General features: G+C 71.8%; 165 protein-coding genes and 16 pseudogenes (1 of these 181 only partly in view). 95 read left to right on the top strand and 86 right to left on the bottom strand.

What is annotated here, in order from left to right:
* The 5 genes and pseudogenes from ACIQHQ_RS28250 to ACIQHQ_RS28230 all read left to right on the top strand — a co-directional run.
* Positions 1-627 (top strand): annotated as a pseudogene (locus tag ACIQHQ_RS28250) (alpha-1,4-glucan--maltose-1-phosphate maltosyltransferase); the annotation flags it as partial.
* On the top strand, positions 624-2,342 hold the full coding sequence (gene treS, locus ACIQHQ_RS28245; RefSeq protein ID WP_402616770.1) for a maltose alpha-D-glucosyltransferase: 1,719 nt from the start codon (positions 624-626) through the stop codon (positions 2,340-2,342). The pseudogene ACIQHQ_RS28250 and the gene treS, both read left to right, overlap by 4 nt.
* Positions 2,343-2,370: 28 nt before the next feature.
* Positions 2,371-3,741, top strand: coding sequence for a maltokinase (locus ACIQHQ_RS28240; RefSeq protein ID WP_402616767.1), 1,371 nt, complete (start codon positions 2,371-2,373; stop codon positions 3,739-3,741).
* A 3-nt stretch (positions 3,742-3,744) separates the two neighbouring features.
* A complete protein-coding gene (gene glgB, locus ACIQHQ_RS28235) occupies positions 3,745-5,952 on the top strand; it encodes a 1,4-alpha-glucan branching protein GlgB (protein WP_402616764.1) in 2,208 nt (735 codons plus the stop codon).
* A gap of 108 nt (positions 5,953-6,060) precedes the next feature.
* Positions 6,061-7,149 (top strand): glutamate--cysteine ligase, encoded by a 1,089-nt coding sequence (locus ACIQHQ_RS28230; RefSeq protein WP_402616761.1) that lies wholly within the window; start codon positions 6,061-6,063, stop codon positions 7,147-7,149.
* Between the two features lie 27 nt (positions 7,150-7,176).
* Here ACIQHQ_RS28230 and ACIQHQ_RS28225 read toward each other — a convergent pair whose 3' ends face one another.
* Positions 7,177-7,410 (bottom strand): DUF6480 family protein, encoded by a 234-nt coding sequence (locus ACIQHQ_RS28225; RefSeq protein WP_402616758.1) that lies wholly within the window; start codon positions 7,408-7,410, stop codon positions 7,177-7,179.
* 151 nt (positions 7,411-7,561) lie between these two features.
* Between ACIQHQ_RS28225 and ACIQHQ_RS28220 the strand changes: the two genes are divergently transcribed.
* Positions 7,562-9,460, top strand: coding sequence for an AMP-dependent synthetase/ligase (locus tag ACIQHQ_RS28220; RefSeq protein WP_402616756.1), 1,899 nt, complete (start codon positions 7,562-7,564; stop codon positions 9,458-9,460).
* A gap of 117 nt (positions 9,461-9,577) precedes the next feature.
* Positions 9,578-10,012 (top strand): ATP-binding protein, encoded by a 435-nt coding sequence (locus tag ACIQHQ_RS28215; protein WP_402616753.1) that lies wholly within the window; start codon positions 9,578-9,580, stop codon positions 10,010-10,012.
* Positions 10,013-10,051: 39 nt separating this feature from the next.
* Here ACIQHQ_RS28215 and ACIQHQ_RS28210 read toward each other — a convergent pair whose 3' ends face one another.
* Positions 10,052-10,423 carry a PRC-barrel domain containing protein gene (locus tag ACIQHQ_RS28210; RefSeq protein WP_402616750.1) on the bottom strand — a complete coding sequence of 124 codons (372 nt, stop codon included), beginning with the start codon at positions 10,421-10,423 and terminating at the stop codon, positions 10,052-10,054.
* A 346-nt stretch (positions 10,424-10,769) separates the two neighbouring features.
* Here ACIQHQ_RS28210 and ACIQHQ_RS28205 point away from each other — a divergent pair, with 346 nt between their 5' ends.
* The 9 genes and pseudogenes from ACIQHQ_RS28205 to ACIQHQ_RS28165 all read left to right on the top strand — a co-directional run bounded on the left by ACIQHQ_RS28205 (position 10,770) and on the right by ACIQHQ_RS28165 (position 20,330).
* Complete coding sequence (locus ACIQHQ_RS28205; protein WP_402616747.1) at positions 10,770-11,171, top strand: STAS domain-containing protein; 402 nt, start codon at positions 10,770-10,772, stop codon at positions 11,169-11,171.
* Positions 11,172-11,438: 267 nt separating this feature from the next.
* A complete protein-coding gene (locus ACIQHQ_RS28200; RefSeq protein ID WP_402616744.1) occupies positions 11,439-12,326 on the top strand; it encodes an STAS domain-containing protein in 888 nt (295 codons plus the stop codon).
* Positions 12,323-12,742, top strand: a complete 420-nt coding sequence (locus ACIQHQ_RS28195; protein ID WP_386638059.1) for an STAS domain-containing protein — start codon at positions 12,323-12,325, stop codon at positions 12,740-12,742. Before ACIQHQ_RS28200 ends, ACIQHQ_RS28195 begins: the two co-directional genes overlap by 4 nt.
* The gene (locus ACIQHQ_RS28190) at positions 12,742-13,182 is read left to right on the top strand and encodes an anti-sigma regulatory factor (RefSeq protein ID WP_402616739.1); all 441 of its coding nucleotides are present in this window, start codon (positions 12,742-12,744) and stop codon (positions 13,180-13,182) included. The genes ACIQHQ_RS28195 and ACIQHQ_RS28190 overlap by 1 nt, the downstream gene beginning before the upstream one ends.
* Positions 13,182-13,565, top strand: a pseudogene (locus ACIQHQ_RS28185) (anti-sigma regulatory factor); the annotation flags it as partial. The gene ACIQHQ_RS28190 and the pseudogene ACIQHQ_RS28185, both read left to right, overlap by 1 nt.
* 519 nt (positions 13,566-14,084) lie before the next feature.
* Positions 14,085-14,690, top strand: a pseudogene (locus ACIQHQ_RS28180) (SpoIIE family protein phosphatase); the annotation flags it as partial.
* Positions 14,687-16,414, top strand: coding sequence for a PP2C family protein-serine/threonine phosphatase (locus tag ACIQHQ_RS28175; RefSeq protein WP_402616735.1), 1,728 nt, complete (start codon positions 14,687-14,689; stop codon positions 16,412-16,414). The pseudogene ACIQHQ_RS28180 and the gene ACIQHQ_RS28175, both read left to right, overlap by 4 nt.
* Before the next feature lie 217 nt (positions 16,415-16,631).
* Entirely contained in the window at positions 16,632-18,002 is a 1,371-nt protein-coding gene (locus ACIQHQ_RS28170; protein WP_402616732.1) for an NAD(P)/FAD-dependent oxidoreductase, read from the top strand.
* Positions 18,003-18,086: 84 nt separating this feature from the next.
* Positions 18,087-20,330: an FUSC family protein gene (locus ACIQHQ_RS28165; protein WP_402616729.1), complete on the top strand. Its 2,244-nt coding sequence runs from the start codon at positions 18,087-18,089 to the stop codon at positions 20,328-20,330.
* Between the two features lie 31 nt (positions 20,331-20,361).
* Here the strand turns inward: ACIQHQ_RS28165 and ACIQHQ_RS28160 are convergent, their stop codons facing one another.
* From ACIQHQ_RS28160 to ACIQHQ_RS28135, 6 genes are all read right to left on the bottom strand, one after another.
* A complete protein-coding gene (locus ACIQHQ_RS28160; RefSeq protein ID WP_402616726.1) occupies positions 20,362-20,796 on the bottom strand; it encodes a hypothetical protein in 435 nt (144 codons plus the stop codon).
* A gap of 28 nt (positions 20,797-20,824) precedes the next feature.
* Positions 20,825-21,661, bottom strand: coding sequence for a DUF1206 domain-containing protein (locus ACIQHQ_RS28155; RefSeq protein WP_402616723.1), 837 nt, complete (start codon positions 21,659-21,661; stop codon positions 20,825-20,827).
* Between the two features lie 136 nt (positions 21,662-21,797).
* Positions 21,798-22,655 carry an ANTAR domain-containing protein gene (locus tag ACIQHQ_RS28150; protein WP_402616720.1) on the bottom strand — a complete coding sequence of 286 codons (858 nt, stop codon included), beginning with the start codon at positions 22,653-22,655 and terminating at the stop codon, positions 21,798-21,800.
* Between the two features lie 120 nt (positions 22,656-22,775).
* A complete protein-coding gene (locus ACIQHQ_RS28145; RefSeq protein WP_402616717.1) occupies positions 22,776-23,069 on the bottom strand; it encodes a DUF5133 domain-containing protein in 294 nt (97 codons plus the stop codon).
* A 29-nt stretch (positions 23,070-23,098) separates the two neighbouring features.
* Positions 23,099-23,962, bottom strand: a complete 864-nt coding sequence (locus tag ACIQHQ_RS28140) for an RNA polymerase sigma factor SigF (RefSeq protein WP_402616714.1) — start codon at positions 23,960-23,962, stop codon at positions 23,099-23,101.
* A gap of 199 nt (positions 23,963-24,161) precedes the next feature.
* The gene (locus ACIQHQ_RS28135) at positions 24,162-24,596 is read right to left on the bottom strand and encodes an ATP-binding protein (protein ID WP_402616711.1); all 435 of its coding nucleotides are present in this window, start codon (positions 24,594-24,596) and stop codon (positions 24,162-24,164) included.
* A 269-nt stretch (positions 24,597-24,865) separates the two neighbouring features.
* On the opposite strand from ACIQHQ_RS28135, the gene ACIQHQ_RS28130 reads away from it, so the two are divergent.
* The 3 genes and pseudogenes from ACIQHQ_RS28130 to ACIQHQ_RS28120 all read left to right on the top strand — a co-directional run bounded on the left by ACIQHQ_RS28130 (position 24,866) and on the right by ACIQHQ_RS28120 (position 26,727).
* Positions 24,866-25,087 carry a hypothetical protein gene (locus tag ACIQHQ_RS28130; protein ID WP_402616708.1) on the top strand — a complete coding sequence of 74 codons (222 nt, stop codon included), beginning with the start codon at positions 24,866-24,868 and terminating at the stop codon, positions 25,085-25,087.
* Between the two features lie 147 nt (positions 25,088-25,234).
* Positions 25,235-26,004 (top strand): annotated as a pseudogene (locus tag ACIQHQ_RS28125) (ornithine decarboxylase); the annotation flags it as partial.
* Positions 26,005-26,271: 267 nt separating this feature from the next.
* A complete protein-coding gene (locus tag ACIQHQ_RS28120) occupies positions 26,272-26,727 on the top strand; it encodes a cyclic nucleotide-binding domain-containing protein (protein WP_402616705.1) in 456 nt (151 codons plus the stop codon).
* Positions 26,728-26,845: 118 nt separating this feature from the next.
* On the opposite strand, the gene ACIQHQ_RS28115 is transcribed toward ACIQHQ_RS28120, so the two are convergent.
* Entirely contained in the window at positions 26,846-27,463 is a 618-nt protein-coding gene (locus ACIQHQ_RS28115; RefSeq protein WP_402616702.1) for a LysE/ArgO family amino acid transporter, read from the bottom strand.
* A 69-nt stretch (positions 27,464-27,532) separates the two neighbouring features.
* Here ACIQHQ_RS28115 and ACIQHQ_RS28110 point away from each other — a divergent pair, with 69 nt between their 5' ends.
* Positions 27,533-28,432 carry a LysR family transcriptional regulator ArgP gene (locus tag ACIQHQ_RS28110; RefSeq protein WP_402616700.1) on the top strand — a complete coding sequence of 300 codons (900 nt, stop codon included), beginning with the start codon at positions 27,533-27,535 and terminating at the stop codon, positions 28,430-28,432.
* An 11-nt stretch (positions 28,433-28,443) separates the two neighbouring features.
* Here ACIQHQ_RS28110 and ACIQHQ_RS28105 read toward each other — a convergent pair whose 3' ends face one another.
* A complete protein-coding gene (locus ACIQHQ_RS28105; RefSeq protein ID WP_402616698.1) occupies positions 28,444-29,151 on the bottom strand; it encodes a TetR/AcrR family transcriptional regulator in 708 nt (235 codons plus the stop codon).
* Positions 29,152-29,262: 111 nt separating this feature from the next.
* Here ACIQHQ_RS28105 and ACIQHQ_RS28100 point away from each other — a divergent pair, with 111 nt between their 5' ends.
* Positions 29,263-30,480 (top strand): saccharopine dehydrogenase family protein, encoded by a 1,218-nt coding sequence (locus ACIQHQ_RS28100; RefSeq protein WP_402616695.1) that lies wholly within the window; start codon positions 29,263-29,265, stop codon positions 30,478-30,480.
* Between the two features lie 103 nt (positions 30,481-30,583).
* Positions 30,584-30,838, top strand: coding sequence for a WhiB family transcriptional regulator (locus ACIQHQ_RS28095; RefSeq protein WP_283969151.1), 255 nt, complete (start codon positions 30,584-30,586; stop codon positions 30,836-30,838).
* 340 nt (positions 30,839-31,178) lie between these two features.
* Here the strand turns inward: ACIQHQ_RS28095 and ACIQHQ_RS28090 are convergent, their stop codons facing one another.
* Positions 31,179-31,622, bottom strand: coding sequence for a DUF6098 family protein (locus ACIQHQ_RS28090; protein WP_402616692.1), 444 nt, complete (start codon positions 31,620-31,622; stop codon positions 31,179-31,181).
* 153 nt (positions 31,623-31,775) lie between these two features.
* Here ACIQHQ_RS28090 and ACIQHQ_RS28085 point away from each other — a divergent pair, with 153 nt between their 5' ends.
* Positions 31,776-32,126 (top strand): DUF488 domain-containing protein, encoded by a 351-nt coding sequence (locus ACIQHQ_RS28085; RefSeq protein WP_402616689.1) that lies wholly within the window; start codon positions 31,776-31,778, stop codon positions 32,124-32,126.
* Positions 32,127-32,148: 22 nt separating this feature from the next.
* Here ACIQHQ_RS28085 and ACIQHQ_RS28080 read toward each other — a convergent pair whose 3' ends face one another.
* Together ACIQHQ_RS28080 and ACIQHQ_RS28075 are read right to left on the bottom strand one after the other, a co-directional pair.
* On the bottom strand, positions 32,149-33,822 hold the full coding sequence (locus ACIQHQ_RS28080; protein ID WP_402616687.1) for an FAD-binding dehydrogenase: 1,674 nt from the start codon (positions 33,820-33,822) through the stop codon (positions 32,149-32,151).
* 17 nt (positions 33,823-33,839) lie between these two features.
* On the bottom strand, positions 33,840-34,478 hold the full coding sequence (locus ACIQHQ_RS28075) for a TetR/AcrR family transcriptional regulator (RefSeq protein WP_402616684.1): 639 nt from the start codon (positions 34,476-34,478) through the stop codon (positions 33,840-33,842).
* Between the two features lie 105 nt (positions 34,479-34,583).
* Between ACIQHQ_RS28075 and ACIQHQ_RS28070 the strand changes: the two genes are divergently transcribed.
* The 3 genes from ACIQHQ_RS28070 (at position 34,584) to ACIQHQ_RS28060 (ending at position 37,353) form a co-directional block, all read left to right on the top strand.
* A complete protein-coding gene (locus ACIQHQ_RS28070) occupies positions 34,584-35,207 on the top strand; it encodes an alpha-ketoglutarate-dependent dioxygenase AlkB (RefSeq protein ID WP_402616681.1) in 624 nt (207 codons plus the stop codon).
* 125 nt (positions 35,208-35,332) lie between these two features.
* Positions 35,333-36,079, top strand: a complete 747-nt coding sequence (locus ACIQHQ_RS28065; RefSeq protein ID WP_402616678.1) for an MBL fold metallo-hydrolase — start codon at positions 35,333-35,335, stop codon at positions 36,077-36,079.
* 41 nt (positions 36,080-36,120) lie between these two features.
* Positions 36,121-37,353 carry a DUF4032 domain-containing protein gene (locus ACIQHQ_RS28060; RefSeq protein WP_402616675.1) on the top strand — a complete coding sequence of 411 codons (1,233 nt, stop codon included), beginning with the start codon at positions 36,121-36,123 and terminating at the stop codon, positions 37,351-37,353.
* Between the two features lie 13 nt (positions 37,354-37,366).
* On the opposite strand, the gene ACIQHQ_RS28055 is transcribed toward ACIQHQ_RS28060, so the two are convergent.
* A complete protein-coding gene (locus tag ACIQHQ_RS28055; protein WP_402616673.1) occupies positions 37,367-38,248 on the bottom strand; it encodes a universal stress protein in 882 nt (293 codons plus the stop codon).
* A 190-nt stretch (positions 38,249-38,438) separates the two neighbouring features.
* On the opposite strand from ACIQHQ_RS28055, the pseudogene ACIQHQ_RS28050 reads away from it, so the two are divergent.
* The 4 genes and pseudogenes from ACIQHQ_RS28050 to ACIQHQ_RS28035 all read left to right on the top strand — a co-directional run.
* Positions 38,439-38,788 (top strand): annotated as a pseudogene (locus tag ACIQHQ_RS28050) (response regulator); the annotation flags it as partial.
* A pseudogene (locus ACIQHQ_RS28045) lies at positions 38,781-39,401 on the top strand (sensor histidine kinase); the annotation flags it as partial. The pseudogenes ACIQHQ_RS28050 and ACIQHQ_RS28045, both read left to right, overlap by 8 nt.
* Positions 39,398-39,751, top strand: a complete 354-nt coding sequence (locus ACIQHQ_RS28040) for a UBP-type zinc finger domain-containing protein (RefSeq protein WP_402616670.1) — start codon at positions 39,398-39,400, stop codon at positions 39,749-39,751. The pseudogene ACIQHQ_RS28045 and the gene ACIQHQ_RS28040, both read left to right, overlap by 4 nt.
* Before the next feature lie 91 nt (positions 39,752-39,842).
* Complete coding sequence (locus ACIQHQ_RS28035) at positions 39,843-42,779, top strand: ATP-binding protein (RefSeq protein ID WP_402616668.1); 2,937 nt, start codon at positions 39,843-39,845, stop codon at positions 42,777-42,779.
* Positions 42,780-42,790: 11 nt separating this feature from the next.
* Here ACIQHQ_RS28035 and ACIQHQ_RS28030 read toward each other — a convergent pair whose 3' ends face one another.
* A complete protein-coding gene (locus ACIQHQ_RS28030) occupies positions 42,791-44,029 on the bottom strand; it encodes an SGNH/GDSL hydrolase family protein (RefSeq protein ID WP_402616665.1) in 1,239 nt (412 codons plus the stop codon).
* Between the two features lie 41 nt (positions 44,030-44,070).
* Positions 44,071-44,430, bottom strand: a complete 360-nt coding sequence (locus ACIQHQ_RS28025) for a hypothetical protein (RefSeq protein WP_402616662.1) — start codon at positions 44,428-44,430, stop codon at positions 44,071-44,073.
* 169 nt (positions 44,431-44,599) lie between these two features.
* On the opposite strand from ACIQHQ_RS28025, the gene ACIQHQ_RS28020 reads away from it, so the two are divergent.
* The 5 genes from ACIQHQ_RS28020 (at position 44,600) to ACIQHQ_RS28000 (ending at position 50,803) form a co-directional block, all read left to right on the top strand.
* Positions 44,600-45,277, top strand: a complete 678-nt coding sequence (locus ACIQHQ_RS28020; RefSeq protein ID WP_402616659.1) for an AIM24 family protein — start codon at positions 44,600-44,602, stop codon at positions 45,275-45,277.
* Positions 45,278-45,484: 207 nt separating this feature from the next.
* The gene (locus ACIQHQ_RS28015) at positions 45,485-46,540 is read left to right on the top strand and encodes a tetratricopeptide repeat protein (RefSeq protein WP_402616655.1); all 1,056 of its coding nucleotides are present in this window, start codon (positions 45,485-45,487) and stop codon (positions 46,538-46,540) included.
* 74 nt (positions 46,541-46,614) lie between these two features.
* Positions 46,615-47,673: a polyprenyl synthetase family protein gene (locus ACIQHQ_RS28010; RefSeq protein WP_402616652.1), complete on the top strand. Its 1,059-nt coding sequence runs from the start codon at positions 46,615-46,617 to the stop codon at positions 47,671-47,673.
* Positions 47,674-47,851: 178 nt separating this feature from the next.
* Positions 47,852-48,811, top strand: a complete 960-nt coding sequence (locus ACIQHQ_RS28005; protein WP_402616649.1) for a threonine/serine dehydratase — start codon at positions 47,852-47,854, stop codon at positions 48,809-48,811.
* A 342-nt stretch (positions 48,812-49,153) separates the two neighbouring features.
* Positions 49,154-50,803, top strand: a complete 1,650-nt coding sequence (locus ACIQHQ_RS28000) for a protein kinase (protein ID WP_402616646.1) — start codon at positions 49,154-49,156, stop codon at positions 50,801-50,803.
* Here ACIQHQ_RS28000 and ACIQHQ_RS27995 read toward each other — a convergent pair.
* Entirely contained in the window at positions 50,795-52,246 is a 1,452-nt protein-coding gene (locus ACIQHQ_RS27995) for a serine hydrolase domain-containing protein (RefSeq protein WP_402616643.1), read from the bottom strand. The two genes, ACIQHQ_RS28000 and ACIQHQ_RS27995, sit on opposite strands and share 9 nt — an antisense overlap.
* A 73-nt stretch (positions 52,247-52,319) precedes the next feature.
* Between ACIQHQ_RS27995 and ACIQHQ_RS27990 the strand changes: the two genes are divergently transcribed.
* Complete coding sequence (locus ACIQHQ_RS27990) at positions 52,320-53,291, top strand: LLM class F420-dependent oxidoreductase (RefSeq protein WP_402616640.1); 972 nt, start codon at positions 52,320-52,322, stop codon at positions 53,289-53,291.
* On the opposite strand, the gene ACIQHQ_RS27985 is transcribed toward ACIQHQ_RS27990, so the two are convergent.
* Positions 53,188-53,883, bottom strand: coding sequence for a hypothetical protein (locus ACIQHQ_RS27985; RefSeq protein ID WP_402616637.1), 696 nt, complete (start codon positions 53,881-53,883; stop codon positions 53,188-53,190). The two genes, ACIQHQ_RS27990 and ACIQHQ_RS27985, sit on opposite strands and share 104 nt — an antisense overlap.
* 146 nt (positions 53,884-54,029) lie before the next feature.
* Here ACIQHQ_RS27985 and ACIQHQ_RS27980 point away from each other — a divergent pair, with 146 nt between their 5' ends.
* From ACIQHQ_RS27980 to ACIQHQ_RS27970, 3 genes and pseudogenes are all read left to right on the top strand, one after another.
* A complete protein-coding gene (locus ACIQHQ_RS27980) occupies positions 54,030-55,070 on the top strand; it encodes a hypothetical protein (RefSeq protein ID WP_402616634.1) in 1,041 nt (346 codons plus the stop codon).
* Between the two features lie 62 nt (positions 55,071-55,132).
* A complete protein-coding gene (locus tag ACIQHQ_RS27975; RefSeq protein WP_402616631.1) occupies positions 55,133-55,558 on the top strand; it encodes an SsgA family sporulation/cell division regulator in 426 nt (141 codons plus the stop codon).
* A gap of 91 nt (positions 55,559-55,649) precedes the next feature.
* Positions 55,650-56,265 (top strand): annotated as a pseudogene (locus ACIQHQ_RS27970) (DUF2238 domain-containing protein); the annotation flags it as partial.
* A gap of 6 nt (positions 56,266-56,271) precedes the next feature.
* Here ACIQHQ_RS27970 and ACIQHQ_RS27965 read toward each other — a convergent pair.
* Positions 56,272-56,769: a DUF6328 family protein gene (locus ACIQHQ_RS27965; RefSeq protein ID WP_402616628.1), complete on the bottom strand. Its 498-nt coding sequence runs from the start codon at positions 56,767-56,769 to the stop codon at positions 56,272-56,274.
* 148 nt (positions 56,770-56,917) lie between these two features.
* Here ACIQHQ_RS27965 and ACIQHQ_RS27960 point away from each other — a divergent pair, with 148 nt between their 5' ends.
* Complete coding sequence (locus ACIQHQ_RS27960) at positions 56,918-57,265, top strand: hypothetical protein (protein ID WP_402616626.1); 348 nt, start codon at positions 56,918-56,920, stop codon at positions 57,263-57,265.
* Between the two features lie 10 nt (positions 57,266-57,275).
* Here ACIQHQ_RS27960 and ACIQHQ_RS27955 read toward each other — a convergent pair whose 3' ends face one another.
* Positions 57,276-58,259, bottom strand: coding sequence for an aldo/keto reductase (locus ACIQHQ_RS27955; RefSeq protein WP_402616623.1), 984 nt, complete (start codon positions 58,257-58,259; stop codon positions 57,276-57,278).
* A 137-nt stretch (positions 58,260-58,396) separates the two neighbouring features.
* Between ACIQHQ_RS27955 and ACIQHQ_RS27950 the strand changes: the two genes are divergently transcribed.
* On the top strand, positions 58,397-60,121 hold the full coding sequence (locus ACIQHQ_RS27950; RefSeq protein WP_402616620.1) for a cholesterol oxidase substrate-binding domain-containing protein: 1,725 nt from the start codon (positions 58,397-58,399) through the stop codon (positions 60,119-60,121).
* Here ACIQHQ_RS27950 and ACIQHQ_RS27945 read toward each other — a convergent pair.
* From ACIQHQ_RS27945 to ACIQHQ_RS27935, 3 genes and pseudogenes are all read right to left on the bottom strand, one after another.
* Positions 60,118-60,264, bottom strand: a complete 147-nt coding sequence (locus ACIQHQ_RS27945; protein ID WP_402616617.1) for a hypothetical protein — start codon at positions 60,262-60,264, stop codon at positions 60,118-60,120. The genes ACIQHQ_RS27950 and ACIQHQ_RS27945 overlap by 4 nt on opposite strands.
* A 36-nt stretch (positions 60,265-60,300) precedes the next feature.
* Positions 60,301-60,450, bottom strand: coding sequence for a hypothetical protein (locus tag ACIQHQ_RS27940; protein WP_402616614.1), 150 nt, complete (start codon positions 60,448-60,450; stop codon positions 60,301-60,303).
* A 338-nt stretch (positions 60,451-60,788) separates the two neighbouring features.
* A pseudogene (locus ACIQHQ_RS27935) lies at positions 60,789-61,058 on the bottom strand (DUF6233 domain-containing protein); the annotation flags it as partial.
* Here ACIQHQ_RS27935 and ACIQHQ_RS27930 point away from each other — a divergent pair.
* Positions 61,031-61,825 (top strand): annotated as a pseudogene (locus ACIQHQ_RS27930) (DNA-binding protein); the annotation flags it as partial. The pseudogenes ACIQHQ_RS27935 and ACIQHQ_RS27930 sit on opposite strands and share 28 nt — an antisense overlap.
* A gap of 1,038 nt (positions 61,826-62,863) precedes the next feature.
* Here the strand turns inward: ACIQHQ_RS27930 and ACIQHQ_RS27925 are convergent.
* Complete coding sequence (locus ACIQHQ_RS27925; RefSeq protein ID WP_402616612.1) at positions 62,864-66,850, bottom strand: CHAT domain-containing protein; 3,987 nt, start codon at positions 66,848-66,850, stop codon at positions 62,864-62,866.
* Between the two features lie 43 nt (positions 66,851-66,893).
* On the opposite strand from ACIQHQ_RS27925, the gene ACIQHQ_RS27920 reads away from it, so the two are divergent.
* Together ACIQHQ_RS27920 and ACIQHQ_RS27915 are read left to right on the top strand one after the other, a co-directional pair.
* Complete coding sequence (locus ACIQHQ_RS27920; protein WP_402616609.1) at positions 66,894-67,238, top strand: hypothetical protein; 345 nt, start codon at positions 66,894-66,896, stop codon at positions 67,236-67,238.
* A 5-nt stretch (positions 67,239-67,243) separates the two neighbouring features.
* Positions 67,244-68,155, top strand: a complete 912-nt coding sequence (locus ACIQHQ_RS27915; protein WP_402616607.1) for a hypothetical protein — start codon at positions 67,244-67,246, stop codon at positions 68,153-68,155.
* Here the strand turns inward: ACIQHQ_RS27915 and ACIQHQ_RS27910 are convergent.
* A pseudogene (locus ACIQHQ_RS27910) lies at positions 68,152-68,550 on the bottom strand (transposase); the annotation flags it as partial. The gene ACIQHQ_RS27915 and the pseudogene ACIQHQ_RS27910 overlap by 4 nt on opposite strands.
* Positions 68,551-68,881: 331 nt before the next feature.
* Here ACIQHQ_RS27910 and ACIQHQ_RS27905 point away from each other — a divergent pair.
* Positions 68,882-69,349 (top strand): hypothetical protein, encoded by a 468-nt coding sequence (locus ACIQHQ_RS27905; protein ID WP_402616604.1) that lies wholly within the window; start codon positions 68,882-68,884, stop codon positions 69,347-69,349.
* A 286-nt stretch (positions 69,350-69,635) separates the two neighbouring features.
* Here ACIQHQ_RS27905 and ACIQHQ_RS27900 read toward each other — a convergent pair whose 3' ends face one another.
* Both ACIQHQ_RS27900 and ACIQHQ_RS27895 read right to left on the bottom strand, forming a co-directional pair.
* A complete protein-coding gene (locus tag ACIQHQ_RS27900) occupies positions 69,636-69,869 on the bottom strand; it encodes a hypothetical protein (RefSeq protein WP_402616602.1) in 234 nt (77 codons plus the stop codon).
* 627 nt (positions 69,870-70,496) lie between these two features.
* Positions 70,497-71,165, bottom strand: a complete 669-nt coding sequence (locus ACIQHQ_RS27895; RefSeq protein WP_402616600.1) for a hypothetical protein — start codon at positions 71,163-71,165, stop codon at positions 70,497-70,499.
* Between the two features lie 956 nt (positions 71,166-72,121).
* Between ACIQHQ_RS27895 and ACIQHQ_RS27890 the strand changes: the two genes are divergently transcribed.
* Entirely contained in the window at positions 72,122-73,066 is a 945-nt protein-coding gene (locus tag ACIQHQ_RS27890) for a hypothetical protein (protein WP_402616597.1), read from the top strand.
* Between the two features lie 260 nt (positions 73,067-73,326).
* Here the strand turns inward: ACIQHQ_RS27890 and ACIQHQ_RS27885 are convergent.
* Positions 73,327-73,473, bottom strand: a pseudogene (locus ACIQHQ_RS27885) (MFS transporter); the annotation flags it as partial.
* A 382-nt stretch (positions 73,474-73,855) separates the two neighbouring features.
* Between ACIQHQ_RS27885 and ACIQHQ_RS27880 the strand changes: the two are divergent.
* Both ACIQHQ_RS27880 and ACIQHQ_RS27875 read left to right on the top strand, forming a co-directional pair.
* Positions 73,856-74,218 carry a tyrosinase cofactor gene (locus tag ACIQHQ_RS27880; RefSeq protein ID WP_402616594.1) on the top strand — a complete coding sequence of 121 codons (363 nt, stop codon included), beginning with the start codon at positions 73,856-73,858 and terminating at the stop codon, positions 74,216-74,218.
* A gap of 32 nt (positions 74,219-74,250) precedes the next feature.
* Complete coding sequence (locus ACIQHQ_RS27875; RefSeq protein WP_402616591.1) at positions 74,251-75,072, top strand: tyrosinase family protein; 822 nt, start codon at positions 74,251-74,253, stop codon at positions 75,070-75,072.
* On the opposite strand, the gene ACIQHQ_RS27870 is transcribed toward ACIQHQ_RS27875, so the two are convergent.
* Both ACIQHQ_RS27870 and ACIQHQ_RS27865 read right to left on the bottom strand, forming a co-directional pair.
* Positions 75,073-75,783: a ribonuclease H gene (locus ACIQHQ_RS27870; protein WP_402616588.1), complete on the bottom strand. Its 711-nt coding sequence runs from the start codon at positions 75,781-75,783 to the stop codon at positions 75,073-75,075. It abuts the gene before it with no gap.
* Positions 75,784-75,824: 41 nt separating this feature from the next.
* Entirely contained in the window at positions 75,825-76,622 is a 798-nt protein-coding gene (locus tag ACIQHQ_RS27865; RefSeq protein ID WP_402616586.1) for a VOC family protein, read from the bottom strand.
* A 206-nt stretch (positions 76,623-76,828) separates the two neighbouring features.
* Here ACIQHQ_RS27865 and ACIQHQ_RS27860 point away from each other — a divergent pair, with 206 nt between their 5' ends.
* On the top strand, positions 76,829-77,737 hold the full coding sequence (locus tag ACIQHQ_RS27860; protein ID WP_402616583.1) for an SGNH/GDSL hydrolase family protein: 909 nt from the start codon (positions 76,829-76,831) through the stop codon (positions 77,735-77,737).
* 17 nt (positions 77,738-77,754) lie between these two features.
* Complete coding sequence (locus tag ACIQHQ_RS27855; protein WP_402616580.1) at positions 77,755-78,645, top strand: aminoglycoside phosphotransferase family protein; 891 nt, start codon at positions 77,755-77,757, stop codon at positions 78,643-78,645.
* A 46-nt stretch (positions 78,646-78,691) separates the two neighbouring features.
* Here ACIQHQ_RS27855 and ACIQHQ_RS27850 read toward each other — a convergent pair whose 3' ends face one another.
* Positions 78,692-79,174, bottom strand: a complete 483-nt coding sequence (locus tag ACIQHQ_RS27850) for a VOC family protein (RefSeq protein ID WP_402616577.1) — start codon at positions 79,172-79,174, stop codon at positions 78,692-78,694.
* Between the two features lie 453 nt (positions 79,175-79,627).
* On the opposite strand from ACIQHQ_RS27850, the gene ACIQHQ_RS27845 reads away from it, so the two are divergent.
* Both ACIQHQ_RS27845 and ACIQHQ_RS27840 read left to right on the top strand, forming a co-directional pair.
* A complete protein-coding gene (locus ACIQHQ_RS27845) occupies positions 79,628-80,269 on the top strand; it encodes an ATP-dependent Clp protease proteolytic subunit (RefSeq protein ID WP_402616574.1) in 642 nt (213 codons plus the stop codon).
* Positions 80,269-80,871, top strand: a complete 603-nt coding sequence (locus ACIQHQ_RS27840; RefSeq protein WP_402616571.1) for a ClpP family protease — start codon at positions 80,269-80,271, stop codon at positions 80,869-80,871. Before ACIQHQ_RS27845 ends, ACIQHQ_RS27840 begins: the two co-directional genes overlap by 1 nt.
* 22 nt (positions 80,872-80,893) lie before the next feature.
* Here the strand turns inward: ACIQHQ_RS27840 and ACIQHQ_RS27835 are convergent, their stop codons facing one another.
* Positions 80,894-81,307 (bottom strand): helix-turn-helix domain-containing protein, encoded by a 414-nt coding sequence (locus tag ACIQHQ_RS27835; RefSeq protein WP_402616568.1) that lies wholly within the window; start codon positions 81,305-81,307, stop codon positions 80,894-80,896.
* A gap of 207 nt (positions 81,308-81,514) precedes the next feature.
* Here ACIQHQ_RS27835 and ACIQHQ_RS27830 point away from each other — a divergent pair, with 207 nt between their 5' ends.
* Positions 81,515-82,402 carry an RNA polymerase sigma factor SigF gene (locus ACIQHQ_RS27830; protein ID WP_283969118.1) on the top strand — a complete coding sequence of 296 codons (888 nt, stop codon included), beginning with the start codon at positions 81,515-81,517 and terminating at the stop codon, positions 82,400-82,402.
* 129 nt (positions 82,403-82,531) lie between these two features.
* Here ACIQHQ_RS27830 and ACIQHQ_RS27825 read toward each other — a convergent pair whose 3' ends face one another.
* On the bottom strand, positions 82,532-82,996 hold the full coding sequence (locus ACIQHQ_RS27825; RefSeq protein ID WP_402616566.1) for an ATP-binding protein: 465 nt from the start codon (positions 82,994-82,996) through the stop codon (positions 82,532-82,534).
* Between the two features lie 187 nt (positions 82,997-83,183).
* Here ACIQHQ_RS27825 and ACIQHQ_RS27820 point away from each other — a divergent pair, with 187 nt between their 5' ends.
* From ACIQHQ_RS27820 to ACIQHQ_RS27810, 3 genes are read left to right on the top strand one after another with little or no spacing between them, the layout of a single operon-like run.
* Positions 83,184-83,324, top strand: coding sequence for a hypothetical protein (locus tag ACIQHQ_RS27820; RefSeq protein ID WP_402616563.1), 141 nt, complete (start codon positions 83,184-83,186; stop codon positions 83,322-83,324).
* On the top strand, positions 83,321-83,905 hold the full coding sequence (locus ACIQHQ_RS27815) for a PRC-barrel domain-containing protein (RefSeq protein WP_402616560.1): 585 nt from the start codon (positions 83,321-83,323) through the stop codon (positions 83,903-83,905). The genes ACIQHQ_RS27820 and ACIQHQ_RS27815 overlap by 4 nt, the downstream gene beginning before the upstream one ends.
* Complete coding sequence (locus tag ACIQHQ_RS27810; RefSeq protein WP_402616557.1) at positions 83,902-84,318, top strand: PRC-barrel domain-containing protein; 417 nt, start codon at positions 83,902-83,904, stop codon at positions 84,316-84,318. The genes ACIQHQ_RS27815 and ACIQHQ_RS27810 overlap by 4 nt, the downstream gene beginning before the upstream one ends.
* Before the next feature lie 8 nt (positions 84,319-84,326).
* Here ACIQHQ_RS27810 and ACIQHQ_RS27805 read toward each other — a convergent pair whose 3' ends face one another.
* Complete coding sequence (locus ACIQHQ_RS27805; protein WP_402616554.1) at positions 84,327-85,505, bottom strand: DUF6777 domain-containing protein; 1,179 nt, start codon at positions 85,503-85,505, stop codon at positions 84,327-84,329.
* A gap of 180 nt (positions 85,506-85,685) precedes the next feature.
* On the opposite strand from ACIQHQ_RS27805, the gene ACIQHQ_RS27800 reads away from it, so the two are divergent.
* The gene (locus tag ACIQHQ_RS27800; RefSeq protein WP_402616551.1) at positions 85,686-86,984 is read left to right on the top strand and encodes a streptophobe family protein; all 1,299 of its coding nucleotides are present in this window, start codon (positions 85,686-85,688) and stop codon (positions 86,982-86,984) included.
* Between the two features lie 9 nt (positions 86,985-86,993).
* On the opposite strand, the gene ACIQHQ_RS27795 is transcribed toward ACIQHQ_RS27800, so the two are convergent.
* From ACIQHQ_RS27795 to ACIQHQ_RS27780, 4 genes are read right to left on the bottom strand one after another with little or no spacing between them, the layout of a single operon-like run.
* Positions 86,994-87,989 carry a serine/threonine-protein kinase gene (locus ACIQHQ_RS27795; protein ID WP_402616548.1) on the bottom strand — a complete coding sequence of 332 codons (996 nt, stop codon included), beginning with the start codon at positions 87,987-87,989 and terminating at the stop codon, positions 86,994-86,996.
* Positions 87,986-88,960, bottom strand: a complete 975-nt coding sequence (locus tag ACIQHQ_RS27790) for a hypothetical protein (RefSeq protein WP_402616545.1) — start codon at positions 88,958-88,960, stop codon at positions 87,986-87,988. The genes ACIQHQ_RS27795 and ACIQHQ_RS27790 overlap by 4 nt, the downstream gene beginning before the upstream one ends.
* A 9-nt stretch (positions 88,961-88,969) precedes the next feature.
* The gene (locus ACIQHQ_RS27785) at positions 88,970-91,309 is read right to left on the bottom strand and encodes an FHA domain-containing protein (protein WP_402616543.1); all 2,340 of its coding nucleotides are present in this window, start codon (positions 91,307-91,309) and stop codon (positions 88,970-88,972) included.
* A gap of 59 nt (positions 91,310-91,368) precedes the next feature.
* Positions 91,369-91,779, bottom strand: coding sequence for a hypothetical protein (locus ACIQHQ_RS27780; RefSeq protein ID WP_402616540.1), 411 nt, complete (start codon positions 91,777-91,779; stop codon positions 91,369-91,371).
* A 333-nt stretch (positions 91,780-92,112) separates the two neighbouring features.
* Here ACIQHQ_RS27780 and ACIQHQ_RS27775 point away from each other — a divergent pair.
* Both ACIQHQ_RS27775 and ACIQHQ_RS27770 read left to right on the top strand, forming a co-directional pair.
* A pseudogene (locus ACIQHQ_RS27775) lies at positions 92,113-92,543 on the top strand (nuclear transport factor 2 family protein).
* 32 nt (positions 92,544-92,575) lie between these two features.
* Positions 92,576-92,863, top strand: coding sequence for a DUF1905 domain-containing protein (locus tag ACIQHQ_RS27770; protein ID WP_402616537.1), 288 nt, complete (start codon positions 92,576-92,578; stop codon positions 92,861-92,863).
* 66 nt (positions 92,864-92,929) lie between these two features.
* On the opposite strand, the gene mgrA is transcribed toward ACIQHQ_RS27770, so the two are convergent.
* On the bottom strand, positions 92,930-93,922 hold the full coding sequence (mgrA, locus tag ACIQHQ_RS27765; RefSeq protein ID WP_402616535.1) for an L-glyceraldehyde 3-phosphate reductase: 993 nt from the start codon (positions 93,920-93,922) through the stop codon (positions 92,930-92,932).
* Between the two features lie 117 nt (positions 93,923-94,039).
* On the opposite strand from mgrA, the gene ACIQHQ_RS27760 reads away from it, so the two are divergent.
* From ACIQHQ_RS27760 to ACIQHQ_RS27750, 3 genes are all read left to right on the top strand, one after another.
* On the top strand, positions 94,040-94,957 hold the full coding sequence (locus tag ACIQHQ_RS27760) for a LysR substrate-binding domain-containing protein (protein ID WP_402616533.1): 918 nt from the start codon (positions 94,040-94,042) through the stop codon (positions 94,955-94,957).
* Between the two features lie 206 nt (positions 94,958-95,163).
* Positions 95,164-95,400, top strand: a complete 237-nt coding sequence (locus ACIQHQ_RS27755; RefSeq protein WP_402616530.1) for a hypothetical protein — start codon at positions 95,164-95,166, stop codon at positions 95,398-95,400.
* A 27-nt stretch (positions 95,401-95,427) separates the two neighbouring features.
* Positions 95,428-95,943, top strand: coding sequence for a DUF664 domain-containing protein (locus ACIQHQ_RS27750; RefSeq protein WP_402616528.1), 516 nt, complete (start codon positions 95,428-95,430; stop codon positions 95,941-95,943).
* Here the strand turns inward: ACIQHQ_RS27750 and ACIQHQ_RS27745 are convergent.
* The 6 genes from ACIQHQ_RS27745 to ACIQHQ_RS27720 form a co-directional block, all read right to left on the bottom strand.
* Positions 95,925-97,004, bottom strand: a complete 1,080-nt coding sequence (locus ACIQHQ_RS27745; protein WP_402616525.1) for an adenosine deaminase — start codon at positions 97,002-97,004, stop codon at positions 95,925-95,927. The two genes, ACIQHQ_RS27750 and ACIQHQ_RS27745, sit on opposite strands and share 19 nt — an antisense overlap.
* Before the next feature lie 46 nt (positions 97,005-97,050).
* Positions 97,051-97,443 (bottom strand): VOC family protein, encoded by a 393-nt coding sequence (locus tag ACIQHQ_RS27740; protein WP_402616522.1) that lies wholly within the window; start codon positions 97,441-97,443, stop codon positions 97,051-97,053.
* Between the two features lie 450 nt (positions 97,444-97,893).
* Positions 97,894-98,802, bottom strand: a complete 909-nt coding sequence (locus ACIQHQ_RS27735; RefSeq protein WP_402616519.1) for an oxidoreductase — start codon at positions 98,800-98,802, stop codon at positions 97,894-97,896.
* A 42-nt stretch (positions 98,803-98,844) separates the two neighbouring features.
* Positions 98,845-100,218 carry a PI-PLC domain-containing protein gene (locus ACIQHQ_RS27730; protein WP_402616787.1) on the bottom strand — a complete coding sequence of 458 codons (1,374 nt, stop codon included), beginning with the start codon at positions 100,216-100,218 and terminating at the stop codon, positions 98,845-98,847.
* 72 nt (positions 100,219-100,290) lie between these two features.
* Positions 100,291-101,181: a glycoside hydrolase family 19 protein gene (locus ACIQHQ_RS27725; protein WP_402616516.1), complete on the bottom strand. Its 891-nt coding sequence runs from the start codon at positions 101,179-101,181 to the stop codon at positions 100,291-100,293.
* A 241-nt stretch (positions 101,182-101,422) separates the two neighbouring features.
* Complete coding sequence (locus tag ACIQHQ_RS27720; RefSeq protein WP_402616793.1) at positions 101,423-101,683, bottom strand: hypothetical protein; 261 nt, start codon at positions 101,681-101,683, stop codon at positions 101,423-101,425.
* On the opposite strand from ACIQHQ_RS27720, the pseudogene ACIQHQ_RS27715 reads away from it, so the two are divergent.
* Positions 101,607-102,068: pseudogene (locus ACIQHQ_RS27715) on the top strand (ABC transporter substrate-binding protein); the annotation flags it as partial. The gene ACIQHQ_RS27720 and the pseudogene ACIQHQ_RS27715 sit on opposite strands and share 77 nt — an antisense overlap.
* Before the next feature lie 90 nt (positions 102,069-102,158).
* Positions 102,159-103,208 (top strand): acyl-CoA dehydrogenase family protein, encoded by a 1,050-nt coding sequence (locus ACIQHQ_RS27710; RefSeq protein ID WP_402616513.1) that lies wholly within the window; start codon positions 102,159-102,161, stop codon positions 103,206-103,208.
* 317 nt (positions 103,209-103,525) lie between these two features.
* Here ACIQHQ_RS27710 and ACIQHQ_RS27705 read toward each other — a convergent pair whose 3' ends face one another.
* A complete protein-coding gene (locus tag ACIQHQ_RS27705) occupies positions 103,526-103,699 on the bottom strand; it encodes a hypothetical protein (protein WP_352118768.1) in 174 nt (57 codons plus the stop codon).
* A gap of 246 nt (positions 103,700-103,945) precedes the next feature.
* Between ACIQHQ_RS27705 and ACIQHQ_RS27700 the strand changes: the two genes are divergently transcribed.
* The gene (locus ACIQHQ_RS27700; RefSeq protein ID WP_402616509.1) at positions 103,946-104,386 is read left to right on the top strand and encodes an SPW repeat protein; all 441 of its coding nucleotides are present in this window, start codon (positions 103,946-103,948) and stop codon (positions 104,384-104,386) included.
* A gap of 170 nt (positions 104,387-104,556) precedes the next feature.
* Here ACIQHQ_RS27700 and ACIQHQ_RS27695 read toward each other — a convergent pair whose 3' ends face one another.
* Positions 104,557-105,333, bottom strand: a complete 777-nt coding sequence (locus ACIQHQ_RS27695; RefSeq protein ID WP_402616506.1) for a GNAT family N-acetyltransferase — start codon at positions 105,331-105,333, stop codon at positions 104,557-104,559.
* A gap of 238 nt (positions 105,334-105,571) precedes the next feature.
* Here ACIQHQ_RS27695 and ACIQHQ_RS27690 point away from each other — a divergent pair, with 238 nt between their 5' ends.
* Positions 105,572-106,057, top strand: a complete 486-nt coding sequence (locus tag ACIQHQ_RS27690; RefSeq protein WP_402616503.1) for a nucleoside deaminase — start codon at positions 105,572-105,574, stop codon at positions 106,055-106,057.
* A 501-nt stretch (positions 106,058-106,558) separates the two neighbouring features.
* Positions 106,559-107,293 (top strand): class I SAM-dependent methyltransferase, encoded by a 735-nt coding sequence (locus ACIQHQ_RS27685; RefSeq protein WP_402616501.1) that lies wholly within the window; start codon positions 106,559-106,561, stop codon positions 107,291-107,293.
* Between the two features lie 69 nt (positions 107,294-107,362).
* Here ACIQHQ_RS27685 and ACIQHQ_RS27680 read toward each other — a convergent pair whose 3' ends face one another.
* Complete coding sequence (locus ACIQHQ_RS27680) at positions 107,363-108,028, bottom strand: chaplin (protein ID WP_402616498.1); 666 nt, start codon at positions 108,026-108,028, stop codon at positions 107,363-107,365.
* Between the two features lie 282 nt (positions 108,029-108,310).
* Between ACIQHQ_RS27680 and ACIQHQ_RS27675 the strand changes: the two genes are divergently transcribed.
* The 3 genes from ACIQHQ_RS27675 to ACIQHQ_RS27665 all read left to right on the top strand — a co-directional run bounded on the left by ACIQHQ_RS27675 (position 108,311) and on the right by ACIQHQ_RS27665 (position 112,768).
* The gene (locus ACIQHQ_RS27675) at positions 108,311-109,882 is read left to right on the top strand and encodes an alpha/beta fold hydrolase (RefSeq protein WP_402616495.1); all 1,572 of its coding nucleotides are present in this window, start codon (positions 108,311-108,313) and stop codon (positions 109,880-109,882) included.
* A gap of 50 nt (positions 109,883-109,932) precedes the next feature.
* Complete coding sequence (locus ACIQHQ_RS27670) at positions 109,933-111,027, top strand: chemotaxis protein (RefSeq protein ID WP_402616493.1); 1,095 nt, start codon at positions 109,933-109,935, stop codon at positions 111,025-111,027.
* Positions 111,028-111,358: 331 nt separating this feature from the next.
* A complete protein-coding gene (locus ACIQHQ_RS27665; RefSeq protein WP_402616490.1) occupies positions 111,359-112,768 on the top strand; it encodes a PP2C family protein-serine/threonine phosphatase in 1,410 nt (469 codons plus the stop codon).
* Between the two features lie 5 nt (positions 112,769-112,773).
* Here the strand turns inward: ACIQHQ_RS27665 and ACIQHQ_RS27660 are convergent, their stop codons facing one another.
* Positions 112,774-114,267 (bottom strand): hypothetical protein, encoded by a 1,494-nt coding sequence (locus tag ACIQHQ_RS27660; protein ID WP_402616487.1) that lies wholly within the window; start codon positions 114,265-114,267, stop codon positions 112,774-112,776.
* Between the two features lie 234 nt (positions 114,268-114,501).
* Between ACIQHQ_RS27660 and ACIQHQ_RS27655 the strand changes: the two genes are divergently transcribed.
* A complete protein-coding gene (locus ACIQHQ_RS27655; protein ID WP_402616484.1) occupies positions 114,502-115,641 on the top strand; it encodes an aminoglycoside phosphotransferase family protein in 1,140 nt (379 codons plus the stop codon).
* A gap of 68 nt (positions 115,642-115,709) precedes the next feature.
* On the opposite strand, the gene ACIQHQ_RS27650 is transcribed toward ACIQHQ_RS27655, so the two are convergent.
* The 7 genes from ACIQHQ_RS27650 to ACIQHQ_RS27620 all read right to left on the bottom strand — a co-directional run bounded on the left by ACIQHQ_RS27650 (position 115,710) and on the right by ACIQHQ_RS27620 (position 122,236).
* On the bottom strand, positions 115,710-116,207 hold the full coding sequence (locus ACIQHQ_RS27650) for a hypothetical protein (RefSeq protein WP_402616481.1): 498 nt from the start codon (positions 116,205-116,207) through the stop codon (positions 115,710-115,712).
* A 641-nt stretch (positions 116,208-116,848) separates the two neighbouring features.
* Positions 116,849-117,751 carry a universal stress protein gene (locus tag ACIQHQ_RS27645; RefSeq protein WP_402616478.1) on the bottom strand — a complete coding sequence of 301 codons (903 nt, stop codon included), beginning with the start codon at positions 117,749-117,751 and terminating at the stop codon, positions 116,849-116,851.
* 161 nt (positions 117,752-117,912) lie between these two features.
* On the bottom strand, positions 117,913-118,155 hold the full coding sequence (locus tag ACIQHQ_RS27640; RefSeq protein WP_402616475.1) for a DUF397 domain-containing protein: 243 nt from the start codon (positions 118,153-118,155) through the stop codon (positions 117,913-117,915).
* 82 nt (positions 118,156-118,237) lie between these two features.
* On the bottom strand, positions 118,238-119,404 hold the full coding sequence (locus tag ACIQHQ_RS27635) for a thiolase domain-containing protein (protein WP_402616472.1): 1,167 nt from the start codon (positions 119,402-119,404) through the stop codon (positions 118,238-118,240).
* The gene (locus ACIQHQ_RS27630; RefSeq protein WP_402616469.1) at positions 119,401-120,465 is read right to left on the bottom strand and encodes a thiolase domain-containing protein; all 1,065 of its coding nucleotides are present in this window, start codon (positions 120,463-120,465) and stop codon (positions 119,401-119,403) included. Before ACIQHQ_RS27630 ends, ACIQHQ_RS27635 begins: the two co-directional genes overlap by 4 nt.
* Positions 120,462-121,403, bottom strand: a complete 942-nt coding sequence (locus ACIQHQ_RS27625; protein ID WP_402616466.1) for a Zn-ribbon domain-containing OB-fold protein — start codon at positions 121,401-121,403, stop codon at positions 120,462-120,464. Before ACIQHQ_RS27625 ends, ACIQHQ_RS27630 begins: the two co-directional genes overlap by 4 nt.
* A gap of 32 nt (positions 121,404-121,435) precedes the next feature.
* Positions 121,436-122,236, bottom strand: a complete 801-nt coding sequence (locus ACIQHQ_RS27620) for a crotonase/enoyl-CoA hydratase family protein (protein WP_402616464.1) — start codon at positions 122,234-122,236, stop codon at positions 121,436-121,438.
* 175 nt (positions 122,237-122,411) lie between these two features.
* On the opposite strand from ACIQHQ_RS27620, the gene ACIQHQ_RS27615 reads away from it, so the two are divergent.
* Together ACIQHQ_RS27615 and ACIQHQ_RS27610 are read left to right on the top strand one after the other, a co-directional pair.
* Entirely contained in the window at positions 122,412-124,031 is a 1,620-nt protein-coding gene (locus tag ACIQHQ_RS27615) for an acyl-CoA synthetase (protein ID WP_402616461.1), read from the top strand.
* A 113-nt stretch (positions 124,032-124,144) separates the two neighbouring features.
* Positions 124,145-126,061 carry a sulfatase gene (locus tag ACIQHQ_RS27610; RefSeq protein WP_402616458.1) on the top strand — a complete coding sequence of 639 codons (1,917 nt, stop codon included), beginning with the start codon at positions 124,145-124,147 and terminating at the stop codon, positions 126,059-126,061.
* 61 nt (positions 126,062-126,122) lie between these two features.
* Here the strand turns inward: ACIQHQ_RS27610 and ACIQHQ_RS27605 are convergent, their stop codons facing one another.
* Together ACIQHQ_RS27605 and ACIQHQ_RS27600 are read right to left on the bottom strand one after the other, a co-directional pair.
* Positions 126,123-126,956, bottom strand: a complete 834-nt coding sequence (locus ACIQHQ_RS27605; protein ID WP_402616455.1) for an alpha/beta fold hydrolase — start codon at positions 126,954-126,956, stop codon at positions 126,123-126,125.
* A gap of 60 nt (positions 126,957-127,016) precedes the next feature.
* A complete protein-coding gene (locus ACIQHQ_RS27600) occupies positions 127,017-128,519 on the bottom strand; it encodes an acyl-CoA synthetase (protein WP_402616452.1) in 1,503 nt (500 codons plus the stop codon).
* Positions 128,520-128,705: 186 nt separating this feature from the next.
* Between ACIQHQ_RS27600 and ACIQHQ_RS27595 the strand changes: the two genes are divergently transcribed.
* Positions 128,706-131,132, top strand: coding sequence for a penicillin acylase family protein (locus ACIQHQ_RS27595; protein WP_402616449.1), 2,427 nt, complete (start codon positions 128,706-128,708; stop codon positions 131,130-131,132).
* A 39-nt stretch (positions 131,133-131,171) separates the two neighbouring features.
* Here ACIQHQ_RS27595 and ACIQHQ_RS27590 read toward each other — a convergent pair whose 3' ends face one another.
* The 3 genes from ACIQHQ_RS27590 to ACIQHQ_RS27580 all read right to left on the bottom strand — a co-directional run bounded on the left by ACIQHQ_RS27590 (position 131,172) and on the right by ACIQHQ_RS27580 (position 134,238).
* Positions 131,172-131,411: a DUF418 domain-containing protein gene (locus tag ACIQHQ_RS27590; RefSeq protein WP_402616446.1), complete on the bottom strand. Its 240-nt coding sequence runs from the start codon at positions 131,409-131,411 to the stop codon at positions 131,172-131,174.
* Between the two features lie 167 nt (positions 131,412-131,578).
* The gene (locus ACIQHQ_RS27585) at positions 131,579-133,129 is read right to left on the bottom strand and encodes an acyl-CoA synthetase (protein WP_402616443.1); all 1,551 of its coding nucleotides are present in this window, start codon (positions 133,127-133,129) and stop codon (positions 131,579-131,581) included.
* Positions 133,126-134,238, bottom strand: a complete 1,113-nt coding sequence (locus ACIQHQ_RS27580) for an NAD(P)H-dependent flavin oxidoreductase (protein WP_402616440.1) — start codon at positions 134,236-134,238, stop codon at positions 133,126-133,128. The genes ACIQHQ_RS27585 and ACIQHQ_RS27580 overlap by 4 nt, the downstream gene beginning before the upstream one ends.
* Positions 134,239-134,410: 172 nt before the next feature.
* Here ACIQHQ_RS27580 and ACIQHQ_RS27575 point away from each other — a divergent pair, with 172 nt between their 5' ends.
* Entirely contained in the window at positions 134,411-136,192 is a 1,782-nt protein-coding gene (locus ACIQHQ_RS27575) for a serine hydrolase (protein ID WP_402616437.1), read from the top strand.
* 4 nt (positions 136,193-136,196) lie between these two features.
* Here the strand turns inward: ACIQHQ_RS27575 and ACIQHQ_RS27570 are convergent, their stop codons facing one another.
* The 3 genes from ACIQHQ_RS27570 to ACIQHQ_RS27560 form a co-directional block, all read right to left on the bottom strand.
* Positions 136,197-137,774, bottom strand: coding sequence for a phytoene desaturase family protein (locus ACIQHQ_RS27570; protein ID WP_402616435.1), 1,578 nt, complete (start codon positions 137,772-137,774; stop codon positions 136,197-136,199).
* Between the two features lie 61 nt (positions 137,775-137,835).
* A complete protein-coding gene (locus tag ACIQHQ_RS27565) occupies positions 137,836-140,067 on the bottom strand; it encodes a tetratricopeptide repeat protein (protein WP_402616433.1) in 2,232 nt (743 codons plus the stop codon).
* A gap of 64 nt (positions 140,068-140,131) precedes the next feature.
* Positions 140,132-140,980: an oxygenase MpaB family protein gene (locus tag ACIQHQ_RS27560; RefSeq protein WP_402616430.1), complete on the bottom strand. Its 849-nt coding sequence runs from the start codon at positions 140,978-140,980 to the stop codon at positions 140,132-140,134.
* Positions 140,981-141,174: 194 nt separating this feature from the next.
* On the opposite strand from ACIQHQ_RS27560, the gene ACIQHQ_RS27555 reads away from it, so the two are divergent.
* Both ACIQHQ_RS27555 and ACIQHQ_RS27550 read left to right on the top strand, forming a co-directional pair.
* Positions 141,175-142,692 carry an ABC transporter substrate-binding protein gene (locus tag ACIQHQ_RS27555; RefSeq protein ID WP_402616428.1) on the top strand — a complete coding sequence of 506 codons (1,518 nt, stop codon included), beginning with the start codon at positions 141,175-141,177 and terminating at the stop codon, positions 142,690-142,692.
* 4 nt (positions 142,693-142,696) lie between these two features.
* Positions 142,697-144,451: an ABC transporter permease subunit gene (locus ACIQHQ_RS27550; protein WP_402616425.1), complete on the top strand. Its 1,755-nt coding sequence runs from the start codon at positions 142,697-142,699 to the stop codon at positions 144,449-144,451.
* A 181-nt stretch (positions 144,452-144,632) separates the two neighbouring features.
* Here ACIQHQ_RS27550 and ACIQHQ_RS27545 read toward each other — a convergent pair whose 3' ends face one another.
* The 9 genes from ACIQHQ_RS27545 to solA all read right to left on the bottom strand — a co-directional run bounded on the left by ACIQHQ_RS27545 (position 144,633) and on the right by solA (position 154,748).
* A complete protein-coding gene (locus tag ACIQHQ_RS27545; protein WP_402616423.1) occupies positions 144,633-145,616 on the bottom strand; it encodes a D-2-hydroxyacid dehydrogenase in 984 nt (327 codons plus the stop codon).
* A gap of 1 nt (position 145,617) precedes the next feature.
* On the bottom strand, positions 145,618-147,069 hold the full coding sequence (locus tag ACIQHQ_RS27540; protein WP_402616420.1) for an NAD-dependent succinate-semialdehyde dehydrogenase: 1,452 nt from the start codon (positions 147,067-147,069) through the stop codon (positions 145,618-145,620).
* A 41-nt stretch (positions 147,070-147,110) separates the two neighbouring features.
* On the bottom strand, positions 147,111-148,391 hold the full coding sequence (locus tag ACIQHQ_RS27535) for an NAD(P)/FAD-dependent oxidoreductase (protein WP_402616417.1): 1,281 nt from the start codon (positions 148,389-148,391) through the stop codon (positions 147,111-147,113).
* A 109-nt stretch (positions 148,392-148,500) separates the two neighbouring features.
* Positions 148,501-149,367 (bottom strand): ABC transporter permease, encoded by an 867-nt coding sequence (locus ACIQHQ_RS27530; protein ID WP_402616414.1) that lies wholly within the window; start codon positions 149,365-149,367, stop codon positions 148,501-148,503.
* Complete coding sequence (locus ACIQHQ_RS27525) at positions 149,364-150,260, bottom strand: ABC transporter permease (RefSeq protein ID WP_402616411.1); 897 nt, start codon at positions 150,258-150,260, stop codon at positions 149,364-149,366. Before ACIQHQ_RS27525 ends, ACIQHQ_RS27530 begins: the two co-directional genes overlap by 4 nt.
* Positions 150,261-150,263: 3 nt before the next feature.
* Positions 150,264-151,403 carry an ABC transporter ATP-binding protein gene (locus ACIQHQ_RS27520; protein ID WP_402616409.1) on the bottom strand — a complete coding sequence of 380 codons (1,140 nt, stop codon included), beginning with the start codon at positions 151,401-151,403 and terminating at the stop codon, positions 150,264-150,266.
* Positions 151,396-152,505 (bottom strand): ABC transporter substrate-binding protein, encoded by a 1,110-nt coding sequence (locus ACIQHQ_RS27515; RefSeq protein WP_402616406.1) that lies wholly within the window; start codon positions 152,503-152,505, stop codon positions 151,396-151,398. Before ACIQHQ_RS27515 ends, ACIQHQ_RS27520 begins: the two co-directional genes overlap by 8 nt.
* Before the next feature lie 369 nt (positions 152,506-152,874).
* On the bottom strand, positions 152,875-153,555 hold the full coding sequence (locus tag ACIQHQ_RS27510; protein ID WP_402616403.1) for a haloacid dehalogenase type II: 681 nt from the start codon (positions 153,553-153,555) through the stop codon (positions 152,875-152,877).
* Positions 153,556-153,611: 56 nt separating this feature from the next.
* Entirely contained in the window at positions 153,612-154,748 is a 1,137-nt protein-coding gene (gene solA, locus ACIQHQ_RS27505; RefSeq protein WP_402616400.1) for an N-methyl-L-tryptophan oxidase, read from the bottom strand.
* A gap of 279 nt (positions 154,749-155,027) precedes the next feature.
* Between solA and ACIQHQ_RS27500 the strand changes: the two genes are divergently transcribed.
* Positions 155,028-156,650, top strand: a complete 1,623-nt coding sequence (locus ACIQHQ_RS27500; RefSeq protein WP_402616397.1) for a PucR family transcriptional regulator — start codon at positions 155,028-155,030, stop codon at positions 156,648-156,650.
* Between the two features lie 219 nt (positions 156,651-156,869).
* Here the strand turns inward: ACIQHQ_RS27500 and ACIQHQ_RS27495 are convergent, their stop codons facing one another.
* Both ACIQHQ_RS27495 and ACIQHQ_RS27490 read right to left on the bottom strand, forming a co-directional pair.
* Entirely contained in the window at positions 156,870-158,048 is a 1,179-nt protein-coding gene (locus ACIQHQ_RS27495) for an acyl-CoA dehydrogenase family protein (RefSeq protein ID WP_402616394.1), read from the bottom strand.
* A 76-nt stretch (positions 158,049-158,124) separates the two neighbouring features.
* Complete coding sequence (locus ACIQHQ_RS27490) at positions 158,125-158,499, bottom strand: ferredoxin (protein WP_390985175.1); 375 nt, start codon at positions 158,497-158,499, stop codon at positions 158,125-158,127.
* A gap of 118 nt (positions 158,500-158,617) precedes the next feature.
* Here ACIQHQ_RS27490 and ACIQHQ_RS27485 point away from each other — a divergent pair, with 118 nt between their 5' ends.
* From ACIQHQ_RS27485 to ACIQHQ_RS27465, 5 genes and pseudogenes are all read left to right on the top strand, one after another.
* Complete coding sequence (locus tag ACIQHQ_RS27485; RefSeq protein ID WP_390985178.1) at positions 158,618-158,983, top strand: DUF6479 family protein; 366 nt, start codon at positions 158,618-158,620, stop codon at positions 158,981-158,983.
* Positions 158,984-159,511: 528 nt separating this feature from the next.
* A pseudogene (locus ACIQHQ_RS27480) lies at positions 159,512-159,999 on the top strand (allantoin permease); the annotation flags it as partial.
* A gap of 170 nt (positions 160,000-160,169) precedes the next feature.
* The gene (locus ACIQHQ_RS27475) at positions 160,170-160,625 is read left to right on the top strand and encodes a hypothetical protein (protein ID WP_402616391.1); all 456 of its coding nucleotides are present in this window, start codon (positions 160,170-160,172) and stop codon (positions 160,623-160,625) included.
* 124 nt (positions 160,626-160,749) lie between these two features.
* The gene (locus ACIQHQ_RS27470) at positions 160,750-161,235 is read left to right on the top strand and encodes a cation:proton antiporter regulatory subunit (protein ID WP_402616388.1); all 486 of its coding nucleotides are present in this window, start codon (positions 160,750-160,752) and stop codon (positions 161,233-161,235) included.
* A gap of 6 nt (positions 161,236-161,241) precedes the next feature.
* The gene (locus ACIQHQ_RS27465; RefSeq protein WP_402616385.1) at positions 161,242-162,489 is read left to right on the top strand and encodes a cation:proton antiporter; all 1,248 of its coding nucleotides are present in this window, start codon (positions 161,242-161,244) and stop codon (positions 162,487-162,489) included.
* A gap of 50 nt (positions 162,490-162,539) precedes the next feature.
* Here ACIQHQ_RS27465 and ACIQHQ_RS27460 read toward each other — a convergent pair whose 3' ends face one another.
* Together ACIQHQ_RS27460 and ACIQHQ_RS27455 are read right to left on the bottom strand one after the other, a co-directional pair.
* Positions 162,540-163,121 (bottom strand): hypothetical protein, encoded by a 582-nt coding sequence (locus ACIQHQ_RS27460; protein WP_402616382.1) that lies wholly within the window; start codon positions 163,119-163,121, stop codon positions 162,540-162,542.
* Between the two features lie 75 nt (positions 163,122-163,196).
* Positions 163,197-164,297 (bottom strand): winged helix DNA-binding domain-containing protein, encoded by a 1,101-nt coding sequence (locus tag ACIQHQ_RS27455; protein WP_402616379.1) that lies wholly within the window; start codon positions 164,295-164,297, stop codon positions 163,197-163,199.
* 521 nt (positions 164,298-164,818) lie between these two features.
* On the opposite strand from ACIQHQ_RS27455, the gene ACIQHQ_RS27450 reads away from it, so the two are divergent.
* Entirely contained in the window at positions 164,819-165,361 is a 543-nt protein-coding gene (locus ACIQHQ_RS27450) for a DUF6174 domain-containing protein (RefSeq protein WP_402616376.1), read from the top strand.
* Between the two features lie 94 nt (positions 165,362-165,455).
* Here ACIQHQ_RS27450 and ACIQHQ_RS27445 read toward each other — a convergent pair whose 3' ends face one another.
* Together ACIQHQ_RS27445 and ACIQHQ_RS27440 are read right to left on the bottom strand one after the other, a co-directional pair.
* Entirely contained in the window at positions 165,456-166,046 is a 591-nt protein-coding gene (locus ACIQHQ_RS27445) for a hemerythrin domain-containing protein (protein ID WP_402616373.1), read from the bottom strand.
* A gap of 11 nt (positions 166,047-166,057) precedes the next feature.
* Complete coding sequence (locus ACIQHQ_RS27440; RefSeq protein WP_402616370.1) at positions 166,058-167,257, bottom strand: hypothetical protein; 1,200 nt, start codon at positions 167,255-167,257, stop codon at positions 166,058-166,060.
* A gap of 262 nt (positions 167,258-167,519) precedes the next feature.
* Here ACIQHQ_RS27440 and ACIQHQ_RS27435 point away from each other — a divergent pair, with 262 nt between their 5' ends.
* Positions 167,520-167,870 (top strand): hypothetical protein, encoded by a 351-nt coding sequence (locus ACIQHQ_RS27435; RefSeq protein ID WP_402616367.1) that lies wholly within the window; start codon positions 167,520-167,522, stop codon positions 167,868-167,870.
* A gap of 14 nt (positions 167,871-167,884) precedes the next feature.
* Here ACIQHQ_RS27435 and ACIQHQ_RS27430 read toward each other — a convergent pair whose 3' ends face one another.
* On the bottom strand, positions 167,885-168,979 hold the full coding sequence (locus ACIQHQ_RS27430) for a glutamate--cysteine ligase (RefSeq protein WP_402616365.1): 1,095 nt from the start codon (positions 168,977-168,979) through the stop codon (positions 167,885-167,887).
* A gap of 274 nt (positions 168,980-169,253) precedes the next feature.
* On the opposite strand from ACIQHQ_RS27430, the gene ACIQHQ_RS27425 reads away from it, so the two are divergent.
* From ACIQHQ_RS27425 to ACIQHQ_RS27415, 3 genes are all read left to right on the top strand, one after another.
* The gene (locus ACIQHQ_RS27425) at positions 169,254-169,928 is read left to right on the top strand and encodes a hemerythrin domain-containing protein (RefSeq protein ID WP_402616362.1); all 675 of its coding nucleotides are present in this window, start codon (positions 169,254-169,256) and stop codon (positions 169,926-169,928) included.
* 140 nt (positions 169,929-170,068) lie between these two features.
* Positions 170,069-171,781, top strand: a complete 1,713-nt coding sequence (ctaD, locus tag ACIQHQ_RS27420) for a cytochrome c oxidase subunit I (protein ID WP_402616359.1) — start codon at positions 170,069-170,071, stop codon at positions 171,779-171,781.
* Between the two features lie 29 nt (positions 171,782-171,810).
* Positions 171,811-172,155, top strand: coding sequence for a hypothetical protein (locus tag ACIQHQ_RS27415; RefSeq protein ID WP_402616357.1), 345 nt, complete (start codon positions 171,811-171,813; stop codon positions 172,153-172,155).
* A 122-nt stretch (positions 172,156-172,277) separates the two neighbouring features.
* Here ACIQHQ_RS27415 and ACIQHQ_RS27410 read toward each other — a convergent pair whose 3' ends face one another.
* The 3 genes and pseudogenes from ACIQHQ_RS27410 to ACIQHQ_RS27400 form a co-directional block, all read right to left on the bottom strand.
* On the bottom strand, positions 172,278-172,514 hold the full coding sequence (locus tag ACIQHQ_RS27410; protein ID WP_402616355.1) for a glycoside hydrolase family 95-like protein: 237 nt from the start codon (positions 172,512-172,514) through the stop codon (positions 172,278-172,280).
* Positions 172,515-172,570: 56 nt separating this feature from the next.
* Positions 172,571-173,485 (bottom strand): annotated as a pseudogene (locus tag ACIQHQ_RS27405) (glycosyl hydrolase family 95 catalytic domain-containing protein); the annotation flags it as partial.
* A 169-nt stretch (positions 173,486-173,654) separates the two neighbouring features.
* A complete protein-coding gene (locus ACIQHQ_RS27400) occupies positions 173,655-173,828 on the bottom strand; it encodes a hypothetical protein (RefSeq protein ID WP_402616352.1) in 174 nt (57 codons plus the stop codon).
* A gap of 303 nt (positions 173,829-174,131) precedes the next feature.
* On the opposite strand from ACIQHQ_RS27400, the gene dhaK reads away from it, so the two are divergent.
* The 3 genes from dhaK to ACIQHQ_RS27385 are packed head-to-tail and all read left to right on the top strand — an operon-like array spanning position 174,132 to position 176,176.
* Positions 174,132-175,124 (top strand): dihydroxyacetone kinase subunit DhaK, encoded by a 993-nt coding sequence (dhaK, locus tag ACIQHQ_RS27395; protein ID WP_402616349.1) that lies wholly within the window; start codon positions 174,132-174,134, stop codon positions 175,122-175,124.
* Between the two features lie 49 nt (positions 175,125-175,173).
* Positions 175,174-175,773, top strand: coding sequence for a dihydroxyacetone kinase subunit DhaL (dhaL, locus tag ACIQHQ_RS27390; RefSeq protein WP_402616346.1), 600 nt, complete (start codon positions 175,174-175,176; stop codon positions 175,771-175,773).
* Complete coding sequence (locus ACIQHQ_RS27385) at positions 175,766-176,176, top strand: PTS-dependent dihydroxyacetone kinase phosphotransferase subunit DhaM (RefSeq protein ID WP_390985243.1); 411 nt, start codon at positions 175,766-175,768, stop codon at positions 176,174-176,176. The genes dhaL and ACIQHQ_RS27385 overlap by 8 nt, the downstream gene beginning before the upstream one ends.
* Positions 176,177-176,313: 137 nt before the next feature.
* On the opposite strand, the pseudogene ACIQHQ_RS27380 reads toward ACIQHQ_RS27385, so the two are convergent.
* Positions 176,314-177,009, bottom strand: a pseudogene (locus ACIQHQ_RS27380) (glycoside hydrolase family 75 protein); the annotation flags it as partial.
* Between the two features lie 404 nt (positions 177,010-177,413).
* Between ACIQHQ_RS27380 and ACIQHQ_RS27375 the strand changes: the two are divergent.
* Positions 177,414-178,400 carry a fibronectin type III domain-containing protein gene (locus ACIQHQ_RS27375; RefSeq protein WP_402616343.1) on the top strand — a complete coding sequence of 329 codons (987 nt, stop codon included), beginning with the start codon at positions 177,414-177,416 and terminating at the stop codon, positions 178,398-178,400.
* 168 nt (positions 178,401-178,568) lie between these two features.
* Positions 178,569-179,111 carry a hypothetical protein gene (locus tag ACIQHQ_RS27370; RefSeq protein ID WP_402616341.1) on the top strand — a complete coding sequence of 181 codons (543 nt, stop codon included), beginning with the start codon at positions 178,569-178,571 and terminating at the stop codon, positions 179,109-179,111.
* A gap of 108 nt (positions 179,112-179,219) precedes the next feature.
* On the opposite strand, the gene ACIQHQ_RS27365 is transcribed toward ACIQHQ_RS27370, so the two are convergent.
* Both ACIQHQ_RS27365 and ACIQHQ_RS27360 read right to left on the bottom strand, forming a co-directional pair.
* Positions 179,220-179,780 carry a PadR family transcriptional regulator gene (locus tag ACIQHQ_RS27365; RefSeq protein WP_402616338.1) on the bottom strand — a complete coding sequence of 187 codons (561 nt, stop codon included), beginning with the start codon at positions 179,778-179,780 and terminating at the stop codon, positions 179,220-179,222.
* 28 nt (positions 179,781-179,808) lie between these two features.
* Positions 179,809-181,824, bottom strand: a complete 2,016-nt coding sequence (locus ACIQHQ_RS27360; RefSeq protein ID WP_402616335.1) for an FAD-dependent oxidoreductase — start codon at positions 181,822-181,824, stop codon at positions 179,809-179,811.
* Positions 181,825-183,000: 1,176 nt separating this feature from the next.
* Between ACIQHQ_RS27360 and ACIQHQ_RS27355 the strand changes: the two genes are divergently transcribed.
* Positions 183,001-184,449 carry a glycoside hydrolase family 43 protein gene (locus ACIQHQ_RS27355; protein WP_402616332.1) on the top strand — a complete coding sequence of 483 codons (1,449 nt, stop codon included), beginning with the start codon at positions 183,001-183,003 and terminating at the stop codon, positions 184,447-184,449.
* 107 nt (positions 184,450-184,556) lie between these two features.
* Positions 184,557-185,390 carry the start of a family 43 glycosylhydrolase gene (locus tag ACIQHQ_RS27350; protein WP_402616329.1) on the top strand. 1,485 nt of this gene lie beyond the right edge of the window, so 834 of the gene's 2,319 nt are visible here — the first part of the coding sequence; its start codon is at positions 184,557-184,559; the stop codon falls past the right edge of the window.

Below are 185,390 nucleotides of genomic sequence, written 5' to 3'. Positions count from 1 at the left end.
TACATGCGGCCGAACTTCTTTCCCAACACCCCCGACATCCTGCACGCCTACCTCCAACAGGGAGGGCGGCCCGCCTTCGAGGTCCGGGCGGTGCTCGCGGCGACGCTGTCGCCGTCCTGGGGCATCTACTCCGGCTACGAGCTGTGTGAGAACACCCCGCTGAAGGAGGGCGGCGAGGAATACCTGGACTCGGAGAAGTACCAGCTCAGGCACCGTGACTGGGAAGCGGCCGAACGTGAGGGCCGCACCATCACCGGGCTGCTGACCCGGCTCAACACCGTCCGGCGGGAACACCCGGCCCTCCAGCGGCTCAGGAACCTCCGCTTCCACCACACCGACAACGACGCGCTCATCGCGTACAGCAAGCGCAGCGGATCCGACGTCGTCCTGGTGGTCACCAACCTCGACCCCCACCACACCCAGGAGGCCACGGTCTCGCTGGACATGCCGCAACTCGGCCTCGACTGGCACAAGTCGGTGCCGGTACGCGACGAGCTCACCGGCGAGACCTATCGCTGGGGGCGCGACAACTATGTGCGGTTGGAGCCGGGGCGGGCTCCCGCGCACGTTTTCCACGTCCAGTCCCCGCCCGCCGCGCATGCGAACGGAGGGGCAGGAAAGCCATGACCGTGAACGAGCCCGTGCCGGACACCTTCGAGGACACTCCCGCGAGAGACCGTGACCCGGAGTGGTTCAAACGCGCCGTCTTCTACGAGGTGCTCGTCCGCTCGTTCCAGGACAGCAACGGCGACGGCGTCGGCGACCTCAAGGGCCTGACCGCCAAGCTCGACTACCTCCAGTGGCTCGGCGTCGACTGCCTGTGGCTGCCGCCGTTCTTCAAGTCCCCGCTGCGCGACGGCGGCTACGACGTCTCCGACTACACGGCCGTACTGCCGGAGTTCGGCGACCTGGCCGACTTCGTGGAGTTCGTCGACGCCGCACACCAGCGCGGCATGCGCGTGATCATCGACTTCGTCATGAACCACACCAGCGACCAGCACCCGTGGTTCCAGGAGTCGAGGAAGGACCCCGACGGACCCTACGGCGACTACTACGTGTGGGCCGACGACGACAAGGGCTATCCGGACGCGCGGATCATCTTCGTCGACACGGAGACGTCGAACTGGACCTTCGACCCGGTGCGGGGCCAGTACTTCTTCCACCGCTTCTTCTCGCACCAGCCGGACCTCAACTACGAGAACCCGCGTGTTCAGGAGGAGATCCTGGCCGCGCTGAAGTTCTGGCTGGACCTGGGCATCGACGGATTCCGGCTGGACGCGGTGCCGTACCTCTACGCGGCCGAGGACACCAACTGCGAGAACCTGCCCGCCACCCACGCGTTCCTCAAGCGCGTCCGCCGCGAGATCGACGCGCAGTTCCCGGACACGGTGCTGCTGGCGGAGGCCAACCAGTGGCCCGAGGACGTCGTCGACTACTTCGGCGACTACGCGAACGGTGGCGACGAGTGCCACATGGCGTTCCACTTCCCGGTCATGCCGCGCATCTTCATGGCGGTACGCCGCGAGTCCCGCTACCCGGTCTCCGAGATCCTGGCCAAGACACCGGCCATTCCCTCGAACTGCCAGTGGGGCATGTTCCTGCGCAACCACGACGAGCTCACGCTCGAGATGGTCACCGACGAAGAGCGCGACTACATGTGGGCCGAGTACGCCAAGGACCCCCGCATGCGCGCCAACATCGGCATCCGCAGGCGGCTGGCTCCCCTGCTGGACAACGACCGGCATACGATCGAGCTGTTCACGGCCCTGCTGCTGGCCCTCCCCGGCTCGCCGATCCTGTACTACGGCGACGAGATCGGCATGGGCGACAACATCTGGCTCGGCGACCGCGACGCCGTACGGACCCCGATGCAGTGGACCCCGGACCGCAATGCCGGGTTCTCCACCTGCGACCCGGGCCGCCTCTTCCTGCCGGCGATCATGGACCCGGTCTACGGCCACCAGGTGACCAACGTCGAGGCGTCGATGTCGTCGCCGTCGTCGTTGCTGCACTGGACCCGCCGCATGATCGAGATCCGCAAGCAGAACCCCGCCTTCGGACTCGGCTCCTACACCGAACTGCCGTCCTCCAACCCCGCGGTGCTGGCGTTCCTGCGGGAGTACGAGGACGACCTGGTGCTGTGCGTCAACAACTTCGCGCGGTTCGCGCAGCCCACCGAGCTCGACCTGCGCGAGTTCGCCGGGCGGCACCCGGTGGAGCTGTTCGGCGGGGTCCGCTTCCCGGCCATCGGCGAACTGCCGTACCTGCTGACCCTCGGGGGCCACGGCTTCTACTGGTTCAGGCTCACTCGAGTCGCATCCCGCATCGGCCGGCGACTGTGAGCCTGCGCCGACGAAAGGAGGCGTGACCATGCCGAAGACCGCATCCCTCCGCCCGAGTCTCACACGCCTGGCCGAGCCCATGGAGTGGCTCGGCGGGCTGCTGCGCGACTGGCTGCCCCGGCAGCGCTGGTTCGCCGGCAAGGACCGGCCCGTCACCGACCTCTGCCTGCTGTCGATGACCGAGCTCTTCCCGGGCTGTCTGCACCTGCTGGTCCACGCCGGCCACGCCGGGCACACGGGTGTGCCCTCGCCCGGCGGGGCTCCCCCGGCCGGTGACTGCTACCAGCTGCTCCTCGGCGTGCGGGAGCAGCCGTCGCCGCGTCTGGGGCGGGCGCTCATCGGGCAGGTGCAGGACGGGCCGCTGGCCGGCATGACCGTCTACGACGCGCTGCAGGATCCCCGTTCGGCCCAGCTGCTGCTCGACCGGCTGCGGCACCCCGGCAGCGCGGGCCCGCTGCGCTTCGACTGCGACCCGGATCAGCGGGTGCCCGCCGGCCTCGCGCCGCGGCTGCTGGACGCGGAGCAGTCCAACTCCTCGCTGGTGTACGGCGACGAGTACATCCTGAAGGTCTTCCGGCGCATCCAGCCGGGCGTCAACCCGGACCTGGAGGTACCGGGCGCGCTGGCCCGTCAGGGCTGTCACCGCGTGCCCGCGCCCGTGGCCTGGTTCCAGACCAGGCACCCGTTCAAGGCCACCCTCGGCGTGCTCCAGCCGTACCTGCGGGACGCCTCCGACGGCTGGACGCTGGGGCTGCACGCGCTGGCCGCCGGGGACGACTTCACGGTCCAGGCGCGGGCCCTGGGCGCTGCCACGGCGGAGGTGCATCTCGCGCTGGCGTCGGCCTTCCCGGTCGGCGAGCCCGGGGAGAACGGGCGTACGGCGGCGGCGATGACCGAGCGGCTGGACGCCGCGGCGCACTGCGTGCCCGCGCTGCAGCCGTTCGTGCCGGGCCTGCGGACCGCGTTCGCCGCCCTCACCGGCTGCGACCCCGGGCCGCCCGCCCAGCGCATCCACGGCGACCTGCACCTGGGTCAGGTGCTGCGGGCCGGGCGCGAGTGGTTCGTCATCGACTTCGAGGGCGAGCCGTCCCGGCCGCTCTCCGAACGGCGCAGCGCCCACTCCCCCGTGCGCGACATCGCCGGGATGCTGCGTTCCTTCGACTACGCCGCCCGGCAGCGCCGCCCCTGGCGCCCGGAGTGGGCCCGCCGCTGTCGCGAGGCCTACTGCGCGGGCTATGCCGCCCGCGCCGGCTGGGACCCCCGCAAGAAACACGGACTGCTCCGTGCCTACGAGACGGACCGGGCCGTGTACGAGGTGCTGTACGAGGCACGGCACCGCCCCGACTGGCTGCCTGTACCGATGGCGGCGATCGAGCGCCTCGCCGTGAGAGGAGACTGAGCCGTGGCCCTGCGCGACACCTCAATCCCGGAGCCGTCCGGCCCGGTCCCGAGCACGACCGCCCCCGCCCTGAGCCCGGAGGACCGCGGGCGCCTGCTGGCGGGCGCCCACCACGATCCGCACGCGTTGCTGGGCGCCCACCCGGTGCCCGGCGGGTTCGTGTTCCGGGCGCTGCGTCCCTTCGCCCGCGCGGTGAGCGTGGTGATCGGCGGCCGGCGCACCGCGCTCGTCTCGGAGGGCGACGGCCTCTTCTCGGGCGTGCTGCCGCTGGACGCGGTCCCCGCGTACACGCTGCACGTGGTGTACGAGGACGGCGAGCAGGAGACGCACGACCCGTACCGCTTCCTGCCCGCGCTCGGCGAGCTCGACCTGCATCTGATCCGTGAGGGCCGGCACGAGCAGCTGTGGACGGCGCTGGGCGCACAGCCCATGACCCACGAGGGCGTGACCGGCACCCGGTTCACCGTGTGGGCGCCGAACGCGCAGGGCGTGCGGGTCGCCACGGACTTCACCCACTGGGACGGGACGCAGTTCCCGATGCGGTCGCTGGGCGCCTGTGGCGTGTGGGAGCTGTTCCTGCCGGGCGTCGGCGAGGGCACCCCGTACAAGTTCGAGATCCACTCGCGGCACGGCGGGCGCTTCCTCAAGGCCGACCCGATGGCCCGCCGCTGCGAGGAGCCGCCCAACACGGCGTCGATCGTGACGGCCTCGCACTACGAGTGGGGCGACACCGAATGGATGGCGCACCGCGCCGACACACCCGTGCACGAGGCGCCGTTCTCGGTGTACGAGGTGCACCTGGCGTCGTGGCGGCCGGGGCTGACCTACCGGCAGCTCGCCGAGGAACTCCCGACGTACGTCAGGGACCTGGGCTTCACGCACGTGGAGCTGATGCCGGTCGCCGAGCATCCCTTCCACGGTTCCTGGGGCTACCAGGTCACCGGCTTCTACGCGCCGACGTCCCGGCTCGGAACACCGGACGACTTCCGGTTCTTCGTCGACGCCTGTCATCGGGCCGGTCTCGGCGTGATCATGGACTGGGTGCCGGCGCACTTCCCGAAGGACGACTGGGCGCTGGCCCGGTTCGACGGGGAGCCGCTGTACGAGCCGGGGGACGACCGGCGGGCGGAGCACCCGGACTGGGGCACGTACGAGTTCGACTTCGGCCGCACCGAGGTACGCAACTTCCTCGTCGCGAACGCCGTCTACTGGTGCGAGGAGTTCCACATCGACGGGCTGCGGGTGGACGCGGTGGCGTCCATGCTCTACCTGGACTACTCCCGTGAGGACGGCCAGTGGGAGCCCAACGCCTACGGCGGCCGGGAGGACCTGGCGGCCATGGCGTTCCTGCAGGAGATGAACGCGACGGTGTACCGGCGGGCCCCCGGCGTGGTCACGATCGCCGAGGAGTCCACCGCCTGGGGCGGGGTGACCCGGCCCACCGACACCGGCGGGCTCGGCTTCGGGCTGAAGTGGAACATGGGCTGGATGCACGACTCGCTGGAGTACATCGCCCACGAGCCGGTGCACCGCAAGTACCACCACCACGAGATGACGTTCTCGATGGTGTACGCCTACAGCGAGAACTACGTCCTGCCGATCTCCCACGACGAGGTCGTGCACGGCAAGCAGGCGCTGGTCTCGAAGATCCCGGGCGACTGGTGGCAGCGGCGCGCCACTCACCGGGCCTACCTCGGTTTCATGTGGGGCCACCCCGGAAAACAGCTGCTGTTCATGGGGCAGGAGTTCGCGCAGGGGGCGGAGTGGTCGGTGGAGCACGGCCCCGAGTGGTGGCTGCTCGACGACGGGTATCACTCGGCGGGTGACCACCGGGGCGTGCGCGACCTGGTGCGCGACCTGAACACCGCCTACCGGGCGACGCCGGCGCTGTGGCAGTGCGACACCCGCCCGGAGGGCTTCCGATGGGTGGCGGTGGACTCGGCCGACGACAACGTCCTCGCGTTCCTGCGCTACGACGCCGAAGGCCGTCCGCTGCTGGCGGTGTCGAACTTCTCCCCCGTGGTCCGGCAGGACTACGGCCTGTGGGTGCCCGGTGACGTCGTCGCCTGGGAGGAACGCCTCAACACCGACGACACGCGCTACGGCGGCAGCGGCGTCACCAACCCGAATCCGGTCAAACCGGAGGACGGTCAGGTCCGGATCACGCTGCCCCCGCTCGCCACGGTGTGGCTGACGCCGGTCGCCGTGTGAAGTCCTGCCGTCCCATCAGGTGTCCTACCCGCCTGTGAGGGGCACTAGGTCGTACCACCGGGAGCACCCGGTGGTACGACTCGGCAGGGCCAGAAGGGCGGGCATCAGGTGCGCACCGTGGGAGTGGAGGAGGAACTCCTCCTGGTGGATCCGGAGACCGGAGAGCCGCGGGCGCTGTCCGCGGCGGTACTCGCCCGGGCGGAGAAGGACGACGCGGATCAGGACGTTTTCGAGAAGGAACTCCACGAGCAGATGCTGGAGTTCGCCACCCATCCGCAGTCGTCCATGGAGAGCTTGCGCGACGAGATCGTCCGCTGCCGCAAGGAGGCCGCCCGGCACGCGGGCGAGATCGGCTGTACCGTGGCGGCGCTCGCCACCTCGCCGCTGCCGGTCAGCCCCGCCGTCGGCGTCGGCCGGCGCTACCAGTGGATGGCCGACCAGTACGGCATCGCCACCCGGGAGCAGCTCGTCATGGGCTGTCACGTGCATGTGTCGGTCGAGTCGGACGAGGAGGGCGTCGCGGTCGTCGACCGGCTCCGGCCGTGGCTGCCGGTCCTGCGGGCGCTGAGCGCGAACTCGCCGTTCTGGCAGGGCAAGGACTCCGGGTACAGCAGTTACCGCAGCCGGGTGTGGCTGCGCTGGCCGTCGGCCGGCCCGACCGAGATCTTCGGCTCGCCCGAGCGGTACCACCGTCTGATCGCGGACATGGTGGCCACCGGCGCCCTCCTGGACGACGGGATGATCTATTTCGACGCACGGCTGTCCCCGCGGTACCCGACGGTGGAGCTGCGTGTCTCGGACGTCTGTCTGCACTCCGGCACGGCCGTGCTGATCGCCACGCTCGTCCGCGGGCTGGTCGAGACCGCCGCGCGCGAGTGGCGGGACGGCCGTGAGCCGCTCGGCCACAGCGTCAGCCTGCTGCGGCTGGCCGACTGGCAGGCCGCCCGGTCCGGCCTCTCGGGTGAGCTGCTGCACCCGGCGACCATGCGGCGCATGCCGGCCGAGGCCGTCGTCCGCGCCCTGCTGGAGCATGTCGAGGAGGCTCTCGACAGCACGGGGGACCTGGAGCGGGCACGGGCCGCGTTCGAGGAGCTGCTGCGCGAGGGCAACGGCGCTCAGGTGCAGCGCGCGCTGATGGAGCGCACGGGGAGTCTGCGGGACGTCGTCACCGAGTGCGTCCGCCACACGCAGGCGTGAGGCGTCCCGTTCGCCAGGGGTAGGGGTTCAGAGGATCAGCACGAGGGCGTAGGCCAGGAAGAACGCCGCGATCAGCACCGTGACGACGATGATCACGGTCAGCGGGCCCTTGGCCCAGCCCTTGGTCGGATTGTGCGTCTCCCGGGGCAGCGTCTCCGGCATGCTGCTCTCCGCGGGCGGGGTCTCGCCCGGCGGTACACCGCCGCCGGGCTCAAGACCGGTGGTGCGTTCGGGTTCGGGATCGGGGCTGATGTGAGTCATGCCGTCCGGGTCCCCCGATCACGCCCAGATCATCAGCGGTTCCACTTCCGTATTTTCCGACCCCGAAGGGTCCCGACTCGACTACATTCGAGCACCGCCGATGACGGTACCCGTCGGCAACGTCACACCCCGTACATGTCAGGAGCAGTGCATGCGCGACCTCGCCCTCGCTCCCCCGGCCGTGGCGCCCCTGACCGGCGGGCTCGCCGACAGCGTCTTCGAGACGGCGGACCGCGAACCGGCCCGGCCGATGCTCGCCCGCCGGGCCGACCCCGCCTCCACGGCCTGGGAGGAGGTGACGGCCGTCGAGCTGCGCGACGAGGTCGTGGCCATCGCCAAGGGCCTGATCGCCTCGGGGATCGCACCGGGCCACCGCGTGGCCATCATGGCGCGCACCCGTTTCGAGTGGACGGTCCTGTGCTACGCCCTGTGGGCCGTGGGCGCCGAGGTCGTCCCGGTCTACCCGACGTCCTCGCGCGACCAGGTGGAGTGGATCCTGCGGGACGCCGGCTGCGTGGCCGTGGTGGTCGAGGACGAGCAGGGCGTCATGACCGTGGGCTCGGTGTGCGCCTCGCTCCCGCTGCTGCGCCACGTCTGGCAGCTGGACGCCGGCGCCCTCGCGGACCTCACCGGCCGCGGGGAGTTCATCCCGATCGCCACCGTCGACTCGATGCGCCGCATCGTGCTGCCGGACTCCACGGCGGTCATCGCCTACACCTCCGGCACCTCCGGTCACGCCATGGGCTGCGCGCTCAGCCACCGCAACCTCGCCGGCCCCTGCGACACACTGCTGGCAGGCTGGGGGCACACGGCCGCACCGCGCGGGGAGCAGGGCTCGGTCCTCGCGTTCCTGCCCTTCTCCCATGTGTACGGGCTGATGATCCAGGGGCTGTGCGTGCGCGGCGGACTGCTCATGGGACACCAGGCCGAGCTGAGCGGGGAAGCGCTGTCGTCGGCGCTGCGCTCCTTCCGCCCGACGTATCTCTACGCGGTTCCCTCGGTCCTGGAGAAGATCTACAAGAACTTTCTGCGCACCGCGCAGCAGGGGGGCCACGGCGGACTGTTCGAGCGGGCCGCCGAGACCGCCCGGGACTTCGCCGCGGCCCTGGAGCGCCAGCGGCTGGGCCGGGGGCGCGGGCCCGGATTCGACCTGCGGCTCCAGCACGCACTGTACGAACGCACGGTGTACCGCCGGCTACGGGCGGCGCTGGGCGGCCGGGTGCAGCGGGCGACGTCCGGCGGCTCCCCCCTCAGCCGCGAGCTGTCCCTCTTCTACGAGGGCATCGGCATCTACGTGCACGACGGGTACGGCCTCACGGAGACCTCCGGCGGAGTGACCATGCAGCCGCTGGGACGGGAGAAGTCCGGGACCGTGGGGCAGGCCCTGCCGGGCATGGAGATCCGGGTGGCCGAGGACGGGGAGATCCTGGTGCGCGGCCCGTCGGTGTTCCAGGGGTACGTGGGCGACCAGGCCGCCACCCGGGCCGCGCTGCGCGGCGGCTGGCTTGCCACCGGGGACCTCGGGCGGCTTGACTCGGAGGGCTATCTGACGATCACCGGCCGCAAGAAGGACATCATCATCACCAGCAGTGGCAAGAGCGTCGCCCCGCTGGCCCTGGAGCAGCGGCTGCGGATGCACCCGCTCATCCACCAAGCGGTGGTGGTGGGGGACAACCGGCCCTGTGTGGGCGCCCTGATCACACTGGATCCGGAGTTCCTGGCGCACTGGCGGGCCGGGCTGGCCCTGCAGGGTGAGTTGCGGGAGGCGCGGGAGGAGAACGCGCTGAGGGAGGAGGTCGCCCGTGCCGTGGCAGCGGCCAACAGCGTTGTCTCGCCATCGGAGTCGATCCGGGTGTTCCGGGTCCTGCCGGAGGCGTTCGACGTGACCAACGGATTGCTCACGCCGTCGATGAAGCTGCGCCGGGACGAGATCGTGCGGCACTATGCGTCCGAGATCGACGCGATGTACCAGTCACGCGGGCGTCCCACCAGGGCGAGCACCTCCGACGAACCGTCGAACTGGGACGATTCGGACAACGTGTTCCGTTGAGCGTGCAACCGGACGCGTAGGCCTCGCCCGGTCGGGAACACGCAACAGTGGCGACGCAAGAGAAAGGACGACAGCCCTGACGACAGCCCTTGCTGACGCCCGGGCCGGAAAGGCGATATGTCAACCGAGCCGCGTGGGGACGACGCCCTGACCTCCGAGGAGATCCCGAGCCGCACGAACAGCTTCGTGGGTGAGCCGCATGACGTGACGGGTGCGCGGCTGGCCGCGGAGGAGTTCCTGCGTGATCTGGCACGCTCCTCCCCGCCCTCTGCCCCCGAATACTGGGACGACATCCTGCTGGTGGTGACGGAACTGGCCGCCAACGCGGTCCAGTACGCCCCGGGCCCGTTCGCGCTGCGGATGCGCCGGACGTTCGACGGGGTGCATGTGGTCCTGCACGACACCAGCACCACCGAGCCCGCCCCTCGCCCCTTCGACCCGCGCAGCGGTGGCGGGGGCATCGGCTGGCACCTGATCCACACCCTGTGCGACCAGGTCAGTGTGGTGGCCGACACGCAGGGCAAGGACGTGCACGTATTCATGCCCTGGTGAGCCGAGTGTCACGGGCGCAGTGCGCCCGTGACACTCGGCTCAGACCCGGGCCGCCTCGCGGGGCGGCAGCCGGTCGTAGTAGTCGCCCACGGCCCGCAGGTACTCCTGGTCCCGCGTCTCGCTGTCCGTCTGGAAGCGGGGCGCGGCCTTCGCGTCCGACCTGCTGCAGGCCAGTGTGATCTTCCGGGCCTGTGCGTCCACGCCGGTGACGACTCCGGCCGGGACCAGGACGCTGCGGCCGAACACCCAGACCCCGGTGTCGACGACCAGGTGCCGCATGCCGTGCGGGGCGGCCTCCCGGTCCACGTGCCCGATCGTGCCGTCGGTCGCGGCGACGGCGAAACCGGTCAGGTCCTGTCCCTCCGTGTGACCGCTGTCCGGCGCGTACGACCAGATTCTGTCGATGGCCACGCTGTTCCATCCTCCCTGGCGATGTGCGGATCGTCATGCCTGTGGCGGACGCTTCCCGCCCGCCCCGTTCCACACCAGCAATTACCCTCCTGCCGCAAGCGCATTCGGCGAACACGCCTGCTACCGCAAGTCGTCCTGCCACGCGGTCCCGACGATGTTTCGGACCGGGATGCATGGAGGACGGTTTCCGGGGTAATCGCGGGGGCGCGGTGACATCCGAAGCCCGTCGAGGAAGGGAGGCGCATGAGGAACGGCATGGGAGTCCGGACAACGACCGGTATCCCCTCGCACCGCGGTCATCCCCAGAGGTGACCTGCCCAGGCCGTAGCACTTGTTGGAGGTATCCGTGCCCCTCGCCCAGAACCCGCTGTCCGTGGAAGTCGAACTCCCCCGGGAGGACGTGGCCCTGATCACGGTCGACGGCTACCTGGACGTCGACACCGCGACCGAGTTCCAGGCCCATCTGGCCAATCAACTCCACCACGGCCGACGGCATTTCCTGCTCGACCTCTCGTCCGTCCCCTTCATGGACTCGTCCGGGATGAACATCATCCTGAGGGTGTACCAGGAGACCCGTAAGACCGAGGGCAGCGTGCACGTCATCAGCCCGACGCCTGCCGTGCGGCGCATCCTCGACCTGACCGGCGTCAGCATCACGGTGCCGATATCGGAGAGTGTCGCCGAGGCTCTGACCCGTGTCGACGAAGGGCCGAGCGTCCCCGAGGAGCGGGGAGGCCAGAGCCTCTGACCGACCGGCTCCCCCTCGGGCACGGCCCCGTCGAAGAACGGTCGGCCGGTGCCCTCGCTCCGCCCTGCCCGAACGACGGCTCACCCCTTCACGCGCCGACACCCCGACGGTGGCAACCGCCGGTCCCCGGAACCGGACCGCTCGCACCGGAGCAGGTGTCGTACGAGGTCGGCGCATGGTTAGAGTTGTCGCCCGGCAAGTGTCACATCGCCGTCTCGTTGCCAGAAGCGGGCTCGGTCGACGCAACGCGGATGAGGAGAGAACCAGGTGCCGGAGCACGAAGCGGACGGACAGCTCGCCACCCCCAGCCACGAGGTACGGGACTTCCTGTACCGCCGGCGTGAGCAGATCGCCCAGCGGTGGGCGGATGAGCCCTTGTTCCGCACCGTGTTCACCGTCTCGCGCGACGAGGCGGTGGAAGCGGGCAAGGCCGTGGTCGACGCGCTGGCCCAGGTGGCCGACTCGGAGCAGGTGGAGGACCCGGACGCCGCGGGATTCAGCGGGGTGCGCGAGCAGCTGGCACGGATGGGCGTGGCCCGCTCCCGTGCCGGGCTGTCCAACACCCAGGTCTCCAGCGAGCTGGCCGCCCTGCGGCCGCCCGTGGAGAATCTGCTGGCCGCCGATCTCGAGCAGGCGCCCCCCGAGCACCTGCGGGCGTCGTCGACCGCCCTGACCGTGCTGATGGGCACCCTTCGGCTGGTGGCGATGCAGACGGCGCTGAGCGAATGGCAGGCGCTCAGCGACCGCCAGCGGCTGCAGCTGATGGAGGTGGCCACACCCGTCATCCGGCTGTGGGACGGCGTCGTGGCCGTGCCGCTGATCGGGACGCTCGACAGTGCCCGCAGCCAGATCGTGATGGAGACGCTGCTGAACGCCGTCGTCGAACAGCACGCGCGGTTCGCGATCCTCGACATCACCGGAGTGCCCACGGTCGACTCGCTGGTGGCGCAGCACCTGATGAAGACGGTCGCCGCGGCGCGGCTCATGGGCGCCGAGTGCATCGTCTCGGGCATCCGCCCCGCCATCGCGCAGACCATCGTGCACCTCGGACTGGACCTGGACGTGATCACCCGCGCGAGCCTCGCCGACGCACTCGGGTACGCGCTGCACCAGCTCGGCGCGGACATCGTGAATCCGGGTACGGGCCAGCGGTGAACGACGCCTACCCCCACCCCGTGACCGGCCACGTGCCGGTCCTCCGGCTCGGCGACGTCCTGCTGGTCACGCTCCAGGGCGATCTCCACGACAGCACGGCGCAGCAGCTCCAGCAGGACCTTTCCGAGACCATCTCCCGTACCGGGGTGCGCGGGGTCCTCATCGACATCTCCGGTGTGGAGATCGTCGACTCCTTCCTCGGCCGGGTGCTGGCCGAGATCGCCGCGCAGTCCAAGTTGCTGGCCGCGCGCACCGTGGTGGCCGGCATGCGCCCCGCCGTCGCCATCACCCTGGTCGAACTGGGTCTGACGCTGCCGGGGCTGAGCACCGCGCTCAGCACCGAGGCGGGCATGGAGCTCCTCGCCCGGCAGGCCCCGGTGACCCGTCCCGGCGGCCCGCGTCAGGAGAGTCCGTGATGCACACTGCCGCGGGCGTGGAGGCCTGCTTGCCCATCCGGTCGGACATGGACCTGGTATGGGTGCGTCAGCACGTACGGCAGGCCGCTGCCCGGCTCGGCTTCGGTCTGGTGGACCAGACCAAGCTGATCACCGCGGCCAGCGAGCTGGCCCGCAACACCCTGGTGCACGGCGGCGGCGGACAGATGGAGGCCACGCGGGTCAGCAGCGCGGGTGCGCAGGGGTTGCGGCTGTCCTTCAGCGACGAGGGGCCGGGCATCAGCGACCTGGACCAGGCACTGAGCGACGGCTACACCTCCGGCGGCGGTCTGGGCATGGGGCTGAGCGGTGCGCGGCGCCTGGTGCACGACTTCGACATCGACACCACGCCGGGTTCCGGCACCACGGTGCGGGTGACCTGCTGGGTGGGCCGGCCGCCGCGTCCGCGCGAGGAGGTCTGATGCCGCGCGTGTGGGACGTGCCGGTGCGTGACTCGACCCGGGTGCGGGACGCGCGGGTCGCGGCGGAGGGCGCCGCCGCCCTGGCCGGGCTGGACGAGCGCCGTACCGCGGCCGCCGCGCTGGTCGCGACCGAGCTCGCCACGAACCTGCTGAAGCATGCCGAGGGTGGTCAGGTGCTCATCGAGGTCGTGGCCCCACCCGCGCTGCGCAGGGACGGTGAGGGGTCCCGGGTGGTGCAGATCGCCGCGATCGACCACGGCCCGGGCATCCCCGACGTGTCCGCGGCCCTGCGCGACGGCTTCTCCACGACCCGTTCGCTCGGTGCGGGCCTGGGTACGTGCCGACGCCTCTCCGACGACTTCGCCCTGCACAGCGTCCCCGGCCGCGGTACGGTCGCCGTCGCCCGTGTGAGCACTGCGCCCCGGGGAGCGCAGGCGCCGGGACGGTCCGAGGGCGAGGTCTCCACCGGCGGGCAGTGGCCGGGCGGCGAGCCGTCGTTCGGCGCGGTGGCCTGTGGCGCACTGACGGGCCATGCCGCGGTGCCGGCCAGTGCGCCGGGCTTCGCCGGGCAGGCGCAAGGGGCCCCGGGCGACCCGACGCATGAAGCCGACCCGGCGCAGGGCGTCGGGCACGGGCCGTACGGGGCGCCGGGCCACGACCTCCGGCGCACCGGCACCGCGGGGCGGCGACCCGGCGCCCAGGCGGCACGGGCACACGGCCTCGCCCACGCCGGCACCCCGGGGACCGGCTCGGCTCCCCGGACGGCTCCGTCCCACGAACCGGCTGACGCCGTCACGTCCGGCACCCCGAAGACGAACACGCCGGCAGACCACGCGGCACCCGCTCACGGCCTCCCGGCCCCCGGGGCGGTCCGGCAGAGCCGTTCACTGGCCGGTGCCGGGGTCCGGGCCGGTGGGGTGAACATCCCCTACGGCGGAGCCGAGTACTCGGGGGACGCCTGGGCGTGGGTCCGGGCCGGAGACCGGGTGACGTTGATGCTGGCGGACGGACTGGGGCACGGGCCGGAGGCCGCGCATGCCTCGTCCGCCGCGGTCGCGGCCGTCCACCGGTGGTCCCACCTCTCCCCCGCCGAGTCGCTGCGCCGGCTGCACGACGCGCTGAGGGGCACGCGCGGCGCGGCCGTCGCCCTCGCCCAGCTCGACCTGCCGGCCCGGCGGCTCCGGTTCGCCGGCATCGGGAACGTGGGGGCGCGGCTGCGCACCGCCGGCACCTGGCGCGCCCTGCTGTCGAGGCCCGGCATCGTCGGGGTGCACCGGCCCACCACCCTCCGCGAGGAGGAGGCCGACTGGACGGGCGACCCGCTGCTGATCCTGCACACCGACGGTCTGCCCAGTCGCTGGACGCCGCCGTCCGACTCCGGGCTGCCCGCGGCGGACCCGGCCGTGACGGCCGCCGTGACGATACGCGACACCAGCAGTCCCGCCCGGCCGGTGCGGGACGACACCGCCGTGGCCGTGCTGACCTCGACCCCGCCGGAACGCCCATGATGCGCACTTGGCAGATCACCACCGTCACCGACGCGGCCCGCGCCCGCATCTCGCTCGCGCGCCTGGCCGCCGCCTACGGTGTGCCCACCGTCGAACGGACCCGGCTGGCCGCCGGCCTCAGCGCCCACCTGCGGCAGTGCCTCACCAAGGGCGGCACCTGGCGGCTCACCATGGACCTGGCGGGCTCCACCGCCGAGGAAGGGCTGCTGCACCTCGTGGTGACCCCGCCGCCGGAGGCGTGCGCCGCCGGGGAGCCTCTCTGGGAGGTCACCGTCCCCTGCCCCGAGAGGACCGAGGCACCCGAGGGCGGCACCGTCGCCGACGACCCCGCCGCCCTGTCGGAAGCGCTGCTCGGCGCCGACGAGGACACGGCCGTGGTGCTGGACAAGCTCGCGGAGCAGGAAGATCTGGTCTCCTTCCACCGCGAGGAGCTGCACCAGACCAACCAGGGCGTCCTGGCGCTGCACGCCGAGCTGGACGCGGCCGGCCGGGCCCAGCGCGAGGCCTTCGCCGCCGAGCGCAGCGCCCGCAACGAGGCGGAGAGCGCCCGGCGCAGGCTGACGTTCCTCGCGGACGCGAGCGCCGTGCTGACGGCGTCGCTGAACCACGAGGAGATCGTGCGCCGGCTGCCGGACCTGCTGGTGCCGGAGTACGCCAGCAGCGTCGACGTCTGGCTCTTCGACCAGGAGGAGGACAAGCACCGGTCGGCGCCGCATCCGGCCGCGGCCGTGGTCGCGGCCCGCACCGGGCGGCCCCAGTACGCCGCCGACCACCCCGGCAACCTGCCCGGCGTCGACGACCAGCCGCCGTCGGCGCTGGATCCCGGGCGGCCGCTGCTGTGCGTGCCGCTGCCGACGCGGCGGGCGCCGCTGGGCGTCCTGACGCTGTCGCCGCCCGGGGGGCGCTGGGACCCGGACGACGCGGTGATGCTGATCGAGCTCACCCGGCGGGCCAGCATCGCGATCGACAACGCCCGGCGCTTCGAGCACAACCGTGACATCGCCGAGACTCTCCAGCGCGCCCTGCTGACCGACCTCCCGGTCACACCGGGCCTCAGCCTGGCCGCGCGGTACCTTCCGGCCACGCACGGGCTGAACATCGGCGGTGACTGGTACGACGCGTTCCCCCAGCGGGACGGCGGTCTCATCACCGTCATCGGCGACGTCACCGGGCACGGGCTGCACGCGGCGGTCATGATGAGCCAGCTGCGCACCGCGCTGCGGGCGTACGCCGTCGACGGTGACAGCCCGGGCCGGCTGCTGACCCGGCTGCACCGGTTCCTGCACCATCTCCAGCCGGATCTGTACGCCACCGCCGTCATCGCCCGGTTCCATCCGGACGAGGCCACGCTGACCTGGGCCGCCGCGGGGCATCCGCCGCCGGTGCTGCGCCTGCCCGACGGCACCGTGCGTACCCTCGACGCCAAGCCCGGCGCGATGCTCGGCATTCCGCTCACCCAGGAGATCGCCGACCACACGGAGGAGCTGGAGCCGGGCTCGACCCTCGCCCTGTACACGGACGGGCTGGTGGAGCGGCGGGCGCAGGGCATAGACCCGGGCATCGTCCGGCTGGCGTCGGCTCTCGGCCGGTTCCGTTCCGCGGAGCTGGACGCGGACCTGGAGGGCTCGGCGGACCGGCTTCTGAACCCCTTGCTGAGCGATTCCGAGCGGGACGACGACGTCTGTCTGCTGCTCTGTCACTTCCAAGGCGGCGCGAACTCCTGACGACGGGTCCGGCCGACTCGGTGTGCACGCCTTCTTCACTCCCGCCCGGTGCTTTTCGGCCACGGTGAGGGCATGGTGGTGATCGACGCGTTCGTCTGCCTGCCGCGTCCGACTGGTACGACGGCCGGACACACGGTGGGATCGAAAGGGTGCGAACCATCGATCCAGGGGCAGTCGGAAGGCGTTCGAGGCAGACCGCCTGGAGCCGCAGAAAGGGATGAACACCGTGACACGACCCAGGATCCTGGTGGTTGGCGCAGGCTTCGCCGGCGTGGAGTGCGTCCGCCGTCTGGAACGGAAACTCTCCCCGGACGAGGCCGACGTCACGTTGGTGACGCCGTTCGCCTACCAGCTCTACCTGCCGTTGCTCCCCCAGGTAGCCTCCGGCGTGCTGACGCCGCAGTCGATCGCCGTCTCGCTGCGGCGCAGCAAGAAATACCGCACGCGGATCATTCCGGGCGGCGCCATCGGCGTGGACCTGAAGTCCAAGGTCTGCGTCATCCGCACCATCACCGACGAGATCGTCAACGAGCCGTACGACTACATCGTGCTGGCGCCCGGCAGCATCACCCGCACCTTCGACATCCCGGGGCTGACGGACCACGCGTTCGGGATGAAGACCCTCGCCGAGGCGGCCTACATCCGTGACCACGTCATCTCACAGCTGGACCTGGCCGACGCGAGCCAGGACCCCGTGGAGCGGGCCTCCCGGCTGCAGTTCGTGGTGGTCGGCGGCGGTTACGCCGGCACCGAGACCGCGGCGTGCCTGCAGCGGCTGACGCACGCGGCGGTCAAGCGCTACCCGCGGCTGGACCCGAGTCTGATCAAGTGGCATCTGATCGACATCGCGCCGAAGCTGATGCCGGAGCTGGGCGACAAGCTCGGCAGCAGCGCGCAGCAGATCCTGCGCCGGCGCGGCATCGAGATCTCCCTGGGTACCTCCATCGCGAAGGCCGGTCCCGAGGAGGTCACCTTCACCGACGGGCGGGTGATCCCGACCCGCACGCTCATCTGGACCGCCGGCGTCGTGGCGAGCCCGCTCATCGCCACGCTCGGCGCGGAGACCGTCAAGGGACGGCTCGCGGTCGCCCCCGAGATGAACCTGCCGGGCGACGACGGCGTGTTCGCGCTCGGCGACTCGGCGGCCGTGCCCGACCTGGCCAAGGGGGACGGGGCCATGTGCCCGCCGACCGCGCAGCACGCCCTGCGGCAGGGCAGGCATGTCGCCGACAATGTCATCGCGTCGCTGCGTGGGCAGGCCATGAACCCGTACGTCCACAAGGACCTCGGGCTCGTCGTCGACCTCGGCGGCACCGACGCGGTCTCCAAGCCGCTGGGCGTGGAACTGCGCGGCCTGCCCGCCCAGGCCGTGGCCCGCGGCTACCACTGGTCGGCGCTGCGCACCAACGTGGCCAAGACGCGGGTGATGACGAACTGGCTGCTCAACGCGGTCGCCGGTGACGACTTCGTACGGACCGGCTTCCAGGCCCGCAAGGCCGCGCGGCTGAAGGACTTCGAGTACACCGACGCCTACCTGACGCCGGAACAGGTGCGGGAGCAGGTCGCGGGGTCGGGCCGGCCGCAGTAGGACCGTGCCGGACGGGAGCTCGCGCTCGTGGCGTGTCATGCTGAGATACGGATCTTGGTGTGAGTCGGGAGAGAGTGCGACGGAGTGAGGGCAGCGGGACGCGCGGTACGGGCACGTGTGCGGGACCGGATCGCGGCGTCCGACCCCGGGCTGCTGCGATTGACGGCCGGGTTGCGGACGGTCGGCGCGATCGCTCTCACCCTGGCCGTGCTCTCCCTGCTGCGGGCCGATGTGCACCTCCTGGTGGCGGGGGCCATGGCGGCGATGGTCGCCACCTTCGCCATCCGGGAGAAGCAGCCGGGCCCGCAGGCCGTGACACTGGCGCTGGGGCTGCCGGTGGCCCTGGTCTCGGTGTCCCTGGGTGCGGTCCTCAACGCGCGTCTGGTCGTCGGTGACGTCTTCTTCGTCGTCCTGATCTTCTGCGCGGTCTACGGCCGCCGGTTCGGCGACCGGGGCACCGCGCTCGGGCTGATCGGCTTCCAGGTCTACTTCCTGTCCCTGTTCGTCGGCGCCACCGTCTCCGCGCTGCCCGCGCTGTGCGGTGCCATGGCCCTGGCGTTCTGCTCCAGTGCCCTGGTGCGCTTCGCGATCGTGCCCGAGACACCCGTCGGCGTGCTGCGGCGCCTGCGCCTGGCCTTCCGCGCCCGGCTGGCCCAGCTGGTCACCGCGCAGCTCGAACTCCTCGACGCCCCCGCGGACGAGATGGACAAGGCGCTGGAGGCCGTGCGCGAGGGCACCGCACGGCTCCACGAGACGGCGATGATGATCCAGGGGCGGCTGGAGGAGGGCACTCCGGACGAGTCGGCGGCACGGCTGGTGCAGCGCAGGATCGCGGACGCCGAGATCGCCGCCGAGCGGCTCGGCCTGCTCCTGCTGACCGCCCGCAGCGCCGAACGGGCCGACACGCTCACCTTGCACCTGCCCGGCGCGCCCGCTCCGTCGGTGACCGGCCCTGCCGTGCCGGACGAGGCGGGTGCCACGCTCCGCCGTGACCTGCGGGCGCTGCACGCCCTGGTGCTGCGGGCCGGCAGCGGCGACACGGGCACCGGGCTGGCGCATGTGCGCAACCGGCTGCTCGGCTACCGGGACGAGGAGAACCTGCCGCCCGCGTCGGCCGCCGTCCAGGACGTCTTCCGCGGCATCGGCGAGTCGGCCCGCGCGGTGCTCGGGCTGCGGATCGCGCTGGACGGGCCGCAGGACGAGTCGGACGACACCCCCGCCACGGCCCGCTCCCGCGAGGAGCTGGACGCCGAGGACGCCGCGATCGACGGCGGCGGCGAGGAACCGGCGCAGGAGGAGCAGACGGGCCTGCGGCGGCCCACCACGCGGGCGGCCGTACAGGTCGCCGTCGGGTCCTCGCTGGCGATCGTCGGCGGCGAGCTGCTGTCCACGCAGCGCTGGTACTGGGCGGTGCTGACCTGCTGGATCGTTTTCCTGAACACCGCCTCGACGGGCGAGATCCTGGTCAAGGGCTACCGGCGGCTGCTGGGCACGGTGTTCGGGGTGGTGGCCGGCATCGTCCTGGCGGGACTGGTCGGCACACACACCTGGACGGCGTTCGCCCTGGTCCTGGTGCTGATCTTCGCCATGTTCTACACGGCGCCGTTGTCGTACACCCTGATGTCGTTCTTCGTCACCGCGATGCTGGGGTTGCTCTACACACTGCTGCACACCTACAGCCTTGATGTGCTCGTGCTGCGGGTCGAGGAGACGGCGCTCGGCGCGGCATGCGGGGTGGTGGCGGCGGCGCTGGTCCTGCCGGTGCGGACGGACCGCCGTACGAACGAACTGCTCGGCACCGTGCTGGAACGGCTGGCCGAGGTCACCGAGGCCGCGGTCGGCCAGCTCAGCGGCGGTCCGGCGGACGAGCTGCTCGACAAGGCACGTGACCTGGACCAGGCGCTGGCCGATCTGCGGGCCGCGACCCAGCCGCTGATGCATCCCGTCACGCCGCTGCGGACCCGGCGTCACACGGCCCAGTACGTGGTGGCCCTGCTGGAGACGTGCGCGTACCACGCGCGGACCCTGGCGGCGACCGCCGAGCTGCTGCCCACCCATCCCTCGATCGCGGCGGACCCGCGGCTGCGCGGGGCGGCCGGGCGCACGGTGCGCAACATCGGGACCATCGCGGCCCGGGTGGCCGACGAGCACGCGGACGCGCGCGTGGAGACCGGACCGAGCATCGCCTCGCTGCTGGGGTCCGACGCGGGAACGCCGCGCTACGGGCGGATCACCGACCGCGTGCTGCGGCATCTGGTGCGGCTGGACGAGGCCGTGGTGGGCCTCGCCCGGCCGCTGGGCGTGCCGGTGGCGGAGCCCAAGGCGTGAGCGCCGCGCCTGGAGTGAGAGGCGTTGCCCGTCAGAAGTCCGTGGGCAGCCCGCTCGCCTCGGCGATGCCCCGCAGTTCCTCGTTCTGCTTGTGCCGGTCCCGGATGTAGTCGGCTATCTCGCCGAGGCGGATCGGGTCGGACGCGGTGGTGGCGTCCGTGACGATTCTGACCGGGCCGGTGTCGTCGACGTCGAGTTCGACCACTTCGTTGTCCAGGCGGCCGGTGACGGCGGTGGCGATGACGAGGGCCACCTCGTCACGGACCTCCTGGGGGAGTTCGTCGTTGGCCCCGGAGTCGAGCGCGAAGTCGAGGCTGGACAGGCGTTCCTCTTCGATCGCCTCGAGGACGGGTTCCACCGCCCGCATCAGAAGGCGGTAGTCCTCCGTCTCCATCCGGATGCGCAGGAGATCCAGGTACATGTCCACGGGCCGGCCATCGCCATGCGGAATCTCGGAATCGCTCATGGGCATCGTGTTCCCCACCCGACGCGACTCAGACGCGCCGCCACCGGGCCATGGCGAAGGAGAACACTCCGAACAGCACCAGCCCGGCCGCGACGCAGACCAGCAGCCAGGGGCCGAGCGGCGTTTCGGCGAGGGAGCGCAGGGTGTCGTCCAGGCCCTTGGCCCTGTCCGGTTCGTAGTCGACGGCGGCGCGGACGGCGAAGACGCCGGCCACCGCGAAGACCAGACCGCGGGCGGCGCCACCGGCCACGCCCGTGACGTCCACCAGTTGCCGCGTACGGTGGCTCATCTGCCCCAGCCGGAGCTTGTCGTGGTACTTGCGCATCACCGCGCGTACGGCGATCCAGCCGCCGGCCACCACGATCGCGATGCCGGCGGCCCCGACCAGCCACTGCCCGGCGGGTATCTCCAGAATCCTGGCGGTGGCGTCCCGGGACTGCTGGTCGCTGTTCCCGCCGCTCTCGTGGCGGCTGATCGCGAACGACAGCACCGAGTAGGCGACGAAGACGTAGAACGCGAAGCGGGCCGTCGCCATCAGCCGCTTGCGTGCGCTGCGGCCGTCCTTGCCGATCGAGCCGAAGAGCGCCTCGGACAGCCGCCACAGAGCCATGCCGACGAGCCCGATGCCCAGCGCCCACAGCAGCACCGCACCGAACGGCTGCTGCGCCAGTTCCTGCAGGGCTCCCCCGCGGTCGGCCTGTCGGCCGGTATCGCCGAAGGCGATCTGCAGGGCCAGTGCCCCGACGAGCAGATAGATCACGCCCCGGGCGGCGAAACCGGCCCGTGCCGCCCCCTCGGTCATCGAACCCCGTGCCATCCGCCGGGCCCGGAACCGACCGCTCTGTGCCATCGCACTCGTGTTCATATCGACCTCCCGGGTGTCCGGATGCCCCGGGTCGGCGTCCACACACCCGGCACAGCTCCCGGACCAGCGCATTCCGCTTCGCGGCCGAAGGCTGGGCCCCTCCCGGCGGCATGGTTGCGTCCCTTCCGCCACGGGCTCAGGACCGCCGGAACCTCGATCCGCGGCCGGCGCAGCCGAGGGCGTGCAGGTGCTCCAGGGCGTCCAGGACCACCGTGCGGTCGTGCCAGGCGAGCCAGCGGCCCGCCTGGCCGCCGATGGCGTCGAGGGCCTTCTTCTGGGTCGTCGTCAGGCCGTTGAGGGGCCGGTCCATGTGGGCCGACACCATGCCGACGCAGAGCCCGGACTCGGTGGTCAGCGGGACGCTGTGACAGGCCCTGCTGCCTGCCGCGAGGATGGCCCTGCGGGCCGGTTCGGTGAACACCGGGTCGCTCTCCACCTCGCGCACCGTGACCTGGGAGACGTCACGCGCGGCCTGCGCACAGGACGTGCCGTCCTCACCGACATGGGCGAAGAAGTCGACGAAGTCGGCCGTGAGGCCGGTGTGCTGCTCGATGCGCAGGCCTCCCCGTGCCCGGTCGGGGAGCTGCACGTTGCCCATGTCGGTGCCGGTCACCAGCAGGGTCGAACGCAGCACGGCCTTGAGGACGGCGCCGCGGCTGCCGGAGCCGGACCGGTGCGCCTGCGTGAAGGTCAGAGCGGGTTCCGGTCCGCGGACGCGCTCCGGGAACCACAGCGTGTCCTGCCCGTCCGGGCGGGGCGCCGTCACCAGGACGTCGGCCAGGGTGCGCAGTTTGACGTTGTATCGCTGTGAGGCCCTCTGCATCAGCGCGAAGGCACTGTCGGCGTCGGGCAGCGTGTAGCGCTCCTGCAGAATGCCCTGTGCCTGCGAGATCAGCGGGCGCACGCGGGCCCGGGCCCGCAGGTCGCGTACCTCGGCTCGCAGGCGCTCCAGCTCGCCGTCGTCGGCGGCCGCGGCCCGCCCGGTTGTGGACATGGGTCTCCTGGGTCTCCTGGTGTGCGTGGCGGGACCAGGACGGGCCCGGCCGCGGCTTCCGCCGTCGACCGGGCCCTTGTCCTGCCTCGTCTTCCCTGTCGTGTCAGTGGCACACGCGGATCATGCGGGCTCCGTGGCCGGCATCCGCTGTCCGGCCGTGGCCGCAGCGGGTTCGTGCAGTACGGCCCTCGCCGCGGCGGGTTCGCGGACCGGTGCGGGTGCGGTCGCGAGCCACTGGTGGGCGGCTTCCAGGGCGCGCTTGACGTCCCGGGTGCCGGTGGACACGCACAGCGTGTACGCCAGGTCGCGCGCTCTGGAGTTCAGCTCCGCCGGTCCGCCGACGGCCTCGGCGGCGGCCAGGGCCTCGTACTCGTCGACGAGTCGGCGCAGCACGGCGGGATGGGGCCTCAGCATGGTCGTTTGCTCCTCGTGGGGTCGGATGGTCAGGCCGTGGTGGAGGGGCCGCCGCTTCCCCGGGTGCCCGTCCGCTGCCCGAGGACCTCATCGCGCACACGGGCGCAGCTGCGGCTGATGAGGCGGGAGACGTGCATCTGGGAGATGCCGAGGTGGTCGGCGATGCGGCTTTGGGTCATGTCCTCGAAGAAGCGCATGTAGAGGATGGCCCGTTCGCGTTCGGGCAGCCGGCGCAGGCCTTCCTTGGCGGACTCGCGGTCCACGACGACGTCGTAGGACGAGTCGGCCGCGCCGAGGGTGTCCGCGAGGCTGTAGCCGTCGTCGTCGGCCGAGAGCTCGGCGTCCAGCGACAGGGTGCTGAAGCTGTCCAGGGCCTCGAGCCCGGCGTTGACCTCTTCCTCGGTCAGGCCGGTGTGGGTGGCGATGTCCGCCACGGAGGGCTCGGGGCTGCCCGGGTTCTGGGTGAGTTCGCGGCGTGCCACCCGCACCTTGTTGCGCAGTTCCTGGACACGGCGGGGGACTCGCAGGGCCCACATGCGGTCCCGGAAGTGCCGCTTGACCTCACCGGTGATGGTGGGGACGGCGTAGCTTTCGAAGGCGCCCCGGCTCGGGTCGAACCGGTCGATGGCCTTGACCAGGCCCAGCGCCGCGACCTGCCGGAGATCCTCGATCGACTCTCCGCGGTCGCGGAAGCGGCCGGCGATGCGGTGGGCCATGGGCAGCCACAGGGTGACCAGTTCGTCGCGGACGGCGTCCCGCTCGGGACCATCCTCCAGCTCCGCCATCCGGGTGAACAGGGCGGCGGTGTCGGGGGCGTCGTCGTGACGGCGCCGGGAAGCGGTGGTCGTCGTTTCGGGCGTGCCGGGACGATGGGTGGGCGTTTCGATGAGCATGCGGATTCGCTCCTGAACGGTGGTTTCAGGGACTGACCGCGGGAAGGTCGCTGCCCGGATGTGCCTGGACGGCCTCCGGGGCAGTCATACCGCTCCCGCTGGCGCGCCTCCGGTCCGAAGCACGAAACTGCGTCTGCCCTAGCCCCGGTGGAACAAACTCCGCTTTGCTGAGCAATCTGTCGGGCGCCGGTTCAGGACGTCAGGACAAGGGCACGACGGCGGTGATGCACTTGCCCCCGGCGGGCAGATCCGACACCCGGACGTCGCGGGCGAGCCGGCAGACGATGGGCCACCCGTGGCCGCCGTGCCGCAACCGTCCGTGCGCGTCGGTGCGGGGCGCGGTCACGGGCAGCGCGTCACTGCGGTCGCTCACCGAGACGCGCACACCGGGACCGTCGACGTCCACCTGGAAGTCGGTGACACCGCCCCCGTGCAGGATCGCGTTGGTTGTCAGCTCGGAGGCGACGAGCAGCGCGTCGGAGAGGGCAGCGGTGTCGCACGGTATGTGGGTGGCCCGGCAGCGCTCGGCGACGGCTCGCTCTACCGCCCGGCGCGCCTCGGCGGGTTTGGCCGGCCGGGCACGGTGGCCGCCGGGCGGCTCGAAAACGGATTCGATCATGTGCTCCTCGCACATACTGCAGCTCCCTGTCAGCACAAACGGATGCCGGGCCCGGATCGCGTCGCCATGGCCGCCCGCACCGGACTGCCCGGGGTCGGCGGACCCGTTGCCCTCTTCGACCTGCCGCGGCGTTCCGGGCGCGCACCGCGCAAGCGCCGCGGTCGTACTGAACGGCTCACCTCTCCACGCACCTGCAAACCTCGGATACGCCCGAAAGGCCCGAAACACCTCCGGCGGCCATGAGTCGGTGCCATCTCCCCGCGCTGAACGGGTACGCGGTGTGCATGACCGATGTGGTGGATTCAGACGAGTTGCTGCGGCGCATCCAGCGTGCGAGGGAGTGCGCGGTCCAGGAGGAACACACGTGGCGGACCAAGAGCGAGGAGCTGGACGCGACCGACCCCCAAGGGGCCCGGGACGCGACGGTACGGCGGATGTCCTACGAGGCGGTGCTGCGGGTGCTGGACGAGATCGTGGCCCCTGGCTCACACGCGCCCCGGGGCTGACCGGGTGACGGCCTGCGCCCGGAGGCTGACCGGGTGACGGCCTGCGCCCGGAGGCTGACCGGGTGACGGCCGGCGCCCGGGCGGCCCGGGTGACGGCCGGCGCTCGGGCGGCCGGGCCGGACTGCCCGGGCACACGCAGGGAACCCGGTGCAGGGCGATCTGGTGCCGCCGGAGCTGCTGGGGATGCGCGCGGATCTGCTGGGCACGACCAGTCCCTCGGTGTTGATCTACGCGGGTCTGGACGGCTGGCGGCGGCAGATGGCGCTGCACGGCGAGGAACTGATGGGCGTGCGCTGGACCTGGTGGCCGACGTCCGGGCCGCCATCGAGGAGATCGACGGCCTGCACGTCAACGACCGGGACGACTTCTGCGGTCCGGGGCTGTCCGACGACCTCGACCCGCTGCCCGGCGTCGTCGACCTCACCGGACTCGGGATCACGGGCTTCCAGGCGGCGGACTGGCTGCGCGAGCACCGGCACATCGACGCGCATCTGGTCGACCACCGCCGGATCGGCGCGCGGATCACGCACGGCGACGACCGGGAGACCACCGGGCAGCTGCTGGAGGCGTTGCGGGACCTCGCGCGGGTCGCGCCGGACCTGCCCCGGGCGCCGCTGGTGGAGGTGCCCTCGCCCGCGGAGCTGCGGATGGAGCAGGCGGCGATGCCCCGTGACGCGTTCTTCGGCCCGGCCGAAGCCGTGCCGGTGGCCGAGGCGGCCGGGCGGATCGCGGCCGAGATGATCACGCCGTATCCTCCCGGCATCCCCGCGGTCCTGCCCGGCGAGCGCCTGACCGAGCCGGTGCTGGCCTATCTGCGCACGGGGCTGGACGCGGGCATGCATCTGCCCGACCCCGAGGACCCCGGGCTGGAGAAGGTCCGGGTCCTCGCCGAGAACCCGCAAGGCTCCGGAAAGTGAAACAGGTCACGCAACCGGGTTTGGGGTGGCGAGCACACCCCCTGGATGGTTTACCGTTCATTCATACGTGGTGACGGAGTGGACCCCCCGCCCTCCGTGCGCCACTGCTAACGGCCCTGGCTGGTTTCCCCCGTCCAGCCAGGGCTTTCTCATGCCCGGGCGGCCTGTCGGAAGAAGTCCCCTACGCCGAGGTGCCCAGGGCCCCGGCAGCGGCTGAAATGGGCTTAGGGACAGCACCGCAGTCGACCGCCCGGCGAGGAGCCCCGCATGACCAAAGCGATCAAACTCCTGACCGCTCTGCCTCCGCCCCAGCGGCAGCGTCTGATGACGCTCGCCCGGGAGGTGTCCTTCCCCGAGGACGCCCGCATCTTCGAGGCGGACGGCCCGGCCGACCGCTTCTGGGTCATCCGCTCCGGTGCCGTCTCCCTGGACCAGCAGGTGAACTCCCTGCAGCGGGTGACCGTGGCCAGCCTCGGCGCGGGCGACCTGCTCGGCTGGTCCTGGCTGTTCCCGCCCTACACCTGGGACTTCGGCGCGGTGGCGTTCAGCCCGGTGCGGGCTTACGAGTTCGACGCGGGGGCCGTGCTGGCGCTGTGCGAGGACGACCCGGAGCTGGGGATGATGCTGGTGCGCAACGTCGCCGAGGTGCTCGCTCACCGGCTGGAGATGACCCGGGGCAAGCTGATGGAGCAGTACACGCTGCATCGGCGCGGGGTTCTGTGAGACGCCGGACGCGGTAGCGGAGGAGCACCGGTACGGCGGCGGCCAGGACCGGCATCCTCGATGCTCGCTTTTCGGGCGGGATCACCGTCGCACCAGGCCGTCGGCCCGCCGGCCGGTCTCAGCTTCCGGTGATCAGCGCGGTGCCGAGCACGATCATGGTGGCGGCGACCAGGCCGTCCAGGATCCGCCAGGCCGCGGGCTCGGCGAGGAACCGGCCGAGCAGCCGGGCGCCGAAGCCGAGGGCGGTGAACCAGCACAGACTGGCCAGCACCGCTCCGAGGCCGAACGTCCAGCGCAGTGACCCGTGGTCGGCGGCGACGGAGCCCAGCAGGAACACGGTGTCGAGGTAGACATGCGGATTGAGCCAGGTCATCGCCAGGCAGGTGAGCACGGCCCCGCGTACGGATCCGGCCGCCTCCCCCTCGCTGCGCAGCGCCTCGCCGCCGGGCCGGAACACCCGGCGGGCGGCCAGGGCGCCGTAGCCCAGCAGGAACGCGCCGCCGGTCCAGCCGACCACCCTCAGCGCCTCCGGCCACTTCACCACCACGGCGCCGACCCCACCGACCCCGAGCGCGATGAGCGCCGCGTCCGACAGGGCGCAGATGGCGACCACGGCGAGGACTGCCTGACGGCGGACGCCCTGGCGCAGGACGAAGGCGTTCTGGGCGCCGATGGCGACGATGAGGGACAGTCCGGTGCCGAAACCGGCGGCGCCGGCGGTGAAGGTGCTGGTCATGGCGTCGACGCTACGGACACGATCGATCAGGGTCCAGCTAAAGATTCTTACGTATCATTAGCTCGCGTGATGACGACCGATCTCCCGCTGGACCAGGTGCGGACCCTGCTCGCCGTCGTGGACGAGGGCACCTTCGACGCGGCCGCGGCCGCGCTGCATGTGACGCCGTCGGCGGTCAGCCAGCGCGTGAAGGCGCTGGAGCAGCGCACGGGCCGGGTCCTGCTGCTGCGGACCAAGCCCGTACGTCCGACGGAGTCGGGCGAGGTGCTGGTCCGGCTGGCCCGCCAGGTGGCACGGCTGGAGCACGACGCCTACGCGGAGCTAGGGCTGAGCGGTGCCGGGGACCCGATCCGGGTGTCGGTCGCGGTGAACGCGGACTCGCTGGCCACCTGGTTCCTGCCCGTGCTCTCCCGCGTGCCGCCGGAGCCCCGGCTCTGCTTCGAGCTGCGCCGCGAGGACGAGGACCACACCGCGGCACTGCTGCGCGAGGGCGCGGTGATGGCCGCGGTGACCTCCTCGCGGGACCCCGTGCCCGGCTGTTCCGTGCGCGCGCTCGGCCGGATGCGCTACCTCCCGGTGGCCGCACCGGACTTCGCCGCCCGCCATCTGACAGGGCCCCTGGCGCGGGTGCTGCCGCAGGTGCCCGTGGTGGTCTTCGACCGGCGCGACGACTTCCAGGACGGCTTCGTCCACGGCCTCACCCGGGGGCGGAGCGCGGCGAGTGCGCTGCGCACCTACGTGCCGACGTCGGAGGGTTTCGTCGAGGCCGTCGCCGCCGGACTGGGCTGGGGCCTGGTGCCGGAGGCCCAGGCGGAACCCCTGCTGCGCGACGGCCGGCTCGTCCGCGTCGCCCCGGGCCGCACGGTCGACGTACCGCTGTACTGGCAGCAGTGGAAGCTCGACTCGCCGGCGCTGGCACAGGTGGCGGAGACAGTGACGGAGGCCGCGGCCGAAGCCCTGCGCACCTGACGCCGGCCCGTTCAGGCCCTGATGTCCGCCAGCCGGGCCGCCGCGCTGTCCAGCAGCATCTCCAGAGCCGTCGGGTAGGCACTGGTGAGCATGCGGCTGGCGAGCAGGGGCGCCGCCTCGGCGATGCGGGGATGGGTGGTGGCGGGCAGGCGGGCGTACGTCGAGCGCCACATGTCCTCGTCGGCGTGGAGCGAGTCGCTGGGCAGGGCCAGTGAGGCGGCGTCCAGCGCGGCGAAGGCCAGGGTCTGGTCGATGAAGGCGTGGTAGATGCGCACGGTGTCGGGCAGGGGGAAACCGGCCGTGCGCAGCACGTCCAGGACGGCCTCGTCGGCGGCCAGCTCGTGGGCCCGGCCCGTGACGCGGTTCGTGGTCAGCAGGGCGGCCTGGGGATGGGCGAGATACGCCGCGTGGATGCGCAGCCCGAAGGCCCGCAGATCCGCCCGCCACTCCCCCGTGGGCCGCCATCCCTCCAGCGCCTGGCCGATGAGGGCGTCGCCGATGGCGAGGGTCAGGTCGTCCATGCCCCGGAAGTACCGGTAGAGCGTGCTCGGATCCGCGTCCAGGGCGAGGCCCAGCCGGCGGGCGGTCAGACCCGCGCTGCCGTGTTCGCGGAGCATCCGCAGCGCGGTCTCGACGATCAGCTCTTCGGACAGCACGGTGCCGCTCTTGGTGGGCCTGCGCCGGCGGCGCTTCCCCTCGGGCACCACGGGCTTGGGCACGACGTCTCCCTCCGGGCGTCCTTATGCCAACGCCATTGACCTTATGACACGGGGCGGCGTTGTATCTCCTCAAGGACGCGTCACGTTCTTCGCAAATAGGGAGTTTCTGTCATGCGTGTACTGCTTGTGGGTGCCGGCGGGGTGGGCGGGGCGATCGCCAAGATCGCCGCTCGGCGGCCGTTCTTCGAGGCCATGGTGGTGGCCGACTACGACCCCGGCCGGGCCGAGTCGGCGGTGGCCGCGCTGGGCGGCGACGCGCGCTTCACGGCCGAGCAGGTGGACGCGGGTGACGAGACGGCCGTGGCCCGCCTGCTCGCCCGGCACCGGTGCGACGTCCTCCTCAACGCCACCGACCCCCGCTTCGTGATGCCCCTGTTCCGCGCGGCCCGGGCCACGGGCGTCACGTATCTCGACATGGCGATGTCGCTGTCCCGCCCGCACGCCGAGCGGCCCTACGAGGAGTGCGGGGTGAAGCTCGGCGACGAGCAGTTCGCGCGGGCCGCCGACTGGGAGAAGGAGGGGCTGCTCGCGCTCGTCGGCATGGGCGTGGAGCCGGGCCTGTCGGATGTCTTCGCCCGGTACGCCGCCGACGAGCTCTTCGACGAGATCGAGGAGATCGGCATCCGCGACGGCGCGAACCTGACCGTCGACGGCTACGACTTCGCGCCCTCCTTCAGCATCTGGACCACCATCGAGGAGTGCCTGAACCCGCCGGTCGTCTACGAGAGCGGCCAGGGCTGGTTCACCACCGAGCCGTTCAGCGAGCCCGAGGTCTTCGACTTCCCCGAGGGCATCGGCCCGGTCGAGTGCGTGAACGTCGAGCACGAGGAGGTCCTGCTCGTCCCGCGCTGGGTGGACGCCCGCCGGGTGACCTTCAAGTACGGCCTGGGCCGGGAGTTCGTCGAGACGCTGAAGACGCTGCACCTGCTGGGCCTGGACCGTACCGACCCGGTGAGCGTGCCCGGGCCGGACGGTCCGGTGGCGGTCTCGCCCCGGGATGTGGTCGCGGCGTGCCTGCCCGATCCGGCGACGCTGGGCGAGCGGATGCACGGCAAGACGTGTGCGGGGACCTGGGTGCGGGGGTTGAAGGACGGCGAGCCGCGTGAGGTGTACCTGTACCACGTGGTCGACAACCAGTGGTCCATGGCGCAGTACGGGTCGCAGGCGGTGGTGTGGCAGACGGCGGTGAACCCGGTGGTCGCGCTCGAACTCCTCGCCACCGGTGGCTGGTCCGGCACGGGCGTGCTCGGCCCGGAGGCCTTCCCGGCCCGGCCCTTCCTCGACCTGCTGACGGACTACGGTTCACCCTGGGGAATGCGGGAGCAGTGAACCACTGTCCGGGAACGCCCTGTTTCACCGAGCATCGACAGGTGACCCGCAAGGGAGCATGCTTCCGAAAGAGCACGTTTCTACTGCGATGCAGGTGACTTCGATGGACAACTGGCGAGACCACGCTGCCTGTCGGCACGAGGACCCCGAGCTCTTCTTCCCGATCGGCACCTCCGGGCCGGCTCTGCTCCAGACGGAGCAGGCCAAGGCCGTGTGCCGACGGCGCTGCCCCGTGCAGGAGCAGTGTCTGCAGTGGGCACTCGACACGGGCCAGGCCATCGGTGTCTGGGGCGGGACGAGCGAGAACGAACGGCGCGCACTGAAGCGCCGGGCAGCGGCGCGGCGCCGCTCCGGCTGACGCCGGCCGCCGCTCGGGCCCGGGTCTACCGTTCGGATCAGGTCGCGGTGAATCGGCGGTGCTTCTCCACGCCGGTGAGCGGGGCCTGGCGCGTGCGGCTGCGAGGCGGAGGAGGGAGCCGGCGCGAAGCGTCGGTGACCGACGACGACGCCGCAGATGCGCGCGCCAAGCCCCGCGTCCGCGACCTGATCCGAACGACAGGCCCTAGCCGCGGCGCAGCGGCCCCACGGGTTCTCCTGCCCGGCCACAGGGAGCCGGCGCGAAGCGTCGGTGACCGACGACGACGCCGCGGATGCGCGCGCCAAGCCCCGCGACCGCGACCTGATCCGAACGACAGGCCCTAGCCGCGGCGCAGCGGCCCCCACGGGTTCTCCTGCCGGGCCACCTCGCCCTTCGCCTCGTCGATGACCTGCTGGTCGATCCAGCACATCGGCCGGACGTCGGCGACCAGCGGTTCGTTGTCCGGTCCGCGGGCGGCCTCCCGCCCGGCGAGTACCCAGGGGTGCACGCCCGGGCCCTTGTCGTGCGGCAGATGGGCGTAGTCGTGCAGCCGGCGGGCCACCCATACCCGGACCGGCCGGTCCTGCCACCACGCCTCGACGCCGAGCGGGTTGGCGGACAGGCCCGGCAGGGACACGCCGGTCAGGTCGTCGGTGCTGGACGCCTTGCGGAGATCGATCTCCGGCCCACGCGACCAGCGGACGTACAGACCCCGGTGCCGTTCCACGAGCTCGGCGAGTTCGTCGAGAGTGCGCACGACCGGCAGGTCGTCCCGTGCACTCATGCCAGGACCTCCTTCCTCGACGCTGCCAGGCGATCGGAGTACCCACCCGGCACGAGCGGAACCGGCCGTTCGGCACCGGGCGGTGCCGGGCTCCGGCCCCCGGCCGGGGTTACGCTCGCGGCACACCCGTACCACCGCGGAGACGAGCCGAACATGAGCGTGCGCGTGCGCCGTGTCTACGACCCCGTAGAGCCGGAGGACGGGGTGCGGGTCCTGGTCGACCGCTTGTGGCCGCGCGGACTGGCGAAGGAGGCGGCACGGGTGGACGAGTGGCCGAAGGCGATCACCCCGTCCACCGAGCTGCGCCGCTGGTACCACGCGGGTGAGGGCTCGTACGAGGAGTTCGCCGAGCGGTACGAGGCGGAGCTCGCCGCCGACGAGGCCGCCCACACCCTCGACGGCGTGCGTGACCTCGTCCGCACGGGTGATGTGACGCTGCTGACCTCGTCCAGGACGCCGGAGCGAAGTCACGCCTCGGTGCTGGCCCGCCTCCTGCAAGGGTGAGGAAACAGGCCGTGACAGGAGGTCAGGCGGTCTGCTCGGCCGCCGCCCGCCCTGCCGCCCGCCCCGAGAAGAGGCAGCCGCCGAGGAAGGTGCCCTCCAGGGCGTTGTAACCGTGCACACCGCCGCCGCCGAATCCGGCGACCTCGCCGGCCGCGTACAGCCCCTCGACCGGCTTGCCGTCGGTCCCGAGGGCCCGGGAGTCGAGGTCGGTCTGGATGCCGCCGAGCGTCTTGCGGGTGAGGATGTGCAGCTTGACGGCGATCAACGGGCCGGCCGCCGGGTCGAGAACACGGTGCGGGGTGGCGACCCGGCCGAGGCGGTCGCCGATGTAGCGGCGGGCGTTGCGCATGCCCTGCACCTGGGCGTCCTTGGCGTACGGGTTGGCGATCTGCAGGTCCCGCGCCTCGATCTGTCGCTTGATCGCGGCCGCGTCGAGGAGCGGCTCGTCGGTGAGCTCGTTCATCTTCGCCACGAGCTGTTCGATGCTCGACGCGGTCACGAAGTCGGCGCCCTTGCGCAGGAACGCGTCGACCGGTCCGGGCGCGCCCTTGCCGAGAATGCGCTCCTTGAGGAATCCGGCCCGGTCCTTGGCGGTGATGTCGGGGTTCTGCTCGGAGCCCGACAGCGCGAACTCCTTCTCGATGATCTTCTGCGTGAGGATGAACCAGGAGTGGTCGTACCCGGCGATGTCCTCGGTGGTGCGCAGGTGCTTGAGGGTACCGAGCGTGTCGTAGCCGGGCAGGCAGGGGCCGGGCAGGCGGCGGCCGAGGGCGTCGAACCACAGGGAGGACGGCCCGGGCAGGATGCGGATGCCGTGGCCGGGCCAGATCGGGTCCCAGTTCTGCAGGCCCTCGGTGTAGTGCCACATGCGGTCGCGGTTGACCAGCCGGACGCCCGCCTCGGCGCTGATGTCGAGCATCCGCCCGTCGACGTAGGCGGGGACGCCGGTGACCATCTCGCGGGGCGGGGTGCCGAGGCGTTCGGGCCAGTGGCGGCGGACGATGTCGTGGTTCGCTCCGATGCCACCGCTGGTGACGATGACGGCCTGGGCGGTGAGTTCGAACTCGCCGACGGCGTCGCGGCTGGAGGCGACGCCGCGGGGCGCGGGGTCCTCGGCCAGGACGGTGCCGCGCACACCGCGAGCGGTGCCGCCCTCGACGACGAGTGCGTCGACGCGGTGGCGGTGGTGGAAGGTGAGCAGGCCGTCACGGGCGGCCTGCCGGGCGTAGCGCACGAACGGTTCGACGACGCCGGTGCCGGTGCCCCAGGCGATGTGGAAACGGGGCACGCTGTTGCCGTGCCCGTGCGCCGTCAGGTCGCCGCGCTCGGCCCAGCCGACGGTGGGGAGGAACGTGATGCCGTGCCCGTCGAGCCAGGACCGCTTCTCCCCCGCCGCGAATTCCACATAGGCACGCGCCCAGCGCACGGCCCAGGAGTCCTCGTCCTCCAGCCGGTCGAAGCCGGCGCTGCCCCGCCAGTCGTTCCAGGCGAGGTCGAAGGAGTCCTTGATGCCCAGGCGTCGCTGCTCCGGCGAGCCGACGAGAAACAGGCCGCCGAAGGACCAGAAGGCCTGTCCGCCGAGGTTGCCCGCGTTCTCCTGCTCGACGAGGGCGACCCGCCGGCCCCTGCTGGTCAGTTCGTGCGCCGCGACCAGACCGGCGAGGCCCGCTCCGACGACGATGACATCGGCATCCATGGCGACCGTTCCCTTCTTCAGTTCTTCGTGTGATCGAGGGTGCCGCTGCCATCGGTCAGCAGGGCCGTGAGCAGTTGCTTCAGCCAGGCGCGGGCGTGCTCCAGGTCCCGGTCCAGCAGCAGTTGCGTGGTGACGCCGTCGTACGCGGCGACCACGGCGCGGGCGGCGCCGTCGGTGTCGCCCAGGACGGCCGGCAGCGCGGTGTGCCCGCGGGCCCGGCCGAGCCGGTCGGCGATCGCCCGACGCAGCCGCGCGCGGTGTTCGAGCAGGCTCCGTGCCACCTCCGGGTCGCGGGCCGCGTGGACGAGGAAGTCCGTCTTCACCAGGAGCCAGTCGCGGTCGAGGAGCAGCACGCCGGTGACGCGGTCCACGGCGGCCGGCACGTCGAGGTCCGGCCCGTCGAGGGCGAGGGCACCGGACACCTGCTCCGCGATCAAATCGGCCCGCTCGCGGTAGAGGGCGAAGAACAGCTCGTCGAGGCTGGAGAAGTTGGAGTAGAAGGCGCCCCTGCTGTAGCCGGCGGCCTCGCAGACCTCCTCGATCGAGACGTGCCCGAAGCCTTTGGCCGCGAACACGGAGAACGCCGCGGCCAGCAAGTTGGCGCGGGTGTGGACACGACGCCTGGTCACGCGCCCGGTACTGCCTCCGGCAACCATGTCCGGCCCCCCTTTCGATACAGGACTGTATTGGATACACCGGTGTATCGAAAGAGGCGGGTTTTCGATGGAACATGTTTTCGATTTGGGAGGTAGGCTGGCCGTGTGCACCTGCAAGGCTCCCTCTTCGACCAAGCCGACGAGCTGCGTCTCGGTCCGCTGGACGGGGTCAGCCGGACCCACCTCGGCTTCGGCGCCTGGCTCGACGTGCTGCCCGGGTGGCTCAGCGGCTCGGACGTACTGTTCGAACAGCTGGCCGCGGAGGTTCCGTGGCGGGCGGAGCGGCGCACGATGTACGACACCGTGGTCGACGTCCCCCGCCTGCTGGCGTTCTACGGCGTGGACGACCGGCTGCCGCACCCGGTGCTGGCCGACGCGCGGGACGAGTTGAGTGCCCACTACGGCGAGGAGCTGGGCGAGCCGTTCACCACGGCCGGGCTGTGCTACTACCGCGACGGCCGGGACAGTGTCGCCTGGCACGGCGACCGGATCGGGCGCGGAGCGCACGAGGACACCATGGTCGCCATCCTGTCCGTGGGAGCGCCCCGGGACCTGCTGCTGCGCCCGGTGCGAGGCGGCCGGGACACGGTGCGCCGGCCGCTGGGACACGGAGACCTCGTCGTGATGGGCGGCTCCTGCCAGCGCACCTGGGAGCACTCCGTCCCCAAGAGCACCCGGGCGACGGAGCCGCGCATCAGCATCCAGTTCCGCCCGCACGGCGTGCGCTGACGGCGGACCGAACGACCCCGCCGCGCGGCCCGGTTCAGGCGGACCCGGCGCCTTCGTCCGCCACCGGGTCTGCTTTCCTTCTCCCGTCGAGCCGGTACCGGCAACCACCCAGGGCGGGGCGAAGCATGCGGGCGGACATACACCACGTCGCGGACGGCACCTACCTGGTGCACGGTTCGAACACCAACTGGGTGATCCTCACGGAAGGGGACGCCGTCACACTGGTCGACACCGGCTACCCCGGTGACCGGGAGCAGGTCCTCGCCTCCCTCGCGCAGGTGGGCGGCTCCCCGGAGGCGGTCGTGGCCGTGCTGATCACTCACGCGCACAACGATCATCTGGGTTCCGCCGAGTACCTGAGCGCCGCGTACGGCACACCCGTCCATCTCCACGAGGCCGAAGTGCCGCACGCCCGCCGCGACTTCCTGCACCAGGTCTCCGTCGGGACGGTGCTGAGGAACGGCTGGCGGCCGGGGGTGCTGCCCTGGGCCGTGCACGCGCTGCGCTCGGGCGGCACGGCCCATGTCCCGGTCACCGCTCCGCGGGCGTTCCCGACGGCGGGCGCCCTGGACCTGCCGGGACGGCCGGTACCGGTGCACACGCCGGGCCACACCGACGGGCACTGCGCCTACCACCTGCCCGCCAGCGGTGCGCTGATCTCCGGGGACGCCCTGGTCAGCGGGCACCCCACCTCGCGCGTCGAGGGGCCGCAGCTGCTGCCGGACATGTTCCACCGTGAGCGGGCGCGCGCCCTCGCCTCCCTGGACGTCCTGGCCGGGCTGGAGGGCGATCTGCTGCTCCCCGGGCACGGGCCGGTCCACCGCGGGCCGGTGCGGGACGCCGCGCACCGGGCCCGGGAACGCGCCCTTTAGAGTGAGGCGACGATCGGCGGCGAGACAAGGACACCCGGCGCATGGCACTGCAGATCAGCGCGACGAACCCCGAGCACCCCGCGCTCTTGCTGGAACTGCCGTGGCACCTGCCCCTGGAGGACTGGCCGCAGGAGTACCTCGTCCCGCTGCCGCGCGGCATCTCCCGGCACGTGGTGCGCTACTCCCGCGCCGGCGAGGAGGTGATCGCCGTGAAGGAACTGGCCGAGCGGCCCGCGCTGCGCGAGTACGAGCTGCTGCGCGACCTCGACCGGATCGGCATCCCCGCGGTGGACCCCTTGGCGGTGGTCACCGGCCGCACCGACGAGAGCGGCGCCCCGTTGGAGAGTGTCCTGGTCACCCGGCACCTGGGCGGCTCGATGCCGTACCGCTCGATGTTCGAGACCACCATGCGACCGGCCACCATGCACCGGCTGATGGACGCGCTCGCCGTGCTCCTGGTACGACTGCACCTGGCCGGGTTCGCCTGGGGCGACTGCTCGCTGTCCAACACCCTCTTCCGGCGCGACGCGGGCGCCTACGCCGCGTACCTGGTCGACGCCGAGACCGGTGACCTGCATCCGCAGCTCAGCGCCGGGCAGCGCGACTACGACCTCGACCTCGCCCGGGTGAACATCAGCGGGGAGCTGCTGGACCTGGAGGCCTCCGGGGCGCTGCACCCGTCCGTGGACCCGATCGAGTTCGGCATGGAGATCTGCGCCCGCTACCGCGGCCTGTGGGACGAGCTGACCCGGGCCTCCGTCTATCCGGCCGGCAAGTACCACTACATAGAACGCCGCATCCGCCGGCTGAACGACCTCGGTTTCGACGTCGCCGAGATGCAGATCGAGCACGCCTCGAACGGCGACACGGTCAGCTTCGTGCCGAAGGTCGTCGACGCGGGCCATCACCAGCGGCAGTTGCTGCGCCTGACCGGTCTGGACACGGAGGAGAACCAGGCCCGGCGGCTGCTGAACGACCTGGAGAGCTGGATGGCGACCCAGGACGACTACGCCCCGGGAGACCCCCTCGGCGCCCGTCCCGAGGTGCTGGCCCACCGCTGGGTGCGGGAGGTGTTCCGGCCGACCGTGCGGGCCGTGCCGCTCGAACTGCGCGGTGCGATGGACCCGGCGGAGATCTACCACCAGCTCCTCGAACACCGCTGGTACATGTCCGAGCGGGCCCAGCACGACATCGGCATCGAGACGGCCGTCGAGGACTACATCAAGAACATCCTGCCCAGGGCGCGCAAGACGCTCCAGCCGACGGCGGAGTGAGCGACCGGAGCCGTCACCCGTGCGGCACCACCGCCACCGGGCAGTCCGCGTGGTGCAGCATCCCGTGCGCCACCGAGCCGATGCGGGCGCCGACGGCCGTGCGGTGGGCCCGGCGGCCGACGACCATCAGCTGGGCCGTCCCGGCCACCGACAGCAGCACCTGACTCGCGCTGCCCATCTCCACGTGCTCCTCGACCGGCACGTCCGGGAAACGCTCCCGCCAGGGCCGGACCGCTGCGGACAGGCTCTTCTTCTCGTACGGCTCCAGTCCACCGGCCTCGTCGAGCAGCTTCAGCGAGCCGGGACTGTAGGCGAAGACGGGCGGCAGGTTCCAGGCACGTACGACCCGCACGGTCGCCCGGCGCGCGGCGGCCGTCTCGAAGGCGAAGCGCAGCGCGTCGGCGCTGTCCTCCGGGGCGCCCTGCTGACCCACGACGATCTCGCGCCCGGCGGCCTCGGAGGAGGGCTGGTCGCCGGCCCGGACGAGCACCACGGGCCGGGTGGCCGCGGCGATCACCTGCTGGCCGACCGAGCCGAGCAGGAACCCGACGATGCGGCCGTGCCCGCGCGAGCCGAGCACCAGCGTCTCGGCGTCCGCCGCGGCGGCGACCAGGGTGTCGGCGACCGCGCCCTCGATGACATCGGTGGTCACCGCGAGGTCCGGATGCCGTCCGCTGACGGTCCCGACGGCCTCGGCGACCGCGCTGTGCGCCCACTCGGCCTGGCTGTCCGCGTCGCCCTCGATCCCCGCCGCGAGCGCCTCGCGCGGCTCCAACCGCCAGGCGTGCACCACGCGCAGCGGCCGGTCGCGCCGTACCGCCTCCCGCGCCGCCCAGCCGAGGGCCGCGAGGCTCTCCTGCGATCCGTCGACCCCTGCGGTGATCGGGCGTGTCATCCCGCTGCCTCCCTTGTCGCGATCACTACGTGCCGCTGCTCAGTCTCCCCTACCCCTGGTGGGGCCCACCCCGGCGGAGTCGATCTGCGGATCGGAGCACCGCGCGGCGATCGAACATACGATGGGCGGAGGTGGGTGCGGTGCCCCGGGGACGCCGCGCCGTGAGTCGACCGCCCGGTGTGGGGGACGTATGGCGCAGGCCGCCGACGCGGTGCGGTCCGTGATCATGACCGTGGACGACGATCCGGGGGTCTCCCGGGCCGTGGCCCGGGACCTGAGGCGGCGGTACGGCGCGTCATACCGGATCCGTGCGGGCGGAGTCCGGGGGGTCCACGCTGGAGGTGCCGCGGGAGCTGAAGCTGCGCGGCGATCTCGTGGCCGTCGTCCTGGCCGGCTACCGGATGCCGCAGATGAACGGCATCGAGTTCCTCGAACAGGCCCTGGACGTCCACCCGGGCGCGCGACGCGTGCTGCTGACCGCGTACGCGGACACGAACGCCGCGATCGACGTCGTCGACCTCGACCACTATCTGTGGACCAGGTGGCGGCGGCGCTGGACGAGGACAACCTGCCCAGCGCGATCGGGTGGCTCGACCACACCGTCGAGACCGAGTCGCCGATGGACGAGATCACCGGCTCGACCCCGCGCATCTCGCACCTCGTCGAAGCGGTGAAGCAGTACTCCCGGCTCGACCGGGCACCCTTCCGGCACGCCGACGCGCACGAACTCCTGGACTCCACCCTGCTGATGCTGTCCGGCAAGATCGGCAAGCAGATCGAGGTCGTCAAGGACCACGACCGTACGCCGCCGAGGATCCCGGCGTACCCCGCGGAACCCAACAGGTGTGGACGAACCTCATCGACAACGAGCGGGGAGGGGGCGCTGACCGTGCGGACGGCTCCGCAACACGACCGGTTGCTGGTGGAGTTCCGGGACACGGGCGTCGGCATCCCGGCGCAGGACCGGGAGCGGACCTTCGATCCCTTCTTCACCACCAAGCCGGTGGGCGAGGGGAGCGGGCTCGGACTCGACATCTCCTGGCGGACCGTGGTCACCAAGCATGACGGGAGCATCCAGGTGGAGTCAGAGCCGGGGGGCACGCGTTTGCGGGTACAGCTTCCGCTGACAGCCCTCGAGGAGGAGTCCGCATGAGTGGCGAGAAGGGGATCGACCCGAAGGTGCCGCCGAGCGGCAGCGGGTGCGCGGAGTGTGACGCGTCCGAGGGGTGGTGGTTCCACCTGCGGCGGTGTGCGCAGTGCGGACACGTGGGGTGCTGTGACAGTTCTCCGGCGAAGCACGCGACGGGGCACTTCCGGGAGACCGGGCACCCGTTCGTGCAGAGCTTCGAACCGGGTGAGGACTGGTACTGGAACTTCGAGACGAACGAGTTGTACGAGGGTGGGCCGGAGCTGGCCGAGCCGGTGAGTCATCCGGTCGATCAGCCCACGCCGGGGTCGGCGGGACGGGTGCCGGCGGACTGGGCCGAGGTGGTGCGGGCCTAGGAGCCCGGGGCTGTCGCGCCGGTCGCGGCAGCTCGTTGTTTCCTGGCTGGTCGCGCGGTTCCCCGCGCCCCCGAACGAGAAGGTTGGTTCTGTGCAGCAGGCCCCATCGGCCGCGCCCGTTGTCGGGCGGGACGCCGAACTCGCCCGGCTCTCCGGCGTGCTGGAGCGTGCCCGAGGCGGTGAGACCCGGGCGGTGTTGATCGCGGGGGACGCCGGCGTCGGCAAGACCCGGGTGCTCGACGAGGTTGGAGGGAGGGCCGCCGCAGCGGGCATGACCGTGATCACCGGGCACTGTGTCGATCTCGGGGATGTCGGACTGCCCTATCTGCCGTTCACCGAGATCCTGGGGGTGCTCGCCGCCGACGAGCGGTTCTCGGGTGCCCTGGGCGCTCATCCGGTGGTCGAGCGGCTGCTGGGGGCAGGGACCGGCTCCGTGCGGGACGTGGACGGGCGGTTGCGCCTGTTCGAGGGGATGACGGGGCTCTTGGCCGAGGTCGCCGAGGTCGCGCCGCTGCTGCTCGTGCTGGAGGATCTGCACTGGGCGGATCAGTCGTCGCGGGATCTGCTGCGGTTCCTGCTGGGCCGTGGTGTGCTCCGGCACCGGCTGGCGGTGTTCGCCTCGTACCGGGCCGACGACCTGCACCGCCGGCATCCGCTGCGGCCGCTGCTGGCGGAGCTGATCCGGCTGCCCGTGGTCGAGCGGCTGGAGCTGCGGCCGCTGGCCGACCCCGACGTGGACCGGCTCGTGCGGGCCCTGGGGCGCGGGCCGCTGCCGGACGCCACGGTGCGGCGGATCGTGGAGCGGGCCGAGGGCAACGCCTTCTACGCGGAGGAGTTGTTCGCCGCCACCGACACCGAGTCGGGCGGAGTGCCCAGCGGGCTCGCCGATGTGCTGCTGATGCGCTTCGAGCAGCTTCCCGAGACCGCGCAGCGGGTGCTGCGGACCGCCTCCGTCGCCGGGCGCCGGGTGGAGCACGATCTGTTGCGGGAGGCGGCCGGGCTGCCGGAGGCGGAGCTGGAGTCGGCGTTGCGGGAGGCGGTGGGGCGGCAACTGCTGGTCGCCGGGAACGACGACACGTACTCGTTCCGGCACGCCCTCGCCCGCGAGGCCGTCTACGCCGATCTGCTGCCCGGGGAGCGGGCGCGGCTGCACGGCGCGTTCGCGCGGCTGCTCGCCGGGCGCGGCCGGCGCCCCGAGAGCGCGGCCGAGCGGGCCCACCACTACCGGGAGAGCCACGACCTCGCCGAGGCACTGGCCGCGTCCCTGGAGGCCGCCGATCACGCCCAGCGGGTCGGTGCGCCGGCCGAGGAGCAGCGGCATCTCGAAGCGGCCCTGGACCTGTGGCCGGCGGTCGGTGCCGAGGCCCGGCCCTCGGGAGGGTGCGTCGACCGGGTGACGCTGACACTGCGGGCGTCGGCGGCGGCCGCGCACGCCGGGGAGCTGCACCGGGCGGTCTCCCTCACCCGGTCCGCGCTGGCGGAGCTCGGCCAGGACACCGACTCCGAGCTCGCCGCGCGGGTCCGCTACACCCTCGCCGGGAACCTGCTGAGCGTGGACAGCCTGACGGCGGCGTTCGCCTACAGCAACGAGGCCCTGGCCATGATCCCCGAGGAGCCTCCGTCGCATACGTGGGTGTGGGCGGCGGCCACTCATGTCCTGGCCGCACGCCACGTCGGGGAGAACGAGACCGCGCTGAAGGTCGCCCGGCGGGCCCTCAGGGTGGCCGAGCGGCTGCGGGTGAGCGACGCCCAGGCGGACCTGCTGATCTCCCTGGCCGTATTCGACGGCGAGGGGCGGCGCGGCCCGGAGGGCCGTCAGCGGTTGATCAAGGCCCGGGAACTGGCCAGGAGTTCGGGCAACGCGCCCGTGGAACTGCGCGCCCTGTTCAACCTGGCCATGGGCTGTTACGAGTCCGGCGCCCTGGCGGAGTGCGTGCCCTGGCTGACCGAGGGCCTGGACCGGGCCCGGCGCGCCGGTCTCCTGTCGTCGCCGTATCCGCTGGAGATGCGTTACCTGCGACTGCTGGTGCTGAACGTGCTGGGCCGCTGGGACGAGTGCGTGCGCGCCGCGGCCGCCGACGCCGAGGTGCTGCCGGCCGCCGGCCGGTACACGGCCGGTCCCGCGCTGTACGTGACGCTCGCTCGGGGTGACTTCGTGGCCGCCGACCGGGCCCGTGCGCTGCTGGAGGGGCCATTCGACTGGATGGCCACCCTGGTCGCGGGCATCGTGCTCACCGACGCGGCGGCGCTTCGCCAGGACCCGGAGGACGCGGTGCGGTGGATGCGGTCCACGGTCTCGGCCCTCACCGACGAGACGGGCGCCCGCCCGGACGTCACGGTACGGCTCGCCGCGCTGGCGCTGTCGGCGGTGGCCGACGCGGCCGTCGGGCAGCGACTGGCCGGCGACGAGGCCGGCGCCCGTCGCTGGACGGACACCGCGACCGAACTGGTGGAACTGGCGCGCACCATGGCCACCCGTGACGACGGCACGCCGCAGGGCCCCGAGGGGCAGGCGTGGCTGGTCCGGGCCGAGGCCGAGTGGATCAGGGCCGCCGCGGGGCCGGACGCGACGGCCGTCTGGGAGAAGGTGGTGACGGCGTTCGGATACGGCGACGTCTACGAGCGGGCGCGGTGCCGGCTGCGCTACGCCGAGGCCCTGGTGACGGCCGGGCGCCGTGAGGAGGCGGCGGCCGAGACCCGGGAGGTCCGGGAGACCGCGGACCTCCTCGGCGCGAAGCCGCTGCGGGAACAAGTGGACGCCCTGATCCGTCGCGGCCGGCTGTCAAACCGGCCGGCCGGCGACGTCCGGGCCGCCGTCCTCACCGCCCGCGAGCAGGACGTGCTGCGGCTGCTCGCCCTGGGGCGCAGCAACCGGCAGATCGGTGAGGAGTTGTTCATCAGCGGCAAGACGGCGAGCGTGCACGTCTCCAACATCCTGGCGAAGCTGGCCGCGTCGAGCCGGGGCGAGGCCGTGGCGATCGCGTACCGGGAGGGCCTCATCGCCCCGGAGCCGTCGACGTCCGGCTGATTCGACAGACCCTAGCCCGTCCCGCAGTCGAGGGTCTTCGGATCGACGGCGTCGGCCATCGCCTGCATTCCCTTGTCGTTGGGGTGCAGATGGTCGCCGCCGTCGAACGCGGGGAGGATCCGCTCGGAATCGTCGGGGCTGCGCAGGACGCGGTCGAAGTCGGCGACCCCGTCGAACTCGCCGCTGTCGCGGATGAAGGCGTTGACCCGCTGCCGCACCGCTTCCCCCGCGGGGTCCCACTCCTGCCAGCCCTTGAAGGGGGCGATCGTGGCGCCGACGACGCACTTCCCGGCGGCGTGCGCCCGGTCGATCAGCCGGCGGTAGCCGGCGATCAGCCCGGCACTCTTGGCGCCGGGCTCGGCCTTGATGTCGTTGACTCCCTGGAAGAGGAACACCGTGCGCACGCCCGGCAGCGAGAGCGCGTCCCGCTGCAGGCGGTTCAGGGTGCTCTGCCCGGGGCCGTCCAGGAGGACCCTGTTCCCGGCGATGCCCGCGTTGGCCACCCCTTCGACCGTGGCGCCGGCCGTGCTCAGGCGGCGGGCCAGGTAGTCGGGCCAGCGACGGTCGCGGTCGGTCGTGGACTGCCGGCCGTCGGTGATGGAGTCACCGACGGCGACCACGGCTCCTGTCTCCTTGCGCGGCCGCACGGTGACGGCGTCGAGGTAGAACCACGAGCCGGTCCGCTGCTTCCAGTGGGCCGCGCCCTCCTCCGCGGTGTGGTCGCCTTCGGTGGTGTACGACGTCTGCATCGCCATCCAGTGCCCGGTGAGCGTGCCGCTCGCCCGGGACACGTACAGGCTGACGGCGAGAGTGCGCGCGGCGGGGACGCGGCCGGGCAGCGGGTCGCTGTAGACGATGCCGCCGGCGGGGACGGTGACGGAGCGGGCCCCGCCGAAGGTCAGGCGCCTGTTGCTGCCGGGGACGAGCGCGGCGCCGTCGCGTCGCAGACCGGCGTGGGCGTTGCCGAAGGTCACCGGCCGGTCGCCGAAGGCGTTGGACAGCCGCACCCGCAGGCCGCTGCCGCCGACGCTGGTGTGCACCATCAGCCGGTAGCCCCGGCCGTCGGCCGCCTCGCCGACGTGGTGGGCGGAGGAGGCCCAGGTGACCACGCCGTGCCCGGCGGCTGTCGGACCGCTGGACGTCGGGCTCGGCTGCTCGCCGGGTGCCGTGCCGGTCCCGCAGCCCAGCGCGACACAGGTGGAGAGGGCGGCCAGGGCGGCGCGCCGGCGAGGGCGTGCGGTGCGGGGCATCGTCGGTGCTCCTTCGGCCGGTCGGTCGTGTGCGCGCGGGGTCACTGGGCGAGGTGTCGGAGGGTCACGGAGCCGCCGGGCGCGAGGCTGATCCTGCGGGTCGTCCCGGCGTACGCCACCGTAGTGGTGCGGCCGCCGAGGCTGTGCGGGGTGGCCTGGACGGGCGTACCGTTCGGCCGGCGCAGGCCGAGGACGAGGCCGGCGCCCCGGACGCGGCCGTCACCGGCCCAGGCCTTCGGGAGGGCGGGCGGCGACCCGACGTGCCCCGGTCGCGACTGGGCGAGCATTTCGATCATGGCGACCGGAGTACCCAGGTGGGCGCCGATCTGAAGGATGCCGCGGTTCCGCTCCACCTCGTGGATGCCGCAGGGGTCGAAGACGGTGTCGTTGTCGCCGGTCACATCCTCCGGCCCGGCTTCACCCACATCGCCATCGGCTGCGCCGACGGCGGCCGCGCGGGTATGTACTGGACGCAGCTCTTCGCGGTTGACGCCGGCGACCGCGCGAGCTCAACCGCCCCTTCCTCGCACGATCTTGGCGGAGCGAGACACTCCGCGCGAGGATGCCCGTATGAAGGGTGATCTCTTTTCCAGTGAGCACATGGTGCAGCCGGCCGTAGCGCCGGGCATGACGGTCGAGAACGCCAAGTGCATCCGGTACACGGTGAACGGCGAGATGATCGCCCGGCAGGGCGCGATGATCTCCTATCGCGGCGACCTCCAGTTCGAGCGCAAGGGCCAGGGCGTGGGCGGCATGCTCAAGCGCGCGGTCACCGGGGAAGGGCTGCCCCTGATGGCGGTGCGCGGGCAGGGCGAGGCCTGGTTCGCGCACGAGGCGCAGAACTGCTTCGTCGTCGACGTCGAACCGGGTGACGAGTTCACGGTCAACGGCCGCAACGTCCTGTGTTTCGACGCGACGTTGTCGTACCGCATCGCGACCGTGAAGGGCGCCGGCATCACCGGCGGCGGCCTGTTCAACAGCGTCTTCACCGGGCACGGCAAGCTGGGCTTGGTGTGCGAGGGCAACCCGCTCGTCATCCCGGTCTCACCGCAGTACCCGGTGTACGTCGACACCGACGCGATCGTCGGCTGGACCGCGGGCCTGCAGCCCTCGCTGCACCGCTCACAGTCCATCGGGTCCATGCTCCGCGGCGGCTCCGGCGAGGCCGTGCAGTTGCTGCTCCAGGGTGAGGGATACGTCGTCGTCCGGCCGAGCGAGGCGGCTCCGCACAAAGCCGGTCAGCACTGAACTCCCTCCCCGAGCTCTCGGTTCACGAGCAGGGCGGGGCCCCCACGGTGATCTGCGCCTCAGAGGCAACCCGGTCCGTTCCGCCGACGTCTTGATCGGCAACAGGTGCTGCCCCGGCCTTCGGGCCGGGGCAGGTTTCCACCCTTCTATACACCCCATGTATACGCACTGTGTATACATGGGGTGCATACGGACCGAAAGGCATCGATGTACGGCAAGGCATTCGCCCCGGAGTACCAGGGCGCGCTCACCACCCTGTCCGTCAACTCCTCTCTGACCGACGTCCTGGCCGCCGGCACCGAGCAGTTGAGGGCCGCCGAGCGGGCCGGACAGCCCGGGGAGGCGGCGCGTTCCGGCCTGGCGGTGGCCGAGGCGCACCGCCGGCTGGGCCGGGTCGAGGACGCGGACCGGGCCTGGAAGGCGAGTTACCGCGCGGCCCGGCAGGCCGGCGACGTCGCCGCGATGGCCTGGGCGCTGTGGAGCGGCGGCACGCTGGCCCGGCAGCGCGGCGCGCTCCGGCTGGCCCGAAGGCTGCTCCAGCTGGCGGCCGACCTGGGCGAACGCGGCGGGGACGTCGTCGCCCGCGGCTACTCGCTGGCAGGCCTGGCGGAGACCGGCCGGATCCAGGGCGACTACGAGGCCGTCGAGCGGCTGCACGAGCAGTTGCTCGCCGAGGCCCGGCGGCGCGGGGAGGCGCGGCACACGGTGTGGGCGCTGGAGGGCATCGCGCAGATGCACCGCAACACCGGGCGCCACGACACGGCGTACGCCCTCTTCGAGGAGGCCGCCGAGATCGCCGCTCGCGCCGAGGACCGGCGCGGTCACGCCTGGGCGCTGCGCGGACTGGCCGATGTGGTCTCGGTCCGTGACGGGGACACCGAGCGGGCCCTTGAGCTGTTGAGCGAGGCGGAGACGACCTGCCGGGCGATGCGGCTGTCCAGTGCGCTGGCCTACAACCACAAGATGCGCGGCAACGTCCTGTACCGGGCAGGGCGTTACGCGCAGGCGCGCGAGCTGTACGAGCAGGCGCTCGCGGAGTTCCGCGAGATGAGCGAGCCGCGCGGGGAGGCCTTGTCCCGGCTGGGCCTCGCCAAGTCCCTGGCCCGGCTGGGCCGCGACCGCGCCGAGACGGCGGCCGAACTGGCCGACCTCGCCGGCCTGCTGGAGCGCATCGGTCTGCAGCACGCCCGCAAGATGGTGGCCCGGGCCCATGAGGAACTCGGCATACCGGCGGACGCGCGGGCGACGGAGGCGGCACGGTGACGGCGCTGCCGACGACGGTGCACGCGGCGCTCCGGGGCACCACGAAAGCCTCGCCCCCGGCCACGCGCACGCCATTGTCCCCTGGTACGGGACGAGCGGCCCGCCAGGGCGGGACACACGATCTCCTGGCCGGTGCCGACGACACGCTCCGGGTTCTCGACCGCTGCCGCGCCCTGGTCCGGCCCGCTCTGGAGGAAGCCGTCGGCCGGCTGCACCCCTGGGTCGGTGAGATGGCGGCCTATTCCTTCGGGTGGTGCGAGGTCGGTGGTGCGCCGGCCGCCGCCTCCGGCGGCAAGGGTGTACGGCAGGCGCTCGCGGTGCTCGGGGCGGAGGCGGCCGGTGCGCCCGGGCGGGCCGGGGTGACGGCGGCCGTCGCAGTGGAGTTGGTGCACACCTTCTCCCTGCTGCACGACGACATCATGGACGGCGACGTGGACCGGCGGCGCCGCGCGGCCGTGTGGAAGGCCTACGGCACGGGGCCCGCTGTGCTCGCGGGCGACGCCCTGTTCGCGCTGGCCGTGGAGACGCTCGCCGCGCAGCCGGGAGGTGGCGGGGCGGTGCGGACGCTGTCCGCGGCGCTGGCCGACCTGGTGCGCGGGCAGGCGGACGACCTGCTGTTCGCCGGTCGTCCCTGGACCGGACCGGAGCGGGTACGGCCCGAGGAGTACCGGGCGATGGCGGAGCACAAGACCGGCGCGTTGCTGGGGTGCGCCGCGGCGCTCGGTGCCGTGCTCGGCGGCGCCGGCCCCGAGACGGTCGGCGCGCTCGACCGGGTGGGCCGGCATCTGGGGATCGCGTTCCAGATCGTCGACGACGTCCTGGGGATCTGGGGCGATCCCACTGTCACCGGCAAGCCGGTCCACGGCGATCTGCGCGAGCGGAAGAAGACCTTCCCGGTGCTGGTGGCACTCGACTCCCCGGTGGGCGACCGGATCGCCGCACTCCTGGAATCCGGCGACGTGTCCCGCGCGGCGGCACTGATCGAGGAGGCGGGCGGCCGCTCGGCGGCCATGGCCGAGGCCCGGCGGCACATCACCGCCGTCGAGACAGCCCTCGCCGGAGTGCCGATGGCCGCGGGGGCCGCCGGCGAGCTCCGGTCGCTGCTCGGCTACCTGCTACGGCGCGAGGTCTGAACGAGCCGAACGGCCGCCTTCAGCACGTCCGGTGCGAGGCGCTCGGCACGGCAGGGCCGGTTCACACGCACGCACGGGCCGGTCCTTCCCCTCGCACACCGCGTTGACCTCGTCCCCTTTCGCACGTCAGGGTTCGACTCGGCGTGCTCCGCGACCCCGCGCCGGAAGGATGACAGTCATGATCGGCATCTCGGAGATCGAAGCCGCGGCCGGGCGGATCGCCGGGCACGTCGTGCGCACCCCGACCGTGGACAGCCCGGGACTGTCGACCCTGCTCGGCACCCCGGTCACCGCGAAGCTGGAACTGCTGCAGCGCACCGGCTCGTTCAAGGCGCGCGGGGCGACGGCGAAGCTGTTGTCGCTGGGCGAGGCGGAACGGGCCGCCGGGGTGGTGGCGGTCAGCGGAGGCAACCACGGGATCGCCCTCGCGGTCATGGCCGCGGCCCTCGATGTGAAGGCCACCGTGGTGATGCCGCGTTCGGCGCCCGCCCGAGCCGTGGAGATCGCGGAGGCGGCCGGCGCGTCCGTGCGCCTGACCGACGACATGGACGGCGCGTTCGCGCTGATGACGCGGCTCCAGCAGGAGGGCCTGACGCTGGTCCACCCCTTCGACGACCCGGAGGTGATCGCCGGACAGGGCACGGTCGGTCTGGAGTTCGCCGCCGACGCCGGTGAACTCACCGACGTACTCGTGAGCATCGGCGGTGGCGGGCTGATCGCAGGGGTCGCCGCGGCGCTGCGGGCGCGCCGGCCGGGGGTGCGGGTGTGGGGTGTGGAGACCGAGGGCGCCCAGGCCATGTCCGAGGCGCTGGCGGCGGGCGGCCCGCTACCGGTCGCCCTGTCGTCGATCGTCTCCACGCTCAGTGCCCCGTCCGTCTCGCAGCTGACGTACGACCATGTCTCCGCCCTGGTCACCGAGGTGCTGGTCATCCCGGACCGGGAGGCCGTGCAGGGCTCACTGGATCTGGCCGACCACGCCAAGGTCTGGGCCGAGCCGGCGGCCGGCTGTCTGCTGCCCGCCGCCCGGCAGGTCCTGGAGCGGGTCGGCGCGGGGGCCCGGCTGGGCCTGGTGGTGTGCGGGGGGAACGCGACGACCGGTGACGTGTTCGCCTGGTCGCGCCGCTTCGGTCTGCGCTGAAGCCCCGGTCCCTCTCGGGGAATCCGCCACGGAATTCATCGGAGGGCTCCGAGTACAGAGGCTGGGCACGCCCGGATTTACCGCCGGTTACCGCCAGGCCGGGCCCGGAATTGTGAATCTCCGGGCGGGCGCGGGGAATTCTCCGCGCCCCGCGGTGCCCAGCGCGGCCGAGGTGAAACCGCACCCGAGCCCGTGAAAGGCCGCTTTTCTTCGCACACTTGCTCCCCTCTCTTGAACAAAGGACAAGAACGACCACGGAGTTGCGATCGGATTGAACGCAGACCGCCCCGCTCCCCGTACCTCTGGAAAAGGTGAGAGCCAGGTTTCCAGCGAGGGATGGCCATGGGCAGGGCGCACGTCTCCACACACCAGTTGGTCGCCGGCCGGTACCGGCTGCTCGAGATCATCCAGCGCGAGACCAACCGCATCTGCTGGTACGCCGAGGACACCGGGGCCGGTGAGATCTCCCGCCCGTGTCTCGTGACCCAGGTCGGGCTTCCGGAAAATCCGCGTGCGGCCGAGCGGCGGGCGGCCTCCCGTCTGCTGCGCACCTCCGAGAACATGGCTCTGCTGTGCCCCGGCCGGATCGCCACGGTCGTCGACGCCGTCGAGGAGGGCGGCGCGCTGTGGGCCGTCAACGAGTGGATCGACGGCACCCCGCTCGGTGAACTCCTCTCGGAGCAGGGCGCGTTCAGCTACGTGCGGGCGGCACGGATCGGTCTCGGGCTGCTCGACGTGCTGGACGCCGCGCACGCCGAGGGCATCACGCACGGCGAGCTGAGCCCCGGCCAGGTGTTCGTACGCGTGGACCACTCGGTCGTCGTCACCGGCTTCGGCCTGGCCGGCGCGACCCTCGCACCCCGCCTCACGGCACCCGCGTACGCCTCCCCGGAGCAGGCCCGCGACCATCGCATCGGCCCCACGGCCGATCTGTGGGCCCTGGGCGCGATCCTCTACACGATGGTCGAGGGGCGTCCGCCCTTCCGTGACCGGGGGCGACCGGAGAACACCCTCAAGGGCGTGGACCGGCTGCCGCTGCGCACGCCGGTGCGGGCCGGGCCGCTCACCCAGGTCGTGCAAGGGCTGCTCCGCAAGGACTCACGGGAGCGGCTGACCCGTCCGGTGGTGCGTGAGGCCCTGACCCGCGCGCTCAGGGAGGACCCCGAGGCGGCCCTGGCCGCGGCGCCCGCCCCGCGGCTGCGGGGCGCCTACACCGCGATGCGGCCGGGGAATGCGGCGTGGAGCAGACGGACCGTGGTGACGGGAACGGCCCTGGCCGTCGTCACCGTCGCGGTCGCCGTACTCGTCGCCACCCAGGGGCTGCCCGGCACGGACGGCGGCGGTGACGCGGCCCGATCGCCGGTGCGGCCGCCGGCCTCCGCCGCCACGCCGGGCGAGGGCACCGGCGGCGACCCCGAACCCTCCGGGGCGCCCAGCAGCCCGCCCCCCTCCCCCACCCCCACTCCGTCGTCCCCGTCACCCACCCCTGCCCCCACGTCCACGCCGTCCGGTCCGGCCACGGCCCTGCCGGCCGGCTTCCAGCGCTACCGGGCGGCGGAGGGCTTCTCCGTCGCGCTCCCCGAGGACTGGAAACGGCTGGACACCGACCGCCAGGGCGATCTGGCCTACCGGGTCGTCTTCGGCGCCGAGGGTGACGACCGCACGCTGGCCGTCACCTACAGCGCACGCGTCGGCCCGGACCCCGTGGCCGTGTGGCGGGACGACGTCGAGCCGAACCTGAAACGGGCCGACGGCTACCACCGGATCGGAGCGATCCGCGCGACGACGTACCAGGGACGCGAGGCCGCCGACATGGAGTGGACGGCGGACGTCGACGGTACCCGCGTGCACACCTACGGCCGAGGCTTCCTGCTGGGCGAGGGCCGGAGTTTCTCGCTGCGCTGGACGACCCCGGACGCCGACTGGGACGACGCCGCCAACCAGGTGGCGTTGCGCACGTTCTTCAAGACCTTCCGGCCCGGCTCAGACTGAGCCGCGCGGGGCGCGCAGTGAGGTGAACCGGCCGCCGTGCAGGGGCCGGGTACGCCAGTGGGCGGTGAGCGTCCGGTCCGCGAGGGAGCAGGTCAGCGCCAGACGGTGCGGGGTCTCCAGGAACACCGCCTCCACGGCCAGCGTGCCCGGCCCGGTCCAGCCGCCGCTCACCGCGGTCGGCACGGGTTCCTCGGCGACCGTCCAGCCCTCCCCCGCGAGGCGCAGGTTCAGCCGGTCCGGCTGGTCCGGGCGGTCTGCCGCCCCCGTGAGCGCGAGCGTCCAGCCGTCCGTGTCCTGCACGAACCGGGCCGAGCGGACCGGTCCGGCGCCCACGGAGGCCGTGCAGTGCGCGGCCGCCCAGTCCCCGTCCCCCTCCGCCGGCGTGGCCCGGCCCGGTGCGGGCGGCAGCGCGAGCCGGCCGAGGCGCTCCCGCAGTTCGGCGTCGGCGGCCTCACGACCGGTCAGGGGCTCCGGTCCGAAGGCCGGCAGCAGATGTCTCCACACCAGGTTCAGGTACTCCTGCATCCCCTCGGTCGCCGCGGTCGCCGCGATCACGGCGTCGTGCTCCGGGAGCACCAGGCAGAACTGGCCGAACGCGCCGTCGCCCCGGTAGCCGTGCCGGGACGTCCAGAACTGGTAGCCGTAACCGTGGTCCCAGTCCTGCCGGTCCGTCTCTCCCATGGCTCCGGCGGTCTTCGTGCGGGGTCGCGAGGCCCGGGCCGCCCATCCCCGCGGCAGCAGCCGCTCACCCGCCCAGAGCCCGTCACTCAGATACAGCTGTCCGAGCCGGGCGACGGCGTCGGTGGTGGCGTGCAGACCGCTGAACCCGAGTTCGCGGCCGGTGCGGTCCCGCAGCCAGGCCACCTCGCCGATGCCCAGCGGGTCCAGCAGCCGGGGCCGCAGATACCGGGTGAGCGGCTGTCCGGTCACCCGCTGGACGATCGCCGCGAGCGTGTAGGTGGCGGGCTGGTTGTAGGCGAAGACGGTGCCCGGGTCGCCGTCCGGGGGCAGGAGCAGGAACTGCCGGACGGGCTCGGCGACGTCCCGTCCGAAGACCTCGTCGACGGTGTCCCGCCGGTGGCCGCTCGCCATGGAGGCCACGTGCCGGACGAGCATGGCCCGACTGCGCGGGTCGGTGATGTCCGCCTCGAACTCCGGGAAGTACGAGATCACCGGCGCGTCGAAGTCGAGCAGCCCCTCGGCCTCGGCCAGGGCGGCGGCGGTCCCGGTGAAGGTCTTGCTGAGCGAGTACAGCAGATGGGGGCGCTCGGCGGTGTACGGCGCCCACCAGCCGGAGGCGACCAGATACCCGTGCCGCATGATCATCAGGCTGTGCGGCTCGATCTCGGGGGCGGCTTCGAGGGCGTCGAGGAAGGCCTGGAGGCCGCAGGCGTCGACCCCCTGGGCGGCGGGAGGGGACGTCGGCAGGGCAGAAGCACTCATGCATGCATCCTGCACCCGTTGGCTGACCTTGATCGAGCCGTTTCCGGGCTCTCTGTCAGGGGACTCGCCGGTTATGGTGCAAATCGGATACACGATGATGACCGAACAAGCCGGGCCCCGAGAGCTCGTCGACCACGTGGTGCGGGCCGAGGAGGTGGGCTTCGATTTCTCGGTGACCTCCGACCACTACTTCCCGTGGCTGCGCTCGCAAGGTCATTCGCCGTACGCGTGGGCCGTGCTCGGCGCCGCCGCCCAGGCCACGTCACGTATCCCGCTGATGACGTATGTGACGTGCCCGACGTTCCGCTACCACCCCGCGGTGGTGGCGCAGAAGGCGGCGACCCTGCAACTGCTGTCCGAGGGCCGCTTCCGTCTCGGACTGGGCTCGGGCGAGAACCTCAACGAGCACGTGGTGGGGGGCGGCTGGCCGTCCGTCGACGTGCGGCACGAGATGTTCGAGGAGGCCGTGGAGATCATCCGCGCTCTCTTCGAGGGCGGCCACGTCAACCGTCGCGGCACGCACTTCGACGTGGAGTCGGCCCGGCTGTGGGACCTGCCGGACGAGGCGCCGCCCATCGGTATCGCCGTCTCCGGCGAGCGGTCCTGCGAACTCGCGGGCCGGCTGGGCGACCTGGTGATCGCCACGGAGCCGAAGGCCGGGCTGCTGGAGGCGTTCGACCGGCACGGCGGTCAGGGCAAGCCCCGCGTCGGGCAGCTGCCCGTCTGCTACGACCCGGACCGGGACACGGCCGTCAGGCGGGCCCACTCCCAGTTCCGCTGGTTCGGCAGCGGCTGGAAGGTCAACTCGGAGCTGCCGCACCCGGATTCCTTCGAGGCGGCGACCCAGTTCGTCACGGAGGACGACGTGGCCGAGTCCATCCCGTGCGGTGACGACCCGGACGCGTTCGTCGAGGCGGTCCGCCCGTACGCCGAGGCCGGGTTCACCGAGATCGCCCTCGTCCAGATCGGCGGTGACACGCAGCCGGCCTATCTGGACTGGTCGGAGAAGACCCTGCTGCCCGCGCTGCGCGACGCGTTCGGCTGAAGTCCTCGGCCAGCGCCTCCACGACCTGTTCGACCAGTTGAGCCCTCCGCCCCGGGGGGCTCTTCTTCACGAGGGCGCTCACCCGCTGGGCCTCCTCGGTCGTGGGCAGGAACCCGGCCAGGAGGAGGGGCAGCAGCAGGCGCCGGACGAGCACTTCTCTCTCCGAGGTGACCTGCGGCCTGCGCAGCACCGAGACGTTGACCCGGATCGCGTGCTCGTTGCCGGGCGGGACACCCGGCCGGTCCGTCTCGATCGCGGCGTAGCGGTAGCCGTGCGCCCGGTCGCAGGAGGGGCAGCCGGCCGGGCCGCGGGTGAGCCGGTCACCGCAGTCGGGGCACACCAGCCGGTCAAGGGCGGCGTCCACCAGCCGCCAGTCGTGCCGGTCCGGTTCGGCCGTGACCATCTCGGCCAGAGCGCGCTCCTGGTCACCGCCCGCCGGGGTGTCCCACCGGCGGAGGAAGGCGGCCCACTCCCCCTCGACGATGCCGTCCACGAGGTCCCGGCAAAGGGCGCAGGCGGGGGCACCGCCGTACGCGTAGCCACCGCAGTCCGCACAGCGGCGCAGCACCGCATCCGCCTCCTGTCGCACCATGCCGGGCATCCTCGCGCATCCACGCCCGGCCGGGACAGCGGTTTTCGGCCGGGCCGCGCGGGGGTGAACGGCGAGGTCAGCGGGTGCCGCTAGGCTTCCGCCCGCACCTCGTGCAGTTCGATCGCCCCACCTCAGGAGAGTCGTCCGTGACCGTAGCCATCACCCCGCCCGAGACGTCCCCCGCCGCCCCGGCGCCCGTCTCCGACCCGGTCGCGCGGGACGCGCGGGAGTTCGGGGCGTACGCCCGGACCGGAGGGTGGGCGTTCGGTCTGAAGGTGGCGCGCAGCGTGCGCCCCGGCGGTCAGGGCGCGGACGAGACGCCGAAGGTGTCCGCGAAGGAGTTCGCGGAACTCGCCGGCTGCTCCCCGGAGCGGGTCATGCGCTACTACAAGGCGTGGGACCGGGCGGCCGACGACGGGATGGTCCCGCACTTCGAGGCCCTGACACCGGGTCAGGACGTGGACCTGCCGGACGCGGACGTGTGGCTGAGCTACTACGTCTCCCGCAGCAGCGCGGCCTCCGAGCGCGGCACCGCCATCTCTCAGGCCGCCGAGGCCGAGGGCATCCGGCCCACCAAGGCCCTGGAAGTGGCGGAGAACCCCACCGCCCTGCGCGCCGCGATTCTCGCCGACCCCGCCACCGCTCGCGCGGCCCGCCAGGCCCTGCTGGACCGCGTCCGCGAGGACCCCGGCCTCCAGTCGGAGCTGGCCCGCGACGTGGTGCGCACCGATGAGCTGAAGAAGGCCGTCGCCGGCGAGAGCAGGGCGGCCGACCGGATCGGATACGTGCGCCAGATCGCCGAGTCGGGCCAGATCAAGACGCCCGCCGGGCAGACCGTCGACGCGCCCGCCGACCTGCGCCAGGAGGCCGAGCGGCACCTGTCGCTCATCGACGAGCTGGACGAGGGCGAGGACGCCGGCGAGTGGGCGGCCGAGGCGTACGACACGATGAAGTCCCGGGTCGTGGAGGTCGTGGAGGCCGACCCGGGGCTGCGGGTGCAGGAGCGGCGCACGAAGTTCTACAGCAGCCTGCAGAAGGCGACCAAGGTGTTCGAGGAGCTGACCTTCGACGACGCCGGTGAGTTCTACGAGGACGACATGGTGCAGCGCCTGGAGGAGCTCCAGCGGGCCGTCTCCGTATGCATCGAGTCGCTGCGGGGTGCTCGCGGGAATCACCCGGTCGGCTGAGCATTCCGGCCGGATCGGGGGTAGGAGAGGTCTCTACGTCGGTTCTTCCCGGAGGCCCCCTCGTGAACTCGTTCGTCCACAAGACCCTGGTGGTGCAGCTCCAGGCGGGCGACACGGATCGTTTCTCCGTGCTCGCCCACCTGAGCTACGACGCCGCGGACCCGTTCGCCGTCACCGTGGTCTTCAGCCATGACGGCCGCGTTCTCGCCCGGTGGCAACTGGACCGGGAGATGCTCGGGGACGCGCTGCGGCGTCCGGTCGGGGTGGGCGACGTGCGGATGCGTCCGGAGTCGCGGGGCATGTGGCGGGAGCTGCGCATGGAGTTCCTCGGCGACGCCCGTCCCGACGGCGGACGGCACCACGCGGTGGTGTTCGGGTGGGCACCTGGGTTCGCGGCGTTCCTGCGCGAGACCTACGACGTGGTCCCGCAGGGCCGCGAGGAGGTCCATGTCGACGACTTCCTGGCGAACGTCATCGCCGGGAGTTGACGCACGGCCGGTATGAGTGGGCGTACTCATACCGAGGGCCCGACCCCACCAGGACGGTGGGCTCCCCCGAGAGGAGCCCGCCGTGCCCGCAGTGCCGAACCCACGTCCCGGTCCCCGGCCGGCGCCGCCCGCCGCCCTCGCCCGGGGCGTGCTCGCGGCGCCGGCCCTGTCCGCACGGGCCCGTACGACCGCACGACCGGGTTCCTGGAAGTCGTGTGGGCCGTCGTGGGCGTGCCGCTCCTGGTGGTGCTCCGGCGACGTCTGCCCCTGACGAACCCGCTGTGCTGCCTGCCGGCCGCCCACTTTGTGATGCTGATGGTGGGCGGCCACTCCGCGTACACCCGAGGTACCGCTCGGCGACCGGGTCCGGGGCTTGTTCGGCCTGGACCGCGATCCCTACGACCGGTTCGGCCACCTGACGCGGGGGTTAGCGCGGGCCGTGCTGGTGCGGGAGCAGCTGGCGCGCACCTCGCCGCTGCGCGGCAGCCGCCGACTCGCGCCGCTGACCGTGTGCGCGTGCCCGGCCTTCAGCGCCGTCTTCGATGCTCGAGTGGGTGGCCGCCGTGGCCGGTGGGCACGCGGCGGACGCGTTCCTGGCCGCCCAGAGCGGTGTCTGGGACACGCAGTGGGACATGTTCTGAGCGCTGCTCGGGGCGAGCGCGTCGGTGGTGCTGCTCGGCCGGGCACACCGCCGGCACCTGACGAAGGGGCCCTCACCTCGACGTGTACCGGAACCGGGTCCACAGCGGCAGGACGAACCAGCACAGCAGGTACCAGCCGACGACGCCGGCGACCAGATAGGGCACGAAGCCGTCGTGCGTCGCCACGCGCAGGATCAGCAGCAGTGAGGCGGTCGTCGTGGCGAGCAGCAGCACGAGGCCGAGCAGGGTGAGCCGGGAGGCCATCCGCACCGCCTGGGGCTTGACGCGCCGGCCGGAGACGAGACGGTGCAGGGACACCGGGCCTATGAGGGCCCCCGTCGCGCAGGCACCCAGTACGACCGTCACCAGGTAGATCGTCTGGTCGGTGGCGGAGAGTCTCGCGTACTTCTCGGTGAACACCACGGTGAGCAGGAAGCCGAACAGGATCTGCACACCCATCTGTGCCACGCGGACCTCCTGGATGAGCTCCTGCCACATCCGGTCCGCCCTCTCCTCCTCCGTCTCGTTGCGCCCCCGGCGCATGACCCCGCCCTCTGACGCGTCCGCCACTGTTCCTCCCGGTGTGAGACCTGAGCCCTCCTCCTTCCCGGGTTCCCCGTAACGACTCGTCTTCCCGGGCTCCGCGACGGTTTGAGCGATCAGGGGGCGGTTACACGGACGACGCGAATGACGCAGAGTTCTGGGAGGTCGTGGACGCATGTCCGGTACGCAGCTCACCGTGACGCTCAGCGGCGGAGGCGCCGACGACGCGCGGGCGGTCGTCCGCGCCCTGGAAGGCACCTTCGGGGCGCCGGACGAGCGTCCCGCCGACGAGAACGCGACGGTGCACACGGCGACCTTCGGCGGCGAGGCGCAGGCGGGTCCCGCCGACGGCGAGGGCCAGGGGTCCGATCGGCTGTCGGCGCCGGTGACCGTCACCGTGCAGGGCAGCCCGGAGGCCGTACGGCGGGCGAGCGACACCCTCACCGCCGCTTTCACGGCCCGCGACGACGGCGCCGCCTCCGGCGACCAGGAGCAGGAGAGGCAGCTGCTCCTGGAGCCGTGAGCCGGGACTTCTACCAGCGGCCTTCGACCTGGTCCTTGATCCGCCGGTCGTAGAGGTCGCGGATCGCAGCCAGCGTCTCGCCGGGCAGTTCCGGGAGGCGGGCGGCGGCCGCGTTGGCCCGTGCCTGCTCGGGTGAACGCGCGCCGGGGATCACGGTCGTGACCCCGGGCTGCTCGACGATCCAGCGCAGGGCCAGCTGGGCCGGGGTGTATCCCTCGGGGGCGAGCGCCGCGAACTCGGCGGCCGCCTCCACACCGGTGGCGTAGTCCACGCCGGAGAAGGTCTCGCCCACGTCGAAGGACTCGCCGTGCCGGTTGTAGGTGCGGTGGTCGTTCTCCGGGAAGACGGTGTCCCGGGTGTACTTGCCCGACAGCAGGCCGGAGGCGAGCGGGACGCGGGCGATGATGCCGACGCCCGCCTCACGGGCGGCCGGGAGCACCTCGCGCAGGGGCTTCATGCGGAACGGGTTGAGGATGATCTGCACACTCGCCACGTTCGGCCGCGCGATCGCGGTCAGTGCCTCCTCGCAGGTCTCGACGCTGACGCCGTAGGCGGCGACGCGCTCTTCCTCGACCAGGGTGTCGAGGGCGTCGAACACCTCGTCCGTGGAGTAGACGGGTGTCGGCGGGCAGTGCAGTTGCACGAGGTCGATGCGGTCGACGCCGAGGTTGCGCCGGGAGCGGTCGTTCCAGGCGCGGAAGTTGTCGAGCACGTAGTTCCCGGGGATCTGATCGACCCGGCGGCCCATCTTCGTGGCGACCATGACGTGCAGGTCCGGGCGGCCGCTGAGGAACGCGGCGATGGTCTGCTCGCTGCGGCCGTCGCCGTACACGTCGGCGGTGTCGAAGAAGGTGACCCCGGCCTCTGCCGCAGCCTCCAGTACCGAGAGGGCTTCCTTGTCGTCGACGTCTCCCCAGTCGGCACCCAGCTGCCAGGTGCCCAGACCGACGACGGAAGCGTGCTGACCCGATCTGCCGAATGTGCGCTCGTCCATGGGCGTCAGTCTGTCATCCGCCGGGGGTTGGGCGGAACGGTTCGCTCCGGCCTGCCCACCCGACGTGATTCACTCACACGAGTGAATCGATACGACAGGAACGCGTCATGTGTCAACCGGCCTCTAGCGTGCTTGACGTGACCACCGGTTCAGCGAACAACCACCCTTCGGACGCGTCGCCCTGGACCCGCCGGGGCTTCCTCCTCACCGCCGCCGCACTGGCCGTCGTGCCCGGTCTGCCCGCGGATCCGGCGGTCGCCGCCGCGGAATTGCCGGACTTCCCCGCCGACGTCGCGCTGTACCGCTCGGCGTACCGGAACTGGGTCGGGGAGATCACCGCAGACGGCCTGTGGGCCTGCGCGCCGGGCGGCCCGGACCAGGTGGTCGCCGTCGTCAACTGGGCGTGGCGCCACGGCTGGCGGGTACGCGCCCGGGGCGCCTCGCACGGCTGGTCGCCCCTGACGGTCACCGAGGGCACGCCGCCCGGGGCGCCGGTGCTCCTCGTCGACACCGCACCCCATCTCACCGGCCTGGCCCTGGACTCCCCCACCGCCGTGCGCGCCGGCACCGGCGTGACCCTGGAGGCTCTGCTGACCTTCCTGGAGGAGCACGGCCTCGGCGTCACGGCCACCCCCGCTCCCGGCGTGCTCACCCTGGGCGGCGCCCTCGCCGTCGACGCGCACGGCACCGCCGTACCCGCGCGGGGCGAGCGGCGTCGGCCCGGGCACACGTACGGCTCGCTCAGCAACCTGGTCCTTTCGCTCACGGCGGTCGTGTGGGACCCCCGGGCCGGTGCGTACGTGCTGCGCACGTTCCACCGCGACGAGGCCGACTGTGCCGCGCTGCTGACCCATCTCGGGCGGTCCCTGGTGACCGAGGTGGTGCTGCGGGTGGGCGCGAACACCGACCTCAGATGCGTGAGCCGTACGGACATCCCGGCCGGGGAGCTGTTCGCCGCGCCCGGTTCGGGCGACGGGCGGACCTTCGCGAGCTTCCTGGACGAGGCCGGCCGGGTCGAGGCGATCTGGTTCGCCTTCACCGAGCACCCCTGGCTGAAGGTGTGGAGCGTCTCACCGGTCCGGCCACTGACCTCGCGAAAGGTGACCCGGCCGTACAACTACCCGTTCTCGGACAACGTCCCGGGGCCGGTGGCGGCGCTGGTCGGCCGGATGACGTCGGAGGCCGCCTGGTACCTGGCGCCGGTGCTCGGCACCGCGCAGTACGAGGCCGCCGCGCTCGGGCTGGTGACGACGCTGTCCGCCGACCTCTGGGGGCCCTCGAAGAACACGCTGCTCTATCTGAAGCCGACCACACTGCGCGTGCACGCCAACGGCTACGCGGTCCTCACCTCGCGGGACCGGGTGCAGCAGGTGGTCTCCGAGTTCGCCGCGTTCTACCGCGAGCGGCTGACGGCCTACTCCGCCCGGGGCAGCTTCCCGGTGAACGGCTCCGTGGAGATCCGGGTGACCGGACTGGACGACCCGGGCGACACGGGGGTGGCCGGGGCCCGTCCGCCGCTGCTGTCGGCCCTCCGGCCCTCCGAGGGCCACCCCGAGTGGGACACGGCCGTGTGGCTGGACATCCTGACGTTGCCGGGCACTCCGGACGCGGAGGCGTTCCTGCGCGAGATCGAGCGGTTCCTGCTGCGCGCCTTCGACGGTGGGTTCGCGCTTACCCGGGTGGAGTGGTCCAAGGGCTGGGCGTACACGGACGACGGGGTGTGGAGCGACGAGGAGATGCTGGGCGGCATCGTTCCGACGGCGGTCGGCCCCGCCGCGTGGGCGGAGGCGGACGCGGTGCTGAACCGGCTCGACCCGCACCGGGTGTACGGCAACGCCTTCCTGGACCGGCTGTTCGGCTAGGGCGTGAGGTACGCCTGCACGGTCGGGGCGTACCGGTCCACCGGCGTGTCCACGGTGCCCGCCCTCCGTTGCCGGGAGTACGGCAACGCCTTCCTGTTGCCGCCCAGCGCCGCCACCACCAGCCGGTCGGTGGTGCGCAGCACCGAGACCGGCTGTTCGGCTAGGTTCTGTCTCTTTGGTCAGCGTCGGGTCCAGATGAGGATGCCCGCGAGATGGAGTGCGGCCTGATAGGCCTGGCGGTTGCGGGCGCGGTTGGTCAGCCACGAGGCGAGGACGGCGATGACCAGCCCGGATACGAGCGAGCTTGCCAGCTCGATCAACTTCTCCATCCCCGAAGGCTGGCGCTCACCCGTCTTGCAGGGGCGACTCGTTGCCGACCTGACGCACAACCCGTACGCAGCTGTTGCCCCTGCTCGCCGTGCCAGAACGTACGTGAGGCCCGCACCGCGCTGCTGCGCCGGCGGGGCCTCACACGCGTATCCGCGGGGGGCGGATGTTCATGCACGCGCTGCCGCATCCAACGCCCCGCGCCCGGGTCCGGTCACGGCTGGCCGGTGGCCTCCGGGCGGTCGGCCAGCGCTCACGACCCGGGGCAATCGGCGCCCGTCCGTCCCGGCCTGCTCGCCCAGCGCGGCTGATGGACGTCCCGGAGGCCCGCAGCGGGCGGTCAGCGACCGGTGTCGAAGCCGTGGTCGAAGCCGCGCAGTACGGGGTCCAGTTCGGCGGCCGCACCGCACAGCGAGCACAGCCGCACGCCCGACTTCTCGGCAGCGTCCAGGGCGCGCTCCAGCTCCAGCACCGGCGCGCCTTGCGGGGCCTCGTCACAGTCTGGGGCGTGCAGGACGCTGCGGTCAGGCCCGGGGGCGTCCTGCTTCTGCAGCACCCAGCCGGTCGGCCGGCGCCGCCCGAGGACCTCGCGCACCGACCGCGACGGCGGCGTCCTTCAGCTACGTGATGACGGTGGCCGTGTCGGTGGCGGCCGGCGTCGACAACATCATTTCGGCGGTGCCGGCACTGGGTGAGCACCGGGTGGCGGTGAACCTGGGGTTCGTGGTGCTCCTGACCACGATGAATCTGCGCGGGGTCCGCGAGTCGGGCCGGATGTTCGCGGTACCGACGTATCTGTTCATCGCCGGCGTGCTGGCGATGGTCGTCATTGGGCTGCTGCAGACGGCCTTCGGCCACGCGCCGGTGGCCGAGAGCGCCGGGTGGCAAGTTCACGCCGAGCCGGGAAGCGCGGGACTGACCGGCATGGCGCTGGTGCTGCTGGCGCTGCGGGCGTTCTCCTCCGGCTGCACGGCACTGACCGGTGCTGAGGCGATCTCCAACGGGGTGCCGGCGTTCCGGCCGCCGAAAGCGCGGAACGCGGCCACCACGATGGCGGTGATGGGCGGGCTGTCGATCACCATGTTCGCCGGGATCACAGCGCTGGCCCTGATCGCGGATGTCCGGTACGTCGAGGACACCTGCCAGCTGGTGGGCTTCCCCGGCAACTGCGCGACCGGCTCCCAGCGCACGGTGATCGCCCAGCTTGCTGCCGCGGTGTTCGGCGGCACGGACACGGTGATGTTCTTCTACATCCAGGCCGCGACCGCATTGATCCTGATCCTGGCGGCCAACACCGCCTTCAACGGCTTCCCGCTCCTGGCGGCGATCCTGGCCGAGCACCGCTACCTGCCCCGGCAGCTGCACACCCGCGGGGAAGCCGCGGGCGATGGCCAGGCCCAGGCCGAGGCCGTGATGGGTGGTGTGGTGATGAACAGGTCCCTGTTCTCCACCGTCAAGTTCTGCCTCGGTCCGAAGCTGGCGGAAGCGCGCGTCGCTGCGTTTGAGGCCGAGCACGACATCGTCCTGCCCGACGCCTATCAGCAGTTCCTCACGCACATCGGCGGCTCAGGCGCGGCGCCGTTCTACGGCCTCATACCGCTGGAGCGCTGTTCCCTGCTTGTCATGAATCCGCGCGGAGAACCGGGGAGACCCCGCGGCTTCGACGGCATAGGTCCCGGGGCATACGAACTCGACCTCTTCCTCCACATCATCGAGATGGGTTGCACCGACGTATGCGTCATCGCGGTGACCGGTCCCCTCACCGGCCGCGTCCTCATCGGTAACAGCGACGGGTACTGGGGTCCCAACGTCTCCTCCGCCACCGACTTCCTCGACTGGTACGAACGCTGGCTCAACCACATGAGTGCCGGACGCGACAACCGGGCCCTGGAACTCACCTCACCGCGGCTTCGTGCCCATCCAAACCGTCATCGCCTGGCCCCGAAGATCTGACGCTCCGTGACAGCTCCACGGAAAGTGAGCCAGAAGGCCGCCGACACGGCCCGGGAGCACGGGGACGACCCCGCTGGCGGAGCCAGTCGTCGTGATCGCAAAGCAACAGCCCACCGTCGGCGTCGACGGAGACCGGCGCACCGACGGAACCGTTCCCTCGGGCTCGCCTCCCTCGTCGACCTCCGCGTCCCCCTCGCCCTCTGCGTCCCAGAGCGAGGACGCCGACGCGAGCGGCAGCCCCGACGTCCAGTCGGCGACCGGCAAGCCTCCCGGCGCGTCGACCCCCACCGCCACGCCCACGTCCACGCCGGCTCGGCCCCCACGGCCACCCCCCACCACCGCGACCCCGAGCCCGGACCCCTCCCCGACGGAGTGCGACCGCTTCCTGTGGTGGTGCACGTAAGGACTTCGCCTGTGGGAAGGCGGGACGGTCGTCGCCAGCCGCGCCCGGGGGAGACTCCGCTACGGCCCGCTGTGGATCAGCGACGCCCACAGGTGCGGTCGACCGGGATGCTCGGCGCGCAGGTGCAGGATGACGCGATGGAGCGCGGTCGCCGCGTCATCGGCGGACGGTGTGTCCGGCATCAGCCGGTAGAAGTGATCGGCCGCGCCGGCCGCGACGCGGTCGTCCAGCGGCCAGAGACTCGCGACGACATGCCGGAACCCGGCCAGCTGGAACGCGGAGGCAAGGTGGATGGACTCGTCCGCGTGCCGCCGACCGACGTGTCCGGTGGAGCACGCGGACAGGTATGCCATTTCGGCCTCGTGGAGGTCGCGGCGGCCGATCTCCGCAATGGACAGCACACCGTCATGGAGATGGAGCCCGCCTTCAGAGGGCGCGTAGGGGTCGGTGCCGGCGTGGCAGGCGAAGTGCGCCCAGCTCGCCTCGGGGAGCGCGCCGGTTACCCGGGCGGCGGTGGCCTGCTCATTGGTGAGCAAAGGCATGTCCGGATGGGCCGCGTGCAGGCTCGCCGCCTCGGCGGCGGTGGCCGGCAGGTCCGGCAGGCCCGGGGTCCGGTCGAGGGCGACGGTGAGCCGGCGCAGGACCGTCGCGGCCGGACGTCCCTGGGCGCGGGCCAGGGCCCGCAGGGTGGGTGTGTACGACGAGACCGCCCGGTCGAGCGCCCCGGGCCGGTCGGGGTGCCCGGCCGCGTGCAGCGGCAGCAGTGCGAGCGGCCCCGTCGGCATCCACCACACGCGTGGGAGTGCTCCGTCGTCCGGACGGAGCCGGTGTTCGACTGCGTCGAGGACCGGCTCGACCGCCGTGTCCCACAGTCGGCCGAGCAGTTCCGTCAGCACCCGCTGCCGGCGCAACTCGCCGGTGAACGACCCGGCGTCGTGCGTCGCTTCCGTCAACTCGGCGGCCCACGCCTCGGCATCGGCCAGCCGCAGGTCGGGCAGCGGTACCAGCAGCGGGGGCCCGTCGGCGGTGACGACGATGCCGTCGCACCTCTGCAGTCCGGCGTTGAGCAGCACGACCGCCCCGTCGGCGGCGGTCGGTCGCAGCTCGCTCCACGTCGGCGGGAGCAGGAACCGGTCCAGGCCCGGCAGGCGCCGGATCTCCGTCAGGACGGCGTCGTGCTCGGCCCACAGCCTTCTGCGCCGGTCCACGTGATCGATGTCCTGGCCGTCGGGCGTGGCCAGGGCCGGGGGATCCGGCGCGTTGAGGGCGTCGCGGACGCGGCTCAGGCGACGGGCCAGTGCGGGGTGCTCAGCCGCCAGGTCCGCGAGGGGCGTCCGCAGCGCCAGCCGGGACGCCAGCAGGACCGACCGGCCCAGCTCACCGGCCTGGACCGCGCCGCCCGGGTCGTCGAGGGCACAGTGCACGGCGATCGTCTCGCCGACCAGTCCGTGGTTCGCGCCGAGGCGGTGCTCGTGGTCCGCCGACGAGGTCTCCCGAGCCGCGACCGACGGCAGCAGCTTCACCGCCGTGTCGAACAGCAACTGGGCGGTGTGCGGTTCGTCCAGCAGGTAGGCGAGCCGGCCCACCGCCCAGCAGGCGCGGACCCGGTCGAGCGGGGGCGACGTCGTGGCCGCGAGTGCGTCCTGCGCGAGTCGGACGATCCGCGACCGGTCGAGGGGGCCGCCGCTGCTCCACCGTCGCCGGTAACAGGTCCCGAGGAGGTAGATGCGTGCCGCCCGGTTGGGATGGTCGCCGGGGGTGGCCGTGACCGCCTGTTCCGCGGCGTCGACGGCACGGTCGAGGTCGGACACGTCGCCGGTCCGCTGGAAGCGCAGCCGGTAGGCATAGCCGAGGCCGAACAGATACCGCGGGCGCTCCGGGTGGCCGGTGGGGACCGCGGCGGCCGTCTTCCGTGCCAGGTCGACGGAGCGGTCCAGGTCGGCCGGGTCGCCCGAGTGCTCGTACCGTGTCTGGTAGGCCCGCGCGAGGTTGAACAGGCGCAGCGCGCGGTCGGGGTGGTCCGCGGGTGTGGCCGCGACCGCCAGGAGTACCAGGTCGACGGCGCGGTCGAAGTCGGTCGCGGCACGGCTGCGCTGGGACCGATCCTGGTAGGCGGCCCCGAGGCCGTTCAGGTACATGGCCCGGGCCGGGTGGTCGTCCGGTGTGGCGGCCAGGGCCTGTTCCTGATGTGTGAGGGCCCGGTCCAGGTCGTGCAGGCTGCCGTTGTGCCAGAACCGCTGCTTGAGGGCGCTGCCGAGGTTGTTCAGGCGCATCGCACGGTCCGGATGGTCGTCTGGTGTCGCGGCCACCGCGCGTCTGGCGGCGTCGATGGCCGCGTCCATGTGTGACGACTCCCCGGTGCGGGCGAACCTGGACCAGTGGGCGAGGCTGAGGTTCGACAGGCGGTACGCGACATCCGGGTGGTCGGTGGGCGTGTCGGCCACGGCCTGTTCCTGATGCGCGACGGCCAGGTCCAGATCGGCCACGTCTCCCAGCAGTTCGAACCGCCCCCGCAGGGCCGCCGCGAGGTTGTTCAGGGCGGTCGCGCGGAGCGGGTGATCGGCGGGAATCGCGGCGACGGCTCTTTGCAGGCTCTCGACGGCCCGGTGCATGTCGGCGGGGTGTGCGTTCCGGTCGAAGCGCGCGTCGTACGCGGCACCGAGGTTGGACAGGCGGAGCCCGCGATCCGGGTGGTCGGTGGGCGTGGCGGCGACGGCCTGTTCGTAGTACGCGACGGTACGGTCCAGATCGCCCACGTCCCCCAGCCGTTCGAAGCGCGCGTGGTACGCGACACCGAGGTTGGACAGGAACGTCGCGAACTGGTGGTGCCCCTGGGGTGCCGTGGCCACGGCACGGCCGAGGTGGCCGATGGCCCGCTCCAGGTCGGCCACCTCGCCGAGCCGTTCGAACCGCGCGTGGTACGCCATGCCGAGGTTGGACAGATAGGCCGCACCGTCGGGCGCGTCGTCCGGGACGGCGGCCGCCGCCTGTTCGTAGTGGCCGATGGCCCGGTCCAGGTCCACCAGGTTCCCGGTCCGCTCGAAGCGGGCGTGATGGGCGACGGCGAGGTTGCACAAGACGGTCACGCGAAACGGGCTACCGGTGTCGGCGGCGGCCTGTTCCCCGAACTCGATGGCGCGATCAAGATCCGACGGTCGGCCCACCCGTTCGAACCGTGACCAGTAGGCGGTGCCGAGGTTGGTCAGGATGATCGGCCGGTGCGGGGAGTCGGCGGGGGCGGCGGCGATCGCGTGCTCGCCGGTGTCGATGGCGCGGTCCAGGTCCGTGCGGTCCCCGGTCCTTTCGAAGCGCCGCAGGTGGCTTGTGGCGAGGTTGGTCAGGGTGGTCGCCCGGTGTGGGGAGTCGGCGGGGATGACGGCGATCGCGTGCTCGCCGGTGTCGATGGCGCGGTCCAGGTCCGTGCGGTCCCCGGTCCTTTCGAAGCGCAGCAGGTGGCCCGCGGCGAGGTCGGTCAGGATGGTCTGCCTGTGCGGGGAGTCGGCGGGGGCGACGGCCATCGCACGCTCGTCCGCGTTCACGGCCCGGTCCAGGTCCGCGAGGTGCCCGCTCCTCTGGTACCGCAGCAAGAGGCCCGTGGCGAGAGTGGCCAGGTGGAACGCCATGTTCAGGTCGGCGCCGGTCTCGACGACGGCCCGTTCCCCGTACTCGATGGCCCCGTCCAGGTCATTCGGGTGCCCGACCCGCTGGAACCGCAGGAGATGGGTGACGCTGAGGTTGCCCAGGATCAGCGCGGAGTTCGGGTCGCCGATGTGGAGGGCGGCCACGGCCTGTCGCCCGATGCCGATCGACTGGTCGGCGTCGTCCTCCCGACCTGTCAGGGCGTACAGCGCCCGGTGGGTCTCGGCGAGGTTGTATAGGCGGGTGGCACGGTGCGGATGGTGCGGCGGTGTCAGGGCGAGGATGCTGCGGAATAACGGCACACAGCGGGTGAGCAGGGTCGTGTCACCGGCTCGGGTGGCCCGGTTGAGAAGGTCGACCGCCTGGTGATTCACCTGCTCCGGATCAAGCCGGTGGTCGGAGGACATCGCCCATGAGACTATCGGCCAACCGACGGAAGGGGGAGCCGTGGTGGATGCCGAACGATCGGCCCTGACCACGCTGTGCAAGGAATTCGACGCACTGATCGGCGAGACCAGGCTCCACACTGCGGCACGTCAGGAACTACTGGAACGGATCGTGGCCGAGGCGCGGGCCCGGCGCCCGGTGCTCACCCTGCTGGGCCAGTTGCTGAACACCGACCGCGAGACCACCCTGCGCACGCTCGCCACGGGACTGCCGGGAGCTGGGCCGGGCACCGCCCGTCAGGAGAACTTCCGCTGCCCGGACGGCGCCTGCGACCGGACGGCGGTACCGCCACCGGCGGGCGTCATCCCGCGCTGCGCGGTCATGGACCGGCCCATGGAGCGGGGGTAGCGCAGGTGGGCGGTTTCTTCCAGCAGTTGGCCAAGACACTGGCCGACCGGTGGATCAGCTTGCTCGTGCTGCCCGGTGCGTTCTTCGTCGGCGCGGTGTGGCTGTCCGTCAACCTCGGCCATGTCGACGCGTGGAACGTCGCACTGCTGACCCGGCGGGCCGAGGACGCCATGGCCGAGATCGCCGACCTGCCGAGCGGCGCGCAGGCACTCCTCGTCGTAGCCGTACTGGCGGCCGCCTCCGGTGTGGGCTTCGTCGTGCAGGCGCTGGCCGCGGTCACCCGGCGGGTCTGGCTGGGGCCGTGGCCCCGCCCCTTCGCCTCGGTCGCGGCGGAGCGTACGGCGCGCCGGCGTGCGCGGTGGCACCGGCTCGTCGAGGAACGCCGGGCGCTGGAAGCCGTGAGCCCGGCCACCCGCACCCGCGAGCGACAGGACCGGATCGACACCGCGGCCCAGCGCATCACCCGGCTGGCCATGGCCGAGCCGGGGAGACCCACCTGGATGGGCGACCGGATCCACGCCGTGGAGTCCATCGCGTACCACCGCTACGGACTCGACCTGACCTACGGCTGGTCCCGCCTCTGGCTGGTGCTCCCCGACACGGCACGGACCGATCTCACCGCCGCGCACTCGGCGTTCGCCGCCGCCGTCGCCACCGGAACCTGGGCCGTGCCCTACCTCCTGCTCGCCGCGGTGTGGTGGCCTGCCGTGCTGGTCGCCGCGGGCATCGGCCTGACCGGATGGGCCCGTGCCCGCGCCGCCGTGGCCGATCTCACCACCCTGACCGAGGCCACCCTCGACCTGCACGGCCGTACGCTGGCGGCCGCGCTGGGGATCGGCGACGCCACGGAGGGGGCCGGTCCGCTCACGATCAGCGAGGGCGAGCGCATCACCGACCTCGTGCGGAAGGGCCGCTAGGGACTGTCTTTAGTTGTGATCAACGGGCTTCGTAAGAGGCCGCTGATCCAGATCGTCGCTGCGCGGAGAGGGAGTCCGGCGAGGTAGCTCTCGGGCGTTTTGTCGTGGCGGGTCGCGATGCCTCGCCAGTCCTTCATCCGGTTGATGGCCCGTTCCACGGTGTTGCGGTCGCGGTAGAGGTCGGTGCCGTGGGTGACCGGCCTGCCGCCCTGGCTGCATTTCTTTCGGCGGTTGGCGGCTTGGTCCTTCTGCTCCGGGATGACTGCCTTGAGGCGGCGTTTGCGCAGGTGGGCGCGGTTGGCGCGGGAGGAGTAGGCCTTGTCGCCGGCGACGGCGGCAGGCCGTGTGCGGGGACGCCCCACGGGCAGGCGGACCCGCATCTTGCCCAGGACTGGTGAGCGACGCTGTGAGCGCGCGCAGATCGTCGATCTCGTCGGCGAGTGCGGCGCGAACGACCTGCTGGATGTCCCCTCCGAGAGCGGGGAACGCCTCCTTGTTCTGCGTTTCGTCTTCGCTCTCCGCATCGACGCGCTGGGAAGGCACCGCAGGGAGCGGGTGCGCTGGCGAGGAACCCGCATCTGCTGCCGCGAAGGCGGGCAAGCCGGCGGGCACTGTCTTGTCTGCTCCGGGGCTGGGCAGCACGGCCGCGTCCGGGACAGCGGAGGAGATCGGCGCGGTGGCCTCCGCCGGCGGGGCGGGCACGTCGGCCGTTGCCGCGGGACGGCCTTGAACCGTGCTCTTGACCTGCTGGATCTCCTGGCGCAGGAGTGTGATCGCCTGGCGGACTTCCTCGCTGAGTTCGTCGCGATTGGCTGCCAGCCGGTTTCTGGTGTCCCGCAAGTCGTTGCGCATACGGACGAGTTCGGCGACCACAGTGTCCGCGGTGCCGCGCTGCGTTGCCTGGCCGCTGGTTTCGAGTTTGTCGATTCCCTTACTCAGAGCGTCCTGCAGATTCGTGCTGGGCTGTACGAGTGTGGTGTGCAGCACGGGGCCTTCGAGCCCGAGGATCTGCGCCGTCTTCGGGCCATCGACCGTCGCCTCGGCGAAATCGATGCCGTCTGCCGCGTCGGCCTTTGGGCCAACGCCCTGGCCACAGATCCGGCGTGGGACGACATCCGTGCTCTCGCCCGCCATTTTCTCCTCACGGCGCTGGGCGACTGGCGTCAGCCACTGCCACGCCCCGTGCGTCCGTAAGCAGGCGACAACTGAGCACGTCCAGGCCGCCTGTGCGGCGCTGACGCAGCTGGCGCCGCACACACGAAAACGCAGGGAACGTCGCGGCGACGTTCGGATGGGTGCCCGGGTAGGCCGCCGCACGGCGCCTGCCAGACCTCGGCAGCCGCCTCTCGGGTCGAAGCTCGAGAGCGTTCGAATTCTCGGTGGGCTCTCGTGCCTCCCGAAGTCGTGAACATCTGCTGTCCGTTCTCAGGTTCTGGCACGAGTTGTGTACGCGGGCGCACGTTCAGCGACGGCCCCGTGGCTAGTAGATGTGGTCGTCGGCGCGTTCGTCCTCGGGCGTCCGTCGAAGACGCCATACGCCGAAGCCGGCCCCGAGGGCCCCGCCCGTGAGAGCTGCCGCTCCTGACCACATGCCGCTGGGCGAGAGCGCCGCAGCGAGCAAGCCGACCAACAGGGCGCCAACCAGCAGGTACATGACGACGATGAAGCACGCAGCGAGGTATCGATTCCTCAGCGGCGTCATGCCACCTTGCATGAGGTCCTCCTGTCCCCTTCGGCTGGTCCTCTTCTCGCCTTTCCCTGAACGTTCACGACAATCCGGCTCACGGGGACGCGTCACAGAAGTTGAGCCAGAGCCCGTTCTCATGAACAAAGCCAGTGATGACGTCATCGATGACGGGACCACCGTCACCGTCCGGCTGGGAGACCCGCCGTCCCTGCTTACCGAACCCGTGGCTGACCTCGTGCGGGCATACGTTTAGTCCCGCCAGCACCTGCCCTACGCCAGCAGCAGAAGCTCACAGTGGCTCTTCCCCGGCCGCCAGCCCGGACAGCCGATGAACCCGGTCAGCCTTCAAGTCCACCTGCGGAAGATCGGCGCCCGCCGCAGCGCGGCAGGACCTCCGCGATCCGCCAACTCGTCCTCCAGGCCCCAGCCCCCGTCATCGCGAAGGCCCTCGGCTATCACGACAAGACCGCTACACGCCTGGTCACCGAGGCCGGAGGGACCTGGAGCCGATACGCCCCCGGTGGCCACACACGGTGAAACCCAGACGCAAGCTCGCCGAGGTATACGCGCCGCCTGACCTGCTCCATCGCCGATCCCCGGACATCAGTGCGGTCCGCCCCGCCCAGGTTAGCGCCGGTGAGGTTTGACCGGGCGTCACGAAGGACCGCATCCGGCCGAGATCTGCGCTTTCGTCATCCAGGGCTCGTCCGGATAGAGAAGCAGGTCAGAGCGATCAAGCTGCGTACCTTCCTCTCCCGTGGATGCCGTCCACGTGGTAGCCGATAAGGCGCCTGTACGGTCGATGGACCAGGCACGCCCTGCAGGGTCTTGGAACCTGAGTTGGAGGTCCGCTAGGTCGTCCTCGGAAAGGGGCAGGTTGGGAAGTTTCTCGTGCATCCCGGCAATCAGGAAACTAAAGGGAATCCAGACTTGCTTGCAAGGCTCCGGGCCCTGCAGATCCCACCACACGTGCTTCGAGGGGAGCACAAGACGCATGGGCATGAAGTGCGTGCTGCCGTTCGCGACCGCCGCCTGGTCCCCTGTCCGGTAGAAGCCGACTTGCTTCGCGTAAAGACGCTCCCGGTCCTGCGCTTCTGCGGTGTCCCTGTCATCACTCCGGAACGTCAGGTAAAGGGTGGCGCCAGCGATGATCAGCGTGAGAAGAGCTACGAGTGCCCGGCCGGTGGCGAGGACGGAGGCGGGGACTGCCTGTGTCTCACTGGACGGGGTGCTGCCGTCACCGGCGGTCGGCGTCGGGGTGCTGCCGTCACCGGTGGTCGGGACGGGGTCCGGTGGGTTGCTGTTCGTTGGGTCCTCAGCCATGGACAGCAGGCTAGAGATGTTTTTCAGTCGGCATAGGTGAACTCGTGGGTAGCTGAAGGTCGAAGCCCTTCACCGCACGGCCACGCGTCCGTGTCGCCGCCTGCACCACCGCGCTGCCTTCTGCCACGGCCAGTGCCTCCATCACCTCGGCCAACATCCGGTTCCCCCATGCTGTCGTGCAGTGCATGCCAGCCTGTCTGAGACCGTAGGGCCCTACCAGCGCGTGCACATGGCTTTGCCCGATATGCGCTCAGCGACCATCATCTGGTTCCCGCCTGGCACCGCATCGGCGGTGGACGATGCGCGAGGACGGCCTGGAGAAACTGGCCCTTCCCCCCGGGGAGAGCTACTGCATCGCCACTCGGTGGCCATCGAGGTTGACGGTACCTGGAGCCGACACTCCCCCGGAGATCACACACGATGACAAGGCCCCCATCGGGCACCAAGGGACACGCGACACCAACATGCGGCCCTACCAGTCCCGGGGCCGGGGTCGTAGCCGTACGTCGGGTCGTGGGCGGGCTTCTTCGGCATCGGTCCTCGTTCGCGTTACTACGGAGCAGGGCTACGCCGGGGCGGGCAGACAACGGAGGGTGTGCCTGCCCGCCCCCCAGAGAGCTCGTAACACGATCATGAGTTTCCTGTGCCAGGCGCTCTCCTCGCCGCGGAGCTGCAGATCACCTACCTGTAGCCGAACGGCCCTGCGGCCCCGTTGACGCACCTGCCGGATCGGTCGATGCGCTCGGTCGGGTACGGCGAGAGCGCGCCAGGTCCTCTGGGCCGGAGCGTCTAGCCGGGCTACGGCGTGGCGCCTCCCGACCGACGCGCTCCGGGAGCATTGGAGTGGCGGGAGAACGGCCCGGTGGCGTGGCTCCCGCACCGGCGCGCGGCGCTTCGTAGGGTCGGCGAGGGGTACGGCACGGGGCCGACCGTCGGAGCACACAGGCGGGTGAGTCATGGAACGGATGACGGCCGGATCGGCGACGAGCGGCCGCGGGCCGGCCCGGAGGTGGTCCCGGCGGCTGGCCGCCGCGCTGGGACTGGTCCTGCTCTGCGCGCTGCCCGCCGGGGCGACGGACGCCGTCCGGGCCGGTGACGCCCGCACGCCCGACGGCCCGGCCCCGTACGTGTCCGACTACGGCGGCAACCGGGTGCTGACCCTGTCCGCGTACAGCGGTGAACAGGTCACCGTCCCCCTCGACGGCCTGGTGCGTCCGACCGGCATGGCCTTCGACGCCGCCGGCCGGCTCTATGTCTCCGACACCGGCAACAACCGGGTGGTCGTCCTGCCTCCGGACGGCGGGGAGCAGTCGGTCGTACCGGCGGGCGATCTTTCGCGCCCGCTGGGGCTCGCGGTCGACCCGGCCGGGAACCTGTACATCGCCGACAGCTTCAACGACCGGATCGTGAGGGTGGCCGCCGACGGCGGGGGCCGGACGGTGCTGGCCACGGAGGGACTGCTGCACCCCTGGGGGCTGGCCTGGGCACCCGACGGGCATCTGTACGTCTCCGACTTCGTCAACGACCGGGTCGTCAGGGTCGCGGTGGACAGCGGCGGCCAGCAGACCGTGCCCACGACGGGCCTCTCCCAGCCGACCGGGCTGGCACTCGGCACCGGCGGCGACCTGTACGTCGCCGACAGTGGCAACAGCCGTGTGGTGAAGGTCGCCACCGGAAGCGGCCGGCAGAGCACCGTTCCCGTCACCGGACTGAACTCCCCGCTCGGACTCGCCCTCGACGGCAACGGCCACCTGTACGTGGCCGACGGGTTCAACAACCGCGTGGTGCGCGTCCGCGAGACAGGAGGAGGACAGGTGACGCTCGGCTTCACGGGCCTCAGCACACCGACCGGTCTGGCTTTCCCCCCTGCCCCGGACAGCCCGGGGTACGGACAGGACTGACAGGGCTCGAGCCGCCTGTTCGCAGCGACATGCTGTGCGTCTGGCCGCGCGGGCGCCCAAGCGAGGCGGTCCGCGCACGAGAGCGGCATGCCGCGCGCTTCACCCGTACCCGCGCAGCGCCTTGTGCGCTCCGTACGCCTCGATGAAGACGGTGATCGCCTCCAAGGCGTTGGCGAAACCGGCGGATCGCCACTTGGCCAGTCATCGTTCCCCCCTTTGCGCTTGCCGGAAGGCCGTAGCCATGCGCCGGTCGCGGCTGTCGCGATGCGCACGGCGTACCCGGCCGTGATGAGGGTCGCCCCGAGGGCCAGGGTGATGCTCGGCCCGTGCGTGGCGGAGATCCGGGCGGAGACGGGCGACAGCAGCACGACGATGCCGCTCGGCAGCAGACACAGGCCGGTGGCGACGGGACCGGCGGGCCCGCCGCCGTCGCAGGCGACCTTCACACAGCCCTCGGATGTACCGAGAGCTGTCAATTGTTGACGCAGGATAATCACATGCGGCCACTGTCGACCGGGCCACCGAATCGCGCCAGTTTTGCGGCGTGACGCGCACCACGGACCGTGGACCGCACCGGCAGAAACATCCGGCACAGCACTCCCTGCGAGTGGAATTTCCCCTTCCGCCCCTGCGCACTGACCTGTCACGACAAGATCATCTTCGTTCAACCTTGCACGACATAAGGGGAATTGCCCTGATCGCAGCCAACCGGCTCGCGTGGATTTCTCCCGGTAGCGGGCCGGCCGGTAGGCATGCGGGGTCATCAGCCGATCGATACAGGAGGCCCCAGTGCCGGAACTCAGCCGTCGCCGCGCGCTCACCGCGGCGGCCGTCCTCACCGCGAGCGCGGGGACGTTGTCAGCCACCCTTCCGGCCTCGGCCGCCGGGCACCCCGACTCCCCCAGGTCCTTCGACGAGGTCTACAAGGGCCGCCGGATACAGGGCCGGCCGGCCGGGTCCGGTCACCACCATCACGGCGCGGGATACGCCGTGTTCGTCGACGGTGTGGAACTGCACGTGATGCGCAACGCCGACGGCAGCTGGATCAGCGTCGTCAGCCACTACGACCCGGTGGCCACCCCGCGCGCCGCCGCCCGCGCCGCGGTGGACGAGCTGCAGGGCGCGCCCCTGCTGCCCTTCCCCGCCAACTGACCCGCCACGCACAGCACCTGGAGCACCCGCACATGGCTGTCCGCAAGAACCAGTCCACCCTGACCGCCGACGAGAAGCGGCGTTTCGTCGCCGCGCTGCTGGAGCTGAAGCGCAGCGGCCGCTACGACGCCTTCGTCACCACGCACAACGCGTTCATCGTCGCCGACACCGACAACGGTGAGCGGACCGGGCACCGCTCACCGTCCTTCCTGCCCTGGCACCGAAGATTCCTCCTGGAGTTCGAGCGGGCGCTGCAGTCGGTGGACCCGTCGGTGACGCTGCCCTACTGGGACTGGACCGTCGACCGCACCCCCCGCGCCTCGCTGTGGGCGCCCGACTTCCTCGGGGGTACCGGGCGGGAACGGGACGGCCGGGTGACGGACGGGCCGTTCTCCGCGGCGAGCGGGAACTGGCCGGTCAACGTGCGGGTCGACAGTCGTACGTTCCTGCGGCGCGCTCTCGGTTCCGGGGGACGCGAGCTGCCGACCCGGGCCGATGTCGAGTCGGTGCTGGCGATGTCCACGTACGACATGGCGCCCTGGAACAGCGGCTCGGACGGCTTCCGCAACCACCTCGAAGGGTGGCGGGGCGTCAATCTGCACAATCGCGTCCACGTCTGGGTCGGCGGGCAGATGGCCACCGGGGTCTCCCCCAACGACCCGGTGTTCTGGCTGCACCACGCCTACATAGACAAGCTGTGGGCCGAGTGGCAGCGCCGGCACCCCGGCTCCGTCTACCTGCCGACCGCGGGTACGCCGAACGTGATCGACCTGAACGAGACGATGCGGCCGTGGCACGACACGAGTCCGGCGGACCTGCTCGACCACACGCCGCACTACACATTCGACGTCTGATCAGACGGTCGCGCCCGCGCGGCACTCCGGGTGGCCCCAGCCGCTGTCGTTCTTGGCGATGGGCTCGCCGGCCGCGTAGGGGCGGCCGCACTGACAGCGGCCGGGGAACTTCGCCTTGATCGTGCGCGCGGAGCCCTTCCCCGCCGCCTTGGCGGTGTGGGCCGCGCCGCCGCGCGGGCGGGACCGGGGGGCCTTCGCCGGGGTGTCCGGAGCGGGCGGGGGCTCCGGGGAGCCGAGGCCGCTGCCCGCGGGCTCCTGGACGATGGCGGCCTGGCTGGCCGCACGGTCGGCGAAGTCGTTGAGCCGGTCGCCGTCGACCTGGTGGGCGGGGACGTAGCGGAACTCGACCGAGCGGCCGTCCAGGAGTTCGTCGATGCGCACGACGAGGTCCTGGTTGGCGACCGGCTTGCCGGCGGAGGTCTTCCAGCCGTTGCGCTTCCAGCCGGGCAGCCAGGTGGTGACGGCCTTCATCGCGTACTGCGAGTCCATCCGGATCTCGAGCGGCACGTCCGGGTCGGTCGCCGACAGCAGCCGCTCCAGGGCGGTGAGTTCGGCGACGTTGTTGGTGGCCTTGCCGAGCGGCCCCGCCTCCCACCGCTGCGGTGTCTCGGAAGCGTCGGCGACGACCCAGGCCCAGCCCGCGGGTCCGGGATTTCCCTTCGAAGCCCCGTCACACGCGGCCACAACACGTTCACGCATGCGCTCGATCATGCCATGGCCGCGGGGGACGTCCGGCCGCGAGGTCCGGGCGCCTACCCCACGTCGGTCAGCTTCGGCATCTCTCCCTCGGTCGTCGAGGTGTCGATCACCGAGAAGTTCGCCCCCTGGGGGTCACTGATCGCCGCGAACCGGCCGAACGGCGTGGTCATCGGGCCGAACCGCAGGACGCCACCGAGCCCGGTGGCCTTCGCCACGGCCTCGTCACAGTCCTCGACGCCGAAGTAGACGTTGATGTACGGCCGAACCTCGGGCGGGAACTCCTCCGTCATCTTCATCCGGCCCAGCACGGTGCGTTCGTCCAGGTCGTAGATGCGGAAGTCCATCTCGCCGTCCTCCATGTCCCGCTGCCGGTAGGGGAAGACTGCGGGGAAGAACGCGTCGGACTTCTCCGGCTCGCGGGTGAAGATCTCCGCCCAGGTGTAGGCGCCGGGTTCGCCCATCGCCTGGAAGCCCTCGTGGGTGCCCGCCTGCCAGACGCCGAAGACGACACCACTGGGGTCGCGGGCCAGGCACATGGTGCCGAAATCGGCGACCCGCATCGGCTCCATCAGCACCTCGCCGCCGAGCTCGCCGATCCGGGCGGCGGTGTCGGCGGCATCCTGTGACGCGAAGTACAGGCACCACTGCGACAGGCCTTCCTGGCCGGGCATGGGCGGGACGACGGCGGCGACCGCCTTGCCGTTCGCGTAGGCCTCCGTGTAGTTGCCGAAGTCCGCCGACGCCTCGGCGAAGGTCCAGCCCAGCACGTCTTGGTAGAAGCTCTTGGCCCCTTCGAGGTCGCCGAACATCGCATCGGCCCAGCAGGGGGTTCCCTCAGGTTGCACGGCCATGGTCACGGCCCTCTCCGCATGAGTGGAATCGTCCGCTTCCTCACGCTAGTCACCCGGGAGCCGGTCCGCGCGGTGAGCGGGTGTGCGCCGTCCTCTACGGGCCGGAACCGGCCGGGCCCGGCCATCGCGACCGGCGTACGTCTTCCCCCCGGGGCCCGGCTGTGCTTGCCTGAGTGCGTTTCGGTGGCCGGGGCGGGAGTTGCCGTATGCGCAAGCCGTGGGTCGTGGGGGTTCTGCTGGCCGGGGTGCTCCTCGGCGGGTGCGGTGATCCCGCGTCCGCGCCGGAGGAGCCGGCGCCGACCGCACCCGGTGCGCCGGCCGCCACCCACCAGCGCGCCCCCGCCTCCGCCGCAGCCCCCGGACCTGAACGGAAGCGGGCACCCACGGTGCTCTACCTCGGGGACTCGCTGGCGATGGAGGGTCAGAGGGTCCTCGGGCAGGAGTTGCGCCGGGAGCTGAAGGCCCGGTACACGGGGGCCCCGTACTCCGGGACGACCCTGTGCGACTATCTGGAGGACACGGCGGAGCGGTCCCTGGTGCCGGCCGCCGACAAGGCCGCCGCGCTGGTGCGCAGGCTGCGGCCCGACGTCGTGGTCCTGCAGTTCTGGGGGAACTCCTGGGGCTACACGCCGTGCATGGACGGCATCACCTATGACAAGGCCCCGGCCCGGTACTTCAGCCGCTACGACGCCGACGCGCGCCGGCTCACCGAGCAGATCGCCGCGGCCGGGGGCGGCAAGCGCCCGCGGATCGTGTGGGTGTCACAGGGCCCGGACCCGATCACGCCCGAGCGGGTGCGGCGCGTCAACGCGGTCTACGAGAAGCGGGCCGCCGCCTCCGGCGACCTCGTGGCGGACGCCGGGAAGGCGGTGAGCCCGGCCACGGACCGCTACGCCTGGACGCAGTACCTGCCGTGCACGGCCTACGAGCGCGGCCGCCCCGGCCTGTGCACACAGCCCGGCCGCGACCGCACGGCACTGCACCGCGACGACGACTACCTGCACTTCTGCCTGGCCCCCACCACGTCCACGCCAAAGCCCTGCCCGGTCCGTTCCCCCGGCATCCTGCGCATCGCCCGGGAGGTCACCAAAACCGTTCGACAGGCGGCGCGTTGACGGCTCGAATGGGCTCCATGAGCACGGTGCGCATGCATGAGGACGAGCTGGACATCGACGTGACGCTCGTCGGCCGGCTGATCGCCGGGCAGTTCCCGCGGTGGGCCGGGCTGCCGCTGCGGCGGCTGGAGTCGTCCGGGACGGAGAACGCCATGTTCCGCCTCGGCGCGGACAAGGTCGTCCGTCTCCCCCGGCACCCCCGCGCCGTGGAGGCGATCACCCATGAACTGCGCTGGCTGCCCCGGCTCGGCCCGAAGCTGCCCGTCGCATCGCCCGAGCCCCTCGGCCGGGGCGAACCCGGCGACGGCTTCCCCTGGCCCTGGTCGGTCTACGGCTGGCTGGAGGGCCGCAACCCGGTGCCCGGCAGGCTGGAGGAGCCGGACCTGCTCGCCGAGGACCTGGCGGCGTACCTCACGGCCCTGCGCCGTATCGACGCGTCCGAGGGCCCTCCCGGGTACCGGGGAGTGCCGTTGGCGACCCGGGACCCCTTCCTGCGTGACGCGCTCGCCCAGCTCACGGGACGGGTCGACACGGCCGCGGTGACCGAGGTGTGGGAGGAGGCCCTGCGGGCTCCGGAGCACACCGGGCCGCCCGTCTGGGCGCACGGTGACCTGATGGCCGGGAATCTCCTGGTCACGGACGGACGGCTGAGCGCCGTGATCGACTTCGGCACCGTGGGGGTCGGCGATCCCGCCGTCGACCTCATCGGCGCCTGGTGCCTGCTGCCCGGCGCGGCCCGCGGTGTGTTCCGCGCGGCCGTGGGCGCCGGCGAGGCCGAATGGGCACGGGCCCGGGGCTGGGCCCTGTCGATCGCCGTCATCGCGCTGCCGTACTACTGGGAGACGAACCCGCCGGTCGCGGAGAACTCCCGGTACGTCATCCGGGAGCTCCTGGCCGAGACGGCGTGAGGGCAGGGCAGGCATCCTGGTACGGCCCTGCCCTGGCCGCGGCACCTCACTCGCCCGCGTACGCCTTCTCCAGGGCTGCGATGTCGAACTTGCTCATCGCCATGAACGCCTGGGTCACCCGGGCCGCCTTCGCCGGATCCGGGTCGGTGATCATCTCGTCGAGCCGGTCCGGGACGACCTGCCAGGACAGGCCGAACCTGTCCTTGAGCCAGCCGCAGGGGCCGGGCTCGCCACCGTTCTCGGTGAGCCTGGTCCAGTAGTAGTCGATCTCCTCCTGGTTCTCGCAGTGGATCATGAAGGAGGTGGCCTCGGTGAACGTGAACTGAGGGCCGCCGTTGAGCGCGACGAACCGGTGCCCGTTGGCCGTGAACTCGACGGTCATCACGCCGCCGGCGGCCTGGAGCGCTCCCTCGGGGTAGCGCGCGATCTTGCCGACGCTGGAGTTCTTGAAAATCGAGACGTAGTGATGGGCGGCCTCCTCGGCCTGGCCGTCGAACCAGAGACACGTGGTGAAACCGTCGGTGGTCATGAGTCCTCCTGCACGCCGGAACGCTGTCACCACTGTCGACCGGGCCCCGGCCCGAAACTCATCGGTCGGCGGCGGACAAATCCAGGTGGCCGTTGACGAGCGTGCCCAGGCCCGAGGCGAGAAAATCGCCGACGCCCGCGGGTGGCGTCCTTTTTCGGCGACCCCCGGATCCCGCTGCGCCACAAGGCGGTGCGGACCGACAACATCGCCCGCTGGGACGGAGTTCGGCCGCGGCGGGCACTGCGCGGCGATGGAGGAACCTGACCTGCTGGTCGGTGATGTGCGGGCGTTCTTCCGCCGGTTGAGCGAGAAGGGCTGGGCCTTCGGGCTCCGCCGGTAGCGGATCTGCCGAGGGCAGAGAAACCGTTCACGGACATCACCCGAGGTCAACAGTGGAGTCGACGGCACATCCCCGACAGTCCGCGGCACTCGCTGCCGCGACGAGGAGGACCAATGACTCCACTCACGACGCTCGCACCGCGGGCGGAGGAGGGCGACACCCCTGCGACCCGCTTCGACGACCATCTGGCCGCCCAGCTGCTCGCGCAGCGCATCGTGCTGCTGGGCACCCAGGTCGACGAGGTCTCCGCGAACCGGGTCTGCTCCCAGTTGCTCATCCTGTCCGCAGAGGACGCGCACACCGACATCAGCCTGTACATCAACAGCCCCGGCGGGGCGGTGCACGCGGGTCTCGCCATCTACGACACGATGCGGCTCATCCCGAACGACGTCTCCACGCTGGCCATGGGTTTCGCGGCCAGCATGGGGCAGTTCCTGCTGAGCGTCGGCGCGCCGGGCAAGCGCTATGCGCTGCCGAACGCGCGGATCATGATGCACCAGCCCTCGGCGGGCATCGGGGGCACGACGGCAGACATCGAGATCCAGGCGGAGAACCTGGACTTCACCAAGCGGACCATCGAGCGGATCACCGCGGAGCACACCGGCCAGAGCCCGGAGACGATCTCCCGGGACGGTGACCGGGACCGCTGGTTCACGGCCGAGGAGGCCAGGGAGTACGGCATGGTGGACCGGGTCGTGGAGTCCCTCGGGGACGTCCGCCCGGCGGCCACCCGACGCAGGATGGGGCTCCAGTGATGGGTTCGTACACGATTCCGAACGTCGTCGAGCGCACCCCCCAGGGCGAGCGGTCCTACGACGTCTTCAGCCGGCTGCTGTCCGAGCGGATCATCTTCCTCGGCACCGAGATCGACGACGGCGTCGCCAACGTCGTCATCGCCCAGCTCCTCCACCTGGAGTCGTCCTCCCCGGAGAGCGAGATCGCGATCTACATCAACTCACCGGGCGGCTCGTTCACCTCGCTGATGGCCATCTACGACACCATGATGTTCGTGCAGGCGCCGATCTCCACGTTCTGCGTCGGGCAGGCGGCCTCCACGGCAGCCGTGCTGCTCGCCGGCGGGGACCCCGGGCGGCGGTTCGTGCTGGAGCACTCACGGGTACTGCTCGGTCAGCCGGCCGCCGGAGGGCAGCGCGGCATGGTGTCCGACCTGGCGCTCCAGGCCAAGGAGATGGTGCGGATCCGCTCCGAGGTGGAGGAGGTGCTGGCGCGGCACACCCACCACGACGTGACGGCCCTGCGGGCGGACATGGACCGTGACAAGGTGTTCACGGCGCAGGAGGCGGTGGGCTACGGGCTGGCCGACGAGGTGCTCAGCCGGCGCCTCGTGAGGCTGTGAGGCACCGGCCGGCCGGTACGGCTCAGGCGGCCAGGCACATCCCGTCGTGCGACGAGGCGGACGCCCCGCGGCGGCTGCCGCCGGCGTAGCGCGACGTGACGCGGGTCAGCTCGCCCTGCGCCCTCGTCAGCAGGTCGCCGAGGTTCAGCCCGAGGGCGTGGGCGGCGGCCGCGAGGACCTCCGAGGAGGCCTCCTTGCGGCCGCGCTCCACCTCCGAGAGGTAGGGCATGGAGATCCGTGCCTGGTCGGCGACGTCCTTCAGGGTGCGCTCCTGCGCGAGGCGCTCACGGCGCAGGACGTCACCCACCAGGTCCCGCCACAGCGGCTCCTTCGCGGCGGGGGCCGGCGGTGCCTGGCGCGGCGGCGCGCCGGCGGGGCGCGCGCCGTGCGGGCGCAGCGGGATGACTCGGGCTTCGCTTGGCCGGTGGTTGCTCACCGCTCCAGCCTAGGAATCCCGGCTGCCGGCGGAAGGGCCCGGCGTTCCGCCCTGGGTGGAATCACCACGCACGCGGCATGACAGAGAGGTACATTCCCTCCAATTTCGCCCATGAGAAAATTGACGAGCATGGTGAGGGTCAACCCGGGTACCCGCAACTCGGGAGTACCTATGCAGATGTCCGCCGTGACGTTCGTGGGAGAGGTAATGGAGACCGCCGTGATCCGGTCGAAGGCACAGGTCGTCGAAGAGAACACCGAAGCCGGCGCGGGTGACGGAGCACTGCCGGGCGTCGTGGACCCGCGGTCCGTGGCCCCGCGGGACGCGAGGGAATTGTCCCGCCAGTTCTTCCAGCGCCTGACGGAACTCGAAGAGGGCACGCACGAGTACCAGTACGCACGCAACACCCTGATCGAGATGAACATGTCGCTCGTGCGTTTCGCGGCCGGACGGTTCCGCGGCCGCGGCGACGACATGGAGGACATCGTCCAGACCGGCATGATCGGCCTGATCAAGGCCATCGACCGGTTCGAGCTCTCGCGGGAGGTGGAGTTCACCTCCTTCGCCCTGCCGTACATCGTCGGGGAGATCAAGCGCTTCTTCCGGGACACCACGTGGGCGGTGCACGTGCCGCGGCGGCTGCAGGAGCTGCGCGTGGAGCTGGCCAAGGCCCGTGAGGAGCTCGCCAGCCGACTGGACCGCGAGCCGACGGTCGCCGAGCTGGCGACGCTGATGAACATCTCCGAGCGCCAGGTGGTGGAGGGGCAGATCGCGGCGAACGGGTACAACTCGTCGTCGCTGGACGCCGCGCTCACCGGCGACGGCCCGGAAGGCGGCGAAGCGGTCCTGGCCGACTTCATCGGAGTGGAGGAGGACGGGCTGCGGCTCGTCGAGGACTTCCACTCGCTCGCCCCGCTCATGGCCGAGCTCAGCGAGCGCGACCGGCAGATCATCCACATGCGCTTCGTGGAGGAGGCCACCCAGGCGGAGATCGGTGAGCGGCTCGGCTGCTCGCAGATGCACGTCTCCCGGCTGATCAAGCGGATCATCACGCGGCTGCGCGAGGGCATGCTGGGCGAGCTGGGCTGCGCCTGAGCGCGACCGGCCGACCAGCGGGTGCCGTCCCACACGCGGGAGTGGGGCGGCACCCGCACAACGGCACGCACAAGACAAGAAGAGACCGCGACGACATGAGCCGCCCGGGTGAGGTGTTCACCCGGGCGGTCAGGCGTTGGCTCCCTCGGCGAGGGGCAGCACGGCACACACGCGCTTGCCCACCGGTACCCGTTCCACGCTGACCTGTTCCGCGAGCGCGTGGACGATCTCCAGGCCGTGCCGGCCGATGCGCTCGGGGTCGCGGGGGAAGATGCGGGGCAGTGCGGAGCTGCTGTCGTAGACCGACACCGCCACCGTGGTGTCGGTGCCGACGAGCTCCAGGATGTAGGGGCCGTTGCTGTGCCGGTCGGCGTTGGTGACCAGCTCACTCACCACCAGCAGTACGGCGCCGTCGACACGCTCGTCGATGTGCGCGCACCACTCGGTCCTGAGCTGTTCGAGAAAGAGCGCTGCGAAGGACCGCGCCTCGGCGATACAGCCCTGCTCGCCGGTGTAGTGCGCCGCTCGCCACAGCGGTTCAACGGGCACGTCGAAACCAGTCGGTATCACTGCCCCGTCCAGGTGGTCGATCATTCTTTTCTCTCTGGGAAGCCGGACTGGCCGGACGCTCTGCATCAGTGCTCGTACCCCGAGTCGGGCTTCGCAGTCCTCACACTTCTCAGCCCGTTCGGTGCCCGGGGCATTGTCCCCCCTCCGCGGGGCACCCGGAAGGCATCAGGCCCGGCCGAAGGCGGCCGGGCCGGATCACCGGAGGTGCGCGGTGGCCTGGTGGACATGGCTGATCGTGGTGATCGCGGCGATCGCCGCCATAGCGATGGTGACGCTCGCCGTGCAGGCCGGCCGGCGCTCGGGGACCGTCATCGCGGTCCGGCGCCGGCCCCGCGGGAAGGGCCTGCGATGAACGAGCTGCTGGCCGCACGGAGCCTGACGACCCTGCCGGTGGTCACCTTGGGCGGTGACGCCGTCGCGCAGGTCAAGGACACCGTCTTCGACGCCGCCGCCGGCCGTGTCACCGGCTTCACCCTCAGCGGCCGGGGGTTGCTCTCGGGTCCGTTGAAGCAGAGCCTGCCCTGGTCGGCGGTGCACGCGCTGGGTCCGCACGCGGTCATGATCCGCGACGCCCTCGCCCTTCAGGACACGTCCGTCGTGGTGGCCCGGCGCGAGGCCCAGCAGGGCCGGGTGCTGCACGCGAAGGTACTGACCGACGAGGGTGCCGAGGTCGGCACGGTGCTCGACGTGATCATCGAGGGCGGGACCAGTGGCCGGGTCGTGGGGTTCCGCATCGCCGCCGGCAAGGCGCTGGTGCAGGGCTCGCGGCGCCGCAGGCACCGGGTGTACGTGCCGCGCGGTGAGACGCTCGCCGTCTCTGGTCGCGCCCTGGTCATTCCGGCGGACGCCACCCGCTACGTGGCCGACGACCTGCCGGCCTTCGTCGCGCGGATCGGCGCCTTCCGGGACGGGCGGGAGGGGACGACCCCGTGATGCTGTTCTCCGAGGCTCGAGGGCTGCCGGTGCTGACGCTGACCAAGGCGGACGAGGTGGGCGCCTTGAGGTCGCTGACGGTCGACGCCGTGTCCGGTGTGGTGACCCATGTCCGGGTGCGGGGCCGGCACTCGCGCAAGGACACGGTGCTGGCCTGGGGCGCGCTGCACGCCGTCGGCCCGGACGCGGTGCTGGCCCGCACGACCGCCGCGCCCGCGGAGGTGCCGGCGCACCACGAACTGCCGGGTCTCAGGATCCTCACCGACACGGGTGACACGCTCGGCACGGTCCAGGACGTCGCGTTCGAACCCGAGACGGGCCGGATCGAGGCGGTCGTCACCGCCCACGGCGACCTGCCGGCCGATCGGCTGCTCGGGCTCGGCGACTACGCCCTGGTGGTCCGCGCCTCTTGAGCGCCGGCTCAGGAGGCCGGAGGCTGTTCCGTCGTGTCCGTCGTGTCCGTCGTGCCGCCTTCGGTGTCGCTCCCGGTGTCGCTTCCGGTGTCGCCGTCGGGCGGGGGCTGCTGGGTGTCGGCCGACGGTGGCTCGTCCGTCGTCGGCCCCGAGGTGTCCGTGTCCGAGGTCGGCGGCTCGCTCGAGGGCGGTTGCGACGACGTCGAGTCGGAAGGTGCCGTCGGAGTGGTGACGCTCGCCGACGGGGAGGGCTTGTCCGGCTTCTTGGTCTTCTGGTCCTTCGTGCCCGTGTCGCCCTTGTGGCGTTCGAACCACTCGCCGTCCGGCTCGCACATCACGAAGACGTCGACCGGCTCCGGCGCCGGTGCCACCATGACGACGTTCGACGACTTGTAGCCCGGCCACGCCTCGCCGGTCGTCTTCGGCGCGCTCTGCTGGGCGACCGGCGGCGACAGCGGGTTGCCGCAGGCGCACCGCACCCGGGGCACGCCGCGGCCGTCGACGAGCACGGCCGTACGGGCCTCGAGGACAGCCTGGTAGCTGGTGGGGGCGCCGTTCTTGTATCCGTGGTTGGTGACGCGGGTGTCCATGCGCAGCTGCACGGGGGTGAGCGAGCGCAGGTAGGCGGGGACTTCGGAGGGTTTGATTCCGGCGACCGAGGCGAAGGCGCGCTGCTTGTCCGGGGCGTCCCCGAAGTAGGTGATCTGCTTCTCCACGTCGCAGCTGGCGACGTTGCGGGTGCCGCCGTACAGGCCCGGCGCGTCGCCCTTCACACCCCGGACGGCGTTCTGCGGCGCCGACTCGGTGGCCCCCGACGGCGAGATCGGCGAGGCGGAGCTCTTCTCCTCCGCCGTCGACTCGGTGAACGCGTCCGGGCCCGTCTCGGCCGCCGGCTGGAGGAAGACCTCACCGCTGGAGGTGCTGGTTCCGCCGTCGGACGCACCTGTGCCGCCGTTGTCGGGACGGGACAGCACCACGGCGAGGATCACGGCGGCCACCACGGCGGTGGCGATGATCGCGACACGGGGTACCGACCCCCACCACGGTCGGCGGGGCTCCGGCTGCTTGCCGCCCCCGCTGGGCGGCTCCGAGGGCGGGCCGCCGCCCGAGGGCGGTTGGGAGGGACCCGACAGCGGGCCCGAGGGAGGTCCTGTGGGGCGGCCGGACGACGGCGGATCGACGCTCACGAGCTCTTCTTCCCTCGTGGGTTCTCTGCGGCCTTCACACACCTGAGGCGGTTAATCCGAGTGTATGCCGCTTTTTCCATTACGCGTTCATTGTGTGCTCCAGCCCCGTACGCCCCGCAAGCCGACGCGGACGGACCTCTTTGGCGGGCGCCCTGCGGAGGGCCTGCTTAGCGTGACAGCGTGACTTCGCGCACCCCCTCCGGCCAGGCACGCACCACCGGCGAGCGGGCTACCGCCCGCCACGGCTGGGCGCATGCCCTCGTCACGGTGCTCGGCGGGCTGCTCGCCATGGCGGTGGTGGCCGCCCTGGGCCTCTGGGCGGCAGGGGCCGCCGACCTTCCGGACGGTGGCTTCGCCCCGGTCGTCGCGGCCACCATGGTCACCGCCGTCGGCGGCACGGTGAAGCTCGCCGGAAGCGCCGGCGACCTCGCCGACACGCGGGCCGGCCTGACGGTCATTCCGTTGTCCGTCACGCTCACCGGGGCGCTGGTGATCGCCTGGGGCTTCCTGCGGCCGTTGCGGCACCGCGCGGTCGCGGGTGCGGCGGAGCTGGCCGGCTGGGCCGGCCGGGTGGCGGCCCTGTGGCTGCTCGCGCTGATCGGCCTGACGCTCGCCGCCCGCCACACCTTCGACATCTCCCTCGGCGATGACGCCCTCGGAGAACTCGGTGACCTGTTCGGCGCCTCACCGGAGATCGGCTTCACCACCGACGTTCCGTTGTCCGTGTTCGTCGCGGTGGTGTGGCTGGCCGGTGTGCTGGTGCTGGCCCTGCTGGTGTCGCGCGGGGCCCCGCTGCCCGCCGGACTGCTGCGCTTCCAGGCGTCGGTGCGGCCGGCCGCGTACGCGATGGTGGCGCTGCTGCTGGCCTGCGTCGTCATCGGTGTGGTCGTCGCCCTGGCCGTCGCGGCGGCCAAGGGCCACGTGCGGGAGACGTTCGCGGTGATCCTGCTCGGACTGCCCAACCTGGTGTGGCTGGCGCTGACGATCGGACTGGGCGCCACCTGGAACGGCAGGGTGGAGGGGCCGTTCGGGCTGCCGATGCCGCGTGTGCTCGACGAGGTGCTGCGCACCCCGGACGTCTCCGAACTGAATCTGCGGACCCTTTCCGAGCACGACGGCCGGGTGTGGTGGCTGCTGGCCGTCGACGTCGTACTGCTGCTCGCCGCCGCGTTCGTGATGGCGGCGCGGTCACCGGCGCGGGTGCGGGCCTGGCAGCACGCCGTGCACATGGCGGTCGCCCTCGTGCTCACGGTCTTCATGATCTGCCTCGTCGGGCGCATCTCCGCGCACTACGGCCTGTCCGTGCTCGGCATCGGCGACCTGGGCGGCGGCCTCGGGGGCGAGCTGTTCCTGCGACCCAAGCTGTGGGGCGCGGTGGGTCTGGCCGTCCCGTGGGGGCTGGTGACCGGGTGCGCCGGGGCGCTGCTGGCGCGGCACGTACGGCGCCGCGGCGAAGTGCCCTCCGACAGCAAGGGCTGACGCCGCGCGCTACGTCCGCTGCACGAACACCGGCTCGGCCCAGCGCGGCGGCGGCTTGGGCCGCTTCTGCCCCGCACCCGGCAGTTGCCGGTCCACGGGCGTGGGCGACCGGGTGGCCCCGGTCCCACCGCCGGTCGTCGCGGCACGCAGGGCGGCGACGAAGGCGAGGCAGGACGGGTACCGGTCGTCGGGGCTCTTGGCGAGGGCCTGGGCGAGGACATGGTCGACGCCCGGGTCGAGATCGGGCCGGTCCTCGGTCAGCGGCGGGGGCTGGTCGTACTGGTGGGCCCAGAGCAGGGCCATGTCGTCGTCGCGGAGGAAGGGCGGATGGCCGGCCAGGGTCTCGAAGACGACGCAGGCGAAGCCGTACACGTCGCAGCGGGCGTCGACCGGCTTGCCGGAGATCTGCTCGGGGGCGACGTAGTCGAGCGTGCCGACGAACTGGCCGACCGTCGTGAAGCCGGTCAGCGACAGCGACTTCTTCGTCAGGCCGAAGTCGGTGAGGTACACGTGCTCGGGGTGGTCGCTGTCGGTGCCGCGGGAGACCAGGATGTTGCCGGGCTTGACGTCCCGGTGGACCAGGCCGTGGTCGTGGGCCGCGTCGAGCGCGGAGGCGAGCTGGGCGGCGACGCGCACGGCGGTGGCGGGCGGCATCGGACCCTCACGGTCGAGGACATGCCGCAGGTCGCTGCCCGCGACGTACCGCATGGCGATGTACAGCACACCGTCGGTCTCACCGGCCTCGAACACCGGCACGATGTGCGGGTGGTCGATCGCCGCGGCGGCCCGGGACTCATGGGTGAAGCGGCGGCGGAAGGTGTCGTTGCGGGCGAGTTCCGGGGCGAGCAGCTTCAGGGCGACGGTGCGTTCCAGGCGCAGGTCACGGGCGCGGTAGACGACGGCCATGCCGCCGCGCCCGATCTCCTGCTCGATCCGGTAACCGGCGATCTGCTGCCCGATCAGCTCGGAGGGCCGCCCCGAGAACAGGCTCGTCTCGCGGTTCAACGGTCCTCCCCCTCGGGCGACACGACCCGGGTGGGCTCACGCCCCACCACCCGCGTGGGCGGTGCCTCAGCCGTGCGTCCCCCCTCCTCGTCGCCCTCCTCGCCCTGCGGTGACGCGAGGCGCGTCGGCTCGGGAGCACCCCTCGGTTCGCGTGTCTTCGCGCCCACCACCCGGGTCGGCGGCGGAGCCTCGGGAGGCGCGATGCCGGTCGGCTCGGGCGCCTCGGGCGGCACCACCCGGGTGGGCTCGGGAGCGTCCGGCGCCAGTACCCGGGTCGGCGGCGGAGCCTCGGGAGGCGCGATGCCGGTCGGCTCGGGCGCCTCGGGCGGCACCACCCGCGTCGGCCCCGCCGGGGCGCTGCGCGCGGGTGCCGGTGCGTCGGCCGGAGGCGGCGTCGCGGGGCGGGGCGTCTCCCCGGGGCCCTCGGACGGCACCACCCGCGTGGAGGGATGCGCGGACGCTGCGGCGGGGCGGGACTCCGGTGCGGCTCCGGGCGTCTCGTCCGTGGCGTACGTGGTCATCCGGGTGCCGTCGGCGTACACCCAGTGCCCGTGGGCGGAGTCGTAGAGCCACACGGACTCGCCGTCGACGACGACGCCGATCCGCGTGCCGCGGGTGCGGGCGCGGAAGGACTCCCGGTCGAGACCGCCAGCGAGGTCCTCGACCGCGGAACGGTAGCGCGCCAGGGCTTCCTGTGCCCGGCCCAGCAGCGGCCGCGGATCGGCGGCGTGGGTGAGCGGCCCGTCGGCCGCCGGCGGGTCCTGCGGTACGGCGACCAGACGGCGGCCGTCCACCCAGGCCGACCAGCCGTTGAAACACAGGACGTGCCCCCAGTCGCCCTGCCGCTCCAGGAGCTGCACCGGCAGCAGGGGGTCGAGGTCGACGGTGGGCCGGGACGGGTCGGGTGCCTCCCATGCGGGCATCCCGTGCTGCGGGACGACGTGCGTGGGCCGGAAGCCGGGGGTCGTCATCGGCGCTCCCTACTTCCGCATGACGGCCGGTTCGTGCCGGCGCAGCATCCGGGACACGAGGAACCCGAAGAGCACCGACAGCAATACCAGCATCCCCACGTCCAGCAACCAGGTGCCCGCCGAGTGCTCGAAGAGCGGGTCCTTCGTCAGGTCGTCGGGCACGATCCGGGCCAGCCCGACGGTCCCGGCCATCGCCGCCAGCGCCCAGCGTGCCGGAACCAGCCAGCCCAGCTGCTCCAGTCCGGGGGTGTCGGCCAGCTTCAGCAGGGCTCCGCAGAAGACGACCTGGACGATGGCGATGAGCACGAGCAGCGGCATCGTCACCTCTTCCTTGCGCACCAGCGAGGAGATGAGCAGGCCGAGCATCATCGCCGTGAACGCGAGCAGGGCGACGGCGACCGTGATCTCCACCAGGGGCGGCATCAGGACGCCTTCACCGCCCGGTGCGTTGAGGTCCACGCCGAACAGGGCGACCAGGGTCAGCACCACCGCCTGGAGCACGGTGATGACACCCAGGACGATGACCTTGGACATCAGGTACGCCGATCTGGACAGACCCACCGCCCGCTCCCGCTGGTAGATCACGCGTTCCTTGACGAGTTCGCGCACGGCGTTGGCCGCCCCGGTGAGCACCGCCCCGACGCACAGGATGAGCAGCGCGTTCATCGCCGTGTCGAGCGTCAGCTTGCCGCCCGCCAGGGCTCGGGCCATCGCGCCCATCACGAACGGCAGGGCGATCATGATGATCAGGAAGGTGCGGTCGGCGCTCAGCGCGGCCGCGTACCGGCGCACCAGCGTGCCGAGTTGCGCACCCCGGCTGCGCGGCCGGGGCGGGGCGGTGATGACGACGGGCCCGGAGCGGGGCTGCTGGGGCTGCGCGGAGGCGTCGGCGACGTACCGGCCGTGGAAGGGCGAGGCGAGGTAGTCCCCCGCCCAGTCCCGGTCCCTGTCGCGTTCGAAGGCCTCGAAGGCCTCCGGCCACTCCTCGAAGCCGAAGAACGACAGGGCGTCCTCGGGCGGCCCGTAGTAGGCGATCTTCCCGCCGGGTGCCAGTACGAGGAGCCGGTCGCACACGTCCAGACTGAGCACGCTGTGGGTGACGACGATGACGGTCCGGCCGTCGTCGGCGAGGCCGCGCAGCATGTGCATCACGGAGCGGTCCATGCCGGGGTCGAGGCCGGAGGTCGGCTCGTCGAGGAACAGCAGCGACGGCTTCGTCAGCAGTTCCAGGGCCACGCTGACACGCTTGCGCTGGCCGCCGGAGAGGCTGTGCACGGGCTGGTCCGCGCGCTGCTCCAGGCCCAGTTCGCGAATGACCTCGTCGACCCGGGCGCGCCGCTCGGCCTTGGCAGTGTCCTGCGGGAAGCGCAGTTCGGCGGCGTAGGAGAGGGCTTTGCGGACGGTGAGTTGCGCGTGCAGGATGTCGTCCTGCGGAACCAGGCCGATGCGCTGGCGCAGCTCGGCGTAGTCGCGGTAGAGGTCACGGCCGTCGTAGAGGACGGTGCCGTGGTTCGCGGGGCGCTGACCGGTGAGGGCGTTGAGGAGGGTGGACTTGCCGGCGCCGCTCGGGCCGACGACGGCGAGCAGGCACTTCTCCCCCACCGGGAACGACACGTGGTCGAGGAGCGTCTTGCGGCCGCGGTCGACGGTGACGGCGAGGTCCTGCACGTCGAGGGAGACCTCGCCGCTGTCGACGTACTCCTGGAGTTGGTCGCCGACGAGGCAGAACGCCGAGTGACCGATGCCGACGATGTCGCCCGGGCGGACCGGGGCGGTGGTGACGGGGCTGCCGTTGAGGTACGTGCCGTTGTGGCTGCCCAGGTCGGTGATCTCGTAGGTTCCATCGGCGAGGGCGCGCAGTTCGGCGTGCCGGCGCGAGACCACGAGGTCGTCGATGACCAGGTCGTTGTCGGTGGCGCGGCCGATGCGGACGGTGCGGGAGGGCAGCGGCCGTACCGTTGTGGGCTGCCGGTAGGTGCCGGTGTGGGCCGGCATGGAGACGGCGGAGGGGCGCTGTGGAGTGGGCGCGGCGGGTGCGGGGCGGCCCATGAGGGTCATGCGCGGCCCGTCCGCCGGACTGCCGAAGCGGATGACGCTGCCGGGTCCGACATCCCACTCGTGGATGCGCCGGCCGTCCGCGTAGGTGCCGTTGGTGCTGTCCTCGTCCTCGATGATCCAGTGACCGTCCTCGGGCCGCAGCACGGCGTGATGCCAGGAGACCCGGTCGTCGTCGATGACGATGTCGCACAGCGGATCGCGCCCCACGTGGTAGTCACGGCCCGGGATCATCACGGTGGTGCCCGTCTCCGTCTCCAGGACGAGCTCTGGTGCTACCGAGGGTTGCGCCATGGTCAAGATTCTACCGATTTGCCCTGATGTGCGCCTGGGCGAGTGGGACCGGCGGCGGGTCAGGCGACGGAGATGCCGACGAAGGGAGCGGTGCGCTGGATCCGCAGGGCGTCCACGGACTCGGCGAGCAGTTCGTACTCCGTGGTGTCGTCGCTGGTGGCGATCCGCACCAGCCGTCCGGCCGCCAGTTCCTCGGCGACCCGCTCCTGCTGGGCGGGATCGGCGCACCAGGCTCGCAGCAGCATGGGCACGTCGGGCACGGTGGGGGCGACCGGCACGAGCGCGCCCGGGGGTAAGTGCTCGGCGTCGGGCCGGGGGTCGAGTCGCTGGGCGATCCAGGAGGCGCGGTCGCGCAGCCACCACAGGGCGAGGGCGAGGGTGGGCGCCCGATAGGTACCGAGGGGCACTCCGATACGGCGGCCGTCGCAGACTCCGTACGCCGTGACGTGGCACAGAAACTCGTCGTGCACGTGACCCTCCCCCGTTGCCCTGCCCGTCCGCCGGTCCGGCCTCGCTTCTTGTGCGGCTCGCGTGCTGTGCGTGAGGGCGCCGTCGCTCGATGTGAAACGCTCTCGCAGGTCAGTATGTTCACTACTGAATCACTGTCACCATGACTTTCCGGCCACTCTCCTGGCATATGCGCACTTGCGTGGCCGAAATCCGGCGAGCGGTGGCGACGGCCCGTGACACAGGAGGTGAACGACGCTCCCGGCAGGCGCGGACAAGGTGGTCGTACCCGGTTCGGCCGGAGCGGACCCCGGGCCCTGACCAGCGGATACGACCTTGTTGGAGGCCGATCACCGTTGTCCGCGACCGCCCACCGCCACGAGGACGCCCGTCGCCCGCTGCTTGGAGGCCTGGGACGCCCGGGACCCGGCGGCGCGCGCCAAGGCCACCGGCCGCCCCTGGGCCGGGGACGGCACCTACACCGACCCTCTGGCCGACGTCAGCGGTCATGAGTGCACCGCCGTGGTGAGCGCGGCGGTCCAGGAGCGGTTCCCGCGGTTCGTGTTCCGGCTCGCCGGCGGTCTCGACGGGTCTCACGACACCGCCCGCTTCTCATGGGAGCTGGTGAGCGTGACCGAAGGCTCGGCGCCGGTCGCCGGGTCGGATGTGATCACCTTGGACGGGCGGGGCCGGATCCGGGGCCGCGCTCGGCTTGCCGGACCGGGTCCCCGTCGGGGCGGTGAGGCCGGTGTGGGCGATGAGTTCCCCGGTGTCCGGCGGTCTGTAGGGGAAAGAGACCGCCGAGCACCGGAGGACGTCATGGCCACCACGGGAGAACTGGACGCGGAGTTCACCGCCGTTCTACGCAAAAGCCCCGCCGAGGGTGGCTGGACCTATCTGGTCTGGCCTAAATCCGTCGAGTTCTTCGGCACCCGCGGTCTGGTCAAGGTCCGCGGGACGATCGACGGTCACCCGTTCCGCAGCGCGTTCATGGCGCTGGGGGACGGCACGCACAAGCTCCCCGTGAAGGCGGACGTGCGCAAGGCCATCGGCAAGGAGGAGGGCGACACGGTGACCGTGCGCCTCCGGGAACGCATCCGTTCCTAGCCGCCGCGCCCCGGGAGGCGCCCCGCCGCACCCCGGGAGGCGGCCGTCTCCGGGCAGGCAGACCCGCTACTGCTTGACGATGGCGTCGATCCGGGCCAGTTCGTCCCCGTCGAAGTCCAGGTTGCGGATGGCTCCGACGCTGTCCTCGATCTGCCGCGCACTGCTCGCGCCGACCAGCGCGGAGGTGACCCGGCCGCCGCGCAGCACCCAGGCCAGGGCCATCTGGGCCAGCGTCTGGCCGCGGGACTGCGCGATGTCGTTCAGATCGCGCAGCCGGTCCACCAGGTCCCCGGTGAGCGCGTCCGAGTTCAGGAAGGGGCTGTCGCTCGCCGCCCGGGAGTCCTCGGGGATGCCGTCGAGGTAGCGGGCGGAGAGCATGCCCTGCTCCAGCGGGGAGAACACGATGGAGCCGACCTGGAGCTCGTCGAGGGCGTCGAGCAGGCCCTCGTCCTCGGGGCGCCGGTCCAGCATCGAGTAGCGCGGCTGGTGGATGAGGAGCGGGGTGCCCAGCTCGCCCAGGATGCGGGCGGCCTCGCGGGTCTGCTCCGCGGAGTAGTTGGAGACACCGACGTACAGCGCCTTGCCCTGCTGCACCGCCGAGTGCAGGGCCCCCATCGTCTCCTCGAGCGGGGTGTCGGGGTCGGGGCGGTGCGAGTAGAAGATGTCGACGTAGTCCAGGCCCATCCGCTTCAGGCTCTGGTCCAGTGAGGACAGCACGTACTTGCGCGAGCCCCACTCGCCGTACGGGCCGGGCCACATCAGATACCCGGCCTTGGTGGAGATCACCAGCTCGTCGCGGTACGGCGCGAAGTCCGTCTTCAGGTACTCGCCCAGCGCGGACTCGGCGGCGCCGGGCGGCGGGCCGTAGTTGTTGGCGAGGTCGAAGTGGGTGACGCCGAGGTCGAAGGCGCGGCGCAGGATGGCGCGCTGCGTCTCGACGGGCCGGTCCGGGCCGAAGTTGTGCCACAGGCCGAGCGAGAGCGCGGGCAGCTTCAGACCGCTGCGTCCGGTGCGCCGGTAGGGCATGTCCGCGTAGCGGTCGGGGTGTGCGGTGTACAACGCGACTCCAGAGGGGTTGGCGCGGTCGGGATGAAACCGGTGTCCACTCTGGCGTGACCTGCTCCCATGCGTCCAACAGAAGAATCCGATGAGATTCAGCGGCTACGCTTCTCAGTCATGGAACTGCGCCACCTGCAGCACTTCGTCGCGGTCGCCGAGGACCAGCACTTCACCCGCGCGGCGGAACGCCTCCTGGTGTCCCAGTCGGGCCTGTCGGCCTCCATCCGGGCGCTGGAGCGGGAGCTGCAGACACCGCTGTTCGTGCGGACGACCCGCCGGGTGACGCTGACCCCGGCCGGGCGGGCGCTGCTCGGCGAGGCGGAGCGGATCCTCGCGCAGGTCCGCTCGGCCCACGAGGCGGTGGCGGCGGTGCAGGGCGTGCTGCGCGGGATGCTCGCGCTCGGGTCCGAGCAGTGCATCGCCGGGGTGGACGTGGCGGGGTTGCTGGCGGCGTTCCGGCGGCGCCACCCGGACGTGGAGATCTGTCTGCGGCAGGCGGGCTCGTGGGCTCTCGCGGAGGAGGTCGCGGCCGGACGTCTGGACATGGCGTTCGCCGTGCGCACCGCCCGGGAGGACACCGACCAGCTACGGGCCGTACCGCTCACGAGCGAGCCGATGACCGTGCTGTGTCATCCGAGCCACCGGCTCGCCGCGGCCGGGGTCGCGGTCACACCGGAGGATCTCGGCGGTGAGGTCTTCGTGGACTTCCACCCCGACTGGGGGCCCCGGCGCACCACCGACGCGGCCTTCGCCGCGGCGGGCGTCCGCCGCGGCGTCGCCCTGGAGGTCAACGACGTGCACAGCCTCCTCGACCTCGTGGACGAGGACCTGGGCATCGCCGTGGTGCCACGCCACTTCCGGCACAAGCGTGCCTCGCTGACCGCGCTGCCGGTGAAGGGCACCGGGGACGCCGTCTACGAGACGGTCGCCCTGCTGCCGCCCGAGCAGGCGACCAGTCCTGCGGCCCGGGCGCTGATGGCCCTGCTGGAGACAGGGTGTCCGGCACCACCCCAGGCGGGTGTCGCCCCCTCCTGACCCGATCCGTCCCGCACAGCGGACTCGTGACCGTTCCGCATGCCGACGGCGGTCAGGAGGAGGGCCACGGATCTCACACGACGCAACGTGCTGCGCGGCGCGGCGGCGATCACGACGGCGGGCGCGCCGGCCGGCGGCGGCGCCGCAGCCGCTCCGGCCACGCCGGCTCCCGCGGGACCGGGCCGTCTCCCCCTCCCCGAAGAGGTATGCGAGCCGGTGGCCGAGGAGCTCTCCAGGAGAGCGGGCCGCTGCCGTACGAACTCGGTGACGAGCCGAACACCGTCGGCACATACGGCTTCCGGGGCTCTCCCGCGGGTCCGCTCGCCGTCCACACGCGGTGCGACGTGCGCGCCGGTGCGATCACCGGGGAGCCGGTGGCCCGTATCCATCTGCCCGGACGGGTGCCGCCGGGCTTCCACGGGAGCTGGATTCCCGACGCGTGATCCTCGGTGATGCGCGATGGTGGAGCTATGCATGCGAAGGACATCCTCATCGACGGCTACAACCGCATCCGCGAAGAAGTCCACGCCACCGTCGAGGGGCTCGGGCCCGACGAGCTGAGCGCCCGGCCCGCCCCCGACACCAACTCCATCGCCTGGCTGGTCTGGCACCTCACCCGCGTCCAGGACGACCACCTGTCCGACGCCTTCGGCCACGACCAGGTGTGGCTGTCCCAGGACTGGGAGAAGCGCTTCGGCCTCGACCTGCCCCGGCGCGACACGGGCTACGGCCACAGTCCCGCCAAGGTAGCCAAGGTCCGGGTCGACTCGGGCGAACTGCTGACCGGCTACTACGACGCCGTGCACGAGCAGAGCCTGGACGCCCTGCGGGGCCTCTCCGCCAAGGACCTGGAGCGCGTGGTCGACGAGCGCTGGGACCCGCCGGTCACCCTGGGCGTCCGGCTGGTCAGCGTCCTGTCCGACGACCTCCAGCACGTCGGACAGGCCGCCTACCTCCGCGGGCTGCTTCAGAGCGCGGCGGCGTAGCCGGGCAGGACCACGTCCCCGATGAGTGCGTTCCGCTCGTCGAACGGGAGGAACGCGCTCTTGAGAGCGTTGACGGTGACCGTGCGCAGATCCTCTACGGTCCAGCCCGCCTCCTCGACCAGCAGGGTCATCTCGCGGGTCATCGTGGTGCCCGATACCAGCCGGTTGTCGGTGTTGAGGGTGACGCGGAAGCCGAGGTCCTTGAGCGCGGTGATCGGGTGTTCGGCGATCGAGGTGGCGGCGCCCGTCTGGAGGTTGGACGTCGGGCACATCTCCAGCGCGATGCGCCGGTCGCGCACCCAGCTCGCGAGCCGGCCGAGCTTGCCCGCCGCGAGGTCGGGGATGTCGTCGGTGATCCGCACTCCGTGTCCGATGCGCTGGGCGCCGCACACCTGGAGGGCCTGGTGAATGCTGGGCAGGCCGTGCGCCTCCCCGGCGTGGATGGTGAAGGGCACGTTCTCGCGGCGCAGGTGCTCGAAGGCGGCGAGGTGGTCGGCGGGCGGGAAGCCGTCCTCGGCGCCTGCGATGTCGAAGCCGACGACACCGGCGTCCCGGAACGCCACGGCCAGGTCGGCGGCCTCTCGCACCCGGTCGAACATCCGCATCCCGCACAGCAGGGTGCCGACCCGCACCGGCGTGCCCGCGGCAGCCGCCTTCGCCATGCCCGCCGCGAGGCCCTCCTGGACCGTCTCCACGACCTCGGCCATGGTCAGCTCGCCGTTGGTGTTCAGCTCGGGGGCGTAGCGCACCTCGCCGTAGACCACACCGTCGGCGGCCAGGTCGAGCACGTACTCCTCGGCGGTGCGCAGCAGGCCCTCGCGGGTCTGCATCACGGCGAGGGTGTGCTCGAAGGTGGCTATGTAGCGCACCAGGTCACCGGAGTTGGCGGCCTCGTAGTACCAGGCGGCGAGCTCGTCCGGGTCGGTGGTGGGCAGGGTGTGACCGACCGCTTCCGCCAGCTCCACCACGGTGGCGGGGCGCAGGCCGCCGTCGAGGTGGTCGTGCAGCACGGCCTTGGGCAGGCGGCGGATCAGGTCGGCGTCTACGCGCGTAGCAGTCATGGCGGGGTCTTTCCTCGGGCGGGTGGTTCGAAGCGGCGGGAAGGGGTCAGCCGGCGGGCTGGAGCAGGTCCCAGCGGTTGCCGTACAGGTCCTGGAAGACGGCGACACTGCCGTACGGCTCGTGTCGCGGCTCCTCCAGGAAGGTCACGCCGGCGGCGGTCATCCGGGCGTGGTCGCGGGCGAAGTCGTCGGTGTGCAGGAAGAACCCGACCCGCCCGCCGGTCTGGTCGCCGACCCGGGCGGCCTGGTCGTCCCCCTTGGCGCGGGCCAGCAGCAGTCCGGTGCCGGCTCCCTGGGTACCGGGTTCGACGACGACCCAGCGGGATCCGTCGGGCCGGGGCGCGTCCTCGGCGAGCCGGAATCCGAGGGCGTCGGTGTAGAAGCGGATCGCCTCGTCGTAGTCGTCGACGACGAGGGTGACCAGGGCGATGCGTCTCATCGGGGCCTCTCGGAGCGGGCGGTTGACCGGAGAGGTTATACGTAAAACCCTTCCGATGCCAACCGCCCGTCGCCCCATCGGTATCTCCTCGTATGTACACCCCCAGTCGCGATCACACTCGGGAGGCCCCATGCCCTTCGCCCGCATCGAGGGGCTGAGCAACCTCACAGCGGCCGCGGTCTGCGGGAGGGCGGGCGCGCCCGGCCCGCCTTCGGTGACGCCCGGGACGTCGCGCTCGTCGACGGTGTGCGGACCTGCCCCGTGCGGGGAGATGCCGTCGGCGGCGCGCCTGGGGCGTTCCGTGTGAGGACCGGCCGGGATCCGCGCGGGGACCACGCGTCGTAGGCGTTCTTCCGGGTGCGGCCGCACGCGGTACAGGCGTGGTGCGGGGGGCACGGGCTGCCGCGCAGCCCTCTCGTGCGAAGGGTGTCCGGGCCGTGCGGAGTGCGTTCAAGCGGCCTCGGGGCGCAGTCCGCCGAGCCTGCTCAGTTCCTCGCCGGTGAGGCGGATCGCTCCCGCCGCCACGTTCTCCGCGAGGTGGTCGGGATTGCCGGTGCCGGGTATGGCCAGGACGTGGGGGCCCTGGTGCAGGGTCCAGGCGAGGCGGATCTGGGCGGGGCTCGCGCCATGGGCCCCGGCCACGGCGCGGACGTCCTCGTCGTGGGCGGTGGTGGCACCCTGCTCGGCGGCTTCGCCGGCGACGGCGTAGAACGGCACGAAGGCGATGCCCTGTTCGCCGCAGACGCGGAGGAGTTCGTCGCTGTCGGGGTCGGGGCGGTCGAGGGCGTACCGGTTCTGGACGCAGACCACGGGGGCGATGGCCTGTGCCTCGGCGAGGTGCCGGAGGGTGACGTTGGAGATGCCGAGGTGGCGGATCAGGCCCGCCTGGCGCAGCTCGGCGAGGGCGCCGAAGTGCTCGGCGATGGAGTCGTACGCGGGCATCCGGCGCAGGTTGACCACGTCGAGGTGGTCGCGGCCGAGCTGGCGCAGGTTCTCCTCCACGTGGCCGCGCAGGTCCTCGGGGCGGGCCGAGGCACCCCACTCCCCGTCGTAGCCCCGGTACGGGCCCACCTTGGTGGCGATGACCAGGTCGTCGGGGTAGGGCGCGAGGGCGCTGTTGATGAGCTCGTTGGCGGAGCGCAGCGATGAGAAGTAGAAGGCCGCCGTGTCGATGTGGTTCACGCCGAGGTCGATCGCCTTGCGCAGGACGGCGATCGACCGGTCGCGATCGCTCGGCGTGCCGTGGTGGAAGGCGGCGCTGCCCGTCAGCCGCATCGCGCCGAAGCCGAGCCGGTGGACGGGCAGGTCACCGAGTTTCCAGGCCCCCGCGGCAGCCGCGGTGATCGTTGGTGAGCTCATCGGCGGAGTCTCACACACGGCGCGCGGGCCGGCGAAACCGGTTTACGGGTACGTGTACGCGTTGAGGGTGGTGACGGCGGAGGCCGGGTTGCCGCGGTCGTAGTGGTCCACGGCGAGGAAGTTGGGCTTCTTGCGGGCGGCCGGCTGGCAGAACCTCTGGGCGCGGTCGGCGATTTTGGTGTTGTCCGTGCCGGCCGTTGCGCTGAGCGGGACGTCGCGGAAGTGGTTCATGACGAACAGCGGGCGGAAACCGGGTTCGGTCCGGGTCAGCGGGATGTTGGTGTCGGCGCCGTACCAGCGGCTGTAGCAGGACCAGTCGGAGGTGCCGACGCCCGAGCCCATCGACCAGTGATTCTCGACGGTCCACTCGCGCTGGTACATGACGCCGAAGCTGTCCCGGGTCAGACCCGCGGCCTGGTCGGCGGAGCGGCTGTGGTCGGTGAAGATCAGCAGCCGGTCGCCCGCTGCGGTCAGGTCCGCCATCGTCGGCCAGCCGCTGTGTCGTACGCCGGCCAGGTCGGGCCGGTAGAGCACGTCCGCCAGGCCGTTGACGCGGGCGAGTTCGGCGCGCAGGACGGCCGGGTCGACGTAGTCCTCCAGGAACACGGTGACGAACTGGTCGGGGTGGGCCTTCAGGAAGTCGACCACGCGCTGGATGTCGACCCACAGGGCGACGGGCCTGCTGACCAGGGTGCAGCTGTTGTGGCAGAGGATCGCGCCGTCGGGTGTCTGGTGGATGTCCAGCATGAATCCGCGGACCCCGTCGGCGAGTTGGCGTTCGATGCCGCGGGTCTGGTTGGGCACGAGGTTGACGAAGGGCGGGGCGAACCCGCCGTCGACGCCATTGGCGTACGCGTTGTGGGTGGTGAGGAAGGTGACCTGGTCCAGGGTGCGCCGGTCCTGCGGCGGCATCGGGCCGGTGATCGGCGTGACCGGGGTGAGGTACCAGGCGGCGAGGTCGCCGGATCCGCCGAGGGCGAGCCGGGCGGGGTAGGTGGCGCCGGACGGCTTGGGCGCCACCGTCAGGTGACGCGAGGTTCCCGGGGCCTTGAGCGTGTAGCGGTCGGCGCCGAGAGGGCTGATCTCCCACCCGGCGCCGGCGCCGGCGCCGGCGCCGGCGCAGGCGACGGTCGCGGCCTGGTCGCCGTTGCGGCCGAGGCAGGTGCCGGGCGCGTCGGTGCTCTCCAGCAGGTACGTGGGGCCGTTCGGCTTCAGGTGCCACTGCTGGCGGTCCTCGTTGCCCCGGGGTCTGTGCTGCTCGACCACCCCGCCGTTGTCGGCCGCGTTGAGCCCGGTCATGACGCTCTGGACGTAGTACGCGCCCGGAGCCGGGACGGCGGCGGCAGCGGGCTGGGGGGCCACGACCGCGGCGGCCAGTGCCGCGGTCGTGGCGAGCAGGGCGTGGGGGGTGCGCAGGCGCATGAGGGATGCCCTTCGGTCGGTCAGGTTCATGACATCCCGCATGACACCACGCCATGGGGCCCGGCGTCAGCAGTACAGGTTGCCACCGGGTGACGTGCCGAGGATCTGCGTGAACCGCTGGTAGTTGTTCACACGACTCTGCACCTGCGCCGGGTTCTTGCCGTCGCACTCCAGGGAGCCGTTGATGCTGCGGATCGTCTGGCCGAACCCGGCGCCGTTCACCATGGCGTTGTGCGGGGTCATGGCGCCGGGGCCGGTCTGGGTGTTCCAGTACCACAGGGCCGTCTTCCAGGCGACGGCCGAGTCGTTCTGCACCAGCCAGGGGTTGCCCAGCAGGTCGATACCGAGCGCGTCGCCCGCCGCCTTGTAGTTGAAGTTCCAGCTCAGCTGGATCGGGCCACGCCCGTAGTAGGCGGCCTGCCCGGCCGGACAGCCGTAGGGCCGGCTCCAGTCGCAGTAGTGCGGGTAGTTGGCGGTGTTCTGCTCCACCACGTGCACCAGACCGCCGGTCTCGTGGCTGACGTTGGCCAGGAAGGCGGCGGCCTCCTGCTTCCTCACGGTGTCGCTGCCGGTGCCGGTGAAGCCGGGGTAGGCGCTCAGGGCCGCGGTGAGGCCGCTGTAGCTGTAGAACGAGTTCCGGTTCGGGAACATCTGGTTGAACTGGGCCTCGGTCACCACGAAGCGCGCGTCGGGCGTGCCGGGACCGTTGTCACAGGCGTAGGGCTCCCAGTACCAGGTGCTGATGACCGGGTCGTAGCCCGGGTTGGCGTGCTCGGCGATGTACGCCTTGCCGTCGGTGTAGCGGACGATGTCACCCGCCGCATACGCCTTTCCGGCCGTCCAGTTCGGGTAGCTGGAGCACGCCGCGGCCGAGGCGTTCGAGGCGGGCAGGAGCACCGGCGCGGTGCCGGCGAGGGCGAGGGCGGCCAGGACTGCGGCGATGCGGTGTCTCGACACGGGTTCAACTCCTTCGTGGAGCACGGCCGCACCCCGACGAAGGCAGGGTGAAGCAGACCCTTGACCGCACGCACCGGTGGTCCGGTCACGGCGTGGGGGCGGCCGTGGTGGGGGGCTGTGGAGCCACACTCAACCGCTTTGGTCTGTACCAGTCAAGGGTGTAGACCAGTCAGGTGCAGACCAGCCGCCCCCGAGCCGGGTGACGTCCGGTCAGCGCGCCACGGAGCCGGGGTCCGGCGGATCACACGTGCGCGGAGTCCGCCAGTGTCGTCACCAGCCGGCCCAGCAGGGACCGCGGCAACTCGTCGTCGCCGTCGCCGAGCGGGGGCCGGCCGGCGCGGACCGCGCGGTCGACCCGCTGCCGGTACTCCCGCCCGCGCGGGGTGAGATGGGCGAGGACGCGACGCCGGTCGAACGGATCGACCCTGGGCGGTGACGCGCTGCGCTTCAACCGGGCGTTCGCGGCGTACGGCCTGGACGCGCGCTGTCTGCGGCTGAGCACGCTGATGGACGAGCACATGCCGGTGGCGAGCGGCCCGGAGGCCACCGAGGACCTCTACAGCACCGCCGGGTTCTTCGCCTCGCCGGCCAATCGCGACACCCTCGACCTCCACGGGCGGTACGCCGCCCGCTACGGCGTCGAGGCGCCCGCCCTCGGCAGCCTCGGCGAGTCCTGCTACGAGGGCGTGCTGCTGCCGGCCGCACTGCTGAAGAGAGCCTGGACGCTGGATGTCGCGGCGACCGGGGCGGCGGCGGGCACGGTGTCGTGCGAGGGCCAGCGCGGACTGCTGCACCTGCGGGACGCTCATGTGCGCCAGCGCATCTATCTGGCGCGGGCCGACGGGCTGGACTTCGACGTGCTCACGGAACTGGACACGCGTCCCTGAGGCCCCCCGGGGCCCACCGGCTTTGCGGCCGGCCGACGACACACCCCCCGGAAAGGGGTCCCGCACCGCCCGACCGCGAGAATCCCTCCCATGACGACCACACCCCATCCCCTCGTCCCCGGCGCACACCGACTGGCGCGCGATCTCCTCGTCCCGCAGGCCGAGCGGGTCGACCAGGAGGAGGTGCCCGTGAGCCACGTCGAGGCGGTGAAGCGGGCGGGACTGCTCGGGGTGGTCGCGCCGCAGCGGTACGGCGGGGCGGACGCGCCCGTCGCCGTGGCACGGGAGACCGCGGAGATCCTGGCCGGGGCGTGCTGCTCCACATGGTTCGTGCAGACACAGCACCACACGCCGGTGAAGCTGCTCGCCACCTACGACTCGCCCGTCCGGGAGAGGCTGCTGCGCCCGCTGGCGACCGGCGAGCTGATGGCAGGCATCGCCTTCGCCCATGTCCGGGCCTTCCCCCGGGTGCCCGTGCGAGCCGTTCCCGAGGAGGACGGCTGGCGGTTCGAGGGCAGGGTGCCCTGGTACACGGGCTGGGGTCTGAACGACGTGATGCTGCTGGCCGGGGTGACCGACACGGCCGAGGTGGTGTTCGTGTTCGCCGAGGCCCGGGAGCAGCCGGGACTGATCCCCTCGGCGCCGATGCGGCTCGCGGCCCTGACCGCCGCCCGCACGGTGTCCCTGGAACTGACCGGCCTGCGGGTGCCGGCGGAGGCCGTCGTGCTGCGCGCGTCGCAGGAGGAGTTCGCGGCGGTCGACCTGCCCCGGGCCGCGAACGCCAGTCCGGCGGTGTTCGGGGTGGCCCGCTCGGCGCTGGACCTGGTAGCACAGAGCCCGGGGGGTGAGGAGACGGCCGCAACGCTGCGAGCCCGGCTCGACCGACTCCGCCGGGAGGCTTACGCCCTCGCCGACCGGCCCGCCGGGCCCGACTGCGTCCCGGAGCGGCTGGCCGTGAGGACCCGGGCGTACGACCTCCTGCGCACGGCCACGACCGCGGCGATCGTGGCCGGGGGCGGCCGCTCCATGGATCTGGGCAGCCGGGCCCAGCGGCTGGCTCGCGAGGGGATGTTCCTGCTGGTGCAGGGTCAGACGGCCGAGGCCCGCCGGACGCACCTCGGGGCGCTGGCGTCCGGCTAGCCGGCCCGGGGCAGGGCCGGCACCTGGCACGGCCTGGCCGGAACCTCGCCGCAGAAATCCGCTCCGATGACGTCTTCGCAGAGCGAGGACTCGGAGGCCAGTCGCCGTTGATGACGAACAACCCTCGCCGAACCAGTACGCCTCCTCCAGGGGCGGATGACCGGATGGCCGTCACCTTCCTGCGGCAGGCCGGCGGACGGCTACCGCTCGACGTCGTCACCGTGGTGAGAATCAGGAGCTGCATTCCGGAAAAGGCCGCGCGCCCCCACGGTTCGGAACGACCGAAGGAGCGCGCTGGGTGCGGAGGGTGCCGGAACTCAGTCGTCCGATGGAACGACGACGAGGAAGGCGTCCGACTCCAGGTCCATCACGACAGTGGCGGGCTCGCCCTCGGCGCGGCAGCGCGCCGCATACTCCTCCGCGGGCCACGATCCTCGCGGGGACCCCGCCGGGAACCGTTCCAACACCTTCGCGCTGATGGCCGCAGTCACGTCCGCTGCCCTCCCCTGTCCCGCGCCGCCCGCCGGGCGACGTCTGATCGGTCGCTGTCGTACACATCCGGTTGCCCCCGATCCGCCCGGACATGTACCACCGGGCACACCGGGCTCCGGGCGGCCTCTATAACGGCACGACGACCTCTACACATAAGGGATGAATAAGAGCAGACTGGTGTGTACACGGCGCTTACCGCACTCCCCACCAGACGCGGTCGCCCTGCACCATGAAGGAGACGAGTCATGACCAACGTCTCGCCCAGCAGAGGTGACATGACCGGCCACCCTGATGCCTCCGAGATGCGGGATCGGTATGCCCGCGTGCTCGGTGGCCGCGATGTGGCGCTCGTGGACGGGCCGGTGTTCCTGCTCGGTCTGTACTGCGCCGCCTCACCGTGGATAGTCCACTACACGGCCAGTCAGCCCTCGCTCGTGGCCCACAACCTGATCATGGGCATCGCGATCGGCCTGCTGGCGCTCGGGTTCACTCGCGCTCCGGAGCGCATGTACGGCCTGAGCTGGGCCATGTGCGCCCTCGGGGTGTGGATGATCGTCTCGCCGTGGATCGTCGGCGAGAGCCCGGACGCCGGTGTCGTGTGGAACAACATCATCATCGGTGCGCTGGCCGTGATCCTGGGGCTGGTGTGCGCCGGAACGGCGGCGAAGGCCTCGAGCAGGCCATAGCTCCCGCCGCACGGGAACCTGATGGCCGGTCCGCGCTCCGGACCGGCCCGTCCACGCGGACGAGCGGCTCACCCGCGTCGATCCGCCGCGTCGGCGTCGCCGCGCCGGACCCTTCGTCGGTGCGCTTGCGCGCACCGACGGCGGCCGGCCATCCGCGCCCCCGGGCTCGGCTAGGACGTGTACATGTACGGCGTCGTGGTCGTCAGCGCCACGAAGCCGAGTCGTTGCAGGATCGGCCGGCTCTGGCTGGAGGCGTCGACCTGGAGGTAGCGGTAGCCGCGGCGCGCGGCGGCGTGGGCGCGGTGGGCGACCAGGGTGCGGTAGATGCCGCGACCGCGCCAGCCCTCGACGGTGCCGCCGCCCCACAGCCCGGCGAAGGCCGTGCCGGGCACGAGTTCCATCCGGGCCGCGCTGACCGGCTCGTCCCCGGCCATCGCCACGACGGCGACGACGGTGTCCGGGTCGGACGAGAGGCGGGCGAGGAGTTGGTGGCGCAGCCAGGAACTGTCCGTGCCGAATGCCTTCTCGTGAACATGGGCCACGAGATCGACGCCCTCCGGGCCGGTGACCGGCTCGACGCGCACTCCCTCGGGCGGTTGGGTGCCGAGGGTCAGATCGCCGGTCTCGCCGATCATCAGCGTCTCCTCGGGCCCGGGCGTGAATCCGGCCGCCAGCAGCCGTCGCCCGAGGTCCGCCGGCCGGTCGTGCCCGTAGAGTTTCCACTCGAAGTCCAGACCGAGCTCCGTGTAGTGGCCGATCTGCCCGGCGATCGCCGCGTCCGCTCCGGCCTCGTCGAGGTCGGACCACACGACACCGTTCCAGCCCCGGGCCGAGGCGACCTGGCGGACGACGCCGCCGGTCCGCTCGACACGGGCGTCCGGGCCGTCCGGCCGCGCTCCCTCACGCAGGTCACGGTCGAACAGGGCGAGCAGCTCAGCATGATCCATGGGCAGACTTCAGCAGCCGCCGGACCGGATGGCAAAGCGTTTTCGGCCCAGCGGCCCCCTGTCCCGCGGCCCCCGCGCCCTTGTGTCCCGCGGCCCCCGCGCCCTTGTGTCCCGCGGCCCCCGCGCCCTTGTGTCCCGCGGCCCCTGTTGCCTTCCGCCCCGCGGCCTCGTTCTTTCCGCCTGCGCACCGGCGCCATAGGGTCCTGGTATTCACCCCGTCACGGGAAAGGCCGGTCCCATGGTCGTGAAGGACACGGAACTGCCGCATCTGCGCCGCTGCGTGGAACTCGCGGCGGAGGCGCTGGAGGCCGGGGACGAGCCGTTCGGCTCGGTCCTGGTGGGTGGGGACGGCGCCGTCCTCTGGGAGGGCCACAACCGGGTCGCCTCGGGCGACCGGACCCGGCACCCCGAGTTCGAGCTGGCGCGCTGGTCGGCTGCGCATCTCACCCCGCAGGAGCGGGCGGCCGCCACGGTCTACACCTCCGGTGAGCACTGCCCGATGTGTGCGGCCGCGCACGCCTGGGTCGGCCTCGGACGCATCGTCTATATCGCCTCGTCCGAGCAACTGAGCGCATGGCTGGTGGAGTTGGGAGTACCAGCACCGCCGGTGCGGACACTCGACGTGCACGAGGTCGCACCCGGTGTAGTCGTGGACGGGCCGGTCCCCGAACTGATCGATCACGTACGGGAGTTGCACGTCGGGTTCCACCGAGGACGCGCCTGAGGCGCGGATCGCCCCGGCTCAGAAGCGGCGGCGGCCGACGGCCATCCGCCCGAGATGCAGGGCAGCTCGGGCGAACCTACGATCGGACTGGACCAGTGCATGACCCGGCGAACGCCCCGGTCTCCGTAAGGGGGACCGGAGCATGTCCTTGCTGCCGGCCCGGCGGCTGATGGCCGCTTGCCTCCGCTTGGTCGCGGTCGTCACGATCGTGTACATGAGGTCCCTGTGATGGTTCCCGTGATGTGGGCCGTGAGGGGGCTGGTCGGCGCCGCCGCCGTCCCGATCGGCACGCACGCGCATCGATCGGCCCGCCCACCAGGGGGCGGGGCCTGGAGGGCGTCTACGTGACGCCCTGCCACCTCCCCGCCGGCCCCGCGTGACCGGCGGGGTGTCGGCGTCCAGCTCACCGCCCTCGGCTCGGACGACGGCATCGACCACCTGAACGGGACCCCGGACCGGCTGTCCGAGCATGTCCCGCTGCGACTGAAGGGCTGGACGGCCATGACGACGCACAACGACGACGTGGACTGGGACCGCTGGCCGGTCGCCGACTACCTCGCGGAGAACTACCGAGAGGTCCATGCGTCGGACGCGGCGGTCATCGCGCACCACTCCGCGTTCTACCGGAACCTGCCGCCCGGCGGGATCGCCCGTTCGGTGGAGTTCGGAGCGGGCCCCAACCTGTACCCGCTCATGCTGGCGTCCGCCGTGTGCCGCAGGATCGACGCCGTGGAGGCCGGGGCGAGCAATGTCGCCTACCTCGAGGACCAGATCTGCCACCGTCTCGACGCGAGCTGGCTGCCCTTCCACGAGCTGTGCCGACGGCTCAATCCCGAGGTGCCCGCGACGTTGGCGGGCGCGCTGGCGCCGGTGCACATCGTCCACGCCGACGTCCGGGCCCTGCCGCCGGGTGCGTACGACCTCGCCTCCATGCACTTCGTCGCCGAGAGCGTGACGGAGGACTTCGCCGAGTTCGCCGACTTCTGCCACACCTTCGTCCGCACGGCCCGCCCGGGCGGCTACCTGGTCGCCGCGTTCATGGAGAACATGCCGACCTACCGCATCGGCCCGGCCTCCCGCTGGCCCGGCTGCCCGGTGAACCCGGCGACCGTCACGGAGGTCTTCACACCCCTGACCCGCGTCTTGGACGTGACCCACATCGACGTGGACCCGACCCTGCCGGACTACGGGGACTCGGGGACGGTGCTGCTCACGGGCGTGGCGGAGGCGGTGTAGCCGGGCTTCGACCAGCCCCGCGGCCGGCACGAGCGACGGGGCCTTCGGCACCCGGACACGGCCGACGTCTCAGTCTTCCGGACCCGGGCGGAACCTGCGGCGCAGCACCACTCCCCCGGCGACCAGCGCCGTGCTCGCCGCGACGGCCTGGAGGGTGTGGTCCGTGCCCGTGTGGGCCATTGCGCCCCTGGCGTGCGGAACAGTACGGGGGTCCGGTTCCGGGGCCGGGTCCGGCCGGGGTGGAGCGATCGGTCTCGGGGCCGGCTTCGACGGGTGCCGGGGGCGGACGGGGTGCTCCTCTCCGGGCGCGTTCGAGGACTCGTCGCCGGTCGACGGGTTGCCGATGCCGACCACGTTCACCGCGTTGCCCGTGACATTGACCGGGAGGTCGACCGGAAGCTCCACGCCGTTGCCGGAGATCACTCCGGGTGAATGCATTCCGCTGCCCTGGGCGACCGCGCCGCCGGTACGGCCCGGCGGGCCACCGCGTTCGTCGTGCTCGTTCGCGCAGCTGTTGCCCGCGGCGGGGTTCAGGAGCCCCACCACGTTCACGGTGTTGCCGCACACGTTCACCGGGACGTGCAATGGCAGCTGGACGGTGTTGCCGGAGACCACCCCGGGCGAACCGGCCGTCGCGCCGTCCGCACCGGTCCCGGCGTACGCCGGGACCGTCATGGCCATCGCGCCCGAGGCGGCGGCGACGGCGATCACTCCGTTTCGGGTAACCCGTCTCATGGGACCCCTGCCTTCCAGACATCGTCGCGGGCACTCACCCGCACAAGACAGAACGCGGGGCGGCCGATCCGAGTTATGGCTTATCGGCCTTTCACTCCATCGAGCGGCCCGGTTGTCGAACTAGCGGTAAAGCCCTTCGTATGCGGGTGCCGAGCCGGGCGGGGCACGGCACACCGTTCCGCCCCGCCCGCCCGGAGGCGCGGCTTCCGGGGCCCGCTTATGGTGAGCGGTGGCACCGTTTCCCGGTCCGCCGCGGAGCGTCCCGCGCCCCAGGAGGCATCGATGCTGGCCAAGCTGTCCACGCGCCCCTCGATACGGCGCTGCGCGGTCACCGGCACGGCCGGGCTCGCCCTGCTGGGCACAGCTCTCCCGGCCGCCGACGGCCCCCCGCCCGGACTGACGCGCTTCTACGACCAGAAGGTCACCTGGTCGAAATGCAAGGGCATGGACATGCCGAAGGACCTCCAGTGCGGGAAGGTCACCGTCCCGCTCGACTACGCCGAGCCCGGCAAGGGCACCCTGGATCTCGCCGTCGCGCGCTACCGCGCCACCGGCAAGTCCCGGGGCTCGGTCCTGCTGAACTTCGGCGGCCCGGGCGGCCAGGGCGTGGCCCAACTCGCCATGGGCGGCAAGGACTTCATGGGCCTGACCAACGGCTACGACGTCGTCTCCTTCGACCCTCGCGGCGTCGGCCGTTCCTCGCCGGTCAGCTGCGGGAACGCCTCGGACAACGCCCTGGCGGCGACGGACGGCAACGCCGACGCGACCGACGCCCAGGCCGTGCTCGAAGAGCTGCGCGCGGCGGCGGCCGAGTGCACCGAGCACTCGGGCCCGGTCCTGCCCCACATCGGCACGGTCAACGCCGCCCGCGACCTGGACGTCATGCGCGACGCGCTCGGCGACGACCGGCTCAACTACCTGGGCTTCTCCTACGGCAGCCGGCTCGGCGCGGTGTACGCGGCCCAGTACCCCGAGAAGGTCGGCAGGATGGTGCTGGACGGCGTCGACACGCTGACCGAATCCCTCGCGGACCAGGGCGTGGTGAGCGCGCAGGGACAGCAGACCGCACTGGAGAACTTCCTCACCTGGTGCACCGAGGACATCGCCTGCCCGTTCGGACGGAATCCGCGCGAGGCCCGGGACCACGTCGTCCAGGTGGTCGAGTCGCTCGACAAGGACCCGGTGCCGACCGACTTCGGCGAGACCTTCTCCGGCCAGGACTTCGCGGGCGCCCTGGGGCAGGGCCTCTACAGCAGGGAGCTGTGGCCCTCGCTGCAGCGGGCCATCGGCGAGCTGCTGGAGGACGGTGACACGCGTGGTCTGGAGACGTTCCTGTCCGGAGGCTTCACCCTCCCGCTGCGGCGCGCCCCGCACGCCGGACTCACCGACCCGGCGGACGTGCCCCTCGACAACCTGCCGGCGGCGCTGATGGCGGTCAACTGCGCGGACGATCCCGACCGCCCCACCGCGGCGCAGGTCACGAAGGACCTGGGCCGGCTGCGCGCCCGCTACGAACAGGCGTCACCGGTCTTCGGCCGGTACCGCCTGACCCAGGTGCTGATGTGCTATGGCCGCCCCAAGGGCACCGACTACATCCGCGACGACGTCAAGGACGTCGACACGCCGAGGATGCTGCTCGTGGGCACCCGCGGCGACCCGGCCACGCCGTACCGCTGGACGGTGGAGACGGCCGAGCGGCTCGGATCGTCGGCCGTGGTGCTCGACAACCGGGGCGAGGGTCACACCGGCTACGGGTCCTCCAAGTGCGTGCACGGCAAGGTCGACGCGTTTCTGCTGTACGGAACGCTGCCGCCGGACGGCAGCTCCTGCGGCTCCGACCGCGATGACGAATGAGATCGATTACCCCAAATGCCCCCGTGCCGAATTCGCTCTATCGTTCTGTCATGGAGAGCGTTCTGAGTCCCGCGACCCTTGCCGAGCTGCGGCGCCCGCGCCCCTACCCCGCGGTCTCCGTGCTGACGCCGACACATCGGCGCGATCCCTACAACACCCAGGACCAGGTCAGGCTGCGCAATGTGGTGGCCGAGGCCAAGAGGCAGCTGGAGGCCGACCCGGCGGTCACCCGGGAGCGACGCGCCGAGGTCGCCGGGCACCTCGACCGGGCCCTGTCCGAGGTCGACCTCACGCACGCCGAGGACGGCCTGGCGATCTTCGCCGCTCCGGGCGAGCACCAGGTGTGGTCGCTGGCCAGGTCCGTGCCCGAGCGCGTGGTGCTCTCGGACACCTTCCTCACCCGCAATCTCGTCTCCGCCCAGACAGCCGGGCGGCCGTTCTGGGTTTTGTCCCTCGCAGCGGACCGCGCCACCCTGTGGAACGGCGGAGTCGACCGGGTCGCCGAGGCCCGCGTCGGCGGCTTCCCGCTGACCCGGGGCGTGGAGAACTTCGACCCGGAGCGGCAGCAGCGGATCGGCGACATGCCGAGCGCGTTCCGCGAGGAGCGCACCCGCCAGTTCCTGCGTGAGGCCGACACCGCGATGAACGCCGTGCTGCGCGCGCATCCCAGGCAGCTGTACGTCACCGGCGAACCGGCCGCCCTGTCCCTGCTGGACGAGGTCGGTACGACCGCCCGCGGCGCGGTGCACGTCCCGCACGGAGGACTCGCGCACGGCACCCCCGACGCCGTGTGGCAGGCCTTGCGCCCGGTGGTCGAGACGGAGGCCCGCAGGAGCACCGATGCCGTGACCCGTGCCCTCGAAACGGCACGCGGGCGACGGGAGTTCGCCGCCGGCGTCGACGAGCTGTGGCAGAGCGCCCGGGACGGCCGCATCCGGCTGCTGGCCGTCGAGGAGAACTACCGGGTGACGGTGCGCGACGCCGGCGACCATCTGATCCTCGCCGAGAGCGGCGACCTCGACGCACGCGAGGACATCGTGGACGAGATCGTCGAGCAGTGCCTGGAGACCGGCGCCGAGGTCCGCTTCGTACCGGACGGCACGCTCAGCGAGGCGGACGGCATGGCCGGGGTGCTGCGGTACTGACGGGAGCACGGCCGGACTCCCCGTGAGACGTCCGACGGGTCATGGGGTTACCGCTCACCCGAGGTTCGAACACAGGGCCGTCGAACTCCCGAAGCAACCTCGCACCACTGTCCCGACGGAGTGTCAAATACCCTGTGTAGTCTACGAATTGGACCTCCGGGTGGCGCGCTCCGCGGCTACCTCGGAGTAACTCCGTGAGACTGTGGCATATGCCGGAAGCACCACCGTATCGGGTGTCGCCGAATCCCTTACAGGGCGTCGCGGGCTGTGCAACAGTCGTAACGGTCCCTCCGTCCGCCTTGGTCGTACCGTCCCCGCATCGGAGTGCGTCATGCCGTCCCACCTCTCCGCGGACCGTCCAGCCGCCCAGCCGCCCGGACGCGGCTCGGTCGACGCGCTCATTTCGCAGACACGGCGACTCAAGGGCGACGTGGACGCGGTGCGCCGCGACTTTGCGGGGGAAGGAACGGACCACCCTCGCGAACGCTGGCAGCGCGCCCTGTACGACCTGGCCCTGCACCAGCTCAACGACCTCGACGAGCACTTGGCGCAGCTGCGCGACGGCCCCCTGCCCGCGGCGGCCGCGCCCGCGCCCCGTGTCCCCGCGCAGGGTTCGTTGCTCAGCCGCGTCGGCAGCGCCGAGTGGAACCTGCTGACGGACGAGGCCAGTTGGTCCGGTGAGCTCTACGAGATCCTGGGCCGCGACCCGGCCTCTCCCCCGCTCACCCTCGACGAGCTGCCGTCCCTGGTGCTCGACGAGGACCGGCCGAAGCTGACGGCGATGGTCACCGACTGTCTCGTCGACGCCCGGCCCATCGACGGCGAGTTCCGCGTCGCCCGCCGGGGCGGCGGCGTACGGACGGTGCACATGATGGGCGAACCGGTGCTCGACACCGACGGCAGCACCGCCTCGATGTGGGCCGTGCTGCGCGACGTCAGCGAACTGCGCCGCAGCCAGCGGGCGGTGAGAGAAACCCGCGATTCGCTCCGCCACCGGCAGGAGGGGGCGCACAGTGAACACCGGCTCGCGATCGGGTTGCACGAGGCCGTGCTGCCGCCGTGGCGCGGTTCCCTGCGGCTCCCGCACCGGGGGCCGCGGACCCTCGACCTCGCGGCCCGTCACCTGCCGGCGTCCACGAACACGCTCATCGGCGGCGACTGGTACGACGCACTCGAACTGACCGACGGCGAAACGCTGCTCAGCGTCGGCGACCTCACCGGCCAGGGTGTCGCTGTCACGTCGAACATGACCATGCTGCTCGGTGCCGTACGCGGTATGGCGATGGCCGGTGCCCGGCCGGGGCAGTTGATGGCCTGGCTGAACCAGTTACTCGACGCCACGGTGCAACCCGCGCTGGGCAGCGCCGTCTGCTGCCACTACCGGCCCGCCACCCGCACGCTGGTGTGGGCGCAGGCCGGGCACCCCGCCCCGCTGCTGTTCCGCGGCGGGACGGGGCGCGTGCTGGGTGCACCGGACGGCGTCCTGCTCGGCGCCACCACGGGCGCCGTCTACGGGCAGGCCGAAGAGACACTCGAGGTGGGCGACCTGCTGCTCCTGCACACGGACGGGCTCGTGCCCGGGCACACGGGATCGGCGGCCGCGAACCTCCTCCTCGGCCTGGCACCGCGCCTGCCCGGAAACTCCACGGCGGAGGACTGCGTACGCACCGTGGTCCAGGAGTTCGGCGAGAGCGGGCGTGACGACAACGCCTGTGTGCTCGTCGCCAGAGTCACGGCTTAGGAAGCTCAGGCCTGTGCGTGGGCGCCGCCCCTGCCCTTCGTCTTCGGCAGGGCGAGCTTGATCTCCTCCCGCAGCTCCTGGATCTTCGGGGAACCGGAGTACTCGGCGGTGAGCCGGTACATCTGGCGCAGCCGGTCCCACGTGCGGTGAGAGGAGTTGGATCCCATCGACACCAGGGCCAGCCGCGCGTACCGGTCCGCCTGTTCGGGGTCGTCGGCGATGAAGCAGGCCGACGCCATCGACAGGTAGTCGAAGATCTTCGACCGCTGCCGTCCGTCGACCCGCAGGGCGAGGGCCTTCTCCGCGTAGTGCTGGGCATGCGCGGCCGCACCCGGCTCGAACTCGGCGAGCGTGCGATAGGCCAGGGCCTGCATGCCGTACAGGTCCTCCTCCTTGAAGGTCTGCATCCAGGCCGGCGGTGGCACGTCGGCCTTGTCGGAGACGAACAGGTCCTCCGCCCGCCCGAGCGTGCGGCGCATGGCCTGTCCCTTGCCCATGGAGGCCTGTGCCCAGGCCTCGATGGTGTAGAGCATCGCCCGGGTGCGGGGCAGCACTTCGTCACCGGAACCGGACGTGGCGAGCTTCATCAGGTCCAGGGCGTCGTCGGGCCGGCCCAGGTGCACCATCTGGCGGGCCGCACGGGACAGTGCCTCACCCGCGCGGGGCCGGTCCCCGCCCTCTCGGGCCGCGTGCGCGGCGATGACGAAGTACTTCTGGGCCGTGGGCTCCAGGCCGACGTCGTGCGACATCCAGCCCGCGAGGACGGCGAGGTTGGCGGCGACGCCCCACAGGCGCCGCTGGAGGTGGGGTGGGTGACGGTAGGCGAGCATGCCGCCCACCTCGTTGAGCTGGCCCACCACGGCCTTGCGCTGGAGCCCGCCGCCGCGGGCCGCGTCCCAGGCGCGGAACACCTCGACCGAGCGCTCCAGTTCCTCGATCTCCTGCGACCCGATGGGGGCGGCCTCGTAACGGTCGAACCCGGCGGGGTCGGCGTGCAGGGGGTGGTCGAGGTCGGGGGCGTCGACAGCCAGGGAAGGGTCGGTGTGCAGCCAGTCGTACATGGCGCTGCTGAGTGCGGATCCCGCGGCGAGCGCGGCGCCCGCGCCCACCAAGCCGCGTCGGTTGAGCATGAGGTCCATTCCCGTGAATTCGGTGAGGACCGCGGCGGTCCGCTCGGGCGCCCACGGCACACCGTCGGGAGCATCGGCGCTCCCGCCGCCCTGCCGTTTCCCCGCACGCCCGTGCCGGACCAGACCGAGGTCCTCGATGGTCACGACACGGCCGAGACGCTCGGTGAACAGAGCCGCCAGCACCCGCGGAACCGGATCGCGCGGGATCTCTCCCGTGTCGATCCAACGCCGCACCCGGGAGGTGTCGGTCGACAGCTGGGGATGGCCCATGGCCGCCGCCTGCCGGTTGACCAGCCTCGCGAGTTCGCCCTTGGACCAGCCGGCCAGGCCGAACAGGTCCGCGAGCCGGGTGTTGGGTTGTCCGCTCACGTCAAGCCCCCAGGTTCTCGGCTGAGTTGACAGTAGCCCGGGGAGACTTGCCGGGCGACTATTCGCCAGGGTTCGCCAGGGTGCGCCAGATGGTGTGCCACCGGCCATCCGGTGTCAGGTAGGAACGCGCCACCCCGACCCGGTCGCCGCAGGGGCACTCCCCAGGGTCCTCCCGGGCTTCCGGGCCGGGTGGTGCGCTGTCGTCGCAGGCACACGAAGGGATCTGTTTCGCCCATGTACGCAGCATCGTCCTCCGTGTCCGCACCGCCCCGGCCGCTGCACCCCCGTCCCACGGACAGCGGCCCCTACCTCGCCCCCGCGCGGCCGGCGGCCCCCGTGCTCGGTGCGGGCAGGGTTCGGCGCGGCGCGGTCACCGGCACGCAACCGCTCAGCGGGAGACTCGACTTGTCCGGCCCCCAGGGCGCGCAGCTGCGCACGGCGATCGCGTCCGTGCACCGCATCTGCCCGGAGTTCGCACCGGTGCAGGTCCTGCGCCGCAACGGACGGTCCGTGCTCCTGGTCGGCACGACCGGCCGCAGCACGGCCGTCGCCAAGTGTTTACTGGACCACTCCCCCGCCTGGTCCGAGCGGATCCGCCACGAGATAGCGGCGTACCGCTCGTTCGTCCGGCACCGCCCTCCCGTGCGGGCGCCGAGGCTGATCGCGGCGGACCCGGACAACTGCACCCTGGTGATCGAACGAATGCCGGGCCGGGTGGCTGCACTCCAGCGGCACCCGGCGGAGGCGCCGCCCCGGGCGGACATCAGAGCGGCCCTCGGCGCGATCTGCCGGCTCAACGCCTGGCGGCCCCCGGCGGGCACGTTCGACGCCCCGCTCGACTACGCGGCCCGGATCTCCCGGTACCACGAGCTCGGCCTGCTCACCGACCGTGACCTGGGTGACCTGCAGAAACTGCTGCACGGCATCGCGCAGGCGAGCGGGCGGCAGGGCATGGGCCAGTTCTGCCACGGCGACGCACTGCTGTCGAACATCCTCCTGTCACCGGCCGGTCCAGTGCTGGTGGACTGGGAGCACGCGGGCTGGTACCTGCCGGGCTACGACCTGGCGACGCTGTGGTCGGTGCTCGGGGACGCACCGGTCGCTCGTCGGCAGATCAGCCAGATCGCCCAGTCGGCGGGGCCGGCGTCCAGGGACGCCTTCCTGGTGAACCTGATGCTGGTGCTGACGCGTGAGATCCATACCTACGAGATGGCCGTGCAGCGTTCGATGCACGACCCGACCCCGGCGGCACCGGGCACGGCCCACCCGGGTGCTGCGCCGTCCGGCGAGGAGCAGAGGCTGCTGCTGCGGCGGCTGCACGACGACTGCCAGTTGGCCCGGCGCGCCGTGCGCGCGGCGGTCGGCACTCGCTGACGGGGACGAAAGGGCCGCTGTCCACCTGCCCAGGTGTACAGCGGCCCTTTCGTGTGCGTCGGTGCGGCTCAGCCCTGCTGGAAGAGTTCCGCGGGCAGCGGCTTGAGGAGCGCGTAGAGGTCGTCCGTGATGGGGCGGTCCCAGGCGGCGATGGTCACCAGGACGTTGTCGCTGCGGTCGAACTGCACGCAGGAGATGCGGCTCTCGGAGAGTTTGACGCGGCGCACGATCAGGAGGTTGTCGCCCTGCATCACCGGCACGTCCTCGGTGCTGACGACGGTGACCTCCTCGTCGTTCTCCAGTGCCAGCAGCAGTTGCGCGACCTCGAAGGGGACCTGCCCGTCGGGGACCTCACGGGCCGGGGAGCCCTCCGGCAGATTGCCGATGATCATCGCGGGGCCGCGACCGCCGAACAGGTCGTAGCGCAGAAAGACGCCCTGGCAGGTGCCGTCGGGCGCGGGCAGGAGGCCCGCACCGAGGTTGCCGGGCCAGTCGCCCGGGTCCATGGCCAGTACGTCGAAGTCGGGCCCGGCGGGAGTGGCGCTGCGGCGGCGGAGGAACGACATGTCGCCCATGGTACGTGCCCCGGCCTGCTGAGTGCGGGCCGGGCAGCGGACAGGACGGGCCGGTTGTCACCCTGTGCCATGGGGGAGGGTGGCGGCCGGCCGGGCGGCACCGGGCGGCCGGGCCCGCGTCCTGCGGCCAGTGCGGGACCGGCACCGTGCGGGTGCGGGCGGCCACCTCGTTCAGCTGCCGCACCGCTTCTCGCCGGGGCCTCAGGCGGGGCGCGTCCGCGGGGCTCGGCTCGCCGGGGAGCATGGCCCGGGCGAAGAGCGCGCGGGCGGCGGACCGTGGCTCGCGGACGGCGGTGAGCCGCGCGTCGTCGGCGGTGAACCGCGCGTCGTCGGCAGTGAACCCGGCGCCGCCGTCACCGTCGGCGGGCGCCGGTCCGGCTGCGAGGCCCTCGCGGTGATCGTCGGCCCGGCGGGGAGCGGTGCCCGGCGGGACGTCGGGGTGGGCCCGGCGGGACGTCGGGGTGGGCCCGGACCCACGCCGTCAGGCCTGCCGCTCGGTGAGGTCGTCGGCGACACCGCCGGTGCCGTCGTTGGGGAGGGTGAGGGCCAAGTCGAGGGCGAGCCGGGCGTCCCCGCTGATCGGTTCCCGGATGCGGCTCATGACAGGCCCGGCCGTATCCATTACGGCGGGATCAGTCCTCCGGGTGCGACGGCGGCACCACGGCGACGGGGCTCGCGGCGTGCAGCAGTACGGCATGGGTGACCGAGCCCATCATGCGGACGGGTGACAGCAGCCGCCTCCGGTGGCGGCCCACGACGGCGAGGTCGGCGTCCCGGGAGGCCGCGACGAGGTGGCCCGCCGCGTCGCCCGCCGCCGGGATCAGCTCGACCGGGACGTCCGGGTGCCGCTCCCGGTAGGGGGCGAGGAAGCCGTCGGCGAGGACCCGGGTCTCGTCCTCGATGACCTCCTGGTCGACGACCGGCGGGGGCATCTCCCCGGGCATCATCCAGGGCTGGGCGGGCCACGGGTAGGCGGCGACCGCCTGGAGCCGGGCGCCGCGCCGGGCGGCCTCGGCGAAGGCGAACTCGAGTGTGGCCCCGTCGGGGCCGTCCACCTTCAGCCCGACGACCACCCGCCGGCCGGGACCGCCCGGCGCCTCGCCGTGGACCTCCCGTCCGGGCCGGGGCACCACGACGACGGGGCACTCGGCGTCGCGGGCGGCGGCCATGCTGTTCGAGCCGAGCACCAGACTGGCGAACCCGCCGCGCCCACGGGAGCCGAGCACCAGCAACTGGGCGGTGGCACCCAGTTCCGGCAGGACCGCGCCGGCCGCGCCCTCCAGGCCGACGTACTCGGTGTCCGGCAGGTCGGTGCGGCCCTCCAGACGGTTGCGGACCTGGTCCAGGACGGAATCGTCCTGCGCGTCCGCCGGCCCGGCCGTCAGGACGTCGGGCTGCGCCCAGTGGGCGTACTGGCGCACATGCGCCACGCGCAGAGGCGCCCCGCGTCTGCGCGCGGCGTCGACCGCCCACTCCAGGGCGCGCAGGCTGTCGTCCGAACCGTCGACCGCCGCGACGACAGGCAGGGTGCTCATGGGGTCCTCACCTCCGGGATTCGACCGTCCCCTCCCGGGTGCCAGCCTGACTCAGGCGTCGGCTGCGGGAAGTGCCTCCGGTCGCGTGTCCGGAAATGCGGGCGCAACACCCCCGGATCGGCCGTCGGATCCCGGTCGTCCGGAACGGTTCGCCCCGACCGTCAGGTGAGGTCGAACTCCCCCTCCCGCGCTCCCGACACGAACGCGCCCCACTCGGCGGGCGTGAAGATCAGCGAAGGGCTCTCCGGGCTCGCGCTGTTCCGCATGGCGATGAAGCCCTCCACGAAGGCGATCTGGACATCCCCCCGCCCTCGGCTGCTGGACTGCCACTGTGCGTTGGTGAGGTCCAGCTCCGGCTTGTCCCAGCCCGTGAGCGGGCGCTGCTGGGTGGTGGTCTCGGCCACGTCCGTGCTCCTCCCGGTTCGTCGTCCGCGGCCAGCCTAGCGATCGCGTCCCACGGCCAACAGAGCACGTGAGGGGGACCTTTCAGGAGTCCGGGGGACGGTCTCCCACGAGCCACATGGAGAAGAACTGCGATCCGCCGCCGTAGGCGTGCCCGAGGACCCTGCGGGCTCCCTCCACCTGGTGTTCTCCGGCCTGTCCGCGCACCTGGAGCGCCGCTTCCGCGAAGCGGATCATGCCGGAGGCGCCGATGGGATTGGCGGACAGGACGCCGCCCGACATGTTGACGGGCAGGTCCCCGTCGAGTTCCGTCACACCCGCCTCGGTGAGTTTCCAGCCCTCGCCCTCACCGGCGAAGCCGAGGTTCTCCAGCCACATGGGCTCGTACCAGGAGAAGGGCACGTAGATCTCGGCGCCGTCGATCTCGCGGCGGGGGTCGGTGATCCCGGCCTGCCGGTAGACGTCGGCCGCGCAGTCCTGCCCGGCCTGCGGGGAGACGAAGTCCTTGCCGGCGAAGAGCGTCGGTTCGCTGCGCATCGCGCCGCCGAGCATCCAGGCGGGCGGTCGCGGTGCCCGGGCGGCTCCGGCGCGGTCGGTGAGGATCATGGCGCAGGCGCCGTCGGAGGAGGGGCAGGTCTCCGAGTAGCGGACCGGGTCCCACAGCATGGGTGACGCCATGACCTTGTCGAGGGTGATGTCGTGCTCGTGCAGGTGGGCGTAGGGGTTCTTGAGCGCGTTGCGGCGGTCCTTGTAGGCGACGAGGGCGCCGATCGTCTCGGGAGCTCCGCTGCGGCGCATGTAGGCGCGGATGTGCGGGGCGAAGAACCCGCCCGCCCCGGCCAGCAGGGGCTGCTGGAAGGGGATCGGCAGGGACAGGCCCCACATGGCGTTCGACTCGGACTGCTTTTCGAAGGCGAGGGTGAGGACCGTGCCGTGGACGCGGGCCGCGACGAGGTTCGCGGCGACCAGCGCGGTGGATCCGCCGACGGAGCCGGCGGTGTGCACGCGGAGCATGGGTTTGCCGACGGCGCCGAGGGCGTCGGCGAGGTAGAGCTCCGGCATCATGACGCCCTCGAAGAAGTCGGGCGCCTTGCCGATCACGACGGCGTCGATGTCGGCCCACGTCAACGCGGCGTCCTCCAGGGCGCGGGAGGCGGCTTCGCGGACCAGTCCGGCGATCGAGACCTCCCGGCGGGCCGCGACGTGCCTGGTCTGGCCGATGCCGACGACGGCCACGGGCTCCTTGCTCATCGGGATTCCCCTTCGAGGACGGCGACCAGGTTCTGCTGGAGGCAGGGGCCGGACGTGGCGTGGGCGAGGGCGCGGCCGGACGCGCCGCGGTGGATGCGGGCGGCGGCCTCTCCGATGCGGATGAGGCCGGCGGCCATGATCGGATTGGCGGCGAGGGCCCCGCCGGAGGGGTTCACCTCCACCTCGTCGCCGAGCCGGAGGGCCTTGCGCAGGACGATCTCCTGCGCGGTGAAGGGCGCGTGCAGTTCGGCGGTGTCGACGGGTCGTTCGAAGGCTCCGGCCCGCTCGGCGGCCAGTCGGGTGGACGGTGAGTCGGTCAGGTCGCGCACTCCGAGGGCATGGGCCTCGATACGGTGGTCGATGCCGCGGATCCAGGCGGGACGTGCGCACTGCGCACGGGCCCGGTCGCCCGCGGCGAGGATCACGGCGGCGGCCCCGTCCCCGACGGGCGGGCAGTCGCCGGTGCGCAGGGGCTGTACGAGGTAGTCGCCCTGTGGCACGGGGCCGCGCAGTTGTGCGTGGGGGTTGGCGATCGCCGCTTCACGGTTGCGTGCGGCCACGGCGGCGAGGGCGGGCTCGTCGGTGTCGCCGGCGTCGATGAGGGCTTGCGCCTGGAGGGCGGCGAGCGCCACGGAGTCGGGCCACAGGGGGGCCACGTAGTAGGGGTCGAGCTGGCGGGTCAGGACGTCGCGGACCGAGCCGGGCGAGGACTTGCCGTACGCGTAGACCAGGGCGGTGTCGGCCTCACCGCTGAGGAGTTTGGTCCAGGCCTCGTACAGGGCCCACGCACCGTCCATCTCGACGTGCGACTCGGAGATCGGGGGCCAGGCGCCGACGCCGTCGAGGGCGAGGGTGAAGGAGAAGGCACGGCCGGCGAGGTAGTCGCTGGAGCCGGAGCAGGTGAAGTCGATGTCGGCGGTCTTCAGGCCGGTTTGGCCGAGGACCTCGTGCAGCACCGGCATCAGCATCTCCACCTCGGAGAGCTCGTCGCTGGTGCGCCGGTGGCCGGTCTGGGCGAAGGCGACGACGGCGATCTCGCGGTCCCGCGGTGCGCTCGTCACAGCAGCTCCTTGTAGGTGTCGTAGTCCGCGTCGGGTTCGCCCGTGGGCCGGTAGTGGTCGGGGTAGCGGGCGCCCTCCGTCCACACGGGTTCGACGCGCAGCCCCATGCGGACCTCGTCGTACGGGATGCCGCCGATCCGGCCGTGCAGCGCGAGGTCGGCGCCGTCGAGGGCGATGTGGGCGTAGACGTACGGCACGTCGATGTCGAGGTTCTTCGCTTTGATGTTGACGATGCAGTACGTGGTCACCGTGCCGCGGGGGCCCACCTCGACCTGCTCGGAGGTGGCGAGCCCGCAGGTCGGGCAGGCACCCCTCGGGGGGACGTACACCTTGCGGCAGGCCGGGCAGCGTTCGCCGACGGTCCGGCGGCCGGAAAGGGCGTTGATGTAGGCGGTCTGGGCGCGGCCGGGCGAGTAGGTGTAGTCGAGGCGGGCGGCGGCGACGATGCCGGTGACGGGGTCGCCGAACTCGCCGGTGTGTCCCGTCGGTTCGGCCCGATGGCCGGAGTGGGGCTCGAAGCAGGCGATGTCCGTGACGGCGCCGGTGCGTTCCGCCGCCCAGCGGACGCGGACGCGCATGCCGGTGTGCACGGCGGCGGGCCCAGGGGCGTCGAGGGCGTGCAGGAGGGCGGTGTCGGCGCCGTCGAGGCGGACCAGGACCCAGGCGAAGGGCGTGGCCAGGGGCTGGCCGCGGCGCGGGGCGGGGTTCCAGGCCCAGGTGGTGACCGTGCCGGTCGGGGCGACCTCGACGAGCTCGCGGAGTTCCTCGGCGGTGACGGGGTCGTACTCGACGGGCGGAACGAGGACGCGGCCGTCGCCGGTGCGGACGCCGAGGACGACGCCTTCGCGCAGGCCGGTCAGGAAGGCGCTCTGGACGGGGCCGAGCGAGCGGGTGAAGGGGAACTCGACGACGAGGGGCGCTTTGAGGACTTCGGGCATGCCGGAGGGCTCCTTCGGTCGGGCGCGCACGGTCAGGCGCGCTTGTAGACGGGCGGTCGCTTCTCCGCGAAGGCTCGGGCGCCCTCTTTGGCGTCGGCGGTGTCGAAGACCGGCCAGCCGCGGGTGAGTTCCGCGGCGAGGCCGTCCGGCTCCGTCATGTCGGCCGTCTCGTACACCGAGGCCTTGACGGCTTCCACGGCCAGCGGGCCGCAGGAGTTGATCTGCCCGGCGATCCGAAGCGCCTTGTCGAGTGCGGTGCCGTCGGGGACGACGTGGCCGATCAGGCCGATGGCGGCGGCTTCGGGGGCGCTGTAGGAGCGGCCGGTGAGGAGCATCTCCAGGGCATGGGTGCGCGGGATCTGGCGTTGCAGCCGGACCGTGGAGCCACCGATGGGGAACAGGCCGCGCCTGACCTCGAACAGGCCGAAGGTGGCGGACTCGCCGGCGACGCGGATGTCGGTGCCCTGGAGCATCTCGGTGCCGCCCGCGACGCAGTACCCCTCGACGGCGGCGATCACCGGCTTGCGTGGGCGGTGGTGGCGCAGCATCGCCTTCCAGTGCAGGTCGGGGTCGGCCTTGAGCCGGTCGCGGTACTCCTCTCCGGCCATGCCGTCGCCGGCGAGGGCCTTGAGGTCCATGCCGGAGCAGAAGGAGCCGCCCGCGCCGGTGAGGACGATCGAGCGGACCGAGTCGTCCGCGTCGGCCTCCAGCCACCCGTCGTGCAGGCCGACGAGCATCGGCAGTGAGAGCGCGTTCTTGGCTTCCGGCCTGTTGAGCGTGAGCACCAGTGTGGCGCCTTCACGCTGCACGGTGAGGTGTTCCGTCCCGCCCATGGCGAACTCCCCTCTCATGGAACGAGAACAGGTTGCAGTAGGGCGGGAAGCACTTCAAGGGTTTTCTGACAGACAGTCAGATTCTTTCGCGCGGGCCCTTCACAGTTGGACCGCCCTTTGCTCTGATGACCGGCGAACCGTCCGATGCCAGGCACGCCCGGGGTCAGGAGGAGCGGTGGAGTACAACCTTGCGGACCTGTTCGAGTCGGTCGTCGACGTCGTCCCCGACCGTGAGGCGCTGGTGTACGCCGACCATCCCGGCACGGGCGCGGAGCGCCGACTGACATACGCGGAGCTGGACGCGGCCGCCAACCGCGTCGGCCACCACCTGCTCGACAGCGGTGTACGCCCCGGTGAGCACCTCGGGCTCCACCTTTACAACGGTGTGGAGTACCTGCAGACGGTACTGGGCTGCCTGAAGGCGCGGATCGTCCCGGTTAACGTCAACTACCGCTATGTGCAAGATGAGTTGGTGTACCTGTACCGGGACGCCGACCTGGTCGCGCTGGTCTTCGAGGCGGAGTTCACGGACCGGGTGGCGGCGGCTCGCCCCCGGGTGGAGAAGCTGCGGCATCTGATCCGGGTGGGTGCTCCCGCGCCGGGCGCCGCCGCGGTGCCCTGTGTGGAGTTCGCGCAGGTGGAGGCCGCGGGGTCGTCCGAGCGCGGTTTCCCCGCCCGCTCGGCCGACGATCAGTTCATCATCTACACCGGCGGCACGACGGGGATGCCCAAGGGTGTGATGTGGCGACAGGAGGACCTGTTCTTCGCGGGCCTCGGCGGGGGCGCGCCGACCGGGGAGCCGGTGAAGAAGCCGGAGGAGCTCGCCGAGCGGGTCGCGGCCGGCGGTGCGGGGCTCACCTTCTTCCCCACGGCCCCGCTGATGCACGGCACCTCCACCCTCACGGCCTTCATCGCCTTCCACTTCGGGCAGCGGGTCGTGATCCACCGCAAGTTCGTGCCCGAGGAGGTACTGCGGACCGTGGAGAAGGAGAAGGTCAGCAGCATCTCGCTGGTGGGCGACGCGATGCTGCGGCCGCTGATCGACGCGCTGAGCGGTCCGCTGCGGCACATCGACCGCTCGTCGCTGTTCAGTGTCTCGTCGTCCGGCGCGATCATGTCGGACACGGTGCGCCGGCAGTTCCAGGAGCTGGTGCCGAACGCCATGCTGCTGAACAACTTCGGCTCCTCGGAGTCGGGCTTCAACGGGACGGCGACCGAGGATTCGGGACCGGAGCGGGGCTTCCGGGTTCGGGTCAACGCCCGCACGCAGGTGGTGGATCCGGCCACGTACGAGCCGGTGGCAGCCGGGGAGGTGGGCCGGATCGCCCAGTGCGGACATGTGCCGCTCGGCTACTACAACGACCCGGTCAAGACCGCCGGGACCTTCTTCGAGAGGGACGGCGAGCGGTGGGTGCTACTCGGCGACATGGCCACCGTCGACGAGGAGGGCGTGGTCACCGTCCTGGGCCGGGGCTCGCAGTGCATCAACACCGGCGGCGAGAAGGTCTATCCGGAGGAGGTCGAGCAGGCCCTCAAGTCACACCCGGACATCTACGACGCGCTGGTGGCGGGGGTACCGGACCCCCGGTGGGGTCACCATGTGGCAGCGGTGGTGCAGTTGCGCCCGGGCGCGCCGCGGCCCTCGCTGCGGGACGTACAGGCCCATTGCCGTGACCGGCTCGCCGGATACAAGATCCCGCGCCAACTGGTGATCACCGACTCGATTCGGAGGTCGCCGAGCGGCAAGGCCGACTACCGGTGGGCGCGTGAGGTCGCGGTGACGGCTGACCGGTGATTCTCCGGCCGGCACGTTGAACCTAAGGTGACGTGCGGACGTACTGGTGATGGCAGGCTCGCTCACCCGAGTCCTGTTCGCATGCCGGCAAGACCGCACGGAAGGACCACCGGGTGTCGCTCTTCACTCGCTCCCGTCAGCTTTCGGACACGACCGAGGGCAGGGCGGAACCGGATGACGACACCGCAACGGCGAACCCGGAGGACCGCACAGCAACGGCGAACCCGGAGGACGGCACCGCCGCGGACATTCCGGAGGACGACAGCGCCACGGCCGATCCAAAGGACGACACCGCCGCGGACGGCCCGCAGAGCGCTCCCCCGGCACAGGAGCCCCCTTCCGGACAGCCGCCGGAGGCGACGCCGTCCGGCGCGGCGAAGCCCGGCTGGTTCGGCTGGCGGCGCCACTACCCGCGTACGGCACGCGGGGTCTCCATCGGGACGACCGTTTCGGCCGGTGCGCTCGTGCTGTTCGCGCTGCTCATGCCGAACCGGATCGAGCGCCTCGAGTTCCCCTCGTTCGTCCGCATCCCCGCCGAGGGGGTGCTGCTCGCCGGGCTGCTGCTCGCACTGCCGCCGAAGCCCCGGCGGATCACGGCGGTCGTCACAGGCGTGTTCCTGGGGCTCGTCACGGTCCTGAAGTTCGTCGATATGGGCTTCTACCAGATTCTGGCCCGGCCGTTCGACCTGGTGCTGGACTGGATCCTGGTCGAGAACGCGACGGACTTCCTCCGGGAGACGTTCGGCCGGACCGGACAGGTGCTGGCCGTGACCGGGGTGATCGTCCTGTTCGTGGCGCTGCTCGTCCTCACCACGCTCGCGGTGGTGCGGCTGACGAACCTGATGACCCGGCACCGGCCTGCCGCCGGCCGCACGGTGCTGATGCTCGGCACGGCCTGGATCACCTGCATGACCCTGGGCGTGCAGATCGGCACCGTGCCGATCGCCACCAAGGGCACTGCCGAGTTCATCGGCAACCGTGTGGACGCGGTGCGGGCGGGACTTCAGGACGCCCGGATCTTCGACAAGCAGGCCGCTGTGGACGCCTTCGCGAAGACACCGCCCGACCAGTTGCTCACGGGACTGCGCGGCAAGGACGTCCTGTTCACGTTCATCGAGAGCTACGGCCGGGTCGCGATCGACGACCCGGCGATGGCGCGGCAGACCGACGCCGTCCTCAAGGAGGGCACCGGCAGGCTGAAGGCGGCCGGGTTCGAGTCGCGCAGCGGCTGGCTGCGGTCGCCGGTGACGGGCGCGGGCAGTTGGCTCGCCCACTCGACCTTCCTGTCCGGGCTGTGGATCAAGAACCAGCAGCGGTACCGGAGTCTGACCACGAGCGATCGCATGACGCTGACGAAATACTTCGGGAAGTCGGGTGCCTGGCGCACCGTCGGCATCGTGCCCGGTGTGCGGCGCGCCTGGCCGGAGGGCAAGTTCTTCGGCCTGGACCACATCTACGACTCCGAGAACCTCGGCTATCACGGCCCCTACTTCAGCTGGACGCCCGTCCCCGACCAGTTCAGCATGGAGGCCTTCCAGCGCCTGGAGCACGGCAAGAAGGACCGTGAGCCGATCATGGCGGAGATCATCCTGGCCTCCAGCCACAACCCCTGGTCCCCCATCGCCCGGATGATCGACTGGGACGACCTCGGCGACGGCTCGGTGTTCCACCGGATCAAGAAGGAGGGGACCGACCCCGCGGAGGTCTGGAAGGACCCGGAGAAGGTCCGCACCGAGTACCGGCGCGCCATCGAGTACTCGCTCCGCAGTCTGACCGAGTGGGTCGAGCGCTACGGCGACGAGGACACGGTGGTGGTCTTCCTCGGTGACCACCAGCCGGTGCCGACCGTCACCGCCGGGGACACCGGCAAGGACGTGCCGGTGACGATCGTGGCCCACGACAAGAGGGTCCTGGACCGGGTCGCCGGCTGGGGCTGGACGGACGGCCTCAAGCCGGCCGGGGACGCGCCCCGGTGGGGCATGGACCAGTTCCGCGACCGCTTCATGACGGCGTACGGTCCGCAGGGCTGAGGAACTCCTCCACGACGGCGAAAGGCCACTGTGCCGACGGCGGCGGGGCGTACCGCACGGGTCAGGAGAAGAAGGCGGCCACGCGCCGCGCGAACCACTCCGGGTCGTCGAGCCAGGGGTAGTGTCCCGCGCCCGGCTGCACCGCGAACTCGGCTGCCCGGAAGACGTCGGCGCTCCGGCGGGCCAGGGACGGGGCCGGGCCGCCGTCGACTCCCCCGGCCAGGACCAGAACGGGGGCTGTCAGCCGGGCGAGGGCACTTAGTGTCGCCTCCGGATCGTAGGCGCCGTCGGCACTGAAGGCATCCGCCGCGTCGTCGTTGGTCTCGGTCTCCTCGCGGTCGGCGTGGCCGCGCGTGATGTCGTCCCAGCGCCCGTAGAAGAACGGGAGGAACACCGGGTCGAATTCACCCGTGCCGCCCAGCCAGGCCTCGAACGCGGGGAACGCGTCCGCGAACCAGGGTTCCGACGCCCGCTGCCGCGCCGCCGCCAGCCGATCCCCCGCCGTCGCCGGCCACCCCATGGCCCACGGAATGGCGGTGACCAGCGCCAGCCGTCCCACCCGCTGCGGGAACCGGGCCGCGTAGAGCAGGGCGAGGCTCCCGCCCGCCGAGTGTGCGAGCAGGTCCATCCGTTCCAGGCCCAAGTGGAGCCGCAACGCCTCGACGTCCTCCACGAGCCGGTCGCATCGGTACGTCGCGGGATCCGCCGGCACCTCGGACTCCCCCGTGCCGCGCAGGTCGAGCAGCACCAACTGCCGGTGGGCGTCCAGTCCGCCCAGGTTCCCCAGGTAGGCGGAGGCCCGCATGGGGCCGCCGGGCAGCACGATCAGCGGCTCGCCCCGGCCGCGCGGGTGGAAGGTGAGTCGGGTCCCGTCCGGGGCGCTGAAGATCGGCATGGCCTCGATCCTGGTGCCGGGTGCCGGTCCGGCACAACCGGCTTGTCCGGCCCGGGCGCGTCAGGCGTTCCCGAGGTCGCTCCTCAGTTCCCGTTTGAGGATCTTCCCGCTGGCGTTGCGCGGGAGCTCCTCCACGAACACCACCCGCTTCGGCGCCTTGAAGGGGGCGAGTGTGTCGCGGACGTGGTCGATCAGTTCCGTCTCCGAGACCTCGCCGCGCGGGACGACGACGGCCGTCACCGCCTCGATCCAGCGCTCGTCCGGCAGGCCCACGACCGCGGCCTCGGCGACCTGGGGGTGGGTGTACAGCGCGTCCTCGACCTGGCGCGAAGCGATGACGACGCCACCGGAGTTGATGACGTCCTTCACCCGGTCGACGATCGTGTAGTAGCCGTGCGCGTCGCGTACCGCGAGATCGCCGGAGCGGAACCAGCCGTCGCGGAAGGCCTCGGCGGTCTCCTCCGGCTTGTCCCAGTAGCCCTCGCACAGTTGCGGGGAGCGGTAGACGATCTCGCCGGGGGTGCCGTCGGGTACGTCCTCGCCGTTCTCGTCGACCACACGTGCGTCGACGAACAGGACCGTCCGGCCGCAGGAGTCCATACGGCCCTTGTGCTCGTCGGGCGCGAGGACGGTGGCCAGGGGCCCGATCTCGCTCTGCCCGAAGCAGTTGTAGAAGGCGAGGCCGGGCAGGCGTTCCCGCAGCCGTTCGAGTACCGGGACCGGCATGATCGACGCGCCGTAGTACGCCTTGCGCAGGCCGCGCAGATCGCGGGTGGCGAAGTCGGGGCGGTTGGACAGGGCGATCCATACGGTGGGGGGCGCGAACAGGCTGTCCGCGCGGCCCGCCTCGATCAGGTCGAAGAGCCGGTCGCCGTCGGGTGCGTCGAGGATGATGTTCGTCGCGCCCACGGCCAGGTAGGGCAGCAGGAAGACGTGCATCTGCGCCGAGTGGTAGAGCGGCAGGGAGTGTACGGGGCGGTCGCCCGCACCGAGGTCGAGGGCGGTGATGGCGCTCAGGTACTCGTGCACCAGAGCCCGGTGCGTCATCATCGCGCCCTTGGGCTGAGCCGTCGTCCCGGAGGTGTACAGCAGCTGGACGAGGTCCTCGGTGTGCGGCTCGGGGCCGTCGTGGGAGGGTGCCCCCGGCAGCCGCGCGAGGAGCGAGTCGTCGGCGTCGCGCAGCGGCAACGTCTTTACTCCGGGCGGCAGTCGTGCTGCCAGGTCCGGGTCGGTGAGGACCAGGGAGCTGCCGGACTGGCCGATGATGTAGGCGAGGTCGTCGCCGGTCAGGTTCTGGTTGACGGGTACGTGCACCAGGCCCGCGCGGGCGCAGGCCAGGAAGGCGATCAGGTAGGCGTCGGAGTTGTGGCCGTAGGCGCCGACCCGGTCGCCCGGGGAGAGTCCCTGGCCGAGGAGGACACTCGCCGCGCGGGAGACGGCGGTGTCGAGTTCGTCGTACGTCCAGGTGCGATCGGCGTACTCCACCGCGACGCGCGCCGGTGTGCGCCCGGCGCTGCGCCGCAGGACTTGGTCGACCGTGCTGCCGTGTCCGGGCGTCGTCATGACACATGATCCTCGGTTCACCGCCCGGGGAGGTCAAGGACCCCCGAGCGCACGGACCGTGGCGGGCGGGCGGGCCGGTGAGCAACCTGCCGTCCGTGGACGGCGTCCGCTGTCGTGAAGCCAACGGACGTCGGAATCATGTTTTCACATTCGACGCTCCTTTCCCTCGACGATGTCGGAGGCACGATGCGCAGCCGTCTGAGACGTCTCGTTCTCGGGGCCACGGCCCTGTTCACCGCCGCGACCGCGTTACCCGCGACCGCCGCCACGACCGGGTGGCCGGCAGGGCAACACCCGTCCCGTGACGGGCTGTCGGCCGTCATCCGCTACACCGAGTACGGCATTCCGCACATCCTCGCGAAGAACTACGCGGACCTGGGCTTCGGTACGGGCTGGGCGCAGGCCGCCGACGAGGTCTGCACCCTCGCCGACGGGTTCGTGACCCTGCGGGGCGAGCGGTCCCGGTACTTCGGCCCCGACGCGGCCGCCGGTGGCGCTCTCTCGGGGGCCAGGACGAACCTGGCCAGCGACCTGTACTTCCGCGGGGTGCGCGTCAGCCGCACCGTGGAGAAGCTGCTCGCCGAGAAGGCGCCCGCGGGCCCCAGCCGTGAGGTCCGGGACATGATGCGGGGCTGGGCCGCCGGGTACAACGCCTGGCTGAAGCAGAAGAAGATCACCGATCCGGCCTGTGCGGGCGCGTCCTGGGTCCGGCCGGTCACCGAAGGGGACGTGGCCGCGCGCGGTCTCGCCATCGCCTCGATATCCGGCGAGGGGCGCTTCGTGGACACGATCACGGCCGCGCGGCCGCCGACCGAAGCCACCGCGGCATCCGGCAGCCCGTCCGCCCGCACGCCGGACGCGAAGGCCGTGGCGAAGGCGGCCGACGAGCTGTGGGGCGACCCGGGCATGGGCTCCAACGCGGTCGCCTTCCGCGGTGACACGACGGCGAACGGCCGTGGTCTGCTGCTGGGCAACCCGCACTACCCGTGGGACGGCGGACGCCGGTTCTGGCAGTCGCAGCAGACGATCCCGGGCAGGCTGAACGTCTCCGGCGGGTCCCTGCTCGGGACTCCGGCGATCTCCATCGGGTTCAACGCACATGTGGCCTGGAGCCACACCGTCTCCACCGGCATCCCGGCCAACTTCCACCGGCTGACGCTCGATCCGTCCAATCCCACGGTCTACCTCGTGGACGGCAGGCCGGAACACATGACGAAGCGGACCGTGACGGTCGCCGTGAAGGACGGCACACCGGTGACACGCACCCAGTGGTGGACCCGCTACGGGCCGGTCGTCACCTCCCTCAGCCCTCAGGTCCCGCTGCCGTGGACCGGACAGACGGCGTACGCCCTGCACGACCCCAACGCCGCGAACCTCCGCTTCGCCGACACCTCGCTCGGTTTCGGCAAGGCGCGCAGCACGGCCGACGTCCTCGCCTCCCTCACCCGGCACCAGGGCATCCCCTGGGTCAACACGCTCGCCGCCGACCGCGCGGGACACTCCCTCTACACCCAGTCCCAGGTACTCCCCCGCATCACCGACGAGCTGGCCGAACGCTGCTCGACGGAACTCGGCAGGACCACCTACCCGGCGTCCGGGATCGCGATCCTCGACGGCTCGCGCGGCGACTGCGCCCTCGGCAGCGACCCGGACGCCGTCGTACCGGGCATCTTCGGGCCGGAGCGGATGCCGACGCTGAAGGACGCCCCGTACGCGGAGAACTCCAACGGCACCGCGTGGATGACCAACGCCGACCGGCCCCTCACCGGTTACGAGCGGATTTTCGGCACGGTGGGCACCCAGCTCGGCCTGCGCACCCGGGGCGCGATCGAGGACGTGGCGGCGATGGCGGACCGGGGCGGTCTGACCGTACGCGACCTGCAGCGGCAGCAGTTCGCCAATCGGGTGCCCGCGGGTGATCTCGCCGCCGGGGACGTGGCTCGGGCGTGTGCCGCGCTGCCCGGCGGCACGGCGACCGGCAGTGGCGGCGAAGCCGTCGATGTGTCGGGTGCCTGCGCGGTGCTGAAGGGGTGGGACCGCACCATGGACACCGGGAGCCGGGGAGCGCTGCTCTTCGACCGGTTCTGGCGCAGGCTCGAACAGGCGGTGCCGGCCGACCGGTTGTGGAAGGTGCCCTTCTCGGCGGCGGACCCGGTCCGCACCCCGAACACGCTGAACACGGAGGCTCCCGGCTTCCCCACGGCCCTCGCCGACGCGGTGGCCGAGCTGCGGGCCGCGGGCATCGCGCTCGACGCGCCGCTCGGCGCGCACCAGTTCGTCGTCCGCGACGGTGAGCGCCTGCCCGTGCCGGGCGGCGCGGGGCGGCTCGGGGTGTGGAACGTGATCGAGCCGATGTGGGACGCGGCCGGTGGCGGTTACACGCAGGTGCCGTTCGGGTCCAGCCATCTGCAGGCGGTCGGCTGGGACGGCGGCGGCTGCCCGGTGGCGCGCACGCTGCTGACGTACTCCCAGTCGTCGAATCCGAAGTCGCCGCACTTCGCGGATCAGACGCGGCTGTTCTCCGGTGAGAAGTGGGTGACGTCGCGCTTCTGCGAGAAGGACATCCTGTCCTCGCCGAAGCTGGAGGTCGTGCGGGTGCACGAGCACGGCTGACCCTGCGCGAGGGGTGCCGTTCCACGGGGCGGCACCCCCTCACGTCAGGGGCCCGTACATCAGCCGCCGCAGCACCACTTCGGCCGGGCCCCGGCGGCCGGCCCGCTCCATGGCGTGCGCTTTGGCCACCGTGACCAGCCGGACGGCGAAGGCGAACAGGGCCATGGCGGCGCTGCTCAGGCGCCCACCGAGGCCGAGCCCCCAGGCGGCCAGCACCGGGGTGAAGAGCAGGGCGTGGGCCAGGTAGCGGGACAGGGAGCGGGTGCCGACGGAGGCCACGGCCGCACCGCGATCGCGCCCCGCCGGGGGCGCCGGGCGGTCCACCACTGTGCGAGGAGGGCGACGGCGGCGACATGGCCGAGACCCGCGGCGTTGCCGGTGACATCGCGTTCGACTGCGGCGGCCCTGCGCGAGGGGCGCCGCGGCGGCCGACGTCTGCAAGGGCCTCACACCGGACGCGTCCGGCCCCGCCAGTACGGCTCCCGCAGCCGCCGCTTGTACAGCTTGCCGTTGGGGTCGCGGGGCATCTCGGTGATGAAGTCGACGCTCCTGGGCCGCTTGTACCGGGCGAGCCGGTGGGCGCAGTGGTCGAGGAGGTCGGCGGCGAGGGCCGGTCCGGGCCGGTGTCCGGGGGCCGGCTCCACGACCGCCTTCACCTCCTCGCCCCAGTCGTCGTGCGGGATGCCGAAGACGGCGGCGTCCGCGACGGCGGGGTGGGCGAGCAGGGCCGACTCGATCTCGGCGGGGTAGATGTTGACCCCGCCGGAGATGATCAGGTCGATCTTGCGGTCGCGCAGGAAGAGGTAGCCGTCCTCGTCGAGGTGGCCGAGGTCGCCGACGGTGAAGAAGTCGCCGATGCGGTTCTTGCGGGTCTTGGCCTCGTCCTTGTGGTAGGAGAAGCCACCGGTGTTCATCTTCATGTACACCGTGCCGAGTTCACCGGGCGGGAGCCGGTTGCCGTCGTCGTCGAAGATCGCGAGTTCGCTGATGGGCCAGGCCTTGCCGACGGTGCCGGGTTTCTTCAGCCAGTCCTCGGCCGTGGCGAAGGCGCCGCCGCCCTCGCTGGCGGCGTAGTACTCCTCCACGCAAGGTCCCCACCAGTCGAGCATGGCCCGCTTCACATGGTCGGGGCAGGGTGCGGCGCCGTGGATGGCGTGCCGCAGGGAGGAGACGTCGTAGCGGTCCTTCACCTCGTCGGGCAGGGCCAGCAGGCGGTGGAACTGGGTGGGGACCATGTGGGTGTGGGTGCAGCGGTGGGCGTCGATGAGGCGGAGCATCTCCTGGGGTGTCCACTTGTCCATGAGGACCAGCCGGTGGCCGATGTGCAGGGACGCGCCGGCGAACTGGAGAACGGCCGTGTGGTAGAGCGGCGAGCACACCAGGTGCACGTTGTCGTCGAACGGGCGGATGCCGAAGATGCCGAGGAAGCCACCGAGGTACGCCTCCTCCGGCGGTTTGCCGGGCAGCGGGCGGCGGATGCCGCGGGGGCGGCCGGTGGTGCCCGAGGTGTAGTTCATGACCCAGCCGAGGGTGCGGTCCGCGGGCGCCGACTCGGGCTGCCCTTCGAGGAGTTCGGCGTACGGGCGGAAGCCCTGGACCCGGCCCGCGGCGTAGCGGTGGGTGCCCGGCAGGCCGGCCTCGTCGGCGGCGTGGCGGGCCGCCTCGGCGAAGCGTTCGTGGGCGAGGAGCACCTTGGCGCCCGAGTCGGAGACGATCCAGGCGATCTCGGGACCGACCAGATGGTGGTTGACGGGGACGAGGTAGAGCCCGGCCTGGCTGGCCGCGAGGTACGCGGTGAGGAACTCGACGCCGTTGGGCAGGACCACCGCGAAGGTGTCGCCGCGTTCGAGACCGGCCGCACGCAGGCCGTGCACGAGCCGGTTGGCGGCGGCGTGCAGGCGCCCGGCGGTCCACTCCTCGCCGTCGGGTGCGACGAGCACCGTGCGGCCGGGATTCTCGGTGGCCTGGGCCCAGAAGCCCACGGGGGGTGCACTCACGACTGGCCGCTCCTTCCGGCGATGCGGTTGACGCGGTCCACGGCCTGCTCGAAGCCGCGGGTGAGGTCGTCGAAGACGGCCTGGACACTGCGTTCACTGTTCATCCGCCCGACGATCTGGCCGACCGGCGTGCCGAGCAGTGGGTCGACCTCGTACTTCTGGATGCGCGAGACGGCCTCGGCGACCAGGAGTCCTTGCAACGGCATGGGCAGGGTGCCGGGTCCGGCCGGGTCGTCCCAGGCGTCGGTCCACTCGGTGCGCAACTGGCGTGCGGGCTTGCCGGTCAGCGCCCGGGAGCGGACGGTGTCGCCGGAGCCGGCCGCGAGGAGTTTGCGCGTCAGGGCGGGCGAGTGGAGGTCCGCCTCTGTGGTGGTCAGCCACACGGAGCCCAGCCACACACCTTGAGCGCCCAGGGTGAGCGCGGCGGCCACCTGCTGTCCGCTGCCGATGCCGCCCGCGGACAGCACGGGCAGCGGGGCGACGGCGTCGACGACTTCGGGGGTGAGCACCATCGAGGCGATCTCGCCGGTGTGGCCGCCCGCCTCGTAGCCCTGCGCCACGACGATGTCGATCCCGGCGTCCCGGTGCTTGCGGGCGTGCCGGGCGCTGCCCGCGAGTGCGGCGACGAGGACGTCCCGGTCGTGGGCGCGGGCGATGACGTCGGCGGGCGGGGAGCCGAGGGCGTTGGCGAGGAGCCGGATCGGGTAGTCGAAGGCGACGTCGAGCTGGCTGCGGGCGACCTGCTCCATCCAGCCGGTGATGCGCCAGCCTGCCGCTTCGCCCTCCGCGAGCTCCGGCACGGCGTGTTGGGCGAGGGTGTCCCGGACGAACCGACGGTGCTCCTCGGGGATCATCGCCTCGACCTCGGCCTCGGTGACGCCCTCGACCTTCTTCGCCGGCATGACGACGTCCAGGCCGTACGGCCGGCCGTCGACGTGTGCCTCGATCCAGTCCAGGTCGCGCTTGAGCTCGTCGGGGGCGGTGTAGCGGACCGCGCCGAGCACGCCGAAGCCGCCGGCCCGGCTGATGGCCGCGGCGACGGCGGGGAACGGCGTGAAGCCGAAGACGGCGTGCTCGATTCCCAGTGTCTGGCTCAACTCCGTCTGCATGGGCGCAGGATGCCGGAGTCCTCCGGAGGACGGAAGAGGTTTTCTGATGCTCCGTCAGATTCATTGATGCCCGGTGCGGGATTCCGGTGAGGGTTCTCCGCCGGATTCACGGCGGCGCGCGCGGGACATACTTCCGGGGACATCCGAGGCGGTTCAGGCGAAGGGGTACGCGGTGACCGGCGAACCGGCGAGAGGCGGACCGACCCGGCGTCACGTGGGCAGGGTGGGACTGGCCCTGGGCGGTGCGCTCGCCCTCGCCGCGTGGCCCGCCGGGCCTGCCGAGGCCGCCCCGGCGGCGACCGGCCACCGCCCCACCCTGCGGCACGGCTCCCCCGCCCGCGCCGGGCTGCTCCCCTCCCACCTGCGTCAACTCGTGACCGACGCGGAGGCGTTCCTCGGCCCCTCCCCCAAGCATCCCTGGTACGCGGGGGCCGTCCTGCTCGCCGGACGCGGCGGCACGGTCGCGCTGCACCGGCCCCTCGGCATGGCGGTGCGCTACCGGGCCTACGACGAGAAGACCGACACCGGCATCGAGTTCCCGCCCGGCGAGCAGATCCCCATGGCCGAGGACACCGTCTTCGACCTGGCGTCGGTGTCGAAACTGTTCACCTCGATCCTCGCCGTGCAGCAGACGGAGCGGGGCGCACTGGAGCTGGAGGCGAGAGTCGCCTCGTATCTCCCGGACTTCGCACGCGCGGGCAAGCAGGACATCACGATCCGCCAGCTCCTCACGCACACCTCGGGGTTCCGCGCCTGGATCCCGCTGTACAGCGCGCCGACCCACGAGGAGAAACTCCAGCTCATCTGGAACGAGGCGCCGGTCAGCGCGCCCGGCACGGCGTACCTGTACTCGGATCTGAACCTCATCTCGCTCCAGCTCGTGCTGGAGCGGGTCACGGGCCGCACCCTGGACGTCCTGCTCCGTGAGGAGATCACCGCACCGCTCGGTCTGCGCCGCACCCGGTACAACCCACCCGCCTCCTGGCGGCCGAAGATCGCGGCCACGGAGGACGCGCGCCCACCCTGGTCCGGCCTGGACCGGGGCCTGGTCTGGGGCGAGGTGCACGACGAGAACGCCTTCGGCCTCGGCGGTGTCGCGGGCCACGCGGGCGTGTTCTCCGACGCCTGGGACCTGGCGGTCCTCGGCCGCACGCTGCTCAACGGCGGTGTCTACGGCAAGGCCCGGATCCTGACGCCGGAGTCGGTGGAGCTGATGTTCACCGACTTCAACACCGCCTTCCCGGGAGACGAGCACGGCCTCGGCTTCGAGCTCTACCAGCACTGGTACATGGGCGCGATGGCCACGCCGCGCACCGCCGGGCACACCGGTTTCACGGGCACCTCGCTGGTGCTCGACCCGACGACCGACTCGTTCCTCGTCGTTCTGGGCAACTCGGTTCATCCCGTGCGCGGTTGGCGATCCGGGTCGGCTCCCCGGGTGGCCGCCGCGAACCGTCTGGCGCGGGCCGTCCCGGTCCGGCCGGTGCGGGGCCGCAGGGCCTGGTTCTCCGGCATGGCGGTCTCCGCCACGGCGACGCTCACCCTCCCCGCGCTCGACACGTCGTCCGGCCGGGCCCGGCTGCGCTGCGGGCTGTGGTGGGACACCGAACCCGAGGCCGACGTCCTGGTCCTGGAGGCCACGGCCGACGGTGGCAGGAGCTGGCTGCCGGTGCCCTTCACGACGTCCCGTCGCGGTGAGGATCCCGAACGGCATCCGACGGGCTCGGTGACCGGCTGGTCCGGCCGTGTCTGGCACGGGCTCACCGCGGACGTCCCCGCCGGGCGGGAGCTCACCCTGCGCTGGCGGTACGCGACGAACCGTCTGTACGTCGGCCGCGGGGCCTACGTGGACGGGCTGCGCGTGGACGCGGCCGACGGCGTCCTCTTCGACGAGGCACGCCCGGTGGACGCGTCCCGCATCGAATCGGTGGGGTGGACGCCGTCGGCCGACTGAGGCGTCACTCGCAGGTGTTCTCCAGCACCGCCATCGCCGCATTGTGCCCGGGCACCCCGCTGACCCCGCCCCCGCGCACCGCGCCCGCCCCGCACAGCAGGACGTTGGCGTGCCTGGTCTCCACGCCCCAGCGGCCGGTGCCGTCCTGGGCGTAGGGCCAGCTCAGTTCGCGGTGGAAGATGTTGCCGCCGGGCAGGCGGAGGTCCCGCTCCAGGTCGAGCGGGGTCCTGGCCTCGATACAGGGGCGGCCGTCCGCGTCGGTGGCCAGGCAGCCGGCGAGGGGCTCGGCCAGGTGGGCGTCGAGTTGAGCGAGGGTGGACTTCAGCAGGTCCTCCCGTACGGCGTCGTTGTCCCGCTCGAACAGGCGGGCCGGGGTGTGCAGGCCGAAGAGGGTGAGCGTCTGGTAGCCCTGCTCGGCCAGGTCGGGCCCGAGGATGGTCGGATCGATGAGCGAGTGGCAGTAGATCTCCGAGGGCGGTACGGCCGGCAGGTCGCCGGCGGCGGCCTGGGCGTGCGCGGTGGCCAGTTGCTCGTAGCCCTCGGCGATGTGGAAGGTGCCGGCGAAGGCCTCGCGCGGGTCGACGGAGGTGTCGCGCAGCCGCGGCAGCCGCTTCAGCAGCATGTTGACCTTCAGCTGGGCGCCTTCGGCGGGGGCCGGGGGCGTGTCGCCGGTCAGTTCCGCCAGGGCCTGCGGTGAGGCGTTCACCAGGACGTGCCGGGCGGCGGCGGTGCCTTCGCCGTCGGCCGTGCGATACGTGACCTCGGCGGTTCGGCCGTCCGTGGTGATGCGCAGCGCCTCGTGGCCGGTGGCGAGGACCGCGCCCGCCGCGCGGGCCGTGCCGGCGAGTGCGTCGGTGAGGGCGCCCATGCCGCCGACCGGCACGTCCCAGTCGCCGGTGCCGCCGCCGATGACGTGGTAGAGGAAGCAGCGGTTCTGCTTCAGGGAGGGGTCGTGGGCGTCGGCGAAGGTGCCGATGAGGGCGTCGGTGAGAACGACTCCGCGCACCAAATCGTCCTCGAAGCGCTCTTCGACGGCGCTGCCGATCGGTTCCTCGAACAGCACCCGCCAGGCCTCCTCGTCGTCGAGACGGCGGCGCAGTTCCTCACGGGTGGGCAGCGGTTCCGTGAGGGTCGGGAAGACGCGCCGGGCGACGCGGCCGGTCATGCCGTAGAACTCCTGCCAGGCCCGGTACTCCCGGTCGGAGCCGGTGAGGCGGGTGAAGGCCTCCCTGGTACGCCGTTCCCCACCGCCGACGAGGAGGCCGGTGGGCCTGCCGTCGCGCTCGGCGGGTGTGTAGGAGGAGACGGTCCGGGTGCGGACGCGGAAGTCCAGGCCGAGGTCCCGGACGATCTTCTTGGGCAGCAGGCTGACCAGGTACGAGTAGCGGGACAGCCGGGCGTCGACTCCGGCGAAGGGGCGGGTGGACACCGCCGCTCCGCCGGTGTGGTCCAGCCGCTCGAGGACCAGCACGGAGCGGCCCGCCCGGGCCAGGTAGGCGGCGGCGACCAGGCCGTTGTGGCCGCCGCCGACGATGACGGCGTCGTACGTCCGGTGTGCGCGGGGTCCCTCGGGTGCGGTCATGGTTCTTGGTAACACGGGGTGATCGAGGTCGGCCAGACGGCGCTCGCCTGCTCGGCAGGGGTCAGCGCCCCGCAGCGGCCCGCTGCTCCCGCAGGGCCGCCACTCTTCGGTACAGGGCCACGGCCTCGGCACCGCGGCCGAGCTGTTCCAGGCAATGGGCCTCGTCGTTGCGGCTGGCGAGGGTGTCGGGGTGGTCGGCGCCGAGGACGTGTGCGCGGGCGGCGGCCACCCTCCGGTACGCGGTGAGCGCGTCGGCCCAGCGACCCAGCCAGCCGAGGCCGACGGCGACCTCGCGACGGCTGACCAGGGTGTCCGGGTGGTCGGGGCCGAGGACCTGCTCGCGGAGGGCGGCCACCTCACGGGATTCGGCGAGGGCCTCCGGCCAGCGGCCCAGCCGGCCGAGGTTGACGCAGCGGCCGTGGCGCGCGCGCAGGGTCTCGGGGTGGGTGGGGCCCTGGACGCGGGTGCGGTCCTCGGCCAGGGCGTCGTAGAGATCCCGGGCCTCGGCACTGCGGCCCAGGCGGCCGAGGCTGATGCCGACCTCGTGCCGGGCGGCGAGGGTGTCGGGGTGGTCGGGGCCGAGGGCGCGGCCGCGGGCGGCGACGACCTCGCGGTAGGTCTCCAGGGCCTCCGGCCAGCGGCCCAACTGGCCGAGCGCGTAGGCGACCTCGTAGCGGGTGACGAGCGTGTCGGGGTGGTCCGGGCCGAGCACGCGAGCGCGGGCCGCAGCCACCTCGCGGGCCATGCGGTACGAGTCCTCCAGGCGGCCGAGACGGCTGAGGTTGAAGGCGAGGTTGTGGCGGCAGCGCAGGGTGTCGGGGTGGTCCGGGCCCATGATGCGCTCCCGGGCGGTGAGCACCGACGTGTAGACGCGGTGGGCGTCGAAGGGGCGGCCCAGCCGGCCGAGGAGGTAGGCCATCTCCTGGCGGGCGGCCAGGGTGTCGGGGTGCTCGGCGCCGAGGGTGCGGATTCTGGCCTCGGTGACGTGCTTGTACTCGCGCAGGGCGTCCTCGGCGCGGCCGGTGCGGCTGAGCGTGAAGGCGACCTCGTAGCGGCTGGCGAGGGTGTCGGGGTGGTCGGGGCCGAGGAGGTGCTCGCGTTCGGCGGCGACGGCCCGGTGCACCTCGCCCGACTCCGCCCAGCGGCCCAGGCGGCCGAGGCTCAGGCCCGCGTTGTGCCGGCCGGCCAGGGCGGTCAGGGCTTCCGTGGGCGGCGCGGGCCGCCGTGCGGGGACGGGTTCCTCGACGACGGGGCCGGAGGCGGGTCGTGCGATCCACTCACCGGACAGCCCGGACGCCGGGTCGGGCGGTGCGGTGCGCAGCCCCGTGCCGGTGGCTTTGCGGCCGGTGGTCATGCCGTGGGTCCAGGACGGCAGCCGGCCGGCGCCCACCGGCACGCGGGAGGCCGGGTGCCCCGCCGCGACGGCAGGCGCACAGGTCGGCGCGGCCCGGTGCGCGCTGATCCGGCGGGCCAGCTCGCGGGCGTCGCCGGGGCGCTGCGCGGGTTCCTTGGCGAGCAGGTCGAGGACGACCTGCTCCAGGTATGCGGGCAGCTCCGCGCGGTGCTCGCGTGGCGGGCGGGGCGGGGTGTCGCGGTGGCCGATGAGGATCGCCCACGCGTCGTCGAGGTCGAACGGCGGTACGCCGGTGGCGATCTCGTACAGCACACAGCCGAACGAGTACAGGTCGCTGCGCTGGTCGACCTCGGTGCCGCTGATCTGTTCCGGGGACATGTAGTGCGGGGTGCCCATGGCGATGCCGGTGCCGGTCAGCCGGGAGGTGAAGCCGATGTCGTGGCCGAGGCGTGCGATGCCGAAGTCGCAGATCTTCACGGTGCCGTCGCCGAGCCGCATGATGTTGGCGGGCTTCAGGTCCCGGTGGACGATGCCCTGTTCGTGGCAGTAGGCGAGGGCGGCGGCGACCTGCTCGGCGATCTCCACGACGTCCGCGACCGGCAACGGGTGCTGCTTGTTGTCCTCCAGGAGCTGGCTGAGGTTGCGGCCGTCCAGCAGCTCCATGACGAGGTAGAGGACGCCGTCGGACTCGCCGAAGTCGTGCACGACGGTGATGCCCCGGTGCTGGAGCGCGGCGGCGACCCGGGCCTCGCGGCGGAACCGTTCCCGCAGCACACGGGCGAAGGCGTGGTCGTGGTTCGGGCCCAGCGGTTTGAGGCACTTGACGGCGACGTGCCGGCCCAGGGACTCGTCCCGCGCCCGCCACACCTCGCCCATGCCACCGCGCCCGATCGGATCGAGCAGCCGGTACCGGCCATGGATGAGCCTGCTGTCCCCCATGTCGCGCGACGCTCCCCCCGGTAGCCGTTCGCCCGCCCGTTCCTGGTCCACCCAGTATGGCGGCCTATCGTCCGAGTTTGTACGGTGCCGGACGCGCGTCCGGGCCGAGCCTCGCCACGGCCCGCAGGATGTGTTTGGGCGGGAGTTGCCACCGCAGACGTGCGGGAACACGGCGCAGCAGGAGGCCCGTGAGGCGCAGTTGCCGGGTGACGACGGCGGGTGCGGGGGCCGGTCTGCCGTACAACTCGTGGGCGTACGGCGGCAGGGAGGCGTACGCCAGGTGTGCCACGCGCCGCCACAGCACCTCGCGCGCCGGAACGAGGAGCGGGTGCGTCGGCGGGCGGAGCAGGAAGTCGTCCACCTCGCGCGCCTCGGGTCCGGCGGTCAGGTCCGGGCGCACTTTGTCGAAGTACTCGGCCATCTCGGCCCGGTTCGCCGGTGCGGCGTCGGGGTCGAGGCCCACCAGGCGTGCGCTGTGACGGTGTTCGGCGATGTAACGGTCGGCCTCGGCGTCGGTGAGCCGGAATCCGGACCTGCGGGCGACGTGCAGATAGGAGTCGATCTCGGCGCAGTGCACCCACATCAGCAACGCGGGTTCGTCGACGCCGTAGCGCTCGCCGGTGTCCGGGTCGGTCGCGGTCAGCAGGCGGTGGATCTTGCGGACCCTGGCACCGGCATGCTCGGCGGCCTCGGTGGTGCCGTACGTCGTCGTTCCGACGAAGCCGGCGGTGCGCAGCAGCCGGCCCCAGGCGTCCCGCCGGAAGTCGGAATTCTGCATGACTCCCCGTACCGCGCGGGGATGCAGGGCCTGGAGGTAGAGCGCCCGGACACCCGCGACCCACATCATGGGGTCGCCGTGCAGTTGCCAGGTCACCGATTCCGGACCGAACAACCCCGGGTCCTCTCCGGTCATGCGCCTCACCTCCACCCGGCGCACACGATGGCACACGCCGAACAGCTGGTCGATACCGCAAACCGTCCGGCTGTTGAGATTTCACCTACCCGGTGCCGGGTTTGGTAAGGCTGGCCTTATATATTGCGCTTGCCGATCAAGGCCCGCACCGGGCCGTGACGGCATGCCCGGCTCCGCACACGACAGGACCCCTCATGCGCACCACCTCCCGCGGCCTCATCACGGCGTTCGCCCTCACCCCGTTGCTGGCCGGCTGCTTCGCACCGAGCGACAACGGGGCGGGCGGTGGAGCCGGCCCGGACGGGCGGCTGCGCATCGCCCTGGCCGTCCCTCCCGTGCAGGCCCTGTCCCCCTACAGCAACGACGCCACGGTGCTGAGCAAGTTGTCCGTCGCCGAAGGACTGACCGTCCTCGACAAGAACGGCGTCGCCGCGCCCGCGCTGGCGAAGTCCTGGAAGCAGCGCAACGCCACCACCTGGACCTTCGAGCTGCGCAAGGCCGAGTTCCAGGACGGCACCGAGCTCACCGCCGAGGCCGTCGTCAACGCGATCGACCACGCGGGCGCGGCCAAGCCGAAGCCGCGTGTGCTGAGCGACGTGACGCTCACCGCCAAGGCCGACGACGCGGACACCGTCACGCTCACCACGAAGTCACCCGACCCGGTACTGCCGCTGCGACTGGCCAGCCCCGCGCTGGCGATCCTGTCGGCCAAGGCGTACGCGAAGGACGGCAAGGTCAGTCCGGTCGGCACCGGCACCGGCCCCTTCGAGATAACGAAGCTGACCGGCAAGAGCGGGGCGGCACTCGACCGGTTCGACGGCTACTGGGGCGGCAAGGCGAAGGCTCCGGGCCTCGACGTGACGTGGATCCCAGACGGCACCGCACGCGCCAACGCCCTGCGCGGCGGCGAGGCCGACATCGTCGAGTGGATCCCGACCTCGCAGGCGAAGCTCCTCAAGGCCGATACACGGCACGTGGTCTCCTCGGTGCGCACCGACAGTCTGATCCTCAACACCGGCAAGGGCGTGTTCACCGACCCCGGCCTGCGGGCGGCCGCCCGTGAGGCGGTCGACGGCACCGACCTCGTCGACTCCGTCTTCGGCGGGTACGCCGACCCCGCGCAGGGCCTCTTCGGGCCCGCCGTCCCCTGGGCCGCCGACCTGCGCGTCCCGGTGACCGGGCGGGCCAGGGCCGCGAGCGTCGGCCAGGTCAGGTCCGAGACCAAGGGCAAGACGGTGCGTCTGGCCGCCATCACGAACCGCGCGGAACTGCCCGAGGCGGCGACCGTCCTCCAGCAGCGCCTGGAGAAGGCCGGGTTCACGGTCAAGCTGGACGTCCGCGAGTACACACAGATGGAGGGTGATCTCCTCGCCGGCCGGTACGACGCCCTGGTCTTCTCCCGCGTGACGCTCCTCGACACCGGTGACGCGGTCGCCTATCTGGCGAGCGACTACACGAGCGACGGCGTCTACAACATCGCCCGGCTGAAGGACACCGGGGTGGACAAGGCGATCCAGGCCGCGGCCGCGGAGGGTGACACGAAGCGGCGCCAGGAGAAGATCATGAAGGCGGAGGCGGAGATCCTCCGCACGGACGCGGTCGTGCCGCTGGTCCACGAGAGGGTCGTCCAGGGCATCGCCGACGATGTCGAGGGCGTCGTGCTCGACCCGCGCGAGCGGTCCCTGGTCGACCTCGACACGCATCTGAAGTAGCGGTATGGCTCTCGCTCACCCCCCCGCCGCCCGCCCGTACATCGGGCGGGCGGCGGCCGGCCGGACCCTCGCCGGGGCCGCCCTGCTGGCCGCGGTGGCCGCGCTGCCGTGGCTGTCCGGCAGTGACCCCGCACGCACCGTGCTGCGGGCCCGCTCCGCGGATCAGGACCCGACGCCCGCGCAGCTGGCCGTCGTGCGCGAGCAGTTGGGCCTGGACCAAGGCCCTTGGGTCCACCTCGCGCACTGGCTGGGCGGCCTGCCCCACGGGGACGCGGGCGTCTCGTGGGTCTCCGGCGCACCGGTCATGCCGCAGGTGGGGACGGCTCTGTCGGTCTCCCTGACCCTGATGCTGGGCGCGTTCGCGGTCACGGTGCTGGTCGCCGCACTGGTGTGCGCCCGTACGGTCCTCCTCGGTTCCCGGCGCCGGCTGCGGCAGGACCGGGCCGGCACCACGGCCGCCGTCCTGGCGTCGCTGCCGAAGTTCCTGCTCGCCTCGGTGCTGGCCACCGTGTGCGGGGTGTGGTGGGGGTGGTTCCCGTCCAGCGGGTGGGACGGGCCGCGGTCGATGGTGCTGCCCTCACTCGCACTCGGCATCCCCTCGGGTGCGATGCTCGGCGGGATGCTCGACCAGGCACTGCCCGCCGCCTTCCACGAACCCTGGGCGCGCACCGCCTACGCCGTCGGGCTCCCGCCCCGTCACATAGGCCGCGACGCGCTGCGCCGCACCCTGCCCGGCATACTGCCGCAGCTGCTGCCCACCGTGGTGGCTCTGGTCGGCGGCGCGGTCGCCGTGGAGAAGATCTTCAACATTCCCGGGCTCGGCCGGCTCGCCCTGGACTCGGCCGTCGCGCAGGACCTCCCGGTGCTGCAGACGGCGACTCTGGCACTGGTCCTGCTCGGTGTCGCCGCGGGCATCCTGATCCGGGCCCTGCGTCACGCCCTCCTCGGCCGGCCTCTGCGCGACGGCGCCCTGCCGGCGCTGCACCACCCCCCGCTGACGGTGCCGCGTTCCCTGCGCTGGATCACCACCGCCTGCGCCCTCGCCCTGCTCGCCCTGGTCACGGCGGGCCTCCTGCGCGACCCCCTCCAGGTCGACACGGCGGCCCGACTGCTGCCCCCGTCCCTCGAACACCCCCTGGGCACCGACGCCCTGGGCCGTGACCTGCTGGCCCGGCTGGGCCATGGGGCGCTGCGCACCGCCGGAGTCGCCCTCGTCGTGACGGTGGTCAGCGCGGTCACCGGACTGCTGCTGGGCATGGCACCGCGGGCGAGCGCGGGCCCGATCGAGGTCGTGTCGACCCTGCCCGCCGTCCTCGCGGGCCTGCTGATCGTGGGCGTGACCGGGCCGTCGGTGTGGGGAGCCGCCGGCGCGGTGTGCGCGGTCGGCTGGAGCCCCTACGCCGCCCAGACCTCCGCGCTGCTGGAACAGGAACGCGCCAGCGGGCACATCGCCGCGTCCGTCGCGCTCGGCGCGGGACGACTGCACGTGCTGCGCCGCCACCTGCTCCCGGCGGTGATCCCGGCCCTCCTCCGCAACGCGCTGCTCCGGCTGCCCACGACCGTCCTGGTCCTCGCGTCCCTCGGCTTCCTGGGCCTGGGCGAACAGCCGCCCACCCCCGAGTGGGGCCGTCTCCTCTCGGAGAACCAGCCGTACGCCGAATTGGCCCCCTGGACCGTCCTGGGACCGGCCGCCGCGCTGGTGGTGCTGTCCGTGCTGGCGGTGACCGGTAGCGTGCTGGGACGCGGGAAGGGCGAATAGCACGCGCCCCGACCGGTGGGGGCTACCGGCCGGGGCGCCTGCTCCTCGCCCCTCGGGCGGGGTGCGTCTCGTCGAGTTTCGGACGTGGCGTGTTTCGTCGATCTTCAGGCGAGGTGCGTCTCCTCTGTCTTCGAGCGGGCTGCGGCTCGTCGGTCTTCCAGCGGGCCCGACTCGTCGGTCCTCAGACGAGGTGCGGCTCGTCGGTCACGTATCCGCGCCGCTTGTCGACGACGTTACGCAGGGGGCGGCCCTCGATGTGCCGGGTGAGGTTGTCGAGGAACACCTCGACGAGCGCCTCCCGTTCACCGGTCGTCTCGCCCGCCGTGTGAGGGGAGATCATCACGCCGGGCATGTCCCACAGTGGTGATTCGGCGGGCAGTGGTTCCTGGGCGAACACGTCCAGGGCGGCTCCGGCGAGCCGTCCGGCGGCGAGGTGGTCGACGAGCGCCTCCTCGTCGACCAGTCCGCCCCGGCCCACGTTGATCAGTCGTGCTCCCGGCTTCATCGCGGCCAGCACGGAGGCGTCGACCATGCCCCGGGTGTCCGGGGTCAGCGGCGCGGCCAGGACGACGTAGTCGGCCTGGGCGAGTGCCGTGTGCACGGTGGACGGGGCGTGGACGGTCCCGAAGTCGGGGTCGTCCGGGCGGGCTGTGCGGCCGGCGCCGCACACCCGCATGCCGGCGGCCGTCAGCAGCCGGGCGATGGCCCGCCCGATGGGTCCCGTGCCCCACACCAGCACAGTGCGGCCGGTGATGCCGTCACTGGGACGCGGACGCCACTCGCGGCGCTGCTGGTGCTCCCAGGTGCCGGGGAAGTCCTTGGCGAGGGAGAGGATCAGTCCGAGGACGTACTCGGCGGTCGGCTGGTCGTAGACACCCCGGGCGTTGGTCAGGACAACACCCGGATCGTCCACCAGGGCCGGGAAGAGAAAGGAGTCGACGCCCGCGGAGGACGCGTGGACCCAGCGGGGTGCTTTGTCGGGGTTGTCGGGCCAGGCTTCGCGGATGGCGGGGGTGATGGTGACCCAGGCCAGGAGGGCGTCGGCGCCGGGGAGGAGGTAGGGCAGTTCCTCTTCGGTGGCGTAGACGGTGTCCGCGAGCCGCTCGATGAGTCCTGTGGCCGGGGGCCGGTTGCCCCGGTACAGGACGACGAGGCGGTCGGGCATGTCAGGCTCCGGTGGGAATGGCGATGTACTTGTACTCGAGGAACTCGTCGATGCCGACGCGGCCGCCTTCGCGGCCCAGGCCGGACTGCTTGATCCCGCCGAAGGGTGCGGCGGGGTTCGAGACCAGGCCGGTGTTGAGGCCGATCATGCCGCTTTCGAGGCGTTCGGCGACGCGCAGGGCACGGTCGAGGTTCTGGGTGAACAGGTAGGAGGCCAGGCCGAATTCGGTGTCGTTGGCGGCGCTGACGGCCTCGTCCTCGGTGTCGAAGGTGACCAGGGCGGCGACGGGCCCGAAGATCTCGGTGTCGTTGATGGCAGCCTCGGCGGTGAGGCCGGCCAGGACGGTGGGCGGGTAGAAGCAGCCAGGACCTTCGGGGAGTTCACCGCCGGTCAGGACCATAGCGCCGTGTTTGACGGCGTCCTGCACGAGGTCGTGGGCTTTGCTGCGGGCGGTGGCGTCGATGAGGGGGCCGACGTCGGTGCCGGGTGCGGTGCCGGGGCCGACCCTCAGGGCGGCCATGCGGGCGGCGAGGCGGGCGGCGAACTCCTCGGCGATGGAGGTGTGGACGTAGATGCGGTTGGCGGCGCAGCAGGACTCGCCCATGTTGCGCATCTTGGCGACCATGGTGCCTTCGACGGCGGTGTCGAGGTCGGCGTCCTCGAAGACGATCAGAGGGGCGTTGCCGCCCAGTTCCATGGAGGTGCGGATGACGGTGTCGGCGCACTGGGCGAGCAGGATACGGCCGACGGCGGTGGAGCCGGTGAAGGAGAGCTTGCGGATCTGCCCGCCGCGCAGGAGGGGTTCGATGACGCCGGCGGCGTCGGTGGTGGTGACGATGTTCAGCACACCGGCGGGCAGGCCGGCTTCGGTGAGGATTCCGGCCAGGGCGAGGCTGGTCAGGGGGGTCTGGGGGGCGGGCTTGAGGACGACGGTGCAGCCCGCGGCGAGGGCCGGGCCGATCTTGCGGGTGCCCATGGCCAGCGGGAAGTTCCACGGGGTGATCAGCAGACAGGGGCCGACCGGCTGGCGGGTGACCAGCAGCCGGTTCTTGCCGTCGGGGGCGGTCATCATGCCGCCGTCGATCCGCACGGCCTCCTCGGAGAACCAGCGGAAGAACTCCGCGCCGTAGGCGACCTCGGCACGCGCCTCGGCCAGGGGCTTGCCCATCTCCAGCGTCATCAGCAGCGCGAGGTCCTCGGTGCGTTCGATGATCAAGTCGTAGGCGCGGCGCAGGATCTCACTGCGTACCCGGGGCGCGGTCGCGGCCCAGGCCGGCTGGGCGGCCACGGCGGCGTCGACGGCGCGCTGTCCGTCGGCCGGGGAGGCGTCGGCGACACGGCACAGTTCCTCGCCGGTGGCCGGGTCGTCGACCGACAGCGTCCGGCCGGACTCCGCGTCCTGCCAGCCACCACCGATGAACAACTGCTTGGGAACATCACGGACGACAGTCATCGTGGGTATCTCCTTGTGGGTGTAGAGGTGCTGCCGACCGGTCAGCGGATGCGGTCCAGCGTCTTGTAGTAGGCGCCGGCGAAGGGCAGGAACCAGGCCGTGCCGTTGTAGAGGGGGATGCGGGGCGGGGCGATGTCGCGGACGGGGCTGACCTCGGGGTGGCCGTCCATCACCTCGGCCATGACCTGTCCCATGTGGGTGGCCATCTGCACGCCGTGACCCGCGTATCCCATGGAGTAGTAGACGCCGTCGTCGGTCTGCCCGGCGTGCACGATGCGGTCCATGGCGAAGCCGACGGAGCCGCCCCACACGTACTCGATCTTCGTCCGGGAGAGTTGGGGGAAGATCTCGCACATCTCACGGAACAGGACGGCTCCGCTCTTCTTGTCCGACGTCGGGTCGGACGGTGCGAAGCGGGCCCGGCCGCCGAACAGCAGCCGGTTGTCCGGGGTGAGCCGGAAGTAGTGGCAGACCTTGTTGGAGTCGACGATGAGGCGGGCCTTGGGGATGATGTCCCGGGCGAGCTGCTCGCCGAGCGGCTCGGTGACGATGATGAAGCTGCCCACGCAGACCTGCTGGCGGCGCAGCCACGGGAAGTTCTTGTCGGTGTAGGCGTCGGTGGCCATCATGACCTGCCCGGCGCGGATCACACCGCGCTCGGTGCTGACCTCGTAACGGCCGGCGGCGGTACGCCGCACGCCGATGGCCGCGTTGCGCTCGTGGATCTCGACACCGGTGCGCTCGCACGCCTCCGCCATGCCGCGCACGAAGCGGCCCACGTGCAGTGCGGCGCTGAACGGGTCGAGCAGGCCGCCGTGGTAGGCGTCGGAGCCGATCTCGGAACGCAGTTCGGACTTGCTGATGAGGGTGGTCTCGTGGCCGAAGTACTTGGCCAGGTCGCGCTGCTGGGCCTTCTTGCTCTCGAAGTGGGCGGGGCGGGAGGCGACTCCGAGGCGTCCGACGCGACGGAACTGGCAGTCGATGGACTCCTCGTTCACGAGCCGTTCGACGGTGTCCACGGCCTCGCCGTAGGAGTTGTAGATTTCGCGGGCCCGTTCGAGTCCGTACCGGCGGATGGCCTGGCTCACGCCGATCGTGAAGCCCAGGTTCGCCATGCCGCCGTTGCGGGCGGAGGCCCCGGAACCGATCTGGCCCTTCTCGACGAGGGTGACGCGGGCGCCCTTGCGGGCGGAGTGGAGGGCGGTGGACAGACCCGTCAGGCCGGCGCCGACGACCACCAGGTCGGTGTCCTCGGTCAGTGGTTTGCCGGACCGGTCGGGAAACGCCCCAGCGGTTTCTATCCAGTAGGGAATCGTCTTCATGTCGGGTCCTTAGCGGGGAGTTTCGAAGGGGGGCAGCCGGGCACCACCAGGAGCCCGGCCGACGGGGCTGCGGTCGCTGATCAGCGGGGCTCGATCTGGCTGTCGGCCGTCACACCGTCTCGCCTGCGGGGTTGGCGACGCCTGCCGTGTTCTCGACCGACAGCAGGGAGCCCTGCTTTCCGGAGCCGATCCAGCGGACCAGGGCGACGATGCCCAGGGCGACGATCGCGAAGGCGGTCAGGAGCGCGCTGACGGCGGTGACGCTGGGGTCGATCTCGAAGGTCAGGGAGTTGTAGACCTGCACCGGCAGGGTGACGGTGTCGACGGAGGAGAGGAACTGGGAGATGTAGAACTCGTCGAAGCTGGTGATGAAGGAGAAGATCGCGGCCGCGATCATGCCGGGGGCGGCGAGGGGGAAGGTGATCTTCCGGGCGATCGTCATGCGTCCGGCGCCCATGCTGGCCGCGGCGTCCTCCAGGCGTTCGTCGATCCCGCGCAGGGTCGCGATCAGGATCAGCACCGCGATCGGCGAGGCCAGCACGGTGTGCCCGAGGGCGATGGCGATGGGGCTGCCCAGCATCGCGGCGGGCTCGAAGAGCAGGAACAGCCCGAGGGCGGTGACGATCTGCGGGATGACCAGCGGTCCCAGCACCAGGGCATAGACCGCGGAGCGCAGCGGGAGTTCGCTGCGCGTCAGGGCGGTCGCCGCGGTCACGCCGATGATCAGCGAGAACACCGTGCTGATGGCGGCGACGAACGCGCTCAGGGACAGGGCGGCGGGCCATTTGCTGCCGTCGGCGAACAGGGCCTTGTACCAGTTCAGCGTCCACGCCTCGGGCGGGAAGGCGGCGAAGGCGTTGTTGCTGAAGGAGGTGACGAGGATGACGACGATCGGCAGCGCCAGGAACAGCAGGATCACGGTGGCGATGGCGGTCAGGGCGATGCGTCCGGCGAGGCTGGTGCGCAGTTCCATCATGACGCGCTCCTCTTCTTACGGCTGGCGCCCAGGGAGGTGACGGCCTTGACCAGCAGCAGTCCGGCGAAGGTGAGCAGCAGCAGGATGACGCCTTGTGCGGCGGCCCCGTTCCACTGGTTCTCCTTGGTGACCTGCTGGTTGATGAGGGTGGCGATCATCGTCTGGTTGGGTCCGCCCATCAGGGCCGGGGTGATGTAGTAGCCCAGGGAGAGGATGAAGCTGAGCAGTCCGGCACTGGCCAGTCCGGGGGCGACCAGCGGCAGGTAGACCTTCCGGAAGATCGTCACCCGGCCGGCGCCCATGCTGGCCGCGGCCGCCATCAGCCGCCGGTCCACCCCGCGCATCACGCCGTACAGCAGCAGCACCGTGTACGGCAGCATCATCGAGGTGGTGCCGATGACCACACCGAGCTCGTTGTAGAGCAGCTGGAACGGCGCTCCGGGGACCGACATGGCGGCCAGGGTCTCGTTCACCATGCCCTTGTCGCCGAGCATGATGATCCAGCCGTAGGTACGCACCAGGGCACTGATGAAGTGCGGGACAACGACGACCAGCATCGCAAGGCCCGCCAGAATGGGCTTGAGCCGGGAGATCGCCTGGGCCAGGACGAACCCGAAGACGAGGCTCAGCACGGCTGTTTCGGCGGAGATCCGCAGCGTGGTGATCAGAACCGAGAGGTTGACCCCGGTCAGCGCCTCGGCGTACCAGTGCAGCGTGAACGATCCGTCCGCGTCCTTCAGGCTGAGCAGCAGGGTGCTGAAGATCGGGTAGATGAACAGCACCAGCAAGTAGACGACGACCGGCAGCGCGTAGAGAATCCCGACCCGGGTGCGGCGCGAGGCCAGGAGCTTGCGCGGACGGGCGGGCGCGGTGGCGGTGAGGGTGGCGGCCATGGCTCACCCTCCCTGTTCGGTGGGGAAGAGGTTGACGTCGTCGGGGTCGGCGGTGATCCCGACCCGTTCGCCGGCGACGGGGCCGCGGCCGGCCGGTACCTCCAGGCGCAGCAGCGGCGCATCCTTGCCGTCGATGCGCACACCGGCGCGGACCAGCGTGCCGACGTAGGTGGCGGTCTCGACCGTGCCGGTACAGAACCCGTCGTCGGTGGCGCAGGCCCGCAGCCGGCCCGGCTGCACAGCCACCTTCACCTGCGCGCCGGAGGCCAGGTCGTGACGGCGTGCCTTGATCAGGCCGCCACTGCCCTCGAGGCGGATCAGGGTGTGCTCGCCGTCTTGCTGCTCGATGCGGCCGGGCAGGAAGTTCGCCGCGCCGAGGAAGTCCGCCACGAAGGGGGTCCTGGGCCGCTCGAACAGCTCCCTGGGGGTGTCGAACTGCTCGATCAGGCCGTTGCGCATCACCGCGATGCGGTCGGACATGACCAGCGCCTCTTCCTGATCGTGCGTCACATAGATGACGGTCAGGCCGAGTTCCTGCTGGATGGTCTTGATCTCGACCTGGAGCTGGTCGCGCAGCTTCTTGTCCAGCGCGCCCAATGGCTCGTCCATGAGGATCACCGGCGGCCGGTAGACCAGCGCCCGGCACAACGCCACGCGCTGCTGCTGACCACCGGACAGTTCACGCGGCTTGCGCCCGGCGAACCGCGACAGGCCCGCGATCTCCAGCGTCTCCCCCACCCGGCGGCGGATCTCGTCCTTACCCACACCACGCAGCGTGAGCGGGAAGGCGACGTTCTCCTGCACGGTCATGTGCGGGAAGAGCAGGTACTGCTGGAACACGAAACCGAGGTTGCGCTTCTGCGGCGCCAACCGCGTCACGTCACGGCCGCCGACGGTGATGGTGCCGGAGTCCGGCTCACAGAACCCGGCGATCATCATCAGGGTCGTGGTCTTGCCCGACCCCGACGAGCCGAGGAAGGTGACGAACTCCCCGGCCGCGATCTCCATCGACGCCTCGTCCACGGCGACCACGTCACCGTAGGTCTTGCGCAGAGCCACCACCGACAGCGCCTTGCCGGTCGCGGTGGCCGGCTTGACGCCGGCCACCTTCACCGACGGTGTGGCAACACCGAAATCAGCCACGAGCCCACTCCAACCAGCGCTTGGTGACGGCCGACTCGTTCTTCAGCCACCAGTCGACATCCGCGTCGAAACCCTTGTCGTAGTACTTCGGCGCACCGGCGAGCGCGTTGCGCTCGGCCTCGGTGAGCTTGGCGTAGGCCACCGGGGAGGCCGGGTTCGACGGGAAGGCCTTCGCCAGGTTGGCCTGGCTCTCGGCGCTCAGCGCGAAGTCCATGAGCTGGTAGGCGCCGTCCACGTTGGCCGCGCCCTTGGCGATGGCGTAGCCCGAGAACTGGCGGCGCATACCGTTGAGCTGCCGCTCCACCGGCACGCCCTGCTTTTGCAGGTCGGCGATCCGGCCGTCCCAGACGGTGGACATCGTCACCTCCTGCCGGCTCAGCAGCACACCCGGCAGCGGGCCGCTGTCCCAGAACTTCTTGATGTTCGGCCGCAGCCGGGTCAGCACCTTGAAGGCACGGTCCACATCCAGCGGGTACAGCTTGTCCATCGGCACACCGTCGGCCAGCAGCGCGAACTCCAGCTCCGGCAGGTCACCGTCCGGGTGGACCATCGCACGAGAACCCTGGAACGTCTTGGTGTCCCAGAAGTCCGCCCACGACTGCGGCTTGCGACCATCGAAGGCGTCCGTGCGGTAGGCGATGCACTGCCCGTAGAAGCTGTGGCCGATGGCGTGGTCGGTGACCTGCGCCTGGGGGATCTTCGCGCTCTTCACGCTCTTGACCCGGTCCAGGTCCAGCGCCTCCAGCGCGTCCTGCTTGACGTACTTGGTGTGGGACATCATCGAGTTGTTGATCAGGTCGCACTGCGGCCGGCCCTGCTTGATCTGCGCCAGCAGCGGAGCGTCGTCCAGGTTGAGCACCTTGACGGCGATGCCGGTCTCCTGGGTGAACGGCGTGTAGATCGCCTTCTGCAGGGCCGCACCGTAGGAACCGCCGCTGTCACGGACGACCACCGTCTTGCCGCCCTTCCCACCGGCGCGGGTGGAAGCGGTGCGGCTGGTGCCGGTGCCACAGGCGCTGAGGGCGGTCGCGGCGGCGAGACCCGCCGTGGCTCCGCCGACGCCGCGCAGGAAGAGCCTGCGGTCTATACGGGCGTCTCTCATGGTGTGCCTCCTGGGGGTGGTGCTGAGGGGAAAGAGCGGCTGGGGATGAAGGGCTGAGCGCGGGGTCCGCCTCGTGTGATCCGAGGCCCGCGTCGGGGGTCGGGAGGGTGCCGATTCGCGTGGCCGGGCCGGGGTCCCACGGGACGGCCGGGGCGGCAAGTCGGTGCCGGGGACGACGGTGAGGCCGTGCATGCGGTGGAAGACGCGCCCGCCGGCCGGGGCGTGGACGTGTGCTCCCCGCCGTCGGCCGGGTCGATGATGCGGCCGAGGACGACGTCTCCGCCCGGTACTTCGCGTTTCACGCGGGCGTCGCCGACAAGCTCGGCGGGGTCCTTCGGGGCTGTGCGTGCGGGACGATGTGGGTCGGCGTCAGATGCCGAGCATGGTGTTGAGCTCGTCCAGGGACTTCACCGTCACGTAGTCATAGCCGTGGGTGACCGGGTCGTATCCGCGGTCCAGCAGAACCAGGTTGCGGAAGCCCATGTCGTGCATCGGCATGTGGTCGTAACGGGTGTGTGAGGCGACGTGGACGAAGTCCTCGGGGGAGGCGTCGAGCTGGTCGAGCATGTACTCGAAGGCGGCGTAGCGGGGCTTGTAGTAGCCGGCCTGCTCCGCGGTGAAGACCGCGTGGAAGTCCGCCCCGAGCCGGGGCACGCTCTCCTGCAGGAAGGAGTCGTCGGCGTTGGACAGGATGACGAGCTTGTAGTTCTCGCCCATCTTCTTCAGCGGTTCCGGCACGTCGGCGTGCGGGCCCCAGCTGCGCACGCCGTCGGCGAGCCGCTTGCCCGCGTCCGGGGCCGCCTTGATGCCCCACTTGCGGCAGACCCGCTCGAAGGAGTCCTGGAGCACCTGCTCGTAGGGGTAGTACTCGCCACGGACCTGGTCGTAGCGGTAGCCGCGGAACTCCTTGACGAACTGGTCCCACTGCTCGGCGGGGATCTGGTCGCCGACGAGCTCACGCGTGATGGGCGTCATCGGCCATTCGATCAACGTGCCGTAGCAGTCGAAGGAGACGTACTTCGGGCGGAACTGGAACGAGGGAATGGGCATGGAAGTGCTCCGCTTTCTTGCTTCACAGAGGTGGATGGGCGGTCGTGTGCCGGGGATCAGGCGGCGCCGGCTCCGGCCGGTGCGAGGAAGCCGACGGGATGGTCCGTGGTGCCGTCGAGCGCCAGGTCGGCGGCGATCTCGCCCATGGCGGGCGAGAGCTTGAAGCCGCTGCCGGAGAATCCGGCCATGACGATGATGTCGTCCTCGCCGGGGAGATGACCGACGAGCGGGTTTCCGGACTCGGTGTAGCCCTCCATGTAGACCGACAGCCTGATGGGATCGGGGTTCAGATCGGGCATGAGTTCACCGATGAGCTCGCGGAAGGTGGCGAGTTCTTCGGGGCGGACCGTGCGGTCGAGTCGTTCCGGGTCGGGTACCGGCAGATAACGGGCGAAAGACAGGCCCAGCTTGACGGAGATGCCGTCGGGCGACGGGAGCCCGTAGCAGTCGTGGGGTGTGCTGCGTACGAAGGCGGGGGCGCCGCCCGCGAACCAGTCGTGGCGGGTGGGCAGATGCCAGGAGCTGATCAGCCGGCGGATGTCGACGGTCTGGGGGAGGTCCGGAAGCAGGGTGTTGATCCAGGGGCCGACGGTCACCACGGCGGTGTCGACGTGGTCCGTGCCCTGGTCGGTGACGATGTGCACGCCGCCGCCCGCCGCGGGGGCGATCTCCCGCACCGTGGTGTAGCGGTGCAGCCGGGCACCCAATTGTTCGGCGCGGGTGGCGGCGGCCTGGATCGACGCCTCCGGCCGGATGATGCCGCCCCTCCGGTCGAGGACGGCGGTGTGCCCGTCCGGGAGACGGTGCTGAGGGTACCGGCGGGCGAGTTCCTCGCGGTCCAGTACCTCGTGGTCCAGCCGGTGGGTGGTGCTTTCGGAGAGGAGGAGGCGCATCGACGGGGACGCGGTCTCGCCCATCACCAGGCATCCGCTGCGGCGGCGCAGCGAGAAGCCGGTTTCGCGCTGGAGCCGGTCCCACATCCCGTCCGCGAGCCGCAGCAGCGGAATGTACCCGGGGTCACCGAGATGCACGGCGCGGAAGATGCGGGTCTCGCCCCCGGCCGCGCCGCGGTCGTGACCCGGCGCGTACCGGTCGTAGCCGATGACCTCGGCTCCGCGGGCGGCAAGTCGCCACATGACCTGGCTGCCCATGCTGCCGGCACCGATCACGGCGACGCGCTTCTGGTTGCGCATGAGTCGCTCCTTTCGCCGGGGTGGGCTGGGTGGCAGGGATGCCCCGGACCGGTGCGGACACCGTGCCGACCCTTGCGGTTCGGCCCTGCCGGGGATGGCGTTCACTTTCGACCCGCCGGAACCCGCAGGTCAACCCACACTGTGTTCCACCTCGCCGGCTTCTCGAGACGGTTTGTCATGGCGGGGAACAAGGCTTCGGAAAGTGTTCTCCGCCCTCTTGTCACGGTGGGGGGCCGATGCGATGGTGACCCCCGGATCCTTCGGAAGAAAGCACCCCCTATGCCGCCCAGCCGTCCCGCAACCGGGCACTTCCCGACCATCACGGAGGTTCTTCGCCTGCCCGTGCTGGCCGAGGGGATGCCGCGGGTGCTGGCCGGTGGGTCGCAGCTGAACCGCGCGGTGCGCTGGGTGCATGTCACCGAACTGCTCAATCCGGCCGACTTCCTGGAGGGCGGTGAGCTGGTGCTGACGACCGGCATGCCGTACCCGGAGGACGCCTCCGAGCTGCGCGATTACGTCGACCAGCTCGCCGATGTCGGCGCGGCCGGCCTGATCGTGGAGCTCGGTCACCGCTATCGGAAGGTGCCCGAGGAGCTGGTGGCGGCCTGCCGGGCGCGCGAGGTGCCGTTGGTCGAGCTGGCCCGTGGTGTCCGCTTCATCGACGTCACGCAGACGGTGCACGCGCTCATCCTCGACGCCCAGGGGGCACTGCTGCGCCGCGGCAGGGACATCCAGGACATCTTCACCGGTCTGACGTTGCGGGGCGCGAGTCCCGAGGAACTGGTGCACACGACCGCGGAGCTCACCGGAGCGCCCGTGGTGCTGGAAGATCTCACCCACCGGGTCCTGATGTGCGAGCTGCTCGGGCGGCCGTACGAGCCGGTCGTGTCGGCCTGGTCCCGGCGCTCCCGGGCCGCGCCGACCCTGGAGAAGGTCGCGCCGAGCGGCCCGGAGGGATGGCTGATCGCCCCGGTGCAGGACCACCACGGAACGTGGGGGCGGCTGGTCCTGCTGGACAGCCGGCTGAACACGGAGCCCGACCCCGAGCACGTCCTGGTCCTGGAGCGTGCGGCGGTCGCGCTGACCATGGCACGCCTGGCCGGGCCGGCCTGGTGGGAGCGCCGGGCCCACCGCTCCGTGCTGCGGGACCTGTGCGAACGGCGTTTCCGCTCCCCCGCCGACGCCCGCGCCCGCGCCGAGGCGCTGGGGTTGCCGGCCTTCGGGCACCGTCTCTTCGCCGTCGTCATCCGCCACGCCCAGCGCGGCGGTGAGGGCGAGCAGCTCGACGAGCGGATCGCGAAGGCTCTGGCACAGACCGGCATCCGCGCCCTGGTCGGTGAGACGGCTCCGGGACGGATCGGTGTACTCCTCGCCCTGGCGCAGGCCAGTGCCTGGCAGCCGGTCGCCGAGCGGATCGGCCGTCTCGTCCGTGAGGAACTCGGTCCGGAGGCCGTCGTCGCCGTCGGCCCGGGTGTCACCGACCTCTTCGGGATCGCCCGGTCGTGGCAGGAGGCCGAGCAGACGGCGGAGGCCATCACACCGGCGTCCCCGGAGCGGTGGTTCTACGTCCCCGCCGATGTCCGGCTGCCGGAACTCCTGGGTGTCCTGTGCGCGGACACCCGTCTCCAGCGCTACGCGGAACGGCAGCTGACCCGCCTCATCGAGCACGACGACCGCAACAGCGGCGACCTGCTGCCGGCGCTGCGCGCCTATCTGGCGGCCGCCGGCAACAAGTCGGACGCGGCGAAGCGGGCCGGCATGTCCCGGCAGGCGTACTACCAGCGCCTCCACACCATCGAACGGCTTCTCGGCTGCGACCTGGAATCAGGCCTGCAGCGCACGTCCCTGCACGTGGCGGTACTGGTCCTGGACGCACGCGGAGCAGTCTTGCCCGGCGCGTGAGGAGTGCCGGCCGTCACGCGGAGCAGCCCCGATCCCGAGACACATCAGGTCCTGGTGCAGCCGCTCGAGGTCGATCAACGGGCACCTCCCGCGGGTGAGACACGGGCGTATTCACGGGGCGTCGCTCGCATTCTCAGCGTCGCGCCGTCCTCTTGCCCCCAGGGAATGCCGGTGCCGACTTCTCGGTATGTGACACCTGACGTTCTGTGGTCACATCCGTCAGCGCCGCACCCTCGGCATCCCCAGGCCGATCCACGAGATGATCTCCCGCTGGATCTCGTTGTTGCCGCCGCCGAAGGTGAAGATCACGGCCGAGCGGTAGCCGCGTTCCAGTTCGCCGTGCAGGACCGCGCCGGCCGAGCCGTCCTTCAGGGCGCCGGGGGCCGCGACGATCTCCATGAGCCAGGCGTAGGCGTCCCGGCGGGCCTCGGAGCCGTAGACCTTGACGGCTGAGGCGTCCTGCGGGGTGAGGGTGCCGTCCTGGACCGCGCCGACCATCTGCCAGTTCAGCAGTTTCAGCGCGTCCAGGCGGGTGTGGGTGCGGGCCAGGAGGCGGCGTACCCAGGACAGATCGACGACGCGGCGGCCGTCGGCGAGCTTGGTCTCCGTCGCCCAGCGCCGCACGTCGTGCAGGGCGCGGATCGCCATGGTGCCGTGGGCGGCCAGGGTCACGCGCTCGTGGTTGAGCTGGTTGGTGATCAGCCGCCAGCCCTGGTTCTCGGCGCCGACCCGGTGGGAGACGGGGACGCGGACGTTCTCGTAGTAGCTGGCGGTGGTGTCGTGGGAGGCGAGGGTGTTGATCAGGGTGCAGGAGTAGCCGGGGTCGGAGGTCGGCACCAGGAGCATGGTGATGCCCTTGTGCGGCGGGGCGTCCGGGTCGGTGCGCACGGCCAGCCACACCCAGTCGGCCGTGTCGCCGTTGGTGGTCCAGATCTTCTGACCGTCGACGACGTAGTCGTCGCCCTGGCGTACCGCCCTGGTGCGCAGGGACGCCAGGTCGGTGCCGGCGCCGGGCTCGCTGTAGCCGATGGCGAAGTCGATCTCGCCGGAGAGGATCCTCGGCAGGAAGTACGCCTTCTGCTCGTCGGTGCCGTACTGCATGATCGTCGGGCCGACGGTGTTCAGTGCCATGAGCGGCAGCGGGACGCCGGCCTGGGCGGCCTCGTCGAAGAAGATGAACTGCTCCATGGCCGTCAGGCCGCGTCCGCCGTACTCGGTCGGCCAGCCCACTCCGAGCCAGCCGTCCCTCCCGAGCCGCCGGATGGTCTCGCGGTAGAACCGCTTCTGGTGGGCCGGGTCGCCGTTCCGGGCGTACCGGTGGTCCGGGACCAGTTCGGCGAAGTAGGACCGCAGTTCGGTGCGCAGCCGCTGCTGCTCGGGCGTGTATTCGAGGTGCACGGCGCCTCCAGGCTCCCAAGGCCGGTCCTGTCGGCGCACACCGTAGAACGTGTTTCAGAAATTGGGAATGGCGTTGTCAGTTCAGGGTGGCGAGGAAGTCCGTGCACGCGCGTGCGCATGCCCGGCATGCCGCCGCCGAGTCCTCCGCTCCTGGTTGTCGGTCGAAGACGTGGGCGGCCTCCAGGCACACGGTCCGGCACCACTCCACCTGGACCCGGATGCTGCTCTCGTCCACCTGGTTCTGCTCGGACAGCACACGGCAGGTCGCGTCGCAGACCTCCGCGCACATGATGCCCTTGCGCCGTACGAGTTCCTGGTTCTCGGTGCCGTCGGGATCCACGAGGCTCGCGCGCAGCGCGCAGGCCCGCGCGCACTCGGTGCACGCCTGCGCACAGGCGAATCGGTCCTCCAGGAACCGGAACAGCTCCTGCTGGGATGTCGTCGAAGTCACACCGCGCGGGTAGCCCCGGTGGATGCCGGTCAAACACGGTGTCCCAAGGGTTCCGTCCGGCGCGGCGGCCGCCTGTGCCCAGCGGGTTCACGGAGGGGAGCAGGGGTACCCGCGTGCCATGAATAGCGCATGGATGGAGATGGCCGCGGGCCGTGGCGCCGTCGGCATCGGGCTGATCGTGGCGGGTGTGGTGGTCGTGGCCCTGCTGCTGGGGGCCTTCGTCCTCGGCGTCCGCGTCAAGCGCAGGGAACTGCCCACACCGCGTCCGGACGAGCAGCCGCGGCTGCCCGACGGGGGGCCGGTCCGCGAGACGAGTGAGCGCCGGGAGCCCGAGGAGGTTCCCAGGAGCGAGGACCGCCTGACCCCGCACCAGCTGAAGGGGCACGGCAACATGAGCGACCGGACGAGCCCGTCGCAGGAACGCCCTCGCTGGAACGACGGCAGCAGCGGTTCCTTCGGCAGCGGAGGCCCGGGCGGCGGCTGAGCCCAGGACGCCGACGGCCCGGCAGCCGAACGAAGGGGCCCGTGCTTGTGCACGGGCCCCTTCGCATGCCCGCGGCCGACCCCACGGGAGTGAGGTGGGTCACAGGTTTCGAGTGCATCGTGCGCCGGGGTCCAGCGTCTTTGGAGAGGTGTAGGGGGCCACGTGAGACGCAGGACGGTGAGGATGGAGCAGGTGGGGGGGGCGGACGGCTTCGACGAGTAGGCGGCCGCCCGTTGGCCTGCGCTGATGCCGTCATGTCCACCGCCGGGCCCGGCGGCATACCCCGGGCCTTGCGAATCTGCCGGGCGGCGTCCTTGGCCGTGGTCGGCGGGACCGGCGTGTCGTGCCGGTGTGCCCAACCCGCAGCGAGGAGGCGTGCATGGGTGCCGAGCCACGACTGGCCGACGTCGCCGAGCCGGACCCCGTTCAGCAGGCAGCCCCGAGTACGGACCAGGCCGTCAAGGAGACCCTGGAGGACTGCACCCTCCGCTTCGCTCCGCGCAGTTACCGGCGCTGGACGCCGATGGTGGCTTCTACTCGCACTGCGCGATCGCCTGGGTCGTCACCGTGGCCACCGACATCAACGTCAACAAGTACGGCTGAAGCTGTCCCCGCACGCCCCCGAGTTCCGCCGCGGCATGCTCTACGCCGTTACCCCGTCGGGGTCGTCTCCTTCGTCGCCGCCTCGGGGCTGTCGATCGTCCTGTACTTCCACATCCTCGGCGACCCGCTCCAGCCCTGCTCCCCCGTCGCCGCGGCCGTCATCGCGTTCGTCCTCACGCCGCTGATGGCCGTCGTCACCAAGGGCCGTTACTACCTGCGCCGCACCGACGACGGTATCGCCGAGCCCCTCCTGGACGCGGACGGCAACCCCAGCGCCGTCGGTTACGAGTGCCATGTGTGCGGCAGCAGTTCGAGTGGCCGGACGTCGCGGCCTGCCGAACGCACGACGCGTCGTCTGCTCGCTGTGCCTGAGCGCCGACAAGGTCGGCGCCCATGTCCTGCCGGCGGTCTGACCCGTGAGGCGGGAGCGCGGGCGGGCGCTCCCGCCCCACGGCACGTTCCAGATCGGTCTCGGACGCGATGTGCGGCACCCGACGAGGGGCGGCTTCGGGGCCCGGACGGCATACTGATCCCGCGCCGCGCAATGATCAGGCCGACGGTCGGAGAGAGGGGATGACGGGACGTGACCACCGAAGAGCCGGATGGGCGGGGAACTCCCCACGAGCCGCCCGGTGTTCCCCCGGTCCCCGACGAGGTGTGGCTGAGGTTCCTCACCGACAGCGAGTCCGCCATACGCGTCTCCGCTCCCAGAGAACCCTCCGCCGACGAGCGGGCTGGCGGACTGCGGCTCCAACCCCCGCACGCCGTCGGTGACCTGTGGCAGCCGGAGGACCTGTGGGTCCGCGTGGCGTGGGGTGACCTGGACCGCCGGGCCAAGGTCCGGCGCGCGGGACGGGTCGTCGCCACGGCGGCCGCCGTCGCCCTGGCCCTGGGTGCCTGGTCCCAGCTGTCCACCGGGGCGGGCACCGGTCACCGGCCCGGCGAGAGCACGGTGCGGCAGGTCGAGGGGGCGACCGCGCGGCTGCCCACCGCGACACCTCTCCCCTCCGCATCCCTCTCCCCACAGCCGTCCCGATAGCCACGCAGGACGGGTGCGGTGGCGCCCCGCCGCCTAGGATCAGCCACACAGGCCGGATCTGGACGCTCGTCCGGGCGGCCCCCCGCAGGCCAGGAACGCGCAAGCAGACCGAAGGGGGACGGAGATGAGCGCGCCACGCCTCAGCAGCACCCCGTTGCCGGGCATAGGAGTCCGCTACGACCTGACGACACGGGAGAGCCGGCGCCTGTCGGTGGTCGCGCACCGCGACGGGCACCGGACGATCAGCGCCTACCGCGAGGACGACCCGGACGCCTGCGACCTCTCGGTGCGGCTGACGTCCGAGGAGGCCACCACCCTCATCGACGCCCTGATGCCGGCGCACCACACCCCGAACCTGCTGTCCACCACCGACCTGGGGCTCGTCGCCGAGCGGATCGAGCTGCCCGCCTCCGCACACTTCAGCGGGCGGCTGCTGGGGGAGTCCCGGATCCGTACCGAAACCGGTGCGTCCGTGGTGGCGGTGCTGCGCCGGGCTGAGGCGATTCCCTCTCCCACCCCGGACTTCCGGCTGGCCGGTGGCGACACCCTCATCGTCATCGGGACCCGCGAGGGCGTGGAGGCGGCCGCCGCGATACTCGGGCGGGAGTGACCCGCCATGCACTCCTCCGCGGTCTTCCTGATCGAGTTCGGCTGTCTCATCCTCGGGCTCGGGCTGCTCGGCCGCTTCGCCGGGCGCTTCCGCTTCTCGCCGATCCCCCTCTACCTGCTGGCCGGGCTCGCCTTCGGGGAGGGCGGCCTGCTGCCGCTGGGCGCCAGCGAGGACTTCGTCGCCGTCGGCGCCGAGATCGGGGTCGTCCTCCTGCTGCTCATGCTGGGCCTCGAGTACACGGCCACCGACCTCGTCTCCCACCTCAGAACCCACTACCCCGCCGGGCTCCTGGACGCCGTCCTCAACGCCCTGCCGGGCGCGGTGCTGGCCCTGCTGCTCGGCTGGGGCCCGGTCGCGGCCGTCGTCCTGGCCGGTGTCACCTGGGTCTCCTCCTCCGGCGTCATCGCCAAGATCCTCGGCGACCTGGGGCGGCTGGGCAATCGTGAGACGCCGGCCATCCTGAGCATCCTGGTCCTGGAGGACCTTTCCATGGCGGTGTACCTGCCCATCGTCACGGCCCTGCTGGCCGGGGTGGGTCTGGCCGCGGGCGGCATCACCCTGGCCATCGCCGTGGGCGTGGTGACCCTGGTGCTGGTCCTCGCGGTGCGCTTCGGCCGCCACGTCTCCCGCTTCGTCTCCAGCGACGATCCGGAGAAGCTGCTGCTGGTCGTCCTCGGCGTGACACTCGTGGTCGCCGGTCTCGCCCAGCAGTTGCAGGTGTCGGCCGCGGTGGGCGCCTTCCTGGTCGGCATCGCGCTGTCGGGCGAGGTCGCCGAGGGCGCGACGAGTCTGCTGGCGCCGCTGCGGGACCTGTTCGCCGCCGTGTTCTTCGTCTTCTTCGGCCTGCACACCGACCCGGCGAGCATTCCGCCCGTCCTGCTGCCCGCCCTCGCCCTGGCGGCCGTCACCACCGTCACGAAGATCACCACGGGATACTGGGCCGCGCGCCGTGCCGGGATCGGGCCCAGGGGCCGCTGGCGGGCCGGCGGCACGCTCGTGGCCCGCGGCGAGTTCTCCATCGTCATCGCCGGGCTCGCCGTGACCTCCGGCATCGAGCCCGCACTCGGCCCCCTGGCCACGGCGTACGTCCTCATCCTGGTCCTGCTCGGCCCTCTGACCGCCCGTTGGACGGAGCCGCTGGCCACACACCTGACCGGCCGCCCGCGCCGGGCGGCAGGGTCAGGGGCCACGCCACCCGTTCCGCCGGGCGCGCACGAGGCCCTCGGCGACCAGGACACGGTGGGCCGCGCCTGAACACGCCACCGGGGCGGCAGACACAGGGCGCGGGACGGGCCCCGCCGTCCTCAGCCCGTCTTCCGCCCCCTGCACGTGTCGATCCGCTCCCACTCCGCGTCCCACCAGGCCAGGCGCCACCGGTCCAGGGCCAGGCGGGTCAGCCACATGGTTCCCAGGACCGTGCCGCCCGCGAAGGCCCCCGCGAGTGCGCCGCCCATGGCCGTGTGCAGCCAGGCCTCGGCGTCGGACACCGGTGGGGCCGTGATGTCACCGCTGCGGTTCACCCACACGGAGATGGTGCTCCCCGCAGGAGCCTTGGGCGCCACCCGGGCCTCATCCCGGTGGGTCGAGCCGTCGGGCGCGGTCCACCGCACCTTGCCCCACACCCGGTGGTCACTCGCCGCGCGGGCCGGCGAGGGGCCGGGCGCGTCCTCGACGACCACGGCCGAGACCTGGCGGCTCTCGGCTCGCTGCCGTTCGACGGCCCGCTCGACCGAGCCCGCCGCCAGCAGTCCGGCGAGCAGTCCGCCGAGCAGCGCGAGCACCCAACCCCCGAGCACGACCCACGCTTCGACGACGTCGACGCGCCGTTTGAGCGCATTGCGTCGCCACCGCCACCACCGCACGGTCACGCGCTCCGAAGATCCCATCGGCCGACACCCCCTCGTGAGCACCGGCAGCACCCTTCCAGTGTGCGCCTGACAGCGGCTGGAGCGCACCGGTCGTCAGGCGGGAGACGCGGCGATCCGTACCCGGTCGCTCTCCTCGCCGGAGAGGAAGGAGGCCATCGCCCGCCCTTCGTCGGCGACGGCGGTGCGCTCGGCCCGGGAGAAGCGGCGCAGCGGGGTGACGTGCACGGTGTCCGCCTCGGCCGTCCAGGTCGCGGCGACCCTGCCGTCGACCAGGACGACGCGGGCGCCGGCGACGGACAGCGGGCGGTGCGGGTCGTCGATGATCCGGCTGCGGTCGTGGTAGCCGAGGATCGCGTTGTCGAACGCCGGGAGGAACCGCACCGGGGCAGGGGTGCCGGGATCGGGGCGCGGCGCGCCGGGGAGGTCGAGCAGTTCGCGGCCGCGTTCGTCCCGGAAGGCGACCAGTTCCCCGCGTAGGGCGGAAACCGCGGCGGGCAGCCCTGCGAGGCCGCACCAGGCGCGCAGGTCGGCCGAGGCGGCGGGACCGAAGGCTGCCAGATAGCGCCGTACCAGTGCCTGGCCCACGGGGTCGGTGCCGTCCGGGGAGAGCGGGTCGATCTCACGTCCAAGCCAGGAGGACATCAGCGCATAGCGCACGCCGGCCTTCGTTCGCCACAGGCCGCGCGGCGGCAGTTGCACCGTCGGGAGGAGGGCGGCGACCAGTAGTTCGCCGAGGGGCCGCGGCCCGGCCGAGGGCCAGCGGTCGGCGACGGCTCGCGCGAGTTCGGGCATGGAGCGGGGCTCGCCGTCGGCCATGACCTTCCGGCCTGCCTCGGCGAGTGCGCCGTGATCGACCCCGTCGAGCTCGCGCCGGTAGACCCCGACCACCCGCTGGCGCAGCATGCCGTCGTGGCGGGCGCGCCAGGCGACGGCGTCGTCGGCGGTGACGAGATGGACCGTGCGGCGCATGAGGTGCGTACGCACCACGCGCCGCCCGGTCAGCAGGTCCGACAGCCCGGCCGGGTCGAACGCCCGCAGCCGCGACCAGAGCCCGGGGAACGGCTCCTGGGGTTCCTGCGCCTGGAGACCGCTCAGGTGGGCGACGGCGTCGAGGACCGGCAGGTCGGCGCGGTCGAGGAGCAACTGCCGGGCAAGAGTGGCGCGGTTGAGTGCCCGGGTGTCGAGAACGGTCATCGGAGCACCTCGGTCTTCGAGACGTGTGCCGACCCGTGGTCCAGGGCGTCCGGGCGGCTTGCGCGTTCACGGTCGCACGCGATGCGGTCAGATCGTGACCGCATCCGGCATCGGCGTCTCCGGCGCGGCTGCCCGGGGGCCGGAGAGGGCACCGACGGAGGCCGCCAGGCCCTCGGTTCGGCAGCTCGCGATGGCACCTCTGTTCCCTACATTTCCTGCCGAATGACCAGGGAACCGTGGGCGAGGCCTCGCACCACTGCGCAGGATGATGCGCATGGCGCACCCAGCCTTCCCGACCGTGCGCCTCACCCCCCACGGAGCGAACGAGCTTGAGGAGACCACGGCGATGGGCGTTGTCCCGGCGCCGTCCGGCCCCACCCTGGAGTTCGACCGGCCCGGGCCCGGCCGCGCCCGCGTGGATCAGGGAGATCGTGCGCCGGCGGCGGTAGTCGACGGGCCCGCCGAACGTTTCGCGGGCGGCCGGCGTCATAGCGGTAGCCGTCGTCGAAGGGACCACCACCATGACTGCCGCAGCCCGTGCCGTCCGAGCCGTGTCCGGTGCCGTGCTGAGCGCAGGGCTCGTCTGCACCGTCGCCGCGTGCGGCTTCGGGACATCGACGAGCCCGGCGGCTTCGACGGCCCCGGGGACGGCGAGCGCACCGGGCCACAGCGGCGTCTCCTGGCGGGAGCCCGCCTCGTACGCCTACACGCTCCGGTCGAGCGGAGGAGAACGCAGCCTGCTCGGCACCTTCCGGATCTCGGTCCGCGACGGTGCCGTGGTGAAGGCGGTGGGCCTCGACGACATGGGCCGCCGCGCGGTCGGAAGCGCCCCCGACGCCGTGCCCACCCTCGGCGGACTCCTCACGGAGCTGGAGCAGGCGCGACGGGGCGGCGCGGACACGGCCGAGGCGCAGTACGCGGCCGGTGACGGGCATCCGGTGCGGATCGTCCTGGACTGGGAGGAGCACGCGGTCGACGACGAGGCGCGTTACGCCATCAGCGCCTACGAGCCGGGGGACGGCCGGCGCGCCGGGGATGCGGCCCCTCCCCGGCCGGCGTCGTGACGCGCTCCGGCTCCTCGCGGCCGATCGGCCCCTCACCTCCGGCCGGCCGGCGTCCGCCCGAGGGCGGAAGCGGGCCGGCCACGGGGGTGGTGGCTCAGTCCTTGCCCATCGCCTTGCGGACCGCGTCCTTCGTACGGTCCACGAGGGCCGCGACCGGGCCGAGGGCCAGGTTGGCCGCGCCGGACTCGACGCCCGGGTGGGGGCGGGTGGGCGCCATGGCCTCGGCGGCCTTCACGGCCTTGGCCAAAGAGGCGAGGCCGCCGACGTCGGTGCTTCGGCGGATGTGCGTGAACTCGTAGCGCTCCTCCGCCCGGGCGTGCTCCTGCACGTCCCTGCGCAACCGCGTCAGCTGAAGCATGAACTTCGGGTCGTCGGTGTCCAGTTCGTCCAGGGCGGCGAGGGTCTCCTTGGCCGCCCGCTCCTCGGCGAGCCGGTCCTCCACGACCTGCTCGCCGCCGGTGACGTTGCGGCGGACGAAGGGATGGACGACTTCCTCCTCAGCGGTCTCGTGCACGGCCAGCAGCCGCACCAGGCGGCGGAAGGCCTCACGGCGCTCCTCGCCCTGGCTCTGCTCGACCTCGTCGAAGAGGTTGCGGATGTCGCCGTGCTGGCGCATGAGGAGGGCCACCACGTCGGTGTCCGCGGCCCGGTCGTCGCCGGCCTGGGGGGTGTGCATCTCGGGCATGGTCGGCCGCCTCACTTCTCGCGCATCGCGGGGTCGGGGTGCTCGCCCTCGGTCTCGACGCGGTACTCGCGGCCGAACATCTCGTCGTGCTGGGCCATGACCCGCTCACTGGGCGGCTCCTCACCGCCGTGGAGCTGCTCCTGCATCTTCTCGAACCGCTCGTGCGCCTCCCGGACGTAGCCGGCACCCAGCGTGGTCAGGTCCATCTGGGTGTCCAGGAGTTCCCGCAGGTACTGCTTGTTCGGCTCGAAGGTGAGCACGTTCGGCAGCTCCGGCGCCAGCACCGACTCGGGGTCGCGGCCGTCGTGGCGGCGCATCAGGTCGCAGGCGATGTGCAGGTGTTCCAGCTCCTGGTTCAGATGCAGCTCCCAGATCGCCTTGACCTTGGGATCGCTCTCCTGCTCCATGAACGAGTAGTACAGGTAGCACTCGTTGTACTCGTGGTTCACCAGCTGCTCCCACCACGTCTCGCCGGGGTCGACGAGCGACTCGTAGTGGGTGACGTGCTCCTCCTCGATCAGGCCGATCTCCTGGTAGAGCTGCCGGGCGATCGGCTCCATGTAGGTGGGGCCGGTGTTCATGTAGAAGTTCATGGTCTGCTGCTCCGCCGACATGATCGTCAACGCGTGCAGCTTCGACAGCGGGTTCGTCCGGTCCTTGTCGTACGGGTCACGCACGTTGTCGGCCGGGTGACGGTGGTGGAACTTCGTCGGCCGGCCCGGCATCACCTCGGTCAGGCCCTCGACGATCGCGTCCGCCTTGCGGTGCTCGATCATCTCGTACAGGTTCGCGTACCGGTACAGGTGGTCGAAGTCTTCCAGCACACCGAACTGGTACGCCTGCTTCAGATACGGATCCGGCTCCATCCGCGCCACCCACGCGGTCAGGTCCACCGCGACCTGCTCGTAGGCGATCGTCGTCTCCAGCACCGACGACACCCCCGGCAGCAGCCAGTTCACGACCTTCTGCTGCTGCGCCTCGATGTAGCGGGTCTCGGCCAGCCGGCGCTTCACCTCCGGGTCGACGGTGTTGCGGGCGAGCTGGTGGCTGAACATGATCGCCTCGACCTCGATGCCGTTCATCGTGATGATGCGGCACCGGGTGTAGGGGTCGCAGTGATCGGGATCGATCGGCGTGACGGTCAGCTCGCGCCAGTTGCGGACCTGACGGTCGAGCGGGATACCGCGTTGTTCCAATGGGTTGAAGGTCATGGACGGTCTCCTGGGGGGTGAAGGAACTCGCGCGCCGACGGAGTGCCCCGCCAGGGCCGGCGGGAACGGGTTCTTTTCCTCCACTGTTTCGGCCGGGTCGTTTTCCAGCCACCGTTCGCACCCCAAGCGGGTGCTCACTGCACGGGGTGTCCGGGCAAGGGCCGGGCAGGCGTCGGCTGCGGGAGGCTTCGAGGGACCACCCCCGGGTACTTCCACGGCGGAACGTCCCGCCTGCAGAGGAAACGGAGGCACAAAGGCCGTGGTGCTGTCCCATTCACTCGATCACGGAGTCCTCGTCATCACGGTCCACCAGGACCCCGGGGTCGGCGGGCGTGCCGCGCTCCTCACGAAGATCAGCGGTCTCGTCCAGGCCTACCGGCCGGCGCCGGTGGTCGTTCTCCTCGACGAGCCGGCCGCCCGGGACGCGGTGGTCAGTGTGGTCCTGCGCGTCCACCGCCTGTGCAGCCGGCTGGGGACGCTGATGTCGGTGGCCACGCACAGCGCGCCCACCCGCCGCGCGCTGGAGGCGGACGCCGACACCGTCGGCACGCGACTGGTCGTCCACGCCCGTGCGGACACCGCGGTCGCCGCCGCGTTCGCCGCGGCGGCCTGAGGGACGGTCGCGCCTCACGGCATCGTGCTCTGGGCGCTGATCAGCTCGGTGACCGCACGCAGACCTCCCTGGGCGAGTGCGGTGCGTTGCCGGTCCGCGCCGGTGCCGTCCTGCAACAGCCGGTGGATCAGGGACGTGACCTGACGGGTGTCCCCGGATGCGTCCAGGGCGGGGGCGACGTGCCGCAGGAACTCGTAGAGCACGTCTCCGGCCCGGTGCGCCGTGCCGCCGGGGTCGACCAGGGTGTCGCCCAGTCCGTGCCGTGCGGCGTGCCACATGGCGGCCTGCAGCAGTTCCGGCGCGCAGTCCGGGACGGGGGTGTCGGCGGCCGCTTCCGCCAAGGCGGTCTCCACCAGAGCCCGGATGAGCGCGGCGAGCATGACCGCCTCGTCCGCGCGCAGCTGGACATCCAGGCACCGCACCTCGACGGTCGGATAAGTGGCGGACAGGCGGGCCTGCCAGTAGAGCTGGCCGGTGTCGGAGATCAGGCCGGCTTCCAGCAGCCGTTCCACGCGCCGGTCGTAGTCGGTGGCGTCCCGGAAGCGCGGGGGCATGCCGCTGACCGGCCACCGGCTGAAGATCACCGTGCGCCAGCTCGCGAAGCCGGTGTCGTGCCCGTCCCACAGCGGGGAGTTGGAGGCCATGGCCGTCAGCGTCGGCAGCCAGGAGCGAATCCGGTTCAGGACCTGCACACCGGCCTCCCGGTCGGGCACGGCGACGTGCACGTGGGTGCCGTTGACCAGCTGCTCGGCCACCAGCTGCGGCGCCTGGGTGACCATGGCGCGGTAGCGGGCCTGGTCGGTGACGGCGATGGGGCGGCCGTGCCGCAGCGGTGGTGTCCCGCAGACCCCGATCCGGCAGCCGTGCTCCTCGGCGGCCACGCCGACGGCGTGCCGCAGACGCAGCAGATGGCCGCCCACCTCCTCCATGGTGCGGCAGACCGGGGTGGCCACTTCGACCTGCGCCTGGAGCAGCTCGTACTGCACCTCCTGGTCGGTCACCAGATGGCCCACGCCCGCCGCGGCGCGCACTTTGTCCGCCTGCGGTACCGGCAGGCCCGTCACCGGGTCGAGCAGCAGGTACTCCTCTTCCACGCCGATCGTCGTCATCGACCACCCTCTGTTCCGCCCGGCGGCCGGGCCGGATCCCGGCGCGCCGCAACGCGCCTCACACGGCGATGGTCACCCGTCGGGGGACGCTCGTGTGGGACCGAGTGCCGCGATGACGACCGGACAAAACATGACACAGACGCAGCAACCGCTTACGCCGTACAGGCCGCGGGCGTGGTGTCGCCAGCCGGGCCGGGGTACTCGCGCAACGGCGGTGCAAGGTCAGTCGGCACGACGCCGGAGGCGCTCGCCGGCTCGCGGAAGGGAGCGGTTCATGCCCGGGACGATCGAAGAGCAGACGGTGGAGCAACTGGGCGGTCCGAGCAGCGTCCTCGCACGGCAACGGCGTGATCACGCGGAGATGGACCGGCTCATGGAGCGATTCCGGGCCCTCGCGGACGGCGCGGAGCGCGAGCGGATCCTCAAGGAGATCGTCCAGCTGGTCTTCAGCCACGCCTTCGCGGAGGAGACCGTGCTGTGGCCGGCCGTGCGGCGCGCGGTGCCGGACGGTGAGGAACTGACCTCGCGGGTGGAGGAGGAGCATCAGCAGATCAACGACCTGGTCGCCGACATCGAGCGTCTGGGTCCCGGCAGCCCGGAGCGGGAGGAGAAGGTCCGGCGGGTTTTCACCCTGATCCGCCAGGACATCCGGGACGAGGAGGACCTGGTTCTGCCCCGGTTGCAGGAGAGCCTGGACACCACCCGGCTGCGCCGCCTCGGCACCGCCTGGGAGACGGTACGCAAGAGTGCACCCACGCACCCCCACCCGATCGTCCCGCGACGCCCGCCCGGCAACGCGCTCCTGGGCGTGCCGCTCAGCCTCTACGACCGGTTGCGCGACGGACTCGGCCTGAGCGTTCCCTCCAGGGTGGCGAAGAGGGTCCTGTCGGGACTCGCCGGTCTCCTCGTGTCCGCCGCGGTCGCCGCGATCCTGCGTAAACGGCATTGAGCCAACCGCCCGGTCGAATGGATCATTCCGCCATTCGGCCCAGAAACACCCGGTGACAGACAACGGCGACGAACCAGAAGGAATAGGTTCCTCCCGGCCGGATGACCGTCCGAGCACCGTTGCTGCCGATCGAGGAACTGATGGCGACACACACTGAACCGGTTGCGCCGGTACCCGCGGTGGAGCGCCGCGGCGGGGGGAAGGTGATCGTCTCCTGGCTGACGACCACCGATCACAAGAAGATCGGGCACCTGTACCTGATCACGTCGTTCGGGTTCTTCCTGGTCGCCGGGGCGCTGGCGATGCTCATCCGGGCGGAGCTGGCGCGGCCCGGGCTGCAGATCGTCTCCAATGAGCAGTACAACCAGGCATTCACCATGCACGGCACGATCATGCTGCTGCTGTTCGCGACGCCCACCTTCGCCGGGTTCGCCAACGCCGTCATGCCGCTGCAGATCGGTTCACCCGATGTGGCCTTCCCGCGGCTGAACATGCTGTCGTACTGGCTGTTCCTCTTCGGCGGCCTGATCGTGCTCGGCAGCTTCCTCACCCCGCAGGGCTCCGCCGACTTCGGCTGGACCGCGTACACCCCGCTCAGCGGTGGCGAACGCACCCCCCAGATCGGCGGCGACCTGTGGATCATGGGGCTGGCGCTGTCCGGCTTCGGCACCATCCTCGGCTCGGTCAACTTCGTCACGACCATCATCTGCATGCGCGCCCCCGGTATGACGATGTTCCGGATGCCGATCTTCACCTGGAACGTGCTGCTCACCTCGGTGCTGGTGCTGCTGGCCTTCCCGGTGCTGGCCGCCGCGCTTCTGGTCCTGGAGGCGGACCGGCGCTTCGGCGCCCAGGTGTTCAACGCGGAGAACGGGGGCGCGGTGCTGTGGCAGCACCTGTTCTGGTTCTTCGGTCACCCGGAGGTCTACATCCTGGCGCTGCCGTTCTTCGGCGTGATCACCGAGATCATCCCCGTCTTCGCCCGCAAGCCGATCTTCGGTTACACCGGCCTGATCGGGGCCACCATCTCCATCGCCGGGCTGTCGGTGACCGTGTGGGCGCACCACATGTTCGCCACCGGCGCGGTCCTGCTGCCGTTCTTCTCCTTCATGACGTATCTGATCGCCGTGCCGACGGGCGTGAAGTTCTTCAACTGGATCGGCACCATGTGGCGGGGCTCGCTGTCGTTCGAACCGCCCATGCTGTGGGCGCTCGGCTTCCTGGTCACCTTCCTCTTCGGCGGTCTGACCGGTGTCATCCTGGGATCCCCGCCGCTGGACTGGCACGTCACCGACAGTTACTTCGTGGTCGCCCACTTCCACTACGTGCTCTTCGGCACCATCGTGTTCGCGATGTTCGGCGGGTTCAGTTTCTGGTGGCCGAAGATGACCGGCACCATGCTCGACGACCGGCTGGAGAAGATTCACTTCTGGACGCTGTTCGTCGGCTTCCACACGACGTTCCTGGTGCAGCACTGGCTCGGCGCCGAGGGCATGCCCCGCCGCTACGCCGACTACCTCGCCGCCGACGGCTTCACCGCCCTCAACACCATCTCCTCGATCGGCGCGTTCCTGCTCGGCCTGTCCACCCTGCCCTTCCTCTACAACGTGTGGCGGACCGCCCAGAGGGGCGAGAAGGTCGAGGTCGACGACCCCTGGGGCTACGGCCGCTCCCTGGAGTGGGCGACGTCCTGCCCGCCGCCCCGCCACAACTTCCTCACCATGCCCAAGATCCGCTCCGAGTCACCCGCCTTCGACCTGCGCCATCCGGACCTGGCGAGCCTGGACGAGGCGGCGAACACCGGGCAGCGCGACGTGCTCGACGTCGAGGGGCACAAGGGCGAACGGCGGTGAGACGCGGCAGGAACGAGGCACCCGGCGGCATGCCGCGCAGCGTTCTGGCCGACGAGACCGAGGGCTACCTTCTCGCCCACGCCCACCGCGACCAGGCGCAGCGCGAGGCCGAGGAACTCTGCGCGCGGATGCCGTGGCTGACCACGGGCCAAGCCGAGGAAATCACCGTCCACTACGTCCACCAGCGCCTCGATGTCACCCGCCGACTCATGCTGGGCACCGTACGACGGGCCGAGGAACTACGGCAGGAGTACGAAAGCCGCTACGCGGAGCTGCGGAGCGCCCTGCTGCGCCGCCACGCGGCCGCGGCCTGCGCGGTGCTGGCCTGTGCCGCGGGGGCGGGCTCGCTGGCGGCCGGTGTGCTCACCCGCTGACGGTCCGGCTGAGCGGCCGTGCCCCTCCTCAGGGGAAAAGGAGTGGTGACCGGGCCGCTCAGTGGCCGTAGGGCGGCTCGACGCAGCCGGTTCTCCTCGCGGATCGCGAGGCGGTGGCGGCCTCAGGGCCTGGCCGGCTCGACCTTCTTGTCGCGGCCGTTCACCCGCACCGTGACCTTCCTCGGGTTCCGCGCACGGTCGGCCGTGATGCTGTACGACGTGACCTTGCCGTTTCGCCATGTGCAGCCGACCTCGTAGCCGCCCCGCGCACGCAGGCCGGTGAAGGAACCTCTGCTCTTCCAGCCGTCCGGCAGCGCGGGCAGCAGGTGAATGACGCCTTCGTGGCTCTGCAGGAGCACTCCGCCACGGCTCCCGAGATGCCGAAGTTCCCGTCCATCCGGAACGGGGGGTGGTCGCAGAACAGGTTGGGCAGCGTGTTGTAGGTCGGCAGTGCGCGCAGCACGATCTGAGCGCGATGCCCATCGCCCAGACGGGCGAAGAGAGCGGCCCGCCAAGGCCGGTTCCACCAACGGCGGCTGTCGCCCGACACCGTCGCGGCGGTGAACGGAACGCCTTCCTTCTCGCCGCACCGCGCCTTGAGCGAGACGAGGGCGGCCTGGGCGAAGCCCGGTGTCCCCGAGGTGATCTGACGACCCGGGTAGAGACCGCGCGGAGGTGCGAGGTGTGGCGGTGGATGTCGGTGGGACTGTCGATGTCCTCCTGCCACTCCTGCAACTGGCCCCACCTGCAATCCCGTTCGGCGCGAGGCGTGCCCGGCGCCCTCCGACGTGTACCGGAAGACCACGACGTCCGCCGGCCGGCCGGCGAAGGCCTCGCGCAGGACGCGGTGTCCCGGCGCGCCGAAGCGGGTGGTCTCGCTCACCCGGAAGTGGCTGACACCCGCTCTGGGAACGAAGTCGAACCGGGAGAAGCGGTGGGCCGCGGTGTCGGCGCAGGTCAACTCCTTGGTCTGCAAGCGGTTTTCGAAGGGCGCCTCCAGGGTGCGCCGGTCGAGCGTGGTCCAGGTGGTGCCGTCGGCGGAACCGGAGAGCGTCCACTCCTGCGGGTCGCGCTGCGGTACGTCGTCGGCACTCGTCAGACGGTAGGACGTGACCGCGACGGGCGAGGGGAGCTCGACCTGCCACCGCACCTTCGAACCCGGCCCGTCGACGCACCACTTGGTCCTCGTGTCACCGTCGTGCGTCTTGTCGACGCCTTCCGACGAGGAGCCGTTGTACGGTCCGCCGGGAGCCGTGACCCTCGGGGCCGCACGAGGGGCGAAGGTGATGACGACGTCACCGAAGTTCCGGTACGAGCCGAAGCCGGTCATGCCGGTGTCGAAGTCGCCGTCCGGCTTGCCCGCGAGCGCGTTGTCGTAGTTGGCGGCACCGCCCCGGAGGCTGTGTTCGTTGAACTGGATGCGCTCCTCGGAGGGGTCGGCGAAGAGCATGGCGCCCAGTCGGCCCGTTGCCCACGGGAAGTGCCTGTGACTGCCAGTCTCACGCGGGGACGGAGTAGGTCAGCGCCTCGCGCGAGAGGGCGGGCCGCTGGACGGCCGCCGGTGCCACGGTCCCTGCGGCGGCGGTTCCGCCGGTCAGCTGGATGAGCAGAGGTGCGAGGGCGAGGCCGACTTCGAGGACGCTCCGTCGCTGCGGTGGGTGTTCGTTGATCACAGTGAGATCTCCCGGCCTATTCATCGGCCCTTTACGGAAGCGGTGACGCCACATCCGTACCTGTCTATGGCATGAACATCGCGACCGGGGAATAGATCGGATGTCTAGCGGGCGCATCACGCACCGCCCGACGCCGGGCATTCCCGGCCGTGCGATGCCGCACGTCACCTTCAGCCTGACGTCCCGTCACCGAGGACCGGGCGAGCGGTCACCGACCGCCAAGGTCGACAACTGGCCTCGCCCCTCCTGGACTGCAAAAATGAAGGCCAGAGGCACAGTGACCAGGCTCACCTGGAGGTACCCGTGAAGATGCTGATCAACGTCCCGGAGAGTGTGGTCGCGGATGCGCTGCGCGGCCTGGCGGCTGCCCACCCCGAACTGACCGTGGACGTGGAGAACCGGGTGATCGTGCGGCGGGACGCCCCGGTCGCGGGGCAGGTGGGGCTTGTCTCGGGCGGAGGTTCGGGGCACGAGCCGTTGCACGGTGGTTTCGTGGGTCCCGGCATGCTGTCGGCGGCCTGTCCGGGCGAGGTGTTCACCTCCCCGGTGCCCGACCAGATGCTGCGCGCGGCCGCCGCCGTGGACAGCGGGGCGGGTGTGCTGTTCATCGTCAAGAACTACACCGGTGACGTGCTCAACTTCGACATGGCCGCCGAGATGGCCGAGGACGAGGGCATCCGGGTCGCGAAGGTGCTGGTCAACGATGACGTGGCGGTGACCGACAGTCTGTACACGGCGGGGCGGCGCGGTACGGGCGCGACCTTGTTCGTGGAGAAGATCGCGGGGGCCGCCGCGGCCGAGGGCATGCCGCTGGAGCGGGTCGAGGCGATCGCCCGGCAGGTGAACGAGAACTCCCGCAGTTTCGGTGTCGCGCTGAGCGCCTGCAGCACGCCGGCCAAGGGCAGTCCCACCTTCGATCTGCCGCCCGGCGAACTGGAGTTGGGCATCGGAATCCATGGCGAGCCCGGCCGTGAGCGGCGGGCGATGATGACCTCCGGCGAGATCGCCGAGGCCGCCGTCGAGGCGGTGGTCGAGGACCTCCGGCCGCGCAATCCGGTGCTGGTCCTGGTCAACGGCATGGGTGCGACGCCCCTGCTCGAGCTGTACGGCTTCAACGCCGAGGTGCACCGGGTACTCGCCCAGCGCGGCGTCCCCGTGGCCCGCGTCCTCGTCGGCAACTACGTCACCTCGCTGGACATGGCGGGCGCCTCGCTCACCCTGTGCCAGGTCGACGAGGAGCTGCTGCGGCTGTACGACGCGCCGGTGAGGACCCCGGGTCTGCGCTGGGGCGTGTGACACACAGGGGGTAGAGGATCACCACGTACCTACCAGGCAAGGAGATCCAGTGCTCGACGCCGATTTCTTCCGCCGTTGGATGACGGCGACCGCCGTGTCCGTCGACCGGGAGGCGGAACGGCTCACCGCCCTCGACTCCCCCATCGGGGACGCCGATCACGGCAGCAACCTGCAGCGCGGGTTCACGGCCGTCGTGGCCGTGCTGGAGAAGGAGGCCCCGGGCACGCCCGGCGGCGTCCTGACCCTGGCCGGACGCCAGCTGATCTCGACGGTCGGCGGCGCCTCGGGGCCGCTGTACGGGACGCTGCTGCGCCGTACCGGCAAGGCGCTGGGCGATGCCGGCGAGGTCAGCGTGGAGCAGCTGGCCGAGGCCCTGCGGACGGGGGTGGACGCGGTCATGACGCTCGGCGGTGCCGCCCCGGGCGACAAGACCATGATCGACGCGCTGGTGCCCGCGGTGGAGGCGCTCGGCGACTCGTTCGCGGCGGCCCGCACCGCGGCTCAGGAGGGCGCCGTGGCGACGACACCGTTGCAGGCGCGCAAGGGCCGGGCGAGCTATCTGGGCGAGCGCAGCATCGGCCATCAGGATCCCGGTGCCACGTCGGCGGCACTGCTGATCGCCGGACTCACGGAGGCCGCCGGTGAGTGACGAGCCGTTGGTGGGGATCGTGCTGGTGTCGCACAGCGCGCAGGTGGCCGCGTCGGTCGCCGAGCTGGCGAAGGGGCTCGCGGGCGGTGGCCCGGTGGTGCCCGTGGCTCCGGCGGGCGGTACCGAGGGCGGTGGGCTCGGTACGAGTTCCGAACTGATCGCGGCGGCGGCCGCGTCCGTCGACCGCGGTGCCGGAGTCGCGGTGCTGACCGACCTGGGCAGCGCGGTGCTCACCGTGAAGGCGCTGCTCGCGGAGGGCGACGAACTGCCCGAGGGGACGCGCCTGGTGGACGCCCCCTTCGTGGAGGGGGCCGTGGCCGCGGTCGTCACGGCGTCCACCGGGGCGGATCTGGCGGCGGTGGAGGCGGCCGCCACGGAGGCGTACACCTACCGGAAGGTGTGAGCGGCGGACGCGGGGCCGGGCACGCACGCCGGATGGGCGGTGTGCCCGGCCACCGTGTGTCCGTGACGCCGCGTCAGTCTGGCGGCGCCCGCTTGGCCGGGACCCGGCCGTTCGACCTGCGCCTGCTCAGCGTCCGCCGACCCGCTCCCGTCGATGAACCGCTTCGCCGCCCGTTCCCCCGCCGCCACGGCCGCGGCGTGGTCCTCGATGGGCGACACCTTGGTGTTCTTGAAGACGATGTAGGTGACGCCGGAGGGGGCGCCGCCGGCGTGCGGGTGGGGGCGGATGCCGAGGGCCTCGGCGGTGGCGTAGGACGCCTCGCCGATGATGCCCCGGGGGCCCGTGTCGCCGACGACCGCGTAGTGCACCCGGTCGCGGTAGACGACGGCCACCACGGAACCGCCGCCGATGCCGTGGTCCCGGTAGTCCCAGCTGCCGCTCGGCGCGGGTACGACGACGAAGGGCAGGCGTTCGGCGCTCAACGGGCGGCCGTCGGACTGGGTGTAGGCGGTGCTCGCGGCGAAGTAGGGGTCGGTGCGGCGGTTGCAGCGGCGGCCGGGGCGGCCGTCGCAGTCGATGTCCATGTCCGCCTTCCAGAACACGGCGTCCGGAGTGCCGCAGAGCGGGATCTTCGCGGGTGCGCCGTTGTCGCTGCGGTAGCGGCCCCGGGAGACGGGAGCGCAGTCCCGCACCTTGGCGAGCAGGTCGGCGGCGCTCACGGCGCTCACGGCGCTCTCGCGCCATACCGCGGGCTGGAGAGGGGTGGTGGGGGGCACGGTCGGGGCGAGCAGGGCGGTGCTGGCCGCGGCCAGCGTGAGCGACTGGACACGCACGATACGAGAGCCTCTCCTCGGGGACCTGACGGGCACTCAGCCCAAAATGACCCCGGGGTGATCACCCGGCCACCCTGGGGGGGCCGGACGGTGCATGTCCCCAACCTCCGACAGGGGCCGGGGGCCTGAGTCCGTGTGGGATTCCGGCCGCCCGGCCGCCCGCGCCGGCGCGGGATCTGCTTCGACAGCGGTCCGCGCGACAGGCCCGAACACCCTGGTGTCCGCCAGGAGTTGGGCCGTGAGGAACTTCAGCATACGTAACTCTCCCGGGTGATCACACACGGCGGCGGTGACGCCCCCGGAAGCGGCATCCGATGCCGGCCCACGCCCTCTTGAAGTGATCGCGCCAACGGCGTCATATTGGTCCGGACCATTCCCGCGTACCACCCCCGGGAGGCAGTGTCGTGCGAAGCCGTTCCGTCCCCCCGTCCCCCCTGCGCCACCTGGCGCTCTGCGGAACGCTCGCGCTGGTCGCCTCCTGCGGCTGGGCCGGAGCGCAGGAGGAGAACGACGGTGCTGCGCCCGGCGCGCCCACGGGCGTCACCGCCGCGGCGGGCAGCGCGACGAGCGTGCACGTCATGTGGAACGCGACCGCCCGGGCCTCCGCCTACGAGGTGTATCGCGGCACCACGAAGGTCGAGGAGGTGCCTGCGTCGCAGCACATGGTGGACGTCACCAGGCTGCGGCCCGCGACGCGGTACGTCTTCTCCGTACGGGCGCGGGACGCCGACGGGCGGCTCGGGCCGCGCAGTCCGGAGGTCCGGGCGAGGACACCCGCCGTCGCCGCCGACGACCACACCGCACCGACCCGTCCCTCCGCACCCGGCGGCCGGGCGGCCGGCAGCCGGGCGGCCCGGTTGTCCTGGTCCTCCTCGACGGACGACCGGGGCGTGGTGTCGTACGACATCCACCAGGGAGGCACGAAGATCCACAGTGTGGGCGGCGGGCAGACGGCCACCGTGCTCACGGGACTGCGGCCGGGCAGGGCGTACGCGTTCACGGTCCGGGCCCGGGACGCGGCCGGCAACGTCTCCCCCGCCAGTGCCACCGTCCGGCTGACCACCCCGGGCACGGACGACGGCCACGGCGCCGCTCCCACCGGCTTCCGGGCGACGAGCCACCGCGAGGACGGGGCGTACCACCTCGACCTGAACTGGGTGCCGCCCCGCGTGGACGGCACGGTCACCGAGTACCAGATCCATCTGGACGGCCGGCCCGCCACGTCCCTCGTGTTCGGCGGCGACGCCCCGCGCGAGCGGGCCACGTACAGCTTCTACGTCGGACGGAAGGCCGGTGTCACCCACCGGGTCCGGATCCGGGCGATGCTGCCCGACGGCACCTGGGGGGGCTTCTCCGCGGAGCGGGCGGTGACGACGGGCGCGGGGCGCTGACCCGCCTCTCGGTGTCGGCCGGAGCGGAAGCCCGTCACCTGCACGGTGGCGCTCGGGGTGCGGGCGGGACCGCGGGCGCTTTGGCTGACCCTGAGGCAGCACGGGCGATCCCCGACCCTCGGCGGCGCAAGGATGTACCGCCGACCGTGCCGCCGGAGGGCAGTCCACATGCGCAACTCATCGCCAGTTCTCCGCTCCGGCCTGACCGTGGCAGCCGCTGCCGCGCTGCCCCTCGCCCTGGCCTCGGTGCCCGCTGCCGCGGACCCGGGCATCTCCGTGAGGACCACGGGGTCCACGGTCTCGGTCACGACCAGTTCGTGCACCCAGATCAACGGCAGCTGGGGCAGCGCCTCGCTTCTCACCAGCAGCCAGGGCAGCTTCGCCCAGGGCCGCCAGGTGACCCTGTCGGGGACGACGACCAGTCAGTCCGCCGCCTGGTCGAGCGTCTCCTCGGGGACGTACACCGTCATCGTCGTCTGCTCGGACGGCACCACCGCGGGCACCCAGTCCGTCGTGGTCTCCACCGCCCCCTCCCCCTCGCGGTCCGCCTCCCCCTCCGCCTCGCCGTCCCGAGGCGTGATGGGCGGGGTCGGCGGCAGCACGACGGACTACGGAACCGTCACGCTGGTGGCGGGCGGCGCTCTGGTCGGCGCCGGTCTCCTCGGGACGGCCTGGTACCTGCGCCGGCGCAACAAGCCGTACCGGCTCTGACCCGGTACGGACGGCGGCCCGCTCTCCCGAAGCGCTCCGGTCGGGCGGGCCGCTGTCATGTCGTGATCGCGCCGGACCGGCGGCCGTGCCCCTTCGGGCTCGCCTCGTTCAAGCCGGCTCGGCCGGGCCGCCGTCCGGGAGTTCGGCGACGTCCGTCAGGGCGCGCCTGAGCCACTGGGTCCAGAAGGTCTCCAGATCGATGCCGGCCCGCAGCACCAGGTGCCGCAGCCGGACCTCGGCGCCGTCCCGGCCGGGCGGGAAGTCGCGCTTCTCGATCTCCGCGTACTCCGCCAGCTGCCGTTCGTGCAGTTCCAGATGGCGTCGCAGATCGGCTTCGAGACCCGCCGTGCCGACCACGGCCGCAGCCCGAAGCCGCAGCAGCAGCGCGTCGCGGTGCGGCTTGGGGTCCTGGGAGGCGGAGGTCCAGCGGGCCAGTTCGGCACGGCCCGCGGGCAGGACCTCGTAGCTCTTCTTCTGGCCGCGGGCCGGCTGCTCGGACGGCAGGGCCCTGATGAGGCCGTCGGCCTCCAGTTTCCCGAGCTCGCGATAGATCTGCTGGTGCGTCGCCGACCAGAAGTAGCCGATCGACCGGTCGAACCGGCGCGTCAGCTCCAGCCCCGACGACGGCTTCTCGAGCAGGGCGGTGAGGATCGCGTGCGGGAGTGACATGGCCTCATCCTAGGGACGCGTACGCGCACTACAGGGCGGCCGCCAGCTCCGTGCCCTGCTTGATGGCGCGCTTGGCGTCCAGCTCGGCCGCCACGTCGGCACCGCCGATGAGGTGCGTGCTGCGCCCGGCGGCGAGCAGCTCCTCGTACAGGCCGCGGCGCGGCTCCTGGCCCGTGCACAGCACGATGGTGTCGACCTGAAGGACCGTGCTCTCCTCGCCGACGGTGATGTGCAGTCCGGCGTCGTCGATCCGGTCGTAGCGCACGCCCGGGACCATGGTGACGCCGCGGTGCTTGAGCTCGGTGCGGTGGATCCAGCCGGTGGTCTTGCCGAGGCCGGCGCCGACCTTGGAGGTCTTGCGCTGGAGCAGGTGGACGGTGCGCGGCGGGGCGGGCCGCTCGGGCGCGGCGAGTCCGCCGGGGCCGCGGTAGTCCATGTCGACGCCCCACTGACGGAAGTACGTCGCCGGGTCCTCGTGGGCCTTGTCGCCGCCGTCGGTGAGGAACTCGGCGACGTCGAAGCCGATGCCGCCCGCGCCGAGGATCGCGACCCGGTCGCCGACGGGGGCGCCGTCGCGCAGGACGTCGAGGTAGCCGACCACGCTCTGGTGGTCGATGCCCGGGATGTCGGGGGTGCGCGGGGTGACGCCGGTGGCGACGACGACCTCGTCGAAGCCGTCGACGTCGGTGGCCGTGACCAGGGTGTTCAGCCGGACGTCGACGCCGTGCCAGTCCAGCTGGGTGCGGAAGTAGCGCAGCGTCTCGTCGAACTCCTGCTTGCCGGGGACCTTGCGGGCGACATTGAGCTGGCCGCCGATCTCGCCGGCCGCGTCGAAAAGCGTCACGTCGTGCCCGCGCTCGGCCGCCGAGACGGCGCAGGCGAGCCCGGCCGGACCGGCGCCGACGACCGCGACGCGCTTGCGCAGCCGGGTCGGGGAGAGCACGAGCTCGGTCTCGTGGCAGGCGCGCGGGTTGACCAGACAGGAGGTGATCAGGCCGCTGAAGGTGTGGTCGAGGCAGGCCTGGTTGCAGCCGATGCAGGTGTTGATCGCCTCCGGCCGGCCGGCGGCGGCCTTGGTGACGAAATCGGGGTCGGCGAGCATCGGCCGGGCCATCGACACCATGTCGGCCGCGCCCTCGGCGAGCAACTCCTCGGCGAGCTCGGGAGTGTTGATGCGGTTGGTGGTGACGAGCGGGACGGACACCTCGCCCATGAGCCGCTTGGTCACCCAGGTGTAGGCGCCACGCGGCACCGAGGTCGCGATGGTGGGGATGCGGGCCTCGTGCCAGCCGATGCCGGTGTTGATGATCGTCGCCCCGGCGGCCTCGACGGCCTTGGCGAGGGTGATGACCTCCTCGAGCGTCGAGCCGCCCGGGACCAGGTCGAGCATGGACAGCCGGTAGATGACGATGAAGTCCTCGCCGACCGCCTCGCGCACCCGGCGCACGATCTCCAGCGGGAAGCGCACGCGGTTCTCGTACGAGCCGCCCCAGCGGTCGGTGCGCTGGTTGGTCTGGAGCGCGATGAACTCGTTGACGAGGTAGCCCTCGGAGCCCATGATCTCGACGCCGTCGTAGCCGGCCTGCCGGGCGAGGCGGGCGGCGCGGGCGTAGTCGTCGATCGTCCGCTCGATGTCGGCGTCGGTGAGCTCGCGGGGCGGGAAGGGGCTGATCGGCGCCTGGACCTGACTCGGCGCGACGAGGTCCTTGTGGTAGGCGTACCGGCCGAAGTGCAGGATCTGCATCGCGATCCGCCCGCCCTCGCGGTGCACGGCGTCGGTGATGACCTTGTGCTGCTCGGCCTCCGCTTCGGTGGTGAGCTTGGCACCGCCCTCGTAGGGCCGTCCCTCGTCGTTGGGGGCGATGCCGCCGGTGACGATCAGGCCCACTCCCCCGCGGGCGCGGGCGGCGTAGAAGGCGGCCATGCGCGCGAAGCCGCCCTCCGCCTCCTCCAACCCGACGTGCATGGAGCCCATGAGGACCCGGTTGGGCAGGGTCGTGAAGCCCAGGTCGAGGGGGGTCAGCAGGTGCGGGTAACGGCTCATCGGGCCCTCCGTGCGCGGTGTCGTGCCTGTAGTTGTAGAGGACTACCGACGGTTTATGCAACTAGTTGCACAAGGTGATGGAGGGCACAGTCGGTCCATGACCAGGGATCTTGGGCCGCTGCCCGCTGTGGTGGATCTCGCGGGGGAGCTGACCGCCGCCCGAGCCGGGCCGGCCTCGACGCCCACGAACCCGTCCTGGCGGCTGCGGAGGACTGGCTCACGGGCCACGGGCTGCCGTACCGCCCGACTGCGCGACGGCGCCCACCGCCCGGCCGCGCCGCCGGCGGAGATCGCGAGGCGTCCGGCCCGAACTCTGGTGGACCCTGGACGCGTGCGTCCGCACCGCCCCGTACGGTGACGAGACGGCCTGGTCCCTCCCGCCCGCCGCGGGAGACGTCGTCGACGGGCGGCTGTGGGGCCGGACCGCCGCCGACTCGAAGCTCGCCGCCATCCTGTTCTGCCACCTCGCGGCGCTGCTCGACGCCGAACGAGCACACGGGTGGCTTCGGGGGCGCCCGGTCCCGCCTCACCGACCCGAACGCCGTCCGCCCGGCCGGGGTGATGATCGGCTGTCCGGGTCTCGACGAGGTCGTGGTCGGCGGACGCGGACTGTGGCGGGCCCGGATCGCCGTCCACGGATGTGCTTGCAGGCGAGATCCCTGTCCTGTTCGCAGCGCCCTGGCAGTGGTTGTGCAGTCGGCGTTCTGACGCGCGGCCCGAGCGCGTAGGGAGTCTCCGCAGCTCAAGGGGCGTAGCAGAGAAAGTCTCACCGTCATGGGCGGTTGCGGGGTGCGACCGCGAGGAAATCGAACTGGCCGGTTTCATTGACGCGCTTCTGGCTGAGACCTATCTTCTGATCGAACTTGCGAACAATGTTCGATTTTTCGAACCATGGCCGTCAAAGGGGACAGCCCGTGTTGCGCACCCGTCTCCGGCGTACTTGTGAGCCGGCTCCGGCGGCCCTCTCCGCCGCCTTCGTCACCCGACCCGCCACGGCGAGGTCGCCGGTCGCTGCCATGCTCACGCGGAAACCGCGGCACGTCGGCCGCTGACCAGCGCGACGCGGCGCCCACGTCGCGCGGAGCCGGTGCTACTGCCCCAACAGTACGGAGGCCGGGCCTCACCCTCGACCTCACTTGCCCCTGATCACGGCACCCCAAAAAGACAGGAACGCATATGCCCGCGGTTCTCTCACGGCTGGCGGCGATATTTGTCGCCGCCTGCCTGCTCTTCACCGCCCAAGTCGTTACCACACCTCAGCGGGCCGCCGCCGCCGACCCGGGTTACCTGATGCTGCACTTCACCGGGGAGGGCTCGGCCGGTCAGCAGATGTACCTCTCGCACAGCGCGGACGGCCTGCACTGGAACGACCTCAACGGCGGAGCGCCGATCCTGCGCTCCACCATCGGTACGAAGGGGGTCCGTGATCCCGCATTGGTGAGATCCCCCGACGGCAGCAAGTACTGGATCATCGCGACCGACCTGTGCATCAGCTGCGGCCAGTCGTGGTCGGACTCCATCAACAACGGCAGCCGCAATCTGGTGGTGTGGGAGTCGAAGGACCTGGTCAACTGGTCGGAGCCGTGGCTGCTCAACGTCGCCGGCGCGATCCCCGACGGACGCAACGCCTGGGCGCCCGAGGCGATCTGGGACCCCGAGACCAAAGACTACGTCCTGTACTGGGCGACGAACGTGCCCCTCGACGGCAGGACCAAGCACCGCATCTTCTACGCCCGCACCAGCGACTTCCGCACCACCACCACGCCGCAGATCTACATCGACCGCCCCGGCACCCAGGAACTCATCGACACCCAGATCGTCGAGGTCGCGGCCGGCGTCGGCAACTACCGCTACGTGCGCGCCTCCGGTGACGGCCAGATCACCATCGAAGGCAGCAACTCGATCCTCGGAACATGGACCAAGCTCGGCGACCTCTCCGGCATCGGCCTGACCGGCACGGCGGGCACGACCGGCACGAAGGTCGAGGGTCCGATGTGGATGAAGTTCCGGGACCGCAACGAGTGGGCCCTGTACCTCGACCAGTACGCCATTGGCGGCGGGTACATGCCCGTCACGACGGCCAACCCCTCCGCCCCCGGCACCTACCAGATCCCGGCATCGGGCAGCTACAACATGGGCGTCAACAAGAAGCGCCACGGCTCGATCATGAACCTCACGGCCGCCGAGGAGTCCCGTGTCCTCGCCCGCTGGCCCAGCACCCCGGCCAAGCGGCTCCAGTCCTTCAACTTCCAGGACCGGTACGTACGGCACACCAACTTCGACGTGCGCATCGACCAGAACATCACCAGCGACGACGCCAAGTTCCGGCTGCGGCCCGGCCTGGCCGGCTCCGGCACCGTCTCCTTCGAGTCGGTGAACAACCCCGGCTACTTCCTGCGCCACGCCAACTACGACTTCCAACTCGTCCGCAACGACGGCACCGCCCAGTTCGCCGCCGACGCCACCTTCCGCCAGGTCGCCGGCCTCGCCGACGCCACCTGGTCCTCCTTCCAGTCCTACAACCACCCCGACCGCTACATCCGCCACTACGCCTACCAGCTCCGCCTCGACCCCATCACCACCGCGACAGGACGCGGTGACGCCACCTTCCGCGTGGTGAACTGACCGACGCCGACAAGGTGGGGGCGCCTGCACGGCGCCCCCACCCACCCATCGCTCCACCAGACCGAAAGGAGCTGTCCGGCATGCCGGATACTTTTCGACCGCGCGGCGTGACAGCACCGCGCCGCCCGAGATTCCGGCAGGGCGCTCTGGCCGCCGTGGCCGCCGCCGCCTCGCTCCTGGTGGGCGTCGCCGGCCCAGCAACCCCCGCCCAGGCAGCGGAGATCACCGATGGCCTGGCTCTCTGGTACAAGCTCGACGCCACCTCGGGCACCGTGGCGGCGGACGCCTCGGGCAACGGCCGGAACGGAACCGTGAACGGCACCGCCGGCTGGTCGGGTTCCGGGGAGGGGCTGACGTTCAACGGCTCCGACACCTATATCAAGGTGCCGGACAACATCATGAGCGGCATGAACTCGATCACCGTCTCGATGGACGTGCAGATCGACGCCAACCAAGCCACGCCGTACTTCCTCTACGGCTTCGGCAACTCCGCGAACGGAGCGGGCAACGGGTACCTGTTCAGCACCGGCAACACGTTCCGGACCGCCATCGCCTCCGGTGCCTTTTCGACCGAGCAGAACACCCGAACCACCAGCGACCTGCCGCGCTCCGTCTGGAAGCACGTCACCTACACCCAGACCGGCACCACGGGCGTGCTGTACCAGGACGGCGTGGAGGTGGCCCGCAACACGTCGGTCACCCTCACCCCCGGTTCCATCGGGTCCGGCATCACCACCGCCAACCACATCGGCAAGTCGGTCTTCAGCGGTGACAAGCTCTTCAAGGGCAAGATGCGGGACTTCCGGGTCTACAACCGCGCGCTGGCGCCCGGCGAGGTCCTCGAAATCAGCGGGAACACCACGCACATCGCCGCGGCCACCCATCCCTCGCTGAAGATCGACGCCCTCATCGACGACGCCAACAGCAGGATCACACTGCCC

This window comes from Streptomyces sp. NPDC092370 (genome assembly GCF_044755265.1).
Taxonomy (GTDB): Bacteria; Actinomycetota; Actinomycetes; order Streptomycetales; family Streptomycetaceae; genus Streptomyces.
Note: the sequence above shows the minus strand (reverse complement) of the source record. Positions and strands in the feature narration are given on the sequence as shown.

What these genes read in the sequence shown, in the direction of transcription:
- ACIQHQ_RS27425 (WP_402616362.1), top strand. Translation starts at nt 169,254, where the DNA reads ATGCCCGGGACGATCGAAGAGCAGACGGTGGAGCAACTGGGCGGTCCG.
- ACIQHQ_RS27445 (WP_402616373.1), bottom strand. Translation starts at nt 166,046, where the DNA reads ATGCCCGAGATGCACACCCCCCAGGCCGGCGACGACCGGGCCGCGGAC.
- ACIQHQ_RS27710 (WP_402616513.1), top strand. Translation starts at nt 102,159, where the DNA reads ATGACGACCACACCCCATCCCCTCGTCCCCGGCGCACACCGACTGGCG.
- ACIQHQ_RS27570 (WP_402616435.1), bottom strand. Translation starts at nt 137,774, where the DNA reads ATGACCGCACCCGAGGGACCCCGCGCACACCGGACGTACGACGCCGTC.
- ACIQHQ_RS27460 (WP_402616382.1), bottom strand. Translation starts at nt 163,121, where the DNA reads ATGGGATCTTCGGAGCGCGTGACCGTGCGGTGGTGGCGGTGGCGACGC.
- ACIQHQ_RS27925 (WP_402616612.1), bottom strand. Translation starts at nt 66,850, where the DNA reads ATGTCCTCCGACCACCGGCTTGATCCGGAGCAGGTGAATCACCAGGCG.
- ACIQHQ_RS27595 (WP_402616449.1), top strand. Translation starts at nt 128,706, where the DNA reads ATGCGCAGCCGTCTGAGACGTCTCGTTCTCGGGGCCACGGCCCTGTTC.
- ACIQHQ_RS28220 (WP_402616756.1), top strand. Translation starts at nt 7,562, where the DNA reads ATGCGCGACCTCGCCCTCGCTCCCCCGGCCGTGGCGCCCCTGACCGGC.
- ACIQHQ_RS27430 (WP_402616365.1), bottom strand. Translation starts at nt 168,979, where the DNA reads ATGACGACGATCGGCGTGGAAGAGGAGTACCTGCTGCTCGACCCGGTG.
- ACIQHQ_RS27990 (WP_402616640.1), top strand. Translation starts at nt 52,320, where the DNA reads ATGGTGCAAATCGGATACACGATGATGACCGAACAAGCCGGGCCCCGA.
- ACIQHQ_RS27685 (WP_402616501.1), top strand. Translation starts at nt 106,559, where the DNA reads ATGACGACGCACAACGACGACGTGGACTGGGACCGCTGGCCGGTCGCC.
- ACIQHQ_RS27890 (WP_402616597.1), top strand. Translation starts at nt 72,122, where the DNA reads ATGGAACGGATGACGGCCGGATCGGCGACGAGCGGCCGCGGGCCGGCC.
- ACIQHQ_RS27655 (WP_402616484.1), top strand. Translation starts at nt 114,502, where the DNA reads ATGTACGCAGCATCGTCCTCCGTGTCCGCACCGCCCCGGCCGCTGCAC.
- ACIQHQ_RS28085 (WP_402616689.1), top strand. Translation starts at nt 31,776, where the DNA reads ATGAGCGTGCGCGTGCGCCGTGTCTACGACCCCGTAGAGCCGGAGGAC.
- ACIQHQ_RS27365 (WP_402616338.1), bottom strand. Translation starts at nt 179,780, where the DNA reads ATGTCACTCCCGCACGCGATCCTCACCGCCCTGCTCGAGAAGCCGTCG.
- ACIQHQ_RS27680 (WP_402616498.1), bottom strand. Translation starts at nt 108,028, where the DNA reads ATGAGACGGGTTACCCGAAACGGAGTGATCGCCGTCGCCGCCGCCTCG.
- ACIQHQ_RS27940 (WP_402616614.1), bottom strand. Translation starts at nt 60,450, where the DNA reads ATGGAGAAGTTGATCGAGCTGGCAAGCTCGCTCGTATCCGGGCTGGTC.
- ACIQHQ_RS27360 (WP_402616335.1), bottom strand. Translation starts at nt 181,824, where the DNA reads ATGAGCCGTTACCCGCACCTGCTGACCCCCCTCGACCTGGGCTTCACG.
- ACIQHQ_RS28095 (WP_283969151.1), top strand. Translation starts at nt 30,584, where the DNA reads ATGGACAACTGGCGAGACCACGCTGCCTGTCGGCACGAGGACCCCGAG.
- ACIQHQ_RS27825 (WP_402616566.1), bottom strand. Translation starts at nt 82,996, where the DNA reads ATGATCGACCACCTGGACGGGGCAGTGATACCGACTGGTTTCGACGTG.
- ACIQHQ_RS27620 (WP_402616464.1), bottom strand. Translation starts at nt 122,236, where the DNA reads ATGGGCGGGACGGAACACCTCACCGTGCAGCGTGAAGGCGCCACACTG.
- ACIQHQ_RS27870 (WP_402616588.1), bottom strand. Translation starts at nt 75,783, where the DNA reads ATGATCGAGCGCATGCGTGAACGTGTTGTGGCCGCGTGTGACGGGGCT.
- ACIQHQ_RS28190 (WP_402616739.1), top strand. Translation starts at nt 12,742, where the DNA reads ATGCACACTGCCGCGGGCGTGGAGGCCTGCTTGCCCATCCGGTCGGAC.
- ACIQHQ_RS27855 (WP_402616580.1), top strand. Translation starts at nt 77,755, where the DNA reads ATGAGCACGGTGCGCATGCATGAGGACGAGCTGGACATCGACGTGACG.
- ACIQHQ_RS28060 (WP_402616675.1), top strand. Translation starts at nt 36,121, where the DNA reads ATGGCACTGCAGATCAGCGCGACGAACCCCGAGCACCCCGCGCTCTTG.
- ACIQHQ_RS27485 (WP_390985178.1), top strand. Translation starts at nt 158,618, where the DNA reads ATGAATAGCGCATGGATGGAGATGGCCGCGGGCCGTGGCGCCGTCGGC.
- ACIQHQ_RS27450 (WP_402616376.1), top strand. Translation starts at nt 164,819, where the DNA reads ATGACTGCCGCAGCCCGTGCCGTCCGAGCCGTGTCCGGTGCCGTGCTG.
- ACIQHQ_RS27470 (WP_402616388.1), top strand. Translation starts at nt 160,750, where the DNA reads ATGAGCGCGCCACGCCTCAGCAGCACCCCGTTGCCGGGCATAGGAGTC.
- ACIQHQ_RS27695 (WP_402616506.1), bottom strand. Translation starts at nt 105,333, where the DNA reads ATGGATCATGCTGAGCTGCTCGCCCTGTTCGACCGTGACCTGCGTGAG.
- ACIQHQ_RS27700 (WP_402616509.1), top strand. Translation starts at nt 103,946, where the DNA reads ATGACCAACGTCTCGCCCAGCAGAGGTGACATGACCGGCCACCCTGAT.
- ACIQHQ_RS28215 (WP_402616753.1), top strand. Translation starts at nt 9,578, where the DNA reads ATGTCAACCGAGCCGCGTGGGGACGACGCCCTGACCTCCGAGGAGATC.
- ACIQHQ_RS27440 (WP_402616370.1), bottom strand. Translation starts at nt 167,257, where the DNA reads ATGACCTTCAACCCATTGGAACAACGCGGTATCCCGCTCGACCGTCAG.
- ACIQHQ_RS27785 (WP_402616543.1), bottom strand. Translation starts at nt 91,309, where the DNA reads ATGGCGCAACCCTCGGTAGCACCAGAGCTCGTCCTGGAGACGGAGACG.
- ACIQHQ_RS27525 (WP_402616411.1), bottom strand. Translation starts at nt 150,260, where the DNA reads ATGGCCGCCACCCTCACCGCCACCGCGCCCGCCCGTCCGCGCAAGCTC.
- ACIQHQ_RS27545 (WP_402616423.1), bottom strand. Translation starts at nt 145,616, where the DNA reads ATGCCCGACCGCCTCGTCGTCCTGTACCGGGGCAACCGGCCCCCGGCC.
- ACIQHQ_RS27955 (WP_402616623.1), bottom strand. Translation starts at nt 58,259, where the DNA reads ATGGACGAGCGCACATTCGGCAGATCGGGTCAGCACGCTTCCGTCGTC.
- ACIQHQ_RS27995 (WP_402616643.1), bottom strand. Translation starts at nt 52,246, where the DNA reads ATGAGTGCTTCTGCCCTGCCGACGTCCCCTCCCGCCGCCCAGGGGGTC.
- ACIQHQ_RS27415 (WP_402616357.1), top strand. Translation starts at nt 171,811, where the DNA reads ATGCCGCGCAGCGTTCTGGCCGACGAGACCGAGGGCTACCTTCTCGCC.
- ACIQHQ_RS27535 (WP_402616417.1), bottom strand. Translation starts at nt 148,391, where the DNA reads ATGAAGACGATTCCCTACTGGATAGAAACCGCTGGGGCGTTTCCCGAC.
- ACIQHQ_RS28150 (WP_402616720.1), bottom strand. Translation starts at nt 22,655, where the DNA reads ATGTCCACAACCGGGCGGGCCGCGGCCGCCGACGACGGCGAGCTGGAG.
- ACIQHQ_RS28175 (WP_402616735.1), top strand. Translation starts at nt 14,687, where the DNA reads ATGATGCGCACTTGGCAGATCACCACCGTCACCGACGCGGCCCGCGCC.
- ACIQHQ_RS27560 (WP_402616430.1), bottom strand. Translation starts at nt 140,980, where the DNA reads ATGACCGGAGAGGACCCGGGGTTGTTCGGTCCGGAATCGGTGACCTGG.
- ACIQHQ_RS27355 (WP_402616332.1), top strand. Translation starts at nt 183,001, where the DNA reads ATGCCCGCGGTTCTCTCACGGCTGGCGGCGATATTTGTCGCCGCCTGC.
- ACIQHQ_RS27755 (WP_402616530.1), top strand. Translation starts at nt 95,164, where the DNA reads ATGCGAGCCGGTGGCCGAGGAGCTCTCCAGGAGAGCGGGCCGCTGCCG.
- ACIQHQ_RS27370 (WP_402616341.1), top strand. Translation starts at nt 178,569, where the DNA reads ATGCGCAACTCATCGCCAGTTCTCCGCTCCGGCCTGACCGTGGCAGCC.
- ACIQHQ_RS27750 (WP_402616528.1), top strand. Translation starts at nt 95,428, where the DNA reads ATGCATGCGAAGGACATCCTCATCGACGGCTACAACCGCATCCGCGAA.
- ACIQHQ_RS28140 (WP_402616714.1), bottom strand. Translation starts at nt 23,962, where the DNA reads ATGCTCATCGAAACGCCCACCCATCGTCCCGGCACGCCCGAAACGACG.
- ACIQHQ_RS27690 (WP_402616503.1), top strand. Translation starts at nt 105,572, where the DNA reads ATGGTCGTGAAGGACACGGAACTGCCGCATCTGCGCCGCTGCGTGGAA.
- ACIQHQ_RS28000 (WP_402616646.1), top strand. Translation starts at nt 49,154, where the DNA reads ATGGGCAGGGCGCACGTCTCCACACACCAGTTGGTCGCCGGCCGGTAC.
- ACIQHQ_RS28065 (WP_402616678.1), top strand. Translation starts at nt 35,333, where the DNA reads ATGCGGGCGGACATACACCACGTCGCGGACGGCACCTACCTGGTGCAC.
- ACIQHQ_RS28090 (WP_402616692.1), bottom strand. Translation starts at nt 31,622, where the DNA reads ATGAGTGCACGGGACGACCTGCCGGTCGTGCGCACTCTCGACGAACTC.
- ACIQHQ_RS28120 (WP_402616705.1), top strand. Translation starts at nt 26,272, where the DNA reads ATGACCAAAGCGATCAAACTCCTGACCGCTCTGCCTCCGCCCCAGCGG.
- ACIQHQ_RS27515 (WP_402616406.1), bottom strand. Translation starts at nt 152,505, where the DNA reads ATGAGAGACGCCCGTATAGACCGCAGGCTCTTCCTGCGCGGCGTCGGC.
- ACIQHQ_RS27675 (WP_402616495.1), top strand. Translation starts at nt 108,311, where the DNA reads ATGCTGGCCAAGCTGTCCACGCGCCCCTCGATACGGCGCTGCGCGGTC.
- ACIQHQ_RS27580 (WP_402616440.1), bottom strand. Translation starts at nt 134,238, where the DNA reads ATGCAGACGGAGTTGAGCCAGACACTGGGAATCGAGCACGCCGTCTTC.
- ACIQHQ_RS28130 (WP_402616708.1), top strand. Translation starts at nt 24,866, where the DNA reads ATGACCGATGTGGTGGATTCAGACGAGTTGCTGCGGCGCATCCAGCGT.
- ACIQHQ_RS28110 (WP_402616700.1), top strand. Translation starts at nt 27,533, where the DNA reads ATGACGACCGATCTCCCGCTGGACCAGGTGCGGACCCTGCTCGCCGTC.
- ACIQHQ_RS27540 (WP_402616420.1), bottom strand. Translation starts at nt 147,069, where the DNA reads ATGACTGTCGTCCGTGATGTTCCCAAGCAGTTGTTCATCGGTGGTGGC.
- solA (WP_402616400.1), bottom strand. Translation starts at nt 154,748, where the DNA reads ATGCGCAACCAGAAGCGCGTCGCCGTGATCGGTGCCGGCAGCATGGGC.
- ACIQHQ_RS27770 (WP_402616537.1), top strand. Translation starts at nt 92,576, where the DNA reads ATGGCCACCACGGGAGAACTGGACGCGGAGTTCACCGCCGTTCTACGC.
- ACIQHQ_RS27845 (WP_402616574.1), top strand. Translation starts at nt 79,628, where the DNA reads ATGACTCCACTCACGACGCTCGCACCGCGGGCGGAGGAGGGCGACACC.
- ACIQHQ_RS27510 (WP_402616403.1), bottom strand. Translation starts at nt 153,555, where the DNA reads ATGCCCATTCCCTCGTTCCAGTTCCGCCCGAAGTACGTCTCCTTCGAC.
- treS (WP_402616770.1), top strand. Translation starts at nt 624, where the DNA reads ATGACCGTGAACGAGCCCGTGCCGGACACCTTCGAGGACACTCCCGCG.
- ACIQHQ_RS27985 (WP_402616637.1), bottom strand. Translation starts at nt 53,883, where the DNA reads ATGGTGCGACAGGAGGCGGATGCGGTGCTGCGCCGCTGTGCGGACTGC.
- ACIQHQ_RS27600 (WP_402616452.1), bottom strand. Translation starts at nt 128,519, where the DNA reads ATGACGACGCCCGGACACGGCAGCACGGTCGACCAAGTCCTGCGGCGC.
- ACIQHQ_RS27665 (WP_402616490.1), top strand. Translation starts at nt 111,359, where the DNA reads ATGCCGTCCCACCTCTCCGCGGACCGTCCAGCCGCCCAGCCGCCCGGA.
- ACIQHQ_RS27895 (WP_402616600.1), bottom strand. Translation starts at nt 71,165, where the DNA reads ATGGCTGAGGACCCAACGAACAGCAACCCACCGGACCCCGTCCCGACC.
- ACIQHQ_RS27650 (WP_402616481.1), bottom strand. Translation starts at nt 116,207, where the DNA reads ATGTCGTTCCTCCGCCGCCGCAGCGCCACTCCCGCCGGGCCCGACTTC.
- ACIQHQ_RS27735 (WP_402616519.1), bottom strand. Translation starts at nt 98,802, where the DNA reads ATGAGCTCACCAACGATCACCGCGGCTGCCGCGGGGGCCTGGAAACTC.
- ACIQHQ_RS28135 (WP_402616711.1), bottom strand. Translation starts at nt 24,596, where the DNA reads ATGTGCGAGGAGCACATGATCGAATCCGTTTTCGAGCCGCCCGGCGGC.
- ACIQHQ_RS27760 (WP_402616533.1), top strand. Translation starts at nt 94,040, where the DNA reads ATGGAACTGCGCCACCTGCAGCACTTCGTCGCGGTCGCCGAGGACCAG.
- ACIQHQ_RS27455 (WP_402616379.1), bottom strand. Translation starts at nt 164,297, where the DNA reads ATGACCGTTCTCGACACCCGGGCACTCAACCGCGCCACTCTTGCCCGG.
- ACIQHQ_RS28040 (WP_402616670.1), top strand. Translation starts at nt 39,398, where the DNA reads ATGAGTGGCGAGAAGGGGATCGACCCGAAGGTGCCGCCGAGCGGCAGC.
- ACIQHQ_RS28145 (WP_402616717.1), bottom strand. Translation starts at nt 23,069, where the DNA reads ATGCTGAGGCCCCATCCCGCCGTGCTGCGCCGACTCGTCGACGAGTAC.
- ACIQHQ_RS27865 (WP_402616586.1), bottom strand. Translation starts at nt 76,622, where the DNA reads ATGGCCGTGCAACCTGAGGGAACCCCCTGCTGGGCCGATGCGATGTTC.
- ACIQHQ_RS28100 (WP_402616695.1), top strand. Translation starts at nt 29,263, where the DNA reads ATGCGTGTACTGCTTGTGGGTGCCGGCGGGGTGGGCGGGGCGATCGCC.
- ACIQHQ_RS28030 (WP_402616665.1), bottom strand. Translation starts at nt 44,029, where the DNA reads ATGCCCCGCACCGCACGCCCTCGCCGGCGCGCCGCCCTGGCCGCCCTC.
- ACIQHQ_RS27635 (WP_402616472.1), bottom strand. Translation starts at nt 119,404, where the DNA reads ATGAGCAAGGAGCCCGTGGCCGTCGTCGGCATCGGCCAGACCAGGCAC.
- ACIQHQ_RS27790 (WP_402616545.1), bottom strand. Translation starts at nt 88,960, where the DNA reads ATGACGACCCCCGGCTTCCGGCCCACGCACGTCGTCCCGCAGCACGGG.
- ACIQHQ_RS28080 (WP_402616687.1), bottom strand. Translation starts at nt 33,822, where the DNA reads ATGGATGCCGATGTCATCGTCGTCGGAGCGGGCCTCGCCGGTCTGGTC.
- ACIQHQ_RS27740 (WP_402616522.1), bottom strand. Translation starts at nt 97,443, where the DNA reads ATGAGACGCATCGCCCTGGTCACCCTCGTCGTCGACGACTACGACGAG.
- ACIQHQ_RS27850 (WP_402616577.1), bottom strand. Translation starts at nt 79,174, where the DNA reads ATGACCACCGACGGTTTCACCACGTGTCTCTGGTTCGACGGCCAGGCC.
- ACIQHQ_RS28170 (WP_402616732.1), top strand. Translation starts at nt 16,632, where the DNA reads ATGAACACCGTGACACGACCCAGGATCCTGGTGGTTGGCGCAGGCTTC.
- ACIQHQ_RS27875 (WP_402616591.1), top strand. Translation starts at nt 74,251, where the DNA reads ATGGCTGTCCGCAAGAACCAGTCCACCCTGACCGCCGACGAGAAGCGG.
- ACIQHQ_RS27500 (WP_402616397.1), top strand. Translation starts at nt 155,028, where the DNA reads ATGCCGCCCAGCCGTCCCGCAACCGGGCACTTCCCGACCATCACGGAG.
- ACIQHQ_RS28240 (WP_402616767.1), top strand. Translation starts at nt 2,371, where the DNA reads ATGCCGAAGACCGCATCCCTCCGCCCGAGTCTCACACGCCTGGCCGAG.
- ACIQHQ_RS28020 (WP_402616659.1), top strand. Translation starts at nt 44,600, where the DNA reads ATGAAGGGTGATCTCTTTTCCAGTGAGCACATGGTGCAGCCGGCCGTA.
- ACIQHQ_RS27565 (WP_402616433.1), bottom strand. Translation starts at nt 140,067, where the DNA reads ATGGGGGACAGCAGGCTCATCCATGGCCGGTACCGGCTGCTCGATCCG.
- ACIQHQ_RS27860 (WP_402616583.1), top strand. Translation starts at nt 76,829, where the DNA reads ATGCGCAAGCCGTGGGTCGTGGGGGTTCTGCTGGCCGGGGTGCTCCTC.
- ACIQHQ_RS27900 (WP_402616602.1), bottom strand. Translation starts at nt 69,869, where the DNA reads ATGCAAGGTGGCATGACGCCGCTGAGGAATCGATACCTCGCTGCGTGC.
- ACIQHQ_RS28115 (WP_402616702.1), bottom strand. Translation starts at nt 27,463, where the DNA reads ATGACCAGCACCTTCACCGCCGGCGCCGCCGGTTTCGGCACCGGACTG.
- ACIQHQ_RS27625 (WP_402616466.1), bottom strand. Translation starts at nt 121,403, where the DNA reads ATGCCCGAAGTCCTCAAAGCGCCCCTCGTCGTCGAGTTCCCCTTCACC.
- ACIQHQ_RS27550 (WP_402616425.1), top strand. Translation starts at nt 142,697, where the DNA reads ATGGCTCTCGCTCACCCCCCCGCCGCCCGCCCGTACATCGGGCGGGCG.
- ACIQHQ_RS27605 (WP_402616455.1), bottom strand. Translation starts at nt 126,956, where the DNA reads ATGCCGATCTTCAGCGCCCCGGACGGGACCCGACTCACCTTCCACCCG.
- ACIQHQ_RS27815 (WP_402616560.1), top strand. Translation starts at nt 83,321, where the DNA reads ATGAACGAGCTGCTGGCCGCACGGAGCCTGACGACCCTGCCGGTGGTC.
- ACIQHQ_RS28015 (WP_402616655.1), top strand. Translation starts at nt 45,485, where the DNA reads ATGTACGGCAAGGCATTCGCCCCGGAGTACCAGGGCGCGCTCACCACC.
- ACIQHQ_RS28225 (WP_402616758.1), bottom strand. Translation starts at nt 7,410, where the DNA reads ATGACTCACATCAGCCCCGATCCCGAACCCGAACGCACCACCGGTCTT.
- ACIQHQ_RS28055 (WP_402616673.1), bottom strand. Translation starts at nt 38,248, where the DNA reads ATGACACGCCCGATCACCGCAGGGGTCGACGGATCGCAGGAGAGCCTC.
- ACIQHQ_RS27830 (WP_283969118.1), top strand. Translation starts at nt 81,515, where the DNA reads ATGGAGACCGCCGTGATCCGGTCGAAGGCACAGGTCGTCGAAGAGAAC.
- ACIQHQ_RS27670 (WP_402616493.1), top strand. Translation starts at nt 109,933, where the DNA reads ATGGAGAGCGTTCTGAGTCCCGCGACCCTTGCCGAGCTGCGGCGCCCG.
- ACIQHQ_RS27530 (WP_402616414.1), bottom strand. Translation starts at nt 149,367, where the DNA reads ATGATGGAACTGCGCACCAGCCTCGCCGGACGCATCGCCCTGACCGCC.
- ACIQHQ_RS28075 (WP_402616684.1), bottom strand. Translation starts at nt 34,478, where the DNA reads ATGGTTGCCGGAGGCAGTACCGGGCGCGTGACCAGGCGTCGTGTCCAC.
- ACIQHQ_RS27840 (WP_402616571.1), top strand. Translation starts at nt 80,269, where the DNA reads ATGGGTTCGTACACGATTCCGAACGTCGTCGAGCGCACCCCCCAGGGC.
- ACIQHQ_RS27555 (WP_402616428.1), top strand. Translation starts at nt 141,175, where the DNA reads ATGCGCACCACCTCCCGCGGCCTCATCACGGCGTTCGCCCTCACCCCG.
- ACIQHQ_RS27465 (WP_402616385.1), top strand. Translation starts at nt 161,242, where the DNA reads ATGCACTCCTCCGCGGTCTTCCTGATCGAGTTCGGCTGTCTCATCCTC.
- ACIQHQ_RS27960 (WP_402616626.1), top strand. Translation starts at nt 56,918, where the DNA reads ATGTCCGGTACGCAGCTCACCGTGACGCTCAGCGGCGGAGGCGCCGAC.
- ACIQHQ_RS27745 (WP_402616525.1), bottom strand. Translation starts at nt 97,004, where the DNA reads ATGACTGCTACGCGCGTAGACGCCGACCTGATCCGCCGCCTGCCCAAG.
- ACIQHQ_RS28005 (WP_402616649.1), top strand. Translation starts at nt 47,852, where the DNA reads ATGATCGGCATCTCGGAGATCGAAGCCGCGGCCGGGCGGATCGCCGGG.
- ACIQHQ_RS28155 (WP_402616723.1), bottom strand. Translation starts at nt 21,661, where the DNA reads ATGAACACGAGTGCGATGGCACAGAGCGGTCGGTTCCGGGCCCGGCGG.
- ctaD (WP_402616359.1), top strand. Translation starts at nt 170,069, where the DNA reads ATGGCGACACACACTGAACCGGTTGCGCCGGTACCCGCGGTGGAGCGC.
- ACIQHQ_RS27645 (WP_402616478.1), bottom strand. Translation starts at nt 117,751, where the DNA reads ATGAGCACCCTGCCTGTCGTCGCGGCGGTCGACGGTTCGGACGACAGC.
- ACIQHQ_RS28160 (WP_402616726.1), bottom strand. Translation starts at nt 20,796, where the DNA reads ATGAGCGATTCCGAGATTCCGCATGGCGATGGCCGGCCCGTGGACATG.